Genomic DNA, 230686 nt, shown 5'->3' with positions numbered 1-230686 from the left:
GTCCCAGCCGGTGCGGTAGAGCAGCCAGCCGCCGTCGGGGAGCGGGCCGTTGGCGCGCTCCCACTGCTCGACGTGGTCGATCTGGAGGAGGAAGTCGGGGTCCTTCGCCGCCTCGTCGGCGAAGTCGAGCACCACGGCGGGCGCGATGAGGCTGCGGGCCGGCACCTGGGAGACGTCCTGCCCGTCGCGGGCGGTGACCCAGTGGACGGGAGCGTCGAAGTGCGTGCCCGTGTGCTCTCCGGTGTGGATGTCGTTCCAGTACCACGCCGGGCCGCGGTCGTCGTACCGGCTGATCTCCTCGAGCCGGAACGGGATCGTGTTGGCGAACGGCTCGGGCAGCTGGAGGATCGGTGTCTCCGCGGTGAGTGGCGCGGTCAGGTCGATCACCTCGATCGCCCCGCTGCGCACGCTGTCCACGAAGCTCTGCAACACCGACATGTCTTCCTCCTCGGTAGGGCTGAGCCGCATCCTCCTACGCTCGCCTTACCAGAGCAAACACGCCGATACCTCGCGCGTCAGGCTTTCGTCCACTCCGCGCAGCCGCCGGTCTGGAACGCCTTGTCGGTGGGCTGGATGGTGACCACGGCGGCGCCGGACGGCATGCCGGCCGCGATCACGTCGCCGCTCTCGTCGCGCAGCCGGGCCCAGTAGCACATCGTGAACCCGGAGGCCGGGCCGGTGGTGCGGTAGGTGCCCGGCTGGATGTCGGTGCCGACGCGGAGGGTGCGCAGGGACGCGGAGTTGGTGAGGGTCCCGCCGGGCTGCGTCTGCGGGGGCACGCTCTGGGCGGGCGTCTCACCAGGCGGGGTCTGCACGGGCGGAGTCCCGATCGGCCCGCTCTGAGCAGGCCCGCTCTGAGCAGGCCCGCTCTGAGCAGGCCCGCTCTGAGCAGGCCCGCTCTGAGCAGGCGGGGTCTGGGCAGGCGGGGTCTGACCAGGAGGAGGAGTCTGCGCGGGTGGGGTCTGGGCCGGATCGGTGGGCACCCCCTGCGTCGGCTGCGCGGGCAGACCGGCGTCCGCGGGAGGCGACTGGCTCTTCTCGACCGTCACCGTCACCCTGGGCGCGGGCTCGCCGCTCGACGACGGGGAGCCGGCGCCGAACCCGACGAACACCCCCAGCAGGAATCCCAGCAGCGCGGCCAGCCCCGCGACGAGCACGATGATCGGCGGGCTGCTCGTCGCACGGGGGTATTGCGGGTAGTCAGGGGGAGGCGGCCCGTACATCACGGGTTTTAGCGTGCCACCCCTGTCAACCCCGCATGCGCCGGGTCAGCGGTGCAGGTAGTCGACGAGCGACGCCTTCTCCGTCTCCAGCTCCTCGATGGCGCTCTTGACGACGTCGCCGATGCTCACGATGCCGACGAGCCGGCCCTGGTCGACGACGGGCATGTGGCGGAAGCGCTGGGTGGTCATGGTGCGGCGCAGCGAGTCGACGTTCTCCCCCGGCCCCACCGTGGTCACCTCGGTCGTCATGATCGACGACACCGGCATGTCGAGGACGGCGGCGCCCCGGTCGTGCAGGCGGCGCACGACGTCGCGCTCGGAGACGATGCCCTCGATCGTCACGCCGTCAGAGGAGACGACCACCGCCCCGATGTTGCGCTCGGCGAGCTTGGCGAGCAGCTCGCGGACGGTGGCGGACGGTGCCACGCAGGTCACGTCGCTGCCCTTGTTCCGAAGGATCGTACCGATGAGCATGTGCACCACCTCTGTCCCTCAGTGTTCCAAGCCCGTGTCCAGAGCAAACAAGCGGGTGGGGGCCCAGTCAAGCGGTCCCGTAGGCTGCCTGCGTACGAATCCGACACGTCACTCAGGGACCGTGAGAAATGACCGAGCGGCTCAATACCGGAAGCCATGATCTGCCCGTCACCGAGGAGCTGGCCGCGTTCATGCGGACCGGGTGGGCGAGCGAGCGGCGGGCGGAGATCGCGCCCCGGCCGATCGCGCCGTGGGCGGCCAAGCGGCGGGCCGCGCTGGCACAGCGCTTCCCCGGCGAGCGGCTGGTGATCCCGGCGGGCACGCTGAAGGTGCGCAGCAACGACTGCGACTACCGGTTCCGGCCGCACAGCGCGTACTCGTACCTGACGGGGGCGAACGAGTCGGACGACGTGCTGGTGATCGAGCCGTCCGGCGAGGCCGTCCTGTACGTCAGGCCGCGCGCCCCGCGCGCCGAGGGCCAGGAGTTCTACCGCGACCGCCGCTACGGCGAGTTCTGGGCCGGGCCGCGCCCCGACCTGGCGGAGGCGTCCGAGCTGTACCAGATCGAGTGCGCCCACATCCGCGACCTCGACCTCAAGGGCCCGGCGCGGGTGCTGCGCGGCGTGGACCCGTCGGTGGACGCGCGGGTCGAGCGCGGCGACGGCGACGCCGAGCTGGAGTCGTTCCTGTCGGAGATGCGGCTGGTCAAGGACGAGTGGGAGGTGGGCGAGCTGCGCTCGGCGGTGGACGCGACCGTGCGCGGCTTCGAGGACGTCGTACGCGCGCTCCCCCAGGCGATCGGCCACCCGCGCGGCGAGCGGTACCTGGAGGGCGTGTTCGGGCTGCGGGCGCGCCTTGAGGGCAACGCGGTCGGCTACGAGAGCATCGTGGCCTCGGGCTCGCACGCCTGCGTGCTGCACTGGATCCGCAACGACGGCGCGCTGCACCGCGACGACCTGCTGCTCATGGACGCCGGCGTCGAGTCCGACACCCTCTACACCGCCGACGTCACCCGTACGATCCCGCTGTCCGGCCGCTTCAGCCCGGTGCAGCGCCAGGTGTACGAGCTGGTGTACGAGGCCCAGAAGGCGGCCATCGCGACGCTGCGGCCGGGCGCCCGCTTCCGCGACTTCCACCTGGCGGCCATGCGCGTCATCTGCGACGGCCTGCGCGAGTGGGGCCTGTTCAAGGAGTCGGCCGACACGCTCATGGAGACCGGCCTGTACCGCCGCTACACGCTCTGCAGCAGCGGCCACATGCTGGGCCTCGACGTGCACGACTGCGCGAAGTCCAGGGCCGAGGTCTACCTGGACGGCGTGCTGGAGGAGGGCCACGTGCTGACCGTCGAGCCCGGCCTGTACCTTCAGCCGGACGACCTGACGCTGCCGCAGGAGCTGCGCGGCATCGGCGTGCGCATCGAGGACGACCTGCTGATCACGGCGGACGGCGCGACCATGCTGTCGGACGGCCTGCCCCGCCACCCCGACGAGATCGAGTCCTGGATGGGCGGGCTCCTGTAGCGAGCCGGGCACGTCGGCGGCGCGATGGCGCAGGTCATCGTCAAGCTCGAGGCCACCTCGCAGGCGACCGTGCGCGAGGTCTACCTGGCCGACGTGGACGAGGCGACCGCGCACGCCATCGTGGTCGTGGACCAGCAGGTGAACACCTCGGAGGCGATCCGTTCCGTCAAGGACCCCCACCTCGAGATCAGCACGGTGAAGGAGAAGGACACCAGGAAGATCAACGACGTGCCGTGCTCGGCGCGGCGTCGGGGGACCGGTACAGCCTGGACGGCAAGCCCGCCGACAAGTGATCAGCGGCGGCAGGTCGGCGTGGGGTCGAGGAACACCTGCCGTACCTGGGGGAACTGCTCGCGCAGCCGCCGTTCCACCTCGTCGGCGGCCTTCTCGACGCCACGGGCCGTGGCCTCGTCCTGGAAATCGATCTTCGCGGCGACCAGGACCGCGCCCGGCCCGATCACCATCGTCAGCAGCTCCACCACGCCGGCCACCTCGGGCTGGTCGAGCAGCACGGCGCGGATGCCGTTCTGCACGCTCTCGGGCGCGGCCTGGCCGATGAGCAGCGACAGGTTCGTCCTGATCAGGGTGACCGCGACGACCAGCAGGAGCAGGCCGATCACGACGGAGGCGACGCCGTCCCAGAGCGCCGATCCGGTGAGCTGCGAGCCGAGCAGCCCTCCGGCGGCCACCAGCAGCCCGATGAGCGCGGCGCCGTCCTCGAACAGCACGGCCTTCAGCGCCGTGTCGGAGGTCACCCGTACGAGCCGTCGGGGCGGGATGCCGTAACGTGCGGCCTCGCGGCGCAGCTGCGCCAGCCCTTTGAGCAACGAGGTGCCCTCGAGCACGAACGCGACGGCCAGCACGACGTACGAGGGGGTGAGGTCGGCCAGCTCCTCGCCGTGGCCGACCTCGTGCAGGCCGTGGGTGATGGAGAACCCGGCCCCGCCCACCAGCGTCGCCACCGCCGCCATCAGCGCCCAGACGAAACCCGCCTTGCCGTGCCCGAACGGATGCCGCCGGTCGGCCGGCTTGCCCGACCGCCGCACGGCCACCAGCAGCAGCAGCTCGGTCACGGTGTCGGCGGCGGAGTGCGCCGCCTCCGACAGCATGGCGGCCGAGCCGCCGATGAGACCGGCGATCAGCTTCGCCAGCGCGATCGCCAGGTTCGCGGCGCCGGCCACGAGCACGGTGCCCAGGCTCTCCCCAGACTTCTCGCCCATAGCGCCCCACCTTACGTGCGCTAGATTGAGTGCGTGAGTGAGCCCCGCTGGCTGTCGCCTGCCGAACAACGTGCGTGGCGTACGCATCTGGCGGTGCACAAGCTGCTCATGCACCGGCTCGACCGCGAGCTGCACGCGCACTCGCTCTCGCTCAACGACTACGAGATCCTCGTCAACCTCTCCGAGAGCCCGGGCCGCCGCATGCGGATGAGCGAGCTGGCCGACGTCACCATCCAGTCGCGCAGCCGGCTGTCGCACCAGATCTCCCGCATGGAGGCCAAGGGCCTGGTCGTCAGGGAGGACTGCCGCGACGACCGCAGGGGCACCTACGCGGTGCTGACCGACGAGGGCTGGGAGACGATCCAGCGGGTGGCGCCGCACCACGTGCGGGGCGTGCGCGAGCACTTCGTCGACCGCCTCACCGACGACCAGCTCGACGCGATCGTGGCGGCGTACGCGCCGATCGTCGAGCATCTGAAGAAGCTGCGCTGACACCCAACCGATATACGCGAGCGGCCACGCGCGATCTCCGCGCTGGCTAGCATCCGGTCATGCTGAGAAAGCTACTGATCGTGGCGGTCCTCGCGCTCGCGACGGCGTGCTCGTCAGGCGGCGCGGGGGCGGAGCTGCCGGCCGGGCCCGACGTGATGAAGAAGGCCGTGGACGCCATGAAGACGGTGAAGTCGGCCGGCTTCTCCATCGCGACCGAGGGCAAGCCGAACGTGCCGCTGAAGAAGGCCGACGGGCGGCTCACGGCGGAGGGGGACGCCGACGGCACGATCACGCTCGAGGCGCTGGGCAGCCTCCTTGAGGTCACCTTCGCCGTGGTCGGCGACACCGTCCACTTCAAGGGCGCCACGGGCGGCTTCCAGAAGATGACGCGGCAGCAGCTCGCCCAGATCTACGACCCGTCGGTCATCCTGGAGCCGACCAAGGGCGTCGCGCAGCTGCTCGCCTCCGGCACCGACCCCAAGGTGGAGGCCGTCGAGAACGGCTCCTACCGGGTCGCCACCACCTTCCCCGGCAGCGTCGTCGGCCAGATCGTCCCCGGCGTCACGCAGGGCGTGAACGCCAAGATCTGGATCGACCAGGCCAGCAGCAGGCTCACCAAGGCCAGCCTGCCGCTGGAGGGCGGCACGGTGACGGTGTCGTTCAGCGACTACGACGCGCCGGTCACGATCAAGCCGCCCGCGCAGTGAGGCCGTTGCAGACGGGACGTGAGGCGAGCTTGACGGGAAGTGCTCGATGAGGAGGGCGCAGTGAGGCGCGCCCGGCGGGTGGTGCTCGGCGCGGGCGGCGCGGTGGTGCTGCTCGCCGCACTGGACGCGTACGTGGTGGTGACGGTCCTGGTCGGCATCGCCGAGGACGTCGGCATCCCGCTCAACCACCTCGAACGCGCCACCCCGATCGTGACGGGCTTCCTGCTGGGGTACGTCGCCGCGATGCCGCTGCTCGGGCGGCTCTCCGACCGGTACGGCCGCCGCCCGCTCATCCACGCCTGCCTGGCCGCGTTCGCGCTCGGCTCCGTGCTGACCGCGCTGGCGAGCGGGGAGATCACAGTGGTGGCCGGGCGCACCGTGCAGGGGGTCGCGGGCGGTGCGCTGCTGCCGATCACCATGGCGGTCATCGGCGACCTGTGGGAGGAGCGCGAGCGCTCCGTCGCCCTGGGTGCCGTCGGCGCCGCGCAGGAGCTGGGCAGCGCGCTCGGGCCCCTGTACGGCGGCCTGCTCGCCGGGGTTCCGAGCACGGTGGTCGCGGGGATCGAGCTGGGCGGCTGGCACGCCATCTTCTGGATCAACGTCCCGCTCTCCGCCCTCGCCGCCCTGGCCGTCCACCGCGCCCTCCCACCCGGCCACCTCGTGCCCCCGCCGCCCTCCTCTGGCGAGAGCAGCCCGCCCGGGAAGTCCGGAGCGGCCGCGCGCTCAGCGGTGGACGTGCACACCGAACCCGCTCAGGCTCCCGCGCCCGCCGCGAGCGCCCAGCCCATCACCGGTGCAGGAGGCGGGAAGTACGGCGAGGGCGAGGTGGCCGGTCCTGGCGCGGGCTCGCAGCCGCGCGACACCGCCGCGCCGCCGGCACCCGCCCGCTTCGCCACGCTCGCGGAAGCGGGCGAGCGCAGCAACGCGGCGGACCCGCGCACCGAAACCCTCGCACTCGGAACCGGCGCGGCCGCAGAGACGCACGCAGAAGCCGCCGGCCCGAGACCGACACGGCCACTGAAGCGGACGAGGCCAGCGCAGGCACGGGATCGACCCCGAAAGCGGGCGAGGCCCGCGCAGGCGCGAAAGCGGGCGCGGGGCGGGTGGACGCGGTCGGCGGGGCGCTGCTGGCGGTCACGCTGGCGCTGCTGATCGTGGGGCTCTACAACCCCGACCCGGCCGCCGCCGTGCTCCCGTCGTGGGGCCTGCCGCTGATCGGGGCGAGCGTGGTGGCGGGAGCCGGCTTCGTGTGGTGGGAGGTACGCTCCCCCGTACGCCTGCTCGACCTGACCGGCACCCGCAAGGGCCCCCTGCTGGCCACGCTGGCGGTCAGTTTCCTGGCGGGGGCGGCGCTGCTGGTCACGATGGTGTTCGTGCCGATCACCGCCCAGACTCTGCTCGGCGCCGACGAGCTGGGCGCGTCGCTGGTGCTGGCGAGGTTCCTGGCGGCGTTGACGGTGGCGGCGTTCCTGGGCGGCCTGCTGGCCCGCCGCCTGGGCGAGCGGGTGGTGGCGGTGGCCGGCATGGTGTCCGCGGCGGCCGGTTACGCGCTGATGAGCCGCTGGCCGCTCGACCTGGCCGAGGCGGGCCTGAGGGTGGACCTCACGCTGGTCCTGGCGGGCCTGGGGCTCGGCCTGGTGATCGCCCCGGTGTCGTCGGCGGTGCTGCGGGTGAGCCGGGCGGACCAGCACGGCGTGGCGTCGGCGGCGGTCGTGGTGGCGAGGATGATGGGCATGCTGATCGGCATCGCGGCCGTGTCGGCGTGGGGTTTCTACCGGTTCCAGTCGCTGACGGCGCATCTGGACACACCGCTGCCGTTCGGGGTGGACGCGGAGACGTACCGCCGGCAGCTGGCCGAGTACACAGAGCTGGTGCAGGCTGCGCTGCACACCGAGTACACCGAGATGTTCCTGGTCACGGCGGTCATCTGCCTGCTGGGGGCGGTGGTGGCCGCCCGCATGCCGGCCCGCCGCTGAAAGGCGGCCCCACGCGGGCGGTGGTGCCCGCCGACCTACCGGCCCGCCGCTGAGGGGCGGCCCACGAGCCCTCCGAGCAGAGGGCCGCCCCTCGGCGCAGGTTCAGGGCGTCAGGCGGTGCAGGTCGCGCGGGAACGCGGTGACCTGGCGGACGTTGGCGGCGCCGGTCAGCTTGGCCGTCCAGCGTTCGAGGCCGAGGGCGAAGCCGCCGTGGGGCGGCATCCCGTACCGGAACGCCTGGAGATACCCCTCGTACGGGCCGGTGTCCTCGCCCCGGTCGGCCAGCGCGCGGACGTAGTCGTCGTAGCGGTGCAGCCGCTGCCCGCCGGTCACGAGTTCGAGCCCGCGGAAGAGCAGGTCGAACCCGTTGGTGTAGCCGGGCCGCTCGGGGTCGGGGTGGGTGTAGAAGGGCCGCTTGGACATCGGGTAGCCGGTGACGAAGAGGAACTCCGACCCGTGCTCCCGCTCGGCCCACTCCGACAGCCACCGTTCCTGCGCGGGCGACAGGTCGGGCTCCGGCGACGAGGTCAGCCGCTGCGCCTCGGTGAAGTGCACGGCCGGGATCTCGGCGGGCACCTCGGGCAGGCGTACGCCGAGCAGTGACACGGCGTGCCCGGCCCGGCGGCGTACGGACTCCAGCATGCCCGCCACCACCTCGCGCAGCACCGCCATCACGTCCCGGTGGTCGCGGATGAAGCCCAGCTCGGCGTCCAGGCTGGTGTACTGGGCGAGGTGCCGTACGGTGTCGTGCGGCTCGGCGCGGAAGACGGGCCCGACCTCGTAGACCCGCTCGAACACCCCGACCATCGCCTGCTTGTAGAACTGCGGCGACTGCGCGAGGTAGGCGGGCCTGCCGAAGTAGTCGATGGCGAAGACGTTCGCGCCGGACTCGGTGGCCGAGCCGACGATCTTCGGCGTGTGGATCTCGGTGAACCCGAGCCGGTCGAGCGTCTCGCGGAACCCGGCGACGCCCGCGGCCGCGATCTCCAGGGGCGCCCGCAGCAGCGGGTGCCGCAGCGCGACCGGCGCGTGGTCGAGCACGGTCGGCAGCGCCGCGTTGACCGCGGGCCGGTAGAGGTCGAACGGCGGCGCCGCACCCGTCTCGGCCAGCACCTCGATCGAGGGCTCGACCAGCTCATGGCCGCCGGGCGCCTGCGGGTTGGCGGCCACGGTGCCGGTGACCGCGACCACTGTCTCTTCGGCAGGCAGGTCGCTCTCGGCCGAGCCGTTCGCGGAAGACAGGCCGCCCCCTGACGGGCCGACCTCGGAAGGCGGGTCGTGCGCGGTGACGGCCTGGGCGAGCCCGGCGCGGTCGCGTACGACGAGGAAGGACACGGACTTCAGTCGCCGGCGGCGATGGACCCAGCCGGCGACCGTCACTCGTTGCCCGGCGTGCTCAGCGAGCTCCGCCGACAGAACACGAGAGATCATCACAACTCCTGCGAAGAATTGCATGACCCCTTGGGAGTGCGGGGGAGAAGGGAGCTCCCGGTGCCACCGCACTTTCACCGCCCCCGGCGAACGGGGGCGGCCTCGTTACGACCCGATGACGGGGGTCAACCGGCGGGGCATTTCCTCCCCGCACTCAGGAGTGTCTTCACCGGCGGGTCACGGCACCGCCTTCGCAGCTACCGGCGGCTCTCTGCGGCCGTGGGTCCCGCGGCTACTCGTCTCCGTCAACGCGTTGCCGGTGACCTTATCACTTGTCCTTCTTGCGCTTCTCCCTGATTTTCATCGTCACCTCGATGGGCGAGCCGGCGAAGCCGAACTCCTCGCGGATGCGCCGTTCGATGAAGCGCCGGTAGGTGTCCTCCAGCCAGCCGGAGGTGAACAGCACGAACTTGGGCGGCTCGATGGCCGCCTGGGTGGCGAAGAGGATCTTCGGCTGCTTGCCGCCGCGCACCGGCGGCGGGGTCTCGCGCACCAGGTCGGTCAGGAACGCGTTGAGCCGGGCCGTCGGCACCCGCGTGGACCACGAGTCGAGCGCCTTCTCCAGGGCGGGCACGAGCCGGTCGAGGTGGCGGCCGGTCTTGGCGGAGATGTTGACGCGCAGCGCCCACGGGGTGCGGACGAGCTGGCGGTCGATCTCCTTCTCCAGGTAGTAGCGGCGGTCCTCGTCGAGCAGGTCCCACTTGTTGAAGGCGACGACCATGGCCCGGCCCGACTCGATGACCAGGCCGATGATGCGCAGGTCCTGCTCGGTGAGCGGCTGGCTGGCGTCGATGAGCACGACCGCGACCTCGCTGCGCTCGAGCGCTGCGCGGGTGCGCATGGCGGCGTAGAAGTCGGCGCCCTGCAGCTCGCGGTCGCGCCGCCGGATGCCGGCGGTGTCGACGAAGCGCCAGGTGCGCCCGCCCAGCTCGATCAGCTCGTCGACGGGGTCGCGGGTGGTGCCGGCCATCGGGTCGACGAGCACGCGCTCCTCCCCCGCCAGCTTGTTGAGCAGGGAGGACTTGCCGACGTTGGGCTTGCCGAGCAGCGCCACGCGGGCGGGCCCGCGCTCGCCGTCGAAGGTGACCTTCGGCGTCTCGGGCAGCAGGTCGAGCACGACGTCGAGCAGGTCGCCGCTGGAGCGCCCGTGCAACGCGGAGACCGGGTGGGGCTCGCCGAGCCCGAGCGACCACAGCGCGCTGGCCTCCAGCTCGAGCTGCTGGTTGTCGACCTTGTTGGCGGCCAGCACGACCGGCTTGCCCGACTGGCGCAGCACCGAGCCGACGATCTCGTCGGCGTCGGTGGCGCCCACGGTGGCGTCGACCACGAACACGATCACGTCGGCCAGCTCGACGGCCACCTGCGCCTGCTCGGCGATGCGCGCGTTCATGCCCGTGGCGTCGGGGTCCCAGCCGCCGGTGTCGACCACGGTGAAGCGGCGGCCACGCCAGTTGGCGTCGTACGTGACCCGGTCGCGGGTGACGCCCGGCACGTCTTCGACGACCGCCTCACGGCGGCCGATGATGCGGTTGACCAGCGTGGACTTGCCGACGTTCGGCCGGCCCACGATGGCCACGACGGGCAGCGGCGTGCTGTCCTCGTGCTCGCCTATCTCAAGGTCTTCGAGGTCGGCCTCGACCCAATCCCCCGTTGTCACTATTCATCGTCCTTTGTGAGTCCCGCACCGGACTTCGGGTCAGGTGCGCTCTTTGACCAGTCTCAACACTTCCGCGATGACCTCGTCCAAGGTCAGGTCGGTGGTGTCGAGCTCGACGGCGCCCTCCGCCATCGAGAGCGGGTCTGTCTTCCGTGTCGAGTCAAGGGTGTCACGCCTGGCCATGGCCTCGCGCTGCGCCTCCACCGTCGAGCCGGCCACCTCGGCGCTGCGCCGCAGAGCGCGGGCCTCGGGGCTGGCCGTCAGGTAGACCTTCACGGCGGCGTCGGGGCAGACGACCGTGCCGATGTCGCGGCCCTCCACCACGATGTCGCCGTCGCCGACGATCTCGCGCTGGAGCGCCACCAGGCGGGCGCGTACCTCGGGGACCGCCGCCACCAGCGAGACCGCGCCGGTCACGTCGGCCTCCCTGATCGGCCCCGCCACATCGACGCCGTCGACGTGGATGGTGGGGCCGTCAGGGTCGGTGCCGGAGACGACCTCGGGCTCGCCGCAGCGGGCCGCGATGGCGGCGGGATCGGTCAGATCGACGCCCTCGCGCAGCATCCACCAGGTCATCGCGCGGTACATCGCCCCGGTGTCCAGGTAACGCAGGCCCAGCGCGCGGGCGACCCCGCGCGACACGCTCGACTTACCCGACCCCGAAGGGCCGTCCATCGCGACGACCAGACCGGCCACGGTCTCTCCCTCTTCACGTTTCGGCTTGCCGGAAAGAGGCTACCGCCTCCGGGTCAGTCGGCGATCCAGCTCGCGTGGAAGCCGAGCGGCACGCGTACGGGAAGATGCACGGTGGCGACGGGCTCGCCGGTGAAGTCCTGCGCGGACAGGATCACCAGATCGGCCGCTCCCCTGCCGGGGTTGTTGACGTAGGCGAGCACGTAGCCGTCGTCCTCGGCCGCGCCTGAGCCGTCGCCCGCCGGGACGAAGACCGGCTCCCCCGCGTACGCGTCGCGCCCCATCCGCCGCGTCTCCCGCGTGCCGGTCGTCAGGTCGTGCTTGATCAAAGTGTTGTCGAACGCCGAGTCCGGCATGTCCTCAAGATCGGTGGCGCCAGGGTAGAAGCGCTCCTCCACGTCGAAAGTGGCGACGGTGTAGCCGTAGCGGTACGGCCGGCCGGTGCGGCGCTCGTCCATGCGCGGGAACTCCTGCGGCCGGTCGTCGAGCCGCGTCTCGGTCACCGTTCCCGTACGCAGGTCGATGCGCCAGCGGTCGAGCGTGGGCGCGCCCCCGAGATCCAATCGGCCGTCCACGAACCGCCTGGGGTAGCGCACGGCGTCCACGACCACCTCATCGCCCTCCTCGTAGGCGTTGAGCGTGTGGAACACCCAGCACGGCGCCACCTCGAACCAGCGCACCTCGCCGGTCGCCCGCGACAGCAGGCCGAGCCGCGGCGCGTGGTCCTCGTTCCACGCGACGGGCAGCGTCGTCCCCTTCTCGGCCTGCTCCATGCTGAACGTCACCGGCAGGTCGTAGATCACCACGTAGCGCTCGGTGAGCGCGAAGTCGTGCATCATCGGCGCGTCGGGGACCGGGATCTTCGTCACCTGCGTCACCTCGCCCTTGGCGTCGATGACGATGTGCTGGTGGTGGTCCCAGCCGAAGAAGTACGCCATCGCGTGCAGCTCGCCGGTGACCGGGTCGAGGTGGGCGTGGCCGGTGTAGCCGCCGGGCAGCTTCCCGCCGAAGTCGCACGGGCCGATCGTGTCGAGCTCGTACGTCAGCTCGTACGGCCGCGCTCCCCCTTCCTGCGTCGCGAACGTGCGGCCGGCCACCCCGATCACGTACGTGTTGGGCGCGAGGTCCAGGCCGGCGTGCACCGGCCCGGAGCGCGGCTCCTCGCCGAGCCGCTCGGCGACGGAGGCGCTGCGCACCCACCGGTTGCGGTACCACTCGGCGCGGCCGTCGCGCAGCCTGATGCCGTGCACCATGCCCTCGGGCAGGAGCATGTGGGCGGCGGCCGGGTCGTCGAGGCCGATCGGGTTGGGGCCGTTGCGCAAGTAGCGGCCGTTCAGCTCGGCCGGGATGCGGCCGGTGACCTCCAGGTCGAAGGCCGTGATCTCCTCGGTGGCGGGGGCGAAGCCTCCGGTGAACGGTGTGGTGCTCATGATCTCCCTCTCCTGTCGTGATCAGGTACGGCGTCCGTCCCGGGTCATGAACGGGGTGAGCACCGAGGTGCACAGCAGCCGGTAGCGGGCCGAGGTGTCGGCCTCCTCGAAGTAGCTGGAGATCTCCAGGCTGACCGCCCCGTGAACGGCCATCCCGAGCAGGTCGGCGATCTCCGGCGCCTCGGCCCCGGCCAGCTCCCCCGCCTCCAGGCATGCGGCCACGCCCGCCACGAGCATGCCGAACGTGCGCTTGGCCGTCCGGATGGCCTCCTCCCCCGCCTTGAACCCCGGCAGGGCGCCGAGGAACATCACGCGGTAGTAGTCGGGCTCGGCCAGTGCGTGGTCGCGGTAGGCGGCCAGCATGGCCATCAGCCGGTCGAGCGGGCCGCCGTCGCGCGGCACGTCCAGCAGCCGCCGCTCCAGCCGGGCGAAGCCCTCCAGCCAGAGGGCCTCGCTGAGGCCGTCCTTGCCGCCGAAGAGCGTGTAGATGACCTTCGTGGAGCAGCCGACCTCGGACGCGATGCGCCGGACGGTCAGCGCCGCCGGCCCTTCGTTGATGAGCAGGTTCTTGGCCGCTTCGAGGATGGTCGCCCTGACGACGTCCTGCCCTTCGCGCTGGGCCTGCTGGTACGGGGTGCTCACGGTAACGCCGTTTCTTGTCGGTAACACTGTTACCGATCTTTGTACGCGAAGCCGCCCGGCCCGTCAACCCGGAGACCGGGGCGCTCAGCCCGGGACGCGTCCTGTAGAGCCGGACCTAACACGTGAAAACGGGATCTACCAACTCACTGCGAGCAAGTCGTTACGTATCGTGATTGGGGGGCATCAGGCAGGTATGACAACCGCACCTAACCCGATCGACCTGCAGAAGCACCTGAGCGGGGTCGACTACCCGGCCAGCAAGCAGGATCTGATCAAGGCGGCTCGCGAGCAGAACGCGAGCAAGGACATTCTCAAGGCACTCGAATCCATGCCGGACCGCGAATACGACGGCCCGAACGCCGTCAGCCAGGCGATCACCAAACGCTGATTCGCCCGGCAGGACATCGGGCGGGGCCCCACAGGGCTCCGCCCGATCCGTGTCCCGGCACGGGGTGCGGCCCGTCGCCGCCGACGGCTCCACGCAGGCGTTGCCTCCAAGGACGCGGACAACCGCACGTCAGAAGCCGCCTGAACGCGGACAACCGCGCATCAGAAGCCGCCTGAACGCGGACAACCGCGCATCAGAAACCGCCTGAACGCGGACATCGGGGCGTCAGAGGCGGCTTGGACGCGGTCGTCGGCAGTGGTGCGTCAGGGGAGTCAGGGGACCTGCCAGCCGCGCTCGTGCAGCGCCTCGGTGAGCGTGGCGGCCGCGCCGGGCTCGACCGACAGCTCGGCGATGCCCAGCGGCAGGCCGGGGGCGTGCTCCAGCCGGACGTCCTCGACGTTGACCCCGACCTCGTCGCACACCTGGAACAGCCGGGCGAGCTGGCCGGGACGGTCGCCGATGACCACCTGAACGACGGCGTACGCGGAGGCGGGCCCGCCGTGCTTGCCGGGGATGCGGTCGTGCCCCGCCACGCCTCGCTTGAGCAACTGGGTGATCTCGTCGGTGGCGGTGCCGTCGCCCTCGGCCAGGGCGCGCAGCGCGCTGGCCGCGTCGGCGAGGTCGTTGGCCACGGCCTCCAGCACCTCGGCCACCGGCCCCGCGTTGCCGGACAGGATGCCGAGCCACAGCCCGGGGTCGCTGCCCGCGATCCGCGTGACGTCGCGGATGCCCTGGCCGGCCAGCCCGAGCGCGACGTCGGTGGCGTCGGCGAGCCGGGCCGCCACCGCCGATGCGGCCACGTGGGGTGCGTGCGAGACGACCGCGACCGCGCGGTCATGGTCGATGGCGCTCACCTCGACGGCGTTGGCCCCGCACAGCTCGATCAGCCGCAGCACCGCCGCCTTCGCCTCAGGATCGGCCTCCTCGGTCGGGCACAGCGCCCACGGACGCCCCAGGAACAGATCCTCCCTGGCCGCGCCGGGCCCCGACTTCTCCCGCCCGGCGAGGGGGTGCGAGGCGACGTAGGACGCCAGGTCGCAGCCGAGCTGCCTGGCCCGGTGGATGGGCTCGCCCTTGACGCTGGCCACGTCGGTGTAGAAGCGGGCGGCGCCGATGCGCTGCAGCTCGTGCAGCTCGGTCGCCACGGCCGCGGGCGGCACCGCGATGACCGCGAGGTCCACACCCTCGGCCTGGGGCGTGCCCGGCCGCCACTCCTCGCCTGCGCCGAGCTCCCGTGCCAGCCGTACGGCTCCCTCGTCGCGGTCGGCGAGCAGCACCCGGACGCCCCGCTTGCGCAGCGCCAGCGCCGTGGAGGTGCCGATGAGACCGGTGCCGACGACGAGCACGGTACGAAGATCCATCTCGATGTCCTGATTGGTCGGGCTGAACGGTTGAGAGGTGCCGCGCGGCCGGCCTGCCTGCCGCGTCCTGTGCCTGGTCCTGGGCTGGTTGGTCCTGGGCTGGGTGGTCCTGGGCTTGGAGCGAATCTACTGGGCGATGTCCTGCCTCAGCGCCACCGCGCCCCGCAGATAGACGTGGTGGATCTCGGAACGCGGCCGGTCGGTCTCGATGTGGGCGAGCAGGCGCACCACGCGCGGCAGCGCCCCGGGGACGTCGATCTCGGTGGCGCAGATCAGCGGCACTTCGTGAAAACCCAGCTTACGCGCGGCGAGCGCGGGGAACTCGGCCGTCAGGTCGGGCGTCGCGGTGAACAGCACGCTGATCACGTCGTCCGGAGTCAGGCTGTTACGCTCCATGATCACGCTGACCAGCTCGGTCGTGCCCGAAATGATGGAGTCGCGGTCGTTGGCGTCCACCTGGATCGCACCACGGATCGCCCGCACCATGTGCTTCGTCCCCTTCCAGAGCCGTAGAGCCCGTGCGGAGTTCGCGCACGGGCTCCTGCGTCCGGCCAGATTACAGCTTCACCGCCGCGTACAGGTCGCCGACTTCCTTCAGCGTCAGCGCCCTGACCGTGCCAGGCTTCGTCCGGCCCAGCTTCACCGGGCCGAACTCGATCCTGGCCAGATCGATCACCCGGTGGCCGACCGCTTCGAGCAGCCGCCTGACCACGTGCTTGCGGCCCTCGTGCAGCACCACCTCGACCAGCGCCTGCTGGCCGTGCTCCTGCACCACCGAGAACGAGTCGACCCTGACGATGCCGTCCTCCAGCTCGACGCCCTCCTTGAGCCTGCGGGCGAGGCTGCGCGGGATCGGGCCCGGCACCTTGGCCCAGTACTTCTTCGGCACGCCGTAGCTGGGGTGCGTCAGCCGGTTGGCCAGCTCGCCGTCGTTGGTGAGCAGCAGCAGGCCCTCGGTCTCGGTGTCGAGCCGCCCCACGTGGAACAGCCGAGGCGCCAGGTCCTCGACGTAGTCGGCCAGGCACGGCCGGCCCTGCGGGTCGTTCATGGTGGACACGACGCCGATGGGCTTGTTCAGCGCGTAGTAGACGAGGTCGGGCGCGGTCGGGATGCGCCTGCCGTCGACGTGGATGACCTGCTTGGCCGGGTCGACCTTGGCGCCGAACCTGCGCACCACCTGGCCGTCCACGGTGACGCGGCCCTCGCCGATCATCTCCTCGCAGGCCCTGCGGCTGGCCACGCCCGCCTGGGCGAGCACCTTCTGCAGGCGTACGCCGTCGGGGACCTCGGTGGTGTCGCGCTCGTCGGTGTAGCCCTCGGGGTAGAAGTCGCGGTCGCGGATCGGCTGGCGGGCCGCCTTGACGCGGTCGCGCTGCGGGCTGCCGGAGCCGCCGCGCCGGCTGCTGCCGCCGATGGTCTGCACGACGTCCCTGCGCCCGGTGTCCCTGCGCCCGGTGTCCCTGCGCCCGGTGTCCCTGCGCCCGGTACGCGTCGCGGGACGGCCGCCGCGGCCGCTGCGCACGCTCTCGGACCGGTCGCGCCTGCCGGAGCGCTCCTGGCGGCCGCCGTACTCGTCGCGGTCGCGCTCGGGGCGGTCGGCCCAGTCGCGCCGGCCCGGCCTGTCATCGTCGTCACGCCGGCCGTAGCGGGCGCGGGTGGAGGTCACGGGCTTGGGGGCGACGTCCTCGCGCCGTCCGCCGCGTCCGGCCCTGAACACGCTCGGGCCGCGCTCGTCGCGCCGGTCGTCACGGCGGTCGTCACGGTCGTCGCCGCGCCAGTCGTCATAGCGGTCGTCATAACGGTCGTCGCGCCGGCCGGACCGGTGACCGTCCCGGCCCTCGTCGCGGAACCGCTCGCCGCGCTCGTAACGCTCGCCCGTGTCGAACCTGTCGAACCTGTCGGTCCTGTCGCTGCGGCCGTACCGGGCGCGGGTGCCGCTACGGTCGGCGCGCAGGGAGTCGCGCGACGGACGGCCACGGAAGTCGTCCTGGCCGCGGAAGTCGTCGTCACGGAAGTCGCCCCGGCCGCCGCGGGCACCGCGGGAATCCCCTCCACGCGTGCCGCCGCCGCGGGTGTCACCGGAGCGGAAGGCGGGACGCCCGCCACGGCCGGAGCCGCCGGCACGTCCACGACCGCGTCCATCACCGGACGGGGTGCTACGCCTGTTGATCACTTTGTCGTCTCCTCGAGATTTTCCACGTCGTCGGGGAGGAAAGGCGCGAGCTCGGGGAGCTCGCTCAGGTCCCGCAGTCCCAGACGTTCAAGGAAGTATGAGCTTGTCCGGTAGAGCACTGCCTGGCTCTCCGGGTCGGTGCCGGCCTCCTCGACCAGCCCCCTGGCGACGAGCGTCCGCATGACGCCGTCGCTGTTGACGCCGCGCACCGCGGCGACGCGGGCACGGCTCACCGGTTGCCGGTAGGCAACGACCGCGAGTGTCTCCAGAGCGGCCTGGGTGAGCCGCGTCTGCTGGCCGTCGCGTACGAACCGCTCGACCATAGGCGCGCACTCGGCGCGCGTGTAGAAACGCCAGCCGCCCGCGACTTCTCGCAAATCAAAACCCCGCCCTGCGGCGGTGTATTCCGCCGCGAGCGCGCGCAACGCAGCGGCCACCTCGTGCGTCGGCCGCTCCAGCACTTGAGCCAGCGTCACTTCGGCGACCGGCTCGTCGACCACCATCAGGATAGCCTCAAGCGCCGCCTCCAACGACGGCCCCTCCTCAGAGCCCCCGCCGACGCCCTCGTCCTCACGCCCCTCAGCGTCGCCTTCTCCCGCGCCTGCCGCCGCCGAAGCGCCGTCTCCCCGGGCCCCATTCCGCCGCTCGGAGCCCGAAGCGCTGGTGGCGGCCCCATCAGCCTCACCCCTGGCACTCGTCTCAAGGAAGGCCTCACCGGCGGCCGAAGGCACCGGCACCGCGCCGGAAGGCTCACCGTCACCGGAGGGCAGCGCCACCGCGCCAAAGGGCTCGTCGCCGGAGCCCGCCAGCAGCGCGGCACCGACCGTGCCGCCGCCCGAAGCCTCCGGCGCCGCGCCGGAAAGCTCGCCGCTTCCGGAAACCGCCGACGCTGCGGCACGAACCTCGCCGTCACCCCCGACCGCCGTTGCGTCGGTGCCGAGCCCTCCGTCAGCGGAGCCCTCCGGCGCTTCGGTGGACAATCCAGCCACCGGGGCGGACGATCCGGCCCCGCTAGCGGGCGATCCAGCCCCCGTGGCAGGTGATCCAGCCGCCGTGGCAGGTGCTGACGCCGTTGTTGCAGGCTCCGGCGTCGCAGGGACCGTCGGCTCCTCGGGCGCCTTCACGGCGTCGCCCAGCGCCTCCCGGCCTCCGAGGACGGCACTTCCTGCGGCCTCCCGGCCCCCGACGTCGGCGCTTCCTGCGGCCTCATGCGCGCCCTGCCGCGACGCGCCCAGGCCAGGCGCGGGCGGCTCGGCCCCTTGCGTGTCCTCAGCGGGTCGCGGCGCATCCTCCGCCACGGCGGCACCCGCCGCGCGGGTGCCCGTGTCGGCGGCCTCGCCGCGCGCGTCCACGCCGCCAGACCCCGCGTCGCGGGCGTCCGTGTCGGCGGTCTGCCGCGTGTCAGTCTCGCGCGCGCCCGCCTCGCGTGCCTCCGTCTCGTCGGTCTCCGCGACGGCGGGATCCGGGCCCGCCGACGCCGTGTTCTCCGCACCCGTGATGGGCGGGAGGAGGTCGGGGTCCTCGAGGCGGGGGGCGCCCGGCTGGGCCAGGGAGCCCGGGAGGGTCATCCAGGCGGGCAGCGGCGGCTCGGAGTCGGGCGAGCGGCGCGGGCCGGGCAGCCGGTTGTCGTCAGTCATGGGTCGCTTTCTCCGCCGATTCCTCGTAGTCGTCCCCCACCGCGACCTCGCCGTCGTCGGTGCCCGTCCAGGTCACGTGCAGCTCGCCGAGCGGCTCGACCTGCTCGAACGTCACCGCCGACTCGCGGAACAGCTCGAGCACGGCGAGGAAGCGCGCGATGACCTCGAACGTGCCCTGGCAGTCGGCGGTCAGCGCGCGGAACGTGGCCCGCCGCAGCCGGCGCAGGTGGCTCACCAGGATGGCGGCCTGCTCCTTGACGCTGGCGAGCGGCTGGTAGATGTGGCCGGTGCTCACGGTGGGCGGCAGCTTGGGGGTGAACGCCTTGGCCGCGATCTTCGCGAGCTGCTCGGGCCCGATGCCGAGCACCAGCTCGGGCAGCAGGTTGGCGAACTGCGGCTCCATCGGCACCGTACGCGGGTAGCGCAGGGACTCCTCGGCCATCCGCGCGGCGAAGATCTTCGCGACTTCCTTGTACGCCTTGTACTGCAGGAGCCGCGCGAACAGCAGGTCTCTGGCCTCCAGCAGCGCCAGGTCCTCTTCGTCCTCGACCTCGCCGGACGGCAGCAGCCTGGCCGCCTTGAGGTCGAGGAGGGTCGCCGCGACCAGCAGGAAGTGGCTGGTCTGGTCGAGGTCCCACTCCGGCCCACGCGAGCGGATGTAGGCGATGAACTCGTCGGTGACCTTGGAGAGCGAGACCTCGGTGATGTCGAGCTTGTGCTTGGCGATGAGGCCGAGGAGCAGGTCGAAGGGTCCTTCGAAGACGTCCAGGTGGACCTGGAAGCCTTGGGGCTCGGTCTGCTCTTCGGTCACCTGGCCATTGTGGCAGGCGCGCGCCAGCGCGAGAGCACCTCTCGGGCCAGCTCACGGTAGGCGTTTGCGCCGAGCGAGGACGGGTCGAACGTCGTGATCGGCTCGCCTGCCACGGTGGCGTCGGGGAAGCGCACCGTACGGTTGATCACGGTGTGGAACACCTTGTCGCCGAACGCCTCCACGACGCGGGCCAGCACCTCGCGGCCGTGCAGGGTACGGGCGTCGTACATGGTGGCGAGCAGGCCCTCGAGCTCCAGGCCCTCGTTGAGCCGCTCCTGCACCTTGGAGATGGTGTCCATGAGCAGGGCGACACCGCGCAGCGCGAAGAACTCGCACTCCAGCGGCACCATGACGCCGTGGGCGGCGGTGAGGGCGTTGATGGTGAGCAGGCCGAGCGACGGCTGGCAGTCGATGAGGCAGACGTCGTAGTGGGGCAGCAGCGGCTTGATGACCCGGCTCAGCACCTGCTCGCGGGCGACCTCGGTGACGAGCTGCACCTCGGCCGCGGACAGGTCGATGTTGCTCGGCAGCAGGTCGAGGCCCTCGACGCCGGTCTGCAGCAGGACGTCTTCCGCGGTGACCCCGCGCTCCATGAGCAGGTTGTAGACCGTGAGGTCGAGCTGCAGCGGATTGATGCCGAGCCCGACGGAGAGCGCGCCCTGCGGGTCGAAGTCGACCAGCAGGACCTTGAGGCCGTATTCGACGAGCGCGGCGCCGAGGTTGATGGTCGTGGTGGTCTTGCCCACGCCGCCCTTCTGGTTGACCATCGCAACCACGCGCGCCGGGCCGTGCACCGTGGGAGGCACCGGCTCGGGGAACACGGGTCTGGGCCGCTGCGTCGGGCCCAAATTGACGCCGTTGGAGGGCGCGTTGGTCTTGGTGTCGCCCCAGGGGTTGTCGGGGGTCCCCGGGGTCGAACCGTTGGTCGTCACAGTCACCAGCTCGAACCTCCCTGACGATCCCGAACCGGACCGTCCGGACGGACACTATGGCGTCGCCACTTAACGCGGCAAGGCGGCACGCCGTGGGCGGCGCACGTCCCAAAAGACTATAGATCACTGCCGGGCACGCGGATGCGCGGCGGCGTAGACCTCGCGGAGCTTGTCGACCGTGACCAGGGTGTAGACCTGGGTGGTCGTCACCGAGGCGTGGCCGAGCAGCTCCTGCACAACCCTAACGTCCGCCCCGCCGTCCAAAAGGTGAGTTGCAAAGGAATGCCGGAGTACGTGGGGACTTATCCCGTCGAGTCCGGCTCGTTCGGCGGCGGCCTGCAGCACCTCCCAGGCGCCCTGCCGGGTCAGACGGCCGCCGCGGGCGTTGAGGAAGACGGCGGAGGTGCCGCGCCCGTGGGCGAGCAGCCCGGGCCTGGCCCGCACCAGGTACGCGTCCAGCGCGGCGCGCGCGTAGCGGCCGAGCGGCACGATCCGCGTGCGGCCGCCCTTGCCGTGCAGGCGCACCTGGTCGTCCTCGAGGTCGTCCACGGCCAGCCCGACGGCCTCGGAGATGCGCGCGCCGGTGCCGTAGAGCACTTCGAGCAGGGCGCGGTTGCGCAGCGTCAGAGGGGCCCCGTCGGGGCCTGAGGCGGCGATGAGCCGCTCGACCTCGTCCACGCCGATCGCCTTGGGCAGGCGGCGCAGCCGGCGCGGCGGGCGCACCTCATGGGCGGGGTCGTGCGCCGTGACGCCTTCGCGCAGGGCGAAGCGGTGCAGCCCGCGCACGGCGGAGACGGCGCGGGCGGCGGAGCTGGCCACGAGGGCGGGATGCTCGCCGTCGCCCTCGCGCAGCGCGGCGAGGAAGGCCTGGACGTCGGCCTCCCCCACCTCGTCGAGCGCCAGGCGGCCGCGCGCCCGGAGATGCTCGACGTAGCGTTGCAGGTCACGGCGGTAGGACGCGAGCGTGTTGGCAGCCAGACCACGTTCTACCGCGAGATGGGCGAGGTAGCTGGAGAGCACCGCCTCCACGAACAGGTCCTTCCGTCACGCCTCCGGGGCGTCGGCGGGGCGCAACCGGGCGAACCCCTCAGCCGAAGCCGCGTACGCGGCGAGGATACCGGCCACGGCCGTGGAATTGTGGATCATTCCCTGGAGGACCTTCTCGACCGCGTCGGCCAGCGGCACCCATTCGACCGGCATGCCGATCTCCTCGTGCCGCTGGACGAAGTCGTTCTCCTCGTCAGGGATCTTGGTCAGGCCGCGCGCCAGGAACACCCTGACCCGCTCGTCGGTCATGCCGGGCGACGAGCGCAGGTCGGCCAGGGTGTGCCAGGTCTCGGCGCGGTCGCCGGCCTCCTCGGCGAGCTCGCGCGCGGCGGTCTCGACCAGCGGCTCGCCCTCCACGTCGCGGATCCCCGCGGGCAGCTCCCACATCAGGTGGCGGGTGGGGTGGCGGTACTGCCTGATGAGCAGGACGCGGTCGTGCTCGTCGAGTGCGAGCGCGGCCACGGCACCCGGGTGGACGACGTAGTCGCGCTCGGCGACCTCGTCGCGGGGCATCCTGACGGTGTCGGTGACGACGTCGATGATGTGGCCCTTGAAGCGATGACGCGTTTCGACGACGTCCCACGACTCGGGCGTGTCGGCGATCAGCGGGCCGTCGGGGCGCCCGCTCACGGGTGCACCTTGGCGCTGCCGACGCGGCTGTCGGCGTAGACGAGCGCGGCGGCGATCAGGCCCTTGAACATCGGGTTGGCCCGGGTCGGCCGCGACTTGAACTCGGGGTGCGCCTGGGTGCCGATGAAGAACGGGTGGACGTCGGTGGGCAGCTCGGTGTACTCGACCAGCCGGCCGTCGGGCGACAGGCCGGAGAAGACCAGGCCGACCTGCTCGAGCCGCTCGCGGTAGGCGTTGTTGACCTCGTAGCGGTGGCGGTGGCGCTCGTCGGCCTTGGCCTTGCCGCCGTACAGCTCCCGGGCCAGCGTGCCCTCGCCGAGCTTGGCGGTGTAGCTGCCGAGCCGCATGGTGCCGCCCATGTCGCGCTCGCCGGCGATGACGTCTTCCTGGTCGGCCATGGTGGAGATGACCGGGTGCTTGGTGTCGGGGTCGAACTCGGAGGAGTTGGCGTTCTCGAGCCCGGCCAGGTTGCGCGCGGCCTCGATGACCATGCCCTGCATGCCGAGGCAGATGCCGAGCAGCGGGATCTTGTTCTCGCGGGCGTGGCGGATGGCGCCGATCTTGCCCTCGATGCCGCGCACGCCGAAGCCTCCGGGGATCAGCACGCCGTCGACGCCGTCGAGCTCGCGCTCTGCGCCCTCGGGGGTCTCGCAGTCGTCGCTCTTGACCCAGCGGATGTTGACGCGGGCGTCGTTGGCGAAGCCGCCGGCGCGCAGCGCCTCGGTGACCGACAGGTACGCGTCCGGCAGGTCGATGTACTTGCCGACCAGCGCGATCGTGACCTCCTTGGCCGGGCGGTGCACCCGGCGCAGGAGCTGCTCCCACTCCGTCCAGTCGACGTCGCGGAAGGGCAGGCCGAGCCGGCGCACGACGTACGCGTCGAGGCCCTCGGCGTGGAGCACCTTCGGGATGTCGTAGATGGAGGCCGCGTCGACGGCGGAGACGACCGCGTCCTCGTCGACGTCGCACATCAGGCTGATCTTGCGCTTGATCGCGGTCTGCACCGGACGGTCGGAGCGCAGCACGATCGCGTCGGGCTGGATGCCGATGCTGCGCAGCGCTGCCACGCTGTGCTGGGTCGGCTTGGTCTTGAGCTCGCCCGACGGCCCGATGTACGGCAGCAGCGACACGTGCAGGAAGAACACGTTGTCGCGGCCCACCTCGTGCCGGATCTGGCGCACGGCCTCGAGGAACGGCTGGGACTCGATGTCGCCGACCGTGCCGCCCACCTCGGTGATGACCACGTCCACGTCAGGACCGGCCATGCCCCGGATGCGGTCCTTGATCTCGTTGGTGATGTGGGGGATGACCTGCACGGTGTCGCCCAGGTATTCGCCCCGCCGCTCCTTGGCGATCACGTTGGAGTAGACCTGGCCGGTGGTGACGTTGGCCGAGCCGTGGAGATCGGTGTCGAGGAAGCGCTCGTAGTGACCGATGTCGAGGTCGGTCTCCGCGCCGTCCTCGGTGACGAACACCTCACCGTGCTGGAACGGGTTCATGGTCCCGGGGTCGACGTTGAGATAAGGGTCGAGCTTCTGCATGGTGACCCTGAGACCGCGCCCCTTGAGAAGGCGACCGAGGCTGGATGCCGTGAGCCCCTTGCCGAGACTGGAGGCGACACCGCCGGTGACGAACAGATGCTTGGTTTGCGATGCGCTGCGCAAAGGGGCTCCCGTGGCTCGAGGTGTGGTCGGAATGTCCACGGGCTCTCAGGATATCAAACAACGCCCTTCACATGCCCGAACGGCTTGACCTAGCGGTAACTTTGGTCCCTATGTCACTCGTTCGGCGGGCTTTGGGGGCGTTGATTCACCGTACGTACGCGGCGATCCGCCATGCCGGAGCGATCACCCCGTCCACGCCATCGGGCTACCGATTCCGGCGTATCGGTGACGGCGTCAGCATCGCCTTCCCCCTGGCGCGATCTTCGGCGAGGAGTGGATCGAGATCGGCGATCACACGCTCGTCGGTGAGCGGGTGTCGCTGTCGTGCGGCATGGTGCCCGGTCACGACCTCGGCCCCGACTCCATCCTGCGCATCGGCGGCGGCTGCTCGATCGGCCGGGGCTCGCACATCGTCGCGCACCAGTCCATCGACATCGGCGACCACGTCTTCACCGGCCCGTACGTCTACATCACCGACCAGAACCACGTCTACGACGACCCCGACGTGCCGATCGGGCGGCAGTGGCCGCGCAACAGCCCGGTCTCGATCGGCTCGGGCTCCTGGCTGGGCGCGGGCGCGATCATCCTGCCCGGCACCACGCTGGGCCGCCAGTGCGTGGTCGCGGGCGGCGCGGTGGTGCGCGGTGAGTTCCCCGATCACAGCGTGGTCGCCGGGGTGCCGGCCAGGCGGGTCCGCGGCTATTCGCCCGAGCTTGGCTGGCACACGCCTGTCACGCAGGACGCCACCATGCGCTGAGCACCGCAGCGCTTCCGGCCCTACGCGCTGAGGCCCGGTCCGCCGTCGCGCCCGTCACTCGCGGTCCCGCACGCCGAACCCCCTGCCCACCGCACCCCAGCCCCGCACGCGACGGCGGTTCCGGGGATGGACCGAACAAGCTTCTGACGGTTAGCGTCGGTGCATGCGGACCGCGATATGTGAGCGTTTAGGGATCGAGTTCCCGTTGTTCGCCTTCAGCCACTGCCGTGACGTGGTGGCGGCCGTCACGAACGCGGGCGGGTTCGGGGTGCTGGGCGCGGTCGCGTACTCTCCCGAGCAGCTCGACACCGAGCTGACGTGGCTGGACGAGCAGGTGGGCGGCCGGCCGTACGGGGTGGACGTGCTCGTCCCCGGCACGATCGACGCCTCGGCCCACGACCGGCGCGCGCACCTCATGGACGCCGTGCCCGACCGGCACCGCGACTTCATCACGCACTTGATGACCAAGTACGGCGTCAGCACGCCCGTCAGGCCGATGGGCGCGACCGCCGACGAGATGGGCAGGCGGGTGACCGCGGCCGGCGCGACGGGACTGATCGACGTGGCGCTCAAGCACCGCATCGGCCTCATCGCCAGCGCCCTGGGGCCGCCGCCGCCCGAGATGGTGACCAGAGCCAGGGAGGCGGGCGTGCCGGTGGCGGCCCTGGTGGGCACCGTCGAGCACGCGCGCAGGCAGATCGCCGCCGGGGCCGACATCATCGTGGCGCAGGGCACGGAGGCGGGCGGCCACACCGGCGACGTCTCCACGATGGTGCTGGTGCCGCAGGTCGTGGACGCGGTCGCGCCCGTTCCCGTGCTGGCCGCGGGCGGCATCGCGTCCGGGCGGCAGATGGCGGCGGCCATGGCGCTCGGCGCGGAGGGCGTGTGGTGCGGCTCGGTCTGGCTGACGACCGAGGAGGCCGAGACGTCGCCCGCGGTCAAGCGGAAGCTGCTCGCGGCCTCGTCGCTGGACACGGTGCGCTCGCGCTCCCGTACGGGAAAGCCCGCCCGCCAGCTCAAGTCCGCCTGGACCGAGGAGTGGGACGGCGCCGAGGAGAGCCCGGGACCGCTGGGCATGCCGCTGCAGCTGCTGCTCGCCGAGGGCGCGATGGCGCGGATCGGCGCGGCGGCGGAGAAGGGCGAGCCCGGCGCGATCGAGCTGGTCAACTACTTCGTCGGGCAGGTCGTCGGCCAGCTCGACCAGGTACGCCCGGCCAGGGACGTGGTGTACGACATGATCAGCGAGTTCGGCGAGGCGGTCGAGCGCCTGGGCAGGCTCACAGCGGAGTGACCGGCTGCCGCCCCGCCACCTCGGCTCCATCCCCGTCGCGGACCGCATCAGGGCGTGCCTGGCCGTCAGGGACGAGGGCACCGTCCCGTGCGACAACGACGCCTGCGCCACAAGATCGCCCGCGCCCGGCCGCTCGACCGGGCGCTGACCGAAGTCACCGACCCCGGTCTTCGGGACCTCATGGACGAGGCCGCCAGGGCAGACTAGGGGGATGCTCGCCGCTCTGACCGGTTTGGGGCTGTCCACGGCGGCCGGCCTCAACGCCTACATCCCCCTCCTCATCGTGGGTGTGCTCGCCAACTTCACCGACGCCGTACGCCTGCCGGACGGCTACTCCTGGCTGTCGAACTGGGGCGTGCTCGCGATCATCGCCGTGCTGCTGATCGCCGAGCTGGTGCTGGACAAGGTGCCCGCGATCGACAGCGTCAACGACACCATCCAGACCGTGATCCGCCCTGCGTCCGGCGGCGTGGTCTTCTCCGCCACCAACGCCGCCGCCGAGTTCGAACGCTCGGCCTGGATGAGCGAGCACCCCTGGGCCGGGTGGCTGATCGGCATCGTGGCGGCGCTGGCCGTACACGCGGTCAAGGCGCTCGTCCGTCCGGTGGTCAACGCGGGCACGGCCGGGTTCGGCGCGCCGGTGCTGAGCACCGCCGAGGACGCGGGCTCCATCGGGATGAGCCTGGTCGCGGTGTTCGCGCCCGTGCTGGTGCTGGTCGCGCTGCTGGTGCTCGCCGTGCTCGCCTTCCTGCTGATCCGGCGGGTACGGCGGGCGCGCGCCCGCAAGAGGGAGGCGCGTACCGGCCCGCCCCTGTGACCCCGCCCGGCCGCGGCTCTCCACCCCGCCCGGCCGCGGCTCTCCACCCCGCCCGGCCGCGGCTTTCCGCCCCGCCCGGCCCGGCGCGTGGGCGGTCAGAGGCGGCGCAGCCAGCCCTCCACCGCGTGCACGAACGCCTCGGGCCGCTCCTCGTGCAGCCGGTGGCTCGCGCCCTCCCAGCACAGCACCGCCGAGGTCGGGTCCTTGAGCAGCCCGCTCTCCCACTGCGCGCGCCCGGGGTCCGCCCAGATCGACAGCACCGGGCAGCGCCTGCGTGCGAGATAGTCGTCGCTGGCCGGGCGCACCCCGATCGCGTCCCCGCTGACGAACATGGCCTCGAACGCCTGCGCCAGCACGTGCGGCGGCATGCCGTACAGGCGGCGCTTGTGCCAGCGCCTGATGAGGGCGGGGGTGCCGGCGTTCGTGCACCACTCGTCGATGCGCTCGGCGGCCTCGTGCGGGCGCTCGCCGCGCAGGGCCGCGATCATCCCGGGGAAGCCGGCGGCGATCTCGGCGCTCATGCCGTAGCCGGGGTCGAGGGTGACGAGTGCCCGTACGCGCTGGGGATGCTCGACGGCCAGGATCGAGACCACCTGCGCCCCCATGGAGTGGCCGACCGCCACCACCTGCGGGATGCCGAGGCGGCCGAGCATGACCTCAAGGTCCTCGGCCATCGCACGCGGCGTGTTCCCGGTCTCGGGGACCGACGAGTAGCCGTGGCCGCGCAGATCCACCGCGATGACGCGGTGCCCGGCGGACAGCGCGTCGATGTGCCACGACCACTGGTGGGAGTCGGCGCCCCAGCCGTGCACGAGCAGCAGCGGCGGCTCGCCGCCCGCCTCGCCGTCGTCGGTGTAGAAGAGCCGGACGCCCGGCTCGACCTGCGCGTACGGCACCTAGCCTCCGACCCTCCGCAGCAGCGGCGTCTCGCCCGCCGCCCATGCCGGCCCGCCCTTCGCGAGCGTGATCCCTGCCGCCATGTCAGCACAGCGTCCGGGCCCGATCAAGAGCTTGCTCGGGTACGCCGTCACGCGCCCCGCCCCTGAACCGCCCGCGCGCACTATCCTTCAAAGCAGCAGCGCCAACAGGAGGTGGCAACGATCAGCGAGTTCCTCATCGTCGTACTGGTGATCCTGGCGTTCCTCCTGTTCCTCGGCGGCCTCGGCATCTTCCTGATCGTCAAGCTGGCCAAGAAGGCCGCGGTCAAGGCCAAGGAGGCCACCGCCCGCATCACGACCCACGTCAACGCCATGGGCACGGGCGACGCCGCCGAGGTGGAGCGTCTCCGGCTCGACCTGCGTCGCGAGGTCTCGCTCACCCGCCAGGCCGTCGAACAGGCCCAGCGCCAGGGCTGGGGGCTCGGCGAGCTGCCCCGGCTGCTGGCCGACCTCACCGCGCAGGCCGACGTCCACGACCAGCAGCTCGGCATGTACGCGCAGCAGCGCCGCATGTCCCCGTACGTCGATCACGCCACGCTCGACCGCCTGCGCCGGCACCAGGCCACGCTGACCGCCATGTGCGCCCGCATCCGCGCCGACCTGCTGAGCAACCAGGTCCAGCACACCGGGGCCGGCATCGCCGACCTCACCCAGCGCACCGACCTGGAGATCGAGGCCCGCCGCCCCGCCCCCGACCCGCTCGACGAGATCGACGATCTGTATCGCCGCACGATGCAGGAGCGCAAAGACCTCCCCTGACGGGCCGCACCCGAGACCTGCGCACAGGTCCTTGGGCGAGCGCCCGAGACCTGCGCAGAGGCCCCTGGGCGAGCGCCCGAAAAGGATCATCAGGAGGGCAGCAGGGTCGCGAGAGTACGCGCGAACGCCTCCGGATTGTCGAGCATGATGTTGTGCCCAGACTCCGGGATGCCCAGCACCCGCACCCCGGCCGCCCGCAGCTCCCCGGCCCCGTCCGGCTCGTCACCCTCGGGAAAGAGGAAGGCACGCGGAATGGCGGTCAGCCCGATCAGCAGCTCGCGCATGGTCGGCGTGGTGCCCTGGGCCAGGCTGACCGCCGTACGGTGCAGGCCGCGCAGGTCGGCCAGGCGCATCGTGGACCACCAGTGCGGCCCCACCCGGTCGCGCACCTCCTTCCAGCCGCCCGACACGAACTCCTCCTCGCCGTAGGCGGCGATGCCGCTGGTGCCCGGGCGCGGGGGCGTCACCGGATAGGGGTCGAGGTTGGCGTCCACCAGGATCAGGTCGGCCACCAGGCCGGGATGCCGCGCCGCCGCCACGATGGCGACGGCCCCGCCCATGCTGTGCGCGATCACCGCCGCGCCCGCCACACCCGCCTTGCGCAGCGCCTCGGCGAGCGCGTCGGCGTGGGCCTCCAGCGTGTACGAGAAGTCCTGCGGGCGGTCGCTGATGCCGAACCCGAGCAGGTCGATGAGGAGGGAACGGCGGCGCGGCAGCGCCGGGTGCGCCGCGACCTCCGCGTAGTAGGGGGCCGACGTGGCGCCGAGGCCGTGGACGTACACGCGGGCCGGCTCCCCGCCCGGCAGCTCGACCCAGCGCATGCGGGCGCCGCTGGGATGAACGATGGCATCGTGCATGACAGCCCTCCTCATGTATCGAAGCCAATATATATCGAACCCGATATATAATCGGGGCATGCTGGAGCTGGCCATCCTGGGATTCCTGAGGGATCAGCCGTTGCACGGATACGACCTGCGTACGCGTGTGGCCGCCCTGATGGGCCACGTACGCCCGATCGCCGACGGCACCCTCTACCCCGCGATCAAGCGCCTGGCCGACGCCGGCTGGGTGCTCAGGAAGGACGAGCCCGGTGTGGCCGCGGCGCCCCGCCGCATGCTCTACCTGACGCCGGAGGGGCAGGCCGAGCTCGAACGCCGGCTGCGCGAGCCCGCCGACCTCGACATCAGCGACGAGAACCGGTGGTTCACGCTGCTGGCGTTCCTGAGACACCTCGGGGAGCCGAAGGAGCAGGCGGCGGTGCTGCGGCGGCGGCTCGCCTTCCTGGAGGAGCCGACCAGCTTCTTCTACGACGGCGACCGGCCGATGGCCGCCGAGGAGTTCCCCGACCCGTTCCGCCAGGGCCTGCTCACCATCGCCCACGCCACCAGCCAAGCCGAACTGGCCTGGCTCCACACCACCCTCGCCGCCCTGGAAACGCCCGGCGAAACCCCGCCCAGCTGAACACGCCAGGACGCCGCGGCCCGCCCGCAGCGGGGACACAGCACAGCCGGTCCCCCGGTCAGCCAGACACGGCGCATCGGCACACGCGTGTTATTCGGCGCACCCGCCGCGAAGCAAGGGGACGGCCTACCGCCGATCGCGCTCCCCAGCCCCAGCCGAACCCCGCAAACCGCAGGGCGGTCAGCTACAAGCCGCACAAGCGCGGGGCGCGCCACCGCAAGCCACGACAACGGAGCGGCCGCGAGCCGTGCGAGGCACGAAGCCGGCGCTACAAACCGCCTGAAGAGCAGGACAGGCCGCCGCAAGCCGGGAGAGACGGCGGGCGGGCGTATGGCGTGCGAGCACTGAGCCGGCCGTTGCGAGCCAAGTAAGCGGACGGCCACTGGTTGTGCGAGGTGCGGGGGGTGGGCCGCCACCACGCTCGGGGTGGTCGGTGCGCGGCGGCCCGGGAGGGGTTCTCGAAGTGAAGGGTCAGGACGGGGAGGGGCTGGTGCGGATGACGTCGCCGGTGGCGGCGTCGATGGTGACCTCGTGCTTGGCGCCGTCAGTCGTGACGACGTCGGACTCCCAGACGGTCTTGTCCCGCTCGTCGTCCAGCGCCAGCTCCGTGATGCGCCCCTCGGGCACCGCGGCGGTGATCTTGTCGGCGGCCTGGGCGTAGTCGAGCTTGGCCGCGGCCACCCGGTCGCGGAGCTCGGCCTTGTCGTCGGCGTCGTCCTGTTCGCTGGTCGGGCCGGTCACGACCTTGCCGCCCTCCACGTCGAGCTGGTACTCCGTGCCGTCTTTGCCGACGACCTGGACCTCCCAGCGGCTGCCGTTCTCCTCGGCCTCCATGGAGATCACCTTGGAGCCGGGTACGGCCGCCAGCGCCGCCTGCCCGGCCTGCTTCAACTCCTCCAGGCTCTGCTGGGCGGAGCCCGGCGTGCCGGGGCTGCCGTCCGGCGTGGCGGTGCCAGGGCTGATCGGCATGTCGGTGCTTTCGGCCGTGGGCGTGCCGAGGGTCGGCGACGACCGTACGGCCAGCCGCTCGGCCTCGCTCGTCACCGCCCCGCAGCCCCCTGCGAGCACCGTGGCGCCGACCAGGGCACCGATGATCGACTTGTTCATACCCTGGACGCTGCCCGCCAGAAGGTAAAGCATTCGCCCAGGTCAGGCCACCGGAACGCGTCTGCCGCTGCGCCCACCCCGCCGCCGGACACGCCCCCGTCGCCGGGAACACCACCCTCACCAGGCACGCCGTCCTCGCCAGCAGCCCTTCGCCAGACACCCCGCTGTCACCGGGCCCGCCGCCATCGCGGGCCCAAGGCCCTCAGGGGCACAGCGCCTTCGCCGGGCACGCCGCCATCCGTCACCAGGCGCACCACCGCCGCCGGATACGCACGTCATCACAGACACGCCCCGTCGCCGGACACAGCGCCCTCATCAGACCGCCCCATCGCGGGTCCAAACCCTGAGGGGCACGGCGCCTTCGCTGGGTACAGCACCTTCGCCGGGCGGGTACCGGCTGCGGCGGGTGCCGAGCGCGGCGTGTGCCGAGCGCGGCCGGCGTTCAGCGCGGTGGGCGCGGTGTACGGCGGGCGCGCACACGCCCGGCGATGAGCGTGGCAGCCACAAGCACGCCCGGCGATGAGCGTGGCGAGCACGAGCACACCAGGCGATGAGCGCGGCGAGCACCGGCACACCAGGCGATGAGCGCGGCGAGCACCGGCACACCAGGCCGTGAGCGCGGCGAGCACAAGCACACCAGGCCGTGAGCGCGGCGGAAGCCGACTACAGCGGGAGCCGGGTGCGGCGGGTGCTGAAGCGGAGGCGTCGCGCAGGGTTGTGCCCGGCGACGATGCCAGGCCCGGCAACGGTGCCAGGCCCGGCGACGGTGCCAGGCCCGGCGACGGCGGCATGCCCGTGCCCGTCGCCCCCGGAGCGGCGCGCCCCCTACTCGACCCCCGCCTCGCGCATGTCGCGCAGCTCGCGCTTGAGCTCCTTGATCTCGTCGCGCAGCCGCGCCGCCACCTCGAACTGCAGGTCGGCCGCCGCCTGGTGCATCTGCTCGGTCAGCGACTCGATGAGGGACTCCATCTGCGCGCGCGGCATCTCGCCCGCGATGGCCTTGGCGTGCTGGCCGGCCTGGCGGGCGCTGAGGCCGGGCACCGGGGCCTTGCCGCGGGACTGCTGGCGACCGCCGCCCATGAGCTGCTGGGTGTCGGCGTCTTCGCGCTGCAGCGAGTCGAGGATGTCGGCGATCTTCTTCCGCAGCGGCTGCGGGTCGATGCCGTGGGCCTCGTTGTAGGCGATCTGCTTGGCCCGGCGCCGGTTGGTCTCGTCGATCGCCCGCTCCATGGACGGGGTGATCTTGTCGGCGTACATGTGGACCTGGCCCGACACGTTTCGGGCGGCGCGGCCGATGGTCTGGATCAGCGACGTCTCCGACCGCAGGAAGCCCTCCTTGTCGGCGTCGAGGATGGCCACCAGCGACACCTCGGGCAGGTCGAGGCCCTCGCGCAGGAGGTTGATGCCGACCAGCACGTCGAACTCGCCGGTGCGCAGCTCGCGCAGCAGCTCGATGCGGCGCAGCGTGTCGACCTCGCTGTGGAGGTAGCGGACCCGGATGCCGAGCTCCAGCAGGTAGTCGGTGAGGTCTTCGGCCATCTTCTTCGTCAGCGTGGTGACCAGCACGCGCTCGTCGCGCTCGGCGCGCTCGCGGATCTCGTGGACCAGGTCGTCGATCTGGCCCTTGGTGGGCTTGACCACGATCTCCGGATCGACCAGGCCGGTCGGGCGGATGACCTGCTCGACGACCTCGCCCTTGACCCGCCCCAGCTCGTACGGCCCCGGCGTCGCCGACAGGTAGACGGTCTGGCCGATGCGCTCCAGGAACTCCTCCCACTTCAGCGGCCGGTTGTCGAGCGCCGACGGAAGCCGGAAGCCGTGCTCGACCAGCGTGCGCTTGCGGGAGGCATCGCCTTCGTACATGGCGCCGATCTGCGGGACGGTCTGGTGGGACTCGTCGAGGACCAGCAGGAAGTCTTCTGGGAAGTAGTCGAGCAGCGTGTTGGGCGCGCTGCCCGGCTCGCGGCCGTCCATGTGGCGCGAGTAGTTCTCGATGCCGTTGCAGGTGCCGATCTGGCGCATCATCTCGATGTCGTACGTGGTGCGCATGCGCAGCCGCTGGGCCTCCAGCAGCTTGCCCTGCCGCTCCAGCTCGGCCAGCCGCTCGGCCAGCTCGGCCTCGATGCCCGCGATGGCGGCCGCCATGCGCTCCTCGCCCGCGACGTAGTGGGAGGCGGGGAAGATGTAGAGCTCTTCGTCCTCGGTGATGACCTCGCCGGTGAGCGGGTGCATGGTCGAGAGCTTCTCGATCTCGTCGCCGAACATCTCGATGCGGACGGCGAGCTCTTCGTACTTCGGGATGATCTCGATGGTGTCGCCGCGCACCCGGAACGTGCCGCGGGTGAAGGCCATGTCGTTGCGGGTGTACTGCATGTCGACCAGGCGGCGCAGGAGCTGGTCGCGGTCGATGTCCATGCCGACGCGCAGGCGGGTCATGCGGTCGACGTATTCCTGCGGCGTGCCGAGGCCGTAGATGCACGACACCGATGCGACCACGACGGTGTCGCGGCGGGTGAGCAGCGAGTTGGTGGCCGAGTGGCGCAGCCGCTCGACCTCGTCGTTGATCGACGAGTCCTTCTCGATGTAGGTGTCGCTCTGCGGGACGTACGCCTCCGGCTGGTAGTAGTCGTAGTAGGAGACGAAGTATTCGACCGCGTTGTTGGGCAGCATCTCGCGCAGCTCGTTGGCGAACTGCGCGGCGAGCGTCTTGTTGGGCTGCATGACCAGGGTGGGCCGCTGCAGCCGCTCGATCAGCCACGCGATGGTGGCGGTCTTGCCCGTGCCGGTGGCGCCGAGCAGGACGCTGTCCTTCTCCCCGGCCTTGATGCGGCGCTCCAGCTCGGCGATGGCCGTCGGCTGGTCGCCTGATGGAGTCATCTCGGTGACGACCTTGAACGGCGCCACCTTCCGCTGCAAATCAGTGACCGGTCGCATGTTGCCACTGTAGGCGGCCCGACTGACAGAAAAAGTCAGGCCGGAAGCCCACCCGGGCGCCGGCGGCGATGGCGCGCCGCGATCCCTTGGCGGGCAGGGGATGCGGCGCCGCGATCGGTGTCCATGATCGCCGTCGGTCGCCCCTCCGCTACAGCCAGCAATACCCATATGGCATCACATTGCAAGCGAACCGTAAGCCATACCCGATACGGTCGAATCCGCCTGTAGCGGAAAAGGAAGGTTCGATGTCACGACCCAGAGAGGCACTGATCCAGGCAGGACGGGGCGTAGCCCAGGCGGTGGCCCAAGGGGGTGACGTCCGCCAGGCCGTCGGACAGGCCGTGGGACAGATGGCCGGTCAGGCCGGAGCGATGCCGAACCAAGGCGGTCAGCCCGGCCAGGGCTTCGCGCTGAATCCGCACGACTTCGCCGCGGCCCGCGACGGCGGTCAGTCGCTGGGGACCTCGATCGAGGCGAGGACCGCCTCGCTGAACGAGGCCGGCGAGATCGTCAACCGCAGCTGGACCGAGAACGGGATGCACGTCATCTCCCCGGTGGTGATCCCCAAGGGCAGCACCGCCAAGGTGGTCGTGCCGCTGAGCGTCCTGGTGGTGCTCGGCCTCATCGGCGCGCTCGGCAACATCATCCCCAACGCCGAGGTGCTCTTCGGCCTCCACTACTGGATCGTGCTGGTGCTCGCCGCCGCGTTCCTGTGGTGGCGGCGCAGCGTGGTGATGGTGCCCGAGGGCTGCAAGGCGCTCATCACGCAGTTCGGCAAGCTCGTGCACATCGCCGACCCCGGGCGGGTGACGCTGTTCAACCCGTGGAAGCGGGTCAGCTACATCGTCAACACCACGCGCGAGTACCCGTTCAACGCCCCGATCAGCGAGGCGCCCACGCAGCAGGGCGTCAAGGCGAGCGTGGACCTGTTCCTGCAGTTCAGGATCGAGAACCCGGCCGAGTTCATCTTCGTGCTCGGCTCGGTCAGCGGCTTTCAGTCCAAGCTGCAGAACGCCATCAGCGAGGTCACCCGCTCCCTGATCTACGCCCAGCGGGCCGAGGAGATCTACGACCTCGTCGGCGAGAGCACGGTCGGCATGCTGGAGAGCCTCAACCAGCAGTTCCTGCCCGCCGTACGGCTCACCGACGTCAACATCACGCACGCCGAGCCGTCCAGCCAGGAGTACCGCATGGACCTGGCCGCGCCCGAGATGGTGCGCGTCGCCAAGGAGGCCTACACCTACGAGTACGAGCTCCAGCTGCGCAAGGAGCAGAACGAGGGTGACCTGGTCAAGGAGCTGGCCGGGCTGCAGGAGACGCTGAGCGCCATCCAGGCGGAGATCGCGAGCTACCAGGCCCGTATGGACACCGCGCTCGAACGCGCCACCCACCAGGCGACCGCGCAGGCCAGGCAGCGCCTCATCGAGGCGGAGTCCAAGGCGAACGCCAACGCCGCGCTCCTGGAGGCGCAGGCGCTGGACATCAGGGCGCTGTCGGCCGCCGAGGCGCCCGAGATCCTCGACTACCGCTTCCAGCAGGACCTGTTGAACAAGCTGGAGTCCGTCGCCGCCAGGCTGCCCCAGGTGGTGCAGGTGGGCGACGAGACCGAGATCGACTTCCTGGCCCTGGCCCAGCAGCTCGTGGGCGGCAAGGACGCGGCGCTGTTCTCCGAGGAGGACATGGCCGCCATCCGCGGCAGGCTCGACGAGATCGCGGCGCGCGTCCGCGCCCGTGAGGCCGAGATCGCCGGTCTGCTGCAGAAGGCCGCGGCCGACGTGGAGGAGCCGCCACCGCCCACGCCGCCGCAGGCGCAGGTGTCCGACGCCGACCTCGAACGCACGGTGGAGCGGCTGCTGCCGAACGGCCCGCACCACGGAGAGCCTGGGAGTGCCATCTGATGAGCAGGGAATTCTCGAAGATCAAGGAGTCGCTGGCCTCCTGGAGTGAGATCCGCCAGCTCCTGCGCGGCGGCGAGCAGGGCCAGCTCGTGCCGGTCGTCATCCCCAAGGACCGGCGCGGCTTCGCGTGGATGACGCTGGTGTTCCTGGCGATCTACTTCGCCGGCATGGCCGTGCTCACCGACCTGACGCTCATCGCGGCGCTCGCCGCGCTGGTGTTCCTGCTGCTCGCGCTGCTCACGGTGTGGCGCAAGGCGATCATCGAGATCGAGGAGGGCACGACCGGCGTGCGCAGCCGCTGGGGCGCCATCACCGGCACCCTCCCGCCGGGCCGCCACTACCTGTGGCTGCCGTGGGACCGGGTGGACGCGGTGGTGGACACCTCGACGGAGATCCCGTACTCGGCGCCGATCGTGGCCTGCCCCACGGCCGAGAACGTGCCGCTGAAGTCGATCGAGTTCTTCCTGAAGTTCCGGATCGTGGACCCGGTCGCGTTCGTCCGCACCATCGGGGCGAGCAACTTCGACCTGGTGCTCTCCAGCGCCGTGCAGGACGCCATCAGGCAGCGCAGCCGCAAGGTCCACACCGAGCGGGCGTACGACCTGCGCGGCTCCGACGTCGGCGACATGCAGGACGCGCTCAACCGCCAGCTCGGCCGCTATGGCGTGCGCATCACCGGCGCCAACATCCCCGACGTGCAGCTTCCCGACCAGTACCAGCAGCACCTGGCCACCCGCGAGAAGGTCGCCAAGGAGATGTCGGCCTACGAGCGCGAGTGGGAGCTGACCCGCAAGCGCCGCATCGACACGCTGCTGATGGAGATCGAGCGCTCGAAGAAGACGCGTGACGCCCGCGTGGTCGAGGTCAAGGCCGCCTACAACACCGCGCGCAAGGACGTGGCGCGCATGCTGGAGGAGCAGGAGACCGAGGCGCAGCGGGTGACGTGGGAGATCGAGGCGCGCGGCAGGGCCGAGCTGACCGCCGCCGAGAACGAGGCCAAGGCGCTGCGGCGGCTGGCCGAGTCGTACCGGGACAACCGGGCCGTGCTGCAGTACGAGCTGGCCCGCAGGCGCCTCGACGTGGGCGCCAAGCTCGCGGAGAACGCGCCGCAGCCGCTGGTCGTGCGCACCCAGCAGGGCCAGTCGGACTCCGCGCTCAGCACCCTCCTGCTCGCCCAGCTCCTCCCCCGCATCTCGGGAGCCGGGTCGGCAAACGTGAACGGCCACACACCTTCCGCTTCCGCTTAGGAGAACCTCCATGGTGTTCCGCAAACTGATGGCCGCTTTCGGCGCGGGCGTCGAGGTCGACACGGTGCTGACCGGCAGGGACGTACGGCCGGGCGAGCTGCTGCGCGGCGTCGTCCACTTCCGTGGCGGCAAGTCCGACTACAAGGTCGAGGGCATCTACATCGACCTCACGGCCGTGGTCGAGGTCGAGTCGGGCGACAGCGAGTACAAGACGAGCTACAGCTTCCAGCGCACGCAGGTCGCCGGGACGTTCCAGCTCGCGGCGGGCGCGCAGCACCAGCACCCGTTCGAGGTCCCGATCCCGTGGGAGACCCCGATCAGCGCGGTGGGCGGGCATCCGCTGCACGGCATGAAGCTGGGCGTGCACACGGAGCTGGCGCTGGCGGGCGCGCTCGACAAGGGCGACCTCGACCCGCTGTACGTCAGCCCGCTGCCGGCCCAGAACCACGTGCTCGCGGCGCTGGACCGGATGGGCTTCCGGTTCAAGGGCGCCGACCTGGAGCGCGGCACGCTGTACGGCTCGACGATGCCGTTCTTCCAGGAGATCGAGTACTACGCGGGAGGCGAGTGGCGGCGCCGCTTCAACGAGCTGGAGCTGACGTTCATCGCCGGGCCGCACCAGATGGACGTCATCCTGGAGGCCGACAAGAAGGGCGGCTTCCTGACCTCCGGCCACGATGCGTACAACCGCTTCACCGTGCGCTATGACGACCCGCCGCAGGCGGCGGACGCGGCGTTGCAGCGCGGGCTGGAGGCGATGGCCCGGCGCAGGGGCTGGTTCTAGCGCGTCCTAGAGCCGTGCCACCGCGAGCAGGTGGCCGCTGACCCCCAGCAGCGACGGCACGGACTCCACCCGACGGGCGGCGTCGAGCAGCAGCTCGCGCCGCCCTTCGTCGTCCAGCCAGTCGTTGACGTCGCCGTAGAGCCAGAAGGCGCCCTCCAGGCCGTAACGCCGCGGCTCGGGCAGCCCGGCGTCGGCGAACTCGCCGGGGATGTCGTCGGGGTCGTGCAGGTAGGCGCGGAACCCGCTCCCCGCGCCCTCCCCGGTGATCAGGAGGCCGGTCTCGAGCGAGGTGTGCACGGCGAAGCGCCACGCGCCCTGCGGGTAGATGCCGAGGTGCACGGTGTCGTGGAGTGCGGCGTACCGGCTGATGAAGGCGGCGGCGATCACCCCGCCCGGCTTGGCGGCGCGGCGGGCCTCGCGCAGCGCGCGCAGCCGGTCGTCGCGCTCGGGCAGGTGGTAGAGCGGGCCGAGCAGCAGCACCGCGTCGGCCTCGCCGTCGGGGACCGGCAGGTCGCGGGCGTCGCCGAGGCGCGCCGTCACGCCGGGCAGCTCGCCCGCCTCGGCCACGTGCAGCGGCACCGGGTCGATCACCTCGACCTCGTAGCCCTCTTCGGCCGGCCACTCGGCGTGCACGCCGGTGCCGCCGCCCACGTCGAGCACGCGGGCCGGGGCCGGGGGCAGGGTGCGGCGCAGGACGTCGCGCGTGCGCCAGTACTCCAGCCGGCCGCGTCCCTCGCGCAGCCGGGTACGCTCGCCGCCGCGCTCGTAGTAGGCCATGAGGACGGGATCGGTGATCATGGCGCGATCCTCAGCGCCGCCCCGCGGGCGAGGCGAGCGATTATCCCCGGCGCGAAGCCCCGGCCCGAGGCCAGAACCCCGGCACGGAATCCCCGGCGCAGTAGGGGTTTCGCGCCTTTGCGCGAGCTGGCAGTGCCATGGTGCGATCGTTACCATGACGACAGGCACTGACTGATCATGAGACGGCGGGGCGGGGCGCATGGGACGGTTCAAGGCGGCGATGCGCAGGACCGCCCTGTGGGGGGCGCGCAACGCCGACGGCGCCATCGCGCTCGGGCTTGCCTTCGTGGTGGGCGTGCTCGGCATCCTGCCGCCGGAGCTCTTCGGCGAAGACGGCAACGAGATCCAGACGCAGCTCGTGAACGCGTCGGCCCTGGTGATCATGGCGCTGGTGGCCACCGCGCTGCTGCGCGACCGCGCCCGCCAGGCCCCCGTGGAGAAGACGATCACCTCGGGCGCGCTGGCCGAGCTGCCGATCAGGCTGGCCCGCCTGGAGGAGATCGAGACGCTGGCCCACAGCACCCGGCACGCCCTCGACGCGCTGCAGCTCGTCCGCGTGCTGGGCAGCAGGCAGGAGATCGCGCAGTGCCACGCCGAGGCCAGGCGCGACACCACCCGGTGGATCTTCAAGGGCGGCACCGGCACCTACCTGCGGGCCGTCACGCTGCCGCAGTGCGTGGCCGCCGCCCGCAAGGACAAGCGCCACCTCACCGTGCGCATCGAGGTCATCGACCCCTCCGACCTGGAGGTGTGCGAGACGTACGCCCACTACCGCCGCTCGCTGTCCGACGCCCCCGACGGCACCGGCGAGACGTGGACGACCGACCGGGTCAGGAAGGAGTCGTACGCGACCGTGCTGGCCGCCTTCTGGCACCGCCAGCGTTACGGCCTGCTCGACATCGGGGTGGCCCTGTCGTCCACGATGACCACTTTCCGCTGGGACCTGTCGTCGAGCCGCGTCATCATGACGGTCGAAGACCCCAACAAGGCCATGACGGCGCTCAGGGACACCTTCTACTACGAGAACTGCGACACCGAGCTGCGGCTCAGCTTCGAGCAGGCGCGGCGGGTGCCGCTGGAGATGTACCGGAAGGTGCCGCTGAGCGACGAGCCCACGATCGAGGAGGTGCAGGAGCTGTTCGAGCGCGTGGGGCTGCCCTTGCCCAAGTCCTACAACGGGCGCGACGTCGTCGACATCGCGCGCAAGGCGCTGCGTGCCGTGGACCCGTACGGATGAGCATCGAAGGGGTGCGGCGGCTGGTCGACGAGGGGCGCGCCAGGGCGTGGGCCTTGGAGGAGCTGTCGCGGCCGGGCCTGACCGCGGTGCGTCATCCGCTCGGGTTCGTCTGCCTGCCGATCGAGCGCGACGGCGGCGACGGCGTGTGCCTGCACGTGTGGTCCGGTTCGCTCGCCCACGCCGAGGTGACCACCTCGCAGATCCACTGCCACAGCTGGGACCTGGTCAGTCACGTGCTCTACGGCCAGGTGCGCAACGTGCACGTGGTCGTCACCGACGCGGGAGCCGACGCCACCCACCGCGTCTACGAGGTGGTCAGCGGCGCCGACGGCGACCGCATCTCTCCCACCGGGCGCACCGTGCGCCATGCGACGGGGCTGGTGGAGGTCTTCGGCCCCGGCGACACGTACACGCTGGCCGCCGACCGCTTCCACAGCAGCGTCGTGCCCGAAGATGGTGAGGCGGCCACCATCGCGCTCGGCCGTGGCAGGCCGGGCGCCCGCGACCTGTCGCTGGGCCCGCTTGACGGCGGCGCCCACCACGTGGCGAGGCAGCCGCTGGACGCCGAGGAGACGGCGCTGGCCGTCCGCCTGATCACCGCGCATCTGACCTGAGAGGGCAACGCCGATGGACCTGGACCACGCTCGCACGGTCGCCGTCGAAGCCGCCGAGGCCGCGGGGGCGCTGATCCGGGAGGGCACGCGGCGCAGCCTGCGGGTGCACGCCAAGGGCGACGCCGGAGACGTGGTGACCGACCTCGACCTCGCGTCGGAGAAGCTGCTGCTTGAGCGGATCCTGACGGCGTTCCCGTCGCACGCGGTGATCGCCGAGGAGTCGGGGCTGAACGGCGCGGCGGGCTGCGAGTGGACGTGGCTGGTCGATCCGCTCGACGGCACCAACAACATCGCCATCGGGCTGCCCGCGTACGTGGTGGGGGTGGCGCTGTGCCGGGCCGGCCGGCCGCAGCTCGGCGTGGTGCACGACCCGGTCTCGGCGCAGACGTGGTCGGCCATCAAAGGCAGGGGCGCGCTGGCGTCGTCAGGCCGGCGGCTGTCCGCGCCGTACGCGCCGAGCCCGCACGGGCCGCTGCTGGCCTGGATCCAGGGCTACGGCATCGCCAGGGACGACGCGACCGTGCTCAGGCTGAAGTCGGCGCTCGACCTCCACGCCCGCCGGGTGCTGCAGCTGTGGACGCCGCTGCTGTCGTGGGCGATGCTGGCCCGCGGCGACATCGACGGCATCGTGGGCTACCGCACCGGGGTGGTGGACCTGCCGGCGGGCGCGCTGCTCGCGCAGGAGGCGGGCATCGAGATCAGGGCGCTGGACGGCGGCCCGTACGACGAGCGCATCCAGGGCGCGGCCGATGAGCGCAGCTACGTGGCCGCGCATCCGCGCGCCCTGCCCGGCCTGCTCGCGCTGCTCCAGTGACGGCCTGAACGATCAGCCGAACGCGACCAGCGCCCACACCGTCGCCGCCGTACCCACGACGGCGAGGCCGGCGCCGGTGAGCAGGAAGCGCGGCATCGGCACGGTCACGTCGTGGCGGCGGCACGACTCGAACCACAGCAGCGTGGCGAGCGACGCCCACGGCGTGATGACCGGGCCGACGTTGGTGCCGGCCAGCAGCGCCAGCAGGTGGTCCTGCTGGACGGCCGGGATGACGATCTCGACCGCCTTGTACGCCGGCAGATTGTTGATCAGGTTGGCCAGCCCGGCCCCCACGGCGGCGATGCGCAGCGGATCGTCGTCGGTGCCGATCAGCCAGGTCATCAGTGCCGACAGGCCGTTGCCGCTGAGCGTGGGCACCACCAGGAACAGCCCGGTCACGAAGATGATGAGCTGCCACGGGATCAGGCTCCACCTCAGCCGCTCGCGGGCGCGCACCAGGAACGCGGCCACGACGATGACCGCCGCCGCCACGGCCGCCACCGCGACGTGCGCGCCGAGCAGCAGCAGCACGATGAACAGCAGGCAGCCGGCCGCCGCCGTCGCGAACAGCACCCGGTCGGCCACCGGCTCCAGCACCGGTGGGACGTAGCGCAGATCGCGCCGCTCGCCCCTGCGCCAGAAGAACACCCACAGGAACGCCATCGTCACCGCGATCGCGGCGAGCTGGGGCGCCCACATGCGGGCGGCGAACTCCTGCGTGGTAAGACCGATCTTGGTCATGCCGAGGAGGTTCGTCAGGTTGGAGACCGGCAGCAGCAGGCTCGCGGTGTTGGCCAGCCAGATCGTTGTCATGGCTAAAGGCAGCGCGGCGATGCGCGCGCGGGGCGCCAGGGCCAGCATCACGGGGGTGAGCAGGACGGCCGTCGTGTCCAGGTTCAGGAAGATCGTGACGAGGGACGCGAAGGCCGTGCAGAGGAGGAAGAGCGCGGCATAGTTGCCGCGGCCGAGCACCGCCATCCTCGCCGCGATCGCGTCGAAGACCTGCGCCTCCTTGGTCAGCTCGGCCACCACGATGATCGCCACCAGGAAGACCAGCAGCGGCCCGATCTCGCTCAGGCTCTCGACGGCCGCCTCCCACGGCAGCAACCCGGTCGCCACGAAGACCAGCCCCAGAATCAGCAGCCCGATCCTGATCCAGTCGAGTACGCCAAGACGCCGCAACACCTGACGATGATCGCACACACGCTGCAAAACGCCGATCCCACAGGAGATACTGAGCAGATGGCACGTGACGGCAGGCCGATCGACATCTTCGTCAGCTACTCCCCGGCCGACACGGCCTGGGCGACCTGGATCGCGTGGGAGCTCGAGGCGGCGGGCTACAAGACCATGATCCAGGCGTGGGACTTCGTGCCCGGCACCAACTTCATCGACTTCATGGACCGCGGCGTCAGCGAGGCGAAGCTCGTCGTGGCCGTGCTCTCGCGCAACTACCTCGGCTCGCGCTACGGCCGCATGGAGTGGCAGGCCGCGCTGCGCGCCGACCCCGACAACCCGTCCAACAAGCTCGTCACCATCCGCCTGGAGGACGTGCCGCTCGAAGGGCTGCTGTCCACCATCACCTGGGTGGACCTGCTGGGCGTCACCGACCCGGGCCAGGCCAGGGCGCTGCTGCTCGGCCGGGTCAGGGAGGCGCTGGCGGGCCGGGCCAAGCCCGAGGTCCCGCCCGCGTTCCCGGACGGCTCCTCGGTGCCGGCGTCCGTGCCCGCCCCGCCGCCGGCCCTGCCCGCCCTGCCCGAGTCCGCCGAGCCGGCCAGGGCCAGGCGCAGGCCGGTGACCGCGCCGACGTTCCCGCCCGCCGCGGCCACCGGGCGCGGGCGCGAGACGATCAGCGTGCTGCACATCGGCGGGCCCCGCTTCGGCCGGGCGCTGCCCGACCCGGGCGACCCGTTCACGCCCGAGGACATGCAGGCCCGCATCTGGGCCGACCTGACCGCCATGTACGACCGCGGCATGCCGCGCCCCGACCTCATGGTCATCGCGGGCGACCTCACCGAGTCGGGCACGCTCGGCCAGTTCGGGCAGGCCACCCGGTTCGTCACCGACCTGCGGCTGCTGCTCGGCCTGGAGCCGCACCGGCTCATCCTGCTGCCCGGCCCGCGCGACGTCACCAAGGCCGCCGCCAGCGCCTACTTCCTGACCTGCGAGGCCGACGACGTCGCGCCGCAGCCGCCCTACTGGCCCAAGTGGCGGCACTTCGCCTCCCTGTTCGGGGAGGTCTACCAGGGGCTGGACGACCGGGTGTTCGACGGCGGGCAGCCGTGGACCATGTTCGAGGTGCCCGACCTGCAGGTGGTCGTGGCCGGGCTCAACTCCACGATGGCGATGAGCCACCTGGAGCGCGACGCGTACGCGATGATCGGGGAGGCGCAGGCGGCCTGGTTCGCCGAACGGCTGCGCCCCTACGAGGAGCGCGCGTGGCTGCGCCTGGGCGCGATGGGCCACCCGCCGGCCGAGCTGCGCGACGCCGCCACCTACGAGCGGCTCCTCGGCCACCGCCTCAACCTGCTCTTCCACGGCGGCACGGGCCCGGCGGGCGAGGGCCATATCGCCGCGCCGCGCGCCGGGCGGCACCAGGTGATCGAGATCGGCCCCGACGGCCTGCGCACATGGCTGCCCGACGCGGGCCGGCCCGAGCGGGTGCGCGCCAGGTGGCGGTCCGCGCAGACCACGTTCACCGGGCAGACCCCGCCTGCGCCGCCGCCCGCGCCCGAGCCGGAGCGGCGCGCGCCCAGCCCCGTCGAGCTGCTGCTCGACCGCATCGCCGAGGTGTGCGAGGCGCGGCACGAGCGGGCCAGGATCCGCAGGTTCGACACCCACCTCGTGGTCACGCACCCCGAGGACGGGTTCGTCCGGCAGACCATGATCGGCGCGTACGTCGGCGAGGTCACCGCGGAGAGCGCCGCCGCGTTCGTGCGCACCGCCCACGCCGCCGGGCTGTCGGCCGAGCTGGTCTATCAGGGACCGCCCGCGCCGCGCGCGGTCCGCGACGACCTCATGCGCAAGGGCGTGCGGCTGCGCAGCTTCACCGAGTTCCAGGGCCTGCTCGACCTGAGCGGCTACGTCGCCGAGCAGACCGCGCGGCTCACCTCCGACCGCCGCTACCCGCCCAGCCTGTACGTCCCCCAGCGCTACCGCGAGCTCGACCGCCCCGGCAGCCAGGTCAAGGCCGGGCTGACCGACGAGCTGATGCGGCTGCTGTCGGCCGACCACGGCCGTTTCGTGCTGCTGCTCGGCGACTTCGGCCACGGCAAGACGTTCGCGCTGCGCGAGCTGGCCCGCCGCATCCCCACCGAGCTGCCCCACCTGACGCCGATCCTCATCGAGCTGCGCGCGCTCGACAAGGCGCACTCGGTGGACGCGCTGGTGGCGGCCCACCTGGCGAGCCACGGCGAGGAGGTCATCGACCTCAAGGCGTTCCGCTACCTGCTCAGGCAGGGCCGCATCGTGCTGCTGTTCGACGGGTTCGACGAGCTGGTGACCCGGCTCACCTACGACCGCGCGGCCGACCACCTGGCGACGCTGCTCGCCGCGGCCGAGGACAAGGCGAAGATCGTGGTGGCCAGCCGTACGCAGCACTTCAAGTCGCACAGCCAGGTGCTGACCTCGCTGGGCGAGATGGTGGGCGTGCTGCCGCAGCGGCGGGTGCTCGGCGTCGAGAACTTCGCGCCCGACCAGATCAGCTCCTACCTGGCCAACAGGTTCGGCGACGACGCCGAGGCGGGCGCCCGCATGGCGCTGATGCGGGAGATGGAGGACCTGCTCGCGCTGGCCCAGAACCCGCGCATGCTGAGTTTCATCGCCGACCTCGACGCCGACCGCCTCCGTACGGTCGCCCAGGCCCGCCACACGATCAGCCCGGCCCTGCTGTACGAGGAGATCCTCACCTCCTGGCTGACCTTCGAGGAGCGGCGGGCCAAGGTTCCCGGCTCCACCGGCGGGCTCAGCGTGGACGAGCTGTGGCAGGCGGTGACGGCGCTGGCGGTGCGGCTGTGGGAGTCGGGCGAGTCGCTGCTCGGCATGGACGAGCTGACCGAGATCGGCGAGACGCTGACCGACCTGGCCGACGGGCAGCTCACGGCCGCGCACGCGGCGTTCCGCATGGGTTCGGGCAGCCTGCTGGTGCGCACCGAGGAGGGCATGTTCGGGTTCATCCACACCTCGGTGATGGAGTGGCTGATCGCCCGCCACATCGCCGCCACCATGGACGGCCCCGAGCTGCTGTCGCGCCGGCCGCTGTCGGCGCTGACCGTGGAGTTCCTGTGCGACCTGGCCGACGTGCGGGCGCTGCGCGCCTGGGTGAACGACCCGCCGCAGGACGACGTCTCCCGCGCCAACGCCGTCAAGATCGCCGCCAGGCTGCGCACGCCCGCCCGTACGGACCTGCGCGGCGCCAACCTCAAGGGCGAGGACCTGTCGGCCCGTGACCTGCGCGAGGTCGATCTGACCGGCGCCGACCTGTCCGAGGCGACGCTCGTCGGCACGAACCTGTCCAGGGCCGTGCTGCGCGAGGCCCGCCTGACCGGGGCCAGGCTCGACGGCGCCCAGCTCACCGGGGCCGACCTGCGCGGCGCCGACCTGTCGGGGGCCCGGCTGGCGCGCGTCGACCTGAGCGACGCGGCCGTCGAGGGCGCCCGCTGGCACCGCGCCACGCTCATCGACGTGACCGGCACGCTGCCGCGCCTGCCCGGCGCCGCCGTGGTGCCGGGGCAGCCGGTCGAGGTGGAGTTCGCCCCGGCCGGCATCGGCGTCCCGTACGGCTACCACTTCCAGAACAGCCGCCTGCCCGAGCCGATCGCCTACAGCCCCGACGGCGCGACCATCGCGGTCGGCAACGAGGACGGCGGCGTGCTGCTGTGCGTCGGCGGCGCGCCCGTGCGCACGCTCCAGGGTCACCGGGGCCGCGTCTACGCCGTGACGTTCGCCGGCGACCTGATGGCGACCGGCGCGAGCGACGGCGTGGTGCTGCTGTGGGACGCGCTGACCGGCGAGCCGGTACGCCGCCTGGACGGCCACCCGGGCGGCGTCTGGCCGCTGCGGCTCAGCCCTTCGGGCGACCTGGTGGCGGCGGGCGGCGGCGACGGCATCGTCCGGGTGTGGGAGAGCGCCACCGGCCGGCTGCTGCACGAGCTGGCCGGGCACCAGGCGCCGATCTACACCGCGTCGTTCGGCCGCTCGGCCCTGGTGACCGGCGACGCCGCGGGCGTCGTGCGCGTGTGGGACATCGGATCCGGGCAGATGAAGGAGACGCTGGGCGAGCACCGGGGCAGCGTCTACCGCGCCGTGCACAGCCCCGACGGCAAGCTGCTCGCCACCGGCGACGAGGCGGGCACCGTACGCCTGTGGGACACCGCCACCTGGACCCGCCTGCACGAGCTGACCGGCCACTTCGGCAGCGTCTACTCGCTGGCGTTCTCGCCCGACGGCACGCTGCTGGCCAGCGGCGACACGGCCGGGTCGGTGCGCCTGTGGACCTCGTCAGGCGAGACGCGCGGCGTGCACACCACCCACGCCACCAACGTCTACCAGGTCGCCTTCAGCCCCGGCGGGCAGATCCTGGCCAGCGGCGACGCCAACGGCGTGGTGCGCCTGCAGCGCGTCGGCGACTCCGGCAAGGTCGAGCTGACCGGGCACCGCAGCTCGGTGTGGCCGTTCGTGTTCAGCCCCGACGGGCAGCAGCTCGCCACCAGCAGCAACGACGGCACCGTACGCCTGTGGGACCCGCAGACCGGCCAGTGCCAGCGGGTGCTGCGCGGCCACGGCCGCCGCATCTCCTCCGTCGCCTTCAGCGCCGACGGCTCGATGCTGGCCACCAGCGGCAACGACGGCATCGTGCGGCTGTGGGAGCCGCGCACCGGCCGCCGGCTGCGCGAGTTCACCGGCAGCTCCGACCGGCTGATCTCGGCGTCCTTCTCCCCCGCGGGCCCGGTGCTCGCCACCGCCAGCAACGACGGCGGCGTGCACTTCTGGAACGCCGCGACCGGCGACTACGAGCGCGAGCTCAACGCCGAGACCGAGCACGTGTGGGCCGAGGCGTTCAGCCCCGACGGCGACCTGCTCGCCACGGCCAACGACGACGACACGGTACGCCTGTGGTACCGGCCGACCGGGCGGCTCTCCGGCAACCTGGCCGAGCATCGCGGCAGGGTGCGCTCGATCGCGTTCAGCCCCGACGGCGCCTACGTGGCCACCGGCTGCGACGACACGCTCGTCCGCGTCTGGCACATCCGCACAGGACGCCGGGTCGCCGTCCTGGAAGGGCACACCGACCGGGTCTACTCCGTCTCCTACTCCCCCGACGGGCGCCACCTCGTCAGCGCCGGCAACGACGGCCGGGCCATGGTGTGGGAGCTGCCGCCCGGCCTGGCGCCGCGCCTGGTCCACACGCTGCGGCACGAGGGGCGGCTGTGGAGCGCGGCGTTCAACGGGACGGGCTCACTGCTGGCCACCGGGGGCGACGACGCGCTCATCCGTATCTACGACGCCGCCACCGGCGACCTGCGGCGCATCCTGGCCGGGCACAACCGCCGCATCTGGTCGGTCGCCTTCAGCCCCGCACCCGACTCCGAGCTGCTGGCCAGCGCCGGCGACGACGGCGTGGTCATCCTCTGGGAGGGCGACCGGCGGCTGGCGACGCTGCTGGGGCTGCCCGAGGGGTGGGCGGCCATCGCGCCCGACGGCCGCTACAAGGTGCAGGGCGAGCCGGGCGGGCAGTTCTGGCACGTGGTCGGCATGGCGCGGTTCGAGCTGGGCGAGCTGGACGCGTACCTGCCGGAGGTGCGTCAGGTGCCGCTCGACGAGCCGTTCTAGTAGACCTCGATGCGGTCCATGCTGATCACGGTGCTGCCCGAGGCCGGGTTGCGCTCGCCGGTCACCCGGACGCGCAGCGTGTGCGTGCCGTACGGCAGCACCGGGCTCAGGTAGTTGAGCTGCTCGCCCACCCGGATCCCGCTGTAGTAGTCGACCCGCTGCTCGGGGCCGCCGTCGATGGAGATGGCGGCGATGCCGTTGCCGCGGTCGCGCACGCTCAGCAGCGCAACCCGGCTGCCGGTGAACGTGACCGTCGCCGTCGCGCCCGCCTGGCCGCTCCAGTGATCGTTGCCCCAGAAGCACTGGTTGCCGCAGCCCGAGCCGGACTGCCAGGTGCCCGCGTACGTGACCTGCGGGTCGAAGTCGTTGATCACCGAGGTGGCGGCGCCGGGGTCGCCGGACGGCAGCCGCTGGGTGGCGCCGGCCGCGAGCGGGCGGCCGAAGTTCGGGGTGCCGTCGGCGTTCCAGGTGAAGCGCTGCACCCTTGTGGTGCGGAAGTCGTAGGTGTAGGTGCTGGTGTTCTTGGCGTGGTAGGCGATCCAGTCCTCGGTGCCGTCGGGCGAGCGGAAGAACGAGTGGTGCCCGGGGCCCCACACGCCCGTCTCGTCGTTCCTCGAGAACACCGGCCCCGGGTGCTGCCGCCAGTTCGACGCCACCATCGGGTCGGCGCCGTCGGCGATGCTCAGCATCCAGAGCTGGTAGTCCGGCTTGCCGGTGTCGCACGTCGAGTAGGTGAGGAACGTCCGGCCGTTGCGGTAGAGCGGTGTCGGTCCCTCGCGCACCTCGGGGCAGCCGCCGTCCGCCGGGATCGCCACCCGGCCGCCGGTGACCGTCCACGGGTTGCTCATGCGGGCGATGTACAGCTGCGCGGGCCCGCCCATGCCGCGGCCGGGGCCCGCCCAGACGAAGTACATCTGCCCGTTGTGGGTGATCGGCTCGCCGTCGATCGCGTACTCGCCGAAGTCGGCGATCTTGGCCTTGAACGCGTACGGGCCCATGGGGTCGTCGCCCGCCGACTCCAGGACGTACATACGGTGGTTGGCGTCCACCCCGTCCGACGCCGTGTAGTAGATGTACCAGCGGGAGCCGACGTGCCGGAAGGCCGGCGCCCACATCTGCTTGTCACGGCTCGCGTCGCCGTCCCGCCACACCACCTGCTCCGGCTCGGCCAGCAGCGTCGCCAGGCTGCGCGACCGCCAGATGCCGATCCGGTCGCCCCTGGTCGTGGCCACGTAGTAGGAGCCGTCGTGGTAGATCAGGCTGGGGTCGGCGGAGGGGTTGACCGGGTTGCGGAACGAGTCGGCCGCGCGCGCTGTGCCGGGCTTCGGCTCGTACGAGGCCGCGTGGGCCGAAGTCGCTACGGCCTGGTCCCGTGGCGCTACGGCCTGGTCCGGTGCCGCTATGGTCTGGGCCGGTGGCGCTGCGGTCTGGGCCTGTGCCGCCGCAGGCTGGGCCGGTGCGGCCGCGGGCTGGGCCTGGGCTGATGCCGTTTCCGCCTGGGCGGGTGCATGGATCGACGGGCTCAGGGCGACGATGAGTGCGGCGAGCACCACGTGAGCGGCCCGCCACGGCGACGTGCGCGGCATCGGCGATCCTTCCACGATCTTGCCGGTCGATCTTTCTGATCGTCAGGGAAGGATGTCATGCCGTCAAGGCATCTTGGGGACAGACCCTTGCGAACAGGGCATGCACGGTTCTCAGTCGAGGACCGCCTTCAAAGGGCTCAGGCTTTGAAAAGCTCAGGCTTTTAAAGGGCTCAGGCTTTTGAAGGGCTCAGGCGCAGAGGGCGACCGCAGAAAGGCGCGCAGGCTCAGGCGTGGGCCGCACGGCGCAGCAGCTCGTCCCAGACCTCGTTCACACGGGCGTCCAGATCTTCCAGCGAGCCGTCGTTGGGGATCACGATGTCGGCGGCGGCCAGCCGCTCGTCCCGGCTCGCCTGGGCGGCGATGCGGGCCTTGGCGTCGGCCTCCGCCATGCCGCGGTATGCGGCCAGGCGGCGGATGCGCAGCTCGTCGGGGGCGTCGACGACGATCACCACGTCGTACATGGAGGCCAGGTTGTTCTCCACGAGCAGCGGCACGTCGTACACCATGATCGTGTCGTCGGGGGCCGTACGCTGCAGCTCCGCCACCCGCTCCCCCACCAGCGGATGCACGATCGCGTTGAGCGCCGCCAGCTTCTCCGAGTCGTTGAAGACGATCGAGCCGAGCTTCTCCCGGTTGAGCGAGCCGTCGGGACGCAGCACATCCTCGCCGAACGTCTCCACCACCCGCGCCAGCCCCGGCGTGCCGGGCTCGACCACCTCGCGGGCGATCACGTCGGCGTCTATCACCATCGCGCCCTTGGCCGCGAGCCGCTTGGACACCTCGCTCTTGCCGGAACCGATCCCGCCGGTGAGCCCGATCTTCAACACGCGGGAAAGCCTATCGCCCGCCATCCCCGCCGGTGCCTCAGGCCGCCGGCTCCGGCGTCATGCGCAGGTGGATCAGGGTCAGGTGGTCGTCCATGCGCTCGCGGTGGGTCTCGCGGTAGCCCAGCCTCCGGTAGAACCGCAGGTTGGCCTCCGACAGGTGACCGGTGAACAGGTCGAACGCCTGCGCCTGCGGCACCCGCTCGTGCAGGGCGCGCAGCAGGGCCGTACCGATGCCTCTGCCCTGAAGGTCGGGGGCCACGATCAGCCGGCCGACCAGGCAGGTGGTGCCGGCCAGGCGGCCGCGTACGGCGCCGACGATGCGGCCCGCCTCGACCGCCTTGAGCACCACCGCGTCCTCGATGACCTTGCGCACCTGTTCGAGCGACTCGACCAGCGGCGGGATGTAGGGGTCGCCGTACAGCTGGGCCTCGCTGACGTAGGCCGCCCGCTGCAAGGTCAGGACCTCGCCCGCGTCGTCGGGCACCGCCTGCTCGATCACCACCCGTCGCAGCCTACCCTCAGCGGTCCTCCCCCGCCGTGAGCTCGCCGGGGCACACCGTACGCGGCTTGGGCACCACGCCGTTGACCAGGAAGTCGTGCACGCGTGCCCGCAGGCAGGCGGCCCGCAGCTTGGCGGCCCCTTGCAGGAGGTACGCGTCGTGCCCGTCCCCGTGCCACAGCACCACCGCGCCGGGGATCTGCCTGGCCAGCCGAGCCGCCGCCGCAGGCGGGCTCACCACGTCGAGCCGCCCGATCCCGACCAGTACAACCGCCCCTGACCCTCTCTCAGCGGGTCGCGCAGCACGACCGCTTCGTGACGCACCACGATCGGCACCCGCCGACCCGCCGCCACCGATGACCGCCGACCCACCGCCATCGCCATCCGCCGACCCGCCACCACCGATGACCGCCGATTCGCCACCACGGGTCCGGCCCACCTCACCATCCACTTCGCGGCCGGCACCCGCGTCCGGGGTTGCCGCCGAGCCGGTGGCACTGCCCTGCGGCCCGCGACCACCTCTGAGCAAGGGGTCACCACCACCGGCCTCCGGTTCGCCGCCACTCCGGCCCACGGAGCCGGCATCATCACCGGCACCACCTCGGGGCGAGGAACCGACGGCGCCGACCTCCGACCCAGCACCATAGCGGGGCGAGGCGCCGAGGCCGCTGGGCTCAGAAGCGTCACCGCCTCGGGGCGTGGGGACGGTGGCACCGGGCTCCCATACGCCGCGGCCGTGGGGCGAAGGGCTGGTGGCGCCGGTCCGCGCCGACCGGCTTCCGGCCGCTCCCGAAGAGGCCGGCCCTCGCCGCTTCCGGCTGACGCGGGCTGCCCGCCACCTCCGGCCGGCGCGGACTCGTCACCACCTCCGGCCGGCGCGGACTCCTCAGCACCGGTCAGCCGGGACCGGTCGATCCGCAGGGGGTGAGGCCGCCAGCTCGGGCGGGTGTCCAAGCCGAGGCACTTGCCGACCTCGTAGCGAGCGGTCAGCCACCCCACCCGAGGTGCCACCTCACGCAGCCGGGACTCCATGCGCAGGAAGCTCCGGTAACCGGGCACGACGGGCATGAAGTCGTGGCAGTGCATCGCACGGGAGACGGTGGCAGGCGCGTCAGGCCGCCGCACGGCGGCGAGCGCCGCCAGCGCCCGGACATCGCCCTCCTCTGCAGCGGCGAGCGCCCTGGCCAGCTCCGGCCACCGCCGCGCTTCAAGCCCGGCAAGCACGGCGGCGGTGATCCTCCGCTCGTCGATCACCCGCCCGGCCCGGACGCCCTCCCCCGCCCGCCCACGCAGCGCATCACGCCCACCCGGCAGCCGCTCATGCTCCTCGTCGCGTGCCGCACGGTGCTCCGAAGGCGACCTCTTCACCGCGCCACCACGCCCAGGAGCGACGGCCGACGGCTCCCCACTCAGCAAGCCGCCATCGACCAAGGGCGCCGCACCCAGCAGCCGACCGAGCCGAGACCCCCCTACCAGAGGTTCTTCGCCGAGCAGCCCATCGACCCGAGGCTCCACCTCCGAAGAAGCACCGCCACGCGACCCCCGGCCCCCAGAACCCGCAGCCGAAGCCGCCTCACCGATCAGACCACTCACCTCAGGACCCGCCACCAGAGGCGCCGCGCCCAGCAACCCTTCAAACCCGCGAGCCGCCGCCGAAGGCGCTTCCCCAAGCAGCACATCCACCCCAGGACCCGCCTCCCCAGGACCCGCCTCCCCAGGACCCGCCGCCGCAGGCACCCTGCCGGCCGGCCCACCGGCTCCGCCGCCCGGCACCGAAGGCTCCTCGCCGGGCAGCCCACCGTCACCAGTGCCCGCCGTCGAGGACTTCCCACCGAGCAGGGCATCGCCACCGGGGCGCACCGCCTCTGGAGGAACGAGGCCGACCAGCCCGCCGACCCCAGAAACGGCTACGCCAGGCGCACCGCCCAGCAACCCGCCTAGCCCGACGCCCGCGACCAGCGGAGCCTTGCCGAGCAGGGAGCCGAGATCAGGGCCGGAAGCGGAACGGGGCTCGCCAAGAGAACCCGCACGCACATGCCCGCGTGCCGCCGGTGTTCCGGCGGGCGCGCGCTCCTGCCCGGAACCCTCCGGCAGAGGCACGCGCTCGTGCCCGGAACCGACCGACAGAGATTCCTGCCCGGAACCGACCGACAGAGACGCGCGCTCCTGCCCGGAACCGACCGACAGAGACGCACGCTCCTGCCCGGAACCGGCCGACAGAGACGGGCGTTCGCGTCCAGGTTCAGCGGGCGAAGGGGCGGGATCACGTCCAGGCCCAGCGGGCGAAGGAGCGAGTGTTTGGCGCCCGGGACCAACGGACGAAGGAGCGAGTGTTGTGCGCCCCGGATCGACGGACGGAGAGGCGAGGTCGCGTCCCGGACCAGTAGGCAGCGGGGTGCGTCCGTGCTCAGGCTGGACCGGCAAGGGGGCGCGTTCGAGGAGGTCGTCCAAGACCGCGATCGCATCGCCGTCGAGCGGACACCCCAGCCGACCGGCGCACCAGTCGCGGAAGGAGCGCAGCCGCCGCTCGGCCGCACGGGCGCGGGCGATGAGCCGCCTGCCCAGGCTGGGCTCGGAGTGATCGGGTACGCCCTCCAGGTACATCCGCCCGACCTTGCCGGGGAACAACTCCAGGTACGCCTGCCCGTAGACGGCCCCGTACCCGTTGCCGAAGTACCGCAGGCGACGCTCGCCGAGCGCGTCCCGCAGGACGTCGAGGTCGTGTGCCACCTGCCAGGCCGTGAGGCCGTCGTAGGCGGGCCCGGAGGCGATCCGGCAGCTTCTGTCATAGGCGGCGTTGTGACCGGCGTAGGAGCGCCATGCGGCCTCTGTGGAGGCCAGCTGGAGCCTCCGGGGGTCGGGCGGCGGCACGGAGCAGCGCACCATGGCGGTGCTCCCCCGGTCACCGATGCCGCGCGGCTCGAAGAGCACCACGTCGAACCACCGGGCAAGCTCGCTCACCGTGTCGGGCCGGGCGCGCACGCCCTGGATGGTGGAGCCCTCGCCGGTGTTCACGATCAGCGGGCCCAGGCTGCGGCGCGGGTCGCGGGCGGGCAGCCAGGCCAGGTCGATCTCCGTACGCGTCCCGCCGGGCCGCTTCCAGTCGACGGGCACCGAAAGTCTCCCGCACCTGAGCCCGTCGCCGCACTCCCGCCATCGCACCCGCCCGAGCCGGCCGTTCGCCGCGCCGGGCGGCTCCGCCCACAGCCCGCCATCGTCACGCCCTCTCGGCGCGTCCGCCGGGTCCGCCACGCCCGACGCGGCCGGTACGGCGGCAGCGAGGACGGCGATGACCGCCGTGAGACCCGCCGCCGCCCGGATGACCGGCTGAACCATGCCCACGTACGTCGCTCCTGACAGTCGCAGCCACCAAGCGCCGCCCAGTTTGGCAGCGCCCATCACCACAGGTCACAGGTTTGCAAAGACCCTCAAGTAAAATCTCGGCGCGCCAGCCGACGAATCCGGAAAAGTTCGCTCATGTCGTGTGCGAGTCAAGCGGGCTGACGACTCGCAACACGCCGCCGGGGTTCCAACGCGCCCGGTGAGCGAGGAGAAGCACGCCCCAGGGCGGCAAAAGCAGCCCGCGTCTGCGACCGCCGGGGCCTGGGGGCGGTGCAGGGCACGCGGCTGGTGGGGCGGTCGTCGGCGCGAGAACACCCGGCCTCCGATCCAGCACGGCAGCGGCCCCAGGAGCGCGGCGCCGGCGTAACAAAAGCAGCGGAAAACCTCCCCGGCATGCGGAAGGCCCCGCACGGTGATCCGTGCGGGGCCTTCCGCCACTTCTTTCCGGCCACGAACCCGAGGCGGCTAAGCCTCAGGCGGCGGCCGATGCCCGGTGCGGGGCGTCAGCTCTGGCCGCCCGCGAGCTTCTCGCGCAGCGCGGCGAGCGCCTCGTCAGAGGCGAGCGCGCCGCTGGCCGGAGCGGACGAGCCGCCCTGCTGGCCCTGGCTCTCGCCGCTGTAGGACGAGGGAGCGGCCTCGCCGGCCTCCGCCTCGGCCTTGCGGGCCTCCTCGATCTGCCGCCTGTGGGCCTCGTAGCGCTGCTGGGCCTCGGCGTACTGCCGCTCCCACTCCTCGCGCTGCTTGTCGAAGCCCTCGAGCCACTCCCCGGTCTCCGGGTCGAAGCCCTCGGGGTAGATGTAGTTGCCGTGCTCGTCGTAGGTGGCGGCCATGCCGTAGAGCGTCGGGTCGAACTCGACCTCGGCACCCACGCCCTCGTTCGCCTGCTTCAGCGAGAGGCTGATGCGGCGACGGTCGAGGTCGATGTCGATGATCTTGACGAAGATCTCGTCGCCGACCTGGACGACCTGCTCCGGGATCTCCACGTGGCGCTCGGCCAGCTCGGAGATGTGGACCAGGCCCTCGATGCCCTCCTCGACCCGGACGAACGCGCCGAACGGCACCAGCTTGGTGACGCGGCCCGGCACGACCTGGCCGATCTGGTGGGTGCGGGCGAACTGCTGCCAGGGGTCTTCCTGGGTGGCCTTGAGCGACAGGGAGACGCGCTCGCGCTCCATGTCGACGTCGAGGACCTCGACCGTGACCTCCTGGCCGACCTCGACGACCTCGGACGGGTGGTCGATGTGCTTCCAGGACAGCTCGGACACGTGGACCAGACCGTCGACGCCGCCGAGGTCCACGAAGGCACCGAAGTTGACGATCGAGGAGACGACGCCCTTGCGGACCTGACCCTTCTGCAGGGTGTTGAGGAAGGTCTGGCGAACCTCGGACTGCGTCTGCTCGAGCCAGGCGCGGCGCGACAGGACGACGTTGTTGCGGTTCTTGTCAAGCTCGATGATCTTGGCCTCGAGCTCACGACCCACGTACGGCTGCAGATCGCGAACACGGCGCATCTCGACCAGGGAGGCGGGGAGGAAGCCCCGCAGGCCGATGTCGAGGATGAGACCACCCTTGACGACCTCGATGACGGTGCCGGTGACGATGCCGTCCTCGTCCTTGATCTTCTCGATCGTGCCCCAGGCGCGCTCGTACTGAGCACGCTTCTTGGACAGGATCAGGCGGCCCTCCTTGTCCTCCTTCTGGAGAACGAGAGCCTCGACGTGTTCGCCGACCTCCACGACGTCAGCGGGATCGACATCGTGCTTGATCGAAAGCTCGCGCGAGGGGATGACACCCTCGGTCTTGTAGCCGATATCGAGAAGAACCTCGTCTCGATCGACCTTGACGACGGTGCCCTCGACGATGTCGCCGTCGTTGAAGTACTTGATGGTCTCGTCGATCGCCGCGAGGAAGGCTTCCTCGGACCCGATGTCGTTGACCGCTACCTGCGGGGTGCTCGAGGTGGCCTCAGTGCTGGACGTCATGTGTGGAATTGCTCCGAACGCGGACAGGATGTCGATGTGGCGGATGCGCGGCAGGCCCTCTTCCGCATCAAGCCGAGGAATTACGACATCGACGTGACCGAGCGCGAGCCCGCTCCGTCTGAGGCGCGCGCGAGCCCACAGCGCAGCGATCAGCATATGAGACCAACGCCACGGGGTCAATCCGGGGAGGTCTCAGTAGGTGATGACCTGGAGCCCATGCTTGGCGACGATATTACCCCGAGCTTTCTTCGGAATGGAGATTCTTTCCGGGTCGCCGTCGCTCACGAAGCGCTTGCGGGGATGGCGGTCCAGCCACTCGAGCCAGTATTGGGAGCACCACTTGCGGCACTCCCCCTTCTTGCCGTTGCTCTGGATGCGCTGGATCGCCCCGCGGTCGAACTTTTTCGCGTACGGCGAAACGGACGGCTCGGCCCCGGCGAGGAACACGCCGGCGAAGTCGTAGCGCGTGCCCTTCCACGAGCCCTTCCTGGCCGTCTTCTTCCCCCGGGGCATCGACCCGTACGGCAAAGCCATGGTCTGGGACGGCGGCGCGCCGAGCTTCTTCAGCAGCCGCTCGAGCCGGGCGATCTGCTCCCTGACCTTCTCGCTCTTGAGCGTGCGCAGGTCGGGGTGGCTCCAGGTGTGGTTGGCCACCTCGTAGCCGTGGTCGACCAGCCACCGCACGGCCGCCGCCTGCGCGTCGTGCTCGCGCAGCCCGAACGGCTCTTTACTCACCCAGAACGTGGCCACCGGCCGGAAGCCCGGATATCGGGCGGCCACCTCCTGGATGATGCCCACGGCGGTGTCGGGCCGCGGCCGGCCCTTGGCGTCCAGCGCGAAGTGGCTGGGGTGGCCGTCGTCGAACGTCAGCACGACGGGGAACTTGCCGGCCGGCACCCTGATGTCGCCCTTGACGAACTCGGCCGCCGTGATGGGCACGTAGCCGCGCTTGGCCAGCTTCTCCAGCTCCTTGCGGAGCTGGGCGGGCGTACGGTCGAGCGAGGCGCGCCGCTTGGCGAGGATGCGGTGGTACATCAGCACCGGCACCAGCCCCGCCTCGTTGGCGCGCACCTGCCGGGCGAACTCGGGCGTGGACACCACCCCCGGCGGCTCTCCGACCGGGGTGGGCGCGGGCGGCTCCGCGCTGCCCTGGACGGTGGTGGCGGCCTCGGGTCTGGCGTGCGGTCTCGGCTCGCCTGGCATGAGGACGAGCCCGATGACGGCGACCGTGATCACCGCTACGTTCGCGACGACGATGATCCGCGTGAGTGACGCTGGTAACCGCACGAAACTCCCGGCCGTTCGGTGATGACGGCTCCACACATTAGTGCAGAACCGCCCACGGCGCGGCTTTCGCGGCTACCGCCCCAAGCCCTCCCCGGCCCCGCCCGGTCAGTGTCCGGCGTCCTCCCAGGTGCGGCCGACGCCCACCGAGACCTCCAGCGGGACGCGCAGGTGGTAGGCGGCGTTCATCTGCTCGCGTACGAGCTGGGTGAGCCGCTCCAGCTCGCCCGGCGCGACCTCGAACACCAGCTCGTCGTGGACCTGCAGCAGCATCCGCGAGGCCAGCCCCTCCTCGGCGATCGCCCGGTGCACGTTGAGCATGGCGACCTTGATGATGTCGGCCGCCGAGCCCTGGATGGGGGCGTTGAGCGCCATCCGCTCGGCCATCTCGCGGCGCTGGCGGTTGTCGCTGGTGAGGTCGGGCAGGTAGCGGCGGCGGCCCATGATCGTCTCGGTGTAGCCGTCCTTGCGCGCCTGGGCGACGATGGCCTGCAGGAAGTCGCGGACACCGCCGAACTCCTCGAAGTACTCCTCCTTCAGCGCCCGCGCCTCGGCCACCGGGATGTTGAGCTGCCCGGCGAGCCCGAAGTCGGACAGGCCGTAGGCCAGGCCGTAGTTCATCGCCTTGATGCGGGCCCGCAGCTCGCCGTCGATCTGCTCGGGCGGCAGGTCGAACACGCGGGCGGCGGTGGCCTGGTGGAAGTCGTGGCCCGACTCGAACGCCTCGATCAGGGACTCGTCGCCCGACAGGTGGGCCATGATGCGCAGCTCGATCTGGCTGTAGTCGGCGGTCAGCAGCGTCTCGTAGCCCTCGCCGACCACGAAGCCCTGCCGGATGCGGCGGCCCTCGGCGGTGCGAATCGGGATGTTCTGCAGGTTGGGCTTCTCCGACGACAGCCGGCCGGTGGCGGCGATGATCTGGTTGAACGTGGTGTGGATGCGCCCGTCGTCGCCGATCTCCTTGATGAGGCCCTCGACCGTGGTGCGCAGCTTCTGCTGGTCGCGGTGGCGCAGCATGATCGTGGGCAGCTCGTGGTCGGTCTGGGTGGCCAGCCAGGCGAGCTGGTCGGCGTCGGTGCTGTAGCCGGTCTTGATCTTCTTCGTCTTGGGGAGGTTGAGCCGGACGAAGAGGATCTCCTGCAGCTGCTTGGGCGAGCCGAGGTTGAACTGCTCGCCGACCGAGCGGTGCGCCTCCTCCACCGCCTGCTTGACCGCGGCGCCGAACTCGGCCTCGAGGGCGGCGAAGTAGTCTCGGTCGACCGCGATGCCGGTCCGCTCCATCTCGGCGAGCACCGACAGCAGCGGCAGCTCGACGTCGGCCAGGAGCTGGGTGCCGCCCCGGCCGGCCAGGAACTTCTCCAGGGCTTCGGCCAGCTCGAGCACGACGTGGGCGCGCAGCGCGAGGTCCTTGGCCGGGGCGTCCTCGTCGTCGCCGAAGAGCGCGGCCTGCCCGTTGTCCTCGTGCTCGGCGCGCAGGTCGCGGTGGAGGTAGCGGCGGGCGAGGTCTTCGAGCGCGAACGTGCGCTGGCCCGGCATCGCGAGGTAGGCGGCGAGCGCGGTGTCGCAGCTCAGCCCGCGCAGCTCCATGCCCTGCGCCCACAGCGCCAGGATGGGCCCCTTGGCGTCGTGGACGGCCTTGGGCTTGGTGTCGTCGCCCAGCCAGGCACGCAGGGCCGCCTCGTCCTCCTCGGTCAGCTTGACCGGGTCGATGTGGGCGGCGGTGCCGTCGGGCGAGGCGATGGCGATGGCGTCGATGCGGCCGGTGCCGCTGCCGTAGACGCCCTTGAACGCGAGCCCGGCCCGGCCCTCGGGCAGCGCCGCGAGCCAGCCGGCCACCCGGCCGGGGCCGAGCAGCACGGTCTCGACCTCGAAGCCCTGCTCGGGCTCCTGCTCGCCGGTGCCGAGCACCTTGAAGACCCGATCGCGCAGCTCGCCGCGGATCTGCAGGGTGTCGAACAGCTTGTCGATCTCTTCGCGCTCCCAGGCGCCCTGCTTCAGCTCGGCGGGCTCGGCCTCGATCGGGACGTCGCGCAGCAGCTCGGTCAGCCGGCGGTTCATCAGCACCTGGGCGACGTGTTCGCGCAGCTTGTCGCCGACCTTGCCCTTGACCTCGTCGACCCGGTCGACGAGCGCGGCGAGCGAGCCGTATTCGCGCACCCACTTGGCCGCGGTCTTCTCCCCCACGCCGGGGATGCTCAGGAGGTTGTCGCTGGGGTCGCCGCGCAGGGCGGCGAAGTCGGGGTACTGCGCCGGGGTCAGACCGTATTTCTCCTGGACCGCCTCGGGGGTGAAGCGGGTCATGTCGCTGATGCCGCGCCGCGTCATCAGGACCGTGACGTGCTCGTCGACGAGCTGCAGCGCGTCGCGGTCACCGGTGACGATCAGAACGTCCATGCCCTGCTCGCGCGCACGGGTGGCCAGGGTGGCGATGAGGTCGTCGGCCTCGAAGCCGGCCTTGGACAGGCGCGGGATGCGCAGCACGTCGAGCAGCTCGAAGATGAGCTGCATCTGGCCGCGGAAGTCCTCGGGCGTCTCGGCCCTGTTGGCCTTGTAGTCGGCGTATTCCTCATGGCGGAACGTCGGCTCCGACCGGTCGAAGGCCACCGCGACATGCGTGGGGCGCTCGTCGCGCAGGACGTTGGTCAGCATCGAGGTGAACCCGTAGACCGCCTCGGTGTGCTGACCGTCGGTGGTCATGAGGTTGGCGTCTTTGAGCGCGTAGAACGCGCGATAGGCCAGCGAATGCCCGTCAAGCAGCAGCAGGCACGGGCGGCTGGGGGTCACTTCACTCTTCGGCACACCCGCAGCCTAGTCTGCGTCTCCGACAGAAAACCCGAGCTCGGAAGAGTGGAGGCGTCACTTTGACGCAGACCGACCCTATGGACGTCTCGATACTCCGCGACATGCACAAGAACACGCTCGCCGACCGGATGGGCATCGAGTTCCTCGAGGTCTCGGCGGAGCGGGTGGTGGGCCGGATGCCGGTCGAGGGGAACACGCAGCCGTACGGGCTGCTGCACGGCGGGGCCTCGGCGGTGCTGGCCGAGACACTGGGCTCGGTGGGCGCGGCCGTGCACGCCGGCGCCGGCCGGATCGCCGTGGGCATCGAGATCAACGCCACCCATCACCGCTCGGCCCGCGAGGGCTGGGTCACGGGGGTGGCGACCCGGCTGCACGGCGGCAGGACGCTGGCGACGTACGACATCGAGATCACCGACGAGCAGGGCAGGCGCGTGTGCACCTCACGCCTCACCTGCATGCTTCGCGACGCTTGACCAGAAGCGTCCCATACGTCACTCTCTTTGACCCTTTGCGCATGCCCCCCGCGGGTCGCTACGGTGGTTTCACCAGAGCCCGCGGGGAGGCCAAGTAGAAAACGTGTCCGGCCCCGCGTATGCGGGGTGCTCCCGTGTACGGCCGACGGCGCCTGACATGGCCCCAACGGCCGCCCCCGCGGGCTCGTCCACCCTCATCTTCCGATCGTTACGAGATCGTTTCCTCCGCGCGCCAGGTGTCTACCCTGATTTAGCCCCTGACCTGCCACGTTGTTTGCTCACATCAGTGACACACGCATGTCACTAATTGGTGACGAACGATACTGAAACGGGCGTAGCCGCAATAAGCTCCCGCCATTGCATCCCAGTTGTGCCTGCGATGCGCGCGTGTCGAGATGGAGGGGCACAACCCCGCCTTGACCTACTTGAGGGAGCACCATTGCGCAGAGCCGTGATCGCGTTCACGGCCTTTCTGAGTGGACTCATCTTCCTGCTTGCCGGCCCCGCGCACGCGGATCCAGCCGATTGCCAGGGGTTGAGGGGAACGCTCAAACTCCAAGGCCAGCCAGTGAACGGCGCCAAAATCGCCGTGACCACCGAAAGCGGGCAACCCGTCGAGGAGGTCACCACCAATCCCCAGGGCACGTGGGAAGTACAGGTCGACAAACCGGGTAAGTACAAGGTCACGCTCGATGTCAGCACCCTTCCGCAGAACGCGGAGGTGCGCGGCGGCAACAACACCCGTACGCCGACCGTTTACGAAGGCAACTGCTCGACCGTCCTCTTCGCGCTCCAGCCCAAGGGCGCGGCCGGCGAGCAGCAGCAGGAGGAGGGCGGCACCAGCGGCGGCAGCACGTTCTGGGCGCAGGCCGCCCAGCTCACCTTCGAAGGCCTCAACCTCGGCCTCATCATCGCGCTGGCCGCGCTCGGCCTGTCGCTGATCTACGGCACCACCGGCCTGACCAACTTCGCCCACGGCGAGCTGGTCACCCTGGGCGCCCTGCTGGCCTACGGCTTCAACGTCGGCCTGGGCCTGCACCTGATCCCGGCCGCCATCATCGCCGTCCTCGTCGCAGCGGTGCTCGGCTACTTTCAGGATCGCCTGTTCTGGGGCAAGCTCCGTAAGCGGGGCACCGGCATCATCGCCATGATGATCATCTCGATCGGTGTGGCGCTCTTCATGCGCTACATGTTCCTGATCTTCTTCGGCGGCCAGACCGAAGCGTACGCCCAGTACAACGCGCAACCGGGCATCGAGATCGGCCCCATCTCGGCCGCTCCCAAGAACCTGGTCGCCATGGGCATCGAGCTCGTCGTGCTGATCATCGTCGGGTTCGCGCTGCTGCGGACGAGGACCGGCAAGGCGGCCCGTGCGGTGGCCGACAACCCGGCGCTCGCGGCCTCCTCCGGCATCAACGTCGACCGCGTCATCAGGATCATCTGGACCGGCGGCGGCGCCATCGCCGCGCTGGCCGGCATCATGCTGGCGCTCTCCCAGAACCTGAAGTACACGATGGGCCAGGAGATCCTCCTGCTCATCTTCGCCGGCGTGACGCTCGGCGGCCTGGGCACCGCGTTCGGCGCCCTGGTCGGCTCGCTCGTGGTCGGCCTGTTCATCCAGGTCTCCACGCTGTGGGTGCCGCCGGAGCTGAAGAACGTCGGTGCGCTGGCCGTGCTCATCATCGTGCTCCTCGTTCGGCCGCAGGGCATCCTGGGCCGCCGCGAGCGGATCGGCTGATCGGGGGAGGATCAGAATGGACTGGATCACGATTCTCAGCACCACCATCAAGTCCGCGATCAACGTGGAGACGGTGCTGTACGGCCTGGCCGCGATCGGCCTGAACATCCACTTCGGCTACACCGGCCTGCTCAACTTCGGCCAGGCCGCGTTCATGGGCGTGGCCGGCTACGGCATGGCGGTCATGGTGACCGTCATGGGCCTGCCGTTCTGGGTCGGCATCGCGGTCGGCATCGCAGGCGCGGTCGTCCTCGCGTTCCTGCTCGGCATCCCGACCCTGCAGCTGCGCGCCGACTACCTCGCCATCGTCACCATCGCCGCGGCCGAGATCGTCCGGCTCATCTTCCGCTCGGTGACGTTCAAGGACATCTTCGGCGGCTCCGACGGACAGCGCGGCTTCAGCGACGGCTTCTACGCGCTGAACCCGTACCCCGAGGGCGACTACGGCTTCAACCTCGGCCCGATCCCGCTGTTCTTCAACAACCGCTCGATGTGGGTGCTGACCGTCGGCTGGGTGCTCATCGCGCTGTGCTGCCTCATCGTCTTCATGCTCATGAAGAGCCCGTGGGGCCGCGTGCTCAAGGCCATCCGCGAGGACGAGGACGCGGTGCGCAGCCTGGGCAAGAGCGTGTTCTCGTACAAGATGCAGGCGCTCATCCTCGGTGGCGTCATCGGCTGCCTGGGCGGCTTCATCTACGGCCTGGCGTACGGCTCCGTGCAGCCCGACGTCTTCGGCACCGAGACCACGTTCTACCTCTACACGATGATCATTCTGGGCGGCGCGGCCCGCGTGCTCGGCCCGGTCGTCGGCGCGATGCTGTTCTGGGTGCTGCTGGTCCTGCTCAACGGCGTGCTCAGCGAGGCCGTCGCGGCCGGCGACATCACCTTCATCGACGTCAACCAGGTCGGCGCGCTGCGGTACGTCCTGGTCGGTCTCGGCCTCATCCTGTTGCTCGTCTTCCGGCCACAGGGCATCTTCGGTGACAAGAGGGAGATAGCGATCGATGCACGCTGAGACCCAGAACACGACCAGCGAGCGCAAGGCCGCCGCACTGGCCGCGTTCGCCGACCTGCCCCGCGACCCGGGCGTGCCCAAGCCGGATCCCATCCTCGTGGTCGACAAGGTGGTGCGCCGCTTCGGCGGTCTCACCGCCGTCAACGTCGATCACGTCGAGATCCAGCGCGGCTCCATCACCGCGCTGATCGGGCCCAACGGCGCCGGCAAGACGACGTTCTTCAACCAGCTCACCGGCTTCGACACGGCCGACTCCGGCACGTGGACCTTCAACGGCAAGCCCATGAACGGCGTGCCCGCGCACAAGGTCGCCCGCGCCGGCATGGTGCGCACGTTCCAGCTCACCAAGGCGCTGTCCCGGCTGACCGTGCTGGAGAACATGCGCCTGGGCGCCCAGCAGCAGAAAGGCGAGAGCTTCTGGCGCGCCATGTTCCCCGCCTTCTGGCGCGACCAGGAGGCGGAGATCACCGAGCGGGCCGAGGAGCTACTGGCCCGGTTCAAGCTCGACGCCAAGCGCGACGACTTCGCCGGTTCGCTGTCCGGCGGCCAGCGCAAGCTGCTGGAGATGGCCCGCGCGCTCATGGTCAAGCCGGAGCTGGTCATGCTCGACGAGCCGATGGCCGGTGTGAACCCGGCGCTGACGCAGTCGCTGCTCGGCCACGTCAAGGACCTGCGCGAGCAGGGCATGACGGTGCTGTTCGTCGAGCACGACATGGACATGGTCCGCGACATCAGCGACTGGGTGATCGTCATGGCTCAGGGCGCGGTCATCGCCGAGGGCCCGCCCTCGACGATCATGTCGGACGAGCGCGTCGTCGACGCCTACCTGGGCGCCCACCACGACGCGCCGCTTACCGACACCGAGCTTGAGTCCCAGCTCCACGAGGCCGAGGAGGCCCTGGAAGCCGAGATCGAAGAGGAGGCCCAGAAGTGAGCGCCGACGAATCGCCGACCCCGGCGAACGGGCAGGCCGAAGAGCCCACCCCGGAGGCCGCCCCGGCGAAGTCGGCGCGCGCCGTCACCGACCGCAGCGCCCACCTGGAGGGCGCCAAGGACGCGGTGCTGCGCTGCGACGAGCTCATCGCGGGCTACCTGCCGGGCGTCAACATCCTCAACGGCACCGACCTGTACGTGAAGCCGGGCGAGCTGATCGGCATCATCGGTCCCAACGGCGCCGGCAAGTCGACGCTGCTGAAGGCCATGTTCGGGCTGGTCACCATCCGCAGCGGCACCGTCCTGCTCAAGGGCGAGGACATCACGAACATGAAGGCGCACGACCTGGTCTCGCGGGGCGTCGGCTACGTCCCGCAGACCAACAACGTCTTCCCCAGCCTCACCATCGAGGAGAATCTCGAGATGGGCGCCTTCCAGGTGCCGGGGAAGTTCAAGGAGCGCTTCGAGTTCGTGGCCGAGCTGTTCCCCGCGCTCAAGGAGCGGCGCAAGCAGCGCGCCGGCTCCCTGTCGGGCGGTGAGCGGCAGATGGTGGCGATGGCGCGGGCGCTCATGACCGAACCGTCCGTGCTGCTGCTGGACGAGCCGTCCGCGGGCCTGTCGCCGAAGCTGCAGGACCTGGTCTTCATCCAGGCCCAGCAGATCAACAAGGCGGGCGTGACCGTGATCATGGTGGAGCAGAACGCACGCCGCTGCCTGCAGATCTGCCACCGCGGCTACGTCCTCGACCAGGGCCGCAACGCCTACACCGGCACCGGGCGGCAGCTCGCCGACGACCCCAAGGTCATCGAGCTGTACCTCGGCACGCTCGCGAAGGCGTAACGTAACGGATCAACCGCAAGACGGGGAAGGGTCTCCCTCGGGAGCCCTTCCCGTTCTTGAATGTGCGCTGTGAAACGATTCGCGGCAGTCGCACTCATCGTCCCCGCCCTCCTCGTCGGCTGCCAGGAGGCCGCGTCCTCCTCGGCCAAGTACAGCACCGGCGGCGACCCCGCCGACGACCCGTGCGCGCGCGTGGTCTCCGCCATCGGGTACGCCGACCTGCTGCTGGAGCCCAAGGGCCAGGAGGAGCGTCAGAACTTCGAGGACGCCGTCATCGGCCGCCTGGCCGAGGCGTACGGCATCACGACCGAGTTCGCCGACCGGCTGCCCGGCTCGCTGAAGCCGGCCGCCGAGACCGTCAAGGCCACCACGGCCCGCCTGTCGAAGAGCGACGTCCCCCGGGAGCGGCAGGTGGCGCTGCTCAAGCAGTACCGCGCGGCCGCCGACCGGATCGTGGCCGGCTGCAAGTGACCTCGGGCCCTTCGCCGGTGGGCACGGGCCTGTTCGCCCTTGAGCGACCCCTTCGCCCTTCAGCGCAAGAACCTCCGCCCTTGAGCGGGCTCCTTCGCCGGTGGGCACGGGCTTGGCACGAGGAAGGGCCCCTGACACGGGAAAGGGCCCGGCCGTGATGGCCGGGCCCTCAACTCGAGTGCCGGGTGCTGCTCAGCCCTCGATGTTGCCGGTACGGTACTCCAGCGCCTTGGCCGGGTACTTGTTGTCGTCGCCGTACTGGTAGATGCCGATGGTGGCGACGGCCGGGTCACCGGCGTCGTTGAACTCGACCGGACCGCTGACGCCCTCGTAGTCGATGTCCTTACCGGCCTTCAGCAGGTCGACGCACTCCTTGAAGTTCGTGCACTTCTCGCCGCCCTTGCTGACCTCGCCCAGCTTCGCCGCGATGTCCGGGCCCGCGTCGCTCTTGGCGGCCTCGGCGGCCAGCGCGATCAGGTTCGCCGCGTCGTACGACTCGGGGGCGTAGGTGAAGTCCTCGAGCTTGGGGTCGACGGCGAGCAGCTTGTCGCGGAACTCGTCGGGAGCGGCGGCGCCGGGGAAGGTGCCCTTGACGCCCTTCAGCGTGCCCTTCGGCATCTTCACGTAGTTGGTGTTCGACATGTTGCCGTCCACCATGTACCACTTGTGCTTGCTGGCCGGCAGACCCTGCTTGACCAGCTCCTGGATGACCTTGGAGGTCTCCTCGAAGCCGATGAGCACGATGCCCTTGGGGTTCTTGGCCTTGATCTTGGCGACGTCCGCCGAGAAGTCGGCCGCCTTCGGGTCGTAGTCGACGCGCTCGACGACCTCGCCGCCGGCGTCGGTGACGGTCTTCTGGACCTGGTCGGCCAGGCCGGTGCCGTACGAGTCCTGCATCGCCAGGATGCCGACGGTGTCGTTGCCGTCGGAGATGACGAGGTCACCGAGGACGCGGCCCTGCAGCTTGTCCGGCGGAGCCGTACGGAAGTACAGGCCGTTGTCCTTGATCGTGGTGAACTTGTCGGAGGTGTTGGCCGGCGAGAAGTGCACCACGCCCGCACCCGTGATCTTGTCGATGACCGACTCCGACACCGACGAGGACGCCGCACCGATGATGGCGTCCGCGTTCTGGGCGAGCAGCTTGTCAACCGACTGCGAGGCGATGTTCGTCGTCGTGTCACCGGAGTCGGTGTCGTGCTTGACGACAGGCTTGCCGAGCACGCCGCCCGCCTCGTTGATCTCCTTCACCGCCAGGTCGACACCTGCGAACTCGGGCGGGCCGAGGAACGCCAGCGAACCGGTCTGGGGCAGCAGGGTGCCAAGGGTGAGCGTGCCATCGCCCTTCGCCGCGGGAGCGGAAGAGGCCGGAGCGGCACTCTCGGAAGTCTGCGTGGCGGTGTCACCGCCACCACCGCAGGCTGTCAGGGCGAGGCTGGTGGCAGCCACGACAGCCAGCGCCCGCCCCACGGGAGCAATGCGGATCATGAAGTGTCTCCTTCATTCCAGGCCGGGATCCGTCAGCACCGCCGAGCGTTCCCGATCGAATGCAGGAAACGTACAAAACCGTCGCATGATCCAACCAGATGCGGTGGGGAACTGTCGGCACTTGGATGCGGAGTCGTAATCACTCCTCAACTTACGGACCTGGGCAAGGACGCTTAATGTGCGATAGGTGAAGCGCATAACCCCCGTTCTTGCGACGGTGCTGCTCGCGGCCGGTTGCGGCACCACCGAACCGGCTTCATCTGCCCCTGCCGCGCCGCCGCCAGGGGTCACGGTCTCGCTGGCGCAATATCGCTCGGATGAAGCGGCCCACCGGCTTCTGGTGGCCGTCCGAAACATTTATGAAACACGCGTTTATTTCGCCGATGTCCAGCTCGTGTCGGCGTCCTTCAAGACCTTGCCGCCGCAGCGCGCCGACGCCGTCATCGGCAAAACCGAACGCACCGACCTCCCGCTCCCCTACGGCCCCGCCAACTGCCTGCCCAAGGGCCTGCCCGAGGTCGCACCCGCCAAGATCGTCGCCAGGATCAGCGTCGGTGACGAGCCGCCCAGGACCGTCGCCTTCCCGGTGCCGCACCCCGACCCGCTGCTGGCCAGGGTGCTGCGCGACGAATGCTCCGAATACCTGGTCAAACAGGCCGTCAACATCGAGTTCGGGCCGGAATGGAAGGAGACCGGCTCCGGCGCGGACGCGGTCATGCGGGGCGACCTCATCGTCACGCGGCGCGGCCCCGGCGCCGTCCGCCTCGTCTCCATGGGCGGCACCACCCACTACATCGTCGGCCACGACGAGCCGCTCGGCGTGCTCGACCCGGGAACGCAGCAGATCCGGGCGCCGATCCGGCTCTCCCCCGGCCGCTGCGACGCCCACGCCTTCGCCGAGGCCAAGAAAGCGTTCCTGTTCCCCGTACGCGTCACGCTCGACGGCGGAGAGGAGCGCGTCGTGATCGTCTCACCGCCCAAGCCCCTGCAGGACCGGCTCATCCTGTACGCCGCCCGCACCTGCGGCCTGCCCCAGCAGCCCGGAAGCCCCAAATGAAAGACCGCCTCCCCCGCGGGCGCGGCGCGGGAGAGGCGGTCTCGGTGACAGGCGGGATCAGCCCGCGATCTTGCCCGTCCGGTACTCGAGAGCCTTGCTCGGGTACTTGTTGTCGTCCCCGTACTGGTAGACGCCGATCGTCGCCACCTGCGGGTCACCGTTGTCGTCGAACTCGACCGGACCGCTGATGCCGTCGTAGTCGATGTCCTTGCCCGCCTTCAGCAGCTCGACGCACTCCTTGAAGCTCTTGCACTTCTCGCCTTCCTTGCTGACCTCGGGCAGCTTGGAGGCGATGGAGCGGCCGCTGTCGTCCTTGGCGGCCTCGGCGGCCAGCGCGATCAGGTTCGCGGCGTCGTAGGACTCGGCGGCGTAGGTGTAGTCGTCGAGGTCCTTGTTGATGTCCTTGAGCTTGTCCCTGAAGGCGTCCGGCGCCTCAGCGCCGGGAATGGTGCCCTTGACGCCCTTCAGCGTGCCCTTCGGCATGCCCGCGTAGTTGGTGTTCGACATGTTGCCGTCCACCATGTACCACTTGTGCTTGTCCGCCGTCAGGCCCTGCTTGACCAGCTCGGCCACGACCTTGGCGCCCTCCTCGAAGCCGATCAGCACGATCGCCTTCGGGTTCTTCGCCTTGATCTTGGCGACGTCAGCGGAGAAGTCGGCCGCCTTCGGGTCGTAGTCGACCCGCTCCACCACGCTCGCACCGGCCGCCTCGGCCGTCGCCGTCACCTGGTCGGCCAGGCCGGAGCCGTACGAGTCCTGCATCGCCAGGATGCCGATCGTGTCGTTGCCGTCGGCCGCGATCACGTCACCGAGGACGCGGCCCTGCAGCTTGTCCGGCGGAGCCGTACGGAAGTACAGGCCGTCGTCCTTGATCGTGGTGAACTTGTCGGAGGTGTTGGCCGGCGAGAACTGCACGATCCCCGCACCCGTGATCTTGTCGATGATCGACTCCGACACCGACGAGGACGCGGCGCCGATGATGGCGTCGGCGTTCTGCGCGATCAGCTTGTCCACCGACTGCGAGGCGATGTTCGTGCTGGTGTCGCCCGAGTCCGTGTGCACCACGTTGATCGGCTTGCCGAGCACGCCGCCGGCCTTGTTGATCTCCTTCACCGCGAGATCCACGCCTGCGAACTCGGGCGGGCCGAGGAACGCCAGCGAACCGGTCTGGGGCAGGACCGTGCCAAGCGTCAAGGTGCCGTCGCCCTTCGCCGCCGGGGCCGAGGAGGCCGCCGAGGACGCCGGGGCGGCGGACTCCTGCGCGGCCGTGTCGCCGCCGCCACTGCCACATGCCGTCAAAGCCAGGCTCGCCGCGGCCGCGACCGCCAGGACGCGCCCAGCCGGAGCAATGCGGTTCATCAAAATGAGACTCCCCCTATCTCAACGAAGGGACGATCGCCTTCGCCGGGTTTAACGGGCTCAGCATGCCCGGTGTGGGGTGAAATGGGGAGTTCTCCCGATGTTTTTATGCCGATTCGTAATGTCGCAAGCACGGATGGTAATGGTTTGTTTCATGAGCGTTACGAGCGTGGCCGACACCAGGACAGGGAGGTGATATTTCGGGATCAGCGGTCAAATACACCAACAGTCCCTTGCGTCCCAATTTCTGGGGCGACCGGGCGGCCACAGGGCGATCCGCGCCCAGGGTTCCGTACGGACCGAAACTCCCGGAAGCACGCCGAAAAGGCGTGCCCGACCGCGACACACACCGGAGCACGGCCGGGCACGCCCGACGACAGGGGCGGACACCGCCTTCAGCCCAGGCGCCACCCGCCCGAGAACCGGCGCACAGGAGCGCCAGGGAACCGCCCCCTCAGAGCTCAGAGGAGGCGCCCGCAGAAGCCCGGATCGGCACCCTCAGGAACGCTCCGCCGCGTCCTGGATGACGATCTGCGCGACCTCGCGCATGCTCAGCCGCCGGTCCATCGACGCCTTCTGGATCCAACGGAACGCCTGGGGCTCCGTCCACCCGTGCTGCGCCATCAACTGACCCTTGGCCCGCTCGACCAGCTTGCGGGTCTCCAGACGCTCGGACAGGTTCGACACCTCGTTCGCGAGCGCCACCATCTCGTCGTGCCTGCTGACCGCCATCTCGATCGCCGGCACCAGATCCGCCTTCGTGAACGGCTTGACCAGGTAGGCCATCGCCCCCGCATCCCGCGCCCGCTCCACCAGGTCCCGCTGGGAGAAGGCGGTCAGGATGAGGCACGGGGCGATGCGCATCTCGGTGATCCGCTCGGCCGCCGAGATGCCGTCGAGCACGGGCATCTTCACGTCGAGGATGACCAGGTCGGGTTTCAGCTCGGCGGCCAGCCGGATCGCCTGCTCACCGTCACCGGCCTCGCCCACGACGACGTAGCCGTCCTCCTGGAGCATCTCCTTGAGGTCGAGGCGGATCAGGGCCTCGTCTTCCGCGATCACTACTCGCCGCTGCGTACTCACGAGCAGAAGAGTACCGACGTCCGGTAGATTAGATCCACGCTGGATCGATCCGGCCCATGCTTAGGCTAGGATTCCAACGCGCGGGACCCCCACGCCTCCGGACATATCCGGATCTCAGCCCCGGTATTCCAATTGGCAGAGAAGGCGGATTCAAAACCCGCACAGTGTGGGTTCGAATCCCACCCGGGGCACCTGACACGACCGCCTGGCATCCGGCCGGGCGGTTTTGTCGTACCCGGATGCGACACTCTCCGCGTGTACGATCTCACGGTCCGTGAGCAGGCCCTCCGCCTGCTCGCCTCAGGGCTCAGCATCAGCGAGGCGAGCCGTCAGACCGGAGTCAGCCGCGCCGCCATCCGCGAGTGGCGCGACCGTCCGGCGCACGACTCCCCCATGACCGGCACCTGCCCCCGCTGCGCGGCGGCGCCCCATCTCCCTGCGCCCACCGGCGACTACGCCTATCTCCTGGGTCTCTATCTCGGCGACGGCTGCATCTCCTGGGTCGGAGACCGGGCCAAGCGCGTCTGGTCCCTGCGGATCATGTGCGCCGACAGCTGGCCCGGCCTCGTGCGGGAGTGCGTCGAGGCGCTACGGGCGATCCGGCCGACCAACAAGGTCCGGGTGCTGCGGCGGCAGGGGTGCAGCGAGGTCAACTCCTACTCCAAGCACTGGCCGCACCTCTTCCCCCAGCACGGCCCCGGCAAGAAACACGACCGCGAGATCACCCTCCTCTCCTGGCAGAGGGAGATCGTCGCCACGCATCCGGGGCGCTTCGTGCGCGGGCTGATGCACTCCGACGGCTACCGCGGGGTCAACCGCGTCCGCCGCGACCTGCCCAGCGGTGTCCGCTGGTACGAATACCCCCGCTACCTGTTCAAGAACGAGTCGGCGGACATCCTCGCCCTGTGCGGCGAGGCCCTCGACCTGCTCGGCGTCGCCTGGCGCTACAACAAGCGCAACGAGTTGTCCGTCGCGCGGCGGGAGGCCGTTGAGCTGCTCGATCGCCACGTCGGCCCCAAATACTGACCGTTTCTGCGGCAGATGGGGCGGCGGTGCGTGGAGGCGTCAGGGAGAGAACAGCGAAGGATGGTGGGTTCGGGACTTTTCGGAATCCCGCACGGCGGGAATCACCGTTCCAGATCGACGAACGCACGGGGGTGGGGTGGCATGCCGTTGAGCCTGGCTGACCGGGAGGAGTTCCTGGCGGAGCCGCACATCGCGAGCCTGGCGGTGGAGTCCGGTGACGGGCGGGGCCCGCTGACGGTCCCCGTCTGGTACGACTACTCCCCGGGTGGCGACGTGAGGTTCCTGACCGATGGGGATTCTGTGAAGGCCAGGCTGATCGCGAAGGCCGGGCGGTTCTCGCTCCTGGTGCAGCGTTCGAGCCCGACGTACCGGTACGTGTCCGTAGAGGGTCCGGTGGTGCGGTCGGGGCCGACGACGCTGGAGGACCTGACCAGGATCTCCTCCCGCTATCTGCCGCCCGACGCCGTGTCGGGCTATGTGCAGGGGTCCGATCTCAACGTGCTGGTGACGTTCAGGATGCGGCCGGAACATTGGCTGTCGGCCGACCTGGGCGCGCTGGGCTGAGCTGCGGACCGGTATTTTTGGGCCCGTGACTGCTATCGACCCGACCTCGATCGGTGCCTTCGGCACCGGCCTGGCGACCATCGCCGCTGACGGCACCGTACTCGACACCTGGTTTCCCGCCCCTGAGCTGGGCGACGCGCCGGCCGCGGGCACGCGGCGGCTGTCCGGCGATGAGGCCGGGGAGCTGGCCGAGCTGACCGGCCCCGACGCGGCGCGCGGGGTGGAGGTGGTGGCGGTGCGCACCGGCATCGCCAAGCTCTCCGAGCCTCCGGCCGACGCGCACGACGTCTACCTGCGCCTGCACCTGCTGTCCGCGCGTCTGGTCCGCCCGCACGGGGTGAATCTCGACGGCATCTTCGGCCTGCTGGCCAACGTGGTGTGGACCAACTACGGGCCGTGCCCGGTGCCGGACTTCGAGCGGACCCGGCTGCGGCTGCGCGGGCGTGGGCCGGTGACGGTCTACGGGGTGGACAAGTTCCCCCGGATGGTCGATTACGTGCTGCCCTCCGGGGTGCGCATCGCCGACGCCGACCGCGTACGGCTGGGCGCCCACCTCGCCCCGGGCACCACGGTCATGCACGAGGGCTTCGTGAACTTCAACGCCGGCACGCTGGGCGCCTCGATGATCGAGGGCCGGGTGTCGGCCGGTGTGGTCGTCGGTGACGGCTCCGACGTGGGCGGCGGCGCCTCGATCATGGGAACGCTGTCGGGCGGCGGCAAGCAGGTCATCTCCATCGGCGAGCGCTGCCTGCTGGGCGCGAACGCGGGGCTCGGCATCTCGCTGGGCGACGACTGCGTGGTGGAGGCCGGCCTGTACGTCACGGCGGGCACCCGCGTGTCCCTGCCCGACGGCACCGTCGTCAAGGCGGCCGAGCTGTCGGGGTCCAACGGGATCCTGTTCCGGCGTAACTCGCAGACGGGCGTCGTGGAGGCGCTGCCGCGCCAGGGCGGCAAGGTCGAGCTCAACGCCGCCCTGCACGCCAACGACTGACTTGGCGAATGACTCCAGGTGGGCCGCCGTGGAGCGGGCGGCCCACCTCAGGGCGGACCTGGGGCAGGACCGCCCGGGGCGGACGCAGGCGGACGAGCGTCGCCGTCGGCGGCCCCAGCGCTTCCTTACCGGCGGCCCGAGCGCCCCACTGACCAGGCGGGTTGGGTGAGCGCCGAACGCGGGGCAAGCCCTGGCGGACCCGGCGGGTGCCCAACGAGCCGTGTCAGCACCATCACCACCGAACCGAGCAGGCACCTCACTAGCCGCGGGGCGACCAGCGGAGGGACCGAGCGGGCGTCCGGAGGGAGTTAGCGGGCGTCGAGCGGGCGCGAAGCGGGCCGTAGATCCAGCCCCGCCACGGGGCGAGCTGCGGTGCCCGGCACGCCGGCCGCGTCAGGAGCCGGTGGGGCGTCGCGCCGCCAGAGGGCCAGCGCCTCGGCGACCACGCCGAACACCGGACCGGCGAGCGGGCGTCGAGCGGGGCCAAAGCGGCACCGGAGGCAACCCCAGGACAGTGGCCACGCCAGGCAGACCGGGCGGGCCCGGCCAGTGCAGCCCCCGACCCCGGACGGGCCAGGCCCGTGCCTGCCTACCCTCCAGGCGAGCCGCACCGGTCGGATGGCCGGTGCCGGACCGGACCGGCGGGCCAGTCGAACGCCGGACGGCCCGGAACGCCGCCTGTCAGTGGGCGTGAGAGACCGCGGAACCGATGGTGTGGACGCGGAGCGCGTTGGTGGAGCCGGGCGTGCCGGGAGGCGAGCCGGCCACGATGACGACCTTGTCGCCCTTCTCCAGCCGTCCGAGCGACAGCAGCGACGCCTCGACCTGGCGCACCATGTCGTCCGTGTGGTGCACGAACGGCACGTGGAAGGTCTCCACGCCCCACGTCACCGAGAGCTGGCCGCGCACATGGGGTGCGGAGGTGAAGGCCAGCAGCGGGATGGGCGAGCGGTAGCGGGCCAGGCGGCGGGCGGTCTCGCCGGACATGGTGAACGCGATCAGCGCCTTGGCGCCGACGATGGCGCCCACCTCGGCCGCGGCCCTGGCGATGGCGCCGCCCGTGGTCTCGGGCATGCGGTCGAGGGTGTGGGTGGCCTGCAGGGAGGACTTCTCCGCAGCGCAGGCGATGCGGTCCATCGTGGAGACGGCCTCGACCGGGTAGTTGCCGACGGAGGTCTCTCCGGAGAGCATGATCGCGTCCGCGCCGTCCATGACCGCGTAGGCGACGTCGGAGGCCTCGGCGCGGGTGGGGCGCGGGGAGTTCATCATGGAGTCGAGCATCTGGGTGGCCACGATGACGGGGTGGGCCTTCTCGCGGCACAGCTCGATGATGCGGCGCTGGACGATCGGCACCTGCTCGAGCGGCAGCTCGACGCCGAGGTCGCCGCGGGCGACCATGATGCCGTCGAAGGCGTCGACGATCTCGGGGAGGCGCTCGACGGCCTGCGGCTTTTCGATCTTGGCGAGCAGCGGCAGGCGTACGGCCTCCTGCTCCATGATGTTGCGCACCACGTCGGCGTCGGACGGGCGGCGCACGAAGGACAGGGCGATCATGTCGAAGCCGGTGCGCAACGCCCAGCGCAGGTCGGCTTCGTCCTTGTCGGTCAGCGCGGGGGCGCTGACGTTGACGCCGGGCAGGTTGAGGCCCTTGTTGTCGGAGATCATGCCGCCGATGACGACGCGGGTGATGACGCGCTCGCCGTCGACCCTGGTGACCTCGAGCACGAGGCGGCCGTCGTCGACGAGGATGGTGTCGCCCGGGTGGACGTCTTTGGGCAGCCCCTTGTAGGTGGTGGAGACCTGCTCGCGGTCTCCCGGCACGTCTTCGGTGGTGATGGTGAAGACGTCGCCGAAGCCGAGCCTGACGGGGCCCTCCTCGAACGTGCCGACGCGGATCTTGGGGCCCTGCAGGTCGGCGAGCACGCCTACACCGCGGCCGAGGTCGGCCGCCACCTCCCTGACCCGGTCGTACACCTCTCTGTGCATGTCATGGTTGCCATGGCTGAGGTTGAACCGTGCGACGTCCATGCCGGCGGCGATGAGCTCGCGGAGGCGTTCCTTGGACGATGTGGCGGGGCCTAGAGTGCAGACGATTTTCGCGCGACGAGTCACGAGTCCTACCTTAATTGGTACAGACCACTTAACAGTCACTGACGACGGAGAACGTACCCGGCATAAGAGAACAGAACGAGAACGGCGACCCCCAGTCGCGCCACGTTCGTGTACTCCTCCGGGTAGATCACGCCTTCGATGTAGTGGTCGATGAAGCCGCTGGGGGGCAGGCCGTCCTGGCCCGCCTGGCGACGTGCCCAGTCTTCCACGAGTGTGAGCGGGCATTCGACGCCTGTCACGACCGACATGGCTCCCCAGGCGGCGACGGCGAGGTGGATCCAGATCGTGCGCGGCCAGCGCCAGGCCAGGAAGCCGCCCACGGCCATGTAGGCGAGAAAGGCGAAGTGCACCACCATCGCGGCGTCGGCGAGGAGGCGGTACATCATGGCTCGGCGGTTGCCGCCTTCCAGGCGTTCACGACGCCGTGACCGTAGAAGCCGTTGTCGGAGGTGCCGCCCTCGCACAGGTGTTTCTGGGTCTGTCCGAGTGAGTCGTAGGAGTACTCGCGCGGCGTGGGGCACGCCTTGGGTGTGGCGGTCTTGTAGAGCAGCTCCTGGACGGTGTCGGGGGCGAGTTCGAGCCCGCCCTTGCCGGGCTTGCCGAAGCGGCTGATGAGGATGGCGGCGACGCCGGTGGCGTGCGGCGCGGCCATGGAGGTGCCTTCGAGGTACTGGTAGTAGGAGCAGGTGCCGCGGGTGCAGTCGCGTACGACGTCGGCGCCCTTGGGCTTGCCGTCGCGGTCGATGCGGCCGGTGGCGCGCAGCACGTGTTCGGGTGCGGCGGCCAGGATGCCCCTGGTGGCGTTGATGCCCTGCCCGTCGAGTACGTCGCCGCCGGGGGCGGACAGGTCGGTCTGCTCCACGCCGTAATCGCTGTAGGCGGCCTTGCGGCCGGAGGGGCCGAGCGCGGAGACGGAGATGACGCCCTTGGACTCGGCGGGCACGTTGATGCAGGAGTTGTCGATCGTGCGGGTCTTCTCGTCGCCCTTGGGGTAGCCGGGGCTCTGCCTGTCGATCTTGGGCTTGCCGAGGTCGGTGGAGCCGTTGCCGAGGGCGGAGATGAGCGTGACGCCGCGTTCGCGCGCGTAGTCGAGCGCACGCTGCATGCCGGTGATGATGGCGCGCTGTTCGAGCTGCTGCTTCTTGGTGTCGGACTTGTTGGCGCGGCAGTTGAACAGCCAGGGGTCGACGTAGTAGCTCATGTTGACCACGTCGACGCCGATGTCGGCGGCGTAGGTGAGGGCGTCCATGCTGGGCTTGAGGAAGAAGAAGCCGGAGTCCTGGCCCGCCCTGATGTTGACGATCTGGACGCCGGGCGCCACGCCGGCGATGCCGATGCCGTTGATGGGCGAGGCGATGGTGCTGGCGACGTGGGTGCCGTGGCCGTCGTCGTCGACGTCCACGGGGTCCTTGCAGTCGCGGGCCTCGCAGGGGCCGTCGAGCGTCTCGCCGTAGTCGTCCTTGGGACGGTCGGTGACGAAGTTGCGGCTGAGCTCGCGGTTGAAGTTGGGCGCGATGTCGGGGTGCTTGCCGTCCACGCCGGTGTCGATGACGCCGACGAGAACCTTCTTGCTGCCGGGGACCTTGGCGTTGGCGCGGTCGGCGCCGATCATGCGCATGTCCCACTGGCGGGGGGCGAGCGGCTCTCCCTTGCGCTTGGTGAACGCCTGCTCGTCGGGCAGGGCCGCGGGATTGGTGATGAATCGTCCCGCGGTACGGCCGATGCTGCGATCGGGGGTGACGCCGACGACGGAGGGGTCGTCGCCCACGGCCGCCTGGAAGCCGTCGCCGCCGCTGGCCAGGAGGTAGCCGAGCCTGGTGTCGTCGGAGAGGGCGGTGCCGCCGGCGCGTTCGACGGCGGCCTTGGCCTGGCTCTGGTGGCCCCACTCGTAGAAGACGAGGTATTCGGGCCGTCCCGGTTTCGGTTCCGGCTTGCGGTCGGCCTGGCTCGGTTCCGGCTTGGGCCGGCCTGGCTCGGGTGCGGCGCGGTGGCCGAGCAGGCGGCGAGTGCGAGTGCGGCGGCCAGAGCCGTCATGCCCGAGGCGACACGCCGCATATCTCCCCCTACGCCTGAATGCCGCAGAATCTGAATCTTCCCGACAGTCAACCAGTGATGCAACCGAGTGGTGAAATTTCGGTCGATGGTGGGCGAAGGGGACCCCTCGTCCTGCCCCAGCTCACGGGCGCGTGACGGCCGTGCCTGCCCGTCGCTCGGCGACGGGCAGGCGGACAGGCGGACAGGCGGGTAGGCGGGTAGGTGGGTAGGTGGGCAGTCAGCCGATCGGGCGTCAGGCGTGGTGACTCGGCTGGGCGTCGGGCTCGCGACGGCCGGGCCGTACGTCCGCGGCTTCCGACCCCAGCCGTACGTCCGGCAGGAAGGCCAGCAGCGCCGCCGCGACCAGCATGATCGGCCCCGTCCACGCGAACACCCCGGTGATCGCGTCGGCGAAGGCGAGCTGCGTGGCGTGCCGGGTGGCCTCGGGCAGCGCCTGGATGGCGGCGGGGGTGAGTGACTCCTGGCCGGGCGCGAGTCCGGCGGCGAAGACGCCGCCGAGCACGGACACGCCCACGGCGCCGCCGACGTTCCTGGCGAACGTGACGGCCGAGGTGGCGGCTCCCCGGTCGGCCACGGGCGCAGTGGTCTGGACGGCGAGCATGAGGTTCTGCCCCATCACGCCGAGCCCGAGCCCGCACAGCACCATGTACGCCCCCGACACGACCGGGCCGGTGGTCACGTCCATGGTGGAGAACAGGATTCCGGCGATTCCGGAGCAGACGGCACCGCCCACGATGATCCACTTGTAGCGGCCGAGCCTGGTCACGATCTGCCCGCCGAGCGTGGAGGCGACGATCATGCCGCCCATGAGCGGGAGCAGCAGCAGCCCGGAGTCGGCCGCGCCGGCGCCGCGCACGAGCTGGAGGAACATGGGCAGGAACGTCGCCATGCCGACCAGGGCGGTGGCCAGGAGCACGATGGTGACGACGGGGATGGTGAAGGAGCGCGAGCGGAACAGCCGCAGCGGCAGGATGGGCTCGGCGGCGGTCCGTTCGACGAGGACGAACAGCAGGCCGAGGAGCACCGCGCCGGCGCCGAGCCCGATGATGACGGGTGAGGTCCACGCGTATGTGCTGCCTGCCCATGAGGCGAACAGGGTCAGGCAGGTGAGCACCCCGGCGATGAGCGCGGCGCCGAGCCAGTCGATGTGGTGCGGCGAGGTGCGCTTGGGCAGCTTGAGCACGGTGAAGGCGACGGCCAGGGCGAGGGCGCCGAGCGGCAGGTTGATGTAGAAGATCCAGCGCCAGGAGATGTGCTGGGTGAGGAAGCCGCCGACGAGCGGCCCGGCGATGGAGGCGATTCCGAAGACGGCGCCGAACAGGCCTTGGAAACGGGCGCGTTCGCGGGGTGTGGACACGTCGGCGACGATGGTCAAGGTCAGCACCATGAGGCCGCCCGCGCCGATGCCCTGGAAGGCTCGGAAGGCGATGAGCTGCCCCATCGACTGGGCGACGCCGCACAGGGCGGAGCCGATGAGGAAGAGCACGATGGCCGCGAGGTAGAGGGTGCGGCGGCCGTACATGTCGCTGAGCTTGCCGAACAGCGGGGTGGCGATGCCGGAGGTCAGGGCGAACGCGGTGACCACCCAGGACAGGCTCTCAAGCCCGTGCAGCTCCCCCACGATGGTGGGCATGGCGGTGGCCACGACGGTCTGGTCGAGCGCGGCCAGGAACAGGGTGAGCATGAGTGACCCCATGACCACCCACAGTGTTCGCCGTGAGGTGGACTGCTGGGGGTTTGTCGCTACCATGAGCAGACTCCTTGCTTCTTTTTCGCGAGAGGGCAGGAGTGATCCGCGGCGATCGGGGGTGCCACCCCGGTCGCCGCCTTTGTCTTCAGGAGAGTCGAAATCCGTTTTCGAGCAGGGTGAACGCCTCCTCGATCAGCTCCTCGACCGGCCCGCCGCCGGCCACCGACTCCTGCACGGCCGAGACGGCCGCGCCGAAGGTGGCGACGACGAGGAGCCTGGCGTGCAAGGCGCCGGTGACGCCGGGACGGCTCCTGACGGCGCCCAGCAGGCTCTCCAGCAGCTTCGTCTCGTCGGCGGCCCTGGCCTTGGCGGCCAGCTCGGGGTAGCGGTTGCGCAGCTCCATGAACGGCTTGAGGTCGGCCATGACCGGCCGCAGCCGCTGCGCGAGCGCACGCGCCACGACCTTGAGCGACTGGAAGGCGGGCTCGTCCGCGGGCCTGGCGCTGAGCAGCTCGATGAACTCCTCGGGCGTCCACAGCGGCACGGGGGCGAGCGCCTCCTCCTTGGAGGCGAAGTAGTTGAAGAAGGTGCGCGGCGAGATGTCGGCCGCCGCGCTGATGGCCTCGACGGTGGCGGCTTCGAGCCCCTGGTCGAGCGCGATGCGGACGGCGGCGTTCCTGATCGCCTGCCGCTTTTCGGCTCGGCGGCGCTCGCGCCGCTCCTGCGGACTCTCCATGCTTTGCACTATATGCATCTTTTGCAGACTCTGCAAGTCATGCAGGTCATGCAAAGAATGCATGCCGTGTAATCCGTACAGACCCTGCAAAAACCAAAGCGCCCGCCACAGGGGCGGGCGCTTCAGAAGAGGCGGGCTCAGACGAGCGGACGCGCGGTCGGCAGGATCGGGTACGGCAGCGCCGTGTCGCCCGTGAGGTACCGGTCCACGCCGGAGGCGGCGGAGCGCCCCTCGGCGATGGCCCACACGATGAGCGACTGGCCGCGCCCCATGTCACCGGCCACGAAGACGCCGTCGACCTTCGACATGTACGTCTTGTCGCGCGCCACGTTGCCCCTGGCGTCGAAGAAGCCGTCACCGGCGACCTCGGCCAGGTCCTGCAGCAGCGGGCCCTTCTCCGGCCCCAGGAAGCCCATGGAGAGCGTGACCAGCTCGGCCGGGATCTCCCGCTCGGTGCCGGGGATGGGCTTGAACCCGGTCTGCGGCCCCTCGACCTCGACCAGGCGCAGCGCCCGCACGTTGCCGTCCTCGTCGCCGACGAACTCGGTGGTGGAGACCGCGTACATGCGCTCTCCGCCCTCCTTGGCCAGCTCCTCGTGGGCGCTCTCCATCTTGAACAGCATCGGGTACGTCGGCCACGGCTGGCTGGCCGGCCGCGTGGCGGGCGGCTGCGGCATGATCTCCAGCTGGGTGACCGACTTGGCGCCCTGGCGGATGGCGGTGCCGATGCAGTCGGCGCCGGTGTCGCCGCCGCCGATCACGACGACGTGCTTGCCCTCGGCCGAGACGGGCGAGACGGGGAAGTCGCCCTCCTGGACCTTGTTGGACAGCGGCAGGTACTCCATCGCCTGGTAGATGCCCTTGAGCTCGCGCCCCGGCACCGGCAGGTCGCGCCACTGGGTGGCGCCGCCGGACAGCACCACGGCGTCGAACTGCTCGCGCAGCTCGGCGGCGGTGATGTCGACGCCGACGTTGACGCCGGTGCGGAACTCGGTGCCCTCGGCCCGCATCTGCTCCAGGCGGCGGTCGATGTGCCGCTTCTCCATCTTGAACTCGGGGATGCCGTAGCGCAGCAGGCCGCCGATGCGGTCGGCCCGCTCGAACACCACCACGTCATGCCCGGCCCTGGTGAGCTGCTGGGCGGCGGCCAGACCGGCCGGTCCCGAGCCGACGACCGCGACCTTCTTGCCGGTCTTGACGGCCGGCGGCTGCGGCCGCACCCACCCCTCGGCGAACGCGCGGTCGATGATCTCGACCTCGACCCGCTTGATCGTCACCGGGTCGGAGTTGATGCCGAGCACGCACGCCGCCTCACACGGAGCCGGGCAGAGCCGGCCGGTGAACTCGGGGAAGTTGTTGGTGGCGTGCAGCCGCTCGATCGCCTCGCGCCAGTCGGTGCGATAGACCAGGTCGTTCCACTCGGGGATGAGGTTGCCCAGCGGGCAGCCGTTGTGGCAGAACGGGATGCCGCAGTCCATGCAGCGGGCCGCCTGCTTGGTCAGCTTCTCGCGGGGGAAGTCCTCGTAGACCTCCCGCCAGTCGCTGATGCGGACGTCGACGGGACGGCGCGCCGGCAGCTCCCGCTCGTGCGTGAGGAAACCCTTCGGGTCAGCCATTCGGTACGCCTCCCTTAACCCTGAACCGCGGCCGCCATGACGGCCTCGTCGATGTCCCTGCCCTCGATGCGCGCGGCCTCGGCGGCCTCGAGCACCCGCTTGTAGTCGGTCGGCATGATCTTGCCGAACCTGGCCAGCGCCGCGTCCCAGTCGGCCAGCAGCTGCTTGGCGACCGGCGAGCCGGTCTCCGCGAAGTGCTTCTCGACGGTCTCCTTGAGGAACTCGGCGTCCGCCTCGGTGAGCTCCTCGATGGCGACCATCTCGCGGTTGACCCGCTCGGGCTTGAGGTCCAGCAGGTACGCGATGCCGCCCGACATGCCGGCCGCGAAGTTGCGCCCGGTGGGTCCGAGCACCACGGCCCGGCCGCCGGTCATGTACTCGCAGCCGTGGTCGCCGACGCCTTCGACGACGGCCGTGGCGCCGGAGTTGCGCACGCAGAACCGCTCGCCCACGACGCCGCGGATGAACACCTCGCCGGAGGTGGCGCCGTAGAGGGCGACGTTGCCGGCGATGATGTGGCCGTCGAGCGGCGCCTCCTCGTGCGGCCTGACGATGATGCGCCCGCCGGACAGCCCCTTGCCGACGTAGTCGTTGGCGTCGCCGGTCAGCCGCAGCGTGATCCCGCGCGGCACGAACGCGCCGAACGAGTTGCCCGCCGAGCCGGTGAAGGAGATGTCGATGGTGTTGTCGGGCAGCCCCTTGCCGCCGTGCCGCTTGGTCACCTGGTAGCCGAGCATGGTGCCGACCGTGCGGTTGACGTTGCGGATGGGCAGCTCCAGCGTGACCGGGGTGCCGTCGTCGATGGCGCCCTCGGCGAGCTGGATGAGCGTGTTGTCGAGCGCGTGCTCCAGCCCGTGGTCCTGCTCGACGACCTTGCGCAGCGCGGTGCCCGCGGGCAGCTCGGGCTTGTGCAGGATCGGCGACAGGTCGAGGCCGTTCGCCTTCCAGTGCTCCTCGGCCGCGGTGGTGTCGAGCATCTCGACGTGGCCGATCGCCTCGTCGAGCGAGCGGAAGCCCAGCTCGGCCAGGTATTCGCGGATCTCCTCGGCGATGAACTCGAAGAAGTTGACCACGAACTCCGGCTTGCCGGTGAAGCGCTTGCGCAGCTCGGGGTTCTGCGTGGCCACGCCCACCGGGCAGGTGTCGAGGTGGCAGACCCGCATCATGACGCAGCCGGAGACGACCAGCGGCGCGGTGGCGAAGCCGTACTCCTCGGCGCCGAGCAGCGCCGCGATGACGACGTCGCGGCCGGTCTTGAGCTGGCCGTCCACCTGCACCACGATGCGGTCGCGCAGGCCGTTGAGCAGCAGCGTCTGCTGGGTCTCCGCCAGGCCGAGCTCCCAGGGGGCGCCGGCGTGCTTGAGCGAGGTCAGCGGCGATGCGCCGGTGCCGCCGTCGTGGCCGGAGATGAGCACCACGTCGGCGTGCGCCTTCGACACGCCGGCCGCGACCGTGCCGACACCGACCTCGGCGACCAGCTTCACGTGGACCCGAGACTCCGGGTTGGCGTTCTTCAGGTCGTGGATGAGCTGGGCGAGGTCCTCGATCGAGTAGATGTCGTGGTGCGGCGGCGGCGAGATGAGGCCGACGCCGGGCGTGGAGTGGCGGGTCTTCGCGATCCACGGGTAGACCTTGTGGCCGGGAAGCTGGCCGCCCTCGCCGGGCTTGGCGCCCTGCGCCATCTTGATCTGCAGGTCGTCGGCGTTGACCAGGTATTCGGAGGTGACGCCGAAGCGTCCCGAGGCGACCTGCTTGATCGCCGACCTGCGGGCCGGGTCGTACAGGCGCTCGGGCTCCTCGCCGCCCTCACCGGTGTTGGACTTGCCGCCGAGCCGGTTCATCGCGATGGCGAGCGTCTCGTGGGCCTCCCTGGAGATGGAGCCGTACGACATCGCGCCGGTGGAGAACCGCTTGACGATGCTCTCGACGGGCTCGACCTCCTCGATGGGGATCGACTTGCCCTTGCGGAGCTTGAACAGGCCGCGCAGGGTCATCAGCCGCTCCGACTGGGAGTCCACGAGCCTCGTGTACTCCTTGAAGATCTCGTAGCGGCGGGTCCTGGTGGCGTGCTGCAGCTTGAAGACGGTCTCGGGGTTGAACAGGTGCGGCTCGCCCTCGCGCCGCCACTGGTACTCGCCGCCGACCTGGAGCCTGCGGTGCGGGTTCTCCACCCGCGGGTAGGCGTGGCGGTGACGCTGGGCGACCTCCTCGGCCAGCACGTCGAAGCCGACGCCGCCGAGGCGCGAGGTGGTGCCGGTGAAGCAGGAGTCGATGACCTCCTGGCTCAGGCCGAGCGCCTCGAAGATCTGCGCGCCGGTGTAGGAGGCCACCGTGGACACGCCCATCTTCGACATGATCTTGATGACGCCCTTGCCGTACGCCTTGATCAGGTTGCGCACGGCCTTGTGCTTGTCGACCTTGAGCGCCCCGCTGTCGACCAGGTCCTCGATGGTCTCGATGGCGAGGTACGGGTTGATCGCGGCGGCACCGTAGCCGATCAGCAGCGCCATGTGGTGGCACTCGCGGGCCTCGCCGGTCTCGATGACCAGGCCGATCTTGGTGCGGGTCTTCTCCTGGATGAGGTGGTGGTGCACCGCGCCCGTCAGCAGCAGTGACGGGATGGGCGCCAGCGTGTCGTTGGAGCCGCGGTCGCTCAGCACGATGATGCGGGCGCCGTCGGCGATCGCCCTGGACGCCTCGGCCCTGATCTCCTCCAGCCGCCGCAGCAGCGCCTGGCCGCCGCCGGCGACCTCGTACAGGCCGCTGATGACGTACGGGTGGAAGCCCGGCAGGTCGTGCTCGTCGTTGATGTGGATGATCTTGGCGAGCTCGTCGTTGTCGATCACCGGGTACGGCAGCACGAGCTGGCGGCAGGAGCTCGGCCCCGGGTCGAGCAGGTTGCCCTCAGGCCCGAGCGTGCTGGCCAGCGAGGTGACCAGCTCTTCCCTGATGGCGTCCAGCGGCGGGTTGGTGACCTGCGCGAACAGCTGGGTGAAGTAGTCGAACAGCAGCCGCGGCTTCTCGCTCAGCACGGCCACGGGCGTGTCGGTGCCCATGGAGCCGATCGGCTCCTGGCCGGTGCGCGCCATCGGCGACAGGATGATGCGCAGCTCCTCTTCGGTGTAGCCGAAGGTCTGCTGCCGCTTGACGAGCGCCTCGTGCGTGGGGATCTCCCGCTGGCGGGCGGGCAGCTCTTCGAAGCGGACGAGCCCGGCGTGCAGCCAGTCGGCGTACGGCTGCTCGGCGGCGAGCTCCGCCTTGATCTCGTCGTCCTCGATGATCTTGCCACGGGCGGTGTCGATGAGGAACATCCGGCCCGGCTGCAGGCGGCCCTTGCGGACGACGTCCTCAGGGGCGATGTCCAGCACGCCGGCCTCGGAGGCCAGCACGACCAGGCCGTCGGCGGTCACCCAGAAACGACCGGGGCGCAGGCCGTTACGGTCGAGCACGGCGCCCGCGACGGTGCCGTCGGTGAACGTGATCGAGGCGGGGCCGTCCCATGCCTCCATCATCGTGGAGTGGAACTCGTAGAACGCGCGCCGCGCGGGGTCCATCTCCGTGTGGTTCTCCCACGCCTCGGGGATCATCATGAGCACGGCGTGAGGGAGGCTGCGGCCGCCCATGTGGAGCAGCTCGAGCGCTTCGTCGAAGCTGGCGGTGTCGCTGCCATCCGGGTCACAGATGGGGAAAAGTCGCGAAATATCGCCCGGGATGTGGGCAGAGGCCAGCATCGCCTCGCGCGCCCGCATCCAGTTGCGATTGCCCTTGACCGTGTTGATCTCGCCGTTGTGGGCGATGAAGCGGTAGGGGTGGGCCAGCGGCCAGCTCGGGAACGTGTTGGTGGAGAAGCGCGAGTGCACCAGCGCGATCGCCGTCTTGTAACGCTCGTCGCTCAGGTCGGGGAAGAACGGCTCGACCTGCTCGGGCGTCAGCATGCCCTTGTAGACGATCGTCCGCGAGGACAGCGAGGGGAAGTACACCTTCGCCTCGTGCTCGGCCCGCTTGCGCAGGCAGAACGCCAGCCGGTCGAGGTCGAGCCCGGAACGACCGCCCGGGTCGGCCACGAACAGCTGCGCGAAGTGGGGCATCACAGCCCGCGCGCTCGGACCCGGCAGATCGCGGTCGACGGGCAGCTCCCGCCAGCCGAGCACGGTCAGGCCCTCCTCGGCCGCGATCTCCTCGATCAGGCGGACGGCGGCCGCCCTGGCCTCGTCCTCGACCGGAAGGAAGGCGATGCCGGCCGCGTACGAACCGGCTTCGGGCAGTGTGAACGGCACACTGGCCCGGAAGAACTCATCGGGGATCTGCGTGAGGATACCGGCTCCGTCGCCGGTGTCAGGCTCGCTACCCTTGGCCCCCCGGTGATCGAGATTGCACAACGCCGTCAGCGCCTTGACCACAATGCCGTGATCACGCCGTCCCGCGACGTCGGCGACCATGGCGACACCGCAGGCGTCATGCTCGTTGGCGGGGTGGTAAAGACCCTGAGGCTCGGGGAACCCGAGGCGGGCAGCAGGCATTGAATCCCTCCCGTCGTCTTTCGTCTGTCTGGAACCGCTGTACAGGCGAGGGACGACGTTGGCCCTGCTGCATATCGTGGGTAGAGGTTACCTCACCCTGCCGGAATGGTGCCCGCCGCGTCCGTATTGCGAACATTTGGGCAGGTCCCGGCATCCGAACTTCCCATCCCAAACCCCGGACACCTGGCGCGGAATTCCCGCTGTAGACGGCGATCCCGGCGAGCGGGATCGAGTCCTCCCCCGGCCCCTTGAGGCCGGCACACGCTACCCCAGCCCGCGCCCCTGGCCCGGCTCCACGCGCGCCTTCCCCACCTCCACCCGCACCAGCCTCCGGACGCGCTTACTCCACACCTCCACATCCACCCCCACGAGCCCATGGGTGCGCTCCTCCCCCGGCGCCTCCGTCTTCGCCCGCACGGCCCCCACACCCCGGTCTCCCTGACCAGCGCCCACCCTCACCAGCGACATCGACGACCTGGCCGCAAGCGGGCGGCGTCAGGCGAGATCTTGGGGCCGCGGCACCGATAGGGTTCGCTCATGGAGCGCGACGGGGTGGAACGGCTGCTCACCGAGGCCGGGGCCGACAGCAGGCGGCTGCGGCACGCCCTGGCCCTGCTGTGCGACGGCCAGTGGTGGACGCTGCCCGACCTGGTCAGGGAGACCGCGACGTCACGGCGTACCATCGAGGCCCTGCTCGGAGAGCTGGTCCTGGAGCGCGACGGCGACCGGATGCGGGTCCCGCCCATCGACACCCCCGCCTATCAGGACCTCATCGCGGTCGCGCCGCCTCCTGAGGACCCGGTCGCGCACCTCGTCCCCCATTACGCCCACGTGCTCGACCGCCTCACCGGCCTCGTCGCCAAGGCGCCGCGCGCCCGCCACGTGCTCGACCACGTCTCCGCGACGCCCGGCACCGTGCTGCGGCGGGCGCTGCTGCTCGGTGCCCGGTTCTGGCTGCCCGGCGCGCGGCTGCTGTGCGTGGGCGACCACGACCTCACCTCGCTGGCCGTCAAGCTGGTGCATCCCGAGACGGACGTGACGGTGGTGGACGTCGACGAGCGCATCCTGGCCTACATCGACGAGCAGCGGCTGGGGGTCCGTACGCGCTGGGCCGACCTGCGGCTCGGCCTGCCGGCCTCGGCACGCGACCACGACCTGGCGCTCACCGATCCCCCGTACACGCCGGAGGGCATCGGCCTGTTCGTGGCGCGCGCGGTGGAGGGGCTGCGCGAGGACGGGCGGGTACTGCTGGCGTACGGGGCGAGCGAGCGTACGCCGATGCTGGCGTTCAAGGTCCAGCAGGAGCTGACCGAGCTGAACCTCGCCTACGAGGCCATCTATCCCGACTTCAACCGGTATCTCGGGGCGGAGGCCATCGGCTCGGCCGCCGACCTGTACATCCTGCGTCCCACCAGCAAGACCCGCCCCGCTGTGCAGTCACGCCTGTCACGCCAGTCCACGGCCATCTACACGCAGGGGCCGCAGGCGGTCGAAAGCGCGGGTCCGTCCGTGGCCCCGGCCGAGGCGCTCGCGGACTTCGAGCCGGACCTGCTGGTCGGCGAGTGGCCCAAGGAGCTCTCCCAGCCCCGGGTCAGGCTCTCGACGTGGCTCGCCAAGCCCTACGCCGCCACGCCGTCCCGGGTGGCCGTCGCCGTGCCGCCCGGCCTGGAGGCGGCGCTTGCGCGCCTGCTGCTGGCCACGCGCGCGGAGCACGTCCGCGTCGTCGGCTCGGCTCTGCCGCCTCTCCCCGAGGTTCTCACCACCGTGTACGAGGTGCGCAACGCGAGCGAGACGGCCTTCGACGCCGTACGACGCCCTCAGCCCACCGGCGAGGCCGAGACGGTGCTGCGCAGGATCCTCGACAATGGGCACGGCAAGCTCGCCAACTCCTGGCGCGAGGGCCTGATCGCGGTCGCCCGGGCCCAGGGCACGACGCTCACCAAGAACGAGGCCCGCGCCCTGATCCGCGAGGCCGCCGGCTGGTCGGAGGGGCTGACCCCGATCGAGGCGCCCCTGCACCGGCTGTCCGCCCTGCCGTCCGCCGTTCAGACGACGGTGACCGCGCTCACCAGCACGACTTGACCACGCGTCAGATGCGGCTCCGAACCAGACGTCAGGTGGCCGCCACGATACGGCTCCGGGCCAGACGTCAGGTGGCCGCCACGATACGGCTCCGGGCCAGGCGTCAGGTGGCCGCCACGATGCGATCCTGGACCACCCGTCCCAGGCCGTCGAGCGCGATGAGTGCGGTGACCAGGTCCTGTGCGGACGCCTTGCCGCCCACCCAGCTCACCGTCACGTAGTGCCCCATGGCCCGGACCTGGGCGCTGCTGCCTTTGACGTCGAACGGGATGTCCTGCCGTACGAACGCGTCCTGGCGCAGCGCCGCCACCAGCGCGTCGGCCGCCTTGCCGTCGGCGAGGTTGAAGATGACGAACTGGCCGGCCAGGGAACCGCCCTTGTACGTCGCCCGCAGCGCCTGCGTGCACCCCTCGGCCGAGGCGCCCACGAGGAGTTCGGAGCAGTCGGTGAACGCGTCCGCCGCGACCCGCTTCAGGGTCCCCAGGGTCTCGGACGAGGCGGGGAAGACCTCATCGGGGGTGAGCGGCGCGGCGTCGCTCTGACGGCTGTCGATGGCCGCGTAAAAGGCGGAGGTGGACTCGGCACGCAGGGCGGACGGGCGCGGTGTCTCGGCCCCGAACCACAGCCACCCGGCCACGCCGAGGCCCACGACCAGCACAAGGGCCGCCACGGACAGAAGCACACGCCTGGACATCAGGACGACGGCCCCGTGATCGACACGACCCGGCGGTAGACCGCCTTCTCGGCGCCGCGCAGGGCGAGGGTGAGCGTGACGTAGTCGTCCTTCGCGGTGGGCTCGGCGCCGTCCACCCGGCCCAGCCACACCAGGCCGACGTAGTGGCCGAGCGCGTAACCGCCCGCCTCGGAGTAGCCGCCGGGCGGGAAGACGGCCTTGCCGGACGACAGCGGCTGCACCCAGCCGCCCCGATAGAGCACCTTCAGCTGCTCCACCAGCTCGCCCGCCGACTCGGCGTCCTCAAGGTTGAGCAGCGTGTACTGGCCCACGTAGCGGCCGTCGGAGCTGAGATACAGGCCGCGGGCGGTCTGGGTGCAGCCCGCGTCCTCCGCCAGTTGCAGCAACTCCTCCCCCTGCAACGCCTGCGTACAGTCGCTGTCGAGCTTCTTGGCGGCGAGCTTCAGCTTGAGCTTCTTGGAGACGGTCAGCTCCTTCTGGCTGAACACCTCCTTCTCCGTCAGCGGCTTGGCGTCCTTCGCGCGCTCCGCCACGGGGTCGAACAGCTTGGGCGACTCCCAGCCGTGGAACACCGCGGGCAGCACCGCGTCCGGCGCGAGCACCGCCGCCGTGGCCTGCCTCTCCGGCTGGTACGTCCCCAGCGACCTGACCACGGACACGAACCCGACCCCGGCCGCGATCACCCCGACCACCGTCGCGATGATCACCAGCAGCCGCTGACGCTCCGGCGGCATGCCCATCTCGGTGAGCACCGGGAACTGCCAGTCGGACCGCGGCGTCCTCCGCCGCTTGCGCGACGCCGCCTTGCCATCATCCAGACCGCCGTCCCGCCCGTCGGGCCGTGCACTGGCGTCCGACCGCCCATCAGGCCGAGCGCCGGCACCCGGCCGCCCATCGGATCGAGCGCCCGCGCCCGACCGCCCATCGGCGCGAGGAGCCGCGTCCGGCCACTCATCGGACTGAGAGCCGGCGTCCGACCGCCGCCCGGCGCGAGGACCCGCGTCCGGCCACTCATCGGACTGAGAGCCGGCGTTCGGCCCCTCGGCGCCGTCATCCCGCGTACGCCCGCCGCTCCCGGGCCGACCGGCCGCCCGCTTACGGCTCGCGACGATCCCGCCCGGCGGCATGCCCAGGCCGAGCTCGTCCTCCGGTCCAGCCGAAATACCGGATCCGCTCTCCGCCCGCGACCCGGCCTCGGACTCCTCATCGGACCGCTTGCCGCCGCCCTTGCCCCGGCCACGCCCCAGCAGCCCCAAACGCCGCCGCTGCGAACCACCCTCGTCCGCGCCGGGGTCGGCGCTCCAGAAGTCCTCGTCGCCGTCGTCCGCAGCCCAGCCGCCGTCGCCCGAGGCGTCGGCCCGGCTCTGACCCTTGCCGCGGCCCCGGCCATCACTCTCAGCAGCAGCCCGACGACGGTCCTTATCACGACCGGCCCTTCGGCGGCCGTCAGGGTCACCGGCAGCGTGGCCAAGCCCCGCCTCGCCAGCATCCCCGACGGGCTCAGCCTCGGCGCCCCGGCCACGACCAGCGCCCTCGCCAAGGTGACGGTCGCCGCGACCGGCAGCCCGACGGCCACCACCCTCGGCACCGGCCCGTCCCCGGCGGCCCCCATCGGGGGCAGCGTGGCCGAGGCCGACGCCCTCGGCTTCATCGGGACCACCATGGCCTTCAGCCCGAGCGCGACCATCAGGCTGAGCTGCTCCCCAGCCCTGGTCGTCACGGCCCGTGGCTGACCGGCCGCTGTCGCCGCTCGCGCGCCGTCGGCCTCGACCGGCAGCACGCCCACCGTCCTCGGGCGTGGCAGCCGAACGGTCACCGCCCGCGAACCCGTCGCCCTCATCGGCGACCGACCGCCGCCCCCGACCATACGCGGCGCGCCCATCACCGTCCGGCCCGGCCGCCGGCCACTCACCACTGGCGGCAGACCCGGCCACCGGCCACTCACCGCTGACAGCCGATGCAGCCGACGACCGCTCCCCACCAGAAGACGGCCTGCCCACCGGCCACTCACCACTGGCAGACGGCCGACCAGCCGGCCACTCACCACTCGCGGGAGACCCGGCCACCGGCCACTCACCACTGACAGCCGATGCAGCCGACGACCGCTCCCCACCAGAAGACGGCCTGCCTGCCGGCCACTCACCGCTAGCGGACGGCCTGCCTGCCGGCCACTCTCCGCTGGCAGGCTGGGCGCCCTGCTCGGCTCGGCGAGCAGCCCTGCGCCCGAGCCGACCGCGCGCGGAACGCCTGGACGGCTCACCCTCGGATCGGCCCTCAGCACCCGATCCCCAGACGTCGCCCGAGCCCGTTACCGCCTGACCGGCTCCCGTTGCCGCCTGACCGCCCTCGTCACCGGACGCCGACGGCCTGCCGCTCTCGGCCGCCTGCCAGCCGCCGCTCCGGGTCCCGGCACCGTGCCTCCCGGGGTCCGTCCCAGCGGCCGACCAGACATCGCCGGCCGTTCCGTCACCCGTCGCGGGCCACCCACCGGCGTCCGTGCCCGTGTCGGCAGACCGGCCGTGACGACGCGAGCGCCGCCCCGCCGAACGTCCTCTCCTGCCGCCCTCGGCCTCCGCCTCCGGCACCGCGTCACCGGCCGGGCGACCGCTCCCAGGCTCACCGCCGTCTCCAGCGGAACGCCCCTCGCCGATGAACCAACTACCAGTGCCAGGCCGGCTGCCACCCGAGGCACCAAGGTCACCGACACCCCACCCGCCGGTCCCCGACCGACCATCACCGGCAGCCCAGCCACCGGTGCCCGATCGACCGTCACCAGCGGACCAGCCTCCGGTATTCGAGCGCTCCTCATCCGCGGCCCAGCCACCAGTGTCCGACCTGCGGTCCCTGGAACGCCGGCCACCGGCGCCCGAGCGATCGTCCTCACCGGCAGGCCAGCCACCCGTACTCGTCCGGCCATCACCCGCAGCCCAGCCGCCTGTACCCGACGGGGCATCACCCGCGGACCAACCGCCGGTCCCCGACCGGCCATCACCTACGGGCCAGCCGCCAGTGCCGGAGCGACCGTCGGCGGCACGCCCGCCGCCCGCACCCGAGCGGCCGTCATCACCAGCAGCCCAGCCACCCGTACTCGACCGACCATCACCGGCAGCCCAACCGCCAGTCCCCGACAGGCCATCACCCGCGGGCCAACCACCGGTGCCTGCCTGGTCACCCGCCGCGGACCAGCCGCCCGTACCCGACAGGCCGCCATCGGCAGGCCAGCCACCCGTGCCTGACCGGCCGTCGCCGGCGGGCCAGCCGCCCGTGCCGGAGCGGCCGTCGTCGATGGGCTGAGGGCCGGTCGGCGGTTGAGGGCTTCCGGCAGCACGCCGGCTGCGGCGGCGGCTCCGGCCACGGCTCTCTCCGAACGCCTGCCCACCATCAGGCCCCACGTCATAGCCGTCGTAACCGCCCGCACCGCTGTCATGGCCGCCGGGCGTCCCGTCGCCGTGATCCCCGCGGGCCCCACGGCCGCCGAGCCTGCCGCGTGCACCGCCCGAACCACCAGGTGCAGCGCTCGGCCAGTCGCCGTCCGCGCCGCCCCCGGCAACGCCACCGACGCCGCCACCCGCGCCATCGTCGAAGAAGCCGCCGGTAGAGCCGCTGACGGCGCCGTCACGTCGTCCGGCGGCGGGGACGTCCGCGCCGGGCCGGCCACGCCCGCCGACCCCGGCACCAGCCCCGTAATCAGCACCGGCTCCATACTCAGGCCCAGATCCAGGCCCGGTTCCGTAGTCAGCCCCGTACGCAGGCCCAGCCCCGGTCCTGGTCCCGGTTCCGTAGTCAGACCCGTACTCGGGCCCGGTCCCGGTCTCGGTCCCGTAGTCAGACCCGTACTCGGGCCCCGCTCCGGCCCCGTACTCAGGCCTCACCCCGGACCCGTATTCGGAGCCGGGCTCGAATTCGGCCCCGGAGCCAGGCGGGGTGCGGCGGGTGCGGCGGGAGCGGCCGGTGCCGTCGCCGCCGGAGCGGCCGGAGCCCGGGGTGCCGCGTCGGCGGGCCATCACAGCCCCGCCGCCCCGATGGCGTTGCCGACGGAGAAGGTGACCGCCGCCGCCACCGCCCCGACGAGCAGTTGCCGCAGCCCGGAGTACCACCAGGTGCGGGCGGTCACCGCCGACACCAGCGCACCGGCGGCGAACAGCGCGCAGCAGGACACCGCGGCCGAGATCACCAGCTCGCGCGCCCCGAACAGGTACGGCAGCAGCGGCAGCGCCGCCCCCACCGCGAACGACAGAAACGACGAGACGGCGGCCACGACCGGCGACGGCAGCTCCCCGGGCACCACGCCGAGCTCGTTACGCGAGTGCACCTCTAGCGCGCGTTCGGGGTTCTGCGAGATCTGGCGGGCGACCTCGGCGGCCAGGTCGGGCGCCACGCCCTTGTCCACGAAGGTCTGCGCCAGCTCTGCCTGCTCGTCCTCGGGATGGTGGGCCAGCTCGCGCTGCTCTGCGGCGATCTCGGCCTGGGCGAGCTCGCGCTGGCTGGCGACGGAGACGTATTCGCCGCCCGCCATGGACAGGGCTCCCGCGGCCAGCCCGGCGACGCCGCCGAGCGCGACGACCCTCGGGTTGGCGGTGCCGCCCGCCACGCCTGCGATGAGCGCGAAGTTCGACACCAGGCCGTCCATCGCGCCGAACACCGAGGGCCGTAGCCACCCTCCGGTGACGTCGCGATGGGCGTGGTGGGCCTCCGCGCGTTCGCTCATCGAGTGTTCTTCTCCTTCGTCACCGTCTCGGCCTCGGCGGGCCCCGCCTGCTCACCCTCCTCCTGGCCGCCTGAGGTGACGCCCTCGGGCTGCGCAGGCTCGGCGGCGGCCTCCGGTTGCGCGTCACCGGACGGCGTGTCCGCGCCATCGCCGGACGCGGAGTCACCGGCCGTGGACCCGCCGGCCGTGGACCCGCCGGACGCGGACCCGCCGGACGCGGACCCACCGGACGCGGACCCACCGGACGCGGACTCGTCCGCCTGCGCCGAGGACTCGCCGGCACCGGGGTCGGCCTGGCCCGCGCCGTGGGCCGGATCGACCGCCTCGCCGTCGGAGCCGGACTCGGGCACGACGACGATCTCCTCGCCGGTCTTGCCGCGCGTGGCGAAGAAGTACACCAGCGCGAGCACGAACAGCACGATCGAGGTCCACTGGTTGATGCGCAGCCCCAGGAACATGACCGCGTGGTCGACCCCGCCGACGGGGTCGATGCGCAGCCCCTCGATCCAGAAGCGGCCGAGCGTGTAGCCCGCGACGTAGAGGGCGAACAGCCGGCCGTGGTGCAGCGCGAAGCGGCGGCCGGCGAAGATGAGCGCGAAGCCGAGCGCGACGTCCCACAGCGACTCGTACAGGAACGTCGGGTGGTAGAGGACGCCGGGCTCGCCGCCGTGGTCGACGTCGATCTCCAGGCCCCAGGGCAGGGTGGTCGGCGAGCCGTAGAGCTCCTGGTTGAACCAGTTTCCCCAGCGGCCGATGGCCTGCGCGAAGGCGATGCCGGGCGCGACCGTGTCGGCGACGGCGCTCATGGACAGGCCGCGCTTGCGTACGGCCAGCCAGACGCCGAGCGCGCCCAGCGAGATGGCGCCCCAGATGCCGAGGCCGCCCTCCCAGATGAACAGCGCCTGGTAAGGCTCCTTGATCGCCCGGCTGCCGAAGTAGGTCTGCCAGTCGGTGATGACGTGGTAGAGCCGGCCACCGATGAGGCCGAAGATGACCGCGGGAACCGCGATGTCCACGATCGTCCCCGCCTGGCCGCCGCGGGCGCGCCAGCGCCGCTCGCTCAGCCAGACGGCGACGATGACGCCGAGCACGATGCAAAGCGCATAAGCCCGGATCGGGATGATTCCGAGATGCCAGACCCCTTCTGAAGGGCTGGGAATCGAGGCTAGGGGCATGTCAGGTGAGGGTAGCGGAAGCGGGCCTACTTGGCCGCCTCGGTAATCTCTTCACGCAGCTGAGAAGGAGTGAACAGTACCTGATTGTCGATTTCTGTTCCGTTCAATTTCACTGTCGGCGTGTGGTCGAGCTTCTGCTCGTCACTGACCTTCTTGCTGTACGAGAGCTGCGCGTCGGCGTTCTTGTTGCTGGTCACGCACTGGTCGAACCCGGGCGTGTCGACCCCCGCCTCCTTGCCCCACTCCTTGAGCTGGTCGGGCAGGAAGCCCTCTTCGGTCTCGGGCGGCTGGTTCTTGAAGAGCAGGTCGTGGAAGGCCAGCCACTGCTTGCCGTCGGCGATGCAGCGGATGGCGCTGCCGGCGCGCACGGAGTTGGCCCTGGTCGGGTCCTGAGAGAAGATCGTGATCGGGTGGTAGACGACCTTGGCCTTGCCCTCGGCGGCGAGGTTCTTGAAGGTCTGGCCGCTGACGCGCTCCAGCTCCTTGCAGGCCGGGCACTGGAAGTCCTCGTAGATGTCGACGACGGGCGAGGTGACGCCGTTCTGGGCCATCACGACGCTGCCGTCGGACTGCACGGTGATCGGCGCGACGGTGCCGAGCGCCTCCTCAGAGCGCGACTGGCTGGCGGTGTACCACCAGCCGAGGCCGACGGCGGCGATGGCGACCACGCTCGCGGTCGTGTACGTCACGATGCGCCGCCGCTTCTCGCGGGCCCGCTGGGCGGCCTGCTGTGCTTTGATCTTTTCGCGCGCCGACTGCGCCTTCGTCTTGGTGCGCTCGCCTTTGCTCATTGTTCGTCCTCCCCCTCATCAACACCATTGTCGCCCCCGAGGCCGAGAGCTCCGTCGAGCGCGAAACGGCCCGGCGGGAAGCGCACAGTCCACGCGCCGAGCAGCACGAGGCCGAAGTCGCGCAGGATGTCGAGCAGGTAGGTCGGCTCCTGTCCGGCACCCAGCTGGCCACCACCGCCGAAGCAGCCGCAGTCGATCCGCAGGCCGTGCGCCCACGCCCAGGCGATGCCGAAGACGAACGCGAACATCAGCAGCGCGGCGATCACCGCGGCCACCCTGGTCAGCAGACCGACGACGAGCAGCACGCCGACCACGATCTCCACGATGGGCAGCGCGTAGCCCACCGCGATGGCGACCGACTCCGGCAGCAACTGGTAAGCCTTGACCGCGACCACGGAGTCGGCCGGGTTGCCGATCTTCAGCGCACCCGCGACGATCAGCACCCCGCCCAGAACCAGCCGGGCGACGGTCGTCACCCAGGGTATCGCCGTTCTCGCCCACGGTGACGATTGAGACGCGGCCACGAGTCCTCTCCTCTTTTCTCTGCGCCGGAATGCGCACAGTACCCGGTCCCATCCGATCACGTCTGGGATAAGCGTCAGCTAAGCGCGTATCCCGCCGCTGACCTGGGAGGGTCTTCGCAATAAGCCATCAATCGGACAAAGTGGAAGGCCTGCGTTCCGATACATATTCAGGCGTGCCTCGGCGAGTTTCGCGCCCCGAGCGCGGTCCGGCGGCAGGCGTCCGCACGCCCGAGCCCCGTCCCGCTCCGCGCGCCTCTGCGCGGCGCCCGAGCCCGGCCAGGCGCACGCATCCACAGCACACCGAGGCGGACCGGCGGCACGCCCACGACGACGCGCCGGCGCGCGCCCCGAGGCGGCCGATGAGACCGGACGGCTAGCGGCTGCGGACGCCCTTGGCCATGTCGCGGGCCAGCGCGGCGATGGACTCGCGCCCAGCGGCCTCGTCGGGCGCGTCGAGCATGCGGCGGATGAACGCCGAGCCCACGATCACGCCGTCGGCGTACGCGGCGACCTCGGCCGCCTGGGCGCCGGTGCCGACGCCGAGGCCCACGCACACGGGCAGCTCGGTGTGGGCGCGGGTGCGCTCGACCAGGCCCTTGGCGGCGGAGTTGACGGTCTCTCTGGCGCCGGTGACGCCCATGAGCGAGGCGGCGTAGACGAAGCCGGTGCAGCAGTCGACCACGGCCTTGATGCGCTGCTCGGTGGAGCTGGGCGCGACCAGGAACACCGTGTCGATGCCGGCCGCCGCGGAGGCCGCGCGCCACGGCTCGGACTCCTCGGGCGTCAGGTCGGGCGTGATCGTGCCGACGCCGCCCGCGTTGGCGAGGTCGCGCGCGAAGCGGTCGGCGCCGTACTTGTCGATCGGGTTCCAGTACGTCATGACGAGCGTCGCGGCTCCGGTGGCGGCCACACCCTCGACGGTGCGCATGACGTCGGCGATGCGGGTGCCGTTGGTCAGCGACCGGTGCACGGCGTCCTGGATGGTCGGCCCGTCCATGAGCGGGTCGGAGTAGGGCAGGCCGATCTCGATGACGTCGCAGCCGGCCTCCACCAGGGCCGCGGCGGCGGCGATGGCGCCGTCTTTCGACGGGAAGCCCGCGGGCAGGTAGCCGACGAGCGCGGCCCGGTTGTCCGCCTTCGCCTTGGCGAAGACCGTCTGAAGAGTCGTCATGTCTGTCCGTTTCGAAGGTCTAGTCCCACCATGATGCCCTGCTCCGCGCCCGGTTCGAAGCCTCTCAGGACGTCGTGTCGAGGGCGCGGGCGTCCGCGGGCCGGCGGTGTCACAGGTTGAAATACTTCATGGCGGTGCCCATGTCCTTGTCGCCGCGCCCGGAGAGGTTGACCAGGATGATCGCCTCGGGGCCGAGCTCGCGGCCCAGCTCGAGCGCGCCCGCGAGCGCGTGGGAGGACTCGATGGCCGGGATGATGCCTTCGGTCCTGGCCAGCAGCGAGAACGCGGCCATCGCCTGATCGTCGGTGATGCCGTGGTAGGTGGCGCGGCCGGAGTCCTTCAGCCAGGCGTGCTCGGGGCCGACACCCGGGTAGTCGAGGCCGGCGGAGATCGAGTGGGACTCGATGGTCTGGCCTTCGTCGTCCTGCAGGACGTAGGTGCGCGAGCCGTGCAGCACGCCCACCGAGCCGGCGGTGAGGGTGAGCGCGTGCTCGCCGCTCTCCAGGCCACGCCCCGCGGCCTCGTAGCCGTGGAGCTGCACGCCCTCGTCGCCGATGAACGCGTGGAAGGCGCCGATGGCGTTGCTGCCGCCGCCGACCGCGGCGCACACCGCGTCGGGCAGCCGGCCGGTCAGCTCCAGCATCTGGCGGCGCGCCTCGACGCCGATGATGCGGGCGAAGTCGCGCACGATCTCGGGGAACGGGTGCGGGCCCGCGACGGTGCCGAACAGGTAGTGGGTGGTGTCGACGTTGGTCACCCAGTCGCGGAACGCCTCGTTGATGGCGTCCTTCAGGGTCTGGGAGCCGTTCTTGACCGGCACGACGGTGGCGCCGAGCAGCTTCATCCGCGCCACGTTGAGCGCCTGGCGCTCGCAGTCGACGGCGCCCATGTAGATGGTGCACTCCAGGCCCATCAGGGCGGCGGCGGTGGCGGTGGCCACGCCGTGCTGGCCCGCGCCGGTCTCGGCGATGACCCGCTTCTTCCCCAGCCGCTTGGTCAGCAGCGCCTGGCCCAGCACGTTGTTGATCTTGTGGGCGCCGGTGTGGGTGAGGTCTTCGCGCTTGAGGATGATGCGGGCGCCGCCGGCGTGCTCGCTGAACCGCGGCACCTCGGTCAGCGTGGTCGGGCGGCCCGCGTAGGTGCGCAGCAGGTGGTCGAACTCCTTGATGAACTGCGCGTCGTTCTTGGCCTTCTCGTAGACCGCGGCCACCTCGTCGAGCGCCGGGATCAGCGCCTCGGGCACGTATCGGCCGCCGAAGATGCCGAACTTGCCGTGCACATCGGGGTCGTCGCCGTGCGCGCCGTTGCCCGCCAGGTCGGCGGCGGTCAGAATGGTGCCTTCGTTTGCCACTGCTATCCCTCTGTCGAGTGGTCGGGGCGCGTCGACGGATGTGCACCGGCGGTCACCAGCGCCTCCACTGCCTTGCGCGGGTCCTTGCCGGTGACCAGGCTCTCCCCCACCAGGACGGCGTCGGCGCCGGACCTGGCGTAGGCGAGCAGGTCGTGCGGACCGCGCACGCCCGACTCTGCGATCTTGATCACATTATCGGGGATCTTAGGCGCGATCTTCGCGAAGACATCGCGGTCGACCTCGAGTGTCTTGAGATTTCTCGCGTTGACCCCGATGACCCGCGCGCCGGCCGCCACGGCCCGCTCGAGCTCCTCCTCGGTGTGCACCTCGACCAGCGGGGTCAGACCGATGGACTCGGCACGCTCGATGAGCGACACCAGCGCCTCCTGCTCGAGGCAGACGACCATGAGCAGCGCCAGGTCGGCGCCGTAGGCGCGGGCCTCCCAGAGCTGATAGGAGGTCAGGATGAAGTCTTTACGCAGGATCGGGATGTCGACACGGGCACGGACGGCCGCGAGGTCGTCGAGGCTGCCGCCGAACTTGCGCCGCTCGGTCAGCACGCTGATGACGTGGGCACCGCCCGCTTCGTAGTCGGCCGCCAGCGCGGCCGGATCGGCGATCGCGGCGAGCGCGCCCTTCGACGGGCTGGAACGCTTCACCTCGGCGATCACCGAGACCCGATCGCCCCCGAGCGCGGCCATGGCGTCTCTGGGCGGCTGCGCACGCTCGGCTCGCCGCTTGAGCTCGTCGATAGAGACGGCCTGCTGACGGGCGGCGAGGTCGGCGCGCACCCCGTCGAGGATGTCGTCGAGGACACTCGGCCCTTCCGTCCGCTCACTCACGCGCTTGAGGTCCCTCCGGTCGGCTGTAAGGGGGTGGCGGAGAGTTCGCGTCGCGTCCGCTCTCTGCCTTGTCCTGCGATGGTATCGGCCTCTGCGGGGCGCGCTCACCACCGGTCCCCGCCTAGGGGGCGAGGAACGCCCCGAAAGGCAGATTACGGACTACCCAGTAGACCATGACGACGGCGATGAACGCCCACAGCCACGCCGGGTGAGGCACGGCCGTGCTCGGCGGCCTGCCCTGCCACGCGCGCACGACCCAGCGCACCCACCAGAACAGCAGGATCGGCATCATCGCCACGAACAGCGGGTTGAGGCCGAGCGCGGCGACGGGGTCGAGGTGGGCGAGCGCGTGCATGGTGCGCAGCGTGCCGCACCCCGGGCAGTAGAGGCCGGTGAGCCACAGGAACGGGCAGGTCGGGTAGTGGCCGGGCTCGTTGGGGTCGACCAGCCCCGCGACCGCGAAGGCCGCGGCCGTGACGGCCGCGACGCCGAGCGGCGCAAGCAGCGCTCTCATACGCCGCGCGCGCGGCCGCTCGATGGTCGCGAAACTCATGCCCCCGATGTCCGCCTTCCCGGTCGGCCCGTGCCGCGTGGCCGGGTCAGTAGTCGTAGGTGGTGCTGGCGGCTCCGGCCAGCCCGACCAACGACAGCAGGATACCGCCGAGGAAGATCCAGGTGAGCACCCAGATCACGACGGTGATGTAGGACGTGACCAGGCCGCCGATGGCCAGGGCCGAGCCCTCTTCGCCGTTGCGTTTGATCCGGTTGAGCGCGATGTGGCCGCAGATCACGCCGGGGATGCTGGTGAGCCCGCAGAAGACCAGGCCGATGATGCCGAGGACGAGCGAGGCCACCGCCATGCCGTTGGTCGGGCGCTGCGGCTGGCCGTAGTAGGCCTGCTGCTGGTCGTAGCCGCCGTAGCCCGGCGGCTGGGCGCTGTAGCCGCCGCTCGCGGGCATCTGGCCGTAGCTGAGGTCCTGCGGGTAGCTGGGCGGCTGCTGTCCATAGCCGCCGCTCGGCTGCTGCTGACCGTAGCCGCCGCTGCCGGGCTGCTGACCGTAACCTCCACCGCTCGGGGGCTGCTGGCCATAGCCGCCGCCGCTGGGAGGCTGCTGGCCGTACCCGCCACCTCCGCTCGGCGGCTGCTGGCCGTAACCACCGCTGGAGGCCTGCTGTCCATAGCCTCCGTCGTAGCCGGGCTGCTGCCCGTAGCCGCCGCCGGGCGGCTGCGCGCCGTAGCCGCCGCTACCGCTCTGATCCCCGTAGCTCATGAGCTGGCTCCTCAATCGTTCGTGGCGAGTTGGTACGGCAGCTTAGTGAGGATTTCTTTGCCAAGAAGACAAGGATTCAGAACAGTGGAGGTTTCGTCAGCGCCGCGAGTCAGCGGCCTTCGGTGGGGTCGTCGCCCCTGTCGAGCGCGTCCCACAGCGCCCGATCGTCGCTGACCTGCGCCTTCGCCTCGCCGTCCGGTCCCTTGGCGCGGTCGTAGCGCGCGGACATGCCCGCCCAGCGACCGCCGCGCACGATCGCGGTGATCCCGCCCGCGAGCATCAGCAGCGCGCCCGCCGCGGCTACGGCGGGCCACAGCGGCGCGGCCTCCCAGGGCACGCCCGAGGCGCCGTGGAGCACGTTGCGCTCGCTCAGCCAGCCGGTGACGTTGCCGCCGTCGATCGCCGCCCAGGTCGCCGCCGCCACGCCCGCGCCGCACAGGGCGAGCACCGCGCCGACGACGCGCCTGCCGGTGCCCCTGGTGGCGAGCACGGCCACCACGCCGGCCAGCCCGGCCAGCGCCACGGGCGTGAGCGCCGGGCTCAGATCGCCGCCGGTGGGCCCGGTGGTCACGCCCGCCGCGCCGTCCTGAAGCACCCGCACCCACTCGCGGCCGGCGGCGAGCAGCACCAGCAGGCAGCCCAGGGCGGTGGCGACGACCCAGATCGACAGCTCCCGCTTGTCGCTGCGCATGGTGCTAGCCGATCGCGATCTCGAGCTCGTCGGCGTCGAAGCAGGTGCGGTCGCCGGTGTGGCAGGCTCCGCCCACCTGGTCCACCTTGACCAGGACGGTGTCGCCGTCGCAGTCGAGCGCCACCGACTTCACGTGCTGGACGTTGCCCGAGGTGGCGCCCTTGACCCACAGCTCCTGGCGGCTGCGCGACCAGTAGGTGGCCTTGCCGGTGGTGAGCGTCCGGTGCAGGGCCTCGTCGTTCATCCAGGCCAGCATGAGCACCTCGCCGGTGTCGTACTGCTGGGTGATCGCGGGCACCAGGCCGTCGGAGTTGCGCTTCAACCGCGCGGCGATCTTGGGATCGAGGGACATGCTGCCATTCAACCAGGCCGCCCGCGCGCCCCGGCCGTCAGGCGAGCGCCTCGGGCAGGGTGTCGTAGATCGGGAACAGCGGCGCCAGGTTGGTGCGCCTGAGCCGGCGCAGCACCAGGCCGTCGGGGGCGACGAGGGCCATGGTGCGGCCGCGCTCGCGCAGCGAGGCGAGCAGGCGTACCAGCACCCCCAGACCCGTGGTGTCGATGAACGTCAGCCCCGTCAGATCGACCACGAGCCGCGGCTCGTTCGTCGCGACCGCCTCATCCAGACATTTCCGCACTTGGGAGACGTTGTCGACGTCCATCTCCCCCGACAACCTCACCACCACCGAGCCCCCGTGATCGTGTCGCGACATCTCCAGCACATCCACGCCCATGTTCCTCATGACCCCTCCCGTGGGCGGCTCCGCCGAAAACGTACACCCGTCCGCCTCGCATCACGGTGGGTTTTGCTGAGAATGCGGTACGTGATCACATCCGTGCGAGTACCTTCTGACCCGACCTTCGCGTGCTAGGGAGGACAGGATCGTGGTGCACGTCGCGGGCTCCGTCCTGGACCCGGATCTGGGCGACCATGTCTGCCTGCCGTTCGACGGCGAGCGCGAGCGGATGACGGTCACCCGGGTCTTCACCGTGAACGGCCTGCTCCGCCGCGTCAAAGTAGTGATCATGACGCACACCGACACCCCCGAGCGCACGCGCACCTGGCTGGCGCCGCTGGTGCCGGGGTTCGCCGAGGCCGAGTCGGCCGGCCGGATCGAGATCCTGGCCTGCGCCGACACCCACTTCACCGACGGCTTACTCGATCCGGCGCGGCTGCGCACGGGCCTCGCCGCCGCCCGCGACCGCGCCGGAGGACACGGCGTGTACGCGCTGGTCGACGCCTCCTGGGGCCTCGGCGACGCGCCGGGGCACGCGGCGTTCGAGGCGGCCGTCAACGAGCTGTTCGGCGAGGGCTGGCTGGCGGCGGTCTGCCAGTACGACCGCGGCGTCTTCCCCCGCGACGCCCTGGAGGAGGCGGCGGCCGTGCACCCGATCTCCCCCGAGCAGGCGCTGCTGCGCTTCGCCCGCGCCGGGTCCGGGCTGCGGGTGTGGGGCGATGTGGACCTGACCAACCGCCCGGCGTTCGCCTCCCTGCTGCGGCCCCTGGTCAGGCAGCCGGGCGAGGTCGTGATCGACGCGGGCGGGCTCGGCTTCATCGACGCGGGCTCGGCCCAGCTGCTCGCCACCACGGCGATGGCCAGGCCGCGCGGCACGACGACGGTGATCTGCCGCGCCCCCATGGCGCGGGTGCTGCGGCTGATCGGCGCGGACCAGCATCTCGCCGTACGGCGGGCCGACGATGACTAGCCAGGCGCTCCGCACCAGCTTCGCCCGCGGCCGCATCACGCTCCTGCGCAGGACCGTCACCGAGCACGCCAGGCGGCACGGGCTGACCGGCGGCCGCCTCGAGGACTTCGTGCTGGCGGTCAACGAGGTCGCCACGAACGCCGTGCTGCACGGCGGCGGCCACGGCCGGCTGCGGATGTGGTCGCACGGCGGCCGCCTGTGGTGCGAGGTCAGCGACGAGGGGCCGGGGCTGCCCGCCGGGTGGATGGGCGACGGCCGGCCGCCGGAGCGGCTCGACCACCGCGGGCGCGGGCTGTGGCTGACCGGCATGCTGTGCGACCAGGTCATGATCGTCTCAGGGCCGGCGGGGACGACCGTGACGTTCGCCGCCCTCTGCGACTGAAGCCCGCCAGGCCCGCGAACCCCGCCCGTAGCGACGCGCGGCGGGCGGGCGCGCTCCCGAGGCGACGCGGCTCGGCCTGCGAGCGCATCTACGAGTTGCGGGTCGTCTCCGAGCGCGCCGCCGACACCCAGGAGGCGTGCAGGTCGGCGTACACGCCGGGCTCCTGCACGAGCTGGGCGTGCGGCCCGCGCTGCACCAGCCGGCCCGCGTCGAAGACCAGCACCTCGTCGGCGTTCTCGGCGGTGGACAGCCGGTGTGCGATGGAGACGGCGGTGCGGCCCCGGGTGACGCCTTCGAGCGCGCGGGCCAGGCGCACCTCGGTGGCCGGGTCGACGGCGGAGGTGGCCTCGTCGAGCAGCAGCAGGTCGGGGTCGGCGAGGTAGGCGCGGGCCAGCGCGACGAGCTGCCGTTCGCCCGCCGACAGCGACTCGCCGCGCTGCCCGACCGGGGTGTCGAGGCCCGCGGGCAGGCCCTCCAGCCAGTCGGCCAGGCCCAGCTCGGTCAGCGCCAGCTCGATCTCCTCCCTGGTGGCCGACGGCTTGCCGTAGCGGATGTTCTCCTCCAGCGTGCCGTCGAACAGGAAGCCGTCCTGCGGCACCATGACGATGCGCTCGCGCAGCGAGGAGAAGCGCACGTCGCGCAGGTCGTGGCCGTCCACGGTGACCCGGCCCGAGGCGGGGTCCATGAGCCTGGTGAGCAGCTTGGCGAACGTGGTCTTGCCCGAGCCGGTCTCGCCGACGATGGCGACGCGCGAGCGCGGCGGGATGGACACGGTGACCTCGCGCAGCACGGGCGCGCCGCCGGGATAGGCGAAGTGCACGTTCTCGAAGGCCACCTCGATGGGGCCGCGCGGCAGCGTCACGCCGCGCTCGCCGGGGTCGGCGACGTCGGGCGGGGTGTCGAGCACACCGAGGATGCGCCGCCAGCCCGCGACGGCGTTCTGCGCCTCGTTCAGCACCTCGGTGGCGGTCTGCAGCGGCGAGATGAACAGCGTCACGAGGAACAGGAACGCCACCAGCTCGCCCTGCGAGATGCCGCCCGACAGGCCGAGCCGCACGCCGAGCAGCACGATGCCGGCGATGGCGATCGCGGCCACGATCTCGGTCAGCGGGAAGACGAACCCGACGATGGTCTGCGCCCGCACCTGGGCCCTCTTGTTGGCGTCCACGGCCCTGTCGATGCGTTCCGCGGTGCGCCGCTCGGAGGCGTAGGCCCTGATGACGGCGGCGCCGACCACCGACTCGCTGACCGCGGCCAGCATGTCGCCGGTGCGCTCGCGCACGGTGGTGTACGCCCGCGACAGCAGCCGCTGGAAGCGCGGCAGGGCGATCATCAGCGGGATGAAGCAGGCCCACACCAGCAGCGTGAGCTGCCAGGAGTAGACGAACATCAGCACGGTGGCCACGAAGAGCTGGCCGAGCGAGACGATGATCATCAGCCCGCCCCACTGCATGAACGTGCTGATCTGGTCGATGTCGTTGGTGACGCGGGAGACCAGGGCGCCGCGGCGCTCGGAGTTCTGGGTGAGCACCGACAGGTCGTGCACGTGGCGGAAGCCGCGTACGCGCAGGGTGGCCAGCGAGGACTCGGTCGCCTTGTAGAGGCGGACGTTCATGACGTAGCCGGCCAGGGCCGTCACCACCACGGCGACGGCGCAGATCACCACGGCCCGCGTGATGTACGGGATGTCGGGCGTGCCGGTCTTGAGGCCGGTGTCGATGACCTGCTGCACCGCGATCGGCACGATGACCTTGCCGATGGTGGCGACGACGGCCAGAGCCAGCGTGCCGAGCAGGCCGGTGCGGAACTCGGGCGTCAGCGACAGGCCCTGCCGGATGGTGGCCAGCGCGGAGCGCTCGGCGTTGCCGTGGATGCTCTGCGCGGTCATGCGCTGACCCCTTCTTCCTCGATGTCGATGTCGGACAGCTCGATCGCGGCCCGCTCGGCCTCTTCGCGCTCGTAGGCGGTCACCAGGTTGCGGTAACCCTCGCAGCGCCCGATCAGCTCCTCGTGCGTGCCCCGGTCCACCACGCGGCCGTGGTCGAGATAGACGACCTCGTCGGCCAGGGAGATGGTGGCCATCCGGTAGGCGACGACCACGACGGTGGACGCCTCGGCGGCGTCGCGCAGGCCGTGCAGGATCTTGGCCTCGACCTGCGGGTCCACGCTGGAGGTCGCGTCGTCGAGTATGAGCAGGCGGGGGCGGCGCACGACGGCGCGGGCCAGGGCCAGGCGCTGGCGCTGGCCGCCGGAGAGCGAGGCGCCGCGCTCGCCGACGCGGGTGTCCAGGCCGTCGGGCAGGCGGCCGACGAAGCCGTCGGCCTGGGCCAGGCGCAGGGCGGCCCGCACGTCCTCGTCGGTGACCTCGCCGCCGAGCGCGACGTTGCCGCGTACGGAGTCGTCGAACAGGAACGTCTGCTGCGGCACCAGCGCCACCGATGCGGCCACTCCGCCGTAGGGCAGGTCGCGCAGGTCCACGCCGTCCAGCAGCACCTGACCCGAGTCGGGGTCCACCAGGCGCACCAGGAGCTGCACGAGCGTGGACTTGCCCGAGCCGGTGGGGCCGACGATGGCGACCGTGCGCCCGGCCGGCACGTCGAAGGTGACGTCGTGCAGCACCTTCGACTCGCCGTAGGCGTAGGAGACGCCTCTGACGTTCAGCTCGGCGGGGCCGGCCGAGGTGCCGGGGGTGGCGGTGCCGTACTCCATGGAGCCGGTGGCGTCGAGCACGGCCTGCACCCGCTGCCAGCCGACGACGCTGCGCGGCAGCTCGGCGAGCACCCAGCCGAGCGCCCTGATCGGGAAGGCGAGCAGCGTGAACAGGTACGCCACCTGCACCAGGTCGCCGGGGTCGATCGCGCCGGCGGACAGCCGGGCCGCGCCGACGCCCAGCACGGCGAGCACGCCGAGCGTGGGCAGCGCCTCCAGCATGGGGTCGAACAGGCCGCGCACCCGGCCGACGGCGATGTTGGCGTCGCGCAGCTCCTGGGCGCGCCGCCGGAACCGCTCGGTCTCCAGCTCCTCCCTGCCGAGCGTCTTGACGACGAGCGCGCCGTCGAAGCTCTCGTGGGCGATCTCGCTGACCTCGGCGCGCAGCTGCTGCGCGCGGGTGGCCAGCGGGCTCAGCTTGCGCTGGTAGACGAGGTTGAGCACGGCGATGGCCGGGAAGATGAGGAAGCCCACGAGCGCCAGCGCGAGGTCGGTGAGCACCATCGCGACCGCCGCGGTGATCAGCATGACGATCACGCCGACGGCCATCGGCAGCGGCGCGAGCGGCGCCCAGGCGGCCTCGGCGTCGGAGCTGGCGTTCGACAGCAGCTGCCCGGTCGGGTGCCGGTGGTGCCAGGCCAGCGGCAGCCGCAGGTACTGCTTGGTGACGTCGCGCCGGGAGCGCGCCTGCATGCGGTACTGCAGGAGACCGGCCAGGATGCGCCGCCCCGCGACGCCGATCGCCTTGAGCAGCGCGGCGCCGACGATGAGCGACACGCCGGTCCAGAGCGCTCCCGCGGTGACGTCGCCGTCGCGGAACGCGGCCAGTACAACGTTCTGTGTCGCCCATCCGAGGGCGGAGGCCGAGGCGACGGTCATGCCGCCGTACACGGCGCTGGCCAGCACCGCGAGCGTGAAGACCGTCTTCTCCGTGCGAATGGCCACCCCAAGGACGCGGAGCCCTTGACGCATCACGGCCGAGGTGACCTTGCTCGCCACTCGGTACGTTTCCTTCCAGGTCTGATGTTTGTACGTATGTCCCTATCACGCCCGATCACACGGTTATTCCCAGCGGTAGGCTGATCCACGTGACTCACGCTCGTGGCGAACGCGCTGCGCTCTGCACCCTGCTCGACCGGCTCGGCCCGGACGCGCCGACCCTCTGCGCGGGCTGGAGCACCTATGACCTGGCCGCGCACCTCGTCGTGCGCGAGCGCAGGCCCGACGCCATGCCGGGCATCGGGCTCAAGCCGCTGGCCGGTTACACCGCCAAGGTCCAGCAGCGGATGAAGGAGGCCCACCCCTACCCCGAGCTGGTCGGCCTCGTCCGCCGGCCGGGCGGCGTCTACGGCCTGGTGCCCGCGCTCGACTCGGCCGTCAACACGCTGGAGATGTTCGTCCACCACGAGGACGTGCGCCGCGCCCAGCCGTCGTGGGAGCCCCGCGAGCTGGACCCCGAGTTCGAGCGGCTCATCTGGAAGCGGGTGTCCGCAGGGGCCCGGCTGATGCTGCGCAAGGCGCCCGTCGGCGTGGTGCTGCACCGGCTCGGCGGCGGCGTGGTGCTCGGCGGCCCCAAGGGACGCTCGCGCGTGGAGGTCACCGGCAGAGCGGCCGAGCTGCTGATGTTCTGCTTCGGGCGGCAGCGACACGCCCGGGTCGAGCTGACCGGGGACCCGGCGGCCGTGGAGGCGCTGCGCGAGGCTCCTCTCGGGGTCTGACCTGCCCCCGTGGGGGCGGCTCGGTGTGCGGAATGCCCGGAAAACCCGGCGGGGCAGGCGCTCGCGTTCCGGACACTGCACTTACCATGGCAAAGGAAAGAAGCCCCCCGGTTAGGATCTTGTACATCTATAGAGATGCCTAAGGATCGCCCAGACTCGGGTATATACGGCTGGGAACGGACTGCAGGAGGCCCCCCATGCAGGTCAAGAAGGTGATCACCTACGTGGCTATCGCGTTCGTGGTCTTCTACCTGTTCACCCGGCCGGCCCAGGCCGCCGCCGCGGTCAACGGTGTGTTCGACGGAATCATCCATGGAGCCAACCAATTGGCGGTGTTCTTCTCGAGCATCCTGACCTGACCTTGGGTTCTGTCTGCGTGCGGTGCTTCCGCGCACCGCCGGTTCGTGTTACGCAGGCAGGGTGACAGATCGCCCCACCGGCACCAGACCGCATCAGCTCGGCGCCGCCGCCCGGCGCACCCTCGAGCGAGCCGAGCTCGAGGGCATCGAGCTCATCCGTTTCCTGTACGCCGACCACGGAGGCGTGATCCGCGGCAAGGCGGCGGCCAGGTCCCGGCTGGCCGAGCGGCTCAGCTCGGGCATCGGGCACACGGTGGCCATGATGGCGATGAACATGCTCGACCAGTTGCAGGAGGTCGAGCACATGGGGCCGGTGGGCGAGGTGCGCATCGTGCCCGACGCCGCCACGTACGTGCCGCTGCCGTACGCTCCGGGCGCCGCCGCGATGCTGTCGGACCTGTGCCTGCCCGACGGCAGCCCGTGGGAGGCGTGCCCGCGCACGTTCCTGAAGGACGCGATCGCCGAGCTGCGTGATGAGGGCTACGCGCTGGAGGCGGCGTTCGAGCCGGAGTTCACGCTCGGCCGGCGGCTGCCCGACCCGTCGGGCGGGCCCGACCGGCTGGTGCCCATCGACGACGCCCTCTGCTACGCCGCCATCGGCTTCGACATCGCCCACGACTACACGATGGCGCTGGTGCGCGCGCTGGAGACGCAGGGGCTGCGCGTCGAGCACTACCATCCCGAGCTCGGCCACGGCCAGCAGGAGCTGTCGATCCGCCACGCGCCCGCGCTGCGCGCCGCCGACAACCACGTGCTCTACCGCGAGACCGTGCGCGGCGTCGCCCTGCGCATGCAGATGTGGGCCTCGCTGGCCCCCAAACCGCTGGCCGACCAGGCGGGCAACGGCGCCCACCTGCACCTGTCGCTGTGGAACGACGGCCGCAACGTCTTCGCCACCGGCAACGAGGTGCGCGACGCCTTCATCGGCGGCCTGCTCGCCCACCTGCCCGCGCTCACGGCGCTGACCTGCGGCAGCGTCAACAGCTTCCGCCGCCTGGCGCCCCGCATGTGGTCCAGCGCGTACGCCGTCTACGGCCCCGACAACCGCGAGGCCGCCGTCCGCGTCTGCTCACCGCTGGGCGAGACCGGCGAGCCGAACCTGGAGCTGAAGCCGTCGGACTCCTCCGCCAACCCCTACCTGTCGCTCGGCGCGGTCATCCACGCCGGCCTCGACGGCATCAGGCGCAAGCTCGACCCGGGCGAGCCGGTGGACGTCGATCCCGACACCCGGCCCGGCCGCTATCCCCGCCTGCCGTCCTCGCTGGATGAGGCGCTGGACGCGCTGGAGGCCGACGAGGTGCTCATGGAGGCGCTCGGACCGCTGCGGCGCAGCGCGTATCTGGCCGTCAAGCGGTCCGAGGCCGCGGCGTTCGCGGGCGAGGACGCCTCCTTCGAGCTCTTCCACCACATGCGGGTGTTCTGAGCCCCCGCTCAGCGGACCGGGTGGCCGGCGTTCCTGAGCGTCTCCTTGACCTCGGAGATCTTCAGCGTGCCGAAGTGGAACACGCTCGCCGCCAGCACGGCGTCGGCGCCCGCCGCCACCGCCGGAGGGAAGTGCTCCAGCCGGCCGGCGCCGCCGCTGGCGATCACCGGCACCCGCACGGCCGCCCTGACCGCGCGCAGCATCTCCAGGTCGTAGCCGTCGAGCGTGCCGTCGCCGTCCATCGAGTTGAGCAGGATCTCGCCGACGCCGAGCTCCTCGCCGCGGGCGGCCCACTCGACGGCGTCGATGCCGGTGCCGCGCCGCCCGCCGTGCGTGGTCACCTCGAACCCGCTGGCCGTGCCCGGCGCCCGCCGGGCGTCCACCGACAGCACGACGCACTGCGCGCCGAACCGCCTGGACGCCTCGGTGAGCAGCTCGGGCCTGGCGATGGCGGCGGTGTTGAGCGACACCTTGTCGGCCCCCGCCCGCAGCAGCCGGTCGACGTCGTCGACCGAACGCACCCCGCCGCCCACGGTGAGCGGGATGAAGACCTGCTCGGCGGTCCTGCGTACGACGTCGAGCATGGTCTCGCGCTCGCCTGAGGAGGCGGTGATGTCGAGGAAGGTCAGCTCGTCGGCGCCCTCCTCGTCGTAGCGCCTGGCCAGCTCGACGGGGTCGCCCGCGTCGCGCAGGTTCTCGAAGTTGACGCCCTTGACCACGCGGCCGCCGTCAACGTCGAGACAGGGGATGACTCTTACCGCCACGCTCATGTTCGCAGTGCCTCGATCTCGATCTCTACCAGCATTCTCGGGTCGACCAGCCCGGCCACCCGCACCCCTGTGCAGGCGGGACGCACCTTCGAGAAGACCTCGTGGATAGCCTTGCCCACGGGGTCGAAGTGGCGCTGCTCGACCACGTAGTAGCGGACCATGACGACGTCCTCACGCGTCAGGCCGCCCATCAGGACGGCTTCGAGCGCGATCTCGATCGCGGTCAGGGCCTGCTTGTACGGGTCGCCGACGTGGCGTACCTCTCCGTCGACCGTGGCCGTGCAGCCGGACACGATCACCCGGCCGCCCGCGACCACCGCGCGGGCGTAACCGTACTTCTCCTCCCAGATGCCGCCTGAGAACACTCGGTAACCGGTGCTCTCCATGCCGATGCTCCCGATACTCATCTCGCCCCCTCCTGGCACGGTCACACGCGTACCGCTGCCAGCGCATCTTCCAGGGTGAACGCGCGAGCGTACAGGGCCCTGCCCACGATGACCCCCTCCAGGCCGTCGGGGACCAGGGAGGCGAGGGCGACCAGGTCGTCGATGCTGGAGACGCCGCCGCTGGCCACCACGGGCTTGTCGGTACGGGCCAGGATGCGCCGGTAGAGGTCGAGGTTGGGGCCCTGGAGCATGCCGTCCTTGGTGACGTCGGTGACGACGTAGCGGGGGCAGCCGTCGGCTTCGAGCCGGTCGAGCACCTCCCACAGGTCGCCGGCGTCCTCGGTCCAGCCGCGCGCGGCCAGTGTGGTGCCGCGCACGTCGAGGCCCACCGCGATGCGGTCGCCGTACTCGGCGATGATCTTGCTGCACCAGGCGGGGTTCTCCAGCGCGGCGGTGCCGATGTTGACCCGGCGGCAGCCGGTGGCCAGCGCCTGGGCCAGGGAGTCGTCGTCGCGGATGCCGCCCGACAGCTCCACGTTGACGTCGAGCCTGCCGATCATCTCGGCGATCAGCTCGCGATTGCTCCCCCGGCCGAAGGCGGCGTCGAGATCGACCAGGTGGATCCACTCCGCGCCCGCCTCCTGCCAGGCCAGCGCGGCGGCCAGCGGCTCGCCGTAGCCGGTCTCGGTGCCGGCCTCGCCCTGCACCAGGCGTACGGCCTGGCCGTCGACGATGTCGACGGCGGGCAGCAATGTGAGTGACATCAGGTCCTCCGGTCGAAAGCGAGCGTCACGACGACGGGCACGAACAGCACCGACAGCACCAGGACGGCGAAGCTGGCCAGGAGCGACCCCCACACCAGCCACGCGATCACCTGGACGAGCAGGAAGCCGAGCGCCACCACGGCGTTCTGGGCGCGATGGCGGCGGGCCAGCAGCCCGCCCTGGCGGCGGATGCGCACCGGGCGCGGCGTCAGCCGGGCGATGAGGGCGCGACGCCTGGCCCTGCGGGCCTGCCGCTCCTCGTTGGCCCGGATCGCGCGCGCCCGCTCGGCCTCCCGCTCCGCCCTGCGGCGCGCACGCTCCTTGCTCACGGCAGCGCCTTGACCCAGTTTCGCAGCAGGGCCGCGCCGGCGTCGCCGGACTTCTCCGGGTGGAACTGGGTGCCCATGAGCGGGCCGTTCTCCACGGCGGCCACGAACGGCACGCCGTGCTCGGCCCAGGTGACGAGCGGCTCGGAGAAGCCGTCGCCGGTGCGCAGCACCCAGTCGCGCACGCCGTAGGAGTGGACGAAGTAGAAGCGGGTGTCGGCGTCGAGCCCGTCGAACAGCACGCTGCCCGCGGGCGCCTTGACGGTGTTCCACCCCATGTGCGGCAGCACGGGCGCGTCGAGCTGCTCGACCGTGCCCGGCCACTCGCCGCAGCCCTCGGTCTCGACGCCGTGCTCGACGCCGCGCGCGAACAGGATCTGCATGCCGACGCAGATGCCGAGCACGGGCCTGCCGCCGGACAGGCGGCGGCCGATGATCTGCTCGCCGCGCACCGCCTTCAGGCCCTCCATGCAGGCGGCGAACGCGCCCACGCCCGGCACCACCAGGCCGTCGCACTCCTGGGCCGTCTGGAAGTCGGACGTCACCGTCACCTCGGCGCCCGCCCTGGTCAGCGCGCGCTCGGCCGAGCGCAGGTTGCCCGAGCCGTAGTCGAGCACCACGACGTTCTTCTTCACCACCACAACACTCCCGCCGTAATCGCCATCACCGCGCCGACCGCGCACATCGCCGCGCCCGCCTTCAGCCCCTGCTTGGCCAGGGAGTACACGCCGCCGCCGAGGAACAGCCCGATGAACACCAGCACCGGGGCGAGCAGGTTGTCGGTCACAGCACGCCCTTGGTGCTCGGCACCCCGCTCGCGCGCGGGTCGAGCTCGGACGCCTCGCGCAGCGCCCGCGCCAGCGCCTTGAACTGCGCCTCGACGATGTGGTGCGCGTTGCGGCCGTAAGGCACATGAACGTGCAGGCAGATGGCCGCCTGCGCGACGAACGACTCCAGGATGTGGCGGGTCATCGTCGTGTCGTAGTCGGGGCCGATCATCGGCGCCATGCCCTCGGGCTCGGTGTGCACGAGGTAGGGGCGGCCCGACAGGTCGACGGTGACCTGGGCGAGCGACTCGTCCAGCGGGCACGACGCGCTGCCGAACCGCCTGATGCCGGACTTGTCGCCCAGCGCCTCGCGGAACGCGGCGCCCAGCGCCAGCGCGGTGTCCTCGATCGTGTGGTGGGAGTCGATGTGCAGGTCGCCCTCGGTCTTGACCGTCAGGTCGAACAGCCCGTGCTTGCCGAGCTGGGCCAGCATGTGGTCGTAGAAGCCGACCCCCGTGGACACCTCCACCCGGCCGGTGCCGTCGAGGCCGACCTCCACCAGGACCGAGGTCTCCTTCGTGACACGCTCGACGCGACCTACGCGGCTCACATTGCTCCTTCCAGGGCGGCGCGGAAGGCCGCCATCTCCTCGCCCGTGCCGATCGTCACCCGAAGCCACTCCGGCGGGCCCACCTCGCGGATGAGCACTCCACGCTCCAGCAGCCCCTCCCACACCTTGCGCCGGTCGGGGAAGCGCCCGAACAGCACGAAGTTGGCGTCGGAGTCGGCGACCTCCAGCCCCTTGCCGCGCAGCCAGTCAACGGTGGCGTCGCGCTCGCGGCGCAGCGCGTCGACCGTGCCGAGCAGCTCGTCGCGGTGGCGCAGCGCCACCCGCGCCGCCGCCTGCGTCAGCGTGGACAGGTGGTACGGCAGCCGCACCAGCAGCAGCGCCTCGACCACCGCCGGGTGCGCCGCGAGGTAGCCGAGGCGGGTGCCGGCCATCGCGAACGCCTTCGACATCGTCCTGGTGACGATGAGCCTCGGGTGGTCGGGCAGCAGGGTCAGCGCCGACGGCGTGCCCTCGCGGGCGAACTCGGCGTACGCCTCGTCGACCACCACCATGCCCGGGGCCGCCGCCAGCACCGCCTTGATCGTCTCCAGCGGCTGGGCGGTGCCCGTGGGGTTGTTGGGCGAGGTCAGGAAGACCACGTCGGGGCGGTGCTCCTCGATCGCGGCGACCGCCTTGTCCGGGTCGAGCGAGAAGTCGCCCTCACGGGAGGCACTGATCCACTCGGTGCTGGTGCCGCCCGTGATGATCGGGTGCATGGAGTAGGAGGGCTCGAACCCGATGGCGGTGCGGCCGGGGCCGCCGAACGCCTGCAGGATCTGCTGGAGCACCTCGTTGGAGCCGTTGGCGGCCCACACCTGCGCGGCCGTCAGGCCGTGGCCGAGGTAGCCGGCCAGGTCGGCGCGCAGCTCGGTGGCGTCCCTGTCGGGATAGCGGTTGAGCTCGCCCGCCCGCCGCCCGATCTCCGCCGTCAGGTCGGCGACCAGCTCGGGCGATGGCGGGTAGGGATTTTCGTTGGTGTTGAGACGTACGGGCACGTCGATCTGGGGCGCGCCGTACGGCGTCTTGCCGCGCAGATCGTCACGGATGGGCAGGTCGTCGAGGTTCACGAGGTCTCCGTCGGCACTCGCCAGTCGAATCGGGCGCGGATCGCGGCGCCGTGTGCGGGCAGGTCTTCGGCGTCGGCCAGCACCGACACATGGGCCGCCGCGCCGGCGAGCGCCTCGCGGGTGTAGTCGACGACGTGGATGCCGCGCAGGAACGACTGCACCGACAGGCCGCTGGAGTGGCAGGCGCAGCCGCCGGTCGGCAGCACGTGGTTGGACCCGGCGAGGTAGTCGCCGAGCGAGACCGGCGAGTAGGGGCCGACGAAGATCGCCCCGGCGTTGCGCACCCGCGCCGCCACGGCGGCGGCGTCGGCGGTCTGGATCTCCAGGTGTTCGGCGGCGTAGGCGTCGACCACCTTCAGGCCGTCGTCGATCGAGCTCACCAGCACGATGCCGGACTGGCGGCCGCTCAGCGCCTCGGTGATGCGCTCGGAGTGCTTGGTCGCCGAGATCTGGCCGGGCAGCTCCTTCTCGACCGCGTCGGCCAGCTCGGGGCTGGTGGTGACCAGCACGGAGGCGGCGATCACGTCGTGCTCGGCCTGGCTGATCAGGTCGGCGGCGACGTGGACCGGGTCGGCCGTCTCGTCGGCGAGGATCGCGATCTCGGTGGGGCCCGCCTCGGAGTCGATGCCGATGCGGCCCTTGAGCAGCCGCTTGGCGGCGGCCACGAAGATGTTGCCGGGGCCCGTCACCATGGACACCGGCTCGCATTCCTCGGTGCCGTAGGCGAACATCGCCACCGCCTGCGCGCCGCCGACGCTGTAGACCTCGTCCACGCCGAGCAGCGCGCACGCGGCCAGGATCGTGGGGTGCGGCAGCCCGCCGAACTCCTTCTGCGCCGGGCTGGTGACCGCCAGCGAGCCGACGCCGGCCTCCTGGGCGGGCACGACGTTCATCACGACGCTCGACGGATAGACCGCGCGGCCACCGGGGACGTACAGGCCGACCCGGTCGACCGGCACCCACCGCTCGGTCACCGTGCCGCCGGGCACGACCTGGGTGGTGACGTCGGTGCGCCGCTGGTCGCGGTGGACGAGCCTGGCCCGCCTGATCGACTCCTCAAGGGCGGCGCGCACCCGCGGGTCGAGCGCGGCCAGCGCGTCGCGCAGCGCCTCGGCGGGCACGCGAGTAGAGGCGATCTCAACGCCGTCGAACGTGGCGGTCAGCTCCCGTACGGCTGCCGCCCCGCGATGGCGCACGTCCTCACATATCGGCCGCACCTTCTCCAGGGCGGCCTCGACGTCGAGCTCGGCGCGGGGCAGCACGTCGCGCAGGTCCGCAGGCAGGGAACCGCGCATGTCGATACGGGAAATCACCCTCACAGTCTACGGAGTCCGGGCTCCGGTTCAGGTTGCGTCCATCATGCGGACAGCGCGGACGCCCCGCGGCCGGTGCTCGACGGCCGCGGGGGCGGCGCTCGCCGACGCACGCCCCTCGCGGCCGTCGCGGCCCCGGACCGGGCCTGCCGGGGCCGGCGCCGTAGCCGTCACGGGGGTACGGCCACGGCCGGGGAAAGTCACGGGAAACTCCACTGCCCGGGAGACACGGTCTCTAACCCGGATTCTCAAGACAAACTTTGCGGCGCGACAAGGTGACGTTGCGTGATTTTTAGCCACATCTTCCAGCCGTCGCGCGGCGTGACCGGCTCGGCGGGCCTGTGGCGCTCCGGGACTGCGGGGACTTCGGGACCGCGGGAACTTCGGGGCCGGAGGCTTGTGGCGAAACGCCGGAAACCGCGCGGCGCGGTACTACGGCGAGACGTGGAGCGGGACGCCGGAGATTATCTGTCCATTATGTCCGTCCTTTTACCCTTAGCGGCATGGGACAGTGGCACGGACCCGACGGCATCCTGGTCGAGGCGATCATCCTGGACGATCGCCCGCTCCTGCGCGTCTCCCATCGCGTCAACGGCCGCACCTACCTGCGCGGCTACTGCGCCACCGTCGACGAGCTCAGCGAGCACGGCGTCGACCTCGCCGAGCTCGTCGAACGCGCCGACGACCGGCCGCTTGACCATCTGCAGACCCCTGACCGCCACTGACGAGCAAGCGGACGGGGTACGGCATGCACCATGGTCCGGCTGCCGGTCTACGCCCCGATGCTGGCCCAGCCCGGCACCCTGACCGCCGTCCAGGGCCCCGGCTGGGCCGTGGAGATGAAATGGGACGGCGTGCGCGCCCTCGCCTACATCGAGGACAGCGCCGTACGCCTGATGTCGCGTAACGCCAAGGACATCACCCCCGCCTACCCCGAGCTGCAGCTCATGGCCGGCGCCACCGGCGGCCGCGACGCCGTCATCGACGGGGAGATCGTCGCCTTCGACGAGACCGGGCGGCCCAGCTTCGAAGCCCTGCAGCCCCGCATGCACCAGCGCAACCCGGCCGCCGCTGCCGCGCTGGCCAGGGCCGTGCCGGTGACGTACATGGCCTTCGACATCCTGCATCTCGACGAGACCAGCACCGTCTCGCGGACCTACACCGAACGCCGCGAGATCCTGGAGAGCACGCTCACGCCCGGCTACCGGTGGCAGGTGCCGGTCTGGTTCACCGACCACGCCACCCGCGCCTTCGAGTCCTCCCGGCGGCTCGGGCTCGAAGGGGTCGTGTGCAAGCGGCTCGGCTCGCCGTACCGGCCGGGGCGGCGCAGCAGCGAATGGACCAAGGTCAAGAACGTCAGCACCGCCGAGGTCGTCATCGGGGGGTGGAAACCGGGCAGCGGGCGGCGTGCGAGCACGATCGGGTCGCTGCTGCTCGGCGCGTACGACCAGGGCGGCGGGCTGCGCTTCGTCGGCCACGTCGGCACCGGGTTCACCGACCGGGCGCTGCGCGACCTGCGCGACCGGCTGCTCCCCCTGGAGCAGCCGGAGCCGCCCTTCGACGAGGAGGTGCCGCGCGAGCACGCCCGCGACGCCCATTGGGTACGCCCCGCGCTCGTCGGCGAGGTCCAGTACGCCGAGGTCACCGGCGACGGGCGGCTGCGCCACCCCTCATGGCGGGGGCTGCGGCCCGACCGCGAGCCCGCCGAGGCCCGCACCGACGGGCTCCTCCCCCACCGGGGCGACGCCGCCGCCGGCTGACACGTAACGGCTTATCCCTGACACACCACCCCTGACCACGAATCGTCCCCATATGGTGACTTAGAGTTACCGAGAGGCACATTGAACGGTTCGGGGGACATCGTGCGCAGAACTCTCGTCACCACCATGGCCGGGCTGGCCGGGCTCACCGGCCTGGCCGCCGCCACGCCCGTCCCGCATGCGACCGCCGACCAGCCGCCCGCCGTCTCCACCCAGGCCGCCCATCAGGCCGCGCCCGCCGTCAGGCACGGCGACCGGCAGATCTCCCCCACCGTCGCCGGCCGCCAGGCCCCGTCTCTCGTCACCGACCCCCAGGCCCCGCCCCTCGTCACCGACCGCCGGGCCCTGTCAAGCGCCGCCGGCCGGGAGGCCGCGCCGCCCCCCACCATTAGCACCAGCACCACCACCGGCACCGCCACCCAGGCCGCGGCCTTCCCCTGGGGCGCCGAGGCGTCGCCGCTGATGCGGCCGGGCCGCGCCGTCAAATACTGGACCGCCGCCAAGCAGGCCGAAGCCAGAACCGCCGACCTGCCCCAGAGCCCCGAGCCCAAGAGCCGCATCGGCGCCGCCCGCACCGTCGCGCTGCTCAGCGTCCCCACCGCCAAGCGCCTCACCCCCGGCGGCGACGTCAACGGCTACGCCCGCGTCCCCAGGCCGTACACCGCCGTCCCCTACAGCCGCATCAGCGGCCGCCTCTTCTTCATCAACTCCTCCGGGCAGGGCGACTCCTGCACCGCCTCCGTCGTACGCTCGGCCAGCGGCCTGCTCATCGCCACCGCCGCCCACTGCGTCTACAGCGTCTCCGAAGGCACCACCATCGGCCGCTGGCACCGCGACTTCGCGTTCGTGCCCGCCTACGACGGCCGCGCCACCACCGTGCGCGGGCGCGAGCCGTACGGGCGCTGGGGCGGCCGCCGTGCGTGGAAGCCCGACGGCTACACCGGCCTGCACGGCGGCGACTGGAACTCCAGCTACGACATCGCCCTCATCGAGGTCGGCAAGCGCGACCGCACCCTCCAGGACGCCGTCGGCGCCTTCACCCCCATGCTCAACCAGGGCGGCAGGTACACCATCGCCACCACCGGCTACCCGGGGCTGCTCGGCAGGCAGCCGTACGACGGGCGCGACCAGCTCTGGTGCCTCGGCAGGACCCGTCAGACCGCCGGCGTCGCCCCGGCCGAGACCGTGCTCGCCGCCCACACCACCCACCTGCCCGCCACCGACCGGGCCACCAGGGACGGGCGCATGGCGACGTACAACTGCCACCTCTACAAGGGCCACTCCGGCGGGCCCTGGTTCCTCAAGGACACCGGCGACCTCGTCGGCGTGCTCTCGGCGGGCAAGGAGGACGGCGAGGCCGACGGCAACTCCGTCGCCACCGCGCTCAACCTCGAAGGCTACGGCGCCATCGTCCGGCAGGCCGACCCGAAGGGCGTCTACGACGCCCTGTCCGTCAAGCTGACCGGCCCTGCAACAGCCGTTGAGCGCGGCGAGAACACCACCGTCACCGCCACCGTCACCATGCGCGGCGTCATGGCCGCCGCACGGGTGCCCGTCACGCTCAGCGCGCCGCGCGGCGCCGGGCTGACCGCCGTGCGCGGCGTCGCCTGCAAGCCCACCCGCCGCCACGCCACCTGCGTCATCCCGGTCGTACGTCCCGGCAAGCCCGTCAAGATCACCGCCCGCCTGCACGTCGCCGCCGACGCCCCGCGCCGCCTGCCCGTCACCGCCCGGGTCGTCTCCACCAGCCTCGACCCGGACCAGCGCGACAACACCGGCACCCTGCGCCTGCGCGCCCGCCACTGACCCCGCTCACGCCGGCTCGGCCGCGGGCAGCGGCTCCGGCTCCTTGATCGTGCGCGCGAGCAGCCAGGCGAGCACCGGGAACACGATCAGGCAGGCCAGCGCCGTACGCAGCGACGACGCCTCCGCCACGGCGCCCACCAGCGGGCTCGCCAGGCCGCCCACGCTCACCGCCAGGCCCAGCGTGACCCCGCCGGCCGTGCCCACCCTGTTCGGCAGCATGTCCTGGCCGAGCGTGACGTGCAGGGAGAAGGGGGTGTACAGGGCGATCGAGGAGGCCGCCACGAACACGTACGCCGCCGGGCCGGGCACCAGCACCACGCCCGCCACCGCGGGCACGGCCAGCACGTACGCCATCCGCATCGTGCGCACCCGCCCGTACCGCGCCGCCAGCCTGCCGCCCAGCACCGTGCCCACGGCGCCGCCCGCGAACAGCACGAACAGCGCCACCGCACCCGCCGCGCCGCCGCCCATCAGCAGCGCCACGAACGCGCTCAGCCCCACGTACACCACCGAACGGAAGACGATCACCAGCGTCAGCCTGGCGAACGCCGCCCAGTCGTCCCTGCCGCGCGCCACCGGCGCGGCCTTCGCCGCCCGCGTGCCGCCCGTCAGCGCCCGCACCGCGGGCAGCGTCGCCAGCGCGCCCGCCACCGCGGGCACCACCAGGAACGGCGACGCCTCCAGGCCGCCCACCGCCAGCAGCGGCGTCACCAGCACCGGCGCGCAGGCGAACCCCAGCGTCCCGCCCAGCGAGAACCAGCTCATCCGCACATGGCCGCCCGCGCTCGCGATCCGCGCCAGCCGCGCCGACTCCGGGTGGTACGCGGCCACGCCCAGGCCCGACAGGGCCACCGCCAGCCACGTCAGCGCGTACGAGCCGGACAGGCCGCCCGCCGCCACCCCCGCCCCGGCCAGCACCGTGCTCACCGGGATCAGCCACGGCATCCGCCACCTGTCCGTCAGCACTCCGAACAGCGGCTGCACGATCGACGACGACAGCGTGGCCGCCAGCACGATGCCGGACGCGGCCACGTACCCGTAACCGCGCTGCGCCACCAAGAACGGCACCAGCGCGGGAACCGCGCCCTGGTAGAAGTCCACCGCCGCGTGACCCGCGGCGAGCGTAGGAATCCTGTTCATGCCTCCGATGGTGATTCGGACGGCCGCTGGCACGCTTCCGATAAAGTGCCAATGTATGTCGAATATCCGCCACATGCCGGAGGCGCCCACCGGACACCGGCCCCTCACCACCGGCGCCGGCATCGACGCCCACCGCCACGACACCCACCAGATCGTGTACGCCTGCCGGGGCGTCCTGTCCGTCACCACCGACGCCGGCACCTGGGTCGCCCCTGCGAACCGCGCCATCTGGGTGCCCGCAGGCACCGTGCACGAGCATCGCGCCCACGGCGACACCGACCTGCGCCTCGTCGGGCTCACCCGCAACCCGCTGCGGCTCGGACGGCCCGCCGTGCTCGCCGTCGGTCCCCTGCTGCGCGAGCTGATCATCGCGTACACCGCCGAATCCGCCGCTTCCGAGCCCGAGCGCGCCCGTCTCCTCGCCGTCCTGCTCGATCAGCTCAAGCGCGCCCCCGAGCAGCCGTTTCACCTGCCCACCCCGCGCGACCCGCGCCTGGCCGCCGCGTGCGCCGCCCTGCACCATGACCCCGCCGACCCCGCCACGCTGGCGCAGCTCGCCGCCCGCGCCGGCACCAGCGAACGCACCCTCGCCCGGCTGTTCAGGGCCGAGCTCGGCATGAGCTTCCCGCAGTGGCGCACCCAGCTCCGGCTGCACCACGCGCTCCTGCTGCTGGCCGACGGGCTGCCGGTGACCGCCGTCGCGCATCGCTGCGGGTGGGCGACGGCCAGCGCGTTCATCGACGTGTTCAAGAAGGCCTTCGGGTACACCCCCGGCCGGGCCTTTACATTGTAGATTCGCTACACTGGAGGGTTGTGAGCAAAACGAAGGGCAAGGGCGGCACCCCGGCCACCATGGCGCTGACCAAGGCCGGAGCCGAGTTCACCCTCCACCCCTACGAGCACGACCCCTCCGCGCAGGCCTACGGCGAGGAGGCCGCCGACGCGCTCGGCGTCCCCTACGAGCGGATCTTCAAGACGCTGGTCGTCGAGGTCGAGAGCGGGCTGGCCGTGGCCGTCGTGCCCGTGGCGGGCAAACTCGACCTCAAGGCGCTGGCCGGCGCGCTCGGCGGCAAGCGGGCCGCGATGGCCGACGCCGCCAAGGTCGAACGCGTCACCGGCTACGTCGTCGGCGGCATCAGCCCCCTCGGTCAGCGCAAGCAACTGCCCACCGTGGTCGACTCGTCGGCGCTCGACTTCGAGACCATCTACTTCTCGGCGGGCAAGCGCGGCCTCCAGGTCGAAACCGCCCCCGCCAACCTCATCACCCTCACCCGCGCCCTCACCGCCCCCATCGCCAAACCCGCCTGACCACCCGCTTCGGCAGGGCAGGGGTGTCGGCGCTTCCACAGGGCCAGGGTGCGACGGCGCTTCCGTAGAGCGGGGGTGCGTCAGCGCTTCCGCAGGGCCGGTGTGTGTCAGCCCTTCTGTAGAGCGGGGGTGCGTCAGCGCTTCCGCAGGGCCGGTGTGTGTCAGCCCTTCTGTAGAGCGGGGGTGCGTCAGCGCTTCCGTAGAGCCAGAGTGCATCGGCGCTTTCATAGAACCGGAGTGTGACGGCGCCTTCCGTAGAGCCAGGTGCGCCGACCGAACCGTGGGAGTCTGCCCGCCCTCGACCGGCTCGCCGAGCACACGCCTGAGCGCCCCGGACGAGCCCTCCGAATGCGTGACCGCCCGCCCCGGACGAGCCCCCTCCGAACGCGGGACTACCCGCCCCAGACCGGCCTCCCGGCACCTCAGACCAGCTCCCGGCACCTCGGGTGAGCCTCCCGGCACCTCGGGTGGGCCGCTCTGGCTGAGACCGGCCCGGCGCCGCGCCGGGGAGTGACAGGCCGCATTCAACCAAGACGAGCCGCCTGCGACCGGCCACCGCAGGGGCTGGCGATGGTGCCTGGCTAGACGGCTCGAAGCGGTGCCGAGCGGAGCCTCGCAAGGAAGCCTGCGCTCCGCTTGCCGCAGGGCCAGGGCAGGACGCCTGCGACCAGGCTGACGACCTCGCCGTGGTGGCAAGCTGCGCCCCACCCGAAATGCTGCACCGCGCCGACGACTGCGCCGGAGCCGCAAACCATGCCTCGCCCGAGGAGCCCCGGGCCGTGGGACGACAATTGGCCGGAGGCACCCTAGCGACGAGTTTGCGAGAACCCGGCCACCGACCGCGCCAGAGCGGGACCCTACGGCGAGTTCGGCCCTGCCACCCTGCGCCCGGCCTGCCCCGCCACCCCTGCGCACGACCTGCCCCGCCGCTTTGTGCATGGCCTGTCCCGCTCCCTTGCGCGCGATCACCAGCGGACGGCTGGAGGCAGTGCTGAGCGCGCGTGGGCGGGGGCTGGAGGCACGCTCGCAGGCGGGTCTGCGGGCGCGCTGGCCTCTGGCCCGACGGCCCCTCCGAGCCACGCAACCACGACTGGCGAAACGAGCTGCGGCGGGCCCGCTAGGACTGGGGCGGAGCAGCACCCTGTGCGCGGTCTGCCCGCCACGCTGTGCCCGGCCCGGACCCGCCACGCAACACGCGGCCAAATCAGCCGCCCTACGAACGACCCGATCCGCCACCCTGCGCCCAACCCGAACCCGCCACGCAACACGCGGCCAAATCAGCCGCCCTACGAACGACCTGACCCGCGACCCTGCGCCCGGCCGGATCCGCTGCCTTGCGAGCGGTCACCAGCAGAAGGCTGCCGACGCTGCTGAGCAGACGGCTGTGAGCGGTTCTGAGCAGGGCCCTGAGGGCGAGACTGCGCAGGGGGTTGCCTGCGGGGCTGCGCCGCCTGTTGCGGACGCGGTTGGGCGGCCGGCTGCGGACGCGCCTGCGGGCGGGACTGAGCAGGCGGCTGCGGACGCGCCTGCGCGGGCGGCTTCGGACGCGATTGGACGGGCGCCTGCGGGCGCGATTGAGCTGGCGCCTGCGGGCGGGACCGCGCGGGAGGCTGCGGGCGGGACCGCGCGGGAGGCTGCGGGCGCGCCTGCGCGGGTGGGGCCGTGCTCGGTTGGGCGGGTGGGGCGGTGTGGGTGGCGGGGTGGTGGCGGCGGAGCGGGGGCCATTCGAGGGTGAACTCCGTGCGCCCACGCCGCGGCGAGGTGATCGCGTCCTGCCCGAGCAGCCACTCGAAGAGCCGCCGGTGCCGCCGCAGGAAGGGGTGCATGCGCCGCTTGCGCTCCTCCTCGGCGAGCGCCTTCTCCAGGCCGGGCGTGTGCCCGCCACCGAAGCGGGACATGTCGGGCTTGTGGAAGCGGGTCGGCTCCGTACGCCGCAGAGCCTTCCGCATCGACTCCACCCAGATCGGCCCCGGCAGCGACGCCCCCTGCACCGACCCGTAGTGCCGCCCGCCGATCTCCACGCCCTGCAGCGGATACCGGTACGACCCCCGGATGTCCCCCACGCTGACCGCCGCCGCCAGGTCGGGCGTGTGGCCGGCGAACCAGGCGGAGGTGTAGCCGTTGTTGGTGCCGGTCTTGCCGGCGGCCGGCCGCCCGATGCTCTGCCCCTTCATCGTGCCCTTGTCGAAGACGCCGGTGAGCACGTGGTTGACGGCGTCGGCGACGGGCGCCTCGATGGCCTGCTCGCAGGCGGGCGGGATGTGCGTGCGCCGGCCGTCCCTGCCGGTGATCTCGACGATGGCGAGCGGCCGGCAGTAGCGCCCGCGCGCCGCGAAGGCCGCGAACGAGGCCGCCACGGTCACCGGGTCCATCTCGTTGATGCCGAGCGTGAACGTCGGCACCTCGCGCAGCGGCTGCCCGTCGGCCCTGACGATGCCGAGCTTCTTGGCGGTGCGGACGACGTTGCAGAGCCCGACCTTGCGCTCCAGCATCATGTAGAAGATGTTGACCGACTTCCAGGTGCCGGTCTCGATGCTGTGCGGGCCGCCCTCGCCCTCGCCGCTGGCGTTGTGGATGCGGGTGCCGGGGTCGTTCACGGGGCGTCCCGCGCAGTTGCGGTAGCCCTGGGACGGCGTCAGCGAGCCGGGCGTCTGGAAGCCGTCGCCGAAGCGCCAGCCCTGCTGCAGCGCGGTGGCCAGGGTGAACACCTTGAACGTCGATCCGGCCTGGAAGCCCTGCCCGCCGCCGTGCGCGACGTCGGCGGCGAGGTTGAAGGTGGTCCTGGGGCCGTTCTTGCGGTTGCCGGGGTTGGGGCCGAAGTGCTTGCTCGCGGCCATCGCCCTGATGCGCCCGGTTCCGGGCTCGACCATGGCCTCGGCGGCCACCTCGGTGTCCTTGGGCGAGACGTATCTGCGGATGGCCTGTTCCGCGGCGCGCTGGGCGACGGGGTCGAGGCTGGTCCTGATCGTCATGCCGCCCCTGGCCATGCGGCGGCGCCGCTCGGCGGCGGTGTTGCCGAAGACGGGGTTGGACAGCAGCTCCTGCTGGACGTACACGCAGTAGAAGGGGTAGTCGCTCTGCGCGCAGCCGCCCGGCTCGGGCCGCAGCCGCAGCCCGAGGGGTGAGCTCTTGGCCTGGGCCGCCTGCTGCTGGGTGATCCACTTGAGCCCGGCCATGCGGTCGAGGACGAGGTCGCGCCGCGCCTTGAGCCGTTCGCGGTGCTCGCGTCCGAGCGAGGGGTCGGTCGAGTACGGCATGCGCACCGCCCCCGCCAGCGTGGCCGCCTGGGTGAGCGTGAGCTTGGCCGCGGAGGTGGAGAAGAACCGCCTGGCCGCCGCCTCCACGCCGTGGGCGCCGGCCCCGAAGTAGGCGATGTTGAGGTACCGCTCGAGGATCTCGTCCTTGCGGTACTTGCGTTCCAGCGCGAGCGCCAGCCGCAGCTCGGTGATCTTGCGGGCGAGGTTGGGCGCACGGGCCCGGTCGCGCTCCTCATCGGTGCGGGCGCTCTCCACCAGGATGTTCTTGACGAGCTGCTGGGTGAGGGACGAACCGCCCTGCTTGATGCCGCCCGCCTGGGTGTTGGTGAGCAGCGCCCGCAGCGTGCCCCTGACGTCGAGGCCGCCGTGCTCGTAGAAGCGGGCGTCCTCGATGGCCACGATGGCCTTGCGCATCACGGGCGCGACGGAGGCCAGCCGTACGACGGTCCTGTTGGCCTCGTAGAACTGCGCGAACGGCCGGCCGTTCCTGTCGAGCAGCCTGGTCACCTGGGAGAGCTGCTCCTCGCGCGGGGCGGGCGGCAGGTCCACGAAGTGGTTCACGGCGTTCTTCGTGGCGATGCCGCCCCCGCCCACCACCGGGACGGCCAGCGCGGCCGTGAGCAGCCCGCCCAGCGCTCCCGCCAGCCCGAGTGCCCCGATGGATCTGAGTACGCTCACGTGAGTTGTGTGCGACGTCCCGATCGGCGGCAAACGCCCGGCTGGCAGCTCTTTACCGTTGCCTGCGGATGTTCAGACCCAGCGAGGCGAACTGTTCGAACGGCCGGTGGTAACCGCGTTCGATGTGGTGCACGCCGCGCAGCGTCGAGGGCCCGTCGGCGACGGCCGCGGCCAGCACGGCCGAGAACCCGGCCCTGATGTCCGGCAGCGTCACGTCGGCGCCCTTGAGCTTGGACACGCCGCGCACGACGGCCGAGTGGCGCGCGTTGGTGTCGTGGTAGCGGCAGGCGGGGCCGCCGAGGCACTGGTCGAACACCTCGATCTCGCAGCCCATCTTCTGCAGCGCGGGCACGTACACCAGGCGGTTTTCGAAGACCGTCTCGTGCAGCACGGACATACCGTGGCTCTGGGTGAACAGCACCATGAGCGGCGTCTGCCAGTCGGTCATGAAGCCCGGGTGGGTGTCGGTCTGCACGGCCGCCGCGCGCAGGCCCTCGGGCGGCGCGGTGGCGCACAGGTACTCGTCGTTGATCTCGAACTGGGCGCCCATCCTGGCCAGCGTGGTGATGGCGGTGACCAGGCGGTCCTGGGGGCAGCCGTGGACGCGTACCTCGCCCTGGGTGATGAGCCCGGCGGCGAGGTACGAGAACGCCTCGATGCGGTCGCCGGTCAGCCACGTGGAGGCGCCGCGCAGGTGGTCGACGCCCTCGATGACGATCCTGCGGTCGGGCGAGAGCTCGATCCGCGCGCCCATCCGCTGCAGGAACAGCGCCAGCTCCACCACCTCGGGCTCGGTGGCGGCGTTCTTCAGCACGGTCTTGCCGTCGGCCAGCACCGCCGACATCAGCACGGTCTCGGTGGCGCCCACGCTCGGGTACGGCAGCTCGATGCGGGTGCCGTTGAGGCGTTTGGCCTTGGCGTAGATGCCGGTCTCCTTCACCTCGACCTCGGCGCCCATCGCCCGCAACGCGTCCACGTGGAAGTTGACCGGCCGCCGCCCGATGGGGTCGCCGCCGACCAGCGGCACGAACGCCTCGCCCGCCAGATGCAGCAGCGGGCCGAGCATGAGGATGGGGATGCGGTTCAGGCCGGTGAACGCGTCGGGCACCCGCGGCTCGATCTCGGCGCCGCGCTCGATCCTGATCTCCGTACCGGAGATCTCGACGTGGATGCCAAGGGCGCGCAGCATCTCGGCGGTGATCCCCACCTCACCGACCTCGGGGGCGTTGTGGATGCTGCTCTCGCCGTCGCCGAGCATGGCGGCGACCATGTGCTTGGACACGCCGTTCTTGGAACCGCGTACTTCGACGTCACCCCGGAGGGGACCGGAGGGTTCTATCAGCCAGACCTCTTCAGCAATCACGAAGTGAGCCTAACCGGGAGATACCATCGAGCTGATTCGGACGTACATGTGAGGGGGAGTGGCGTGGCGAGGGAAGTACGCGCATTTGCGGTAACTGTCCTCACTCTCGCCACACTCGGAGCCGCCGCCGGCCTGCTCTGGTCAGGGCTGTCGCCCCGGGCTCCCTACCAGGTCACCGGGCAGGGCCAGACGGTGCTCGCCGACCCCACCACGCAGGCGCTGATCGCGGCCGACGGCTGGTTCGCGGTGATCACCGGCGGTCTCGGGCTGGTGTGCGGCGGGGTCGCCTGGTTCATCGCCCGCCGGTGGATGCTGCCGGTGCTGCTGGGGCTCTGCGCGGGCGGGGTGCTCGCGTCCTTTCTGACGTTGTGGATCGGGTCCACGTTCACCATCGGGGCGGTCACGGTGGAGGCGGCCGCCGCGCCCGGGGTGACGATCGTGCCCGGCGCGCTGAAGCTGACCGCCTCCGGCGTGCTGGTGTGCTGGCCGCTGCTGGCCGTGGGGTTCTTCGCCCTCCTTGAGGGCATGCACGGCTATCGCGAGTCGCCGCTGCGGCATCCGTACGGCATCGAGCCCGGCGACCCGGACCGGCTCTAGCCGCTACAGCGGGGGCCTGCGCCGCCCGTGGCCGGTGGCGTGCTCGAACGCCCGCGCCACCCGCAGCACCCTGGCGTCCTCGAACGGCCGCCCGACGATCTGCACGCCCACCGGCAGACCGTCCTCGGTGAACCCGGCGGGCACGGACGCGGCCGGCGCGTGCAGCACGCTGATCAGGTAGGCCGAGCGCATCCACGACAGGTAGTCGGGCAGCTTCTGGCCGTTGATCTCGCTCACGTGCGGATGCTCGACGGGGAACGGCGGCACCTGGCTGACCGGCGCGATCAGCACGTCGTAGGTGTCGAAGAAGTCGGCCATGCGCTGGTAGAGGCGGCTGCGCGCCATCTCGGCCCTGGCCAGGTCGGCGCCGGTGACCTTGCGGCCCTGCTCGACGTTCCAGGCGGTGTTGGGGCCGAGGCCGCTCTTGTCGCCGTGGGCGAGCAGGTAGAACCAGGCCCGGTACGTTCTGAACGCGTCGTCGGCGTCCTCGAGGTCGAGCTCGACCTCCTCCACGCGGGCGCCGAGCCCCTCGAACACGGCGGGTGCGGCCGCGGTCACCGCCGCCGTGCGCGGATCGACCGGCAGGCCGCCCAGGTCGGGGCTCCACGCCACCCGCAGCCCCGCCACGCCCTGCTCGGGCTCCGGCGCGAACCTCTCCTTGATCGCGAACGGGGAGCGCCGGTCGAACCCGGCGATGGCCCCGAGCATGAGCGTGACGTCGTCGACCGTCCGCGCCATCGGCCCGGACACCGACAGCGTGTACCAGGCGGCCGTGACGGACGGCGTGGGGACGCGGCCCGGCGTCGGCCGCAGCCCGACGACGTTGCAGAACGAGGCCGGGTTGCGCAGCGAGCCGCCCATGTCGGTGCCGTCGGCCAGCGGCACCATGCCGGTGGCCAGCGCGGCGGCCGCTCCCCCGCTGCTGCCGCCCGCCGACTTCGTCAGGTCGTACGGGTTCCTGGTGGCGCCGAACACCTCGTTGACCGTGTGGGAGCCGGTGCCGAACTCCGGGGTGTTGGTCTTGCCCACGCTGATCGCGCCCGCCGCGCGCAGCCGCCTGACGACCAGGTCGTCCTGCTCCGGCACGTGGTCGGCGAACAGCGGCGATCCGTACGTGGTGCGGATGCCGGCCGTGTCGAGCAGGTCCTTGTGCGCGACCGGCACGCCGTGCAGCGGCCCCACCGGCTCGCCGGCCGCGAGGGCCGCGTCGGCCGCCTCCGCCGCCCGCAGCGCCTGGTCGGCGGCGAGCGTGACGATGGCGTTGACGGCGGGGTTGACCTTGTCGATGCGGTCGAGGTGGGCGCGGAGAACCTCCACGGCGCTCACCTCCCGGGTCTTGATGAGGCGGGCCAGCTCGGTCGCGGTCAGGTAGTGCAGTTCGCTCACGATGCGATCCTGCCCCACGCCGGCCGGGGAGGCGACGGCGAGGGTTGCCGAACACCGCCCGGCCCGCTCCGTGATCCGAACGCCGCCCGGCCCGCGGCCGTAGGCCCGCGCCCGGCCGACCTCGGTGGAGCAGGCCGAGGCGCGGGCGTCAGGCGGCGATACAGCCGGGCCGTCAGGTGGTGACGGAGGCCGGGCCGAGGAGCTGCTTGAGGTCGCCCATGAGCGCCGGCGACGGCGTGACCCGCAGCCGGTCGTCGACCCGCAGGACGGTGGTGCGCGGCCCGTTGCGCACCTGCAGGTGCACCTCGGACGTGCCGGGATGGGTGGTGAGGATCTCCTTCAGCCTGCCGACCACGGGCGGCGTGCAGCGGGCCAGCGGCAGGTTGACCTTCACCGGCCCGCCCGCCTCCTGGGTCAGGTCGGGCACCGTCACCTCCATGGCGATGATCTTGGCGACGTCCTCCCGCTTGTCGATGCGGCCCTTGACGAACACGATGGCGTCCTCGGCCACGACCGTCGAGCACAGCTGGTACGTCGACGGGAAGATCATCACCTCGATCGAGCCCGCGAGGTCTTCGAGCTGGGTCAGCACCCAGGTGTCGCCCTTCTTGGTGACCTTGCGCTGGACCCCGCTCAGGATGCCGCCCACGGTCACCACCTGCCCGTCGGGCCTGCTCTCGTCCTGTACGGCCGCGATCGAGCAGTCGGCCCCCGCCGCCAGGATGTGCTCGACGCCGAACAGCGGGTGGTCGGAGACGTACAGGCCGAGCATCTCCCGCTCGAACTGCAGCAGCGTGGTCTTGTCCCACTCCCCTTCGGGGATCTGCACGTCGAAGGTCTGGTCGTCGCCGCCGTCGATCGCCCCGAACAGGGAGTCCTGGCCGATGGCCTCGTTCTTCTTGATGTCGATGATCGCATCGACGGCCTGCTCGTGCACCATGACCAGGCCCTTGCGCTGGTGGCCGAGCGAGTCGAACGCGCCCGCCTTGATCAGCGACTCGATCACCCGCTTGTTGCAGACGGCGGCGGGCACCTTGCGCAGGAAGTCCTTGAAGTCGGTGAAGCGGCCCTTCTGCTTGCGGGCGTTGATGATGCCCTCGACGACGTTGGCGCCGACGTTGCGGATGGCCGACAGGCCGAAGCGGATGTCGGAGCCGCGCGGAGTGAAGTCGAAGTCGGAGTCGTTGACGTCGGGCGGCAGGACCTTGATGCCCATGCGGCGGCACTCGTTGAGGTAGAGGGCCGACTTGTCCTTGTCGTCCTTGACCGACGTCAGCAGCGCCGCCATGTAGGCCGCCGGGTAGTTGGCCTTGAGGTAGGCGGTCCAGTAAGCGATGAGGCCGTAGGCGGCCGTGTGGGCCTTGTTGAAGGCGTAGTCGGAGAACGGCAGCAGGATGTCCCACAGCGCCTTGATGGCCTCGGCGGAGAAGCCGTTCTCCTTCATGCCGCGCTCGAAGCTGGCGTACTGCTTGTCCAGCTCGGCCTTCTTCTTCTTGCCCATCGCGCGGCGCAGCAGGTCGGCGGCGCCCAGGGAGAAGCCGGCCACCCGCTGGGCGATGGCCATGACCTGCTCCTGGTAGATGATCAGGCCGTAGGTGGTCTCCAGGATGTCCTCGAGCGGCTTTTCCAGCTCGGGGTGGATGGGCGTGATCTCCTGCTGGCCGTTCTTGCGCAGCGCGTAGTTGGTGTGGGAGTTGGCGCCCATCGGGCCCGGCCGGTAGAGGGCGAGGGCGGCGGAGATGTCCTCGAAGTTGTCGGGACGCATGAGGCGCAGCAGCGAACGCATGCCGCCGCCGTCGAGCTGGAACACGCCCAGCGTGTCGCCCTTGGCGAGCAGCTCGTAGCTCTTGCGGTCGTCGAGCGGCAGCGAGAGCAGATCGACCTTCTCACCCGTGGTCGCCTCGATCAGCTTGAGGCAGTCGTCCATGATGGTGAGGTTGCGCAGGCCCAGGAAGTCCATCTTGAGCAGGCCGAGCGTCTCACACGTCGGGTAGTCGAACTGCGTGATGATCGCGCCGTCGGAGTCGCGGCGCATGATCGGGATGTGGTCGGTCAGCACCTCGCGCGACATGATCACGCCGGCCGCGTGGACGCCGGTCTGCCGGATCAGGCCCTCCAGGCCCCTGCCGAGGTCCATGGTGGCCTTGACGTCGGGGTCCTCCTCGTAGAGGCGGCGCAGCTCGCCCGCCTCGGCGTAGCGCGGATGGTCGGGGTCGAAGATGCCCGAGAGCGGGATGTCCTTGCCCATGACGGCGGGCGGGAACGCCTTGGAGACGCGGTCGCCGAGCGCGTAGGGGTAGCCGAGGACGCGGCCCGCGTCCTTGATGGCGGCCTTGGCCTTGATGGTGCCGAACGTGGCGATCATGGCGACCTTGTCGGCGCCGTACCGCTCGGTCACGTAGCGGATGACGTCGCCTCGCCTGCGCTCGTCGAAGTCCACGTCGACGTCGGGCATCGACACGCGCTCGGGGTTGAGGAACCGCTCGAAGATCAGGCCGTGCGGGAGCGGGTCGAGGTCGGTGATGCCCAGCGCGTACGCCACCAGCGACCCCGCCGCCGAGCCTCGCCCGGGACCGACCGGGATGCCGTTCTGCTTGGCCCAGTTGATGAAGTCGGCGACCACGAGGAAGTAGCTCGGGAAGCCCATCTGCTCGATGACGCCGATCTCGTACTCGGCCTGCTTGCGGTGCTCCTCGTCGTAGCCCTCCGGCCAGCGGCGGGCCATGCCCTCCCAGACGGCCTTGCGGAAGTACTCGGTCTCGCTCATGCCGTCGGGGATCGGGAACGTCGGCATGAGGTTCTTGTGCTCGAAGAAGCCGCTGGTGTCGACCTTCTCGGCCACCAGCAGCGTGTTGCGGCAGCCCTCGGCCCACAGGTCGGAGGAGTCGACGGCGCGCATCTCGTCGGCGCTCTTGATGTAGTAGCCGGTGCCGTCGAAGCGGAAGCGGTCGGGGTCGGACAGCCGCTTGCCGGTCTGGATGCACAGCAGCGCGTCGTGGGAGGCGGCGTCGGACTCGTAGGTGTAGTGGGAGTCGTTGGTGACCAGCGGCGGGATGTCCAGCTCGCGGCTGATGCGGATCAGGCCGTCGCGGACGCGGCGCTCGATGTCGAGGCCGTGGTCCATGATCTCCAGGAAGAAGTTGTCCTTGCCGAAGATGTCCTGATATTTCGCGGCGGCCTTCAGGGCCTCGTCGTACTGGCCGAGGCGCAGCCTGGTCTGCACCTCGCCGGAGGGGCAGCCGGTGGTGGCCATGAGCCCGTCGGCGTGCTCGGCGAGCAGCTCGGCGTCCATGCGGGCCCACTTGCGCACGAAGCCCTCGGTGTAGGCGCGCGAGGACAGCTTCATGAGGTTGTGCAGGCCCGTCTTGTTGCGGGCCCAGATCGTCATGTGGGTGTAGTAACCGCCCGCCGACACGTCGTCCTTGCGCTGGTGCGGCTCGCCCCACAGCACCGGCCGCTTGTTGTGGCGCGACTCCGGCGCGACGTACGCCTCGATGCCGATGATCGGCTTGACGCCCGCCCCCGTCGCCTGCTTGTAGAAGTCGTAGGCGCCGTGCATGTTGCCGTGATCGGTGATGGCGATCGCCGGCATGCCCAGCTCGCCGACCACCTGGAACATCTGCTTCAGCCGCGCGGCTCCGTCCAGCATCGAGTATTCGGTGTGGACGTGCAGGTGGACGAACGAGTCGCTGGACGACATGGAACCGCGCCTCCCAGTCTCGAAGCGGACGTGCGGATCAGACTTTAATCCCCGCCACTGACAGTCCGTATCTCCTCCCGGCCACAGCGGACCGGCGAGGCGGCGGCGGGCTTCGCACACGGCACCGATATCCTCGATGTCACGTTTCGTAGCCAAGGAGTGACTCGGTGCGCACGGAGACGGACGAGGGATACCGCAAGGCGCTGGGCAACCGGCAGGTCCAGATGATCGCCATCGGCGGGGCGATCGGCGTGGGCCTGTTCCTGGGCGCGGGAGGCCGCCTGGCCGCCACGGGGCCCGCCCTCGTGCTCTCCTACGCCATCGCGGGACTGGCCGCGTTCTTCGTCATGCGGGCGCTCGGCGAGCTGGTGCTCTACCGGCCGGTGGCGGGCTCGTTCGTCGAGTACGCGGGTGAGTTCATCGGACCGTGGGCGGCCTTCGCCAGCGGCTGGATGTACTGGATCAACTGGGCGTTCACCGGCATCGCCGAGCTGACGGCGATCGCCGCGTACATCCACTATTGGGCGCCCGCCTTCCCGCAGTGGATGACGGCGCTGATCGCGCTCGGCATCGTCATGACCGTCAACCTGCTGTCCGTGCGGCTCTTCGGCGAGCTGGAGTTCTGGTTCGCGCTGCTGAAGGTGCTGGCCATCTCGACCTTCCTGATCGTGGGGCTGGTGCTGGTGGTGTTCGCGGTGGGCGACGCCGGGCCGCACAACCTGGTGGCGCACGGCGGGTTCTTCCCGACCGGGTTCCCGCTGGTGCTGATGAGCCTGCAGTCGGTCGTCTTCGCGTACGCCTCGATCGAGCTGGTCGGCATCGCCGCCGGTGAGACGGCCAGGCCGCACGAGGTCATGCCCCGCGCGATCAACGGCGTCGTGTGGCGCATCGCGATCTTCTACGTCGGCTCGGTGCTGCTGCTCGCCATGGTGCTGCCGTGGACCGCCTACCGCGCCGGCACCTCGCCCTTCGTGACCGTCTTCGCCGGGCTCGGCGTGCCCTGGGCGGCCGACGCGATGAACCTCGTGGTGATCACCGCCGCCGCGTCGTCGTGCAACTCCGGCCTGTACGCCACCGGCCGCATCCTGCGTTCGATGGCGCTGAAGCGGGAGGCCCCCTCCTTCGCCGCCACGCTCAGCTCACGCCACGTGCCGATGGGCGGCATCCTGTTCACCGCGTCGATGCTGCTCGGCGGGGTGGCGTTGTTCTACTTCCTGCCCGAGCGGGCCTTCAACATCGCCACCGCCTGCGCCTCGCTCGGCGTGATCACCACGTGGGGCGTGCTGGTGTTCTGCCAGACCCGCCTGCGCCGCAGCGGCCACCGCTCCACGTTCCCGATGCCCGGCTCCCCCTACACCAACTGGCTGACGCTGGGCTTCCTCGCGCTGGTGGTGCTGCTGATGCCGTTCGCCGACGAGGACCAGCTCGTCGCGTTCTTCCTCATCCCGGTGCTCGCGCTCGGCATCGCGCTGGGCTGGCACGTGGTCAAGCGGCGCCGCCACACGCCGGAGCCGCCGGGCCCGGCCGACCCGACCGGCCCCACGGACCCCACGGACCCGGCCGATCCGGCCGATCCGGTCGCCCGGCCCTGACCCGTCCGGACATACCCGCCCCGGAGATCGGCTCGGTAGTCTCGTCAGCGCAGCCATGAGGAGTCGCCGCTCGGGGAGGTCGCGCTGGACGGGGCTGGACGGGACACCAGGTGGTCGCTCATCAAGGTCGGGGTGGCGGTCGCGACCGGCGTGGTGCTGGCGCTGGCCTGCCTGCCTCTGGGGGTCTATCCGAAGCTGGCCTGCGCGCTGCTCGACGCGGGCTGCCCGCCCGGCTCGCCCGCCGGCGACCTGCCGCGGGTGACCCGGCTGACCGCCCTGCAGGCCGCGCAGAGCGGCACCTACGTGGCGCTCGGCGACTCCTACTCCTCCGGCGAGGGCGTCTACGAGCTCGACGAGCAGCCGATCAACGAGGGCGCCGACCGCTGCCACCGGGCCACCGGCTCGTACGTGCCGCTCGTCGCCAAGGCGTACCGGTTCGGCGGCGGCACCGCCTTCTACGCCTGCAGCGGCGCCACCACCCGCCAGCTGCTGACCGGGCAGCACGGCCAGCCGCCGCAGATCTCCCGGGTCGGCGCGGGCACCAGCCTGATCACGCTCAGCATCGGCGGCAACGACGCCGGCTTCAGCAAGGTGCTCACCGGGTGCATCGCCAAGCTCCCCTGGTCGTCGGCGTGCGTCGATCAGGAGACCGCGGTCAGCCGGCGCATCGAGGAGCTGCGTACGAGCGTGCTCCAGGTGCTCAGGGAGCTGCGGGTGCGCGCGCCTGAGGCGCGCGTGATCGTGCTCGGCTACCCGCGGCCGTTCCCCGAGGACCCGGTGGCCACCGTCGACAACCTGAGCGTGGCCGACCAGCGCTGGCTCAACGACGTCACGCGGCGGCTCAACGACACCGTGGGGTCGGTGGTCAGGGACTTCGACCGCGCCATCGCGGCCTTCGGCGCGCCTGGAAGCGCCGAGTACATCGACGCTTACGAGGCGTTCAGCGGGCACGAGGTGGGGCAGCCCGCGCCGTACCTGAACGGGCTGGCGGTGGACGTGAAGGAGCTGCGCGTCAACGCCCGCAGCTACCACCCGACGGGCGAGGGCTACCGGCGCTTCGCCGAGCTGATCATCAAGCAGATCGCCGACGGCCCCGGCCGCCCGCTCAACAACCTCCGCCTCAGCCGGCCACCCCCGGCTGACCCAGGGCCCGTCGCGTACGGCCCGGATGACGCGCCTTGCGTGCGGGCCGGGCCGTCCTCAGGGTCGTCCGCCGAGGCGCGGTCCCGGCACCGCAAGGCGCGCGTGTCGCCCGGTCAGCGGGGTGCGCGCTGCTCCGACAGGCGCAGGCCGGCCTCGATGACCGCGTTCATGATCGGGGCCAGGCCGGACTCGCCGAGAGACGGGGCGCGCAGGGCCATCCGGGCGACCAGGGCGCGTTCGCGGTCCATGTCGCGTCCGGCGAAGCCCCCGACCGGCTTGATGCGCTGGACGATGCCCGCCAGCTCCACCCGGCGTTCGAGGAGCGTGGCCAGCGCGGCGTCCACCCGGTCGATCGCCGCGCGGCACTCGGGCAGCGTGGCGGGCGACTCGGGGCGCAGCAGGCCGCCGACGACGGTGACGGCCTCCTCGGCGAGTGCCCGGCCGTCCTGGCCGGCGATCAGCCCGTCGGCACCGGCGGCGACGGCAGCGGCGGACAGGCCGGGGTCGCTGGTGACGTCCACGAGCACGGGACGTCCCGAGGCGGCCCGAGCCGCGCGTACGAGGCTCAGATCGGGCCGCCCGCCCTCGCACAGGATCACCCGCCCGTCGCCCTCGGCTGCGCAGTAGTCGGCCAGCCCCAGCCACTCCTCCAGCGACGCTCCGGGACGCCGTTCCACGACGACCGGCAGCCCGAGCCCGGCCGCCGCGCGTACGAGGGGGATGTCACGGGTCCACGACGCCCCCACGATGACCGCATGCGCGTGCGCGGCGATCGCCGGAAGGTCCGCCGCGCCGGCCGGTTCGACGAGCGTCACACCACGCCCCGGCGCCCCGGGCCGCGCCCCTGCGACGTCGTCCGCGGGCCGTGCTGACCCCGCCCCGGACGGCACTGCGGACAGCGCCGTAGACGGCCTTCCAGGCGTCCTCCCGGACGGGACCTCAGAACGCCTCTCAGGTGGCGCCCACGGCGGCGCTGCGGGGGCTCTCGGGGGCTCGGCGGGGCGATCGCGGAGGCTGATCCGGGTGTCGATGACCACGGCGGGGCCGTCGCCGAGCGGCACGCCGCCGAGCGTGATCCGCGACCGGCATTCCTGCTGACGTTCCAAGGTCGATGACATACCGACTCCTCGTCAAAGGCCGGCCCCCTGGAGCCGGCGGGGAAACGAAAAAGGCAGAGACGGTGGTCTCTGCCTCGTGCCGACTCCAGGTGGTCGCTAGCGTACGACCGGCTCTCCTGGAGCCGGCTCGGTAAACGCGTAGCGACGCAAGGTCATGTTTGAACTCTACACCCGGCCTCCACCTGCTGGTCGGCACTTCTCGCATGCCGGAGTGGCCTTCGAGCGAGTCGCCGTTGATCCCTGCCTATGGGAGTATTTCTTGGCCTAGAGGAGGGTTTGAGGCCGTTGATGTCGGATCGTAAGCAGGAGGGACGCCGCATCGCCGGCCGCTACCAGCTGCAGGAACCCATCGGCAGGGGCGGGATGGGCATCGTCTGGCGTGCCTACGACGAGCTCTTGGACCGCACGGTGGCGGTCAAGGAGGTCAGGTACGCCGCCGCCCTCGGCGAGGAGGTGCAGCTGCTGAACCGGCGCACTATGCGCGAGGCGAGGGCGGCGGCTAGGTTCGAGCATCCCAACGTGATCGTCGTGCACGACGTGATCGAGGAGGACGACCGGCCCTGGATCGTCATGCAGCTCGTCCAGTCGCGCTCGCTCGGTGCCGTGATCAAACAGGACGGGCCGCTGCCGCCCAAGCGGGTGGCGGAGATCGGCCTGGCGGTGCTCGACGCGCTGCACCGCGCCCACGAGGCGGGCGTGCTGCACCGCGACGTCAAGCCCGAGAACGTCCTGCTCGCCGACGACGGCCGGGTCGTGCTCACCGACTTCGGCATCGCGACGCTGGAGACCGAGACGCAGCTGACGGTGACGGGCCTCGCGGGGACGCCGGCGTTCATCGCTCCCGAGCGGCTCAAGGGCCTGCCCGCGCGCCGCGAGTCGGACCTGTGGTCGCTGGGCGCCACCCTCTACACGGCGGTCGAGGGACGCTCGCCGCACGAGCGCGGCATGGCGCTGGCGACCATGCACGCCGTGCTCACGGACGAGCCCGACCCCGCGCCGAACCTGGGACCGCTCCACGACGTGATCATGGGGCTCCTGGCCAAGGAGCCGGTGCAGCGGCTGACGTACGAGGAGACGCAGCGCATGCTGCGCGACGCCATCGCGGTCCTGTCGCAGCCGAGCCCGGCGCCCACGGCGCAGTTCCCCGCCGCCCGGTTCCCCGCGCAGGAGCTGCGGGTGCCAGAGCCCGCGCAGAAGCCGGCCCGCAAGCCGGTGCAGCCGCCTGCCCCGGGGTCCGGGCCGCAGCCGGCCAGGCCGAAGCGGCCGGGTCCGGCCAAGGCGCGGCGGCCGTACGCGCCGGTGGAGGACGACCTTCCCACCGACCCCGGCCTCGCGCCCGCACGCTCGCAGGCCGCGCCCTCGTCCGCCGGAGGCGTGCCGGAGACCGGGGTACGGCTGTCGCAGGCGCCGACGGCGGCGCCGCAGCAGTCCGCACAGCCGCCCGTGCAGGCCCCGGCGCCGCCCATCGGAGAGTCCACGATGGACGCGACCGCCAAGGGCGAGCAGCGGCGCGTGCTGCCGATCCTGGCGGCGGCCGCGGCCGTGTTACTGGTCGCGGGCGTCGGCGGCTACCTGGGCCTGAGCTCGGCCCCTGACGACGCCGGCGGCAACCAGGCGGCGGTCAGCACGGTCCCGGCCGCGCCGAGCGCGTCCGCGCCGCAGACGTCTCCCGCGTCGCCGCCCGCGTCCCCCTCGGCCTCCCCGGCGGGCGAGACGTCGCCGGCCGCGCCGCAGTCGCCGAGCCCCGAGCCGAAGCCCAAGGAGACGAGGGCCGCGCTGCCGTCCGGCTGGAAGATGCACACGGACAAGAAGCTCGGTTTCTCGATCGGGCTGCCCAAGGGCTGGGACGAGTGGCAGCGCACCGGCAACGGCGTCGAGTTCAAGGGGCCGGGCGGAGCGCCCAACGCGCACGTCCGCATCGAACGGGCGTCCAAGCTGGGCAAGGACCCGCTCAAGGGCTGGAAGAAGCTGGAGCCGCGGCTGAAGCACCAGTACGGCGGCTATCGCAAGCTCGGCATCAAGAAGGTGTCCTACCGCGAGGCCGCGGCCGACTGGGACTTCATCTGGCCCACCCAGACCGGCAAGTCCCGCATCCGCTACCGGGGGTTCATCGCCGAGGACGGCAAGGCGTACGCGATCTACTGGCACACGCTGAACAGCCACTGGAAGGACGATTACCACTTCTTCGAAGGGTTCTGCGCGACGTTCAAGCCCAAGAAGTAGGCTGCGCGACGTGCACGTCAGCAATCGGTACCGCCTCCTCGAGCCGATCGGGGAGGGCGGCATGGGGGTGGTCTGGCGGGCCTACGACGAGCTGCTCGACCGTACGGTGGCGATCAAGGAGGTCCGCTACACCGGGGTCGGCGACGCCAAGCGGGCCGAGCTCAACCGCCGTACCATCCGCGAGGCCAGGGCGGCGGGGCGGCTCGACCATCCGTCGGTGATCGTCATCCACGACGTCGTCGAGGAGGACGGCCGTCCGTGGATCGTCATGCAGCTCGTACGCTCCCGTTCCCTGGCCCGGGTGATCTCCGAGGACGGGCCGCTGCGTCCCGAGCAGGCCGCGGTGATCGGCGGCCGGGTGCTCGACGCGCTGCGGGCCGCCCATGCCACCGGGGTGCTGCACCGCGACGTCAAGCCCGAGAACGTGCTGCTCGCCGATGACGGCCGGGTCGTGCTCACCGACTTCGGCATCGCGGCGCTGGAGACCGAGGGCGGGCTGACGGCGACGGGCGGGCTGGTGGGGACGCCCGCGTACATGCCGCCCGAGCGGCTCAACGGCGAGCCCGCGCGGCCGGAGTCCGACCTGTGGTCGCTCGGCGCGACGCTGTACGCCGCCGTGGAGGGGCGGCCGCCGTTCAAGCGCGACTCGTGGGCGGCGACCGTGGCGGCGGTGCTGCGCGACGACCCCGAGCCGCCCGCGCGGGCCGGGGCGCTCGGGCCGATCGTGATGGGGCTGCTGCGGCGCGAGCCCGAGGCGCGCCTGCCCGCCGCCGAGGCCGCGAGGCTCCTGTACGACGTCGCCGCCACCGCTCCGCCGCGCCCTGCCGCCACCGCGGACGCCCCCTGGCAGGCCCCCGCGGGCTCCCCCTCCCCGGAGGGCTCATGGCGCGCCACATCACCTCAGGAGGGCTCCTGGCGCGGCACCCCGCCTCCGGACGCTTCTCAGCGCGACACGCCGCCTCCGGATGGCACCTGGCCTGCCACGCCGCCTCCCGGCGCTTCACGGCCCGACACGCCGCCTGCCGACGGCTCCTGGCGTGCCACACCGCCTCCCGGCGCTTCACGACCCGACACGCCGCCTGCCGTCCCCGCTGACGGCGGCACCCCGCCGCCCGATGCCTCGTGGCACCAGACGCCGCGCAGCGCGCACGACGGCATCCCGACCGGTGGCCGCCCCGATGCGACGCTCGACGGGCGAGGCGGCGGGCGGCGCAAGGCGGTGTTGATCGCCCTGCCGGCGGCGGTGCTCGCCGTGGCGGCGCTGGGCGGCGGTGGCGTGCTGCTGTACGACCGCCTCGCGGGTACGGCCGCCGCTCCCCGGCCCTCCCCCACGCCCGCGCCCACGGAGCAGCCCTCGGAGCAGCCCTCGCAGGAGCCCTCGCAGGAGAACGTCACGACCGCCCCCACGACCGGCGTGCCCACCAGGGAGGCCACGGAGGAGCCGGCCGTAAAGCCCACCGAGGAGCCCGTCGACGAGCCCGAGATCCCGGACGGCTGGCGGGCGTACCGGAACACCGCGGGGCGCTTCCAGATCGCCGTCCCTCCGCGCTGGCGGGCGACGAAGACGGCGGGCCGCGACAGCGTCGAGTTCACCCGCCCCGGCACCCCCGGCAGGCTGCTCGTGGAGTGGACGATCCCCGACGTCCCCTGGAAGGACCCCGAACGCCACTGGGTCCTCCTGGAGGCGGAGATCCGCAGGAAGGGCGACTTCGAGCAGTACCGGCGGATCGCCATCACCCCCACCGAGTTCCAGGGCCGCCCGGCCGCCGACTGGGAGTTCACCCGCGTTGATCAGGGCGTGACGATCCACGTCATCGACCGCGGCCTGCGCACCGCCGAGGGCCGCCCGTTCGCCGTCATGTGGGAGACCACGCAGGACCGCTGGGAGCGGGACCGCCACTACTTCGACGACTTCCTCAGGACGTTCAGACCGCTATGAGCAAGATCACCGAGGAGCGGGCGACGTTCTGGCGGCATCCGGCGGTGCCGGAGACCGACCTGCTGAAGGCCCGCTACGTCACCCACCGCTTCTCCCGGCACGTGCACGACGGCTACGCCATCGGGCTGATCGTCTCCGGGGTCGAGGAGTTCGACTACCGGGGCACGCTGCACCGGGCGGGGGCGGGCGAGATCGTGCTGGTCAACCCGGAAACGGTGCACACCGGGCAGGCCGGGGTGCCGGGCGGGTGGGCGTACCGGATGCTCTATCCGTCGATCGAGACGGTCTCGGCGATCGCCCGCGAGCTGGGCGGGCCCGGCGGGACGCCGTACTTCCCGCAGCAGGTGGTGCGCGACGACGAGGTGGCGGCGCTGCTGCGGCGCGCGCACCAGGCGGCCGAGCGGGGCGACGCGCTGGCGACCTCGACGCTGAGCCGTACGCTGTTCGCCCGGCTGCTGATGCGGCACGCCGCGCCCAAGCCGCCCGCCACCGGGACGGCGGAGAGCGGCCGGGCCGTGCGCGCGGCGCTGGAGCTGCTGCACGAGAGCCTGGTGGACCCGCCGACCCTCGACGACCTGGCGGAGGCGGTGGGGGCGCGGCCGTTCCCGCTGCTGCGGGCGTTCAAGGCGGCGACGGGAATGCCGCCGCACGCCTACCTGATCTCGCTGCGGGTACGCCGGGCGCGCGAGCTGCTGCTGAGCGGGATGCGCCCGGCGCAGGTGGCCGCCGAGGCAGGCTTCACCGACCAGGCCCACCTCAACCGGCATTTCAAGCGGGTCATGGGCGTACCGCCCGCCGTGTACCAAAGGGCCGCAGGATCGTACAAGACCCGACATTCAGGCGGCACATAGCCTCGGTAGGCATGGAACCGACAACTCACCGTTCCGCGGCCGTGCGGGACGGTCTCGGCGTGGGCCTGGCCGTGGGGCTGTCCGGGCTCGCCTTCGGCGCCGCCGCGATCACGGCGGGCCTGTCCGTGCCGCAGGCGTGCGTGCTGAGCCTGCTGGCGTTCACGGGCGCCTCGCAGTTCGCGCTGACGGGCGCGGTGGGCGCGGGCGGCGACCTGCTGGCGGCCGGCCTCGGCGCGCTGCTGCTCGGCGGCCGCAACACCCTGTACGGCCTGCGCCTGGCCGACCTCCTCCAGGTACGCGGCCCGCGCAAACTGCTGGCCGCCCACGGCGTCATCGACGAGACCACGGCCGTGGCGATGGCCCAGCCCGACCCCCGCTCGGCGCGTACGGGCTTCGTCACCACGTTCGCCACCCTCTACATCACCTGGAACCTGACCACGCTGGCGGGCGCGTACGGCACCTCGTCCCTCGGCGACCCCGGCGTCCTCGGCCTGGACGTCGTGGGCCCGGTGGCGTTCCTCGCGATCCTGTGGCCCCGGCTGAAGGACAGCGGCGAGCTGCGCGCGCTGGCCGCGAGCGCGGCGGCGATCGCGCTGTGCACGACGCCGTTCTTCCCGCCCGGGGTGCCGGTGCTGCTGTCGGCGGTGGCGGTGCTGGTGGTGATGGTGCGATGACGTTGTGGTGGGCGATCGCGCTGGTGTGCGCGGGTTGTTACGCGCTGAAGCTGGCGGGCCTGGCCGCGCCGCGCGCGGTGCTCGACCATCCGAAGGTGCGCAGGTTCGCGGAGCTGGTGCCGGTGGCGCTGCTGGCGGCGCTGATCGCGGTGCAGATGTTCACGCAGGAGGGCGGGCTGGGCTTCGACGCCGCCCGTACGGCGGGGCTCGGCGCGGGCATCGTGGCCCTCCTGCTCCGCGCGCCTTTCCTGGTCGTCTTGGCGGCCGCGGCGGCGATGACGGCGCTCGTCCGGTTCCTTCTGGGGTAGCCGGCGGTGCATGTCCGAGTGCGCGGTGAAGCGATCAAGGAGGTGCCCCGCCTCCTGACCTGACGGACGCCGGACGCGAGGTCTTCGCGGCGCGCACGTCACGCGCGGCGGCGGCCGGTCCGGTCCGGTCACGCCGCGCGGCACGCCGCCGCCCGCCCGCGTCCAGCCCAGGGCCACGGAGGGTGCGCACACAGGACCCCGAACCGCGCCCCAGCACGTCCGGAACGCGCTCAGAACGCACGGACAGCCGCTCAGAGCGGGCGGACGGCACAGACACCGGACGGGACGGAGGAAAGCGGCGAGTCCCCCTCAGAGGCGCCCGGCCGGATCGAGGGCTCGGACGGCGGCCGATCCGGCTCGGACGGCGGCCGATCCGGCTCGGACGGCGGCCGATCCGGGGCGTGAAGGCGGCAGGACCGGCGGGCGCGCGGCTCAGGACTCCGCGCGTACCAGGTCGAGCGCCTTCTGCAGGTCCTGCGGATAGTCCGTGCTGAACGACATCCACTCGCCGGTCGTCGGATGCTCGAACCCGAGCGAGACCGCGTGCAGCCACTGCCGGGTGACGCCCAGGCGGGCGGCCAGCGTGGGGTCGGCGCCGTAGAGCATGTCGCCGACGCACGGGTGGCGCAGCGCCGACATGTGGACGCGGATCTGGTGCGTACGCCCCGTCTCCAGCTTGATGTCGAGCAGGGAGGCGGCGCGGAACGCCTCGACCGTGTCGTAGTGGGTCACCGACGGCTTGCCACCGGCGACGACGGCCCAGCGGCCGTCGCCCGACGGATGCCGGTCGATGGGCGCGTCGACGGTGCCCCTGAACGGGTCGGGATGCCCCTGCACGAGCGCGTGGTAGCGCTTGTCGACCGTGCGTTCTTTGAAGGCCCGCTTGAGGAACGAGTAGGCGTGCTCGCTCTTGGCCACCACCATCGCGCCCGTGGTGTTGGCGTCCAGGCGGTGCACGATGCCCTGGCGCTCGGCGGCGCCGCTGGTGGCGATGGTGTGACCGGCTCCCAGGAGCCCGCCGATCACGGTGGGGCCCGTCCAGCCGACCGTGGGGTGCGCGGCCACGCCGACGGGCTTGTTGATCACGATGATGTCGTCGTCCTCGTACACGATCGTCATGCCGGGCACCGGCTCGGCCACCGGCATGGGCGCGGTGACGGGCGGGGGCATCGTGACGTCGAGCCACGCGCCGGCGTGCACGCGGTCAGACTTGCTCGGCACGCGGCCGTCGACGAGCACCTCGCCGGCGCCGATCAGCTCGGCCGCGCGGGTGCGGGAGAACCCGAAAAGTCGCGAGAGCGCGGCGTCCAGCCGCTCGCCCTCCAGCCCGTCGGGCACGGGCAGGCTGCGCCGTTCAGCCATCCTCGGCCACCTCCTTCGAGCCGTCGATCTGCACGTTGCGCCAGGCCAGGATCACGGCCAGGATGCCGCCGCAGACGATGGCCGAGTCGGCGATGTTGAAGACGGGGAAGTAGTCGATGACCGGGAAGTTGCCCGGCAGCACTTCGATGAAGTCCACGACGTGGCCCTGAAGCTGCGTGGAGCGTCCGAACCCGGAGGGGTAGCGCAGCAGCCGGTCGGTGAGGTTGCCGACGGCGCCGCCCAGCAGCAGGCCGAGCGCGACCGCCCACGAACGGCTGCCGAGCTTGCGCGCCGTACGGATGATGGCGACGACCACGCCGGCCGCGATGAAGGTGAAGACGAACGTCATCCCGGTGCCGATGCTGAAGGCGGCACCGGAGTTGAAGATGACCCGGAACTGGAGCACGCCTGGGATCACGACCAGGGGCGCCTCACCCTCGAGGGTGCGCAACACCACCGTCTTGGTGACGAGGTCGGCCGCGTAGATCACGGCCGCCAGCGCGACGAGGACGGCGACCAGGCGCCCGCGTGGCCTGCCGGCGGTGCTCCGCCGGCCTACCGGCGCTCCTCCTTCTGCTTGCAGGCCACGCACAGCGTCGCCCTGGGGAACGCCTGGAGGCGTTCCTTGCCGATCGGCTTGTGGCACGATTCGCACACTCCATAGGTCCCTGCGTCGATCCTGGCGATCGCACGTTCGTTCTGCGCGACCAGATCGCGCGCATTCAGGGTAAGGGCGATCTCGCGTTCGCGCTCATACGTCTTCGCGCCGGCGTCGGCCTGGTCGTCGCCCGCGCCCTGCGTGACGTCCCCAGAGGCTATCTCCGTCTCGTGACGGAGGATGTCCGCCTCGAGCTCGTCGATCTCCTTCTGGAGCCTGCCGCGTACCTCGGCCAGCTCCTCATCCGACCACATCGACGGTGTAGCGGTCTGCGTGCCTGCCGCCATGGCTGCCTCCATGCTGATCAAGGCCGTGAATGGTGCGGGCAGCTTAGGATCCTGATAACGGAACGGCAAACGACCCGCCGGACGGTTTACCTAGCCCGTACTATCCCGCCTCGCGCATTCAACTCCTCCACAGCGGCGTCCATTCCCACATCTTTGCGCCCTTTACGACTCACGTACCGCTGGGAGGCGGGTGACCTCCTGAGGCGGGAAACGTGGAAGCCTTGACCTCGACTCTGCGTTATGGTTTGAGTCTGCAAGGCGTTGATGGGGCCCGCTGTGAGGGATATCACCCCGGAGCCGCCGGAAGAACGGCTCGCGCGAGCTTATTAGAACCGGCAGCAGTCAAATGAAGAGGGCCTCGCCTTCGGGCGGGGTCAAGAAGGGTGGTACCGCGGGGCCGCGAGGCTTCGTCCCTTCACGCCACAGCCCTATCGGCCGATTCACGCGTGGAGGTCACGCCCGAGATGTCTTCCCCAACGTTCCGCTCTCTTCCCGCGCAGGTCGACCTGCCCGCGCTCGAGCGCGAGGTCCTGGACCGCTGGCGGGACGGGAAGATCTTCGAGCGCTCCGTCGAGCAGAACGCCGGCAACCCCTCGTGGGTGTTCTACGAGGGCCCGCCCACCGCCAACGGCCTGCCCGGCGTGCATCACGTCGAGGCCCGCGTGTTCAAGGATCTGTTCCCGCGCTACAAGTCGATGCGCGGGTTCAGCGTTCCGCGTAAGGCCGGCTGGGACTGCCACGGCCTGCCCGTGGAGGTCAGCGTGGAGCGCGAGCTGGGCCTGTCCGGCAAGAAGGACATCGAGTCCTACGGCATCGCCGAGTTCAACGCCAAGTGCCGCGAGTCGGTGCTGCGGCACGTCGACGCGTTCGAGCAGATGACCGAGCGCATGGGCTACTGGATCGACCTGTCGCAGGCCTACCGCACGATGGATCCGTCCTACGTCGAGTCCGTGTGGTGGTCGCTGAAGGTCATCTTCGACAAGGGGCTGCTGTTCCGCGACTTCCGCATCACGCCCTACTGCCCGCGCTGCGGCACCGGGCTGTCGGACCACGAGCTGGGCCAGCCGGGCGGCTACGAGACCATCTCCAGCCCGTCGGTGTACGTCCGCATGCCCGTCACCTCCGGCCCGCTGGCCGAGCTGGGCGCCTCGCTGCTGATCTGGACGACCACGCCGTGGACGCTGGTCTCCAACACCGCGGTCGCCGTGCACCCCGACGTCACGTACGTCGCCGCCCGCACCGCCGACGGCGAGGTGCTGGTCGTGGCCGAGCCGCTGCTGTCCGTGCTGGGCGAGGGCGTCACCGAGGTCGCCCGCTACACCGGCCGCGAGCTCGAGCGCACCACCTACCGCCGGCCGTTCGACCTGGTCGACATCCCCGACGCCCACTACGTCGTGCTCGGCGACTACGTCACCGTCGAGGACGGCACCGGCCTGGTCCACCAGGCGCCCGCCTTCGGCGCCGACGACATGGCCGTCATCAAGCGGTACGACATGCCGATCGTCAACCCGATCGGCCCCGACGGCCGCTTCCTCGAGGACGTCCCCATGGTGGGCGGCCGCTTCTTCAAGGACGCCGACGAGGAGCTGACCGAGGACCTGCGGCGGCGCGGCCTGCTGTTCAAGGGCGGCCACTTCGAGCACAGCTACCCCCACTGCTGGCGCTGCCACACCCCGCTGCTCTACTACGCGCTGCCGTCCTGGTACATCCGCACCACCGCCGTCAAGGACCAGATGCTGGCCGAGAACTCCGGCACCAACTGGTACCCCGACACCATCAAGTGGGGCCGCTTCGGCGAGTGGCTGCGCAACAACGTCGACTGGTCGCTGTCGCGCTCCCGCTACTGGGGCACGCCGCTGCCGCTGTGGGTGTGCGAGCAGGACGAGTCCCACGTGACGTGCGTCGGGTCGCTGGAGGAGCTGGGCAGGCTCGCCGGCCGTGACGTCTCCGCCCTCGACCCCCACCGCCCGTACGTCGACGACGTCACGTTCGACTGCCCGACCTGCGGCGCTCTCGCCCGCCGCGTGCCCGACGTCATCGACGCCTGGTACGACTCCGGCTCCATGCCGTTCGCGCAGTGGGGCGAGCGCGGCAAGCCCGAGGGCGTCTACCCCGCCGACTTCATCTGCGAGGCCACCGACCAGACGCGCGGCTGGTTCTACTCGCTGATGGCCGTCGGCACGCTGGTCTTCGGCCAGTCCTCCTACCGGAACGTGCTCTGCCTGGGCCTGATCCTCGCCGAGGACGGCCGCAAGATGAGCAAGCACCTCGGCAACGTCCTCGAGCCGATCCCGCTGATGGACCGGCACGGAGCCGACGCGCTGCGCTGGTTCATGGCCTGCTCGGGCTCGCCGTGGGCGGCCCGCCGCGTGGGGCACGCCACGCTGGAGGAGATCGTCCGCAAGGTCCTGCTGACGCTCTGGAACACCGCCTCCTTCTTCACCCTGTACGCCAACGCCGAGTCCTGGTCGCCTGCCCAGCTCGCCGAGGCCGTCCCGCCGGCCGAGCGCCCGCTGCTCGACCGCTGGGCGCTGTCCGAGCTGCACCGCACCGTGGCCGAGGTCACCGCGGCGCTCGACGACTACGACACCCAGCGCGCCGGCCGCCGCCTGGCCGACTTCCTCGACGACCTGTCCAACTGGTACGTGCGCCGCTCGCGCCGCCGCTTCTGGCAGGGTTCGGAAGAGGCGTTCGCGACGCTGTACGAGTGCCTGGAGACGGTGCTCAAGCTGATGGCGCCGATCACGCCGTTCATCACCGACTACCTGTGGGACGTCCTGCGCGGCGAGGACACGCCGACCTCGGTGCACCTGGTCTCCTGGCCGCAGGCGCGTGAGGAGCTCATCGACACCGAGCTGTCAGAGCAGATGGCCCTCGTCCGCCGCCTGGTCGAGCTGGGCCGCTCGGCCCGTGCCTCCTCCGGGGTGAAGACCCGCCAGCCGCTGCGGCGGGCCCTGGTGGGTGCGCACGGCTGGCCGTCCCTGCCCGACGAGCTGCGCGGGCTGGTCGCCGAGGAGCTCAACGTCCAGGCGCTCGAGGACATGTCGGGCTTCAGCGCCGACCTGGTGTCCTACACGGTCAAGCCCAACTTCCGGGCGCTGGGCAAGCGGTTCGGGCCGCGTACCAAGCTGGTGGCCGCCGCGCTGGCCGCCGCCGACGCCACCCGCGTGGCGCGCGCCCTGCGCTCCGGCTCCACCGTCATGGTCGAGGCCGAGGAGCTGGGCGAGGTCATGCTCGGCCCCGACGAGGTGATCGTCAACGAGCAGCCCCGTTCCGGCTGGGCCGTCGAGACCGGCGCCATCGGCACCGGCACCGGCGAGACCGTGGCGCTCGACCTGGAGCTGACCGACGAGCTGCGCCGCGCCGGCCTGCTCCGCGAGGTCATCCGCCTGGTCCAGGACGCCCGCAAGTCGACCGGCCTGTCCATCACCGACCGCATCGACCTGTGGTGGAGCGCGTCCTCGCCCGACCTGGCCACGGCGCTGCGCACTCAGGGCCAGGTGGTGACCGAGGAGGTGCTCGCCACCTCGTTCACCGAGGGCACCGCCCCCGACCTGCCCACCCACGCAGACGAGGACCTCGGCCTCACCTTCCAGCTCCGCCGCGCTCAGTAGCCGCTCGTCCGGGGGCGTACGCACCCCGGACGGTAAGGACCCATCGAGCGGGCCCCGGGTACCAGCACCCGGGGCCCGCTTCGTGGCGTCAGGCTGTGTGATGGCGCCCGCAGGAGACGGCACCCCCACCCCGCCCGCCACGCAGGCAGAGACACCCTCACCTCACCCGCCCGCGCAGGGAGATGCCTGACCTCACCCGCCCGCGCCAGAGAGATGCGTTACCTCACCCGCGCAGGCAGGAACAGGCGACCACCCCGCGCCGAAGGCGGATGCGCGTAGCCCACTCGCTCTGACGGAAAGGCAGCGCGGCGCGGCTACGTCTCGCACACAGGAATGGCTGCGTTCCGCACAGTTCCGCACGCAGGAATGACGCCCCCGCGGATGGACACCCCGCAGAAGATCGCCCCACAGCTTCAAAGAACGCCCCACGAAAGAACGCCCCGCAGCCCCGACAGAACGCCCCACGAAAGAACGCCTCACAGCCCTCGAAAGGACGGCTCACGGCAGGACGACCCGCAACGCCCGACAGAACAGCCCACGGCAGGACACCCCGCAACGCCCAACAGGACGGCCCACGGCAGGACGACCCGCAACGCCCGACAGAACGGCCCACAGCAGGACGCCCCCACGAAGAGACGCCCCGCAGAAGAACATCCTGAGTGGCCTGCGGCAGAGACTGACTTACGGCAAGGCAGGTGGCCGGAGGCGTCAGCTGACGGTTTCGCGGTCGTGCTGACAGACCGGGCAGCTCGTCAGCCCGGCGGCCTGGGCGGCGGCGAGGGTCATCGACTCGACGCCGTCACCCGCTCCCCGGACCAGCGGGCACGCCGAGCCGTGGTAGCGGCGGGTGCCGATGATGACCTTGACGGTCTGCGGCCCTCGCTCCTTGCCGTTTCCGGCCCCGTTCGCGTTGCCGTTGGCCCCGGTGGAGCCGTCACCGGCCTTGCCACCGGACGAACCGGCCTTGACACCCGCAGCCTTGGGATCTGCGGCCTTGGCTGCGGCACCACCGTTGGACGGGCCGCTCCCCTGATCGCGAGGCCCTTGCCCGGGAGAAGCGCTCCCCTTGGCGGCCGACGCTCCCTTACCGGCGGACGAGGCGGCCTGCTCACCGCCACCGGACGCCCCGCTCTTCCCCGGCGTGGCCCCGGGCTTGGCACCGGAGGACGTGACCGGCGCGCCCGGAGGCAGCGGCCCCCGAGGCTTGGCGGTCGCCTCTGCCGAGGACGCGGGCCGCTCGTGCAGGATGACGGTCTCCCCCGGCGCGGGCTCGTCGCCACCGCCGGACGGGCGCTTGGCCGACTCGCCTCCCGACGCCGACGACCGCTCCGAAACCTCGGACGACCCGGACGTCCCCGGGCGTTGCGGCGCACCGGACTTAGCGGACGATCCAGGACGCTGCGGCCCACCGGACGATCCGGGACGCTGCGGGCTGCCCGACGCGGTCACCCGAGGCTGCGGCGCCGTAACGGGCCCGGCGTCGTCATCGCGCTCGCCAGGACCGGCCCCCTGCCCGGCCTTGCCGTTGCCCTGTCCTGCCTTCCCGGACGCGGACGCACCGGCCGTACCGGGCTTGCCGGACGCAGACCCACTGGACGCGCCGGGCCTGCCGGACGCGGACGCACCCGTCGTCCCCTGCTTCCCGGGTGCGGACGAGCCGGATGTCCCAGGCTTTCCAGCCGTGGCCCCAGCGGCCGTGCCCGGCTTCGCGGCCCCGGACGCACCGGCGGCCGTGGCGGCCTTCCCGGACGCGGGCTCCCCGCTCGTCCCAGGCTTGCCGGAAGCGGGCCCGCCCGCAGCACCCGGCTTCCCGGACGCGGACACACCGGACGCTCCGGACTTTGCGGGCGCGGGTGTGCTGGACGTTCCGGGCTTCCCGGGGGCAGACGCACCGGGCGTCCCAGGCTTGGCGGGCGTCGACGCGGCGGCGGTGCCGGGCTTGCCATCGGGCCGACCGGGACGACCGGCCTCACCACCCGACGAGCCGACACCACCCGGACGACCAGGACCGTCACCGGACGAACCAGCACCCGCACGACCAGGACCGTCACCGGATGAACCAGCACCCGGACGGCCAGATGCGTCACCGGAAGGAGCGGCACCCGGGCGGCCAGGCGCGCCGCCGGACGGACCAGTGGCACCTGGGCGGCCGGGCTTGTCGCCGGGCCGATCGGGGCGGGCCGAGCCCGAGCCCTGGACGGCCTTGGCCGGGCTGGGACCCGAGCCCTGGGCTGCCTTGGCCGGGCTGGGAACGTTGGGAGAGGTCTCGTCGTCGGAGCCCCCGGCGGTGGCGGCGGACTCCCGAGAGGCGACGGACGCGGTCTTCGGCGAGGACGCGCCCTTACCGGGCGTGCCCTTGGCCGGCGTGCCCTTGGCCGGCGCGCCCTTCGACGGCGCGCCCTTCGGGGAGCCGGGCTTGCCGGACGTTCCTCCCGAGGCCCCGGGCGCTCCACCCGAGGAGCCGGACTCGCCGGCCCCGGGCGTGGAAGGGCCGCCCTTCGAAGGACCGGCCTTCGGAGATCCGGATCGGGAGGGCGCGGTGCCGGCCCCGCGCGAGGGCGGCGGCCGGAAGTAGGAAGTCTCTGACTCCGCCTGCTCATCGTCCGAGCCGGTGCCGGTCTCGGGGGCGGCGGAGGTGGAGCCCGATGCCTGGTCGGCCGGGGCGGCCTTGGGACGGCCGAACCACCCGGCGGCGCCTTCCTCGTGGGCGGCGGCAGGCTCCGGGCTGGGGGTGGAAGCCTTCGTGCCGGGCTTCGGCGGGGTGACCTGCGGACGAACGTCGCGGGTCTCCGCGGAGTCTTCTGCTCGGTTCTTGGCAGAAGCGGTGCTGGAGTGGACGGCGGGCTCGGGGTCGGCGGCAGGCGGCAGCTGCCGTCCGCCGAGCGCGGCGTCGGGCAGGCACGCCGTGCAGGGCGTGAAGCCCTCCTCGCGTGCCTCCTCGTACGTGAGCTCCTCGTGTTCCCGCCCGACCAGCTGCCTGCACCCGTGGACGTGGTAGCGCTTGCGTCCAGGGATGACCAGCACGATCGCATCCGGCGCGATGCCGGCGGCCGCGGGGCGGCGCGGTGCGGTGGCCGGGGTGGCCGCCGTGCGCTGCTGCGGTGCCTGCGGATGCGGTCGGGGCTGCGGGGGCGGCTGATGAGCCATGGGGCCGGTCTGGGTGTACGGCGCCGCGGACGGCATGAGCCCCTTCGGGGGGGTGGCCGGCGCAGCGGCCTGCCCACCTCCGGGAAAAAGCTCGTTCCGCCGCAGAAACGCCCCGATCACCAGGAACAACGCGGACAGCACGCTGACCACGATGGACCACATGATCAGGAACGGCTTCGCCAGTACGAAGCCCGCGATCAGCAGCACCACTGCCGCGAGCACCAAACCAGCACTGATAAGGATCACAGAGGGCTCTTTCGAGTGGCAGGTCCTAGTGACCCGTTACTTTACCGCCGGTCGTTGTGAGGACCGTCACCGCCGGGGAAAGCGCCCTGCGGAGCGTCGCCGCCGAACGGAGCGGGGCCTCCGGGCAGCGGCTGCTGGCCGCTCTGGGGCACGGCGTGCGACATGGCGGGTGCCTGGCCCTGCGGACCGCCGGACAGCACGGGGAAGCCACCGCTGCCTTCGGCGGACACGTTGAGCTCGGCGAGCTGGTTTTCGAGGTAGAGCTTGAGCCTGCTGCGGTATTCGCGTTCGAAGCTGCGGAGTTCCTCGACCTTGCGCTCGAGCTCGTCGCGGGTCTGCACGAGCGAGCCCATCGCCTGGCGGTGGCGCTCCTGGGCGTCGCGCTCGAGCGTCTCGGCGCGAGCCCTGGCGTCGCCGATGACCTGCTCGGCCTGGCGGCGTGCCTTGGTGAGGATCTCGTCGGCCTCGCGCCGGGCCCGGGTCACCGTCTCGTCCGCCTCCCGGCGGGCGTCGGCGATCGCCTGGTCGGCGGTCTGCTGGGCCAGAGCGAGCACGCGGGCCGCGGTGTCCATGTTGTCCTCGGCGGGCGGCATGTTCATGCCCACGGGGACCTGGGGCTGCTGCGGCTGCTGCTGCGGCTCGGGCGCCCGCATGGGCTCCGGCTGCGGCGGCTGCATCATCTCCGGCTTGGGCTGTTCCTGGACAGGCGCCGAGGCCATGGGCATGTTCATGCCGCCCGGCACCTTCCCGCGCAGGCACTCGGCCAGCTTGGCGCGGAGCTCCTCGTTCTCTTGGATCAGGCGGTCAAGCTCAGCTTCCACCTCGTCGAGGAAGGCGTCGACCTCCTCCTCGTCGTAGCCCGGCCGGAGCCGGGTGGTACTGAACTGCTTGTTCCGCACATCAGCGGGCGTCAGCGGCATTTTTTGGTCTCCTTGGCGCGCTTGGAGTCTGTCCGGAGGACGGTAACCCGAATCACTTCAGCGCGGACACGAGTTGGAACACGACCGGCGGCCTCACAGGCCATGCTCACCGTGGGCCGAGAGCCTGGGCGATCTGAATCAAGATCAGAACCACGATGAACAGGACAGTGAAGCTTAGGTCAAAGGCCACCGTACCCAACCGGAGCGGAGGAATGAAACGGCGGAGGAACTTGAGGGGTGGGTCAGTTGCGGTGTAGGTGGCCTCCGCCACGACGAGCACCACGCCCGACGGACGCCACTGACGTGCGAACGCCTGCACCGTCTCAAAGATCATCCTGCCGATGAGCAGCACCAAGTAGAGAGACAGGACTACGACCAAGATCCCACTAACGATCTCCACGGCCCGGCCGCGCCTCCACTTCTGATGTGCCTCCAGGCCTTGGGGAGACCTGGTTGGGTCCGATAGGCATACACAGAGACTCTAACTCTGATTGAAGAACCCGCGTTCCGCGATTCGAGCCTTGTCCTCGGCGGTCACCTCGACATTGGCAGGGGACAACAGGAACACCTTGTTGGTAACACGTTCAATGCTGCCATGTAGGCCAAAGACGAGACCTGCCGCGAAATCAACCAGCCGCTTCGCGTCACTGTCGACCATCTCGGTCAGGTTCATGATGACGGGGGTCCCGTCACGGAAGTGCTCACCGATTGTACGCGCCTCGTTGTACGTGCGAGGATGCAGGGTCGTGATGCGAGCCAGATCCGTCGTACGGCGTTCCACGATGGTCGTGGTCGGCCTGGGCGCGGGGCCGCCGGTCTCGGGCTCGTCGTCGCGGTCTTGGACCGCGACAGGACGCTCCTCACCGGGGCGCTGCACGTCGTCGTCGTAGGCGTAGTCGTCGGTGTAGGTCTCGTACCTCTCGTAGCGGTCGTCCTCCACGAGACCGAGGTAGACCGCCATCTTGCGCATCGCGCCGGCCATCGCTACGTCGTCCTCCTGCTCATGGTCGCACTCGCTCGGGCCCGTCGCCGTGCCCTGAGGCGGTAGGCGTACCCCCTGGAGCTCACCGCTGATCGACCTCTACTTGGTCATGGGCCTGAAGACCCACTTGAGGGGACATTACCTGACGAAGGGCTTGCGACGACCGAGCAACGCCGTACCGACCCGAACGTGTGTCGCGCCGTACGCGATCGCCTCGGCGAGATCGCCGCTCATCCCGGCCGAGACCATGGTGGCCCGGGGGTGCTGCTCCTGCAGCGCCGTGGCGAGCTCGCGGAGCCTGGCGAAGGCCTTGGCGGGCTCCTCGCCCAGCGGGGCCACCGCCATGACGCCGCCCAGCCACACGCCTTCCGCCAGGGCCACCTCGTCGGCCAGCGCGAGCAGGTCGTCGGGCCGCACGCCGCCCCTGCCGGGGTCGTCGTCGAGCGCGACCTGGACCAGGCAGCCGATGCGCCGGCCCTGCCTGACCGCCTCCTTGCTGATGGCGCTCACCAGTTTGGAACGGTCGACGGAGTGGATCACGTCGGCGTACGAGACCACCGAGCGGACCTTGTTGGTCTGCAGCTGACCGACGAAGTGCCAGGTCAGCGGCAGCCCGGCCAGCTCGCGCGCCTTGGGCGCGGCCTCCTGGTCGCGGTTCTCGCCGATGTCGCGCACGCCCAGCTCGGCCAGGATGCGGATGTCGTCGGCCGGCCTGGTCTTGGTGACGGCGATCAGCGTGACCTCGCTCCGGTCGCGGCCCACGGCGTGGCACGCCGCGGTGATGCGCTCCTCGACCTCGGCGAGACCGGCCGCGATCTCGTCCCTTCTCACGTGCCTCTCCTTCGTTACCGCGCCGCCCGCTGCCCCGCCGGTCCGGCGCGCCCTGCCGCCGTACGCACGACGGCGCCGCTCCCGGATCGCTGCGGGGAGCGGCGTCAGGCGAACGACTCGTTGACCGGCTATTTGAGGAAGTCGGGAACGTCGAGTTCCTCTTCCTGCTCCTCGAAGATCACCCGGGGACGTTTGGGAGGCTCCGACATGCGGGAGGTGATGGGCGTGGGCGGATTGGCCGGCTCGGGCGTGGGCCTCGGGATCGAGACGGGGCCGGACGGTCCGTCGGCCTCTCCGGACTCCTGCCTCCCCTCGTCGCGGCCCTCGCTCCTGCCGTCGTTCCGGTTGTCGGCCCTGCCGTCGGAACGCTCCGGCGCCGAGTCGTGCACGGGCTCGACCGGCCGCACCGGCTCGGGCCTGGCCTCGGCGCGCGGCTCGGGGCGGAACTCCGTACGCGGCTCAGGACGCGGCTCGGCACGCACCTCGGCACGGGGCTCGATGCGCGGCTCAGGCCTGACCTCCGGCCGCGGCTCGGGACGCACCTCGGCGCGGGGCTCGGGGCGCGGCTCGGGGCGGAACTCCGTACGCGGCTCAGGACGCGGCTCAGCGCGCAACGGAGGAGGGTCGGACTTCACACTCGGGGAGGCCGCGTTCGGCCGCGCAGGAGACGACACGGGCGGCGCCGCGGGGCGGCCCGCGGGCCTGGGCGCCTGCTTGTCGGACGGGCCCGGCACGTCGTCGAAGCCGGCCGCGATCACCGTGACCCGCACCTCGTCGCCGAGCGCGTCGTCGATGACCGTACCGAAGATGATGTTGGCGTCGGGCGCGGCGGCCATCGACACCAGCTGGGCGGCCTCGTTGATCTCGAACAGGCCGAGGTCGGAGCCGCCCGCGATGGACAGCAGCACGCCGTGCGCGCCGTCGATGCTGGCCTCCAGCAGCGGGCTGGAGACGGCCATCTCGGCGGCCGCCACCGAGCGGTCGTCGCCGCGCGCGTGGCCGATGCCCATGAGCGCCGAGCCGGCTCCCGACATGACCGACTTGACGTCGGCGAAGTCGAGGTTGATCAGGCCGGGCGTGGTGATCAGGTCCGTGATGCCCTGGACACCGGACAGCAGCACCTGGTCGGCCGCCTTGAACGCGTCGAGCACGCTGACCTGCCGGTCGGAGATCGACAGCAGCCGGTCGTTGGGGATCACGATGAGCGTGTCGACCTCGTCGCGCAGCGTCTCGATGCCCGCTTCCGCCTGCGAGGCCCTGCGTCGTCCCTCAAAGCTGAACGGACGGGTCACGACGCCGATGGTGAGCGCGCCGAGCGACCTCGCGATGTTGGCCACGACGGGCGCGCCGCCCGTGCCGGTGCCGCCGCCCTCGCCCGCTGTGACGAAGACCATGTCGGCCCCCTTGAGGACCTCCTCGATCTCCTCACGGTGGTCCTCGGCCGCCTTGCGGCCGACATCGGGGTTGGCGCCGGCGCCGAGCCCGCGCGTGAGCTCGCGGCCCACGTCGAGTTTCACATCGGCGTCACTCATCAGCAGCGCCTGGGCGTCGGTGTTTATCGCGATGAACTCGACGCCCTTGAGTCCCTCCTCGATCATCCGGTTGACGGCGTTGACTCCGCCGCCGCCGATGCCGACGACCTTGATGACCGCGAGGTAGTTCTGCGGTGCTGCCACGACGAGGGGCCTTTCCGCTCGTTGACTTGCCATTCCGGTGCGGATTGTCTCCGCTTTTTTGTCACTTCAGGTAACTCTCAACCTCAGGTTGAGATTTAGATTTATGTCAACCTGATGATTGATACGGACAGTAGGAGTTACGCTCCGGGCCGGTCAACTAACCGCGCCGCAAGCACGTCCGGCGTGTCGCGCGCTGTCCGTTTCGCTCCGCCGCCGCGCCAGATGGCGCGCCTCCTCTGCCGAAAGTCCGGCTTACAGGCTCTCATGTTCCGGGCCCCGGCTCGTACAGGCTCGGCGATCTGCTTGCCGCTGACTTGCCGGACCCTGACGATCACGATCACTTCAGCGTCACCACGTCCGGAGAGCTGACGTCGTAGAAGGTGGCGGATCGTTCCCGTTTGAGCAGCGAGGCCAGGATGCGGCCCTTCTCCTCGGGACGGTCGGAGCCGCCCCACAGGACCGTACGCCCGTCGGACAGCTCCAGCGTGATCCCCTCGGCCGTGCCCGCGCGCACCCGCCTGACCTTGCCCGCCACCTCGGGCGGAACGGCCTGGACGGCCTTGAGCGCGGCCGTCATGACCGGATCGCCGGCCACCGGGCGGTCGACCTTGAGCACGGGCAGCAGGGGCGGCAGCGTCGGTTTGACCTCGATCACCACGCCCTCGCCGTCGACGACCGCCACCTTGCCGCCGGTCTCGATCGCGGCGACCGGCTCGCGCTCGACCACCTCGATCTTGAGCGTGCCGGGCCAGACCCGGTCCACCTTGGCGGAGGCGAGCTGCCGGATGCCGAGGACGCGGCTTTCGACGCCGGCGAGGTCGACGGTGGCGAGGGGATGCAGCTCGGGCACGCCCGCCTGCTGTTTGATGCGCTCGCTCGGCACTGTGAGATTTCCCACGATCTCGATCGAGCGCACCCCCAGCACAGGCGAGAAGAACACCAGCCACGCGGTGATGCCCACCACGCCCGCCGTCAACAGCACCAGGAACGCCGTACGCGCCTTCATCGCCCTCCCCCCAGCATGCGGCTCATGTCGGCACCGAACCTACGCCGACGGCGGCCTGAAGCCCGCGCGCCACGCCCAAGAGCGCGCCTCGCTCAGGACAGGCGGGCGACGATCTGCGGCCCCAGCTCGGTGACGTCGCCCGCGCCCATCGTCAGCACGATGTCGCCGGGCCGCGCCCGCTCGGCCACCAGCGCCGGCACGGCCGACCTGTCGGGCGCGTACACCACCCGCTCGGGCGGCAGCGGCACCCGCCCGGCCACCATGGCGCCGGACACCCCCGGCTCCGGGTCCTCCCTGGCGCCGTAGACGTCGAGCACGATGACCTCGTCGGCGAGCCCCAGCGCGGCGCCGAACTCGTCGGCGAAGAACCGGGTGCGCGAGTACAGGTGCGGCTGGAAGATCGCGATGACCCGGCCGGTGCCGGAGTAGGAGGCCACCACGTCGCGGGCGGCGCGCAGGTCGGCGGCCAGCTCGGTCGGGTGGTGGGCGTAGCTGTCGAAGACCGCCACGCCCCCGGCCTCGCCCTTGGCCTCGAAGCGGCGCTTGGCCCCGGTGAAGGCCCCCAGGCCGTCTCTGATCTCCTCGAACGGCATCCCGAGCTCATCGGCCACGGCGATCACCGCCGTGGCGTTGAGCGCGTTGTGAGCCCCGGGAACGGCCAGCCTGACCTCTCCCCTGCCCTCGATGGAGAACACCGTGCCGAACCCGTCGGGCCGCACCTCGCCCACGCGGTAGTCGTCGCCGCGCACGCCGTAGGTCTTGACCCGCAGGCCGCGCTCGGTGGCGCGGCGCGCCAGCCCGGCCGCCCCGGGGTCGTCGGCGCAGCAGATGAGCAGCGAGCCGACCCGCTCGGCGAACCTCGCGAAGCTGTCGTGCACGGCCCGCGGGTCGCCGTAGTTGTCGAGGTGGTCGGCCTCGACGTTGGTGACCACGGCGATGTCGGGCGCGAGCATGAGGAACGAGCCGTCGCTCTCGTCGGCCTCGGCCACGAACACCCGCCCCTGACCGTCGTCGGCGCCGAGCCCGGTGGTGACGAGCTGGCCGCCCACGCAGTAGGACGGGTCGGCGCCGCACTTCTGCAGCGCCACGGTGAGCATGGAGGTGGTCGTGGTCTTGCCGTGGGTGCCGGCGATGGCGACGCCGGTGCGCCCGGCCATGACGGAGGCCAGCGCGGCGGCCCGCGGGATGATCCGCAGCCCCTGCTTGAGCGCCTCGCCCAGCTCGGGGTTGGAGTCGCGGATGGCCGTGGAGACCACGACGGTGTCGACGTCTCGGATGTGGGAGGCGGCGTGCCCGATGTGGACCGTGGCGCCCAGCTCGCGCAGCTCGGTGATCAGCTCGGAGCTGCGCGCGTCGCTGCCGGTCACGCGTACGCCGCGCTTGAGCAGGATGCGGGCGATGCCCGACATGCCCGCGCCGCCGATGCCGATGAAGTGCACGCGCCCAAGATCTTCGACGGCGACGGGATCGACCAGCTTCACGAGACTCATCGGGCTATCTCCAACACTTTCCTGGCGAGCATGATATCGGCGTCCTTGCTCCCCAGCCTGGAGGCGGCCTCCGACATGACGGCGACCCGCTCGGGGTCGTGGAGCATGGGCAGCACGTTCTGAATGATCCATTCGGCGGACAGCTCGGCGTCGTCGACCAGCAGCCCGCCGCCGCCCGCGACGATGCGCTCGGCGTTGATGCGCTGCTCGCCGTTGCCGTGGGGCAGCGGCACGTACGCGGCGGGCAGTCCCACCGCGGTCAGCTCGGCGCAGGTCAGCGCGCCGCTGCGGCACAGGGCGACGTCGGCGGCGGCGTAGGCGAGGTCCATGCGGTCGACGTAGGGCAGCAGGACGTACTGCGGGTCGCCGGGCGGCGGCTCGTGATCGACGGTGTTCTTCGGGCCCAGCACGTGGAGCACCTGCACCCCGGCCCTGCGCAGCGCGGGCGCGGCGGCCAGCGCGGCCTGGTTGATCGACCTGGCGCCCTGCGAGCCGCCGAACACCAGCAGCGTCGGCCGGTCGTTCTCAAGGCCGAACCACGAGCGCGCCTTGTCGCCCATGGACAGCCGGTCGAGCGTGGTGATCTCGCGGCGCAGCGGCGTGCCGACGAACTCGGCCTTGGGCAGCGCGGAGTCGGGGAAGCCGGTGAAGACGTGCTCGGTCAGCCGGGCGCCCAGCCGGTTGGCCAGCCCGGGACGCGGGTTGGCCTCGTGGACGACGATCGGCAGGCCGCGCCGCTTGGCCGCGAGGTAGGCGGGCGTGGCGACGTAGCCGCCGAAGCCCACCAGGATGTCGGCCTGCACCCGGTCGAGGATGCCCGCCGCGGCGTTGATCGCCCCCGCGAGCCGCCCGGGCACGGTGAGCAGGCTCGGCGTGAGGGTCCTGGGCAGCGGCACGGCGGGCACCAGCTCCAGCTCGTAACCCCGCGCAGGCACGAGCCGCGTCTCCAAGCCGCGTTCCGTGCCCACGCAGGTGATGCCGACGCTCTGGTCAAGATGGCGCAGCGCGTCCGCAAGGGCGAGCGCGGGCTCGATGTGCCCGGCCGTCCCCCACCGGCGAGGACCACCCTCATCTCGGTCACTCCCTAACGTGTCGCTCGGCCTCTGGTCGTACGCCGCAGGCCCAGCCAGCTTAGGGCCCGGGCGGCCGGTCCGGGGCCACGTGCCGCCAAGGCCTCGCGCGCTCCCGGCTCGCGCCGGGCGAACGACAGCAGCATGCCGAGCGCCGCGAGCGTGGGCAGCAGTGACGAGCCGCCGTACGAGACCAGCGGCAGGGGGATGCCGGTGATCGGCAGCACCCCCAGCACCGCGCCCATGTTGACGGTCGCCTGACCCACCACCCACGCCACCGTGGCGGCCGCGGCGAGCCTGGTGAAGGCGTCGTTGACGCGTATGGCCACCCGCAGGCCCGCGTAGCCCAGCAGCCCGAACAGCGCCACGACGGTGAGCGTGCCCATGAGCCCCAGCTCCTCGCCGATGATGGCGAAGATGAAGTCGCTCTCGCTGTTGGGCAGCCAGCTCCACTTCTGCCGGCTCTCGCCCAGGCCGACGCCGAACCAGCCGCCCGAGCCGATCGCGATCTGCCCCTGCACGGCCTGGTAGCCGTCGCCCTGCGCGTCGGCCCACGGGTCGAGGAAGGAGCTGATGCGCGCGGTGCGGTACGGCTCCACTTTGATCGCGATGACGGCGGCCAGCACCGCGAGCGCCATGAAGCCGCCGAACAGCTTGATCGGCGCGCCCACCACCCACAGTAGCGCGAGAAAGATCATGAAGAGTACGAGCGTGGTGCCGAGGTCGCTGCCCAGCATGACCATGACGGCCAGGATCGCGGTGCCGGGCAGCAGCGGGAGCAGCATCTGCCGCCACTCGATGCGGCCCTGCTTGGCCCGCCTGGCCAGCAGGTCGGCCCCCCACAGCGCGAGCCCGAGCTTGGCCGGCTCCGACGGCTGGATGGTCAGCGGGCCGAGGTAGATCCACCGCTGCGCGCCCCACTCGGCCGAGCCGACGAACAGCACCATGACCAGCGCGATGATCGACAGCGCCATCAGCGGGTAGCCGGCCCAGCGGAAGAACTTGACCGGCAGCCGCGAGCACACGTACATGAGCGGCACGCCGATCGCGGCCGACAGCGACTGCTTGATGAACCACGAGAACGGGCTGCCGGTCTTGTTGAGCGCCTCGATGCTGGAGGCCGACAGCACCATCATCAGCCCGAGCGCGAGCAGCAGCGCGCTGCACATGATGATCAGGTAGTAGGTGGCCAGCGGCTTGTCGAGCAGCTCCTTGAGCGCGAGCAGCTGCTCGCGCAGGAAGCTCTGCGGGCTCTCCTCGGCGCGCGCCGGCCGCACCCGCTCCTCAGCGCTCGTGCTCACGTCGCGCCCTCAGCTCGCGTACGGCACGCGCGAAGGCCTCCCCTCGCGCCGGATAGTTCGCGAACATGTCGAAGGATGCCCCCGCCGGGGAGAGCAGCACGGTGTCGCCTGGCGAGGCCAGCCGGGCCGCTTCGGTGACGACTTTGTCCATCGCACCAGTGTCCCGATCCGCGATGTCCACGAGGGGGACATTCGGCGCGTGTCGCGCCAGGGCTTCGGCGATCCTGGCGCGGTCGGCGCCGATCAGCACCGCCGCGCGCAGCCGCGGGGCGGCCTGGCGTACCAGGTCCTCCACGTCCGCGCCTTTGAGCAGGCCGCCCGCGATCCACACCACCGAGCGGTAGGAGGCGAGCGCCGCGGCCGCGGCGTGCGGGTTGGTGGCCTTGGAGTCGTCGACGTAGTCGACCTCGCCGATCCTGTCGACGTGGGCGAGCCGGTGCGGGTCGGGCACGAAGTCGCGCAGCCCCTGGCGTACGGCCTCGGCGGGCACGCCGAGCGAGCGGGCCAGGGCGGCGGCGGCCAGCGCGTTGGCCACGTTGTGCGGCGCGAACGGCTTGATGTCGTCAAGGGTGGCGAGCTCTTCTGCGGCGTCCACGGGGTCGGCCACGAACGCGCGGTCCACCAGCAGGTCCTCGACCACGCCGATCTCGCCCCGCCTGGGGATGCGCAGCGTGAACCCGACCGCGCCCGGGTAGGGGGCGGCCAGCCTGGCGGCCTCGGGGTCGTCGGCGTTGTAGATCACCGTGCCGGCGCGCTCGAAGATCCGGCCCTTGGCGGCGGCGTACTCCTCCATGGAGCCGTGCCAGTCGAGGTGGTCGGGCGCCACGTTGAGCACCGCGGCGGCGTGCGGGGCCAGCGTGGACGACCAGTGGAGCTGGAAGCTCGACAGCTCGACGGCCAGCGCGTCGTACGGCTCCCCCACCGCGCGCACCACGGGCACGCCCACGTTGCCCACGGCCAGCGCCTTGCGGCCGGCGGCCAGCAGGATCGAGGTGAGCATGCGCACGGCGGTGGTCTTGCCGTTGGTGCCGGTCAGCGCCAGCCACGGCGCCGCCTGCCCGGAGCGCAGCCGCCAGGCCAGCTCGACCTCGCCGACGACCTCGACCCCGGCCTTCAGCGCGGCGTCGATGAGCGGGTGGTGCGGCGGCCAGCCGGTGGTGACCAGCCGCGTCACCCCCTCCGGCAGCGCCATCTCGCCGAACCTGGTCTCCACGCCGACGCGGGCGAGCTCCGCCGCCGCGGCGAGCTGCCGCTCGCCCTCCGTCGCCTCGACCACCACGACCCGCTCGCCCCGCGCGGCCAGCACCTCGGCCACGGCGGTGCCGGACACGCCGAGCCCGGCGACACACGTGTACGTCATGGCCTGGGCATCCACTCGACGTAGAACAGCCCGAGGCCGAGCGCCGCGCACAGCATGGCGATCAGCCAGAAGCGGACCACGATCGTGGTCTCCGCCCAGCCCTTGAGCTCGAAGTGGTGCTGCAACGGCGCCATTCTGAACACCCGTTTCCCGGTCATCTTGAAGGATCCGACCTGGATGATGACCGACAGCGTGATGATCACACACAGGCCGGCCAGGATGATCAGCAGGAGCTGGGTACGGGTGGCGATGGCCAGGCCGGCCAGCACGCCGCCCAGCGCGAGCGAGCCGGTGTCGCCCATGAAGATGCGGGCGGGCGGCGCGTTCCACCACAGGAAGCCGATGAGCGCCCCGAGCACGGCGGCGGCCACCACGGCCAGGTCGAGCGGGTCGCGCACCCAGTAGCAGTTGGGGCCGAGCTGGTCGATGCAGTTGTTGCGCAGCTGCCAGTTGCCGATCAGCACGTACGCCGCGAGCACCGTGCCGGTCGCACCGCTGGCCAGGCCGTCGAGACCGTCGGTGAGGTTCACCGCGTTGGAGAACCCGACGATCATGATGAGCACCCAGATGGTGAACCCGACGATGCCGATCGAGGGGCCGAAGTCGCGCAGGAACGACAGCCGGGTCTCGGCGGGCGTGATGCCGTACACGTTGGGCTGGCGGACCACCAGGACGGCGAAGACCGCGCCCACGATGAGCTGGCCGAGCGCCTTGGCGCCGCTGCGCAGGCCCAGGCTGCGCTGCTTGTAGATCTTGATGAAGTCGTCGAGGAAGCCGACCGCGCCGAGTCCCGTCATCAGGAACAGCACCAGCATGCCCGACACGGTGACGGGGGTCAGGGTGGCCAGGTGTGAGGCGCCGTAGGCGAGCAGGGCGGCCAGGACGAACACCGTGCCGCCCATGGTGGGGGTGCCCCGCTTGCCGAGGTGCGCCTGCACGCCCTCCTCGCGGACCTGCTGGCCGATGCCGCGCCGCGAGAACAGCCGGATCGCCAGCGGGGTGCACAGCATCGAGAGGACGAGGCCAACCGCGCCGGCGATGATGATGTTGGTCACTGGGGGGCACCTCCGAGCACCAGCTCGGCCGTTCGCTCCAGGCCCATCGCTCGCGGGCCCTTGATCAATACCGCGTCACCTGGCCGCAGCCACGCGGCGAGCTGCGCCGCCGCGGCCTCGGCGTCGGAGACGTGCACGACGGTCGTGGGGCGGCCGAAGCCGCCGGGGACGGCCGGGGCGGACCGCCCGCCGGTCCGCCGGGAGGTCCGATGGGCGGCCCGCCCGCGGGCGGCTGCCACCCCTGCACCGGCGCGGGCGCACCGGGCACACCGGGAACGGGCCCACCGGGGCCCTGCGGCCCGGAGGCGGACGCACCGGGCGCCTGAGGCACACCGGCGGGGGCACCGGAAGCCTGCGGCCCGGGAAGCTGCGGACCCTGAGGGCCGGAAACGGACGCTCCGGGAAGCTGCGGACCCTGAGCCCCGGGAACACCGGGAGCCTGCGGAACCGCGCCCTGAGGACCGGGGGCACCGGGACCCGGGACGGGCGCGCCCGGGGCCTGCGGCCCGTAGGCGGGGGCGCCGGGCCCCTGCGGACCCGCGGCCTGAGGACCGGACACGGGCGCCCCGGGACCTTGGGGGTCGGAAGCGGGCTCGGGCGGCGCGGAGGTCTGGGCGGCTTCCTGGGCGGCGGCTTCCAGCGCGGCGGCCGTCTCCATGGCGGCGGCGCGCGCCCCCTGCAGGACCGGCTCGGCGTCGGGACCCGCCACGATGAGCCCGGCGAGACCGGCGCCGCCGGCCAGACGGCCGAGCTCGGTGTTGAGCTCCCCGCTGTCCTCGCCGAGCTCGCGCAGCGCCGCGATGACCGCGAAGCGCCGCCGCCCGCGGCCGATCACGTCGAACGCCTGGAAGGCGGCCCGCATGGAGTCGGGGTTGGCGTTGTAGGCGTCGTTGACCACGGTGACGCCGTCGGGCCGGTCGGTGACCTCCATCCGCCACCGGCTGGCCGGCGTGGCGGCCGACAGCTCCTCGGCGATGGTGGCCACCGGCAGCCCCAGCTCGTAGGCGGCCGCGGCGGCGGCGAGCGCGTTCTCGACGGCGTGCGCGCCGATCAGCTTGAGCGACACGTGCGCGGAGCCCGAGGGGGTGCGCAGCGTGAACGAGGCCCGCCCGCGCACGTCGACCACGACGTTCTCGGCCCTGATCGCCGCCTGCTCGCCCTGCCCGAAGTACGTCACCCGCGCCTCGGTGCGCGAGGCCATGCCGCGCACGAGCGGGTCGTCGGCGTTGAGCACCGCCACGCCGTCGCGCGGCAGCGCCTCGACCAGCTCGCCCTTGGCCTTGGCGATGGCCTCCTTGCCGCCGAACACGCCGAGGTGGGCGGTGCCGACGTTGAGCACGACGCCGATCTTCGGGGGCGCGACGCGGGTCAGCTCCTTGATGTGGCCGATGTTGCGCGCGGCCAGCTCCAGCACCATGTAGCGGGTGTCGAGGTCGGCCCGCAGCACGGTGAGCGGGTGGCCGAGCTCGTTGTTGTAGCTGCCGACGGGCGCGATGGTCGGCCCGATCCGCCCGGTGAGGCGGGCCAGCAGGTCCTTGGTGGTGGTCTTGCCCGCCGACCCGGTCACGCCGATGACGGTCGCCTTCGTGAGCGTGCGCACCTGCGCGGCGGCCAGCTCGGCGAGCGCGGCGGCGGCGTCGGGGACGATCACCGCGGGCGCGTCGACCGGCCTGCTCGCGAGCACGGCGACGGCTCCGTCGCGTACGGCCTGGGCGGCGAAGTCGTGACCGTCGGCCCGCGAGCCCTTGATGGCGACGAAGAGGGATCCCGGTTCTACGGCCCGCGAGTCGATCACGACGGGCCCGCGCACCACCGCGCGGGGATCGGCCATGCCCGACAGGGCGCCCGAGGTAATCTCGGCGATCCTGGCCAGAGGCAACGGGATCATTAGTGCTTCCTGCTTTCCTTGCGTGCGTCGATCGCTTCGGCGACCACTTCGCGGTCGTCGAAGGGGATCACCTCGCCTGAGACGTACTGGCCCTGTTCGTGACCCTTGCCCGCTACGACGATCACGTCGCCGCGCCCGGCCCGGGCGATCGCCAGGCCGATGGCGGCCGCGCGGTCGGGCTCAATGATCACATGAGCGCGGTGGTGCCGGGGAACGCGGAGCGCCCCTTCCATCATCGCGGCGAGGATGGCCAGCGGATCCTCGGATCGCGGGTTGTCGCTCGTAAAGATTGCCACATCGGCCAGTTGCGCGGCGATTTCCCCCATGAGTGGGCGTTTGCCGCTGTCGCGGTCGCCGCCGCAGCCGAGCACGATCGTCAGGCGGCCCTCGGTGACCGAGCGCAGCGAGCGCAGCACCGACTCCACGGCCCCCGGCTTGTGCGAGTAGTCCACGACGGCCTGGAACTCGTCGTCGGCGCCCGTGACGCGCTGCATGCGTCCCGGCACCCCGGCGAGCGTGCCGATGCCGTGCACGGCCGCCTGGAGCGGCACGCCGGCCTCGACGAGCGTCACCACGGCGCCGAGCGCGTTGGCCACGTTGTACGGCCCGGGCAGCGCCACGGTCGCGTCGGCCTCGACCCCGCCGGGGCCCACCACGCGGAACGCGCTGCCGTCGGAGCCCAGCCTGGTGTCCACCGCCCGCCAGTCGGCCTCGGGGTCGCCCAGCGCCGAGAACGTGGTCAGCGGCACCTTCGCCAGCTCCAGCAGCTCGCGGCCGTAGCGGTCGTCGATGTTGGTCACCCCGACGCGGCTCATCTCCGGCTGGAACAGCCTGACCTTGGTCGCGAAGTAGTCCTCGAAGTCCTTGTGGAAGTCGAGGTGGTCCTGCGACAGGTTGGTGAACAGGGCGACGTCGTAGTAGACGCCGTCGACCCTGCCGAGCGCCAGCGCGTGGCTGGAGACCTCCATGGCCGCCGCCGTGACGCCCTCCTCGCGCATGAGCGCGAACAGGCCGTGCAGGTCGGTCGCCTCGGGCGTGGTGAGCCTGGGCTGGAAGCGCAGCTCGCCGGCGTGGATCTCGACGCCGCCCACCAGGCCCGCACGGTGACCGGCGGCCCGCAGGCCGGCCTTGATCATGAACGTGGTGGTGGACTTGCCGCTGGTGCCGGTCACGCCGAGTATCTGGATGTCGTGGGCCGGCTGGCCGTACACCCAGGAGGAGATCTGCCCGAGCAGGGCGCGCGGGTCGGACACGACGAGCACGGGCAGCCCGGTGGCCACCGCGGCCTCGCGGCCCGCGCGGTCGGTGAGCACGGCCGCGGCCCCGTTCGCCATCGCGTCGGCGGCGAACTCGGCGCCGTGCACGCGGTTGCCGGGCAGCGCGACGTACAGGTCGCCGCGCCTGACCTCGCGCGAGTCGATGGTGACGCCGGTCAGCACGGCGTGCGGCGAGCGCGACGTGCCCGACTCGGCGTCGAGCATGGTCGCGAGCCCGCTCAGCGGGCGGGGCGGGCTGGTCGTGGGACGCATAGACGACGGGGGACGCACGGCGAGAGCGTACCTTCCCTGGTCACTGTCCCGCGCCGACCCGCACCGGCGAGACGGCCGAGCCTGTGGGAGGAATCTTCTTGCTCTTGATGGCGAACGTCATCACATCCTTGAAGACGGGGGCCGCGAGCTGCCCGCCGAAGTGCCCGTTCTTCGGGTTCTGCAGCACCGACAGCACCACCAGGCGTGGTTTGTCGGCCGGCGCGAACCCGGCGAACGACGCCGTATAGCCGTCATAGCGGCCGAGTTCGGCATCGTAGCGGTTCGCGGTGCCCGTCTTGCCCGCAACGCGATATCCGTCGATGGCGGCGAGCTGCCCGGTGCCCTCCTCGCCCACGGCGCTCTCCAGCATCGTCGTGATCTCCTTGGCCGTCGTCTCGCTCACCACCCTGGTCTGCTTACCGGGAGGAGCGGGGACGAACCTGCCGTGCTCGTCCGTCGTGCCGGCCACGATCTGCGGCTCGATCTTGACGCCGCCGTTGGCGATGGTCTGGTAGACGCTGGCCATCTGCAGCGCGGTCACCGAGACGCCCTGCCCGTAGGCGACCGTGCAGTTCTGGCTGCCGGACCACTTCTTGTAGTCGGGCAGCAGGCCGGCCTCCGCGCCGGGCACGCCGCCGCCTGGCCTGCTGCCGAAGCCGAACGCCTTGAGCATGGCGTGCAGCCGCTCGCTGCCGACCTTGCGCGCCGCCATGACCGTGGCCACGTTGCTGGACTGCGCCATGGCCTGGCGGAACGTCATCGGCTCCGTCTTGTGGCTGTGGGCGTCGCGCAGCACCTGGTCGGCGCACTTGATCCGGTCGGGCACCCGGTAGACCGTGTCGGGCGTCACCACCTTGGCCTCCAGCGCCGCCGCGGCGGTGATCACCTTGTTGGTGCTGCCGGGCTCGAACACGACGGAGGCCGCCTTGTTGACGAAGCTCGACTCGGGAGCCTTGCGCCAGTTGTTCAGGTCGAGCTCGGGCGCGTTGGCCATGGCGATGATCTGAGCCGTCTGGACGTCCATGACGATCACGGTGCCGCTGTCGGCGCCCGACTTCTTCACCTGATCGGCGATGGACTTCTGGGCCGCCCACTGGATGTCGCGGTCGATGGTCAGGCGCACGTCACGGCCGTCGACAGGCGGCGTCTGCTCGCTGCTGGTCATCGGGATCTGCTGGCCGTCGCGGCCGGTCTCGACGCGCATCTTGCCGTCGCGGCCGGCCAGCAGCTCGTTCTTCTCGCGCTCGATGCCGCCGAGCCCGGTGCCGTCGTCGCCGACGAACCCGATGAGGCTGCCGGCGAGGTCGCCCGCTGGGTAGTCCCTGCGGTAGGTCTTCTTCGCCGCCAGCGACGGGATCTTGGCCTGCAGCAGCCGGGTCGCGACGAACGGGTCGACGCCCCTGGCGAGCAGCTGGTAGCGGGTGTCCGTCCTGGCCAGCTTGGCGGCGATCTCCTGCTCGCTCTTGCCGAGCTGCTGGGCGAGGACGCTCGCCACCTCGGCGCGTTTCCCCGAGGGCACCTTCGTCGGGTCGATCGACAGGTCGCGCGCCTCGCGGGTGACGGCGAGGTAGTGGCCCTTGACGTCGGTGATCGAGCCGCGCTTGGCCGGGATCGCCACAGTCTGCACGCGCTGCTCGGCCGCCGCGGCCTCGTACACCTTGGCGTCGAGCCCCTGCATCTGGATGAGCCGGCCGGCGAAGATCGACAGCACGAACGTCATGCCGATCAGGCCGATGTTGATGCGCCTGCGCGGGTTGCCGAGCCGCAGCACGAGCGGCGGGCGCGGCGGCGGCCGCCGCGGTCCCCTGGGCGGCGGCACGTCACCGCCACGGGAGGCGCCGCGAGAGCCGCTGTGGGGGGTGCGCCTGGCCGCCGCGCCGTCACGGTCCCGGGCGGCGTCCTGCCGGGCGCCTGCGGCCCCTCTGGGACCTCCCGGCGGGGCGCCCGCGGCTCCTCGGGGGGCACCGGACGGTGTGCGGCGCAGCGGGCCGTCCTGGCCGCGCCCCCGGGGCTCCTCGTCCCCCGGACGGCGCGCCTTGCCGCCGGGCTGCCCGGCCGCCTTGGAGCCCGCCGCCGATCCCGTACGGCCGGCGGGACCCGGCCTGCCGGCGCCGCCGGGCCTGGCGGTCCTGCCCCGATCGTCGTCGCGCCCCTGCACGCGCCCGCGCAGCCGGTCGGCCTCGTCGCGGGGGGCGCGCCCGCGCGGGCGGCCGTCGTCGTCACGGCCCTGGGCCGCGCGCCCTCTCGGCCGCTCGTCGTCGCGGGGAGCCCTGCGGGGGCCCGCGTCATCGTCGTCACGGGGACGCCTGCGCCCGGCCGGCCGGTCGTCGCCGCGCGAGCGGCCCCGCGCGTCGCCTGCGGGACCGAACGCCTCGGGCCCGAACGGCAGGTCGAGGGGGTCGTCGGGGTCGCGACGGCGGCGCGGCGGCTCCTGCGACGGCGGGCGGCCTTCACCGGAGGGCCCGCCGCGCCCCGAGCCGCCGCTCTGCCGTGTCGTCCTTCCGGGACCGCCCGGCGTACGACGAGCGGCGCCGGGCCCTCCTTGAGAGCCGGCGCCGCCTGCGCCGCGGCCGGGGCCCTGCCCCCTGCCGCCTGATTCCCTCACCGTTCCGTGTCCGCCTGGTTCGGCCGTCCGTCGCTGGTGTAGGCGTTGACCTCGTCCCAGTCGGGGTGCTGCCCCTGCATCTCGGCCAGCCGGGCGATGTTGCCCGGCTGGGTCTTGAGCTGATATTCCTGGTCGATCTTCTCGTTCTCGCGCCGCGCCACCGCGATCTCCTCGCGCAGCTTGGCGTCGGTGATCGTGTCCTGGGCCAGCATCGTGTTGAGCAGCAGCAGGCTCACCAGGCCGCCGCAGAGCAGGCCGACGACGAGCAGGACGAACGGCGTGCGCTGCCGGCGCGCGGGGCCACGGCCGCCCGAGGGGCGTGCTGCGGGCGCCTTGCGCACGCGTGCGCCGGCCGCCTCGCCGGGCCTGCGCTCACTGGCGGGCGCAGTGACAGGCGCGGTGACAGGCGCGGTGACAGGCGCGGTGGCGGGCGCGGCGGCGCGCGTGGAGGGCTTGCCGCGTTCGGGTGCGGCGGTCCTGCCGCGCGTGGGAGCCTTGGTCCGTTCGGGCGCGGGCGCCTTGCCGCGTACGGGAGCCGCCTTGGCACGACCGCGCGCGGGAGCGCCGCTCGCCGCGGCAGCGCCCGTGGAGCCGCCCGCACGCGCGTCCAGGCGCGCGCGCTCGGCGGCCGAGCGCCTGCCCGCCGCTTCGGAGCGCACGTCGGCTCGCGCCTCGGCCCGCACGTCGGGACGGGGCCGGAGCTTGGGCTGCTGCGACACGGCCGGCCTGCGGACGCCCGTCCTGGGCACCGCGCGGCGGACGGGAGCCCCCCGGCCGGTCTCCTGCTCAGTCGTCAACACGGATCCTCTCTGCCGCCCGTAGCCGGGCCGAGGCCGCCCGCGGGTTGCGGGCGATCTCTTCTTCGCTCGGGAGCTCTGCTCCCCTCGTCAGCAGGCGGAACCTCGGCTGGTGAGCCGGAAGCGGGACGGGCAGCCCGGGGGGGCTGGTGTCCCTGGTTCGCGCCGTGAGGGCCTGCTTGGTGAGCCGGTCCTCGAGTGAGTGGTAGGAGAGCACGACGACTCGCCCACCGAGCGCCAGCGCGTCGAGCGCCGCGGGCAGCGCCGCCTCCAGGGCGGACAGCTCCGCGTTCACCTCGATGCGCAGCGCCTGGAAAGTCCTCTTGGCGGGGTTGCCCCCGGTGCGCCGGGTCGCGGCGGGGATGGCCTCGCGAACGATGTCCGCGAGCCGCTTCGTCGAGGTTATTGCCTCTTTGGCACGTTCTCTGATGATCAGGCCCGCGACACGCTGAGCGAATCTCTCCTCGCCGTAGTCACGCAGGATGCGGGTGAGGTCGGCGGCGGAGTACGTGTTGACCACCTGCTCGGCCGTGAGCTCCTGGGAGGTGTCCATGCGCATGTCGAGCGGCGCGTCATAGGAATAGGCGAACCCGCGCTCGGCCTCGTCGAGCTGCGGCGATGACACGCCGAGGTCGAACAGCGCCCCGTTGATCGTGGTGCGCCCGGCACGCGCGAGCACGTCGGGCAGGTCTGCGGACGAGGCGTGGACCAGGGTGATGCGGTCGGCGTAGGGGCTCAGCCTGCGGGTGGAGTGTTCGATCGCGTAGGGATCGCGGTCGATGCCGATGAGGTGGAGCGCCGGGTGGGCGGCGAGCAGAGCGGCGGAGTGACCGCCGAGTCCGAGGTTGGCGTCGACGACGACGGGGTCGGGGCCGGACAGCGCGGGGCCGAGCAGCTCCAGAACGCGGTCGAGCATCACCGGAACGTGACCGCCCGTGGCGACGCTGTCGTCCATCTCCAACCCCCCTTTCGCGTCCTTGCTCGCGGATGACGCGTTCATCGATCGATCGCCGGTCATTCCTGGGTCCCCAACCGGCGCCGCCCGGCCAGGTCCCCATCCGCACCCTCTTCGTGGACGCCCGCCATCTGACACCGGGGAAGGTGCATCAGCTGACGGACAGTGGTTGCGGGTGGAGACCTCGCCGAACGACATCACCGACGGATCGACCGTGGTTCTTTTACAGAATCCCTGGCAGCACCTCCTCGGACAGTTCGGCGAACGCCTGCTCCTGTGCACTGAGATAGCTGTCCCAAGCCTGTGCGTCCCAGATCTCCAGCCGGGTGTTGGCCCCGATGACGACGCAGTCACGTTCCAGGCCCGCGTACGTGCGGAGACTCTGTGGAATGGTGATGCGTCCCTGCTTGTCTGGTTTCTCGTCGGACGCGCTGGCGAAGAAGACGCGGCTGTAGTCACGCACCGCCTTGGCGGTGACCGGGGCGGTGCTGAGAGCCTCGGTAATGCGCTGGAACTCCTCCACGGGAAAGACGTAGAGGCATCGCTCCTGGCCTTTGGTGATCACAAGACCCTCCGCCAGCTCCTCACGGTACTTCAGCCGGCAGGAACAGCCGTCCCTTGTCGTCCAGACGCGGTTGATGGGTGCCGAGGAACACCGGCCCCACCTCCCGTGCCTCGTGAAGCGCTCAGCGCTGGTGCACCGTGCCCTCCACTGCGCACCACCATACTCCACTTCTCCCCACCGTCAACTGATTCGAACCGTCTTCATCATTGGTTTCCCTTGCGTTACCGCAGGTCAGAGGCATGGCTCGGGGTGGAGCGGGGTGCGGCGGCGGTCCCCGCCATGGGCGTGTCGAGGCTTTGAAACCGCCTTCAAATAGGCCCCTCAGGGGAGGGGCGAAGCGTGGAGTGGAGGAAAGTGGAGCGCTCGGTGGAGGGCGGCGCCGGGGCCTTCCCGCGGTCCTTCGAGTGCGCTGTGTCACGGGATTCGCACGACCATGCCACAAGAACCGGAACATGACCGGTGTTCCCTGAATATCCACAAATGTCGCTACGGAACCCGCAGCGTCGTAGGGTCGTACAGAACAATGGAAAAGGAATGGCATGGCTCCCGCAAAGGCACCGTACCGGGACAGCCGTCGCACTTCTCATGGAGGCCTGGTGGCAGTTACCCATGACGTCCCTCCCCAGCTCGACGAGCTGGTCACCACCGCCCACCGGATCCGGCAGGCCATCGAATCGGTGATCGAGGGCAAGAGCGACGCCGTCCGCCTCACCCTTACCGTCCTGCTTTCCGAAGGCCACCTCCTGATTGAGGACGTGCCGGGCGTCGGCAAGACGATGCTCGCCAAGGCGCTGGCCCGCTCCATCGACTGTCCCGTGCGCCGTGTGCAGTTCACCCCCGACCTGCTGCCCAGTGACATCACCGGGGTGAGCGCGTACAACCAGCAGACGCGGGAGTTCGAGTTCAAGCCCGGTCCCGTGTTCGCCAACATCGTCGTCGGCGACGAGATCAACAGGGCCTCGCCCAAGACGCAGTCCGCGCTCCTGGAATGCATGGAAGAGGGCCAGGTGACGGTGGACGGGCGAACGTACCAGCTCGAGTCGCCGTTCATGGTGATCGCCACCCAGAACCCCGTCGAGATGGAGGGCACCTACCCCCTTCCCGAGGCCCAGCGCGACCGCTTCACCGCCCGCGTGGCGATGGGCTACCCCGAGCCGACCGCCGAGCTGGAGATGCTCGACGTGCACGGCGGCACCTCGCCGCTCGACAAGCTGGAGCCGGTCGCGACCACCGCCGAGGTGCGCGCCCTCATCGAGGCCGTACGCGGCGTCTACGTCTCCCAGGCCATCAAGAAGTACGCCATCGACCTCGTCGTGGCCACCCGCCACTCCCCCGACCTGCGGCTCGGCGCCTCACCGAGGTCCACGCTGCAGCTCGTGCGCGCCGCCAGGGCGCACGCGGCGCTGTCCGGCCGCGACTACGTCATCCCCGACGACCTGCAGGACCTCGCCATCCCCGTGCTCGCGCACCGCCTGCTGCCCAGCATCGAGGCCCAGGGCCAGCGCCGCCTGCCGGAGCACGTCGTGGCCGACCTGGTCAGGCGGGTGCCGGTGCCGGAGACGCGGGGCACCTGATGACGGGCATCCAGGACCTGCGCCCGCGGGGCAGGGCGCGGTGAGGGCCGGGCTGCGGGCACTGACCTCCCGTGGCAGGTCGTTCCTGGCGTCGGGGATCGCGGCGCTGCTCATGGCGCTGCTGCTGGGCGAGAACGACCTGTTCAGAATCGGTGTCCTGATCACGGCGCTGCCGCTGCTCGCCGCGATGGTGGTGGCGCGGACCCGCTACCGGCTGAGCTGCGCCCGCCGGCTCGACCCGGCACGCACCGAGGTGGGCGGCGAGGCCACCGTGACCCTGCGGCTGGAGAACGTCACCCGCCTGCCCACCGGCCTGCTGCTCATCGAGGACACGGTGCCGTACGCGCTGGGCGTCCGCCCCCGGTTCGTGCTGGACCGGGTCGAGGCCAGGGGCGTGCGGGAGATCGACTACCGGGTGCGCTCCGACCTGCGCGGGCGCTACACGATCGGGCCGCTGTCGATCCGCATCGCCGACCCGTTCGGACTGGTGGAGCTGACCCGCTCGTTCACGATCAGCGACACGCTCGTGGTGACGCCGCAGGTGGTGGCGCTGCCCCACGTACGGCTGTCGGGCGAGTGGGCGGGCGGCGGCGAGAGCCGTACGCGGAGTGTGGCGGCGGCCGGCGACGACGACGTGGCCCCGCGCGAATACCGGCAGGGCGACGACCTGCGCCGGGTGCACTGGCGCTCGACCGCCCGCCATGGCGAGCTGATGGTGCGGCGCGAGGAACAGCAGTGGCAGAGCCGCGGCGCGCTGCTGCTCGACACCCGCAGGCACGCGCACCGCGGCGAGGGCCCGCGCTCGTCGTTCGAGGTGGCCGTCTCGGCGGCGGCCTCGATCGGCGTGCACCTCTCCCGCGAGGGCCTCGGCCTGCGGCTGGTCACCGACCAGGGCGCCGAGCACCTGACCGACCAGGGCAGCCAGTCGCTGCTCGACACGCTCGCCGTCATCAGGCACAGCCCGGCGCGCTCCCTGGAGATGGGCGTGTCCGCGCTGCGCCAGGGCGGCGGCGACGGGCTGATCGTGGCCGTGCTGGGCGCGATGGAGCCGGAGGAGGCCAGGGAGCTGGCCAGGCTGCGGCACAGCAGCATCACCGGGGTGGCGGTGCTGCTGGACGTGAGCTCCTGGGAGGGCGGTGACCGCACCGCCGCGGAGAACCACCTGGCCGTGCAGACGATCCTGGCCGGGTACGGCTGGCGCATCGTCAACCTGCCCGCCGGCGTCTCCATCGCCTCGGTCTGGCCGGACGCCGCCAACCGCGGCAGATACGTGCTCGATCCCACGGGAGGGGCGGCATGAGACTGACGATCGCCTCGGGGGCGGCCTCCTTCGCCGCCGCCTTCCTGCTCTACCCCCTCTTCTCGGGCGGTTCGTGGTTTTGGACCTCGCTCGGCGCGGTACTCTCCGTGGTCGCGGCGGGCCTGCTGAGCAGCCGGCTGTCGCTGCCCGCGTGGGCGGCGCCGCTGGTGGGGCTGGCGGCCGCGTGGATCTTCCTGACCGTCTCGTTCGCGTCCGGCAAGGCGTGGGCGCTGGTGGTGCCCACCAAGGACTCGGTGGCGGAGCTGATCAGGCTGCTCGGCGTCGGATGGGCCGACATCCAGCGGTTCGCGGCGCCCGTACCGGACACCGAGGGCATCACGCTGCTGACGGCGGGCGGCGTGGCGCTCATCGCGATCGCCGTGGACCTGCTCGCCGCGCGGCTGCGCCGGGCGGCGCTGGCCGGGCTGCCGCTGCTGGCGCTCGCCACGGTGCCGGCGACGATCCTCGCCGACCCGATCAGCTGGCCCGCGTTCATCATCGCCTCGCTCGGCTTCATCGGGCTGCTCATCTCCGACGGGCGCGAGCGGATCGGCCACTGGGGGCGTGCGGTGCTGGTACGCCGTACGCGCGCGGTCAATCTCTCCCAGGAGAGGACGCCGCGCGACACCGCCGACACCAGCGGGCTGCGGCTGTCGGGCAAGCGCATCGGGTTCGCGGCGATCCTGCTGGCCGTGCTGCTGCCGGCGGCGCTGCCCACGATGGAGCCGGTGTCGTTCTTCACCTTCGGCGTGGGCGGCAGGGGCTCGGGGCCCGGCAATTCGATCAGCATCCCCAACCCCATCGCCAACCTCAAGGGCCAGCTCCAGCTGCCGCAGCGGCGCGTGGTGCTGACCTACTCCAACAGCGACAACAGGCCGCGCTACCTGCGGATCTACGCTCTGGACACGTTCGACGGGCAGCAGTTCGGCATGACCCAGCCGAAGGGCGCGCCGCAGAACAGGACCGAGAACGGCCCGCTGCCCGACCCTCCGGGGCTCGGCCCGCGGCCGAAGATCAGGGACGTCCGGACGAACATCCGGATCAGCGACGAGATCGCGAAGCTCCAGTTCCTGCCGCTGCCGTATCCGCCCCGGCAGATCGACATCGACGGCGACTGGCGGGCCGACGTGGACACGCTCATGGTCTTCTCCACCCGCGAGGAGGCCGCGGGCGCCGAGTACGAGGTCCGCACCACCGAGCCGGAGCCCACCGCCGACCTGCTGGACGCGACCGACAGCCTGCCGTCCGAGGCGGACGACCGCTTCCTCGCCCTGCCGGAGAACCTGCCGCCCGGCATCAGGGAGCTCGCCGACGAGGTGACCGCCGAGGCGCGCACCCGGTACGAGGCCGCGGTGATGCTGCAGAAGTTCTTCACCACCGACGGCGGCTTCATCTACAGCCTGGAGACGCAGGGGCACAGCAACTCGGCGCTCGCCGACTTCCTGCTGCGCTCCCGGGCCGGCTACTGCGAGCAGTTCGCCGCCTCGATGGCGGTGCTGGCCCGGCTGGTCGGCATCCCGTCGCGGGTGGCGATCGGCTACACCGGCGGCACCAAGGTCGGCGACCACTGGGAGGTCGGCACCAACGACTCCCACTCCTGGCCCGAGCTGTACTTCGAAGGCGTGGGCTGGCTGCCGTTCGAGCCGACGCCTGCCTGCGCCGCCGGGCAGGGCAGCGCCCGGGTGCCCGAGTACTCCCAGCCCAGGCCCGAGCCGTCGACCGGCTCCACCAGCGAGCCGTCGACCGGCACCACCAGCTCCGAGGCCGACGAGCCGCAGAACCCGCAGGCCCGGCGCAACACCCGCGAGCTGGACCGCGAGGGCACGGTCGCGACCGGCACGACGCCGCCGGACGACTCGATGCCGCTGGCCGCCAAGATCGGCATCGGGGCGGGCGCGCTGCTGCTCGTCCTGCTGATCCCGGCCGGTCTGCGGCTGATCTCCCGTAACCGCCGGGTACGCCGCCTCACCTGGAAGGTCTCCCAGCCGTCCGACGAGCTGACCGCCAGGATGGTCACCCGCCGCGGCCAGGCGACCGTCGCCGCCGTATGGGCCGAGCTCGACGACGTCCTGTACGACTACGGCATGGCCCGCTTGCCGAGCGAGACGCCGCGCGCGCTGGCCCGGCGGCTGACCGAGCAGTACGAGTTCGACGCCGAGTCCGCGGCGGCCATGGCGGCCATCGCGCAGAGCGTCGAGCGGGTGCTGTTCGCCCGCGATCCAGGCCGGATCGCTCCCATGGGCAAGGAGCTGCGCCGGGTACGCCTGGCGCTGGCGGCCACCGTCTCGCGCGGGCGGCGGGTGCGCGCCGTGCTGCTGCCGCCGTCCACGCTGCGGCGGATGCGGCAGGTGGGCGAGCGGCTGCTCGACGGGTTCGACCTGCTGGAGACCATCCGCCTGCGCCGCACTTCGGCCCAGCGAGGCGCCTGACCCACGGAAGGCGACCGCCCAGCCCTCTGCTTTCACGGGCTGGGCGGTCGCGCCGCGTCTGGGAGTGTTGTGCCGGCCGGCCCGGCCCGAAACGACGCTCGCGGGAGGAAGCCGACGACGGCGGTGAAGAGCGCGCGGCCGTCTGGACGAGGTGGCCGCCGACCGACCGCAGCCGACGATGGCGGGTGTCGCGGCTCAACGAGAGCGACGCCTACGGACTCCTGCCGGCGACGGGGTGCGAGGCTCGACGTTGCCTGAACGGAGCGGCGGCCGGAAGACGATGGCCGGGATGGTGCTGGGAGGACGCGAGAGAACCGGGCACGGGATCCGGCACCCGGTGAAGCCTGGACGGGGCACGGACAAGCTGCCGGTACCGGCTGACGGTGGGCGTGCCAGCGGCCGTCCCCTACCGGGGGCGGCCGCGACGCTTGCCCGGATGGGTCAGCGTTCGTCGTGACGACGGCGCCAGCGCTCTTCCATGCGCTCCATGAAGGTGCCTCGGTTGCCCCGGCGGGCCTGCTTGCCCGGAGGGGTGGCCGTGCCGGCACCGGGGCCGTCGCCGAATCCATTCATCTTTTTCCAGCTGGACAGGCCCCACAGACACGCGGCGAGCATGACCACGAAACCGCCGACGCCGAGCGGGATCAGGGCGGTGCCGCTGATGACCACGCCGACCATCATGATGACGACGCCGAGCGCAAAGCCGATGGAGGCTTTGACCAGGCGACGCTTGTAATGGCTGCGCGGGTCGCTGATCCTTACGGTGTTGGCCCACTTCGGGTCCTCGGCGTAGAGGGCCTGCTCGATCTGGTCGAGCAAGCGCTGCTCGTGCTCAGAGAGCGGCACGGCGCCTCCCAAGGACGGCCCCAGGACGGGGAAGACGGCAACGGACGACACGGGGTGTCCGAACCTCGCGGTCGGTTATCCCCAGAATACGAGGCTGTAGACGTAGGCGAAAGCAAACGTCCAACGCAGACCAAACCGGAGGCGACGTCATAGCTCTATTGTGGCTCATCTCGCCCCCCTTCCCCCCAAATCCTGACACGGACGCCCCCAGCAAGTCCTGACATCGAACGTCATGTCTCTATTTCATCAAGCTTGCCACGTACCAGCGACGCCGGGAGCACCGCGTCGGGACCGAATCTCTGGATGGCCCGGTCCATGGCCTGCTCCGCCTCGCGCCACCCGGTCTCCTTCTCTCCGATGCTGAGCTGGCGGGTGGCCTCGCCGGCCGGTCGCAGGTTCTCCATCCGGACCCCCACCAGGCGCAGCCGCACCCGCTGAAGCCCGGCCGCCTCGAACAGCTCGCAGGCGGTGGCGTAAATCACCTGCGCCACGTCGGTCGGCTCGCGCAGCGTACGCGACCGGCTGATCGTGGTGAAATCGGCTCGGCGTAGCTTCACACTTACTGTCCTTCCCACGTGACCGGCCTTACGCATGCGAGCTGCGACCCGCTCCGACAGGCGCAGCAGCTCGCGCTTGATCACGTCGGGATCGTCGACGTCGGTGGCGAACGTCTCCTCGTTTCCGATGCTCTTGTCGGGCACGTGCGCGGTCACCGGGCGTTCGTCGCGCCCCCAGGCCAGGGCCGCCAGATGACCGCCCACCGCCTGCCCCAGCTCACGCTGGAGGGTGGCGGGCGGAACCTTGGCGAGGTCGCCGACCGTACGGATGCCCAGGCGCACCAGCGCCTGCTCGGTGCGCTCGCCGACGCCCCACAGCGCCGAGACCGGCAGCGGATGGAGGAAGTCGACCACCTCGTCGGCGGGCACCACCAGCAGGCCGTCGGGCTTGCACTGCTTGGAAGCGAGTTTTGCGATGAATTTGCTGCTCGCCACGCCCACGGAACACGTGATGCCGTAGCGTTCGAACACCTGCTCCCTGATCATGGCGGCGACCGTCGCGGGCGGGCCGAGCCGCCGCCTGGCACCGCCCACGTCGAGGAACGCCTCGTCGGAGGCGATGGGCTCCACCAGCGGGGTGATGGCGTGGAAGATCTCCATGACGCCCTTGGAGACCTCGGCGTACTTACCGTGGCTCGGCGGGATGATCGTGGCCTGGGGGCAGAGCCGGCGCGCCCGGCTCATCGGCATCGCCGAGTGCACGCCGAACGCCCTCGCCTCGTACGTGGCGCTGAGCACGACGCCGCGCCCGGCGGGCGAGCCCACGATCACCGGACGCCCCTTCAGCTCGGGTCGCTCGAGCAGCTCGACGCTGGCGTAGAAGGCGTCCATGTCGACATGGAGGATCGGGCAGCCGCTGTCATCGGCCCCGGTGCGCGGAGCGGGGCCGATGCCGGTGATCTGCTTGCGAGACACGCAGCCGATTCTATCCGAACAGACGTTCTATACCGAGGGGAGCGGCCATCGTTTCCCTTCTCTTTCCTCCGGCTCAGGCCCGGTGCGCGAGCACGTGGAGCTGCGTGGCGATGTCGCGGAGCACGGGATGGGTCGAGGCGGCCTGTTCGAGCGCGACCAGCGACTCCGCCGCGCCGGGCTCGCCGTCGATCAGCCGGCTCGGCACCAGGTCGGCGAAGACCCGCACGCCGTGGATGGAGCCCACCGTGAATCCGGCCGCCTCCAGCAGCTCGGCCAGCGTATCCGCGGAGAAGCGGCGCGGTGTCGGGTCGCGGTCGCCCCACGTGCCGACCGGATCGGCCAGCACCGCCCTGGCCTCCTCGAACTGCCCGGCCAGCGCCCGGTGGATGGCGCTCGCGACCGGGTTGGCGGCCAGCACGCTGACCGTGCCGCCCTTGCGCAGCAGCCCCGCGACCGCGGTCAGCGCGCTGGTCGGGTCTTCCACGTACTCCAGCACGCTGTGGCACAGCACCAGGTCGGCCGACTCGTGGCTGAGCAGGTCGCTCAGGTCGGCCGCGTCGCCCTGGATGCCGCGCACGCCCACGCCGCGCTCCTTGGCCCGGCGCTCCAGCGCGGCCAGCGAGTCGGGGCTCGGGTCGACGACGGTGACGGAGTGACCCAGCTCGGCCAGCGGCACGGCGAACCCGCCGGTGCCGCCGCCGGCGTCGACGATGTCGAGCGACTCCCGCCCGGTGGCCGCCGTGCGCTCGGCCAGCATGGACCGCAACGCCTCCCAGACGACGGCGGTGCGCACCGCCGGGGTCCTCGTGGTGACGCCTTCTGCCCGCAACCTCGGCTCGCCTCCCTCTCCGCCGCGACCGGCGCCCCTGCGGCGGCTCCCGGACGCCCCGGGCATCCGCCGCTCAACGCGCGGTTCCGCGAACGCGCGTCCTGCGAAACGTGCACTTCGCGGACGGCTTTCTACGTGGACGCGCCCCAGCCTACGCCGTACGCGGCAGCGCCCGCTCCACACCAGGAAGACCCATTACCGCCGGCCCCGGCCGCCCCACCCGTCGCCAGGCCGCATCCCTGGCGGCCGTCACACGAGGCCGTCCGGCTCGCCGCTCCCACGCCGGTACGGAAGCGCAAGGCGACGACGCGCGGGATGGTGCGCGCCGCCTGCCCAGGAGTCCCCCGCCTCGGCTCGGGAACGGCCGTCAGCGGCGCCTGGTGGGAACGCCCTGCACGGTGGCTCTGGGATGCTGGGGATGCGCATCGGCGCGCAGCACCCGGGCGATCTGCGCCGTCCCCAGCTCTCGGATGCCGCGCGTAGCCTCTCGTGGGAGCCCGGCACGGTTGCGCGTGGAAAGCGCCTGCGCAGGCGCGCGTGGCACGGGCCCATCGCGGGCGCCACGGGCCCCGCGCGGCCTCTCACCCCTCGTGCCGGTGCGGTGCGCGGACTCGCGGGGACGCAGTCGCACGACACGTTCCGGTCCCCGCGCGGCCTCTCACCCCTCGTGCCGGTGCGCAGCGGCGTGCCGGCGCTCGCCACCAGCGTGCCGAGGCTCGTCATCCGGGCACCCGAAGGAGCCTCGCACGGGACCTGCCCGGCGATGCCGAAGTCGGTCAGCACCACCCGGCCCTCCCGGTCCGGGGAGGCGTCAGCCAGAGGGCGGGCCCAGGGTGGCCGCGAGGCGTTTAGGGGCGCGTAGGCGCCAGGCCTCCGCCAGGAGCTCGCCCATCTCGTCCGCGTCCACCGCCCCCATCCGGACCAGGACGCTCGCGTGGCCGTCGTAGTGGGGCGTGGTGGTGAACGTGGCGGGATCGGCGGTCAGGAGCTCGCGTTTGTGCTCCTCCGACGGAACCGGGAGCACCAGCAGGTCGCCCTCCTCGCGCAGCCGGGCGAACCACTTGCCGCGTACGGAGAAGGCGGGCGTGCCGTACATGGTCCGCTCGGCCACCTCGGGCAGCGCCAGGGCCAGCCGCCGTACGTCCTCTTCCGTCACCATGCCGGTCACCCTAGCCACCGCCACCGACAAGAAACCGGCGGCCGGCCGGGCGGAATCACCGCGAAGCAGGGCCGGCGCGGAGAAGGGCGCGTCGCGGCTGGTGACGCGCCCCTCCTCCGTACGGAAACCGGCGTGCTCGAAACGTACCTCGAACGCGCCCCTCCGGTCCCCCGAAACGGGGTGCCTAAAGGGTGTCTAAAGGGTGAGGCTTGGCTTGAGTTGCTTGAACCGCGCCAGCAGCCCGTTGACGAACTGCGGCGATTCGTCGGTGGACAGCTCCCCCGCCAGGTGCACCCATTCGCTGATGACCACGCCCTCGGGTACGTCGGGCATCCACAGCAGCTCGTACGTGCCGCCGCGCAGCAGATTACGGTCGACGGCGGGCATCCGGTCGAGTGTCCAGCCCTCGGCGTACGTCGTGATCAGTTCGTCGATGCGCGCATGGTGCCGGGCGACCCCCTCGACGATGGCCGAGGTGTACTCGTTGACCGGTGGTTCTTTCCGTTCCACGCGCTCGGCGAGGATCTTCAGCGGATCCTCGCCGCGCAGCTCGGCCTCGAAGAGGATGTCGAGCGCTCTCCTGCGTGCTTTGCCGCGTGCCGACACCTCAGGCCCGGCCGAGGTACTCGCCGCTACGGGTGTCTACCTTGACCTTTTCGCCGGTGGTGATGAAGAGCGGCACCTTGATCTCGGCGCCGGTCTCCAGCGTGGCCGGCTTGGTGCCGCCGGTGGAGCGGTCGCCCTGCAGACCAGGCTCGGTGTTGGCGATGGTCAGCTCGACGGCGGCCGGCAGCTCGACGTAGAGCGCGGAGCCCTCGTTGAACGCGACCGTGGCCAGAGTGTTCTCCAGCATGTAGTTGGCGGCGGTGCCGACGGTGGCGGCCGGCACGTTGACCATGTCGTAGGTCTCGGTGTCCATGAACACGAACTCGTCGCCGTCCTTGTACGAGAACTGCATCTCGCGCTTGTCGACGTTGGCCACCTCGACCTTCACCCCGGCGTTGAAGGTCTTGTCGACGACTTTGCCGGAGAGGACGTTCTTGAGCTTCGTGCGCACGAACGCGCCGCCCTTGCCCGGCTTGACGTGCTGGAACTCGACAACGCTCCAGAGCTCACCGCCCTCGAGCTTCAGCACCATGCCGTTCTTGAGGTCGTTGGTCGTCGCCACTCGTTCTTCTCCCGCGTGTGGCCGCTCTAAAGGACGAGCAGCTCCTTGGTCGTCTTGGTGAAGAGTTCCGGCCCGCCCTCACGTGTCACGAGGGTGTCCTCGATGCGAACCCCGCCCCGGCCTGGGAGATAGACCCCTGGCTCGACGGTGATCGGAACTCGATCCTCTAGTTTACCGGTCCGCGAAGGGCCCAGGAACGGCTCCTCGTGGATCTCCAGGCCGACGCCGTGGCCGAGACCGTGCCTGAAGTGCTCGCCGTGGCCCGCGCGTTCGACGACGGACCGCGCGGCGGCGTCCACCTCCCGGGCTCCCGCGCCGGGGGCCAGGGCGTGGCGCCCGGCCCGCTGGGCGTCGGCCACCAAATCGTACAGCTCGCGCTGCCAGCCGGCGGGCGGGCCCAGGCTGACGGTACGCGTCATGTCGGCGTGATAGCCGTGGTAGCGGGCCCCGAAGTCCATCGTGACCAGGTCCCCGGCGCGCAGCTCCCGGTCGGTGGGGCTGTGGTGCGGGATCGCGCCGTTCTCCCCCGCCGCCACGATCGTGTCGAACGCGGGCTTGTCGGCGCCCAGCTCGGCCATCCGCCGCTCCAGCAGGCGGGCCAGCTCGCGCTCGGTCATGCCGGGGACGATCCTGGGCGTGACGTCGGCGAACGCCTGATCGGTGATCGCGCAGGCGGTGCGGATGAGGTCGAGCTCCTGCTCGTCCTTGACCGCGCGCAGGCGTTCCACGGCCTGTTCGAGCGGTACGAGGCCCTCGCCCAGCCGCAGGTACGTGGCCACGCTCATGGCCGCCGCCTCGATGCCCACCTTGTCACCTGGGCCGTCACCGGGGCCGGACGCGAGCAGCGCGGCCGCGACGTCGCCGGCCTCCACGACGGGCAGGTCCAGCTCGCGGGCCGCGCCGATGTAGCGGTTGTCGGTGGCCAGCCTCGCCGTGCCGTCGGCGTTCACCAGGACGGCGGCGTTGGAGCTGGCCAGGCCGGTCAGGTAGCGGACGTTGACGGGCGAGGTGACCAGCAGGGCGCGGACCCCGTGGCCGGGCAGCGACTCGGCCAGCCGCGCCCGCCGCGCCGCGTAGTCGAAGGTCATCCCGCCAATCTACGCGCTCCGGACAGAACGCGGGCACCGCCCGATGCCGCCCACGCCGGCGACCGTCCCGCGCGGATGCCTCCCGCGCCGGCCGGCGTCCCGCGCGCCTGCGCCGCCGCACGACCGCATCACCTCCGCCGCCCCGCGACCGCATCGCCCCCGCCGCCCCGCGACCGCATCGCCCCCGCCGCCCCGCGACCGCATCGCCCCCGCCGCCGTGCGACCGCATCGCCCTCCGACGTCCCGCGACCGTGTCGCCCTTGCCGCCGGCAGCCACCCGTGCCGCCGCGATGTCCTCGCGCGAAGCGGTCAGCGCAGGCGCACGCTCCGGTCTCCTCGCGCGAAGCGGTCAGCGCAGGCGCACGCTCCAGTCGCGCATGAAGTCGGATGCCGGGCCAGACTGCTCCATGCGGCCCTTCTCCTGGGCCCGCAGCAGGTCGCGGTAGACGCCCGCGACGTGGTTGAGCGTGGAGTCCAGGTGGCCCTCGCCGAGCTTCCTCGCGGCCTTCCTGAGCTTCTCGCGGGCCTTGCCGGCGACGTGCGGGTCGATCCCACCCATCGCCTCCTGCGCCATCAGCGCCTGGTCGAACCGCTGCAACCAGGTCTCGTACCCACCGGCCGGGACCGACCTGCCGAGGGTCGCCTTGGGCGTGGCGATCTCCCGCAGGGCGGTCATGTCCTCTTCGTCGATCGTGGTCACGACCTCCGGCGTGGAGTCGGCGGTGGGGGTGACGGGCGGCTCGGTGGGCTCCGTCTGCGTCGTGAGGGAAGGGCTCGGGGTCGGCGTGGCCTCGGCGAGCGGCTGCTCCTCACGCTGCCCCGCGATCATGACCATGGCCACGGTCACGGCCGCGATGACCGCGACGGCGATGCCGAGCTGCAGCACCAGCTTGCGGTTGACCGATCCCGACGGCGCTTCGGGCTCGAAATCGGCCGCCTGGTAGACGGCGGTGTCACCGGCCCGCGGCGGCGGCACGGGGTAGACCTCGGTGGCGCCGCCCGGCCCCTGCCCTGGCCCCTGCGAGAACCCGGCCCCGCGCAACGACGCCCCGGTCTGCGGCACAGCACCCCCAGGCACGGCGCCCCCAGGCACGGCGCCCCCAGGCACGGCGCCTCCAGGAACGGCGTTCCCGGGTGCGCCCACTCCCCCAGCAGCCCCGGCCCCACCGGCCCCTGCGGCCCCTGCGGCCCCTGGGGCGCCGAACGCGCCCGTCTGGTTCGGCGCGGCGGGCTTGGGTCGGGCGATCGCGGCCAGCGTACGCCTGATGTACTCGCCGCTGGCAGGCCGCTTGGCCGGGTCCTCGTCGAGCATGGCGAGCACCAGGCGGTCGAGCTCGGGCGGCACCTCGGCCCTGAGGGTGCTGGGCGGCGCGGCCTGGCCCCTGGGCGCGCCGTCCTCGAAGGGAGGACGGCCGCACAGCAGCTCGTAGCAGACGCAGCCGAGCGCGTAGATGTCGCCCGGCGCCTCGGCGGGCTGCCCGGGAACGCGCTCGGGCGCGGCGTAACGGCCGCTCCCGCGTACGGGCTCACGCCCGTCCATCCCGAACCCGACGACCTTGAGCACGCCGCTGGCGGCCATCCTGAAGGCGTCGGGGTCGACCTGCCCGTGCACGACGCCGGCCCGGTGCGCGGCGTCGAGCCCGGCGGCGGCCTGCCCGATGAGGTCGCACACCTCGACGATGCTCAGGCCGCCGCGCGCCGCCAGTTCCTCGCCCAGGCTGAGCCCGGTCAGGTGCTCCATGACGAGGAACGGCGCCCCGTCGTGCTCGCCGACGTCTAGGACCATGGCCACGTTGGGGTGGATGACCTTGGCGACGGCCTGGGCGTGCTGCCTGAGCACCTCACGGGTGGCGGCGCCCGCCGCTCTCGCGCCGAGCACCTTGACGGCCACGACCCAGTCGGCCCGCGTGTCGTACCCTCGCCACACTTCGCCCATCGGCCCGCTGCCGATGCGTTCGTCGAGCCGGTAGCGGCCGGCGATCAAGGAGGGTTCGCGCTCCGCGTCGGACATATCCCCGCCAAATACTCGGATTCCGGAATTTTCAGGAGTTCCGACTTACCTTAGGCCCCCACGGCCCCGGCCGCTTCGCGTACACGCGGCCGGACGGCGTACGGGCGGCGGAAACGTACGGGCACAAAAACAGGGGGCGGGTGTGCCCCGCCCCCTTCGCGAAGAACCTCAGGCCGTCGCCGGCTCCGCCACGCGGGCCGCGCGCGGCTGGTCGAGCGGCTGCGGCGGCGCGTCGAACACGGCCGTGTCGAGGCGGCCCTCCGACCGCGCCACCAGCACCGGGACGACCATCTGGCCGGTCACGTTGGTGGCGGTGCGGATCATGTCGAGGATCGGGTCGATGGCCAGCAGCAGGCCGACGCCCTCAAGCGGAAGCCCCAGCGTGCTGAGCGTGAGCGTCAGCATGACGGTCGCGCCGGTCAGGCCCGCCGTGGCGGCCGAGCCGACCACGGAGACGAACGCGATGAGCAGGTAGTCGCCCACCCCGAGCGGGATGCCGAACACCTGGGCCACGAAGATCGCGGCGAGCGCCGGGTAGACGGAGGCGCAGCCGTCCATCTTGGTGGTCGCGCCGAACGGCACGGCGAACGAGGCGTAGTCGGCGTCCACGCCGTTGCGCTCGACGGAGACCCGCTGCGTCAGCGGCAGCGTGCCGACCGAGGAGCGGGAGACGAACGCCAGCTCGATCGCCGGCCAGGCGTTGCGGTAGAAGCGCAGGGGGTTGACCTTGCCCCAGACGGCCAGCAGCGTCGGGTAGACGGCCAGCAGCACCAGGAAGCAGCCGGCGTAGACGCCGGCACTGAACTTGGCCAGCGGCGCGAGCAGGTCCCATCCGTACGTGGCGACGGCCTTGCCGATCAGGCCCGCGGTGCCGATGGGGGCCAGGCGGATGACCCACCACAGCGCCTTCTGCACCAGCTCAAGGACGGAACGCGCGAGGTTGAGGAACGGCTCTGCCTTCTCGCCGACGGCCAGGGCGGCCGCGCCGAGCACGACGCCCAGGAAGACGATCTGGAGGACCTCCACGTCGGTGAAGGCGGTGACGATGTTCGTGGGCAGGATGCCGGTGACGAAGTCGAGCCAGGTGCCGGTGTGCTCGGGCGCCTTGGCCGAGCCGGTGTCGAGCGTGACGCCCTGGCCCGGGTTGATGATCAGACCGAGCCCGATGGCCAGCGCCACCGAGATCGCCGCGGTGATCAGGAACCAGACCAGCGTCTTGGTGGCGAGCCTGGCGGCGCCGTTGACGTTGCGCAGGTTCGCGACGCTGACCAGCACGGCGGTGAAGACCAGCGGCGGTACGGCGAGCTTCAGGAGCTGGACGAAGATCGAGCCGACCTTGGTGAGCGTCTCGGCGAGCCAGGTGACGTCCCAGATCTTGGCGACGAAGCCCAGGGCTATGCCGACGACGAGACCGAGCAGCAGTTGGAGTGAGAAGGAGAATCTCTTCACGGGGGGATGCCTTCGCGTTGCGGGCATGCTTGTGGCATGCCGGGAGTGAGGATGTTGTTCGACAGTTGACGGGAAGGGGCGTCAGCTACAGAGCGATGCGTGCAGCCGGCACAGATCGATGTGCAGCCGCTCGATGAGCCACACGATCACCACGGAAAACCTCACAGCCCGGCACAACCAACGGAGAATGCCGGAAATTCCCCCACCTAGTGTGATCTACGCAACAATTTCCTTGATCTGCTCGATGAGGCGGACCCGCTCCTCGTGCGTGGACGCGATGGGCGCCACGTTGAGCGTCGTCACGCCCGACTCCTTCAGCGCCTGGACGCGGTCGCGCACGAAGCCCTCGCTGCCGATCAGCGAGGTCTTCTCCAGCAGCTCGGCCGGCACCAGTGCGGCGGCCTCGTCCTTCTTGCCCTCCAGGTAGAGGTCCTGGATCTGCTCGGCCTCCTTCTCGTAGCCGTAGCGCCTGGCCAGGTCGTTGTAGAAGTTGCGGCCCTTGGCGCCCATGCCGCCGATGTAGAGGGCGGCCATCGGGCGGCCGAACTCGCGCAGCCCGGCCACGTCGTCGCCGATCGCCAGCGTGGCGTGCGCGACGACGTCGAGCTCGCCCAGCTCGGGGTCGCGCTCGGCCTTGCCCGCGGCCAGCGCGGCGCCCCAGACGTCGGCGGCCTTCTCGGGCATGTAGAAGATCGGCTCCCAGCCCTCGGCCAGCTCGGCGGCCAGCTGGACGTTCTTGGGGCCGATGGCGGCCACCATGATGGGGATGCGGGACCGTACGGGGTGATTGATGATCTTCAGGGGCTTGCCCAGGCCGGTGCCCTGGCCGGGCGGGAGCGGCACGGTGTAGTGGCGGCCCTCGTACTGGACGCGCTCGCGCTTCCAGACCTGGCGGCAGATCTCGATGACCTCCCGCGTACGCCCGAGCGGCGCGGTGTACGGCACCCCGTGGAAGCCCTCGATCACCTGCGGCCCCGACGCGCCGAGGCCCAGCGTGAACCGCCCGTCGGAGACGTAGTCGAGCCCGGCGGCCGTCATGGCGAGCAGCGTCGGCGTGCGCGAGTAGATCGGCAGGATGCCCGAGGCGATCTGCAGCCGCTCGGTCTTGGCCGCGATGTAGCCCATCTGGCTGACGGCGTCGAACGAGTAGGCCTCGGCCACGAAGACGATGTCCAGCCCGGCCTTCTCGTAGTCGGCCAGCTCGGCCACCGACTCCTTGAAGCCGCCCGCGTAGTTGAGTGCCATACCGATGCGCATTCAGGACTCCCACCGACCGAATGATGTTCTGTTGAGTCGGCACCATGGTATCGCGACGGTGCCTCTCGCAGGAGCCGCTAGCCTGGTTCGGGTGCTGAAGCGGGTCGTCATCGTCGTCTCCGTCGCGGTTTCCGCGACTTTGGCGGGTCACCGGCTGATCCCCGCGCTCGGAGGGTTCACGCCGATCCTGGAGAGCCTGCTGCCGTGGACGGGCCTGGCGGTGCCGCTGCTGCTTACGGCCGCCGCGCTGGCACGCTCCACCGGCGCCGTGCTGGCCGCGCTGCTGCCCGGGGCGGTCTGGGCCGCGATGTTCGGCTCCACCCTGCTGCAGACGCCTCCCGGCGGCCCCAGCGATCTGGCCGTCGGCACCGTCAACGTGGGGGTGCGCAACAACGCCTCCGGCGAGGCCGTACGCACCATCGCCAAGGACCTCGACCTGCTGGCCGCGCAGGAGCTGACCCGCGGCGGCCCGGCGGCCAAGCAGCTCAACAAGATGTTCAAGTACCACTACCCGGTCAGCACGGTCGGGCTGTGGAGCCGCTACCCGCTGAGCGAGACCAAGCCGCTCGACGTCGGCATGGGCTGGCCGCGCGCCCTGCGCGCCGTCGTCACCACGCCCAAGGGCAAGGTCACCGTGTACGTCATGCACCTCGCATCGGCCAGGCCGGGCCACACCACCTCGCGCGACGCCTCGCTGGCCAAGGCGCGCGAGCTGATCGACGCCGACCCGAGCAAGCGCATCATCCTGCTCGGCGACCTCAACACCGCCACCACCGACCGCGGCATGCGGGGCCTCACGCCGCCGCTGATCAACGCGCAGAGCGAGGCGGGCGACGGGTTCGGGTTCACCTGGCCGGCGAGCTTCCCGGTGACCAGGCCCGACCACATCCTCTATCGCGGCATGACGGCCACCAAGGCAGGCGTGGCGCCGGCCACCGGCAGCGACCACCGGGCCGCGATCGCCTGGCTGCGCTTCTGACGACCGCTCCTCTCGAGCTTCCGTCCCGCGCCTCTCAAGCACACCGGCCGCGCCCGTCAAGCGCGGGGCAGCAGCCGGTCGAGGTCGGCGGGGGTGTCGATGTCGGCGGGGTCGCCGTGCTCGTCGCACGGCACCTCGGTGACCAGCTCGGGATGCGCCTTCAAGTACGGCCGCGCCCCCACATCGCCGACGGCCAGCTCCGCCACCCCGGCGAAGTGCGCACGGCCGATGAGCACCGGGTTGCGGCGCCGCCCGCCGTACGTGGCGACCGCCAGCTCCGCCCCCGAGCCGATCAGCGCGCGCACCGCGCCCGGCCCGATCAGCGGCTGGTCCACCAGCGCGACCACCACCGCCTCCGCCTGCTCGGGCAGGGCGGCCAGCCCGGCGCGCAGCGACGAGCCCATGCCAGAAGACCAGTCGGGGTTGCGCACGGTCACCGCGCCGCGCACCTGCACCGTGGCCGCGCCCAGCACGACGACGACGGGATGGCAGCCGCCCTCGGCCAGCAGCCGCACGCCCCGATCCACCAGCCGCTCGCCGGCGTACTCGACCAGCGCCTTGGGCCGCCCCAGCCGCGCGCCCTCGCCCGCGGCCAGCAGCAGCCCGGCCACTCTCGCGTCCTTCACGGCGTCTCGTGCCGCATGTCGTGGTGGATGCGGCCGCCGGTGGTGGACAGCGGGCGGCCTGAGCCGCCCCAGCGCATCTGGATCAGCTCGGCGGCGATGGACACGGCGGTCTCCTCCGGGGTGCGCGCGCCGAGGTCGAGCCCGATGGGCGAGCGCAGCCTGGCCAGCTCGTCCTCGGTGAGCCCCGACTCGCGCAGCCGCGCCAAGCGGTCCTCGTGGGTGCGGCGCGAGCCCATGGCGCCGACGTACCCGGCGTCGGTGCGCAGCGCCACCTCCAGCAGCGGCACGTCGAACTTGGGGTCGTGGGTCAGCACGCAGATCACCGTGCGCTCGTCGACCTCCACCGACGACAGGTAGTCGTGCGGCCACTTGACGACGACCTCGTCGGCGTCGGGGAAGCGCTTGGAGGTGGCGAAGACCGGCCGCGCGTCGCACACCGTGACGTGGTAGCCGAGGAACTTGCCGATCCTGGCCACGGCGGCGGCGAAGTCGATGGCGCCGAACACCAGCATCCGCGGCGTCGGCGCGAACGACTGCACGAACACCGCGAGGTCGTCGAGCCGCCGCTCCCCCTGCCCGCCGTAGCGGCGCAGACCGGTCAGCCCTTGGGCGAGCATGCCGCGGGCGTCGTCGTCCACGGCCGCGTCGAGCCGTTCGAGGCCGAGGCTGCCGCTCGCGCGGTCGGGCCAGATGACCCGGCGGGCGCCCACTTTGCCGGGGCCGGAGACGATGGTGGCCACCGCGACCGGGCGGCGCTCCTCCACCGCCGCGGCGATCTCGCCCAGCTCGGGGAAGGTCTCCCGCGAGACCGGCTCGACGAGGATGTCGATGATGCCGCCGCAGGTCAGCCCGACGGAGAACGCGTCGTCGTCGCTGACGCCGTACCGCTGCAGCACCGGCTCCTCGGCCTCGGAGGCCAGCTCGAAGACCGCGCCCTCCACGCAGCCGCCGGAGACGCTGCCGACCACCTCGTCACCGCGCACCGCCATGGCCGCGCCCGGCGGTCTGGGGGCGCTGCTCCAGGTGCCCACCACGGTGGCCAGCCCGAACTTCTCCCCGGACCGCCACCACTTCATGATCTCCGGCAGCACGTCACGCATGCGCGAGCCTTTCGCTGAGTCGCTCGAACGCGGCCAGGCTGTGCCCGGCCACCAGGTCGTCGAGATGGGGCAGGGCGGCCCGCATGCCGCCGGTGAGCGGCTGGTAGTCGTCGTAACCCTTGTGCGGGTTGACCCAGATCACCCGGTACGCCTGCCGGGCGAGCCGCCCCATCTGGGTGCCCAGCAGCTCGGGATCGCCGCGCTCCCACCCGTCAGAGGCGATCACCGCGATCGCACCCCTGGCGCTGTAACGGCCGAGGAACTCCTTCAGCTCCTCGCCGAGCCTGGTGCCGCCGCTCCAGTCGGGGATGGCCTTGGACACCTCGGCGAGCGCCGTGCCGGGGTCGCGGTGTCGCAGCTCGGCGGTGATCGGGGTGAGCCGGGTGCCGACCGAGAAGACCCGCGTGGCCCTGGGCTCGCTCCTGACCAGCGCGTGGGCGAAGCGCAGCAGCGTCTCGGCGTACGGGGCCATGGAGCCGCTGACGTCCACGAACAGCACGACGGGGCGCGGCCTGGTGGTGTGCCTGCGGCGGCGCAGCCTGGCCACGTCGCCTTTCCTGAGCGCGTCGCGGATGGTGCGGCGCTGGTCGAGCCTGCCCTGGTGGGCGGGCTCGAACCGGCGGGAGCGGCGCCTGGCCCGGCCGCACCTGAGCATGGCGAGCATGCGGTGCACCTCGGCGCGTTCGGCCTCGGTCAGCCTGGCGACGTCGCGGTGCCGCAGCACCTCGATCCTGCTCGCCCCGGCCGGTGCCGGGGTCTCGTCGTCCCCTTCACCTTCGCCCTCGTCGCCGCCGTCGCGCTCGGCCAGGTGGCGGGTGACGGTCGTGATCGCCGTACGGGCCGGCGTCGCCCTGTGCCCGCCGAAGTACGCGGCGAAGCAGCGGTCGTAGCGGGGCAGGTCGTCGGGCCCCGCGCAGAGCGTCAGCCGCCCGGCCCAGTAGACGGCGGCCGCGTCGGTCACGTCGAGGTGGTCGAGTGCCCTGAGCAGGTTCTGGGTGCGTTCGTGGTCGGCCGCGACGCCCGCGGCGCGCAGCGTCCGCGCGAACCCCGTCATGAGGGCGGCGGGCTCACGCACGGCCGGACCGCCCGTTCGCCTTCAGTGCCTGGTCGAGCAGGCCGTTGCCGAGCACGGCCGCGACGTCCTCCCGGTACTTCAGCGCCGCGCCGAGCGTGGCGGCGGCCCGCCCGGGGTCGAGCTCTTCGGCGCCCAGCGTCAGCAGCGCCTCCGTCCAGTCGAGCGTCTCGGCCACGCCCGGCGGTTTGACCAGGTCGGCCTGGCGCAGGCCAGGCCGCCGCGGCGACCTGCTCGGCCAGCTTCTCGGTGCAGGAGGGCAGGCGGCGGCGCAGGATGGCGACCTCGCGCTCGAAGCTCGGGTGTTCGAGCCAGTGGTAGAGGCAGCGCCGCTTGAGCGCGTCGTGCACCTCGCGGGTGCGGTTGGAGGTCACCACGACCACCGGCGGCGTCCCGGCCTTCACCGTGCCCAGCTCGGGGATGGAGATCGTGAAGTCGGAGAGCACCTCGAGCAGGAACGCCTCGAACTCGTCGTCGGCGCGGTCGATCTCGTCGACCAGCAGCACGCTCGGCTGCGTCTCGATGGCCTTCAGCAGCGGCCTGGCGATGAGGAAGCGCCGGTCGTAGATCTCGCCCTCCAGCCTGCCGACGTCGGTGATCCCGGCGGCCTCCGCGGCCTTGAGGTGGAGCAGCTGGCGGGCGAAGTCCCAGTCGTAGAGCGCCTGTGCGGCGTCCAGGCCCTCGTAGCACTGCAGCCTGATCAGCGGCGCGTCCAGCAGGGCGGCCAGCGTCTTGGCCAGCTCGGTCTTGCCGACCCCCGCCTCGCCTTCGAGGAACAGCGGCCGCCCCATGCGCAGGGCCAGGAAGGCGGCCGTGGCCAGCCCCTCGTCGGCCAGGTAGGCGTGCCGGTCGAGAAGCTCGATCAGCTCGTCCGGCGACTTGATGTCCGTCGCCCTGATTGTCCGCCGCAGCACGCCTTCAGGCTACGTCGCGACCGCGCCGCAGGCGATGCCCTGCCGCCTGCGGCGCGTCTCAGCGCTCCTCGCGGCGCGTCCGGACCGGCGGCCCTCAACGGCGTCCGGGCCGCTGTCAAGGCTCCGCCCGCGTCTCAGCGCTCCTCGTGCGCCTCGCCGCGCTCTTTGATCAGCGCCGCCAGCTCGGCCGTGGCGCGGCGGGCGCGGGCCTTCTCCGAGCCCTGGATGCCCATCGCGCCGATGGTGCGGCCGTCGGAGAAGTCGATGCGCGGCCACGGCTCGCCGACCAGCAGCGTCACGTCGATGACCTCGGGCCAGGTGTAGCGGTGGGTGCGCACGGCGTTGACGATCGTGATGCCCTCCTCGTCGGCCTCGACCCTGACCCGGCCGAGCAGGTGCAGCACGTACGCCACCGCGCACCCGAACACCACGATCGCCACCCGGTCGGCGATCTGGAACGGCGGCGCGATGAGCACTGCCATCACCACCGCCCCCACCACGATCAGCGCGGCGAAGCCGTAGGCGACGACGCGGGCCCGGCGCGGACGCCAGGTGACGGGCAGGGGCGGAGGGGACACGGGCTCTGACACGAGGGAAACCTACCGCAGCTGCGCCTCGGGAACGCGCAGCCGCCGCAGCAGCAAGGCGGTCTCGAGTGCGGCGACGGCCGACTCGTACCCCTTGTCCTCCTTGCTGCCCGGCAGGCCGGAACGGTCGAGTGCCTGCTCCACCGTCTCGCAGGTGAGCACGCCGTTGCCGACCGGTGTCTCCTCGTCGAGCGAGACCCTGGTCAGGCCGGAGGTCACCGAGTCGCAGACGTAGTCGAAGTGCGCGGTCTCGCCGCGGATCACCGCGCCCAGCGCCACCACCGCGTCGTGGCGGCGCGCCAGCGCCTGCGCGACCACCGGGATCTCCAGCGACCCCGGCACCCGCACCACGGTCGCGCTCGCGCCGCTGTCGTCGCAGGCCCGCAACGCCCGCGCCAGGAGCTGGTCGGTGATCTCGGCGTGCCAGCTCGCCGCCACCACGCCCACCGTCAGCCCCGCCGCGTCGGGCGCGCTCGCGACCGGCCGTCCTTCACCGCTCATGACGCCTCCGAGATGTCGTGGCCGAGCCGCTCCCGCTTGGCCCTGAGATAGCGCTCGTTGTAAGGGTTCATGGCCACCGGCATCGGCTCCCTGCCGATGACCTTGACGCCGTAGCCGTCCAGGCCCTTGAGCTTGGCCGGGTTGTTGGTCAGCAGCCGTACGGACTTGACCCCCAGGTCGGCCAGGATCTGCCCGGCGTCGGAGAACTCCCGCGCGTCGACCGGCAGCCCCAGCTCGACGTTGGCGTCGACGGTGTCGCTGCCGGCGTCCTGCAGGCTGTACGCCTTGAGCTTGGCCAGCAGCCCGATCCCCCTGCCTTCGTGCCCGCGCAGGTAGACGATCACACCCCGGCCCTCGCGGGCGATGGCCGCCATGGCGTTGTCGAGCTGCACGCCGCAGTCGCAGCGCAGCGAGCCGAGCACGTCGCCGGTCAGGCACTCGGAGTGGGCCCTGACCAGGACGTTCTCGCCGCCGTTCAGGTCACCGTAGACGAGCGCGACGTGCTCGCCGCCGTCGAGTGCGCCGGCGTAGCCGTACGCCCGCCACATCCCGTACGCGTTCGGCAGCCGCGTCTCGGCGACCCTGGTGACCATGCTCTCGACCCGCCGCCGGTGATCGACGAGCTGCTCGATCGAGACCAGCGCGAGGTCGTGCTCGTCGGCGAAGCGGCGCAGCTCGGGCAGCCTGGCCATGGTGCCGTCGTCGTTGACCACCTCGGCCAGCGCCCCGGCGGGACGCAGCCCGGCCAGCCTGGCGAGATCGACCGCCGCCTCGGTGTGGCCGCGCCTGGCCAGCACGCCGCCCTCGCGGTAGCGCAGCGGGAAGACGTGGCCGGGGCGTACGAGCTCGTCCGGCCCGGTGGCCGGGTCGGCGAGCGTGCGGATGGTGGTGGCGCGGTCGGCCGCCGAGATGCCGGTGGTGACGCCGTCGCGGGCGTCCACCGTGATCGTGTACGCCGTGCGCATGCGCTCGGTGTTGTGCACGACCATGAGCGGCAGGCCGAGCCGGTCGAGCTCCTTGCCCTCCATGGCCACGCAGATCATGCCGCTGGTGTGCCTGATGGTGAACGTGCACAGCTCCGGCGTGGCCTTGGAGGCGGCGAAGATGAGGTCGCCCTCGTTCTCGCGGTTCTCGTCGTCCACCACGATGACCGGCTTGCCGTTGCGGATGTCCTCGATCGCGCGCTCGATCGGGTCGAGCGTGATGTCGCTCATCGGGCCACTCCCTCGGCCGCCACTTCCCCGGCCACCGGCGCACCCGGCGCGGCGGCGCGGTACTCACGCAGCCACTTGACGAACCCGATGAGCACCAGGACGAAGAAGATCCCGTAGACGGCGCCCGAGACCACCAGCCCCGAGCTGAACGCCAGCGGCACCCCGACCAGGTCCACCGCCACCCACACGATCCAGAAGTCCACCAGCGCCCGGCCCTGCGCCCAGGTCGCCATCGCACTGCCGACGAAGATGTAGGCGTCGGCGAGCACCAGGAACACGCCGGCGGGCGGCGGCACGTGCGCGCCCCACGACAGGCCCGTGACCCAGAACAGCAGCCCGATCACGACGGTGCCCACCAGCAAGCCGCCGATCAGCAGCACACGCTCCCACCATTGCGCCGGCCGGACCGCCAGGTTCCTGCCGTTCTGGGTGCCGCGCCGCCAGGCCCACCAGCCGTAGATCGCCAGACCGGCGAACAGCGCCTGCTTGAGCGCGTTGCCGGTGATGTGGGCGCTGATCGAGGCGATGAGCAGCAGCACCGCGCCGGTGAACTGCACCGGCCACGTCCACATCGACTTGCGTATCGCCAGCAGGACCGTGGCCAGGGCGGCGATGTTGCCCACCAGGTCGGTCCACATCACGTGCGCGCCGAATATCTCGAATCCGGCCTCGGCCCAGCTCACTTCCTGCCCACCAGCCTCTCCACATACTTGGCGATCACGTCGACCTCGATGTTCACCACGTCACCCACCTGGCGTTCACCCATGGTCGTCAGCTTGAGCGTGGTGGGGATGAGGCTCACGCCGAAGCTTTCGTCGTCAACCGTGGTGACCGTCAGGCTGATTCCGTCGATCGCGATCGAGCCCTTCTCGGCGACGTACGGGCTGAGCGCCGGAGGCAGCGAGAAGCGCAGGTCGTCCCAGCTCTCGCCGGGCTGCCTGGACAGCAGCACGGCGGTGCCGTCCACGTGGCCCTGCACGATGTGGCCGCCGAGGCGCTGGTCGGCGCGTACGGCGCGTTCGAGGTTGACCGCCGAGCCCTCGGTGAGGCCGCCCAGGGAGCTGCGGTCGAGCGACTCCTTGATCACGTCGACGGTGAACACGTCGCCGTCGACCTCGACGACGGTCAGGCAGACGCCGTTGACCGCGATCGAGTCGCCGTGCCCCGCGTCGGAGGTGACGAGCGGGCCGCGTACCGACAGCAGGGCGCCGCCGCCCGCGCGCTCGATGGCGGTGACTTCGCCCTTTTCCTCAATGATTCCGGTGAACATTCACTGCTCCCTGCCTGGTTGCGGGCCTGCCGGCCGGGTTTCTCGCGGGGTCGAGGGGTGGACGGGTCGTGCGGTGAGCCGTACGTCCGGTCCGATCACCGTGACGTCGTCGAATCTGAGGCGGTGGAGCTCGCCGATCGTGCCCACACCGGCCGCACCCAGCGCCGCCTTGCCGGAGCCGAGCAGCGCGGGCGCCACGTACGCCACCACGCGATCGACCAGCCCTTCCTTGACGAACGACCCGGCCAGCGCCGGGCCGCCCTCCAGGAACACGCTCACGAGCTGCCGGGCGGCCAGCTCCGCCAGCAGGGCGCGCAGGTCGAGCCCGGCGTCGTGGCGGGGCAGCCGCAGCAGGTCGGCCTTGAGGCCGGTGTCCACGTCGTCGGCCACCGCGATCAGCGTGGGCGCCTCGTCGTCGAGGACGCGCGCCGTCGCGGGCGTCCTCGCGTCGGGGTCCACGACCACGCGTACGGGCGCCCGCGCCGGCTTCTCACCTCCGGGGCGGGCGGTGAGGCGGGGGTCGTCGGCCAGCACCGTGCCGATGCCGGCCACGATGGCGTCGGAGGCGGCCCGCATGCGGTGCACGTCGGCGCGCGCCTCGGGCGAGGTGATCCACTTGCTGGTGCCGTCCTCGGCGGCGGATCTGCCGTCGAGGGTGGCGGCGAACTTCCAGGTGACGTGGGAGCGGCCGAGGCGCATGAAGGTCAGCCACTCCTCGTTGACCCGCTCAGCGGCCTCGGTCAGCACTCCTGTGGTGACGGACACGCCGTGGGCGCGCAGCCGCGCCGCGCCTCCCGCGGCCGTGGGGTTGGGGTCGGACACCGCGATCACGACGCGGGCCACGCCCGCGTCCAGCAGCGCCCGGCTGCACGGGCCTGTGCGTCCGGTGTGGTCGCAGGGTTCGAGCGTCACGTACGCGGTGCCGCCCCGCGCCCGCTCCCCCGCCTGTGCCAGGGCGACGACCTCGGCGTGCGGCCCGCCCGCGTACGCGTGATAGCCCTCGCCCGCGACCTGCCCTGCGGCATCGAGCACGACGCAGCCGACGACGGGGTTGGGGGTGGTGCTGCCGTGTCCACGACCGGCCAGTTCGACGGCGCGCGCCATGTGCGCGACGTCCTGCTCGGGTATCTCCACCCGGGTCTCCTACTCGCCAGTAGCTCCAAGCCACGGCGGGCCCCGGGGGATCTTTTCGCCGGGACGCATGCCATACGTCCTCGGCAGGCGGCCGGTGGGGACACCGGACGCCTCGCGCGCTTCCTCCCATCCGGACTTTAACCGTCGGTCCCGGAGTTCCACCGGGTCAACCGGCCGATGGCATCGGCCGGGTCGCGGACTTTCACCGCCGGTTCGGACTTTCACCGACCCCGGAGCACGCTAGCTCTCTTTCGCTACCAGTCTGCCACGTCCTTCGCAAAGCACGCGACCACCCCTCCACTTTTGACCAAGCGCTCGTTTGTGAAGGGCGAACGAGCTGGTCAGGGCGGTGGGAGCGGAGCGCGATGCAGCGGCCATCGGACGACACGCGCGAGCTTGCGCACGCGCACCGCCGGATCCGGCAAGCCCGCATGCGCTCGCGCACCGCCGGATCAGACGAGCCCGCATGCGGTCGTGTACCGCCGGATCGGACGGCGGCGTCCGGCTCGGGCGGCCATGGGGGGTTCGGCTCGGGCAGCCATGAGGGGTTCGGCTCAGGGGCCATGGGGGGTTCGGCTCAGGCGGCCATGAGCCGGCGGGCGCGGCGTGCCGCCGGGCTGTGCAGGACGTGCCCGGGGACCAGCCCGATCCCGGTGTGCAGGGTGCGCAGCGTCGCCGTGGCCCACAGGTCGCCGACCGGCGTGGCGGGCAGGCCGTACAGGCGTCTGGCCCAGCGCGGCAGCGTGGCGAAGGCGAGCAGGGTCAGCGCGGGCATCACCGGCTTGAGCGGCGTCAGCAGCAGCGGGAGCGGGGCGTTCAGCGACATGCGCAGCGGATGGGACGCCTCGGGCACGAACCGCAGATGCGGACGCTCGGCCTCGATGTAGTCGCGCAGCTCCGCCACCGACCCGGGCACCTCGTCGGCCGACAGGCCCACCACCTCGGCGGCCCGCCGCCACTCCGCGACGAACGCGTCCGCCTCGGCATCCGTCAGCCGCACCCCGGCCCTGCGGGCGACCGACAGGTACGAATCGACCTCGCCCACGTGCACCCAGCGCAGCGCGGCGGGCTCGTCGAGCCGGTACGTCTCGCCGGTGTCCGGGTCATAGGCGGTCAGGCCGGCGTGGATCTTGCGCACCCAGCAGCAGGCCCGCTCGACCTCCTCATGGGTGCCGTACGTACGCACGCGGACGAACTCGGTCGTCCGTACGAACCGGGACCATGCCTCGTGCGGGTCCATGAGCGCGGAGTTCTGCAGCACCCCGCGCATCGCCCTGGGGTGCAGCCCCTGCATGAGCAGCGCACGGAAGCCGCCGACGAGCAGGATCGGCTCCCCCATCACCCGCCATGTCACCGAGCGGGGCCCGAAGATCCCATAGTCGGTCATAAGTGAATAGTTACCCTGATGACGGATATTTCATGTCACCCGCAACTCCGGAGACCGCACGACGCTGCGGAACCCCACGTACCCGGAGGAGGACCGGAAGAGCCAGTGGCAGGCGCAACCGGATCACGAGATGGCTCGGTCGGCGGCGGCGCGGAGCTTGTCGATCGCCTCCACCGGGTCGGAGGCGCCGTAGACGGCACTGCCCGCCACGAACACGTCGGCCCCCGCCTCGGCGCACCGGCCGATCGTGTCCTCGTCGATTCCCCCGTCGACCTGCAGCCACACCCGGCCGCCGTGCCGCGAGACCATCTCGCGCGCCCTGCGCACCTTCGGCAGCACCATCTCGAGGAACTTCTGCCCGCCGAACCCCGGCTCGACGGTCATCAGCAGGAGCATGTCGACCTCCTCGAGGAGGTCTTCGTACGGCTCGACGGGCGTCGCGGGGTTGAGCGCCAGCCCGGCGCGGGCGCCCAGGGCCCGGATCTCCCGCAGCGTACGGATGGGCGCCTTGGCCGCCTCCGCGTGGATGGTCACGCTGCCCGCCCCGGCCTCCGCGTACCGCGGCGCCCAGCGGTCGGGGTCGGCGATCATCAGGTGGCAGTCGAGCGGCTTGTCGGTCGCCTTGCGCAGCGCCTCGACCACGGGCAGCCCGAGCGTCAGGTTGGGCACGAAGTGGTAGTCCATGACGTCGACGTGCAGCCAGTCGGCGTTGGGCACCGCGGCGGCCTCATCGGCGAGCCTGGCGAAGTCGGCGGCGAGGATGCTGGGCGAGATCTGTACGGCCATGATGCGCCAAGTCTAATGACCCCGCCCGTGCTCTCCGCCCGCGCCGCCCCGTGCCTCCACGGTCTCCGCGCCGCGTGCCCTGCCCGCGGGCTCCATCAGTCTCAGCCGGATGAACAGCACCGGCGCCCCCAGTTGCACCCACAACGCCAGCACCGCGTACGCCAGGTAGGTGGACACCTCGGCCTCGGGCAGCACTTCGCGCTCGGCGTACCAGATGAGCACCGCCACCCCCGTGCCGAGCACCCACCGCCCGATCCGCAGCCTGAGCGGGCCGCCCGGGTCGAACCACCCGATCCGGTACATTACCGACGTCCCCGCCAGCGTGCCGAACAGCACTCCGGACATCAGGACGACGGTGTCCATGCTCTCGGGATCGATCTCCCCGGCCGCGCTCCAGGCGGGCGGCACGACCCAGTCCCCGTACGGCAGCGCGGCCAGCACCGCCGCCACCGGCAGTACCCCGGACACCGCCAAGGAGAGGCCGAGCTGCGCCCACAGCGCCTGCCGCCGCCACCACGCCGTCGCCGGGCGTTCCAGCCGTACGACGAGCACCAGGACGGCGGCCCCGAGCGCCACGCCCGCCACCACGTCGGAGATGAAGTGCACGCCGAGATAGACCCGGCTCAGGCACACCAGCGCGACCCCGGCCCCCGCCGCCCACCACGCCCACGGCCGCGCCGCCGCCACCGCCAGCCGCCCCAGAGCGGCGGTGCCGGTCTGCGCGTGCCCCGACGGCAGCCCGAAGCTCCGCTCGGCCGCGAACGCGTGGATCTGCGGGTCGATCCAGTACGGCCTCGGCTGGTGGAAGGCGAGCTTGCCGACCGCGTTCGTCCCGGCGGCCGCCAGCACGGTGAGCCCGAGGCGCAGCGCGAGCGCCGGGTTGACGCACCAGTACAGGATGGGGAGGACGAGCAGGAAGAACGCGTTCGTGCCGAAGAACGAGATGAGCTCCATGATCGGCCTGACGGCGTCGGGCCAGCTCTGAAGCCAGGCGATAGGCGCGAGTTCCGCCAGGTGAAGATCATCGAGGAAGTCCACGCCGCCGATCGGAGCACACCTCCGCCCCCACATGCCACCCCACTCACCACCCGGCCGCATCGCCCGACCCCCTGCCCCGCGCCGCCCCGGAAACACGCCCCGATCAGAACGGCCTCCGCGAAGAACCCCTGCCACGCACAGCGAGCCAGGGCGGCCTTCGACCCCGGACGCGTCCGCAGACGCCGAGCCTTCGGGGGCGGCCCGCCAGAACCCCGAGCATCGCCCGGCCCTGAGGAACCAGGCGCTTGCGCCCGTGAACGTGACCCCGCGGACGCACGTGCCCGAACGACCCCTCGAACAAGCAGACGCACGGACCCGGCAGGCTGGGCGCACGGATCCGGCCGAATGGCAGGCTGAGGGCACGGATCCGGCCGGGAGGTGGGCGCATCCGGCGGGCCGGCAGGTGGGTCAGGCGGGCTGGGCGGGCTTCTTGCGGAGCAGGGCCAGGAACATGGCGTCGGTGCCGTGCCGATGCGGCCAGAACTGGACGTGCGGGCCGTCGCCGAGCCCTTCGACTTCGGGCAGGTAGTCGCGGGCGTCGAGCTGCTCGACGTCATCGCGCTGTGCCAGGAGGTCGCCGACCACGACCCGGGTCTCGGCGAGGTGCGGCGAGCACGTCACATATGCGACCACGCCCCCTGGCCGCACCGCGTCGAGCGCGGTGGCGAGCAGCCGCCGCTGTAGCTTGCCCAGCTCGGCGATGCCGGCGGGGTCGCGCCGCCACCGCGCCTCGGGCCGCCGCCGCAGCGCCCCGAGCCCGGTGCAGGGGGCGTCGAGCATCACGCGGTCGAACACGCCGGGCCGCCACGCGGGCTCGGTGCCGTCGGCGGTGATCACCGAGGCGTCCTTGGTCGTCTCGCGGACGAGCCTGGCCCGATGCTGCTGCACGTCGGCGGCCAGCAACCGAGCCCCACCGGGAAAGGCCACTCCCCCGGACCGGCCCCGCGCCGCGCCAGGCGCGCCACCGGCCGCCACATCCCGCGCCCCGGACGGCTCCTCACCCGTCACAGCGCCTGAGACCGCACCTGGCGTCCCGCCAGGCGCGCCACCAGCCGCCGCGTCCCTCGCCCCGGACGGCTCCCCACCCGTCACAGCGCCCGGGACCGAGCCACGTGCCACATCAGGCTCCCCGACCGACGCGCCACCCGACGACGCGGCAGGCTTGCCGGCCGACGTCCCGGCACGAACCCGTGCCTCTTCGGCCAGACCGGCGAGGTCGCCGTGGGTGGCGATGGCGTCGAGGAGACCCGCCTTGCCGCCGGGCCCGGCGCACATGTCGAGCCACAGCTCCTCGCCGTCGCCCTCCACGGGCACCCGGGTCAGGGCGAGCGCGACGAGCTGGCTGGCCTCGTCCTGGACGGCGGCGCGCGTCTCGGCGACCGCGTCGATGCCGCCGGGGTCGCCTTCGCGCAGGTACGCCGCGTACGGCGAGTATCGCCCCGGCAGGGCGCCCGCGGCCTCCAGCTCCTCCACCGACGACCGCCCGGGACGGGCGACCAGGGTCACCAGCGGGCGGGCGTTGTCGGCCTCAAGCAGATCGGGCATCTCGCCTGGCGCGCCGAGCGCGTCGCGGAAAGCCGAGACGATCCACCGGGGATGGCCGTAGGCGATGGCGAGGTGGCCGACCGGGTCGTCGGCCGGGTCGGGGGCGACGATGGGCAGCCACTCGTCGAGCGTCCTCGAGCCGATCTTGCGCAGCACCGCGTTGACGAACTTCGCGGCTCCCGCGCCGATGCGCAGCCGTACGAGATCGACGGTGGTGCCGACGGCCGCGTGCGGCGGCACGCGCATGCGCAGGAGTTGGTGCGCGCCGATGCGCAGCGCGTCGCGCACGTCGGGGTCGGGCGCGCGGTCGCTGCACATCTCGATGATCGCGTCGTACGTGCCGAGCCCGCGCAGCGTGCCGTAGGCCAGCTCGGTGGCGAGCGCCGCGTCACGACCCTTGATGCCGCGCTCGCGCAGCAGGCGCGGCAGCAGCAGGTTGGCGTACGCGTCGCGCTCGTCGACGGCTCGTACGACGTCGTAGGCGGCGTTGCGGGCCGGATCGCGCGCCGGCCTGCGCGGCTTGCGCGTACGGTTGCCGCCGCCCGAGCCGGTCCCTTGGTGCCCCCTGGTCTTCATGCCCACGAACCCTCACTAGCGCCAGGCACGCCGGCCCGGCGAGCGCTCCACGCGCCACTCCGGTCAGTGCCCCGCGCGTCACTCCGGCGAGCGTCCCACGCGCCGTTTCGGCAGGCACCCGGCACGTCACCCGGGCGGCCCGGCCACCGCGCGGACCGCCGGCCCCGTGTCACTGAAAGGTCTCCTTGCCCTCGAGGCGCACCCCGCGGGCCCACTCCCCCGCCGTCATCAGCCGCTTGCCCTGCGGCTGCACCTCGCCCAGCTCGACCGCGTCGGTGGCGGTGCCGACGAGCACGCGGGCCTTGGTGGCGGCCAGCTCGCCGGGGGCGAGCCGTTCGCCGGGCGCCGGGCGCACCGGCCCGATCTTGATGCGCAGGCCGCGGAACTCGGTCCACGCGCCGGGGTTGGGCGTGCAGGCGCGGATCAGCCGGTCGACGTGCATGGCGGGCTTGGTCCAGTCGATGCGTGCGTCGGCCACCGTGATCTTGGGTGCGATGGTGACGCCGTCGGCGGGCTGGGGGCGCGGCTCGAGCGTGCCGTCCTCGATGCCGTCGAGGGTGGCGGCGAGCAGCCCGGCCCCGGAGACCGCGAGCCGATCGAGCAGCGCGCCGCTGGTGTCGGTGGGGCGGATCTCCTCGGTGACGACGCCGTAGACGGGCCCGGCGTCGAGCTCCTTGACGATCTGGAACGTGCTGGCCCCGCCGATCTCGTCGCCGTGGAGGATGGCGTGCTGGACGGGGGCTGCGCCGCGCCAGGCGGGCAGGATCGAAAAGTGCAGGTTGACCCAGCCGTGCCTGGGGATGTCGAGCGCGCTCTGCGGGAGCAGCGCGCCGTAGGCGACGACGGGGCAGCAGTCGGGCTCCAGCGCGCGCAGCCGGTCGAGGAACTCCGGGTCGCCGGCCTTCTGCGGGCGCAGCACCTCGATGCCCGCCTCCTCCGCGAGCTCCGCGACCGGGGAGGGGTGGACCTTGCGCCCCCGGCCCGACTGCGCGTCGGGGCGGGTGACGACCGCGACGACGTCGTGCCGGGGCGAGTCGATCAGGGTGCGCAGCGACGGGAGTGCCGTCTCGGGTGTGCCCGCGAAGACCAGACGCATGCTGTCAGAGTGCCTTTCCGCGGGTGGCGTGGGGCGAGAACTTGACCACGGGCGCGGCAAGGCCGCTCCACTCGGCCTCGCGCACGGCCTTCATGGCGAGCTTGCGCTGCTTGGGGTCCATGCGGTCGATGAACAGGATGCCGTCGAGGTGGTCGGTCTCGTGCTGGAAGCAGCGCGCCATCATGTCGGTGCCCTCGAGCACGACGGGCTCGCCGTACATGTTGAAGCCCTTGGCCACGGCGCGCACCGCCCGCGGGGTGGGGAACGACAGGCCGGGGAAGGACAGGCAGCCCTCCTCGCCCTCCTCGTCGATCTCGGACGACAGGTCGAGGTCGGGGTTGACGAGGTGGCCGAGCTGCTCGTCGACGTAGTAGGTGAACACCCGCAGCCCCACGCCGATCTGAGGGGCGGCCAGGCCCGCGCCCGGGGCGTCCATCATCGTGTCGGTCAGGTCTTTGACCAGCTTGCGCAGCTCCTTGTCGAAGTCGACGACCGGGGCCGCCGGGGTGCGCAGCACCGGATCTCCGAACAGCCTGATGGGCTGGATCGCCAAGGGGGTCACTCCGTTCTCATGCGTGGATCAGCCCAGTTTAGTGCAGCCGCCGGTGTCACCGGTGGCCGTGCTTTCTGGCGTGCTTCCTGGCGTGCTCCAGCGTGCGGGCCTTCAGCGCGGCCTTGCGCGCCGCCTTGACCACGGCCGGGTCGTCGTGGGCGGAGGCGAGCATGTCGAGCACGGCGACGGTGTCGGGGTGTCCGACACCGGGCATGTCGCCGATGAGCTTGATCAGGTCTTCGCCGGGCTCGGGCGGGTCGATGCGGCCCGCGGCAGGCCCCGACAGGTGCATGAGGGCGGCCAGGGAGTCGACGGCGAGCCAGGTGTGGTCCTCGGGGCTGAGCGCGGGGGCGGGCAGGTCGCGGATGTGCAGCCAGGAGGCGGCGTAGCGGCGCGTGAGCGGGTGTTGCAGCGCCTCCCTGACGGGCGCCTCGGCCTCGGGGCCCAGCTCCTCCAGGATGGCTCCGACGGCGCCGCGCTGGCCGGCCGTGCCGGTGGCGGCGATCTCGACGAGGTCGCGGGCGGCGGACTCGGGCGAGCGGCGCTCCAGCCACCCGGCCACCGCGCTCTGCGTGGCGCTGCCCTTGACCAGCGCCTCGACGAGCTCGGCCGCCGACAGGTCGGCGAACACCTCCACCTCCGCGGTGGTGGGCGCGTCGTGGCCCTCGCGCAGCAGGTCGCGGCGGATGGCCCATACGCCGAGCGGGGTCAGCGCGGTGCGGCCGGCGGGTGTCTGCTCGACGAGCCCGCAGTACGCCAGCAGCGACAGCGCCTCCAGCAGCTCGCCGGGCAGGGAGGCGGCGATCTTGCGCATCTCCATGGGGCCGGGCGCACAGGCGACCTCGTGCGACTGCAGGATGCCGCGGGCCAGGTTGGCGGTGGCGACGCCCGAGCGTACGGAGTAGATGGTGGCGAGCATTTCGGCGAGGTGGCCGTCGACCACGGCGGAGCCGGTCAGGCCGTCGTCGGCGCGGTCGAGCACGTCCATGACCACGCCGTCCCAGAACTCCAGCGTGGCCTCGACCGAGAGCTGCATCGACAGCGGGCCCCGGCTGGCCTTGCCGCCGAGGATGCGCAGCAGGCCGGTGTTGACGGCGACGACCCAGATCAGGGGTACGCGGGAGACGGGAACGCCGAGGTGGGCCGCGGCGGCTTCGGCGTCGGCCGGGCTCAGGTGGCCGTCGGGGCCGACCTCGCGGGTGCCCGTCCAGTTGGTGAGCCGGATGGCGTCGGCCACGAGCGGCACCGTCGGCACCGCGGCGGCCAGCTCGGCGTCCGGCGCCGTCGCGACCGGCGGGAACGTCAGGGCCTCGCGCTCCTCCGGTGTCTCCTCAGGGGGCCGTGGAGGCACGGCGGCCTGCTCATCGATCAGCTTGCGCAGCTCGGCGAGGTCGAAGACGTTGTTTGCCACCCACGAAACTTACTGCACACCGGTCACATGAGCGTACTCAACGGATCGCTCGCGACCGGGCCTTGAACGCGGCCTTGCGGGCCGCCTTGGCGACCGCGCCGTCGGGGATGGAACGTCCGAGGAGCTCGAGCACCTCGACCACGTCGGGGTGATCGACCCGCCACATCTCCTCGATGAGGTGGGCGGGCGGGCCCGATGCGGCCATGTTCTCGGCGAAGATCTCGGGGTCTTCCTCGGCGGCGGGCATGGCCAGCGCCAGCATGTCGACGCTGACCCACAGCAGCTCGTCCTGCGTCAGGGGCGGCGCGGACAGCTTCCTCGCGGCCAGCCAGTGGATGGCGTGCGGGCGCAGCTCGGGGTCGTCGAGATAGCCGCGTACGGCGGATTCGGCCTCGGGGCCGAGCCGGTCGACGATGGTGATGGCGATGCCGCGCGCCACGGCGGGCGCGCCGGAGGCGGCGGCGAGCAGCTCGGCGGCGGCCTCCGCGGGCTCGCGGCCGGCCAGCCAGCGGTCGATGTCGGCCTCGGCCACCTCCGTGGGCACGCCGTCGAGCAGCCCTTCGATGAGGCCGTGCGCGTCGGCCTCGGCGAGGTCGGGCGCCTCGGGGGCCTCGACGCCCATGGACAGGTAGTGCTCGCGCAGCGCCCAGACGCCGGCGGGGGTCAGCTCGGCGGTGTCGCCGGTGACGCGCAGCAGGCCCGTCCACTCCAGCCGGTCGAGCACGGCCCGCAGGTCGATCTCGCCGTCGGCGTCGATCTCGTCGATGTGGTCGCCGATCACCGTGACGGGCACGCGCGTCTGGAGCCGGTAGAGCATGTCGAACAGGTCGTAGAGGCTCTCGTCGAGCTCGGCGTGGCCGGTGACGGCGCCGCCGGTGTCGTGGTCGAGCAGGTCGGCGACGCGCCTCGCCCACGCCTGCAGCGGGTCGTCGCCGCCCGGCAGCGGCTGCTCGGCCAGCATGGGGATGCTCTCCAGCGCCGTACGCAGCTCGCCGGGCCCGGCCAGGCGTACGGCGGGCAGCGGCGTGCACGCCGGGCAGTCGCAGGGCGCCTCGCCCAGGTCTCCCAGGTCGGGCATGTCTGGCAGCTCGCCCGCGGGGATGGCGATCGACTGCTCGAGCGATTCGGGGCCGATGGAGCTGAACAGGCTCTTGGCCATGCCGAAGTTCGCCGGGTCGGCGAGCGCCTCGGGCATGCGAGGCTCGATGTCGTCGAGCCGGGCGCGCATGGCGTCCGCGGTCTCCGCGCTCACGTGGCCGGTCTCGCTGAGGTAGTCGACGAGCGTGCGGGCGGCGGCGATGGTCTCGGGTGCGCTCTCCGGCGGTGCGATGACCTTGCGCGGATAGATGGACAGCAGCAGCTCGTCGAAGGTCTCGGGAGTGAAGTCGCGAAGTTCGTTGACGTTGAGGTAGTCGCTGGCGTAGTCGCAGAGCAGGCGGACCTCGTCCGCGTCCACTTCGACGTCCCGCGCGCGCCCCCAAGCGCGCAGGTCGTCGATGGCCTGGTTCACCCATTCGATCGACACAGGGGCACGCTAACGGCTGGCCAACGGATGAGCGAATCGGGGAAACGGGCTAAATCAGGTCGAGGGGGTCGACACACACCCTCACGACATCCGGTGTCTTGCGTGCCGCGCGTACTCCGCCGGCGGCTTTGAGCGCGGCCGACAGTGCGGCGCCTTCCGGTCTGGGCACTCTGATCATGGCGCGCTCCTGGCCGTCGCCGGCCACCGGGACGGGGCCGAGCACCTGCGCGTCGGACGGCAGGCGGGTCTCGTCGAGCATCTGCCTGACCGCATGGGCCGGGCCCGTGAGCGTGGCCATCCGTACCGCGGGCGGGAAGCCCAGCTCGGCCCGGTCGGCCAGCTCACGCTCGGCGAAGGTGATGGGGTCCCAGCGCAGCAGCGCCTGTACGGCCGGCAGCGCCGCGTCCGCGAGCACCACCAGCTCGGCACCGGGGCGCAGCAGCGCGGCGGCGTTCATCCAGCGGCGCACGGTCTCCTCGCCGGCTCGCAGGTCGGCCCGGCCGAGCAGGGCCCAGCCGTCGAGCAGCACCGCGGCGGCGTATCCGTCCTCGGCCACCGGCTCTGCTCCCGGGGTGGCGACGACGAGCGCGCGGGCGGCGGGCACCGTGGCCAGCACGCCGTCGCGGCCGGACGTGCGCACCGGCACGGAAGGGAACGCCCTGCCCAGTTCCTCGGCCGTACGCCTGGCGCCGGTGACCACCGCGCGCAGCCTGGGGCTGCCGCAGGACGGGCAGCGCCAGGAGGCGTCCACGCGGCCGCACCAGCGGCAGTACGGCGCCGCGTGCCCGCTCCGCAGCGCGAGCGGCCCGTGGCACAGCGGGCCCTCGCCGGTCTCCATCGTGAGGGTGTCGCCGGGTGCTTTCCTGGTGGGCGGCAGGACGCAGCGGGCCGGGGTGCGGCAGTGGCGGCAGGCCAGCGCGGGCAGGTAGCCGCGCCTGGGCACCTGCACGAGCACCGGGCCGCTGTCGAGGCCGTGGCGCAGGGCCCGCCAGGCGATGCTGGGCAGGCGGGCCTGCCTGGCGGCCTGGTCCTTGGCCAGCTCGGCGTCATCCCCCGCCGGGCGCACGCGCGGGGCGAGGCTTCTGATCGTCGTACGCGCGGCCACGATCGGCCTGGCCCAGCCGCTCGCGACGAGCTGGGTGGCCTCGGCCGTACGCGCGTAGCCACCGATGAGCATGCCCGCGCCGGCCCTGTGGGCGCGCAGCCCGAGCACCTCGCGGGCGTGCGGGTAGGGGGCGAAGCGTTCGGCGTGCAGGTCGTCGCCGTCGTCCCAGATCGCCACCAGGCCGAGATCGGCGACCGGCGCGAACATCGCCGCCCTGGTGCCGACGACCGCCTTGACCTCGCCTCTGAGCAGCCGCAGCCACCTGCGGTAGCGCTCGGCGGGGCCCAGGTCGGCGGTGAGCGCCACGTGGGCGCCGGGGCCGAGCACCCGCAGGAACGCGGTGTCGGCCAGCGCCACGTCCTTGCCGTCGGGGACGACGACGACCGCTCCCCTGCCGCCGTCCAGCGTCGCGCGGACGGCCTCGGCGAGGGGCAGGCCCAGCCCTTGGCGCCGGGCAGCGCCTGCCAGACGGCCCGGGGCGCGCGCCCGTCGCGGAGTGCGGCGAGGAAGGAGGGGCCTGCCGGGTAGGCGTCCCAGGCGCTCGGTGACGGCGCCGGCGGGCGATCCTGCGGCGGGACGGGCTTGGGCGTCTCGGCTTCGGCCCTGGCGTGCCGGGGCGGGACCGCGAGGCGCAGCACGTCGGTCAGGGTGCCGGCGTACCGGTCGGCCACGGCCCTGGCCAGGCCGGCGATCTCGGGGGTGAGCACGCGTTCCGGGGACACGACGCGTTCGAGCGGGGTGAGCTTGCCCTCGTGGTCGCTCTCCTGGACGCGTTCGAGGAGGAAGCCGTCCACGAGCTTGCCCGCGAACCGCACCCGCACCCGCACGCCCGGCTCGGCCGTCTCGTGCAGCCGGTCGGGGACGAGGTAGTCGAAGGGGCGGTCGAGGTGCGGCAGCGGGCTGTCGACGACCACTTTGGCCACGGGGTTTTCCGGGGCCGGGAGCACCGCCCCCTTGGTGTCCTTCTCGGACGCCGGGGGCCGCACGGCTTCGAGCGGCAGGAGGGCGTCGTCGGAGGAGTCGGTCACGAACAACGTCTACCAGACCCCCGCCTCCGCCATCGCCCATGGCGATCCCACCGGAACACCATCACGCCACCCGCAGCACGTACGACATCGAACAGCCCCACCCGGCCCCGGACGGACGCCATCGCACGCACAACGCCGGAGACGGGCCTCGACTCACCCACGCCACGCCAGAGCAGCCGAGGGGCGGCGTGCGGGCGATCCCGCCATCACCCCCCGGCTGTGCGTGCACAAGACACCGATCGGTGCCGCCCGCCCCGCGAAAAGGGCGGACGGCACCGATCGGGTTGGTGCTGAGCGCAACGGCCGTCAGGCGGCCGTCACGTCGTTCAGAAACCGGCGGCGGTCCTCAGGGCCTCGGCGCGGTCGGTGGACTCCCAGGAGAAGCCCTCGCGACCGAAGTGCCCGTAGGCGGCGGTCTCGGAGTAGATCGGACGCAGCAGGTCGAGGTCGCGGATGATGGCGGCGGGACGCAGGTCGAAGACCTGGAGCACCGCCTCCTGAATCTTCTCGACCGGCAGCTTCTCGGTGCCGAAGCACTCGACGAACAGGCCGACCGGCTTGGCCTTGCCGATCGCGTAGGCCACCTGGACCTCGCACCGGTCGGCCAGCCCGGCGGCCACGACGTTCTTGGCCACCCAGCGCATGGCGTAGGCGGCGGAACGGTCGACCTTGGACGGGTCCTTGCCGGAGAACGCGCCGCCACCGTGGCGGGCCATGCCACCGTAGGTGTCGATGATGATCTTGCGGCCGGTGAGCCCCGCGTCGCCCATCGGACCGCCGATCTCGAAGCGGCCCGTCGGGTTGACCAGCAGGCGGTAGCCCTCGGTCTCGATGTCGAGGCCGGCGAGCACGTGGTCGACCACGTGCTCCTTGATGTCGGGGGTCAGCATCTCCTGCAGGTCGATCTCGGCGGCGTGCTGCGTGGAGACGACCACGGTGTCGAGGCGGACCGGCGTGTCGCCGTCGTACTCGATGGTGACCTGCGTCTTGCCGTCGGGGCGCAGGTAGGGCACGGTGCCCGTCTTGCGCACCTCGGCGAGGCGCTGTGCGAGCCGGTGGGCGAGCGTGATCGGCAGCGGCATCAGCTCGGGGGTCTCACGGCAGGCGTAGCCGAACATGAGGCCCTGGTCGCCGGCGCCCTGGCGGTCGAGCTCGTCACCGTCACCGGTCACCCGGTGCTCGTAGGCGTCGTCGACGCCCTGCGCGATGTCGGGCGACTGCGCGCCGATCGACACCGACACACCGCACGAGGCGCCGTCGAAACCCTTGTGGGAGGCGTCGTAACCGATCTCCAGGATCTTCTCCCGGATGACGCCGGGAATGTCGACGTAGGTCTCCGTCGTCACCTCGCCTGCGACGTGGACCTGGCCGGTAGTGATCAGCGTCTCGACCGCGACCCGGCTCTTGGGGTCGTCTTTGAGCATGGCGTCGAGAATCGCGTCACTGATTTGGTCGGCGATCTTGTCCGGGTGGCCTTCGGTGACCGACTCGGAGGTGAACAGGCGACGTGACAACTCAGTGGCTCCTCATGCAGCGGCTGCTGACGGATGTAAGGCCCGGAGCCGAAGGGCATGGCCGGGCCTCGCCGAAGTCTAGCCCTACCATGCGCCCCGCGGCGAAACCGTCCACCATTTGTCTCCCATCAGAGTTCGGGCAAAGGGTCGGGCGGCAGCAGCTCGGGCGCGAAAATCTCGGCGTCCGCGGCCGACACCACCGCCGCGTACTCCTCATCGAACTCGAAGACCATCGAGCCCAGCTCGAGCGCATTGCCCGGGAGAATCGGACCCAGCCGGGTGCGCCGCGGGAACTCCGCGAACACCGACACCGGCCGATCGGTCCGCAGCGTCCTCGTCGCCAGCACGGAAATGGCCGTGCGCGTGACCACGATCAGGAAATGCCCTGTTCCCGCCGGCCCCGAGGATAAGGCGGGGAAGAGGTAGTGAATCTCCTCTTGGTCACCGAGCAACGTTCTACAACGGTCTCTTACAGCAGAACCCACCGGCATTCCATCCCCCTTTGCCCCAAGTATCCGCAGGCGTGCGGGGGTGTTGCAACAGGTGATCGAGTAGTGGGATTTGCACGCTTTGTACGATCGACGCCCCGGCATCCCATTACCTCTTTGGAACGCCCCACAGATGCGGCCGTACAGCGCGGAACACCGAGTCCGTCAACGGCGACCGCCCGGGTTCAGATCCATGACCGCTCGGCGATGAACCGGCCGGGTTCAAGCGAGATCGTCGACAAGGAGGGCGCACGCGACCTGCAGCGTGCATAAGGCCAAGGCCCGCCTTATCGCGGGCTTGGGAAGACCGGATGGCCCGGGCTCAGGAGAGGCGGGCGGCGACCAGGTCCCAGACGGTGTCGGCCAGGTCCTCCTTGGGCCCGAACGGCACCTCGACCGGCTCCCCGCCGGCCACCAGAATCGTCGCGGCGTTGTCGGCCGTACCGAAGGCGAGGCCCTCGCCGACCTGGTTGACGACCAGCAGATCGCAACCCTTGCGGGCGAGCTTGGCCTGCCCGTTGGCGATCACGTCGTTCGTCTCGGCGGCGAACCCGACGATCACGCGCGGCCCGGCGCCGGCGAATTTCTCCTCGGCAAGACGCCCGGGCGTGTCGCTCCCGACCGGCTCGGCCGGCTCGGAGGGCGTGCCGCCCGGGGCGGGAGCGCACTCCGTGGCAGCGTCACCCGAGGCAGGCGGGCCCGGAACGTGCGCACGGGCGGAAACCGCCGCCTCCGCCGCAACGGCCGGCCCGACCCCGGCGGACGGTGCGGACCCGGCGGACGGTGCGGACCCAGCGGACGGTGCAGACCCGGCGGGCGATGCAGACCCGACGGGCGATGCGGAATCGGCCGGCGATGCGGACCCAGCGGGTGCCCCTGCCCGCGCCCGCCGACGTTCACCCAACTCAGCGAGAATGTCGGGATTCTTGACCAGGTGGATGGCCTCGGGCTCGCCGTCCGTCTTCTTGATCTTGGTGTCGTGCCGCTCCGCAGGCCGGAAGTCGGCCACCGCCGCGGCCATCACGACCACATCGGCGTCGGCGGAGGCGGCGAGCACGGCGTCGCGCAGCTCGGACGCCGACTCCACGCGCACGACGGTGGCCCCCGCCGGGTCGGGCAGCGTCACGTTGGCCGCCACGACCGTCACCTCGGCCCCGCGGGCGACCGCCGTACGGGCCAAGGCGTAACCCTGGCGCCCGGACGAGCGGTTGCCGATGAAGCGGACGGGGTCGATGGCCTCGCGGGTGCCGCCGGCGGAGACCACGACCTTGCGCCCGGCCAGGTCGAGCGGCCGCCCTCTGGCGACGCGCAGACAGACCTGGAAGATCTCGGCGGGGTCGGGCAGCCGTCCCGGGCCCGTGTCGGCGCCGGTGAGCCGGCCGACGGCCGGGTCGATCACGACCGCGCCCCGCGAACGCAACGTCGCGACGTTGGCGCGCGTGGCCGGGTGCTGCCACATCTCGGTGTGCATCGCGGGCGCGAACACGACCGGACAGGTGGCCGTCAGCAGCGTGTTGGTCAGCAGATCGCCGGCCAGCCCATGGGCGGCCTTCGCCAGCACGTCGGCGGTGGCGGGTGCGACCACGACGAGATCGGCGCTCTTGCCGATGCGCACGTGGGGCACCTCGTGAACGTCGTCCCACACCTCGGCCGAGACGGGGTTGCCCGACAGGGCGGCCCAGGTGGGCGCGCCCACGAACTTGAGCGCCTCGCGGGTCGGGACGACCCGTACCTCGTGCCCGGACTCGGTGAACAGGCGCAGCAGCTCACACGCCTTGTACGCGGCGATGCCGCCGCTGACGCCCAGGACGACCTTCATCGAAGGGGTCAGACCGCGCCTTCGATGGGCTCGGCGTTGAGCAGGCCCTCGGAGACCTCTCGCAGCGCGATGGACAGCGGCTTCTCCTGGGCGTGCGTCTCGACCAGCGGGCCGACGTACTCCAGCAGGCCCTCGCCGAGCTGGGAGTAGTAGGCGTTGATCTGGCGAGCGCGCTTGGCGCCCATGATCACCAGGGAGTATTTGCTGTCGACGATGTCGAGCAGCGTGTCGATCGGCGGGTTGGTGATGCCCTCCGCGGCCGGGGTGGTGCCTGCCACGATTGTCAGACCTCTCGGTTGGTGGTTGTCGTGACCCCCTGAGGGTCGGTCATCAAGGCTATCAGCCGATGGCACACGTCTTGGACGTTCGTGTTGACAAGTGAGAGGTCGAACTCGTGCTCCGCGGCCATCTCGTTGCGCCCGGCCTCCAGCCGGCGGGCGATGACCTCCTCCGGCTCGGTGCCGCGCCCGCGCAGCCGCTTCTCCAGCTCCTCCCATGAGGGCGGGGCCAGGAAGACCAGCAGCGCCTCCGGCATGCTCCTGCGCACCTGCCTGGCGCCTTCGAGGTCGATCTCGAGCAGGGTGGGCACGCCCTCGGCGAGCTTCTTCAGCACCGGCTCGCGAGGGGTGCCGTAGCGGTTGCCCGCGAACTCCGCCCACTCCAGCAGCTCACCGGACTCGATGAGCCGGTCGAACTCCTCGTTGTCGACGAAGAAGTAGTGGACCCCGTGCACCTCGCCGGGACGGGGTCGCCGGGTTGTCACCGAGACCGACAGCCACACCTCGGGGTGTGCCCGCCGGAGCTCGGCGACGACCGTGGATTTACCGACGCCCGACGGCCCCGAAAGGACCGTCAGCCGCCGTTCGCTCATGGGCAGGAATCCGACCTCCGTTCCAGGCCCGACCGCCTCGTGGGCACTGACATCGCCGGACCAGGACCTCTCGGTCACTTCCTACCCCCCGTTGAACCCGCGTTTTCGTGTGGAACAGAGATTAGCTCTCGTTGCCACCGAACTCGCGCTCGAGGGCAGCCCTCTGGTTCGCACCGAGGCCCCGCACGCGACGGGACTCGGCGATGGCAAGCCGCTCCATGAGCTGCTTGGCACGGACCTTGCCGACACCGGGGAGCGATTCCAACAAAGCCGACACCTTCATCTTGCCGATGACGTCGTCGGTCTGCCCATCCTTGAGCACCTCAGCCAGAGAAACCGCGCCATGCTTGAGCCGGTTCTTGACCTCGGCACGCTCTTTACGGGCCTTGGCAGCCTTCTCCAGGGCTGCGGCGCGCTGCTCAGGGGTCAGGGGAGGAAGAGCCACGCCGGGTCACCTCGAATTTCTGTCGATGTACTCGGACGGGAAGGGAAACTAGCTGGTCATCGCCCCCTAAGCAACGTCAAGAGCCGTTTCTCTCGCGACAAAATCCACTTCATCACTCTCCGTAAGTGTAAAGTCACCCTACGCTGATCAAATCGCCCTCACATCCGCCTACGCGCGTCGGCTCGCGCCGCTGTCGCGAAACGCAACGAAGATCGATTTCGAGACACCCTTCGATGTCCGAAACCCCCGCCGCACCTGGGCCGAAACCCTTTTTCGCGATCTTGCGCACGGCCCTGACGGATGCCTTATGATCTTGTTAGCGCGGCCCTTCCGGGCCCTTGGTGCGCCGTCCTCACACCCCGGCCGTTCCACCCCCGTGCGACCGTTGCGGTGAGGAGCCGCTCCGGGGTTCGTACGGGTGCCGTCGGCTTCCGTTCCATGCGGCGGCCGAAGGCGGCCGGGCCGGCCTCGCGAACGCCATCGGCACCATGTGCACAGCGCGGCGCCGTTAGGCGAACGCGGGCGACGCCTACGTTCGGTCCCTTGGGGTGCTCGCAAGGCACGCGCAGTACTCGCCCACGCGCAGTGCCCGGCGCGGCCGAGTAGACGCACGGCCGCCGAGTGGACGCACGGCCGAGTAGGCGCAGTGCGAACGCGCCGCACGGAGGGCGGGCCCGCCGCAGATGCGGCACTCGCGCATCGCGCGCGACAAGGACGTCGCAGCACGCCGGCCACGCCACGGAGCAGGCGACACCTGCGCCAGGCGCGGCGGCACCAAGCACACGACGTCCGCGCCCCACGAGCGAGCCTGCGCCGCCGCCCAAGGACAGTGCCCGTGCCAGGCAGGCGGCCGATGATGCCCATGCCGCACGGACGCAGCCAATGCCCTCCCAGACCAACGCCTCCGTCACGCCGGGCCGGCCGCCCACGCGACAGCGACACCCGAGGTGGCACCCGTACGTCAAAGGCCCCGAGGCGTGCGTGGCACTGGCGTCGTGCGGACGGGCGCTCACGCACGCATGGAGGCAGCGCCGCACGGAAGCACGCCGCGCGGGGACGGCACCCACACCGCACGCACCCACGGCGCACCGGAGGCCGGCAACCTACGCCGCACACACACCCGCGACGCCCGCGGTCGCCGCCCAGGCCGCGCGCCACACGCCCGCAGCACCCGGACGAGACGGCACCCCCGTACGGCGGCCCAGACCCCGCGTCAGGATGCCCGGCGCAGTGAGGCGGCGATCGCCGCGGCGGCGGCCCCCGGGTCGGGTGAGGCGGTGATGGGGCGGCCGATCACAAGCAGGTCGGCCCCGTCGGCGAGCGCCCGTTCGGGCGTGGCGACCCGCTTCTGGTCCTGGGTGTCGGCGCCGGCGGGCCGGACGCCGGGGGTGATGAGCGTGATGCCGCCGCCGACCTCGGCGCGTACGGCGGCGACCTCGTGCGGCGAGCACACCAGCGCGGTGGCGCCGGCCTCGACCGACAGCGATGCCAGGCGGCGTACGGCGTCGTCGGCGGGCCCGGCGAGCCCGATGCGCTCCAGGTCGGCCTCGGTGAGCGAGGTGAGCACGGTGACGGCGGCGATCTGGGTGTGCGGCGCGGACTCGACGGCCGCCTTGATCATGGCGGTCCCTCCGGCGGCGTGCACGGTGAGGATCGCGGGACGCAGCCGGGCCACGGCCCTGGCGGCCCCGGCGACGGTGTTGGGGATGTCGTGCAGCTTGAGGTCGAGGAAGACGTTCACGCCGCTCGCGCCCTGCACGGAGGCGATCACGTCGGGCCCGTAGCGCAGGTAGAGCTCCAGGCCGACCTTGACGGTGCTGACGTGCGGGGTGACCAGGGCGGCCCAGCGCGCGGCGGTCTCCAGGTCGGGTGCGTCGAGAGCGACGGCGATGGGTGCGGGGGTCAAGGGCGTCAAGGCGTGCTCTCCAGGCGCTCGGGAGTCAAGGCGTGCTCTCCTCGATGTCTACCAACAGGTGCCGGGGTGCGCTCCCCGGCGGGCGGTGGGCGAGGCCGACGGCGTCGGCCAGCCGCTGGAAGCCGCGGGCCCGCAGCAGGTCCTCGAGCTCGCGTTCGATGCGCAGGCAGGCGTACGGGTCGTGGAACAGCGCCGTGCCCACCCCGACCACGCAGGCGCCTGCCAGCACGAGCTGGAAGGCGTCCCTGCCGGTCATCACGCCGCCCATGCCGATCAGCGGCACGCCGGGAAGGGCCGCGTGGACCTGCCAGACGCAGCGTACGGCCAGCGGCAGGATGGCCGGCCCCGACAGCCCGCCGGTGACGGCGGCGAGCGAGGGGCGCAGCGCCTCGGTGTCGATGGCCATGCCCAGCGGGTTGTTGATCATGGAGAGCGCGTCGGCGCCGGCGTCCACGCAGGCGCGGGCGACGGCGACGATGTCGGCCACGTCGGGCGCGAGCTTGGCGACGACGGGCACGTCGTAGCGCATGATCGAGCGTACGGAGGCGATGACCTCGGCGGCGGCGCTGCCCTCGCGGGCGAAGACGCGTCCGCGGTCCTCGATGTTGGGGCAGGAGAGGTTGACCTCCAGCGCGGTCACGCCGGGCGCGTCGGCGAGCCTGCGGGCCAGCTCGGAGTATTCGGCGACGGTGCCGCCGCCGATGGAGACGATGGTCTTGATGCCGCGCTGGGCCAGCCAGGGCAGCTCGCGTTCGAGGAACGCGTCGATGCCGGGCCCTTGGAGCCCGACGGCGTTGAGCATGCCGGAGGGCGTCTCGGCCATGCGCGGCGTGGGACGGCCCGCGCGCGGCGCCATGGTGATGGACCGCGTGGTCAGGGCGCCGAGCCGGTGCAGGTCGAAGAACTGCGCCAGCTCGCGGCCCGACGAGGCGCATCCGGCGGCCGTGGTGATGGGGTTCGACAGCTCCACGTGCGCCAGAAAAGTCCGCATATCAACTGACATGTCGTGCACCGCCCCCTGGGGCGCCCAGCGCGTCGAACGGGATCGTTCCCACGTCCTCGAAGCGCACCCGCTCCCCCGGAACACCGGCCCCTCGGCGCACGCCCTGACCATCCTGGTCGAGCCGTCGTCGCCGATGACGGGCAACACGCACGTCATGCACACCCCGATGCCGCAGGCCATCGACTCCTCGACGGCCACCTGCACCGGGATGTCGAACTCCATCGCCACCGCCGTCACCGCCCGCAGCGTCTCCATGGGCGCGCAGGCGTAGACGACGTCGGCCATGGTGTCGGTGATCACCGACGGCAGCGCGTCGGTGACCTTGCCGCGCAGGCCGAGCGACCCGTCCTCGGTGGTCAGCGTGGTCGTCTCGGCCATCCTGCGGGCCCGCATCGCGCCGAACACCCGCTCGGCGCCCGCGCCGCCCAGCACGAAGTCGACCCGGCAGCCGCGCGCCAGCAGCGCGTCGGCCAGCGGGAACAGCACGGCAGAGCCGTACTCGGCGCCCACCAGCACGCAGTTGACCGGGTCGCGCGGCAGCGGGAACGGCCGCCCGAGCGGCCCGACGAGGTCGAGCGTGTCCCGGGCGCGCCGCTCCGCCAGCCAGGCGGTGCCGGGGCCGCGCGTGGTGAAGACCAGCTCGACCGTCCCGCCGTAGTCGGACTTCACGTCATGGATGGACAGCGCGCGGCGCGTCACCATCGACGTGTACGCCCCGCCGACCGCCACGGAGACGAAGTGGCCGGGACGGTAACGCTCGGCGATGCCGGGCGCCACCACCGTCAGCGCATGGTAGGCGTCGACCCGGCGCGTCGTGAGCACCGTGCCCGTCACCTGCACCGGTGTGCCGGCCAGTCGTCTTCACCTCCCGTGCGGGGTCATCCCCTGATTGCCTGTGCGTGCTCCTGAAGGGACCGTACGCCCACATCGCCGCGTACGATCGCCTGGATGCCCGCCGCCGCGGCGGCCAGCCCCGACACCGTGGTGATGCACGGGATGCCGCGCAGCACGGCGGCCGTGCGGATCTCGTAGCCGTCGAGGCGCGGCCCCGACTGCCCCGGGCTGCCGAACGGCGTGTTGACGATCAGGTCGACCTCGCCGTCGAGAATGGCCTGCACGCTTGTGGGCTCACCTCCGGGACCCGCTCCCTCGCTGTGCTTTCGCACGATCTTGGCATGGACGCCGTTGCGGCGCAGCACCTCGGCGGTCCCCTCGGTGGCCAGGATCTCGAACCCGAGATCCGCCAGCGCCTTCACAGGGAAGATCATCGCACGCTTGTCCCTGTTGGCCACGGATACGAAGGCGCGTCCCTTGGTCGGAAGTTCGCCGTAGGCCGCGGCCTGCGACTTGGCGAAGGCGATCCCGAAGAACTCGTCGATGCCCATGACCTCGCCGGTGGAGCGCATCTCCGGCCCAAGGACGGTGTCGACGCCCCGGAACCGGTTGAACGGCAGCACCGCCTCCTTGACCGCGATCGACGACTCCAGCGGCAGCGTGCCGCCGTCGCCGGTGGCGGGCAGCATGCCCTCGGCGCGCAGCTCGGCGATCGACGCGCCGAGCATCACCCGGGCCGCCGCCTTGGCCAGCGGCGTGGCCGTGGCCTTGGACACGAACGGCACGGTACGGCTGGCGCGCGGGTTGGCCTCCAGGACGTACAGGACGCCGGCCGACATGGCGTACTGGACGTTGAGCAGCCCGCGCACGCCGACGCCCTGGGCGATGGCCCTGGTGGCCTCCCTGATGGCGGTGATGTCGGCGCTGCCCAGCGTGATGGGCGGCAGCGCGCACGCCGAGTCGCCGGAGTGGATGCCGGCCTCCTCGATGTGCTCCATGACGCCGCCGAGGAACAGCTCCTCGCCGTCGTAGAGCGCGTCGACGTCGATCTCGATGGCCTCGTCGAGGAACTTGTCGATGAGCACCGGGTGACCGGCCCCGTCGGGCTGCTCCTGGGCCGCCATGTACGCGGTGAGCGTCTCCTCGTCGTACACGATGGCCATGCCGGCCCCGCCGAGCACGTAGGAGGGCCGCACGAGCACCGGGTAGCCGATCTCGGAGGCGATCTCCCGTGCCTCGGCGACGGTCAGCGCGGTGCCGTGCCTGGGCGCGGGCAGCCCGGCCTCGGCCAGCACCCGCCCGAACGCGCCGCGCTCCTCGGCCAGGTGGATCGACTCGGGCGAGGTGCCGACGACGGGCACGCCCGCGTCCTTGAGCGCCTGCGCGAGCCCGAGCGGCGTCTGCCCGCCGAGCTGCACGATGACGCCCGCGACCGGGCCTGTCTGCTGCTCGGCGTGCACGACCTCCAGGACGTCCTCCAGGGTGAGCGGCTCGAAGTAGAGCCGGTCGGAGGTGTCGTAGTCGGTCGAGACGGTCTCGGGGTTGCAGTTGACCATGACGGTCTCGAACCCGGCCCTGGACAGCTCGAACGAGGCGTGCACGCACGCGTAGTCGAACTCGATGCCCTGGCCGATGCGGTTGGGCCCGGAGCCGAGGATGATCACCTTCTGCCGCTCGCCGTACGGGACCTCGCTCTCCTCGTCGTAGGTCGAGTAGAGATAGGGGGTCTTGGCGGCGAACTCGGCGGCGCAGGTGTCGACCGTGTTGTAGACCGGCCGCAGCCCGAGCGCATGGCGCAGGTCGCGCACGCGGGCCTCGTCGATGCCGCGGATCTCGCCGATCTGCACGTCGCTGAACCCGTGGCGCTTGGCCCGCTCCAGCACCTCGGCGGTCAGCTCGGGCGCGGCGGCGACGGCCTCGGCCTCCTCGTGCAGCAGGAAGAGCTGGTCGATGAACCACGGGTCGATGCTGGTCGCCTCGTGCAGCTCCTCGGGCGTGGCGCCCGCCCTGATGGCCTGCTGCATCGTGCGCAGCCGCCCGTCGTGCGGCGTGCGGCAGGCGGCCAGCAGCTCGTCCTTGGGCCGCACCTCGCCCGCCCAGGTGAAGGAGGAGTCCTTCTTCTCCAGCGAGCGCAGCGCCTTCTGCAGCGCCTCGGGGAAAGAGCGGCCGATGGCCATGGCCTCGCCGACCGACTTCATATGAGTGGTGAGCGTCGGGTCGGCGCCGCGGAACTTCTCGAACGCGAAGCGCGGCACCTTCACCACGATGTAGTCGAGCGTCGGCTCGAAGGAGGCCGGGGTCTCCTTGGTGATGTCGTTGGGGATCTCGTCGAGCGTGTAGCCGATGGCCAGCTTGGCGGCGATCTTGGCGATCGGGAAACCGGTGGCCTTGGAGGCGAGCGCCGACGAGCGCGACACGCGCGGGTTCATCTCGATGACGATCATGCGGCCGGTGCGCGGATCGACCGCGAACTGGATGTTGCAGCCGCCGGTGTCCACGCCGACCTCGCGGATGACCGCGATGGCGACGTCGCGCATGTTCTGGTATTCGCGGTCGGTCAGGGTCAGCGCGGGCGCGACCGTGACGCTGTCGCCGGTGTGGACGCCCATCGGGTCGATGTTCTCGATGGAGCAGACGATGACGACGTTGTCGGCCTTGTCGCGCATGACCTCCAGCTCGTACTCCTTCCAGCCGAGGATGGACTCCTCCAGGAGCACCTCGGTGGTCGGAGACGCGTCGAGCCCGGCGCCTGCGATGCGGCGCAGGTCGGCCTCGTCGTAGGCGAAGCCGGAGCCGGCGCCGCCCATCGTGAACGAGGGCCGCACGACCAGCGGGTAGCCCAGCTCGGCGGCCGCGGCCAGGCACTCGTCCATGCTGTGGCAGATGGCCGACCTGGCCGACTCGGCGTTGAGCCCGTGCTCGCGGGCGACCTTGGCGACGATCTCCTTGAACCGCTCGCGGTTCTCGCCGGCCTGGATCGCCTCGAAGTCGGCGCCGATCAGCTCGACGCCGTACTTCTCCAGCACGCCCGACTCGTGCAGGGCCACGGCCGTGTTGAGCGCGGTCTGGCCGCCCAGCGTGGGCAGCAGCGCGTCGGGCCGCTCCTTGGCGATGATCTTCTCGACGTACTCGGGGGTGATCGGCTCGACGTACGTGGCGTCGGCGAACTCCGGGTCCGTCATGATCGTCGCGGGGTTGCTGTTGACCAGGATGACGCGGAACCCCTCGGCCCGCAGCACCCGGCACGCCTGGGTGCCGGAGTAGTCGAACTCGCACGCCTGGCCGATCACGATCGGCCCAGAGCCGATCACCAGGACCGACCTGATGTCCTCACGCTTGGGCACGGCTCATGACCTCGCAGAACTCGTCGAAAAGATAGGCAGCGTCGTGCGGGCCCGCGGCGGCCTCGGGGTGGTACTGGACGCTGAAGGCGCGTCCGTCGAGCAGGCGCAGCCCCTCCACGCAGCGGTCGTTGAGGTTGATGTGGCTGACCTCGGCCGGCCCGAACGGGGTCTCGAACGGCCCGTCGAGCGGCGCGTCGACCGCGAACCCGTGGTTGTGGGCGGAGATCTCGACCTTGCCGGTGCGCACGTCCTGGACCGGCTGGTTGACGCCGCGGTGGCCGTAGCGCAGCTTGTACGTCGACAGCCCGAGCGCCCTGCCGAAGAGCTGGTTGCCGAAGCAGATGCCGAAGAACGGCACCTTGGCCTGCAGCACCTGGCGCAGCGCGGTGACGTCGGCCGTGGCGGGGTCGCCCGGCCCGTTGGAGAAGAACACGCCGTCGGGGCGCACCGCCATGATCTGCTCGAAGGTGGCGTCGGCCGGCAGCACGTGCACCTCGCAGCCGCGCTCGGCCATGCGCCGCGGGGTCATGCCCTTGATGCCGAGGTCGACGGCCGCGACCGTGAAGCGCCTGGTCCCGATGGCCGGCACGACGTACGGCTCCTTCGTGGCGACCTCGCGCGCCAGGTCGGCGCCCTCCATGCCGGGCGAGCGCCTGACCCGCTCGACGAGCTCCTCGACCGGCGCGTCGGGGGCGCTGAAGATGCCGGCCCGCATGGCGCCGCGCTCGCGCAGGTGGCGGGTGAGCGCACGGGTGCCGGAGATGGCGATCCCGACCACGCCGTACTCCTTGAGGTAGTCGTCGAGCGAGCGGTTGGCCCGCCAGCTCGAGACGATCCTGGACGGCTCGCGCACGACGTCGCCGGCCACCCAGACGCGGCCCGACTCGGGGTCCTCGTCGTTGACGCCGGTGTTGCCGATGTGAGGGGCCGTCATGGCGACGATCTGCCGGTGGTAGGACGGGTCGGTCAAGGTCTCCTGGTAGCCGGTCATACCGGTGTTGAAGACCATCTCGCCGAACGTCTCGCCTTCGGCGCCGTACGGAGATCCGTGGAAGACGCGGCCGTCTTCCAGGACGAGCACCGCTGTGTTCAAACCAGCTTCCCTTCGAGTACGGTCGGCCTGCCGCGCAGGAACGTGGCCACCACGCGTCCGGGCAGCGTCATCCCCTCGTAGGGGGTGTTGCGGCTCTTGGACGCGAAGGCGGACGGGTCGACCTCCGTGCGCACGGACGGGTCGTACAGCGTGATGTTGGCCGGCTCGCCCACGGCGAGCGGCCGTCCCTGACCGGCCAGGCGGCCGATGCGGGCGGGCGCGATCGACATGCGCTCGGCCACACCCGCCCAGTCGAGCAGGCCCGTGTCGACCATGGCGGCCTGCACGACGCTGAGCGCGGTCTCCAGGCCGACCATGCCCATGGCCGCCGCGCTCCACTCGGTCTCCTTGTCCTCGACCGGGTGGGGCGCGTGGTCGGTGGCCACGATGTCGATGGTGCCGTCGGCCAGCGCGGCGCGCAGCGCCTCGACGTCGGCGCGGGTGCGCAGCGGCGGGTTGACCTTGTAGATGGGGTTGTAGGCGCCGACCGGCGAGTCCTCCACGAGGTCGTCGGTGAGCAGCAGGTGGTGGGGGGTCACCTCGGCGGTGACGTTCCAGCCCTTGGACTTGGCCCAGCGCAGGATCTCGACCGAGCCCGCGGTGGAGACGTGGCAGACGTGCAGCCGGGAGCCGACGTGGGCGGCCAGCAGGCAGTCGCGGGCGATGATCGCCTCTTCGGCGACGGCGGGCCAGCCGGTCAGGCCGAGCCTGCCGGAGACCTCGCCCTCGTTCATCTGCGCGCCGGCGGTGAGCCTGGGCTCCTGGGCGTGCTGGGCGACGACGCCGTCGAACGCCTTGACGTACTCCAGGGCGCGGCGCATGAGCACCGCGTCGTCGACGCAGTGGCCGTCGTCGGAGAAGACGCGGACGCGGGCCGCGGAGTCGGCCATCGCGCCCAGCTCGGCGAGCTGCTTGCCCTCCAGGCCGACGGTGACGGCGCCGACCGGGTGCACGTCGCAGTGGCCGAACTCGCGGCCGAGCCGCCAGACCTGCTCGACCACGCCGGCGGTGTCGGCGACGGGCGAGGTGTTGGCCATGGCGTGCACGGCGGTGTAGCCGCCCCTGGCGGCCGCCTGGGTGCCGGTCTGCACGGTCTCGGCGTCCTCGCGGCCGGGCTCGCGCAGGTGGGTGTGCAGGTCGACGAGGCCGGGCAGCGCGATGGCGCCGCCGCCGTCGACGACCTCGCCGTCCTTGAGACCGGTGCCGATCTCCGCGATCACGCCGTCGGCGATGCGGATGTCGGCGGGCTCGCCGCCCAGGATCCTGACGTTTCGAATGATCATGCGGTCTCTCCCCCGAGCAGCAGGTACAGGACGGCCATGCGGATGGTCACGCCGTTGGCGACCTGTTCGACGATCGTCGAGCGGGCCGAGTCGGCCACCTCGGCGGCGATCTCCATGCCCCGGTTCATCGGGCCGGGGTGCATGACGATCGCGTCGTCGGGCATCTTGGCGAAGCGGTCGCGGTCGAGGCCGTAGCGGCGGGAGTACTCGCGCTCGCTCGGGAAGTACGCGGCGTTCATCCGCTCCTTCTGCACCCGCAGCATCATCACCGCGTCGGACTTGGGCAGCACGGCGTCGAGGTCGTAGGAGACCTCGCACGGCCAGCTGCCGACCGAGACGGGCAGCAGCGTGGGCGGGGCGACGAGGGTGACCTCGGCGCCGAGGGTGTGCAGCAGCAGCACGTTGGAGCGGGCGACCCGGCTGTGCAGCACGTCGCCGACGATGGTGACCTTGCGGCCCTCGAGCCCGCCGAGGCGGCGGCGCATGGAGAAGGCGTCGAGCAGCGCCTGGGTGGGGTGCTCGTGGGTGCCGTCGCCGGCGTTGACGACGCTGCCGCGCACCCAGCCGGCCAGGCGGTGCGGCGCGCCTGATGCGCTGTGGCGGATGACGACCGCGTCGGCGCCCATGGCCTCCAGGGTCAGCGCGGTGTCCTTGAGCGACTCGCCCTTGGACACGCTGGAGCCCTTGGCCGAGAAGTTGATGACGTCGGCCGACAGCCGTTTGGCCGCCGCCTCGAAGGAGATGCGGGTGCGGGTGGAGTCCTCGAAGAAGAGGTTGACGACCGTGCGCCCGCGCAGCGTCGGCAGCTTCTTGATGGAACGTTCCGAGACTCTCGCCAGCTCCTCGGCGGTGTCGAGGATGAGGAGGGCGTCGTCCTTGGTCAGGTCTCCCGCGGAGATGAGGTGCCGCTTCACCGGGAACCCCCCTTCACGAGCAGCACGGCGTCCCGGCCGTCGGTCTCCTCGAGGTAGACCTTGACCTTCTCGCTCTTGGCGGTGGGGAGGTTCTTGCCGACGTAGTCGGCGCGGATGGGCAGCTCGCGGTGGCCGCGGTCGACCAGCGTGGCGAGCTGCACGGCCGTGGGGCGGCCGATGTCGTTGAGCGCGTCGAGCGCGGCGCGCACGGTGCGGCCGGAGTAGAGCACGTCGTCGACCAGCACGACGACCTTGCCGTCGATGCCGTCGGCGGGGACCTCGGTGTGCCCCAGCGGGCGCACGGGGCCGCGCCGCAGGTCGTCGCGGTGCATGGTGATGTCGATCGAGCCGACGGGGATCTTCAGGCCCTCGAAACGCTCGATGCGCTCGCCGAGCCTGCGGGCCAGCGTGACGCCGCGCGTGGGGATGCCGAGGAGGACGACGCCGTCGCCGCCCTTGGTGCGTTCGAGGATCTCGTGCGCGATCCGGGTCAGCGCCCGGTGGATGTCGGGGGCTTCGAGAACCGCCCGGGAGTCTCCCTTATGGCCGGGCTCCCTGGTATCGGGTTCTGCGGACATGGCGAAGCTCACCACCTTTCCCGCCTCACGGGACGGGTCTTAAAAGGGTGTTGGTCGGACACACAGTATCAGGGGCTACCAGCTACAACGTGCGCACCCTCCCGGGCGGCGCGATCTCCCTGATCAGGTAATTTCCCGGCCTCGCCGGTGTCGGAGCGGTCCGCGCGGGGCACAGGACCCGCGCGCGGCGGCGGGCGTACGGGCGTGAGGCCGGCCGCCGGAGGGGATGGATCGAAGATGACCTTTCATGTTGACAGCGAGGTCGGGCGCCTGCGGCAGGTCCTGCTGCACAAGCCCGACCTGGCGCTCAAACGGCTGACCCCCACCACCAAGGACGCCTTCCTCTTCGACGACGTGCTGTGGGTGCAGCGGGCCGTCGAGGAGCACGAGGAGTTCCAGCAGGTGCTCACCAGCCGCGGCATCCGCGTCCACCTGCTGTCGGACCTGCTCAGGGAGACCGTCGAGATTCCCGAGGCGCGCAAGCACATCCTCGACGCCGTGGTGGACGAGCGCTGGCTCGGCCCGGTCGCGATCGACGACGTGCGCAACACCCTCGACGGCATGGACCCGGCCACCCTGCAGGTCTATCTGACGGGCGGCATCACCAAGCGGGAGCTGGTCGAGCTGGGCTGCAACCCCAAGGCGCTGACCTTCCACACGCTGGCCGACGACGACTTCGTGCTGCCGCCGCTGCCCAATCACCTGTTCACCCGCGACACCTCCTGCTGGATCTACGACGGCGTGTCCATCAACGCGATGAAGAAGAAGGCGAGGATGCGGGAGACGGTCAACATGGAGGCCGTCTACATGTACCACCCGACGTTCGCCGACGGCTTCAACCGGCCCGAGCAGGGCGGCTACCACTGCTGGATGCCCGGCAGGGCGGTGGCGCCGGCCACCATCGAGGGCGGCGACGTGCTGGTCATCGGGCGGGGCGCGGTGCTGATCGGGATGAGCGAGCGCACCCAGCCGCAGGCGGTGGAGATGCTGGCGCAGCGGCTGTTCAGGGCCGGCTCGGCGAGCCGCATCGTGGCGCTCGACATGCCGAAGGCGCGGGCGTTCATGCATCTCGACACCGTGATGACGATGCTGGACGTGGGGGTGTTCACCAAGTACGCGGGCCTCGGCATGCTGCCGGCGTACACGATCGAGCCCGGGGAGACGTCCAAGGAGCTCAAGGTCACCGACCATCCCCCTGAGGACATGCACAAGGCGATCGCGCACGCGCTGGACCTGCCGGACATCACGGTCCTGACGGCCACCCAGGACGTCTACGCCGCCGAGCGGGAGCAGTGGGACGACGGCTGCAACGGGCTGGCGATCGAGCCCGGCGTGGTCGTGGCCTACGAGCGCAACGCCACCACCAACAACTACCTGCGCGACAACGGCATCGAGGTGATCACGATCAGGGGCAGCGAGCTCGGCAGGGGGCGCGGGGGGCCGCGGTGCATGAGCTGCCCGCTCGAGCGTGACGCCGTCTAGGGGAATCCGGGGGGACACCGACCGATGGCATTCGACCTGCGCAACCGCAGCTTCATCAAAGAGCTCGACTTCACACCGGGCGAGCTCGGCCACCTGGTGGAACTGGCGGCCGAGCTGAAGGCCGAGCGACGCGCCGGCACCGAGCGGCCGCGGCTCACCGGCCGCGCCGTGGCGCTGGTCTTCGGCAAGACCTCGACGCGTACGCGCTGCGCCTTCGAGGTGGCGGCGTACGAGCAGGGCGCGCACACCACCTACCTGGGCCCCGGCGACTCGCAGCTCGGGCACAAGGAGTCGGTCGCCGACACCGCGCGGGTGCTGGGCCGGATGTACGACGGCATCGAGTATCGCGGCGGCGACCACGCCGACGTCGAGGAGCTGGCGGCGCTGGCCGGAGTGCCGGTGTGGAACGGGCTGAGCGACTCCTGGCATCCGACGCAGACGCTGGCCGACGTGCTGACCATGAAGGAGCACGCCGGCCGGCCGCTGCGCGAGGTGTCGTTCGCCTACCTGGGCGACGGGCGCAACAACATGGGGCACTCGCTGCTGGTGACGGGCGCGATGTTCGGCATGGACGTGCGGGTGGTCGCCCCCAAGGCGCTGTGGCCCGACGCCGGGCTCGCCGTGGGCCCGGCCGAGGAGCTGGCCGCGGCGACGGGCGCGCGGATCACGGTCACCGACGACGTGATCGAGGGCGTCAAGGGCGTGGACTTCCTCTACACCGACGTGTGGGTGTCGCTGGGCGAGCCCGCCGAGGTGTGGGACGAGCGGATCAAGCTGCTGCTGCCGTACCAGGTGAACGACGCCGTGGTGCGGGCGACGGGCAACCCGTCGGTGCGGTTCATGCACTGCCTGCCGGCCTTCCACGACCGGCGCACCAGGATCGGCAGGGAGATCTTCGACAGGACCGGACTCGACGCGCTGGAGGTGACCGGCGCCGTCTTCGACTCGCCCCGCTCGATCGTCTTCGACCAGGCCGAGAACCGGCTGCACGCGGTCAAGGCCGTCATGGTCGCGACGCTGGGGAGCCGCTGAGATGCGGGTCATCGTGGCGCTCGGCGGCAACGCGGTGCTGCGGCGCGACGAGCGTCCCGATGCCTCCACGCAGCTCGCCAACGTCCGCACCGCGGTCAGGACGCTGGCCGGGCTGGCCGGGCGGCACGAGCTGGTCATCACCCACGGCAACGGGCCGCAGGTGGGGATGCTGGCCGTGCAGAGCGCCTCCGACCCAGGGCTGAGCCGTCCTTATCCGTTCGACGCGCTGGGGGCGCAGACGCAGGGCCTGCTCGGGTACTGGATCCAGCAGGCGCTGCAGAACGCGCTGCCCGGCCGCCAGGTGCTCGCCATGGTGACGCAGACCCTGGTGTCGGCCGTCGATCCGGCGTTCGCGGCGCCCTCCAAGTTCGTCGGGCGGGCCTACGACCGCGAGGAGGCCGAGAAGCTGGCCGCCGAGCACGGCTGGACCGTCAAGCAGGACGGCGGGCAGTGGCGGCGCGTCGTGCCCTCACCCGCCCCGCAGCGCGTGGTGGAGACGCGGCTGATCCGGCGGATGATGGGCGAAGGCGTGATCGTGGTGTGCGCGGGCGGCGGCGGCATCCCCGTCGTGCGCGACGAGCGCGGCCGGCTGACCGGCGTCGAGGCGGTCGTCGACAAGGACCTGACGACCGCGCTGCTGGCCGAGGCGCTCGACTGCGACGCCTTTCTCGCGCTGACCGACGTGCCGCACGTCCTGCGCGGCTTCGGCACGCCGGCCGAGAGCCCGATCCGCCACACCACGCCCCACGAGCTGCGCGCGCTCGACTTCCCCGCCGGGTCCATGGGGCCGAAGGTCGAGGCGGTCTGCCGCTTCGTCGAGACGACCGGCGACATGGCCGCGATCGGCAGACTTGACCAGGCACAACGCATACTCGACGGCACGGCGGGAACGATCGTGACGCCCAACGGCAGGTGGCCGCTGACGAGCACGCTGTAGGGGGCGCGCGTGACACTGGCCCGACGGCTTCTGCGTACGAAGCCGACAGGTCGCATCGTGGCCGAGGGCGGTCACGGCGAGGGCGGCGAGCTGCGCCGCACGATGTCGCTGTGGCAGCTCACGCTGTTCAGCGTGGGCGCCACACTCGGCACGGGGATCTTCGTGATCCTCGGGCAGGCGGTGCCCAAGGCGGGGCCCGCGGTGGTGCTGTCGTTCGTGCTCGCGGCGGTCACGGCGCTGTTCTCCGCGCTGTCGTACGCCGAGCTGGCCGGGACGATCCCGGTGGCCGGCTCGTCCTACTCGTACGCGTACGCGACGCTGGGCGAGCTGGTGGCCTGGATCTGCGGCTGGTGCCTGATGCTGGAGTACGCGGTCTCCGTGGCGGCCGTGGCGGTCGGCTGGGGCGAGTACCTCAACGCGTTCCTGGACTCGGCGTTCGGGTTCGCGCTGCCCGACGCGATCACCCGCTCCCCCGGCCAGGACGGCGGTGTGGTGAACGTCACCGCCATCGTCATCGTGCTGCTGGCCACCTGGCTGCTGCTGTACGGCGCGTCCGAGAGCGCCACCGCCAACGCCGTCTTCGTGCTCATCAAGGTCGCGGTGCTGGCGTTCTTCTGCGCGGTGGCGTTCACCGCTTTCGACTCGGGCAACCTCGCGCCGTTCGCGCCCATGGGGCTGGCCGGCATCACGGCCGCGGCCTCGCAGGTGTTCTTCTCCTACATCGGCTTCGACGCCGCGTCCACCGCAGGTGAGGAGGCCAAGAACCCCAAGCGCGACCTGCCGCTCGCGATCCTGCTGTCACTGCTCATCGTGACCATCGTGTACGTGGCGGTGGCCCT

At 71.6% G+C, this 230686-nt stretch carries 188 protein-coding genes, 1 tRNA gene, 6 pseudogenes and 1 riboswitch (2 of these 196 cut by a window edge); of the genes and pseudogenes, 59 read left to right on the top strand and 136 right to left on the bottom strand.

Annotated features, from left to right (window positions below):
- The 3 genes from ACFMQL_RS28520 to ACFMQL_RS28510 form a co-directional block, all read right to left on the bottom strand.
- Window positions 1–438, bottom strand: the 5' portion of a protein-coding gene (locus ACFMQL_RS28520; RefSeq protein WP_364054466.1) for a cyclase family protein. It extends 336 nt beyond the left edge of the window; the window shows 438 of its 774 coding nt (coding positions 1–438); it begins with the start codon at window positions 436–438; the stop codon falls past the left edge of the window.
- Window positions 439–515: 77 nt separating this feature from the next.
- Window positions 516–1226: a hypothetical protein gene (locus ACFMQL_RS28515; protein ID WP_378787872.1), complete on the bottom strand. Its 711-nt coding sequence runs from the start codon at window positions 1224–1226 to the stop codon at window positions 516–518.
- Window positions 1227–1268: 42 nt separating this feature from the next.
- Window positions 1269–1697, bottom strand: coding sequence for a CBS domain-containing protein (locus ACFMQL_RS28510; protein ID WP_364054469.1), 429 nt, complete (start codon window positions 1695–1697; stop codon window positions 1269–1271).
- Between the two features lie 128 nt (window positions 1698–1825).
- Between ACFMQL_RS28510 and ACFMQL_RS28505 the strand changes: the two genes are divergently transcribed.
- Complete coding sequence (locus tag ACFMQL_RS28505) at window positions 1826–3217, top strand: aminopeptidase P family protein (RefSeq protein ID WP_364054472.1); 1392 nt, start codon at window positions 1826–1828, stop codon at window positions 3215–3217.
- A 293-nt stretch (window positions 3218–3510) separates the two neighbouring features.
- On the opposite strand, the gene ACFMQL_RS28500 is transcribed toward ACFMQL_RS28505, so the two are convergent.
- Window positions 3511–4437, bottom strand: a complete 927-nt coding sequence (locus tag ACFMQL_RS28500) for a cation diffusion facilitator family transporter (RefSeq protein ID WP_364054475.1) — start codon at window positions 4435–4437, stop codon at window positions 3511–3513.
- 33 nt (window positions 4438–4470) lie between these two features.
- Here ACFMQL_RS28500 and ACFMQL_RS28495 point away from each other — a divergent pair, with 33 nt between their 5' ends.
- The 4 genes from ACFMQL_RS28495 to ACFMQL_RS28480 are packed head-to-tail and all read left to right on the top strand — an operon-like array spanning window position 4471 to window position 7612.
- Window positions 4471–4929, top strand: a complete 459-nt coding sequence (locus tag ACFMQL_RS28495; protein WP_378787869.1) for a MarR family winged helix-turn-helix transcriptional regulator — start codon at window positions 4471–4473, stop codon at window positions 4927–4929.
- 59 nt (window positions 4930–4988) lie between these two features.
- On the top strand, window positions 4989–5636 hold the full coding sequence (locus ACFMQL_RS28490; protein ID WP_364054481.1) for an LppX_LprAFG lipoprotein: 648 nt from the start codon (window positions 4989–4991) through the stop codon (window positions 5634–5636).
- A gap of 60 nt (window positions 5637–5696) precedes the next feature.
- Window positions 5697–6788, top strand: coding sequence for an MFS transporter (locus ACFMQL_RS28485; RefSeq protein ID WP_378787867.1), 1092 nt, complete (start codon window positions 5697–5699; stop codon window positions 6786–6788).
- Window positions 6740–7612: a hypothetical protein gene (locus ACFMQL_RS28480; protein ID WP_378787865.1), complete on the top strand. Its 873-nt coding sequence runs from the start codon at window positions 6740–6742 to the stop codon at window positions 7610–7612. The genes ACFMQL_RS28485 and ACFMQL_RS28480 overlap by 49 nt, the downstream gene beginning before the upstream one ends.
- A gap of 102 nt (window positions 7613–7714) precedes the next feature.
- On the opposite strand, the gene aspS is transcribed toward ACFMQL_RS28480, so the two are convergent.
- From aspS to ACFMQL_RS28455, 5 genes are all read right to left on the bottom strand, one after another.
- Window positions 7715–9043 carry an aspartate--tRNA(Asn) ligase gene (aspS, locus tag ACFMQL_RS28475; RefSeq protein WP_364054487.1) on the bottom strand — a complete coding sequence of 443 codons (1329 nt, stop codon included), beginning with the start codon at window positions 9041–9043 and terminating at the stop codon, window positions 7715–7717.
- Between the two features lie 268 nt (window positions 9044–9311).
- On the bottom strand, window positions 9312–10700 hold the full coding sequence (gene der, locus ACFMQL_RS28470) for a ribosome biogenesis GTPase Der (protein ID WP_364054490.1): 1389 nt from the start codon (window positions 10698–10700) through the stop codon (window positions 9312–9314).
- Window positions 10701–10739: 39 nt separating this feature from the next.
- Window positions 10740–11396 (bottom strand): (d)CMP kinase, encoded by a 657-nt coding sequence (gene cmk, locus ACFMQL_RS28465; RefSeq protein WP_364054493.1) that lies wholly within the window; start codon window positions 11394–11396, stop codon window positions 10740–10742.
- Between the two features lie 53 nt (window positions 11397–11449).
- Entirely contained in the window at window positions 11450–12823 is a 1374-nt protein-coding gene (locus ACFMQL_RS28460) for a carotenoid oxygenase family protein (protein ID WP_378787863.1), read from the bottom strand.
- A gap of 21 nt (window positions 12824–12844) precedes the next feature.
- On the bottom strand, window positions 12845–13465 hold the full coding sequence (locus ACFMQL_RS28455) for a TetR/AcrR family transcriptional regulator (RefSeq protein WP_378787861.1): 621 nt from the start codon (window positions 13463–13465) through the stop codon (window positions 12845–12847).
- 193 nt (window positions 13466–13658) lie between these two features.
- Between ACFMQL_RS28455 and ACFMQL_RS28450 the strand changes: the two genes are divergently transcribed.
- Window positions 13659–13853: a DUF2795 domain-containing protein gene (locus ACFMQL_RS28450; protein WP_364054502.1), complete on the top strand. Its 195-nt coding sequence runs from the start codon at window positions 13659–13661 to the stop codon at window positions 13851–13853.
- A gap of 272 nt (window positions 13854–14125) precedes the next feature.
- Here the strand turns inward: ACFMQL_RS28450 and ACFMQL_RS28445 are convergent, their stop codons facing one another.
- The 9 genes from ACFMQL_RS28445 to ACFMQL_RS28405 form a co-directional block, all read right to left on the bottom strand.
- Window positions 14126–15214 carry a prephenate dehydrogenase gene (locus tag ACFMQL_RS28445; RefSeq protein WP_364054505.1) on the bottom strand — a complete coding sequence of 363 codons (1089 nt, stop codon included), beginning with the start codon at window positions 15212–15214 and terminating at the stop codon, window positions 14126–14128.
- 126 nt (window positions 15215–15340) lie between these two features.
- Window positions 15341–15700, bottom strand: coding sequence for a chorismate mutase (gene aroH / locus ACFMQL_RS28440; protein ID WP_364054508.1), 360 nt, complete (start codon window positions 15698–15700; stop codon window positions 15341–15343).
- A 70-nt stretch (window positions 15701–15770) separates the two neighbouring features.
- Window positions 15771–17387, bottom strand: coding sequence for a pseudouridine synthase (locus ACFMQL_RS28435; RefSeq protein WP_378787859.1), 1617 nt, complete (start codon window positions 17385–17387; stop codon window positions 15771–15773).
- Window positions 17384–17917 carry an SMC-Scp complex subunit ScpB gene (gene scpB / locus ACFMQL_RS28430; RefSeq protein WP_378790218.1) on the bottom strand — a complete coding sequence of 178 codons (534 nt, stop codon included), beginning with the start codon at window positions 17915–17917 and terminating at the stop codon, window positions 17384–17386. The genes ACFMQL_RS28435 and scpB overlap by 4 nt, the downstream gene beginning before the upstream one ends.
- 1099 nt (window positions 17918–19016) lie before the next feature.
- Window positions 19017–19835 carry a segregation/condensation protein A gene (locus ACFMQL_RS28425; protein WP_364054514.1) on the bottom strand — a complete coding sequence of 273 codons (819 nt, stop codon included), beginning with the start codon at window positions 19833–19835 and terminating at the stop codon, window positions 19017–19019.
- Window positions 19832–20773 carry a ParA family protein gene (locus tag ACFMQL_RS28420; RefSeq protein ID WP_364054517.1) on the bottom strand — a complete coding sequence of 314 codons (942 nt, stop codon included), beginning with the start codon at window positions 20771–20773 and terminating at the stop codon, window positions 19832–19834. Before ACFMQL_RS28420 ends, ACFMQL_RS28425 begins: the two co-directional genes overlap by 4 nt.
- A 117-nt stretch (window positions 20774–20890) precedes the next feature.
- The gene (locus tag ACFMQL_RS28415) at window positions 20891–21796 is read right to left on the bottom strand and encodes a site-specific tyrosine recombinase XerD (RefSeq protein ID WP_378787856.1); all 906 of its coding nucleotides are present in this window, start codon (window positions 21794–21796) and stop codon (window positions 20891–20893) included.
- 15 nt (window positions 21797–21811) lie between these two features.
- Complete coding sequence (locus tag ACFMQL_RS28410) at window positions 21812–22444, bottom strand: NUDIX domain-containing protein (protein ID WP_378787854.1); 633 nt, start codon at window positions 22442–22444, stop codon at window positions 21812–21814.
- Window positions 22441–24108, bottom strand: coding sequence for a CTP synthase (locus ACFMQL_RS28405; RefSeq protein WP_364054526.1), 1668 nt, complete (start codon window positions 24106–24108; stop codon window positions 22441–22443). Before ACFMQL_RS28405 ends, ACFMQL_RS28410 begins: the two co-directional genes overlap by 4 nt.
- Before the next feature lie 313 nt (window positions 24109–24421).
- Here ACFMQL_RS28405 and ACFMQL_RS28400 point away from each other — a divergent pair, with 313 nt between their 5' ends.
- The 3 genes from ACFMQL_RS28400 to ACFMQL_RS28390 all read left to right on the top strand — a co-directional run bounded on the left by ACFMQL_RS28400 (window position 24422) and on the right by ACFMQL_RS28390 (window position 26973).
- Entirely contained in the window at window positions 24422–24865 is a 444-nt protein-coding gene (locus ACFMQL_RS28400; RefSeq protein ID WP_378787852.1) for an acyltransferase, read from the top strand.
- Between the two features lie 163 nt (window positions 24866–25028).
- The gene (locus ACFMQL_RS28395) at window positions 25029–26156 is read left to right on the top strand and encodes a nitronate monooxygenase family protein (RefSeq protein WP_364054532.1); all 1128 of its coding nucleotides are present in this window, start codon (window positions 25029–25031) and stop codon (window positions 26154–26156) included.
- A gap of 211 nt (window positions 26157–26367) precedes the next feature.
- Complete coding sequence (locus tag ACFMQL_RS28390; RefSeq protein WP_364054535.1) at window positions 26368–26973, top strand: DUF4126 domain-containing protein; 606 nt, start codon at window positions 26368–26370, stop codon at window positions 26971–26973.
- Between the two features lie 95 nt (window positions 26974–27068).
- Here ACFMQL_RS28390 and ACFMQL_RS28385 read toward each other — a convergent pair whose 3' ends face one another.
- On the bottom strand, window positions 27069–27869 hold the full coding sequence (locus ACFMQL_RS28385) for an alpha/beta fold hydrolase (protein WP_378787849.1): 801 nt from the start codon (window positions 27867–27869) through the stop codon (window positions 27069–27071).
- 195 nt (window positions 27870–28064) lie between these two features.
- Here ACFMQL_RS28385 and ACFMQL_RS28380 point away from each other — a divergent pair, with 195 nt between their 5' ends.
- Window positions 28065–28670 (top strand): hypothetical protein, encoded by a 606-nt coding sequence (locus ACFMQL_RS28380; RefSeq protein ID WP_364054541.1) that lies wholly within the window; start codon window positions 28065–28067, stop codon window positions 28668–28670.
- Window positions 28671–28759: 89 nt separating this feature from the next.
- On the opposite strand, the gene ACFMQL_RS28375 is transcribed toward ACFMQL_RS28380, so the two are convergent.
- Window positions 28760–29527 (bottom strand): alpha/beta hydrolase, encoded by a 768-nt coding sequence (locus ACFMQL_RS28375; protein ID WP_364054544.1) that lies wholly within the window; start codon window positions 29525–29527, stop codon window positions 28760–28762.
- A gap of 58 nt (window positions 29528–29585) precedes the next feature.
- Between ACFMQL_RS28375 and ACFMQL_RS28370 the strand changes: the two genes are divergently transcribed.
- Window positions 29586–30131 carry a PadR family transcriptional regulator gene (locus tag ACFMQL_RS28370; protein ID WP_364054547.1) on the top strand — a complete coding sequence of 182 codons (546 nt, stop codon included), beginning with the start codon at window positions 29586–29588 and terminating at the stop codon, window positions 30129–30131.
- A gap of 471 nt (window positions 30132–30602) precedes the next feature.
- Here ACFMQL_RS28370 and ACFMQL_RS28365 read toward each other — a convergent pair whose 3' ends face one another.
- Both ACFMQL_RS28365 and uvrB read right to left on the bottom strand, forming a co-directional pair.
- A complete protein-coding gene (locus ACFMQL_RS28365; protein WP_378787847.1) occupies window positions 30603–31238 on the bottom strand; it encodes a PepSY domain-containing protein in 636 nt (211 codons plus the stop codon).
- Window positions 31239–32063: 825 nt separating this feature from the next.
- On the bottom strand, window positions 32064–34172 hold the full coding sequence (gene uvrB, locus ACFMQL_RS28360; RefSeq protein ID WP_364054552.1) for an excinuclease ABC subunit UvrB: 2109 nt from the start codon (window positions 34170–34172) through the stop codon (window positions 32064–32066).
- Between the two features lie 245 nt (window positions 34173–34417).
- Here uvrB and ACFMQL_RS28355 point away from each other — a divergent pair, with 245 nt between their 5' ends.
- The 3 genes from ACFMQL_RS28355 to ACFMQL_RS28345 are packed head-to-tail and all read left to right on the top strand — an operon-like array spanning window position 34418 to window position 38101.
- Window positions 34418–36070 carry an SPFH domain-containing protein gene (locus tag ACFMQL_RS28355; protein ID WP_378787845.1) on the top strand — a complete coding sequence of 551 codons (1653 nt, stop codon included), beginning with the start codon at window positions 34418–34420 and terminating at the stop codon, window positions 36068–36070.
- Window positions 36070–37317, top strand: a complete 1248-nt coding sequence (locus tag ACFMQL_RS28350; RefSeq protein WP_378787844.1) for an SPFH domain-containing protein — start codon at window positions 36070–36072, stop codon at window positions 37315–37317. The genes ACFMQL_RS28355 and ACFMQL_RS28350 overlap by 1 nt, the downstream gene beginning before the upstream one ends.
- A gap of 10 nt (window positions 37318–37327) precedes the next feature.
- Window positions 37328–38101, top strand: coding sequence for a sporulation protein (locus tag ACFMQL_RS28345; protein WP_364054560.1), 774 nt, complete (start codon window positions 37328–37330; stop codon window positions 38099–38101).
- 6 nt (window positions 38102–38107) lie between these two features.
- Here the strand turns inward: ACFMQL_RS28345 and ACFMQL_RS28340 are convergent, their stop codons facing one another.
- Window positions 38108–38899 carry a class I SAM-dependent methyltransferase gene (locus tag ACFMQL_RS28340; RefSeq protein WP_378787842.1) on the bottom strand — a complete coding sequence of 264 codons (792 nt, stop codon included), beginning with the start codon at window positions 38897–38899 and terminating at the stop codon, window positions 38108–38110.
- A 199-nt stretch (window positions 38900–39098) separates the two neighbouring features.
- Between ACFMQL_RS28340 and ACFMQL_RS28335 the strand changes: the two genes are divergently transcribed.
- Genes ACFMQL_RS28335 through ACFMQL_RS28325 form a run of 3 tightly spaced genes read left to right on the top strand, consistent with a single transcriptional unit; the run spans window position 39099 to window position 41564 of the window.
- Window positions 39099–40136 (top strand): hypothetical protein, encoded by a 1038-nt coding sequence (locus ACFMQL_RS28335; RefSeq protein ID WP_364054566.1) that lies wholly within the window; start codon window positions 39099–39101, stop codon window positions 40134–40136.
- Window positions 40133–40750 (top strand): hypothetical protein, encoded by a 618-nt coding sequence (locus ACFMQL_RS28330; protein ID WP_364054569.1) that lies wholly within the window; start codon window positions 40133–40135, stop codon window positions 40748–40750. The genes ACFMQL_RS28335 and ACFMQL_RS28330 overlap by 4 nt, the downstream gene beginning before the upstream one ends.
- A 13-nt stretch (window positions 40751–40763) precedes the next feature.
- Window positions 40764–41564: an inositol monophosphatase family protein gene (locus ACFMQL_RS28325; RefSeq protein ID WP_364054572.1), complete on the top strand. Its 801-nt coding sequence runs from the start codon at window positions 40764–40766 to the stop codon at window positions 41562–41564.
- A gap of 12 nt (window positions 41565–41576) precedes the next feature.
- On the opposite strand, the gene ACFMQL_RS28320 is transcribed toward ACFMQL_RS28325, so the two are convergent.
- Complete coding sequence (locus ACFMQL_RS28320; RefSeq protein WP_364054575.1) at window positions 41577–42749, bottom strand: SLC13 family permease; 1173 nt, start codon at window positions 42747–42749, stop codon at window positions 41577–41579.
- A 57-nt stretch (window positions 42750–42806) separates the two neighbouring features.
- Here ACFMQL_RS28320 and ACFMQL_RS28315 point away from each other — a divergent pair, with 57 nt between their 5' ends.
- Window positions 42807–48395, top strand: a complete 5589-nt coding sequence (locus ACFMQL_RS28315; RefSeq protein ID WP_378787839.1) for a TIR domain-containing protein — start codon at window positions 42807–42809, stop codon at window positions 48393–48395.
- Here the strand turns inward: ACFMQL_RS28315 and ACFMQL_RS28310 are convergent.
- The 4 genes from ACFMQL_RS28310 to ACFMQL_RS28295 all read right to left on the bottom strand — a co-directional run bounded on the left by ACFMQL_RS28310 (window position 48392) and on the right by ACFMQL_RS28295 (window position 51746).
- Window positions 48392–49981, bottom strand: coding sequence for a glycoside hydrolase family 43 protein (locus ACFMQL_RS28310; RefSeq protein WP_364054581.1), 1590 nt, complete (start codon window positions 49979–49981; stop codon window positions 48392–48394). The two genes, ACFMQL_RS28315 and ACFMQL_RS28310, sit on opposite strands and share 4 nt — an antisense overlap.
- Window positions 49982–50205: 224 nt before the next feature.
- Window positions 50206–50808 (bottom strand): dephospho-CoA kinase, encoded by a 603-nt coding sequence (gene coaE / locus ACFMQL_RS28305; RefSeq protein ID WP_364054584.1) that lies wholly within the window; start codon window positions 50806–50808, stop codon window positions 50206–50208.
- A 37-nt stretch (window positions 50809–50845) separates the two neighbouring features.
- Window positions 50846–51307, bottom strand: coding sequence for a GNAT family N-acetyltransferase (locus ACFMQL_RS28300; RefSeq protein WP_364057482.1), 462 nt, complete (start codon window positions 51305–51307; stop codon window positions 50846–50848).
- A gap of 19 nt (window positions 51308–51326) precedes the next feature.
- Window positions 51327–51746, bottom strand: coding sequence for an alpha/beta hydrolase (locus tag ACFMQL_RS28295; RefSeq protein WP_378787838.1), 420 nt, complete (start codon window positions 51744–51746; stop codon window positions 51327–51329).
- Window positions 51747–54191: 2445 nt separating this feature from the next.
- Between ACFMQL_RS28295 and ACFMQL_RS28290 the strand changes: the two genes are divergently transcribed.
- Complete coding sequence (locus tag ACFMQL_RS28290) at window positions 54192–54638, top strand: hypothetical protein (RefSeq protein WP_378787836.1); 447 nt, start codon at window positions 54192–54194, stop codon at window positions 54636–54638.
- A gap of 514 nt (window positions 54639–55152) precedes the next feature.
- Here ACFMQL_RS28290 and rpsA read toward each other — a convergent pair.
- From rpsA to polA, 3 genes are all read right to left on the bottom strand, one after another.
- The gene (gene rpsA, locus ACFMQL_RS28285) at window positions 55153–56631 is read right to left on the bottom strand and encodes a 30S ribosomal protein S1 (protein ID WP_364054587.1); all 1479 of its coding nucleotides are present in this window, start codon (window positions 56629–56631) and stop codon (window positions 55153–55155) included.
- A gap of 192 nt (window positions 56632–56823) precedes the next feature.
- Window positions 56824–57918, bottom strand: a complete 1095-nt coding sequence (locus ACFMQL_RS28280; protein WP_364054590.1) for a polysaccharide deacetylase family protein — start codon at window positions 57916–57918, stop codon at window positions 56824–56826.
- Between the two features lie 105 nt (window positions 57919–58023).
- Complete coding sequence (polA, locus tag ACFMQL_RS28275) at window positions 58024–60714, bottom strand: DNA polymerase I (RefSeq protein ID WP_364054593.1); 2691 nt, start codon at window positions 60712–60714, stop codon at window positions 58024–58026.
- 104 nt (window positions 60715–60818) lie between these two features.
- On the opposite strand from polA, the gene ACFMQL_RS28270 reads away from it, so the two are divergent.
- The 6 genes from ACFMQL_RS28270 to ACFMQL_RS28245 all read left to right on the top strand — a co-directional run bounded on the left by ACFMQL_RS28270 (window position 60819) and on the right by ACFMQL_RS28245 (window position 66187).
- Window positions 60819–61190, top strand: a complete 372-nt coding sequence (locus tag ACFMQL_RS28270; RefSeq protein ID WP_364054596.1) for a hotdog fold thioesterase — start codon at window positions 60819–60821, stop codon at window positions 61188–61190.
- A gap of 568 nt (window positions 61191–61758) precedes the next feature.
- On the top strand, window positions 61759–62928 hold the full coding sequence (locus tag ACFMQL_RS28265) for a branched-chain amino acid ABC transporter permease (protein ID WP_364054599.1): 1170 nt from the start codon (window positions 61759–61761) through the stop codon (window positions 62926–62928).
- Between the two features lie 16 nt (window positions 62929–62944).
- Complete coding sequence (locus tag ACFMQL_RS28260) at window positions 62945–63943, top strand: branched-chain amino acid ABC transporter permease (protein ID WP_378787832.1); 999 nt, start codon at window positions 62945–62947, stop codon at window positions 63941–63943.
- Window positions 63933–64877, top strand: coding sequence for an ABC transporter ATP-binding protein (locus tag ACFMQL_RS28255; protein ID WP_364054605.1), 945 nt, complete (start codon window positions 63933–63935; stop codon window positions 64875–64877). Before ACFMQL_RS28260 ends, ACFMQL_RS28255 begins: the two co-directional genes overlap by 11 nt.
- Window positions 64874–65716, top strand: a complete 843-nt coding sequence (locus tag ACFMQL_RS28250; RefSeq protein WP_364054608.1) for an ABC transporter ATP-binding protein — start codon at window positions 64874–64876, stop codon at window positions 65714–65716. Before ACFMQL_RS28255 ends, ACFMQL_RS28250 begins: the two co-directional genes overlap by 4 nt.
- 69 nt (window positions 65717–65785) lie before the next feature.
- On the top strand, window positions 65786–66187 hold the full coding sequence (locus ACFMQL_RS28245; RefSeq protein ID WP_378787830.1) for a hypothetical protein: 402 nt from the start codon (window positions 65786–65788) through the stop codon (window positions 66185–66187).
- A gap of 192 nt (window positions 66188–66379) precedes the next feature.
- Here the strand turns inward: ACFMQL_RS28245 and ACFMQL_RS28240 are convergent, their stop codons facing one another.
- A complete protein-coding gene (locus ACFMQL_RS28240; RefSeq protein ID WP_364054614.1) occupies window positions 66380–67672 on the bottom strand; it encodes an ABC transporter substrate-binding protein in 1293 nt (430 codons plus the stop codon).
- Window positions 67673–68066: 394 nt separating this feature from the next.
- Here ACFMQL_RS28240 and ACFMQL_RS28235 point away from each other — a divergent pair, with 394 nt between their 5' ends.
- A complete protein-coding gene (locus ACFMQL_RS28235; RefSeq protein ID WP_364054617.1) occupies window positions 68067–68729 on the top strand; it encodes a hypothetical protein in 663 nt (220 codons plus the stop codon).
- Window positions 68730–68786: 57 nt separating this feature from the next.
- On the opposite strand, the gene ACFMQL_RS28230 is transcribed toward ACFMQL_RS28235, so the two are convergent.
- Both ACFMQL_RS28230 and ACFMQL_RS28225 read right to left on the bottom strand, forming a co-directional pair.
- Window positions 68787–70088 (bottom strand): ABC transporter substrate-binding protein, encoded by a 1302-nt coding sequence (locus ACFMQL_RS28230; protein ID WP_378787827.1) that lies wholly within the window; start codon window positions 70086–70088, stop codon window positions 68787–68789.
- Between the two features lie 498 nt (window positions 70089–70586).
- Entirely contained in the window at window positions 70587–71171 is a 585-nt protein-coding gene (locus ACFMQL_RS28225; RefSeq protein WP_364054623.1) for a response regulator, read from the bottom strand.
- Window positions 71172–71288: 117 nt separating this feature from the next.
- Between ACFMQL_RS28225 and ACFMQL_RS28220 the strand changes: the two genes are divergently transcribed.
- The 4 genes from ACFMQL_RS28220 (at window position 71289) to dapD (ending at window position 73752) form a co-directional block, all read left to right on the top strand.
- Window positions 71289–71362, top strand: a tRNA-Leu gene (locus ACFMQL_RS28220).
- A 64-nt stretch (window positions 71363–71426) separates the two neighbouring features.
- Window positions 71427–72197 (top strand): helix-turn-helix domain-containing protein, encoded by a 771-nt coding sequence (locus ACFMQL_RS28215; RefSeq protein WP_378787825.1) that lies wholly within the window; start codon window positions 71427–71429, stop codon window positions 72195–72197.
- Between the two features lie 141 nt (window positions 72198–72338).
- A complete protein-coding gene (locus ACFMQL_RS28210; protein WP_364054629.1) occupies window positions 72339–72761 on the top strand; it encodes a pyridoxamine 5'-phosphate oxidase family protein in 423 nt (140 codons plus the stop codon).
- 25 nt (window positions 72762–72786) lie between these two features.
- The gene (gene dapD / locus ACFMQL_RS28205; RefSeq protein ID WP_364054632.1) at window positions 72787–73752 is read left to right on the top strand and encodes a 2,3,4,5-tetrahydropyridine-2,6-dicarboxylate N-succinyltransferase; all 966 of its coding nucleotides are present in this window, start codon (window positions 72787–72789) and stop codon (window positions 73750–73752) included.
- Window positions 73753–74433: 681 nt separating this feature from the next.
- Here dapD and pyk read toward each other — a convergent pair.
- The 7 genes from pyk to gltB form a co-directional block, all read right to left on the bottom strand.
- Window positions 74434–75864 carry a pyruvate kinase gene (gene pyk, locus ACFMQL_RS28200; RefSeq protein ID WP_364054635.1) on the bottom strand — a complete coding sequence of 477 codons (1431 nt, stop codon included), beginning with the start codon at window positions 75862–75864 and terminating at the stop codon, window positions 74434–74436.
- 35 nt (window positions 75865–75899) lie between these two features.
- Window positions 75900–76250 carry a DUF2784 domain-containing protein gene (locus ACFMQL_RS28195; RefSeq protein WP_364054638.1) on the bottom strand — a complete coding sequence of 117 codons (351 nt, stop codon included), beginning with the start codon at window positions 76248–76250 and terminating at the stop codon, window positions 75900–75902.
- A complete protein-coding gene (locus ACFMQL_RS28190; protein ID WP_378787822.1) occupies window positions 76247–77632 on the bottom strand; it encodes a S8 family serine peptidase in 1386 nt (461 codons plus the stop codon). The genes ACFMQL_RS28195 and ACFMQL_RS28190 overlap by 4 nt, the downstream gene beginning before the upstream one ends.
- A gap of 519 nt (window positions 77633–78151) precedes the next feature.
- Complete coding sequence (locus ACFMQL_RS28185; RefSeq protein WP_378790217.1) at window positions 78152–79615, bottom strand: MDR family MFS transporter; 1464 nt, start codon at window positions 79613–79615, stop codon at window positions 78152–78154.
- Between the two features lie 139 nt (window positions 79616–79754).
- Window positions 79755–80345 (bottom strand): TetR/AcrR family transcriptional regulator, encoded by a 591-nt coding sequence (locus tag ACFMQL_RS28180; RefSeq protein WP_364054647.1) that lies wholly within the window; start codon window positions 80343–80345, stop codon window positions 79755–79757.
- Between the two features lie 137 nt (window positions 80346–80482).
- Window positions 80483–81961 carry a glutamate synthase subunit beta gene (locus ACFMQL_RS28175; protein ID WP_364054650.1) on the bottom strand — a complete coding sequence of 493 codons (1479 nt, stop codon included), beginning with the start codon at window positions 81959–81961 and terminating at the stop codon, window positions 80483–80485.
- A 14-nt stretch (window positions 81962–81975) separates the two neighbouring features.
- Entirely contained in the window at window positions 81976–86481 is a 4506-nt protein-coding gene (gene gltB, locus ACFMQL_RS28170) for a glutamate synthase large subunit (protein ID WP_378787820.1), read from the bottom strand.
- A 537-nt stretch (window positions 86482–87018) separates the two neighbouring features.
- Between gltB and ACFMQL_RS28165 the strand changes: the two genes are divergently transcribed.
- The gene (locus ACFMQL_RS28165) at window positions 87019–88563 is read left to right on the top strand and encodes a bis-aminopropyl spermidine synthase family protein (RefSeq protein ID WP_364054656.1); all 1545 of its coding nucleotides are present in this window, start codon (window positions 87019–87021) and stop codon (window positions 88561–88563) included.
- Window positions 88564–88666: 103 nt separating this feature from the next.
- Here the strand turns inward: ACFMQL_RS28165 and ACFMQL_RS28160 are convergent, their stop codons facing one another.
- On the bottom strand, window positions 88667–89233 hold the full coding sequence (locus ACFMQL_RS28160) for a hypothetical protein (protein WP_364054659.1): 567 nt from the start codon (window positions 89231–89233) through the stop codon (window positions 88667–88669).
- Between the two features lie 23 nt (window positions 89234–89256).
- A complete protein-coding gene (locus ACFMQL_RS28155; RefSeq protein ID WP_364054662.1) occupies window positions 89257–90009 on the bottom strand; it encodes a hypothetical protein in 753 nt (250 codons plus the stop codon).
- A 711-nt stretch (window positions 90010–90720) separates the two neighbouring features.
- Between ACFMQL_RS28155 and ACFMQL_RS28150 the strand changes: the two genes are divergently transcribed.
- Complete coding sequence (locus ACFMQL_RS28150) at window positions 90721–90990, top strand: hypothetical protein (RefSeq protein ID WP_378787819.1); 270 nt, start codon at window positions 90721–90723, stop codon at window positions 90988–90990.
- A gap of 2270 nt (window positions 90991–93260) precedes the next feature.
- Here the strand turns inward: ACFMQL_RS28150 and ACFMQL_RS28145 are convergent.
- The 12 genes from ACFMQL_RS28145 to ACFMQL_RS28090 form a co-directional block, all read right to left on the bottom strand.
- Window positions 93261–93965, bottom strand: a complete 705-nt coding sequence (locus ACFMQL_RS28145; protein ID WP_364054668.1) for a VIT1/CCC1 transporter family protein — start codon at window positions 93963–93965, stop codon at window positions 93261–93263.
- Window positions 93962–95140 carry a prolipoprotein diacylglyceryl transferase gene (gene lgt, locus ACFMQL_RS28140; protein ID WP_378787817.1) on the bottom strand — a complete coding sequence of 393 codons (1179 nt, stop codon included), beginning with the start codon at window positions 95138–95140 and terminating at the stop codon, window positions 93962–93964. The genes ACFMQL_RS28145 and lgt overlap by 4 nt, the downstream gene beginning before the upstream one ends.
- Window positions 95141–95166: 26 nt before the next feature.
- The gene (locus ACFMQL_RS28135; protein ID WP_364054674.1) at window positions 95167–95931 is read right to left on the bottom strand and encodes a DsbA family protein; all 765 of its coding nucleotides are present in this window, start codon (window positions 95929–95931) and stop codon (window positions 95167–95169) included.
- Entirely contained in the window at window positions 95928–96407 is a 480-nt protein-coding gene (locus ACFMQL_RS28130) for a MauE/DoxX family redox-associated membrane protein (protein WP_364054677.1), read from the bottom strand. The genes ACFMQL_RS28135 and ACFMQL_RS28130 overlap by 4 nt, the downstream gene beginning before the upstream one ends.
- Before the next feature lie 421 nt (window positions 96408–96828).
- Window positions 96829–97626 carry a tryptophan synthase subunit alpha gene (trpA, locus tag ACFMQL_RS28125; protein WP_364054680.1) on the bottom strand — a complete coding sequence of 266 codons (798 nt, stop codon included), beginning with the start codon at window positions 97624–97626 and terminating at the stop codon, window positions 96829–96831.
- Between the two features lie 109 nt (window positions 97627–97735).
- On the bottom strand, window positions 97736–98956 hold the full coding sequence (trpB, locus tag ACFMQL_RS28120; RefSeq protein ID WP_378790216.1) for a tryptophan synthase subunit beta: 1221 nt from the start codon (window positions 98954–98956) through the stop codon (window positions 97736–97738).
- A 23-nt stretch (window positions 98957–98979) separates the two neighbouring features.
- Window positions 98980–99819, bottom strand: a complete 840-nt coding sequence (trpC, locus tag ACFMQL_RS28115; RefSeq protein WP_364054683.1) for an indole-3-glycerol phosphate synthase TrpC — start codon at window positions 99817–99819, stop codon at window positions 98980–98982.
- Window positions 99820–99940: 121 nt separating this feature from the next.
- Complete coding sequence (locus tag ACFMQL_RS28110) at window positions 99941–100372, bottom strand: DUF2752 domain-containing protein (protein WP_364054686.1); 432 nt, start codon at window positions 100370–100372, stop codon at window positions 99941–99943.
- Window positions 100373–100418: 46 nt separating this feature from the next.
- Window positions 100419–101090: a DUF4190 domain-containing protein gene (locus ACFMQL_RS28105; protein ID WP_364054689.1), complete on the bottom strand. Its 672-nt coding sequence runs from the start codon at window positions 101088–101090 to the stop codon at window positions 100419–100421.
- Between the two features lie 109 nt (window positions 101091–101199).
- Window positions 101200–101781, bottom strand: a complete 582-nt coding sequence (locus ACFMQL_RS28100) for a Trp biosynthesis-associated membrane protein (protein WP_364054692.1) — start codon at window positions 101779–101781, stop codon at window positions 101200–101202.
- A gap of 4 nt (window positions 101782–101785) precedes the next feature.
- Window positions 101786–102133: a phosphoribosyl-AMP cyclohydrolase gene (hisI, locus tag ACFMQL_RS28095; RefSeq protein ID WP_378787813.1), complete on the bottom strand. Its 348-nt coding sequence runs from the start codon at window positions 102131–102133 to the stop codon at window positions 101786–101788.
- A 37-nt stretch (window positions 102134–102170) separates the two neighbouring features.
- Complete coding sequence (locus tag ACFMQL_RS28090; RefSeq protein ID WP_364054698.1) at window positions 102171–102521, bottom strand: STAS domain-containing protein; 351 nt, start codon at window positions 102519–102521, stop codon at window positions 102171–102173.
- Between the two features lie 142 nt (window positions 102522–102663).
- On the opposite strand from ACFMQL_RS28090, the gene ACFMQL_RS28085 reads away from it, so the two are divergent.
- On the top strand, window positions 102664–103485 hold the full coding sequence (locus ACFMQL_RS28085; protein ID WP_364054700.1) for an MEDS domain-containing protein: 822 nt from the start codon (window positions 102664–102666) through the stop codon (window positions 103483–103485).
- Window positions 103478–103867, top strand: a complete 390-nt coding sequence (locus tag ACFMQL_RS28080) for an ATP-binding protein (RefSeq protein ID WP_364054702.1) — start codon at window positions 103478–103480, stop codon at window positions 103865–103867. The genes ACFMQL_RS28085 and ACFMQL_RS28080 overlap by 8 nt, the downstream gene beginning before the upstream one ends.
- A gap of 88 nt (window positions 103868–103955) precedes the next feature.
- On the opposite strand, the gene ACFMQL_RS28075 is transcribed toward ACFMQL_RS28080, so the two are convergent.
- Both ACFMQL_RS28075 and ACFMQL_RS28070 read right to left on the bottom strand, forming a co-directional pair.
- Window positions 103956–105755, bottom strand: coding sequence for an ABC transporter ATP-binding protein (locus tag ACFMQL_RS28075; RefSeq protein ID WP_378787810.1), 1800 nt, complete (start codon window positions 105753–105755; stop codon window positions 103956–103958).
- A complete protein-coding gene (locus ACFMQL_RS28070; RefSeq protein WP_378790215.1) occupies window positions 105752–107548 on the bottom strand; it encodes an ABC transporter ATP-binding protein in 1797 nt (598 codons plus the stop codon). Before ACFMQL_RS28070 ends, ACFMQL_RS28075 begins: the two co-directional genes overlap by 4 nt.
- A 116-nt stretch (window positions 107549–107664) precedes the next feature.
- On the opposite strand from ACFMQL_RS28070, the gene ACFMQL_RS28065 reads away from it, so the two are divergent.
- The 3 genes from ACFMQL_RS28065 to ACFMQL_RS28055 all read left to right on the top strand — a co-directional run bounded on the left by ACFMQL_RS28065 (window position 107665) and on the right by ACFMQL_RS28055 (window position 110076).
- Window positions 107665–108294, top strand: coding sequence for a TIGR03085 family metal-binding protein (locus tag ACFMQL_RS28065; RefSeq protein ID WP_364054708.1), 630 nt, complete (start codon window positions 107665–107667; stop codon window positions 108292–108294).
- 197 nt (window positions 108295–108491) lie between these two features.
- Entirely contained in the window at window positions 108492–108653 is a 162-nt protein-coding gene (locus ACFMQL_RS28060; protein WP_364054711.1) for a hypothetical protein, read from the top strand.
- Between the two features lie 61 nt (window positions 108654–108714).
- A complete protein-coding gene (locus ACFMQL_RS28055; protein ID WP_364054714.1) occupies window positions 108715–110076 on the top strand; it encodes a glutamine synthetase family protein in 1362 nt (453 codons plus the stop codon).
- 8 nt (window positions 110077–110084) lie between these two features.
- On the opposite strand, the gene hisF is transcribed toward ACFMQL_RS28055, so the two are convergent.
- Genes hisF through hisD form a run of 9 tightly spaced genes read right to left on the bottom strand, consistent with a single transcriptional unit; the run spans window position 110085 to window position 116079 of the window.
- Window positions 110085–110846 carry an imidazole glycerol phosphate synthase subunit HisF gene (gene hisF / locus ACFMQL_RS28050; protein ID WP_378787806.1) on the bottom strand — a complete coding sequence of 254 codons (762 nt, stop codon included), beginning with the start codon at window positions 110844–110846 and terminating at the stop codon, window positions 110085–110087.
- Window positions 110843–111253, bottom strand: coding sequence for a Rid family hydrolase (locus ACFMQL_RS28045; protein ID WP_364054720.1), 411 nt, complete (start codon window positions 111251–111253; stop codon window positions 110843–110845). The genes hisF and ACFMQL_RS28045 overlap by 4 nt, the downstream gene beginning before the upstream one ends.
- Before the next feature lie 20 nt (window positions 111254–111273).
- Window positions 111274–111996: a bifunctional 1-(5-phosphoribosyl)-5-((5-phosphoribosylamino)methylideneamino)imidazole-4-carboxamide isomerase/phosphoribosylanthranilate isomerase PriA gene (gene priA / locus ACFMQL_RS28040; protein WP_364054723.1), complete on the bottom strand. Its 723-nt coding sequence runs from the start codon at window positions 111994–111996 to the stop codon at window positions 111274–111276.
- A complete protein-coding gene (locus ACFMQL_RS28035) occupies window positions 111996–112325 on the bottom strand; it encodes a hypothetical protein (protein ID WP_364054726.1) in 330 nt (109 codons plus the stop codon). Before ACFMQL_RS28035 ends, priA begins: the two co-directional genes overlap by 1 nt.
- Window positions 112322–112957: an imidazole glycerol phosphate synthase subunit HisH gene (gene hisH / locus ACFMQL_RS28030; protein ID WP_364054729.1), complete on the bottom strand. Its 636-nt coding sequence runs from the start codon at window positions 112955–112957 to the stop codon at window positions 112322–112324. Before hisH ends, ACFMQL_RS28035 begins: the two co-directional genes overlap by 4 nt.
- On the bottom strand, window positions 112954–113109 hold the full coding sequence (locus ACFMQL_RS28025) for a hypothetical protein (RefSeq protein WP_364054733.1): 156 nt from the start codon (window positions 113107–113109) through the stop codon (window positions 112954–112956). Before ACFMQL_RS28025 ends, hisH begins: the two co-directional genes overlap by 4 nt.
- On the bottom strand, window positions 113106–113699 hold the full coding sequence (gene hisB, locus ACFMQL_RS28020; RefSeq protein WP_364054736.1) for an imidazoleglycerol-phosphate dehydratase HisB: 594 nt from the start codon (window positions 113697–113699) through the stop codon (window positions 113106–113108). The genes ACFMQL_RS28025 and hisB overlap by 4 nt, the downstream gene beginning before the upstream one ends.
- Window positions 113696–114766, bottom strand: a complete 1071-nt coding sequence (locus ACFMQL_RS28015) for a histidinol-phosphate transaminase (RefSeq protein WP_378787802.1) — start codon at window positions 114764–114766, stop codon at window positions 113696–113698. The genes hisB and ACFMQL_RS28015 overlap by 4 nt, the downstream gene beginning before the upstream one ends.
- Complete coding sequence (gene hisD, locus ACFMQL_RS28010) at window positions 114763–116079, bottom strand: histidinol dehydrogenase (protein WP_364054739.1); 1317 nt, start codon at window positions 116077–116079, stop codon at window positions 114763–114765. Before hisD ends, ACFMQL_RS28015 begins: the two co-directional genes overlap by 4 nt.
- A 503-nt stretch (window positions 116080–116582) precedes the next feature.
- Here hisD and ACFMQL_RS28005 point away from each other — a divergent pair.
- The 3 genes from ACFMQL_RS28005 to ACFMQL_RS27995 all read left to right on the top strand — a co-directional run bounded on the left by ACFMQL_RS28005 (window position 116583) and on the right by ACFMQL_RS27995 (window position 119645).
- Complete coding sequence (locus ACFMQL_RS28005) at window positions 116583–116804, top strand: hypothetical protein (RefSeq protein ID WP_364054742.1); 222 nt, start codon at window positions 116583–116585, stop codon at window positions 116802–116804.
- A 30-nt stretch (window positions 116805–116834) separates the two neighbouring features.
- On the top strand, window positions 116835–117839 hold the full coding sequence (gene ligD, locus ACFMQL_RS28000; RefSeq protein ID WP_378787801.1) for a non-homologous end-joining DNA ligase: 1005 nt from the start codon (window positions 116835–116837) through the stop codon (window positions 117837–117839).
- Between the two features lie 102 nt (window positions 117840–117941).
- Complete coding sequence (locus tag ACFMQL_RS27995) at window positions 117942–119645, top strand: trypsin-like peptidase domain-containing protein (protein ID WP_364054748.1); 1704 nt, start codon at window positions 117942–117944, stop codon at window positions 119643–119645.
- 6 nt (window positions 119646–119651) lie between these two features.
- On the opposite strand, the gene ACFMQL_RS27990 is transcribed toward ACFMQL_RS27995, so the two are convergent.
- Window positions 119652–120785, bottom strand: coding sequence for an MFS transporter (locus tag ACFMQL_RS27990; protein ID WP_378787800.1), 1134 nt, complete (start codon window positions 120783–120785; stop codon window positions 119652–119654).
- 55 nt (window positions 120786–120840) lie between these two features.
- Between ACFMQL_RS27990 and ACFMQL_RS27985 the strand changes: the two genes are divergently transcribed.
- On the top strand, window positions 120841–121578 hold the full coding sequence (locus ACFMQL_RS27985; protein ID WP_378787799.1) for an AraC family transcriptional regulator: 738 nt from the start codon (window positions 120841–120843) through the stop codon (window positions 121576–121578).
- Between the two features lie 59 nt (window positions 121579–121637).
- Window positions 121638–122093 (top strand): Cys-tRNA(Pro) deacylase, encoded by a 456-nt coding sequence (ybaK, locus tag ACFMQL_RS27980; protein ID WP_364057497.1) that lies wholly within the window; start codon window positions 121638–121640, stop codon window positions 122091–122093.
- Between the two features lie 1286 nt (window positions 122094–123379).
- Here ybaK and ACFMQL_RS27975 read toward each other — a convergent pair.
- Window positions 123380–126028, bottom strand: a complete 2649-nt coding sequence (locus ACFMQL_RS27975) for a transglycosylase domain-containing protein (protein WP_364054757.1) — start codon at window positions 126026–126028, stop codon at window positions 123380–123382.
- 52 nt (window positions 126029–126080) lie between these two features.
- Window positions 126081–127391 (bottom strand): UDP-N-acetylglucosamine 1-carboxyvinyltransferase, encoded by a 1311-nt coding sequence (gene murA, locus ACFMQL_RS27970; RefSeq protein WP_364054760.1) that lies wholly within the window; start codon window positions 127389–127391, stop codon window positions 126081–126083.
- Between the two features lie 63 nt (window positions 127392–127454).
- On the opposite strand from murA, the gene ACFMQL_RS27965 reads away from it, so the two are divergent.
- Window positions 127455–127988, top strand: a complete 534-nt coding sequence (locus ACFMQL_RS27965; protein WP_378787796.1) for a hypothetical protein — start codon at window positions 127455–127457, stop codon at window positions 127986–127988.
- A gap of 3 nt (window positions 127989–127991) precedes the next feature.
- Here the strand turns inward: ACFMQL_RS27965 and ACFMQL_RS27960 are convergent, their stop codons facing one another.
- Together ACFMQL_RS27960 and dnaE are read right to left on the bottom strand one after the other, a co-directional pair.
- Entirely contained in the window at window positions 127992–129374 is a 1383-nt protein-coding gene (locus tag ACFMQL_RS27960) for an amidase (RefSeq protein WP_378787795.1), read from the bottom strand.
- Window positions 129375–129546: 172 nt separating this feature from the next.
- Window positions 129547–133074, bottom strand: a complete 3528-nt coding sequence (dnaE, locus tag ACFMQL_RS27955) for a DNA polymerase III subunit alpha (protein ID WP_364054768.1) — start codon at window positions 133072–133074, stop codon at window positions 129547–129549.
- Between the two features lie 167 nt (window positions 133075–133241).
- On the opposite strand from dnaE, the gene ACFMQL_RS27950 reads away from it, so the two are divergent.
- Window positions 133242–134666 carry an amino acid permease gene (locus tag ACFMQL_RS27950; protein ID WP_364054771.1) on the top strand — a complete coding sequence of 475 codons (1425 nt, stop codon included), beginning with the start codon at window positions 133242–133244 and terminating at the stop codon, window positions 134664–134666.
- Window positions 134667–134798: 132 nt separating this feature from the next.
- Window positions 134799–135725 (top strand): annotated as a pseudogene (locus tag ACFMQL_RS27945) (SGNH/GDSL hydrolase family protein); the annotation flags it as partial.
- A 197-nt stretch (window positions 135726–135922) separates the two neighbouring features.
- On the opposite strand, the gene ACFMQL_RS27940 reads toward ACFMQL_RS27945, so the two are convergent.
- The gene (locus ACFMQL_RS27940; RefSeq protein WP_378787792.1) at window positions 135923–136927 is read right to left on the bottom strand and encodes a chorismate mutase; all 1005 of its coding nucleotides are present in this window, start codon (window positions 136925–136927) and stop codon (window positions 135923–135925) included.
- Window positions 136928–137215: 288 nt separating this feature from the next.
- Here ACFMQL_RS27940 and ACFMQL_RS27935 point away from each other — a divergent pair, with 288 nt between their 5' ends.
- The 5 genes from ACFMQL_RS27935 to ACFMQL_RS27915 are packed head-to-tail and all read left to right on the top strand — an operon-like array spanning window position 137216 to window position 142922.
- Window positions 137216–139150 (top strand): protein kinase, encoded by a 1935-nt coding sequence (locus ACFMQL_RS27935; protein ID WP_364054780.1) that lies wholly within the window; start codon window positions 137216–137218, stop codon window positions 139148–139150.
- 10 nt (window positions 139151–139160) lie between these two features.
- On the top strand, window positions 139161–141089 hold the full coding sequence (locus tag ACFMQL_RS27930; protein WP_378787790.1) for a protein kinase: 1929 nt from the start codon (window positions 139161–139163) through the stop codon (window positions 141087–141089).
- Window positions 141086–141940, top strand: coding sequence for an AraC family transcriptional regulator (locus tag ACFMQL_RS27925; protein ID WP_364054786.1), 855 nt, complete (start codon window positions 141086–141088; stop codon window positions 141938–141940). The genes ACFMQL_RS27930 and ACFMQL_RS27925 overlap by 4 nt, the downstream gene beginning before the upstream one ends.
- Before the next feature lie 11 nt (window positions 141941–141951).
- The gene (locus tag ACFMQL_RS27920; protein ID WP_364054789.1) at window positions 141952–142614 is read left to right on the top strand and encodes an AzlC family ABC transporter permease; all 663 of its coding nucleotides are present in this window, start codon (window positions 141952–141954) and stop codon (window positions 142612–142614) included.
- Window positions 142611–142922: an AzlD domain-containing protein gene (locus ACFMQL_RS27915; RefSeq protein ID WP_364054792.1), complete on the top strand. Its 312-nt coding sequence runs from the start codon at window positions 142611–142613 to the stop codon at window positions 142920–142922. Before ACFMQL_RS27920 ends, ACFMQL_RS27915 begins: the two co-directional genes overlap by 4 nt.
- A gap of 432 nt (window positions 142923–143354) precedes the next feature.
- Here ACFMQL_RS27915 and ACFMQL_RS27910 read toward each other — a convergent pair whose 3' ends face one another.
- The 3 genes from ACFMQL_RS27910 to ACFMQL_RS27900 are packed head-to-tail and all read right to left on the bottom strand — an operon-like array spanning window position 143355 to window position 145241.
- Window positions 143355–144284, bottom strand: a complete 930-nt coding sequence (locus ACFMQL_RS27910) for an RluA family pseudouridine synthase (RefSeq protein ID WP_364054795.1) — start codon at window positions 144282–144284, stop codon at window positions 143355–143357.
- Window positions 144277–144804: a signal peptidase II gene (gene lspA / locus ACFMQL_RS27905; RefSeq protein WP_378790214.1), complete on the bottom strand. Its 528-nt coding sequence runs from the start codon at window positions 144802–144804 to the stop codon at window positions 144277–144279. Before lspA ends, ACFMQL_RS27910 begins: the two co-directional genes overlap by 8 nt.
- 35 nt (window positions 144805–144839) lie before the next feature.
- Window positions 144840–145241, bottom strand: a complete 402-nt coding sequence (locus tag ACFMQL_RS27900; RefSeq protein ID WP_364057500.1) for a TraR/DksA C4-type zinc finger protein — start codon at window positions 145239–145241, stop codon at window positions 144840–144842.
- A gap of 452 nt (window positions 145242–145693) precedes the next feature.
- On the opposite strand from ACFMQL_RS27900, the gene ileS reads away from it, so the two are divergent.
- Window positions 145694–148843, top strand: a complete 3150-nt coding sequence (gene ileS / locus ACFMQL_RS27895; RefSeq protein WP_378787787.1) for an isoleucine--tRNA ligase — start codon at window positions 145694–145696, stop codon at window positions 148841–148843.
- Between the two features lie 708 nt (window positions 148844–149551).
- On the opposite strand, the gene ACFMQL_RS27890 is transcribed toward ileS, so the two are convergent.
- From ACFMQL_RS27890 to mraZ, 18 genes and pseudogenes are all read right to left on the bottom strand, one after another.
- Window positions 149552–152215: a hypothetical protein gene (locus ACFMQL_RS27890; protein ID WP_378787785.1), complete on the bottom strand. Its 2664-nt coding sequence runs from the start codon at window positions 152213–152215 to the stop codon at window positions 149552–149554.
- 62 nt (window positions 152216–152277) lie between these two features.
- On the bottom strand, window positions 152278–153156 hold the full coding sequence (locus ACFMQL_RS27885) for a DivIVA domain-containing protein (RefSeq protein WP_378787783.1): 879 nt from the start codon (window positions 153154–153156) through the stop codon (window positions 152278–152280).
- Window positions 153157–153262: 106 nt separating this feature from the next.
- Window positions 153263–153556: a YggT family protein gene (locus tag ACFMQL_RS27880; RefSeq protein WP_364054810.1), complete on the bottom strand. Its 294-nt coding sequence runs from the start codon at window positions 153554–153556 to the stop codon at window positions 153263–153265.
- Between the two features lie 81 nt (window positions 153557–153637).
- Window positions 153638–154138 carry a cell division protein SepF gene (locus ACFMQL_RS27875; RefSeq protein WP_364054813.1) on the bottom strand — a complete coding sequence of 167 codons (501 nt, stop codon included), beginning with the start codon at window positions 154136–154138 and terminating at the stop codon, window positions 153638–153640.
- A 138-nt stretch (window positions 154139–154276) separates the two neighbouring features.
- Window positions 154277–154969 (bottom strand): YggS family pyridoxal phosphate-dependent enzyme, encoded by a 693-nt coding sequence (locus ACFMQL_RS27870; protein WP_364054816.1) that lies wholly within the window; start codon window positions 154967–154969, stop codon window positions 154277–154279.
- Between the two features lie 128 nt (window positions 154970–155097).
- Window positions 155098–156645 carry a cell division protein FtsZ gene (gene ftsZ, locus ACFMQL_RS27865; protein ID WP_364054819.1) on the bottom strand — a complete coding sequence of 516 codons (1548 nt, stop codon included), beginning with the start codon at window positions 156643–156645 and terminating at the stop codon, window positions 155098–155100.
- Between the two features lie 337 nt (window positions 156646–156982).
- Window positions 156983–157651 carry a cell division protein FtsQ/DivIB gene (locus ACFMQL_RS27860; RefSeq protein WP_378787779.1) on the bottom strand — a complete coding sequence of 223 codons (669 nt, stop codon included), beginning with the start codon at window positions 157649–157651 and terminating at the stop codon, window positions 156983–156985.
- 92 nt (window positions 157652–157743) lie between these two features.
- On the bottom strand, window positions 157744–159141 hold the full coding sequence (gene murC / locus ACFMQL_RS27855; RefSeq protein WP_364054825.1) for a UDP-N-acetylmuramate--L-alanine ligase: 1398 nt from the start codon (window positions 159139–159141) through the stop codon (window positions 157744–157746).
- Window positions 159138–160213 (bottom strand): annotated as a pseudogene (gene murG, locus ACFMQL_RS27850) (undecaprenyldiphospho-muramoylpentapeptide beta-N-acetylglucosaminyltransferase). Before murG ends, murC begins: the two are co-directional and overlap by 4 nt.
- Window positions 160214–160225: 12 nt before the next feature.
- A complete protein-coding gene (gene ftsW / locus ACFMQL_RS27845; RefSeq protein WP_364054831.1) occupies window positions 160226–161512 on the bottom strand; it encodes a putative lipid II flippase FtsW in 1287 nt (428 codons plus the stop codon).
- The gene (gene murD / locus ACFMQL_RS27840) at window positions 161496–162872 is read right to left on the bottom strand and encodes a UDP-N-acetylmuramoyl-L-alanine--D-glutamate ligase (protein WP_364054834.1); all 1377 of its coding nucleotides are present in this window, start codon (window positions 162870–162872) and stop codon (window positions 161496–161498) included. Before murD ends, ftsW begins: the two co-directional genes overlap by 17 nt.
- Window positions 162869–163927, bottom strand: a complete 1059-nt coding sequence (gene mraY, locus ACFMQL_RS27835) for a phospho-N-acetylmuramoyl-pentapeptide-transferase (protein WP_364054837.1) — start codon at window positions 163925–163927, stop codon at window positions 162869–162871. The genes murD and mraY overlap by 4 nt, the downstream gene beginning before the upstream one ends.
- A 652-nt stretch (window positions 163928–164579) precedes the next feature.
- A pseudogene (gene murF, locus ACFMQL_RS27830) lies at window positions 164580–165815 on the bottom strand (UDP-N-acetylmuramoyl-tripeptide--D-alanyl-D-alanine ligase); the annotation flags it as partial.
- Entirely contained in the window at window positions 165815–167344 is a 1530-nt protein-coding gene (locus ACFMQL_RS27825; protein ID WP_378787777.1) for a UDP-N-acetylmuramoyl-L-alanyl-D-glutamate--2,6-diaminopimelate ligase, read from the bottom strand. The gene ACFMQL_RS27825 and the pseudogene murF, both read right to left, overlap by 1 nt.
- A gap of 40 nt (window positions 167345–167384) precedes the next feature.
- Window positions 167385–169949 (bottom strand): penicillin-binding transpeptidase domain-containing protein, encoded by a 2565-nt coding sequence (locus tag ACFMQL_RS27820; RefSeq protein WP_364054843.1) that lies wholly within the window; start codon window positions 169947–169949, stop codon window positions 167385–167387.
- Entirely contained in the window at window positions 169946–170746 is an 801-nt protein-coding gene (locus tag ACFMQL_RS27815; RefSeq protein ID WP_378787775.1) for a hypothetical protein, read from the bottom strand. Before ACFMQL_RS27815 ends, ACFMQL_RS27820 begins: the two co-directional genes overlap by 4 nt.
- Complete coding sequence (rsmH, locus tag ACFMQL_RS27810; protein WP_364054849.1) at window positions 170736–171701, bottom strand: 16S rRNA (cytosine(1402)-N(4))-methyltransferase RsmH; 966 nt, start codon at window positions 171699–171701, stop codon at window positions 170736–170738. Before rsmH ends, ACFMQL_RS27815 begins: the two co-directional genes overlap by 11 nt.
- A gap of 223 nt (window positions 171702–171924) precedes the next feature.
- Window positions 171925–172357: pseudogene (gene mraZ / locus ACFMQL_RS27805) on the bottom strand (division/cell wall cluster transcriptional repressor MraZ).
- 448 nt (window positions 172358–172805) lie between these two features.
- On the opposite strand from mraZ, the gene ACFMQL_RS27800 reads away from it, so the two are divergent.
- Genes ACFMQL_RS27800 through ACFMQL_RS27790 form a run of 3 tightly spaced genes read left to right on the top strand, consistent with a single transcriptional unit; the run spans window position 172806 to window position 177569 of the window.
- Window positions 172806–173840, top strand: coding sequence for an AAA family ATPase (locus ACFMQL_RS27800; protein WP_378787773.1), 1035 nt, complete (start codon window positions 172806–172808; stop codon window positions 173838–173840).
- Window positions 173841–173880: 40 nt separating this feature from the next.
- A complete protein-coding gene (locus ACFMQL_RS27795; RefSeq protein WP_364054858.1) occupies window positions 173881–175140 on the top strand; it encodes a DUF58 domain-containing protein in 1260 nt (419 codons plus the stop codon).
- The gene (locus ACFMQL_RS27790) at window positions 175137–177569 is read left to right on the top strand and encodes a transglutaminaseTgpA domain-containing protein (RefSeq protein WP_378787771.1); all 2433 of its coding nucleotides are present in this window, start codon (window positions 175137–175139) and stop codon (window positions 177567–177569) included. The genes ACFMQL_RS27795 and ACFMQL_RS27790 overlap by 4 nt, the downstream gene beginning before the upstream one ends.
- A gap of 441 nt (window positions 177570–178010) precedes the next feature.
- Here the strand turns inward: ACFMQL_RS27790 and ACFMQL_RS27785 are convergent, their stop codons facing one another.
- The 10 genes from ACFMQL_RS27785 to ACFMQL_RS27740 form a co-directional block, all read right to left on the bottom strand.
- Complete coding sequence (locus tag ACFMQL_RS27785) at window positions 178011–178415, bottom strand: DUF3040 domain-containing protein (protein ID WP_364054864.1); 405 nt, start codon at window positions 178413–178415, stop codon at window positions 178011–178013.
- 230 nt (window positions 178416–178645) lie between these two features.
- Window positions 178646–179887, bottom strand: coding sequence for a DNA polymerase IV (locus tag ACFMQL_RS27780; protein ID WP_364054867.1), 1242 nt, complete (start codon window positions 179885–179887; stop codon window positions 178646–178648).
- A gap of 73 nt (window positions 179888–179960) precedes the next feature.
- Window positions 179961–180680 (bottom strand): methyltransferase domain-containing protein, encoded by a 720-nt coding sequence (locus ACFMQL_RS27775; protein ID WP_364054870.1) that lies wholly within the window; start codon window positions 180678–180680, stop codon window positions 179961–179963.
- An 847-nt stretch (window positions 180681–181527) separates the two neighbouring features.
- The gene (locus ACFMQL_RS27770) at window positions 181528–181875 is read right to left on the bottom strand and encodes an MmcQ/YjbR family DNA-binding protein (protein ID WP_364054873.1); all 348 of its coding nucleotides are present in this window, start codon (window positions 181873–181875) and stop codon (window positions 181528–181530) included.
- 195 nt (window positions 181876–182070) lie between these two features.
- Window positions 182071–182481, bottom strand: a complete 411-nt coding sequence (gene nusB, locus ACFMQL_RS27765; RefSeq protein ID WP_364054876.1) for a transcription antitermination factor NusB — start codon at window positions 182479–182481, stop codon at window positions 182071–182073.
- 1 nt (window position 182482) lies between these two features.
- Window positions 182483–183043: an elongation factor P gene (gene efp, locus ACFMQL_RS27760; protein ID WP_364054879.1), complete on the bottom strand. Its 561-nt coding sequence runs from the start codon at window positions 183041–183043 to the stop codon at window positions 182483–182485.
- Window positions 183044–183069: 26 nt separating this feature from the next.
- On the bottom strand, window positions 183070–184131 hold the full coding sequence (locus ACFMQL_RS27755; protein ID WP_364054882.1) for an aminopeptidase P family protein: 1062 nt from the start codon (window positions 184129–184131) through the stop codon (window positions 183070–183072).
- 349 nt (window positions 184132–184480) lie between these two features.
- Window positions 184481–186142: a serine/threonine-protein kinase gene (locus tag ACFMQL_RS27750; protein WP_378787768.1), complete on the bottom strand. Its 1662-nt coding sequence runs from the start codon at window positions 186140–186142 to the stop codon at window positions 184481–184483.
- A gap of 168 nt (window positions 186143–186310) precedes the next feature.
- Entirely contained in the window at window positions 186311–187591 is a 1281-nt protein-coding gene (locus ACFMQL_RS27745) for a dicarboxylate/amino acid:cation symporter (protein WP_364054886.1), read from the bottom strand.
- Between the two features lie 216 nt (window positions 187592–187807).
- Window positions 187808–188848, bottom strand: a complete 1041-nt coding sequence (locus ACFMQL_RS27740; protein WP_364054888.1) for an LLM class F420-dependent oxidoreductase — start codon at window positions 188846–188848, stop codon at window positions 187808–187810.
- 91 nt (window positions 188849–188939) lie between these two features.
- On the opposite strand from ACFMQL_RS27740, the gene ACFMQL_RS27735 reads away from it, so the two are divergent.
- A complete protein-coding gene (locus ACFMQL_RS27735) occupies window positions 188940–189827 on the top strand; it encodes an endonuclease/exonuclease/phosphatase family protein (RefSeq protein WP_378787765.1) in 888 nt (295 codons plus the stop codon).
- A 56-nt stretch (window positions 189828–189883) separates the two neighbouring features.
- On the opposite strand, the gene ACFMQL_RS27730 is transcribed toward ACFMQL_RS27735, so the two are convergent.
- The 33 genes and pseudogenes from ACFMQL_RS27730 to pyrR all read right to left on the bottom strand — a co-directional run bounded on the left by ACFMQL_RS27730 (window position 189884) and on the right by pyrR (window position 226396).
- On the bottom strand, window positions 189884–190453 hold the full coding sequence (locus ACFMQL_RS27730; RefSeq protein ID WP_378787763.1) for an NTP transferase domain-containing protein: 570 nt from the start codon (window positions 190451–190453) through the stop codon (window positions 189884–189886).
- Window positions 190450–191553, bottom strand: a complete 1104-nt coding sequence (locus ACFMQL_RS27725; protein ID WP_378787761.1) for an XdhC family protein — start codon at window positions 191551–191553, stop codon at window positions 190450–190452. Before ACFMQL_RS27725 ends, ACFMQL_RS27730 begins: the two co-directional genes overlap by 4 nt.
- Window positions 191546–192628 carry a VWA domain-containing protein gene (locus ACFMQL_RS27720; protein WP_364054897.1) on the bottom strand — a complete coding sequence of 361 codons (1083 nt, stop codon included), beginning with the start codon at window positions 192626–192628 and terminating at the stop codon, window positions 191546–191548. Before ACFMQL_RS27720 ends, ACFMQL_RS27725 begins: the two co-directional genes overlap by 8 nt.
- On the bottom strand, window positions 192604–193539 hold the full coding sequence (locus tag ACFMQL_RS27715) for an AAA family ATPase (protein ID WP_378787758.1): 936 nt from the start codon (window positions 193537–193539) through the stop codon (window positions 192604–192606). Before ACFMQL_RS27715 ends, ACFMQL_RS27720 begins: the two co-directional genes overlap by 25 nt.
- Before the next feature lie 134 nt (window positions 193540–193673).
- Complete coding sequence (locus ACFMQL_RS27710) at window positions 193674–194129, bottom strand: PH domain-containing protein (protein ID WP_364054903.1); 456 nt, start codon at window positions 194127–194129, stop codon at window positions 193674–193676.
- Between the two features lie 9 nt (window positions 194130–194138).
- Window positions 194139–194627, bottom strand: a complete 489-nt coding sequence (gene ribH, locus ACFMQL_RS27705; RefSeq protein ID WP_364054906.1) for a 6,7-dimethyl-8-ribityllumazine synthase — start codon at window positions 194625–194627, stop codon at window positions 194139–194141.
- Window positions 194624–195841 (bottom strand): bifunctional 3,4-dihydroxy-2-butanone-4-phosphate synthase/GTP cyclohydrolase II, encoded by a 1218-nt coding sequence (locus ACFMQL_RS27700; protein WP_364054910.1) that lies wholly within the window; start codon window positions 195839–195841, stop codon window positions 194624–194626. Before ACFMQL_RS27700 ends, ribH begins: the two co-directional genes overlap by 4 nt.
- Window positions 195838–196524 (bottom strand): nicotinamide riboside transporter PnuC, encoded by a 687-nt coding sequence (locus tag ACFMQL_RS27695; RefSeq protein ID WP_378787755.1) that lies wholly within the window; start codon window positions 196522–196524, stop codon window positions 195838–195840. Before ACFMQL_RS27695 ends, ACFMQL_RS27700 begins: the two co-directional genes overlap by 4 nt.
- Window positions 196521–197111 carry a riboflavin synthase gene (locus ACFMQL_RS27690; RefSeq protein ID WP_364054916.1) on the bottom strand — a complete coding sequence of 197 codons (591 nt, stop codon included), beginning with the start codon at window positions 197109–197111 and terminating at the stop codon, window positions 196521–196523. The genes ACFMQL_RS27695 and ACFMQL_RS27690 overlap by 4 nt, the downstream gene beginning before the upstream one ends.
- The gene (gene ribD, locus ACFMQL_RS27685; RefSeq protein ID WP_378787753.1) at window positions 197112–198245 is read right to left on the bottom strand and encodes a bifunctional diaminohydroxyphosphoribosylaminopyrimidine deaminase/5-amino-6-(5-phosphoribosylamino)uracil reductase RibD; all 1134 of its coding nucleotides are present in this window, start codon (window positions 198243–198245) and stop codon (window positions 197112–197114) included.
- 112 nt (window positions 198246–198357) lie between these two features.
- Window positions 198358–198488, bottom strand: a riboswitch (FMN riboswitch).
- A 334-nt stretch (window positions 198489–198822) separates the two neighbouring features.
- Window positions 198823–199632 (bottom strand): oxygenase MpaB family protein, encoded by an 810-nt coding sequence (locus ACFMQL_RS27680; protein ID WP_378787751.1) that lies wholly within the window; start codon window positions 199630–199632, stop codon window positions 198823–198825.
- 123 nt (window positions 199633–199755) lie between these two features.
- Window positions 199756–200418, bottom strand: coding sequence for a ribulose-phosphate 3-epimerase (gene rpe / locus ACFMQL_RS27675; protein WP_364054925.1), 663 nt, complete (start codon window positions 200416–200418; stop codon window positions 199756–199758).
- A gap of 12 nt (window positions 200419–200430) precedes the next feature.
- Window positions 200431–201456 carry a phosphatase PAP2 family protein gene (locus ACFMQL_RS27670; protein WP_378787749.1) on the bottom strand — a complete coding sequence of 342 codons (1026 nt, stop codon included), beginning with the start codon at window positions 201454–201456 and terminating at the stop codon, window positions 200431–200433.
- Window positions 201457–201864: 408 nt separating this feature from the next.
- Window positions 201865–203577 (bottom strand): transcription antitermination factor NusB, encoded by a 1713-nt coding sequence (locus ACFMQL_RS27665; RefSeq protein ID WP_364054931.1) that lies wholly within the window; start codon window positions 203575–203577, stop codon window positions 201865–201867.
- 169 nt (window positions 203578–203746) lie between these two features.
- Window positions 203747–204673, bottom strand: a complete 927-nt coding sequence (gene fmt / locus ACFMQL_RS27660) for a methionyl-tRNA formyltransferase (protein WP_364054934.1) — start codon at window positions 204671–204673, stop codon at window positions 203747–203749.
- A 4-nt stretch (window positions 204674–204677) separates the two neighbouring features.
- On the bottom strand, window positions 204678–205226 hold the full coding sequence (gene def, locus ACFMQL_RS27655; RefSeq protein ID WP_364054937.1) for a peptide deformylase: 549 nt from the start codon (window positions 205224–205226) through the stop codon (window positions 204678–204680).
- A 55-nt stretch (window positions 205227–205281) separates the two neighbouring features.
- Entirely contained in the window at window positions 205282–206637 is a 1356-nt protein-coding gene (locus tag ACFMQL_RS27650) for a hypothetical protein (protein WP_378787746.1), read from the bottom strand.
- A 37-nt stretch (window positions 206638–206674) separates the two neighbouring features.
- The gene (locus tag ACFMQL_RS27645; RefSeq protein WP_364054943.1) at window positions 206675–208162 is read right to left on the bottom strand and encodes a hypothetical protein; all 1488 of its coding nucleotides are present in this window, start codon (window positions 208160–208162) and stop codon (window positions 206675–206677) included.
- A gap of 49 nt (window positions 208163–208211) precedes the next feature.
- Window positions 208212–210295 (bottom strand): annotated as a pseudogene (locus ACFMQL_RS27640) (primosomal protein N').
- Between the two features lie 326 nt (window positions 210296–210621).
- On the bottom strand, window positions 210622–211809 hold the full coding sequence (gene metK / locus ACFMQL_RS27635; protein ID WP_364054949.1) for a methionine adenosyltransferase: 1188 nt from the start codon (window positions 211807–211809) through the stop codon (window positions 210622–210624).
- 128 nt (window positions 211810–211937) lie between these two features.
- Entirely contained in the window at window positions 211938–212261 is a 324-nt protein-coding gene (locus ACFMQL_RS27630) for a hypothetical protein (protein WP_364054952.1), read from the bottom strand.
- A gap of 358 nt (window positions 212262–212619) precedes the next feature.
- Window positions 212620–214116 (bottom strand): bifunctional phosphopantothenoylcysteine decarboxylase/phosphopantothenate--cysteine ligase CoaBC, encoded by a 1497-nt coding sequence (gene coaBC / locus ACFMQL_RS27625; RefSeq protein ID WP_378787743.1) that lies wholly within the window; start codon window positions 214114–214116, stop codon window positions 212620–212622.
- 8 nt (window positions 214117–214124) lie between these two features.
- Window positions 214125–214394: a DNA-directed RNA polymerase subunit omega gene (rpoZ, locus tag ACFMQL_RS27620; protein ID WP_364054955.1), complete on the bottom strand. Its 270-nt coding sequence runs from the start codon at window positions 214392–214394 to the stop codon at window positions 214125–214127.
- Window positions 214395–214399: 5 nt separating this feature from the next.
- Window positions 214400–214987 carry a guanylate kinase gene (gene gmk / locus ACFMQL_RS27615; RefSeq protein ID WP_364054957.1) on the bottom strand — a complete coding sequence of 196 codons (588 nt, stop codon included), beginning with the start codon at window positions 214985–214987 and terminating at the stop codon, window positions 214400–214402.
- 121 nt (window positions 214988–215108) lie between these two features.
- Window positions 215109–215432: an integration host factor, actinobacterial type gene (gene mihF / locus ACFMQL_RS27610; RefSeq protein ID WP_055503120.1), complete on the bottom strand. Its 324-nt coding sequence runs from the start codon at window positions 215430–215432 to the stop codon at window positions 215109–215111.
- Window positions 215433–216645: 1213 nt separating this feature from the next.
- Window positions 216646–217338 (bottom strand): orotidine-5'-phosphate decarboxylase, encoded by a 693-nt coding sequence (pyrF, locus tag ACFMQL_RS27605; RefSeq protein ID WP_364057509.1) that lies wholly within the window; start codon window positions 217336–217338, stop codon window positions 216646–216648.
- Window positions 217339–217372: 34 nt separating this feature from the next.
- Window positions 217373–218338 carry a dihydroorotate dehydrogenase gene (locus ACFMQL_RS27600; protein WP_378787739.1) on the bottom strand — a complete coding sequence of 322 codons (966 nt, stop codon included), beginning with the start codon at window positions 218336–218338 and terminating at the stop codon, window positions 217373–217375.
- Window position 218339: 1 nt separating this feature from the next.
- A pseudogene (locus ACFMQL_RS27595) lies at window positions 218340–219205 on the bottom strand (dihydroorotate dehydrogenase electron transfer subunit).
- Window positions 219206–219228: 23 nt separating this feature from the next.
- Window positions 219229–222528, bottom strand: coding sequence for a carbamoyl-phosphate synthase large subunit (carB, locus tag ACFMQL_RS27590; RefSeq protein ID WP_364054964.1), 3300 nt, complete (start codon window positions 222526–222528; stop codon window positions 219229–219231).
- The gene (gene carA / locus ACFMQL_RS27585; protein ID WP_378787736.1) at window positions 222515–223621 is read right to left on the bottom strand and encodes a glutamine-hydrolyzing carbamoyl-phosphate synthase small subunit; all 1107 of its coding nucleotides are present in this window, start codon (window positions 223619–223621) and stop codon (window positions 222515–222517) included. Before carA ends, carB begins: the two co-directional genes overlap by 14 nt.
- Complete coding sequence (locus ACFMQL_RS27580; protein WP_364054970.1) at window positions 223618–224904, bottom strand: dihydroorotase; 1287 nt, start codon at window positions 224902–224904, stop codon at window positions 223618–223620. Before ACFMQL_RS27580 ends, carA begins: the two co-directional genes overlap by 4 nt.
- Window positions 224901–225818 (bottom strand): aspartate carbamoyltransferase catalytic subunit, encoded by a 918-nt coding sequence (locus ACFMQL_RS27575; RefSeq protein ID WP_364054973.1) that lies wholly within the window; start codon window positions 225816–225818, stop codon window positions 224901–224903. Before ACFMQL_RS27575 ends, ACFMQL_RS27580 begins: the two co-directional genes overlap by 4 nt.
- Window positions 225815–226396 (bottom strand): bifunctional pyr operon transcriptional regulator/uracil phosphoribosyltransferase PyrR, encoded by a 582-nt coding sequence (pyrR, locus tag ACFMQL_RS27570; protein ID WP_364054976.1) that lies wholly within the window; start codon window positions 226394–226396, stop codon window positions 225815–225817. Before pyrR ends, ACFMQL_RS27575 begins: the two co-directional genes overlap by 4 nt.
- A 237-nt stretch (window positions 226397–226633) precedes the next feature.
- On the opposite strand from pyrR, the gene ACFMQL_RS27565 reads away from it, so the two are divergent.
- The 4 genes in view from ACFMQL_RS27565 to ACFMQL_RS27550 are tightly spaced (at most 24 nt apart) and all read left to right on the top strand, a layout consistent with a single transcriptional unit that may run on beyond the window.
- On the top strand, window positions 226634–227878 hold the full coding sequence (locus ACFMQL_RS27565; RefSeq protein WP_364054979.1) for an arginine deiminase: 1245 nt from the start codon (window positions 226634–226636) through the stop codon (window positions 227876–227878).
- A gap of 24 nt (window positions 227879–227902) precedes the next feature.
- A complete protein-coding gene (argF, locus tag ACFMQL_RS27560; RefSeq protein WP_364054982.1) occupies window positions 227903–228910 on the top strand; it encodes an ornithine carbamoyltransferase in 1008 nt (335 codons plus the stop codon).
- A gap of 1 nt (window position 228911) precedes the next feature.
- On the top strand, window positions 228912–229847 hold the full coding sequence (locus ACFMQL_RS27555; RefSeq protein ID WP_364054985.1) for a carbamate kinase: 936 nt from the start codon (window positions 228912–228914) through the stop codon (window positions 229845–229847).
- Between the two features lie 9 nt (window positions 229848–229856).
- Window positions 229857–230686, top strand: partial view of an amino acid permease gene (locus tag ACFMQL_RS27550; protein WP_364054988.1) — the 5' portion only. Its footprint extends 592 nt past the window's final position; only the first 830 of its 1422 coding nucleotides appear in the window; the start codon lies at window positions 229857–229859; its stop codon lies off the right edge, out of view.

It is taken from the genome of Nonomuraea fastidiosa (genome assembly GCF_042751225.1).
GTDB classification, from domain to species: Bacteria; Actinomycetota; Actinomycetes; order Streptosporangiales; family Streptosporangiaceae; genus Nonomuraea; species Nonomuraea fastidiosa.
Note: the sequence above shows the minus strand (reverse complement) of the source record. Positions and strands in the feature narration are given on the sequence as shown.

Bases quoted from the DNA above. Each gene is read 5' to 3' on its own strand.
- ACFMQL_RS27985 (WP_378787799.1), top strand. From the start codon at position 120,841: ATGTCGAATATCCGCCACATGCCGGAGGCGCCCACCGGACACCGGCCC.
- lgt (WP_378787817.1), bottom strand. From the start codon at position 95,140: ATGCCCCTAGCCTCGATTCCCAGCCCTTCAGAAGGGGTCTGGCATCTC.
- ribH (WP_364054906.1), bottom strand. From the start codon at position 194,627: ATGAGCGGTGAAGGACGGCCGGTCGCGAGCGCGCCCGACGCGGCGGGG.
- ACFMQL_RS28145 (WP_364054668.1), bottom strand. From the start codon at position 93,965: ATGAGCGAACGCGCGGAGGCCCACCACGCCCATCGCGACGTCACCGGA.
- ACFMQL_RS27920 (WP_364054789.1), top strand. From the start codon at position 141,952: ATGGAACCGACAACTCACCGTTCCGCGGCCGTGCGGGACGGTCTCGGC.
- argF (WP_364054982.1), top strand. From the start codon at position 227,903: ATGGCATTCGACCTGCGCAACCGCAGCTTCATCAAAGAGCTCGACTTC.
- ACFMQL_RS28505 (WP_364054472.1), top strand. From the start codon at position 1,826: ATGACCGAGCGGCTCAATACCGGAAGCCATGATCTGCCCGTCACCGAG.
- ACFMQL_RS28490 (WP_364054481.1), top strand. From the start codon at position 4,989: ATGCTGAGAAAGCTACTGATCGTGGCGGTCCTCGCGCTCGCGACGGCG.
- ACFMQL_RS28060 (WP_364054711.1), top strand. From the start codon at position 108,492: ATGCAGGTCAAGAAGGTGATCACCTACGTGGCTATCGCGTTCGTGGTC.
- ACFMQL_RS28090 (WP_364054698.1), bottom strand. From the start codon at position 102,521: ATGAGGAACATGGGCGTGGATGTGCTGGAGATGTCGCGACACGATCAC.
- ACFMQL_RS28460 (WP_378787863.1), bottom strand. From the start codon at position 12,823: ATGAGCACCACACCGTTCACCGGAGGCTTCGCCCCCGCCACCGAGGAG.
- priA (WP_364054723.1), bottom strand. From the start codon at position 111,996: ATGTCACTCACATTGCTGCCCGCCGTCGACATCGTCGACGGCCAGGCC.
- ACFMQL_RS27910 (WP_364054795.1), bottom strand. From the start codon at position 144,284: ATGGCTGAACGGCGCAGCCTGCCCGTGCCCGACGGGCTGGAGGGCGAG.
- aroH (WP_364054508.1), bottom strand. From the start codon at position 15,700: ATGGTGCGGGCGATCCGTGGTGCGATCCAGGTGGACGCCAACGACCGC.
- aspS (WP_364054487.1), bottom strand. From the start codon at position 9,043: ATGATCTCTCGTGTTCTGTCGGCGGAGCTCGCTGAGCACGCCGGGCAA.
- ACFMQL_RS27665 (WP_364054931.1), bottom strand. From the start codon at position 203,577: ATGAAGACCAGGGGGCACCAAGGGACCGGCTCGGGCGGCGGCAACCGT.
- ACFMQL_RS27690 (WP_364054916.1), bottom strand. From the start codon at position 197,111: ATGTTCACCGGAATCATTGAGGAAAAGGGCGAAGTCACCGCCATCGAG.
- ACFMQL_RS27915 (WP_364054792.1), top strand. From the start codon at position 142,611: ATGACGTTGTGGTGGGCGATCGCGCTGGTGTGCGCGGGTTGTTACGCG.
- ACFMQL_RS28045 (WP_364054720.1), bottom strand. From the start codon at position 111,253: ATGAGTATCGGGAGCATCGGCATGGAGAGCACCGGTTACCGAGTGTTC.
- ACFMQL_RS28325 (WP_364054572.1), top strand. From the start codon at position 40,764: ATGGACCTGGACCACGCTCGCACGGTCGCCGTCGAAGCCGCCGAGGCC.
- ACFMQL_RS28270 (WP_364054596.1), top strand. From the start codon at position 60,819: ATGCACAAGAACACGCTCGCCGACCGGATGGGCATCGAGTTCCTCGAG.
- ACFMQL_RS28365 (WP_378787847.1), bottom strand. From the start codon at position 31,238: ATGAACAAGTCGATCATCGGTGCCCTGGTCGGCGCCACGGTGCTCGCA.
- ACFMQL_RS28500 (WP_364054475.1), bottom strand. From the start codon at position 4,437: ATGGGCGAGAAGTCTGGGGAGAGCCTGGGCACCGTGCTCGTGGCCGGC.
- ACFMQL_RS27990 (WP_378787800.1), bottom strand. From the start codon at position 120,785: ATGAACAGGATTCCTACGCTCGCCGCGGGTCACGCGGCGGTGGACTTC.
- ACFMQL_RS28005 (WP_364054742.1), top strand. From the start codon at position 116,583: ATGGGACAGTGGCACGGACCCGACGGCATCCTGGTCGAGGCGATCATC.
- ybaK (WP_364057497.1), top strand. From the start codon at position 121,638: ATGGCGCTGACCAAGGCCGGAGCCGAGTTCACCCTCCACCCCTACGAG.
- ACFMQL_RS27875 (WP_364054813.1), bottom strand. From the start codon at position 154,138: ATGGCCGGCGCGATGCGCAAGATGGCGGTCTACCTCGGTCTCGTGGAG.
- coaBC (WP_378787743.1), bottom strand. From the start codon at position 214,116: ATGAAGGTCGTCCTGGGCGTCAGCGGCGGCATCGCCGCGTACAAGGCG.
- ACFMQL_RS27680 (WP_378787751.1), bottom strand. From the start codon at position 199,632: ATGACCGACTATGGGATCTTCGGGCCCCGCTCGGTGACATGGCGGGTG.
- ACFMQL_RS28390 (WP_364054535.1), top strand. From the start codon at position 26,368: ATGCTCGCCGCTCTGACCGGTTTGGGGCTGTCCACGGCGGCCGGCCTC.
- ACFMQL_RS28255 (WP_364054605.1), top strand. From the start codon at position 63,933: ATGCACGCTGAGACCCAGAACACGACCAGCGAGCGCAAGGCCGCCGCA.
- ACFMQL_RS27555 (WP_364054985.1), top strand. From the start codon at position 228,912: ATGCGGGTCATCGTGGCGCTCGGCGGCAACGCGGTGCTGCGGCGCGAC.
- ACFMQL_RS28180 (WP_364054647.1), bottom strand. From the start codon at position 80,345: ATGGAGAGTCCGCAGGAGCGGCGCGAGCGCCGCCGAGCCGAAAAGCGG.
- ligD (WP_378787801.1), top strand. From the start codon at position 116,835: ATGGTCCGGCTGCCGGTCTACGCCCCGATGCTGGCCCAGCCCGGCACC.
- ACFMQL_RS28290 (WP_378787836.1), top strand. From the start codon at position 54,192: ATGGCGGTGCTCCCCCGGTCACCGATGCCGCGCGGCTCGAAGAGCACC.
- ACFMQL_RS27580 (WP_364054970.1), bottom strand. From the start codon at position 224,904: ATGATCATTCGAAACGTCAGGATCCTGGGCGGCGAGCCCGCCGACATC.
- ACFMQL_RS28100 (WP_364054692.1), bottom strand. From the start codon at position 101,781: ATGCGCAGCGACAAGCGGGAGCTGTCGATCTGGGTCGTCGCCACCGCC.
- ACFMQL_RS27790 (WP_378787771.1), top strand. From the start codon at position 175,137: ATGAGACTGACGATCGCCTCGGGGGCGGCCTCCTTCGCCGCCGCCTTC.
- trpA (WP_364054680.1), bottom strand. From the start codon at position 97,626: ATGACGACTCTTCAGACGGTCTTCGCCAAGGCGAAGGCGGACAACCGG.
- ACFMQL_RS28070 (WP_378790215.1), bottom strand. From the start codon at position 107,548: ATGCGTCAAGGGCTCCGCGTCCTTGGGGTGGCCATTCGCACGGAGAAG.
- ACFMQL_RS28175 (WP_364054650.1), bottom strand. From the start codon at position 81,961: ATGGCTGACCCGAAGGGTTTCCTCACGCACGAGCGGGAGCTGCCGGCG.
- ACFMQL_RS28075 (WP_378787810.1), bottom strand. From the start codon at position 105,755: ATGACCGCGCAGAGCATCCACGGCAACGCCGAGCGCTCCGCGCTGGCC.
- ACFMQL_RS28370 (WP_364054547.1), top strand. From the start codon at position 29,586: ATGCTGGAGCTGGCCATCCTGGGATTCCTGAGGGATCAGCCGTTGCAC.
- rsmH (WP_364054849.1), bottom strand. From the start codon at position 171,701: ATGGACGACAGCGTCGCCACGGGCGGTCACGTTCCGGTGATGCTCGAC.
- ACFMQL_RS28395 (WP_364054532.1), top strand. From the start codon at position 25,029: ATGCGGACCGCGATATGTGAGCGTTTAGGGATCGAGTTCCCGTTGTTC.
- ACFMQL_RS28330 (WP_364054569.1), top strand. From the start codon at position 40,133: ATGAGCATCGAAGGGGTGCGGCGGCTGGTCGACGAGGGGCGCGCCAGG.
- ACFMQL_RS27600 (WP_378787739.1), bottom strand. From the start codon at position 218,338: ATGCGGACTTTTCTGGCGCACGTGGAGCTGTCGAACCCCATCACCACG.
- gmk (WP_364054957.1), bottom strand. From the start codon at position 214,987: ATGAGCGAACGGCGGCTGACGGTCCTTTCGGGGCCGTCGGGCGTCGGT.
- ACFMQL_RS27740 (WP_364054888.1), bottom strand. From the start codon at position 188,848: ATGCGCATCGGTATGGCACTCAACTACGCGGGCGGCTTCAAGGAGTCG.
- uvrB (WP_364054552.1), bottom strand. From the start codon at position 34,172: ATGCGACCGGTCACTGATTTGCAGCGGAAGGTGGCGCCGTTCAAGGTC.
- ACFMQL_RS28345 (WP_364054560.1), top strand. From the start codon at position 37,328: ATGGTGTTCCGCAAACTGATGGCCGCTTTCGGCGCGGGCGTCGAGGTC.
- ileS (WP_378787787.1), top strand. From the start codon at position 145,694: ATGTCTTCCCCAACGTTCCGCTCTCTTCCCGCGCAGGTCGACCTGCCC.
- ACFMQL_RS28210 (WP_364054629.1), top strand. From the start codon at position 72,339: ATGCCGTTGAGCCTGGCTGACCGGGAGGAGTTCCTGGCGGAGCCGCAC.
- ACFMQL_RS27860 (WP_378787779.1), bottom strand. From the start codon at position 157,651: ATGAAGGCGCGTACGGCGTTCCTGGTGCTGTTGACGGCGGGCGTGGTG.
- ACFMQL_RS27885 (WP_378787783.1), bottom strand. From the start codon at position 153,156: ATGCCGCTGACGCCCGCTGATGTGCGGAACAAGCAGTTCAGTACCACC.
- ACFMQL_RS28335 (WP_364054566.1), top strand. From the start codon at position 39,099: ATGGGACGGTTCAAGGCGGCGATGCGCAGGACCGCCCTGTGGGGGGCG.
- ACFMQL_RS28230 (WP_378787827.1), bottom strand. From the start codon at position 70,088: ATGAACCGCATTGCTCCGGCTGGGCGCGTCCTGGCGGTCGCGGCCGCG.
- ACFMQL_RS28135 (WP_364054674.1), bottom strand. From the start codon at position 95,931: ATGAGCAAAGGCGAGCGCACCAAGACGAAGGCGCAGTCGGCGCGCGAA.
- fmt (WP_364054934.1), bottom strand. From the start codon at position 204,673: ATGCGTCTGGTCTTCGCGGGCACACCCGAGACGGCACTCCCGTCGCTG.
- ACFMQL_RS28240 (WP_364054614.1), bottom strand. From the start codon at position 67,672: ATGATCCGCATTGCTCCCGTGGGGCGGGCGCTGGCTGTCGTGGCTGCC.
- rpsA (WP_364054587.1), bottom strand. From the start codon at position 56,631: ATGACGTCCAGCACTGAGGCCACCTCGAGCACCCCGCAGGTAGCGGTC.
- ACFMQL_RS28105 (WP_364054689.1), bottom strand. From the start codon at position 101,090: ATGAGCTACGGGGATCAGAGCGGTAGCGGCGGCTACGGCGCGCAGCCG.
- ACFMQL_RS27900 (WP_364057500.1), bottom strand. From the start codon at position 145,241: ATGGAGGCAGCCATGGCGGCAGGCACGCAGACCGCTACACCGTCGATG.
- ACFMQL_RS28315 (WP_378787839.1), top strand. From the start codon at position 42,807: ATGGCACGTGACGGCAGGCCGATCGACATCTTCGTCAGCTACTCCCCG.
- ACFMQL_RS28195 (WP_364054638.1), bottom strand. From the start codon at position 76,250: ATGATGTACCGCCTCCTCGCCGACGCCGCGATGGTGGTGCACTTCGCC.
- gltB (WP_378787820.1), bottom strand. From the start codon at position 86,481: ATGCCTGCTGCCCGCCTCGGGTTCCCCGAGCCTCAGGGTCTTTACCAC.
- ACFMQL_RS28510 (WP_364054469.1), bottom strand. From the start codon at position 1,697: ATGCTCATCGGTACGATCCTTCGGAACAAGGGCAGCGACGTGACCTGC.
- ACFMQL_RS28185 (WP_378790217.1), bottom strand. From the start codon at position 79,615: ATGGGGTCACTCATGCTCACCCTGTTCCTGGCCGCGCTCGACCAGACC.
- ACFMQL_RS28310 (WP_364054581.1), bottom strand. From the start codon at position 49,981: ATGCCGCGCACGTCGCCGTGGCGGGCCGCTCACGTGGTGCTCGCCGCA.
- ACFMQL_RS27755 (WP_364054882.1), bottom strand. From the start codon at position 184,131: ATGACCTTCGACTACGCGGCGCGGCGGGCGCGGCTGGCCGAGTCGCTG.
- murD (WP_364054834.1), bottom strand. From the start codon at position 162,872: ATGACGTACACGTGTGTCGCCGGGCTCGGCGTGTCCGGCACCGCCGTG.
- ACFMQL_RS27940 (WP_378787792.1), bottom strand. From the start codon at position 136,927: ATGTCATCGACCTTGGAACGTCAGCAGGAATGCCGGTCGCGGATCACG.
- ACFMQL_RS27725 (WP_378787761.1), bottom strand. From the start codon at position 191,553: ATGCGTGACGTGCTGCCGGAGATCATGAAGTGGTGGCGGTCCGGGGAG.
- ACFMQL_RS27700 (WP_364054910.1), bottom strand. From the start codon at position 195,841: ATGAGCGACATCACGCTCGACCCGATCGAGCGCGCGATCGAGGACATC.
- ACFMQL_RS28080 (WP_364054702.1), top strand. From the start codon at position 103,478: ATGACTAGCCAGGCGCTCCGCACCAGCTTCGCCCGCGGCCGCATCACG.
- ACFMQL_RS27750 (WP_378787768.1), bottom strand. From the start codon at position 186,142: ATGTCCGACGCGGAGCGCGAACCCTCCTTGATCGCCGGCCGCTACCGG.
- ACFMQL_RS27935 (WP_364054780.1), top strand. From the start codon at position 137,216: ATGTCGGATCGTAAGCAGGAGGGACGCCGCATCGCCGGCCGCTACCAG.
- ACFMQL_RS27565 (WP_364054979.1), top strand. From the start codon at position 226,634: ATGACCTTTCATGTTGACAGCGAGGTCGGGCGCCTGCGGCAGGTCCTG.
- ACFMQL_RS28450 (WP_364054502.1), top strand. From the start codon at position 13,659: ATGACAACCGCACCTAACCCGATCGACCTGCAGAAGCACCTGAGCGGG.
- ACFMQL_RS27925 (WP_364054786.1), top strand. From the start codon at position 141,086: ATGAGCAAGATCACCGAGGAGCGGGCGACGTTCTGGCGGCATCCGGCG.
- dnaE (WP_364054768.1), bottom strand. From the start codon at position 133,074: ATGTCGTCCAGCGACTCGTTCGTCCACCTGCACGTCCACACCGAATAC.
- ACFMQL_RS27825 (WP_378787777.1), bottom strand. From the start codon at position 167,344: ATGCGTCCCACGACCAGCCCGCCCCGCCCGCTGAGCGGGCTCGCGACC.
- ACFMQL_RS28260 (WP_378787832.1), top strand. From the start codon at position 62,945: ATGGACTGGATCACGATTCTCAGCACCACCATCAAGTCCGCGATCAAC.
- pyrR (WP_364054976.1), bottom strand. From the start codon at position 226,396: ATGTCCGCAGAACCCGATACCAGGGAGCCCGGCCATAAGGGAGACTCC.
- ACFMQL_RS28110 (WP_364054686.1), bottom strand. From the start codon at position 100,372: ATGAGTTTCGCGACCATCGAGCGGCCGCGCGCGCGGCGTATGAGAGCG.
- hisI (WP_378787813.1), bottom strand. From the start codon at position 102,133: ATGTCCCTCGATCCCAAGATCGCCGCGCGGTTGAAGCGCAACTCCGAC.
- murC (WP_364054825.1), bottom strand. From the start codon at position 159,141: ATGAGTCTCGTGAAGCTGGTCGATCCCGTCGCCGTCGAAGATCTTGGG.
- ACFMQL_RS27770 (WP_364054873.1), bottom strand. From the start codon at position 181,875: ATGGTGACGGAAGAGGACGTACGGCGGCTGGCCCTGGCGCTGCCCGAG.
- ACFMQL_RS28340 (WP_378787842.1), bottom strand. From the start codon at position 38,899: ATGATCACCGATCCCGTCCTCATGGCCTACTACGAGCGCGGCGGCGAG.
- rpe (WP_364054925.1), bottom strand. From the start codon at position 200,418: ATGGCCGTACAGATCTCGCCCAGCATCCTCGCCGCCGACTTCGCCAGG.
- ACFMQL_RS28350 (WP_378787844.1), top strand. From the start codon at position 36,070: ATGAGCAGGGAATTCTCGAAGATCAAGGAGTCGCTGGCCTCCTGGAGT.
- ACFMQL_RS28355 (WP_378787845.1), top strand. From the start codon at position 34,418: ATGTCACGACCCAGAGAGGCACTGATCCAGGCAGGACGGGGCGTAGCC.
- ACFMQL_RS27800 (WP_378787773.1), top strand. From the start codon at position 172,806: ATGGCTCCCGCAAAGGCACCGTACCGGGACAGCCGTCGCACTTCTCAT.
- hisF (WP_378787806.1), bottom strand. From the start codon at position 110,846: ATGAGCGTGGCGGTAAGAGTCATCCCCTGTCTCGACGTTGACGGCGGC.
- ACFMQL_RS28375 (WP_364054544.1), bottom strand. From the start codon at position 29,527: ATGCACGATGCCATCGTTCATCCCAGCGGCGCCCGCATGCGCTGGGTC.
- ACFMQL_RS28445 (WP_364054505.1), bottom strand. From the start codon at position 15,214: ATGGATCTTCGTACCGTGCTCGTCGTCGGCACCGGTCTCATCGGCACC.
- ACFMQL_RS28165 (WP_364054656.1), top strand. From the start codon at position 87,019: ATGGAGCGCGACGGGGTGGAACGGCTGCTCACCGAGGCCGGGGCCGAC.